At 71.8% G+C, this 206,196-nt stretch carries 181 protein-coding genes, 3 tRNA genes and 3 pseudogenes (1 of these 187 only partly in view); 85 read left to right on the plus strand and 102 right to left on the minus strand.

Translation table 11 applies throughout. The features are described 5' to 3' along the window. The 6 genes from leuS to ACFVYL_RS10690 all read left to right on the plus strand — a co-directional run. Positions 1 to 1,496 carry the 3' portion of a leucine--tRNA ligase gene (leuS, locus tag ACFVYL_RS10665; protein ID WP_389714445.1) on the plus strand. Its footprint begins 1,405 nt before the window's first position, so 1,496 of the gene's 2,901 nt are visible here — the last part of the coding sequence; its start codon lies off the left edge, out of view; it ends in the stop codon at positions 1,494 to 1,496. Positions 1,497 to 1,640: 144 nt separating this feature from the next. Beyond that, entirely contained in the window at positions 1,641 to 2,384 is a 744-nt protein-coding gene (locus ACFVYL_RS10670; RefSeq protein ID WP_389714446.1) for a hypothetical protein, read from the plus strand. A 107-nt stretch (positions 2,385 to 2,491) separates the two neighbouring features. Next, a complete protein-coding gene (locus ACFVYL_RS10675) occupies positions 2,492 to 3,337 on the plus strand; it encodes a DegV family protein (RefSeq protein WP_389714447.1) in 846 nt (281 codons plus the stop codon). Positions 3,338 to 3,485: 148 nt separating this feature from the next. Further along, positions 3,486 to 4,850, plus strand: a complete 1,365-nt coding sequence (locus ACFVYL_RS10680; protein WP_389714448.1) for a helix-hairpin-helix domain-containing protein — start codon at positions 3,486 to 3,488, stop codon at positions 4,848 to 4,850. Continuing rightward, positions 4,847 to 7,732 carry a ComEC/Rec2 family competence protein gene (locus tag ACFVYL_RS10685; protein ID WP_389714449.1) on the plus strand — a complete coding sequence of 962 codons (2,886 nt, stop codon included), beginning with the start codon at positions 4,847 to 4,849 and terminating at the stop codon, positions 7,730 to 7,732. The genes ACFVYL_RS10680 and ACFVYL_RS10685 overlap by 4 nt, the downstream gene beginning before the upstream one ends. Before the next feature lie 372 nt (positions 7,733 to 8,104). Continuing rightward, on the plus strand, positions 8,105 to 8,986 hold the full coding sequence (locus ACFVYL_RS10690; RefSeq protein ID WP_389714695.1) for a YceI family protein: 882 nt from the start codon (positions 8,105 to 8,107) through the stop codon (positions 8,984 to 8,986). Between the two features lie 63 nt (positions 8,987 to 9,049). Here the strand turns inward: ACFVYL_RS10690 and ACFVYL_RS10695 are convergent, their stop codons facing one another. Further along, complete coding sequence (locus tag ACFVYL_RS10695; protein WP_389714450.1) at positions 9,050 to 9,313, minus strand: hypothetical protein; 264 nt, start codon at positions 9,311 to 9,313, stop codon at positions 9,050 to 9,052. 73 nt (positions 9,314 to 9,386) lie between these two features. On the opposite strand from ACFVYL_RS10695, the gene holA reads away from it, so the two are divergent. Beyond that, positions 9,387 to 10,370, plus strand: a complete 984-nt coding sequence (gene holA, locus ACFVYL_RS10700) for a DNA polymerase III subunit delta (RefSeq protein WP_389714452.1) — start codon at positions 9,387 to 9,389, stop codon at positions 10,368 to 10,370. A 483-nt stretch (positions 10,371 to 10,853) separates the two neighbouring features. On the opposite strand, the gene rpsT is transcribed toward holA, so the two are convergent. After that, positions 10,854 to 11,120 carry a 30S ribosomal protein S20 gene (rpsT, locus tag ACFVYL_RS10705; RefSeq protein ID WP_030783448.1) on the minus strand — a complete coding sequence of 89 codons (267 nt, stop codon included), beginning with the start codon at positions 11,118 to 11,120 and terminating at the stop codon, positions 10,854 to 10,856. A gap of 217 nt (positions 11,121 to 11,337) precedes the next feature. On the opposite strand from rpsT, the gene lepA reads away from it, so the two are divergent. Together lepA and ACFVYL_RS10715 are read left to right on the plus strand one after the other, a co-directional pair. Beyond that, on the plus strand, positions 11,338 to 13,212 hold the full coding sequence (gene lepA, locus ACFVYL_RS10710; RefSeq protein ID WP_389714453.1) for a translation elongation factor 4: 1,875 nt from the start codon (positions 11,338 to 11,340) through the stop codon (positions 13,210 to 13,212). 393 nt (positions 13,213 to 13,605) lie between these two features. Then, positions 13,606 to 15,495 (plus strand): AMP-dependent synthetase/ligase, encoded by a 1,890-nt coding sequence (locus ACFVYL_RS10715; RefSeq protein WP_389714455.1) that lies wholly within the window; start codon positions 13,606 to 13,608, stop codon positions 15,493 to 15,495. 83 nt (positions 15,496 to 15,578) lie between these two features. Here the strand turns inward: ACFVYL_RS10715 and ACFVYL_RS10720 are convergent, their stop codons facing one another. Together ACFVYL_RS10720 and ACFVYL_RS10725 are read right to left on the minus strand one after the other, a co-directional pair. After that, positions 15,579 to 16,163, minus strand: a complete 585-nt coding sequence (locus tag ACFVYL_RS10720; protein WP_389714457.1) for a two-component system response regulator — start codon at positions 16,161 to 16,163, stop codon at positions 15,579 to 15,581. 12 nt (positions 16,164 to 16,175) lie between these two features. Further along, positions 16,176 to 20,267 carry a HAMP domain-containing protein gene (locus ACFVYL_RS10725; protein WP_389714696.1) on the minus strand — a complete coding sequence of 1,364 codons (4,092 nt, stop codon included), beginning with the start codon at positions 20,265 to 20,267 and terminating at the stop codon, positions 16,176 to 16,178. Between the two features lie 218 nt (positions 20,268 to 20,485). On the opposite strand from ACFVYL_RS10725, the gene ACFVYL_RS10730 reads away from it, so the two are divergent. Continuing rightward, positions 20,486 to 22,408, plus strand: coding sequence for a SpoIIE family protein phosphatase (locus ACFVYL_RS10730; protein WP_389714459.1), 1,923 nt, complete (start codon positions 20,486 to 20,488; stop codon positions 22,406 to 22,408). Between the two features lie 46 nt (positions 22,409 to 22,454). Further along, complete coding sequence (gene hemW / locus ACFVYL_RS10735) at positions 22,455 to 23,687, plus strand: radical SAM family heme chaperone HemW (RefSeq protein WP_389714461.1); 1,233 nt, start codon at positions 22,455 to 22,457, stop codon at positions 23,685 to 23,687. 72 nt (positions 23,688 to 23,759) lie between these two features. On the opposite strand, the gene ACFVYL_RS10740 is transcribed toward hemW, so the two are convergent. Next, a complete protein-coding gene (locus ACFVYL_RS10740) occupies positions 23,760 to 24,581 on the minus strand; it encodes a DUF3097 domain-containing protein (RefSeq protein WP_389714463.1) in 822 nt (273 codons plus the stop codon). Between the two features lie 35 nt (positions 24,582 to 24,616). Beyond that, positions 24,617 to 25,354 carry an MBL fold metallo-hydrolase gene (locus ACFVYL_RS10745; RefSeq protein WP_389714697.1) on the minus strand — a complete coding sequence of 246 codons (738 nt, stop codon included), beginning with the start codon at positions 25,352 to 25,354 and terminating at the stop codon, positions 24,617 to 24,619. Between the two features lie 220 nt (positions 25,355 to 25,574). Between ACFVYL_RS10745 and hrcA the strand changes: the two genes are divergently transcribed. The 18 genes from hrcA to ACFVYL_RS10835 all read left to right on the plus strand — a co-directional run bounded on the left by hrcA (position 25,575) and on the right by ACFVYL_RS10835 (position 44,349). After that, on the plus strand, positions 25,575 to 26,591 hold the full coding sequence (gene hrcA / locus ACFVYL_RS10750) for a heat-inducible transcriptional repressor HrcA (RefSeq protein WP_389714465.1): 1,017 nt from the start codon (positions 25,575 to 25,577) through the stop codon (positions 26,589 to 26,591). Further along, a complete protein-coding gene (gene dnaJ, locus ACFVYL_RS10755) occupies positions 26,592 to 27,731 on the plus strand; it encodes a molecular chaperone DnaJ (RefSeq protein WP_389714466.1) in 1,140 nt (379 codons plus the stop codon). Positions 27,732 to 28,020: 289 nt separating this feature from the next. Next, positions 28,021 to 29,094: a nitronate monooxygenase gene (locus ACFVYL_RS10760; RefSeq protein ID WP_389714467.1), complete on the plus strand. Its 1,074-nt coding sequence runs from the start codon at positions 28,021 to 28,023 to the stop codon at positions 29,092 to 29,094. Next, positions 29,091 to 29,831 carry a 16S rRNA (uracil(1498)-N(3))-methyltransferase gene (locus ACFVYL_RS10765; protein WP_389714468.1) on the plus strand — a complete coding sequence of 247 codons (741 nt, stop codon included), beginning with the start codon at positions 29,091 to 29,093 and terminating at the stop codon, positions 29,829 to 29,831. The genes ACFVYL_RS10760 and ACFVYL_RS10765 overlap by 4 nt, the downstream gene beginning before the upstream one ends. Positions 29,832 to 29,853: 22 nt before the next feature. After that, positions 29,854 to 30,246, plus strand: coding sequence for a VOC family protein (locus ACFVYL_RS10770; RefSeq protein ID WP_389714470.1), 393 nt, complete (start codon positions 29,854 to 29,856; stop codon positions 30,244 to 30,246). A 97-nt stretch (positions 30,247 to 30,343) separates the two neighbouring features. Beyond that, the gene (locus tag ACFVYL_RS10775; protein WP_389714471.1) at positions 30,344 to 30,937 is read left to right on the plus strand and encodes a hypothetical protein; all 594 of its coding nucleotides are present in this window, start codon (positions 30,344 to 30,346) and stop codon (positions 30,935 to 30,937) included. Positions 30,938 to 30,983: 46 nt separating this feature from the next. Beyond that, positions 30,984 to 34,208, plus strand: coding sequence for a S41 family peptidase (locus ACFVYL_RS10780; RefSeq protein WP_389714472.1), 3,225 nt, complete (start codon positions 30,984 to 30,986; stop codon positions 34,206 to 34,208). A 74-nt stretch (positions 34,209 to 34,282) separates the two neighbouring features. Next, positions 34,283 to 34,636 (plus strand): histidine triad nucleotide-binding protein, encoded by a 354-nt coding sequence (locus ACFVYL_RS10785; protein ID WP_389714474.1) that lies wholly within the window; start codon positions 34,283 to 34,285, stop codon positions 34,634 to 34,636. A gap of 15 nt (positions 34,637 to 34,651) precedes the next feature. Then, positions 34,652 to 35,557: a ribonuclease Z gene (locus ACFVYL_RS10790; RefSeq protein WP_389714475.1), complete on the plus strand. Its 906-nt coding sequence runs from the start codon at positions 34,652 to 34,654 to the stop codon at positions 35,555 to 35,557. A 48-nt stretch (positions 35,558 to 35,605) separates the two neighbouring features. Then, positions 35,606 to 36,607, plus strand: coding sequence for an adenosine deaminase (locus ACFVYL_RS10795; protein ID WP_389714476.1), 1,002 nt, complete (start codon positions 35,606 to 35,608; stop codon positions 36,605 to 36,607). Positions 36,608 to 36,758: 151 nt separating this feature from the next. Further along, positions 36,759 to 37,955, plus strand: coding sequence for a macrolide family glycosyltransferase (locus ACFVYL_RS10800; RefSeq protein WP_389714478.1), 1,197 nt, complete (start codon positions 36,759 to 36,761; stop codon positions 37,953 to 37,955). A 48-nt stretch (positions 37,956 to 38,003) separates the two neighbouring features. Then, positions 38,004 to 39,317 carry a glucarate dehydratase family protein gene (locus ACFVYL_RS10805; RefSeq protein ID WP_389714479.1) on the plus strand — a complete coding sequence of 438 codons (1,314 nt, stop codon included), beginning with the start codon at positions 38,004 to 38,006 and terminating at the stop codon, positions 39,315 to 39,317. Positions 39,318 to 39,340: 23 nt separating this feature from the next. After that, a complete protein-coding gene (locus ACFVYL_RS10810; protein ID WP_389714481.1) occupies positions 39,341 to 40,444 on the plus strand; it encodes a carbohydrate kinase family protein in 1,104 nt (367 codons plus the stop codon). Positions 40,445 to 40,721: 277 nt separating this feature from the next. Further along, positions 40,722 to 40,988, plus strand: coding sequence for a hypothetical protein (locus tag ACFVYL_RS10815; RefSeq protein ID WP_389714483.1), 267 nt, complete (start codon positions 40,722 to 40,724; stop codon positions 40,986 to 40,988). A gap of 172 nt (positions 40,989 to 41,160) precedes the next feature. Then, the gene (locus ACFVYL_RS10820) at positions 41,161 to 42,177 is read left to right on the plus strand and encodes a PhoH family protein (RefSeq protein WP_389714485.1); all 1,017 of its coding nucleotides are present in this window, start codon (positions 41,161 to 41,163) and stop codon (positions 42,175 to 42,177) included. 12 nt (positions 42,178 to 42,189) lie between these two features. Beyond that, on the plus strand, positions 42,190 to 42,684 hold the full coding sequence (ybeY, locus tag ACFVYL_RS10825) for an rRNA maturation RNase YbeY (RefSeq protein WP_389714487.1): 495 nt from the start codon (positions 42,190 to 42,192) through the stop codon (positions 42,682 to 42,684). A gap of 4 nt (positions 42,685 to 42,688) precedes the next feature. Next, on the plus strand, positions 42,689 to 43,996 hold the full coding sequence (locus ACFVYL_RS10830; protein WP_389714489.1) for a hemolysin family protein: 1,308 nt from the start codon (positions 42,689 to 42,691) through the stop codon (positions 43,994 to 43,996). Further along, entirely contained in the window at positions 43,993 to 44,349 is a 357-nt protein-coding gene (locus tag ACFVYL_RS10835; protein ID WP_389714491.1) for an MmcQ/YjbR family DNA-binding protein, read from the plus strand. Before ACFVYL_RS10830 ends, ACFVYL_RS10835 begins: the two co-directional genes overlap by 4 nt. Positions 44,350 to 44,582: 233 nt before the next feature. Here ACFVYL_RS10835 and ACFVYL_RS10840 read toward each other — a convergent pair whose 3' ends face one another. Then, positions 44,583 to 44,714 (minus strand): hypothetical protein, encoded by a 132-nt coding sequence (locus ACFVYL_RS10840; RefSeq protein ID WP_389714492.1) that lies wholly within the window; start codon positions 44,712 to 44,714, stop codon positions 44,583 to 44,585. Positions 44,715 to 45,134: 420 nt separating this feature from the next. Between ACFVYL_RS10840 and ACFVYL_RS10845 the strand changes: the two genes are divergently transcribed. Beyond that, positions 45,135 to 46,034, plus strand: coding sequence for a helix-turn-helix domain-containing protein (locus ACFVYL_RS10845; protein WP_389714493.1), 900 nt, complete (start codon positions 45,135 to 45,137; stop codon positions 46,032 to 46,034). 154 nt (positions 46,035 to 46,188) lie between these two features. Continuing rightward, positions 46,189 to 46,401 carry a DUF397 domain-containing protein gene (locus tag ACFVYL_RS10850; RefSeq protein ID WP_389714494.1) on the plus strand — a complete coding sequence of 71 codons (213 nt, stop codon included), beginning with the start codon at positions 46,189 to 46,191 and terminating at the stop codon, positions 46,399 to 46,401. Between the two features lie 37 nt (positions 46,402 to 46,438). On the opposite strand, the gene ACFVYL_RS10855 is transcribed toward ACFVYL_RS10850, so the two are convergent. After that, the gene (locus tag ACFVYL_RS10855) at positions 46,439 to 47,866 is read right to left on the minus strand and encodes an MFS transporter (protein WP_389714495.1); all 1,428 of its coding nucleotides are present in this window, start codon (positions 47,864 to 47,866) and stop codon (positions 46,439 to 46,441) included. Between the two features lie 196 nt (positions 47,867 to 48,062). Between ACFVYL_RS10855 and ACFVYL_RS10860 the strand changes: the two genes are divergently transcribed. Both ACFVYL_RS10860 and ACFVYL_RS10865 read left to right on the plus strand, forming a co-directional pair. Next, positions 48,063 to 48,890, plus strand: coding sequence for a helix-turn-helix transcriptional regulator (locus ACFVYL_RS10860; protein WP_389714698.1), 828 nt, complete (start codon positions 48,063 to 48,065; stop codon positions 48,888 to 48,890). A 26-nt stretch (positions 48,891 to 48,916) separates the two neighbouring features. Then, positions 48,917 to 49,270, plus strand: a complete 354-nt coding sequence (locus ACFVYL_RS10865) for a cytidine deaminase (RefSeq protein ID WP_389714496.1) — start codon at positions 48,917 to 48,919, stop codon at positions 49,268 to 49,270. Positions 49,271 to 49,653: 383 nt separating this feature from the next. On the opposite strand, the gene ACFVYL_RS10870 is transcribed toward ACFVYL_RS10865, so the two are convergent. After that, positions 49,654 to 49,992, minus strand: coding sequence for a P-II family nitrogen regulator (locus ACFVYL_RS10870; protein ID WP_389714498.1), 339 nt, complete (start codon positions 49,990 to 49,992; stop codon positions 49,654 to 49,656). After that, positions 49,989 to 51,287 carry an ammonium transporter gene (locus ACFVYL_RS10875; protein ID WP_389714499.1) on the minus strand — a complete coding sequence of 433 codons (1,299 nt, stop codon included), beginning with the start codon at positions 51,285 to 51,287 and terminating at the stop codon, positions 49,989 to 49,991. Before ACFVYL_RS10875 ends, ACFVYL_RS10870 begins: the two co-directional genes overlap by 4 nt. Before the next feature lie 167 nt (positions 51,288 to 51,454). Between ACFVYL_RS10875 and era the strand changes: the two genes are divergently transcribed. After that, complete coding sequence (gene era / locus ACFVYL_RS10880; RefSeq protein ID WP_389714500.1) at positions 51,455 to 52,417, plus strand: GTPase Era; 963 nt, start codon at positions 51,455 to 51,457, stop codon at positions 52,415 to 52,417. Positions 52,418 to 52,484: 67 nt separating this feature from the next. On the opposite strand, the gene ACFVYL_RS10885 is transcribed toward era, so the two are convergent. The 4 genes from ACFVYL_RS10885 to ACFVYL_RS10900 all read right to left on the minus strand — a co-directional run bounded on the left by ACFVYL_RS10885 (position 52,485) and on the right by ACFVYL_RS10900 (position 56,584). After that, the gene (locus tag ACFVYL_RS10885; RefSeq protein ID WP_389714501.1) at positions 52,485 to 53,723 is read right to left on the minus strand and encodes an MFS transporter; all 1,239 of its coding nucleotides are present in this window, start codon (positions 53,721 to 53,723) and stop codon (positions 52,485 to 52,487) included. Continuing rightward, positions 53,720 to 55,090, minus strand: coding sequence for a GH1 family beta-glucosidase (locus tag ACFVYL_RS10890; protein ID WP_389714502.1), 1,371 nt, complete (start codon positions 55,088 to 55,090; stop codon positions 53,720 to 53,722). Before ACFVYL_RS10890 ends, ACFVYL_RS10885 begins: the two co-directional genes overlap by 4 nt. A 104-nt stretch (positions 55,091 to 55,194) precedes the next feature. Then, entirely contained in the window at positions 55,195 to 55,461 is a 267-nt protein-coding gene (locus tag ACFVYL_RS10895) for a protealysin inhibitor emfourin (RefSeq protein ID WP_389714504.1), read from the minus strand. 43 nt (positions 55,462 to 55,504) lie between these two features. After that, positions 55,505 to 56,584, minus strand: a complete 1,080-nt coding sequence (locus ACFVYL_RS10900; RefSeq protein WP_389714506.1) for a M4 family metallopeptidase — start codon at positions 56,582 to 56,584, stop codon at positions 55,505 to 55,507. 327 nt (positions 56,585 to 56,911) lie between these two features. Between ACFVYL_RS10900 and leuA the strand changes: the two genes are divergently transcribed. The 4 genes from leuA (at position 56,912) to ACFVYL_RS10920 (ending at position 61,681) form a co-directional block, all read left to right on the plus strand. Then, positions 56,912 to 58,633, plus strand: coding sequence for a 2-isopropylmalate synthase (gene leuA, locus ACFVYL_RS10905; RefSeq protein WP_389714508.1), 1,722 nt, complete (start codon positions 56,912 to 56,914; stop codon positions 58,631 to 58,633). 170 nt (positions 58,634 to 58,803) lie between these two features. Further along, a complete protein-coding gene (locus ACFVYL_RS10910; protein WP_389714700.1) occupies positions 58,804 to 59,535 on the plus strand; it encodes a TerB family tellurite resistance protein in 732 nt (243 codons plus the stop codon). A 150-nt stretch (positions 59,536 to 59,685) separates the two neighbouring features. Further along, the gene (locus tag ACFVYL_RS10915) at positions 59,686 to 60,936 is read left to right on the plus strand and encodes a sensor histidine kinase (protein WP_389714509.1); all 1,251 of its coding nucleotides are present in this window, start codon (positions 59,686 to 59,688) and stop codon (positions 60,934 to 60,936) included. Between the two features lie 67 nt (positions 60,937 to 61,003). Beyond that, positions 61,004 to 61,681 carry a response regulator gene (locus ACFVYL_RS10920; RefSeq protein ID WP_389714511.1) on the plus strand — a complete coding sequence of 226 codons (678 nt, stop codon included), beginning with the start codon at positions 61,004 to 61,006 and terminating at the stop codon, positions 61,679 to 61,681. Between the two features lie 244 nt (positions 61,682 to 61,925). Here ACFVYL_RS10920 and ACFVYL_RS10925 read toward each other — a convergent pair whose 3' ends face one another. From ACFVYL_RS10925 to ACFVYL_RS10950, 6 genes are all read right to left on the minus strand, one after another. Next, positions 61,926 to 62,861, minus strand: a complete 936-nt coding sequence (locus ACFVYL_RS10925; protein WP_389714513.1) for a dihydrodipicolinate synthase family protein — start codon at positions 62,859 to 62,861, stop codon at positions 61,926 to 61,928. Then, positions 62,840 to 63,892: an oligopeptide/dipeptide ABC transporter ATP-binding protein gene (locus tag ACFVYL_RS10930; RefSeq protein ID WP_389714514.1), complete on the minus strand. Its 1,053-nt coding sequence runs from the start codon at positions 63,890 to 63,892 to the stop codon at positions 62,840 to 62,842. Before ACFVYL_RS10930 ends, ACFVYL_RS10925 begins: the two co-directional genes overlap by 22 nt. A gap of 6 nt (positions 63,893 to 63,898) precedes the next feature. Next, positions 63,899 to 65,905, minus strand: a complete 2,007-nt coding sequence (locus tag ACFVYL_RS10935; RefSeq protein WP_389714515.1) for a dipeptide/oligopeptide/nickel ABC transporter permease/ATP-binding protein — start codon at positions 65,903 to 65,905, stop codon at positions 63,899 to 63,901. Beyond that, entirely contained in the window at positions 65,905 to 66,864 is a 960-nt protein-coding gene (locus ACFVYL_RS10940; protein ID WP_389714516.1) for an ABC transporter permease, read from the minus strand. The genes ACFVYL_RS10935 and ACFVYL_RS10940 overlap by 1 nt, the downstream gene beginning before the upstream one ends. A 28-nt stretch (positions 66,865 to 66,892) precedes the next feature. Continuing rightward, on the minus strand, positions 66,893 to 68,536 hold the full coding sequence (locus ACFVYL_RS10945) for an ABC transporter substrate-binding protein (protein ID WP_389714517.1): 1,644 nt from the start codon (positions 68,534 to 68,536) through the stop codon (positions 66,893 to 66,895). 245 nt (positions 68,537 to 68,781) lie between these two features. Continuing rightward, a complete protein-coding gene (locus ACFVYL_RS10950) occupies positions 68,782 to 69,726 on the minus strand; it encodes a LysR family transcriptional regulator (RefSeq protein WP_389714518.1) in 945 nt (314 codons plus the stop codon). Positions 69,727 to 69,828: 102 nt separating this feature from the next. Here ACFVYL_RS10950 and ACFVYL_RS10955 point away from each other — a divergent pair, with 102 nt between their 5' ends. Both ACFVYL_RS10955 and ACFVYL_RS10960 read left to right on the plus strand, forming a co-directional pair. Further along, complete coding sequence (locus ACFVYL_RS10955) at positions 69,829 to 71,160, plus strand: MFS transporter (protein WP_389714519.1); 1,332 nt, start codon at positions 69,829 to 69,831, stop codon at positions 71,158 to 71,160. 137 nt (positions 71,161 to 71,297) lie between these two features. Next, positions 71,298 to 72,581, plus strand: a complete 1,284-nt coding sequence (locus ACFVYL_RS10960) for an aminotransferase class I/II-fold pyridoxal phosphate-dependent enzyme (protein WP_389714521.1) — start codon at positions 71,298 to 71,300, stop codon at positions 72,579 to 72,581. Positions 72,582 to 72,787: 206 nt separating this feature from the next. Here the strand turns inward: ACFVYL_RS10960 and ACFVYL_RS10965 are convergent, their stop codons facing one another. From ACFVYL_RS10965 to ACFVYL_RS10985, 5 genes and pseudogenes are all read right to left on the minus strand, one after another. Then, positions 72,788 to 74,377 carry a PH domain-containing protein gene (locus ACFVYL_RS10965; RefSeq protein WP_389714523.1) on the minus strand — a complete coding sequence of 530 codons (1,590 nt, stop codon included), beginning with the start codon at positions 74,375 to 74,377 and terminating at the stop codon, positions 72,788 to 72,790. Further along, entirely contained in the window at positions 74,374 to 74,907 is a 534-nt protein-coding gene (locus ACFVYL_RS10970; protein ID WP_389714524.1) for a PH domain-containing protein, read from the minus strand. Before ACFVYL_RS10970 ends, ACFVYL_RS10965 begins: the two co-directional genes overlap by 4 nt. An 88-nt stretch (positions 74,908 to 74,995) precedes the next feature. Then, positions 74,996 to 75,673, minus strand: a complete 678-nt coding sequence (locus tag ACFVYL_RS10975) for an AIM24 family protein (RefSeq protein WP_389714525.1) — start codon at positions 75,671 to 75,673, stop codon at positions 74,996 to 74,998. A gap of 46 nt (positions 75,674 to 75,719) precedes the next feature. Next, entirely contained in the window at positions 75,720 to 76,037 is a 318-nt protein-coding gene (locus tag ACFVYL_RS10980) for a DUF397 domain-containing protein (RefSeq protein ID WP_389714526.1), read from the minus strand. Between the two features lie 6 nt (positions 76,038 to 76,043). Beyond that, a pseudogene (locus ACFVYL_RS10985) lies at positions 76,044 to 76,133 on the minus strand (transcriptional regulator); the annotation flags it as partial. 125 nt (positions 76,134 to 76,258) lie between these two features. On the opposite strand from ACFVYL_RS10985, the gene ACFVYL_RS10990 reads away from it, so the two are divergent. Genes ACFVYL_RS10990 through ACFVYL_RS11005 form a run of 4 tightly spaced genes read left to right on the plus strand, consistent with a single transcriptional unit; the run spans position 76,259 to position 78,376 of the window. Further along, positions 76,259 to 76,483 carry a hypothetical protein gene (locus ACFVYL_RS10990; protein WP_389714527.1) on the plus strand — a complete coding sequence of 75 codons (225 nt, stop codon included), beginning with the start codon at positions 76,259 to 76,261 and terminating at the stop codon, positions 76,481 to 76,483. Next, positions 76,480 to 76,701, plus strand: a complete 222-nt coding sequence (locus ACFVYL_RS10995; protein WP_389714529.1) for a hypothetical protein — start codon at positions 76,480 to 76,482, stop codon at positions 76,699 to 76,701. The genes ACFVYL_RS10990 and ACFVYL_RS10995 overlap by 4 nt, the downstream gene beginning before the upstream one ends. A gap of 57 nt (positions 76,702 to 76,758) precedes the next feature. Further along, entirely contained in the window at positions 76,759 to 77,511 is a 753-nt protein-coding gene (gene recO, locus ACFVYL_RS11000) for a DNA repair protein RecO (RefSeq protein WP_389714531.1), read from the plus strand. 43 nt (positions 77,512 to 77,554) lie between these two features. After that, positions 77,555 to 78,376, plus strand: a complete 822-nt coding sequence (locus ACFVYL_RS11005; protein WP_389714533.1) for an isoprenyl transferase — start codon at positions 77,555 to 77,557, stop codon at positions 78,374 to 78,376. Between the two features lie 63 nt (positions 78,377 to 78,439). On the opposite strand, the gene ACFVYL_RS11010 is transcribed toward ACFVYL_RS11005, so the two are convergent. Genes ACFVYL_RS11010 through ACFVYL_RS11025 form a run of 4 tightly spaced genes read right to left on the minus strand, consistent with a single transcriptional unit; the run spans position 78,440 to position 81,596 of the window. After that, complete coding sequence (locus ACFVYL_RS11010) at positions 78,440 to 78,886, minus strand: Fur family transcriptional regulator (RefSeq protein WP_389714535.1); 447 nt, start codon at positions 78,884 to 78,886, stop codon at positions 78,440 to 78,442. 25 nt (positions 78,887 to 78,911) lie between these two features. After that, complete coding sequence (locus tag ACFVYL_RS11015; protein ID WP_389714537.1) at positions 78,912 to 79,802, minus strand: metal ABC transporter permease; 891 nt, start codon at positions 79,800 to 79,802, stop codon at positions 78,912 to 78,914. Positions 79,803 to 79,815: 13 nt separating this feature from the next. Beyond that, entirely contained in the window at positions 79,816 to 80,610 is a 795-nt protein-coding gene (locus tag ACFVYL_RS11020) for a metal ABC transporter ATP-binding protein (RefSeq protein ID WP_389714539.1), read from the minus strand. Between the two features lie 29 nt (positions 80,611 to 80,639). Then, positions 80,640 to 81,596 carry a metal ABC transporter substrate-binding protein gene (locus ACFVYL_RS11025; RefSeq protein ID WP_389714540.1) on the minus strand — a complete coding sequence of 319 codons (957 nt, stop codon included), beginning with the start codon at positions 81,594 to 81,596 and terminating at the stop codon, positions 80,640 to 80,642. Between the two features lie 174 nt (positions 81,597 to 81,770). Between ACFVYL_RS11025 and ACFVYL_RS11030 the strand changes: the two genes are divergently transcribed. Together ACFVYL_RS11030 and ACFVYL_RS11035 are read left to right on the plus strand one after the other, a co-directional pair. After that, a complete protein-coding gene (locus tag ACFVYL_RS11030) occupies positions 81,771 to 83,153 on the plus strand; it encodes a glycine--tRNA ligase (protein WP_389714542.1) in 1,383 nt (460 codons plus the stop codon). A gap of 85 nt (positions 83,154 to 83,238) precedes the next feature. Further along, positions 83,239 to 83,451, plus strand: a complete 213-nt coding sequence (locus ACFVYL_RS11035) for a hypothetical protein (RefSeq protein ID WP_389714702.1) — start codon at positions 83,239 to 83,241, stop codon at positions 83,449 to 83,451. A gap of 3 nt (positions 83,452 to 83,454) precedes the next feature. On the opposite strand, the gene ACFVYL_RS11040 is transcribed toward ACFVYL_RS11035, so the two are convergent. The 5 genes from ACFVYL_RS11040 to ACFVYL_RS11060 all read right to left on the minus strand — a co-directional run bounded on the left by ACFVYL_RS11040 (position 83,455) and on the right by ACFVYL_RS11060 (position 87,839). Further along, on the minus strand, positions 83,455 to 83,919 hold the full coding sequence (locus ACFVYL_RS11040) for a hypothetical protein (RefSeq protein WP_389714543.1): 465 nt from the start codon (positions 83,917 to 83,919) through the stop codon (positions 83,455 to 83,457). Positions 83,920 to 84,117: 198 nt separating this feature from the next. After that, the gene (locus tag ACFVYL_RS11045; protein WP_389714545.1) at positions 84,118 to 84,471 is read right to left on the minus strand and encodes a hypothetical protein; all 354 of its coding nucleotides are present in this window, start codon (positions 84,469 to 84,471) and stop codon (positions 84,118 to 84,120) included. A gap of 57 nt (positions 84,472 to 84,528) precedes the next feature. After that, entirely contained in the window at positions 84,529 to 85,113 is a 585-nt protein-coding gene (locus ACFVYL_RS11050) for a TetR family transcriptional regulator (RefSeq protein WP_389714546.1), read from the minus strand. A 25-nt stretch (positions 85,114 to 85,138) separates the two neighbouring features. After that, the gene (locus ACFVYL_RS11055; RefSeq protein ID WP_389714547.1) at positions 85,139 to 86,155 is read right to left on the minus strand and encodes an aldo/keto reductase; all 1,017 of its coding nucleotides are present in this window, start codon (positions 86,153 to 86,155) and stop codon (positions 85,139 to 85,141) included. 223 nt (positions 86,156 to 86,378) lie between these two features. Continuing rightward, positions 86,379 to 87,839, minus strand: coding sequence for an MFS transporter (locus ACFVYL_RS11060; RefSeq protein ID WP_389714549.1), 1,461 nt, complete (start codon positions 87,837 to 87,839; stop codon positions 86,379 to 86,381). Between the two features lie 95 nt (positions 87,840 to 87,934). Here ACFVYL_RS11060 and ACFVYL_RS11065 point away from each other — a divergent pair, with 95 nt between their 5' ends. The 3 genes from ACFVYL_RS11065 to ACFVYL_RS11075 all read left to right on the plus strand — a co-directional run bounded on the left by ACFVYL_RS11065 (position 87,935) and on the right by ACFVYL_RS11075 (position 90,977). Then, positions 87,935 to 88,927, plus strand: coding sequence for a helix-turn-helix transcriptional regulator (locus tag ACFVYL_RS11065; RefSeq protein ID WP_389714550.1), 993 nt, complete (start codon positions 87,935 to 87,937; stop codon positions 88,925 to 88,927). A 41-nt stretch (positions 88,928 to 88,968) separates the two neighbouring features. Continuing rightward, positions 88,969 to 90,108, plus strand: a complete 1,140-nt coding sequence (gene dusB, locus ACFVYL_RS11070; RefSeq protein ID WP_389714551.1) for a tRNA dihydrouridine synthase DusB — start codon at positions 88,969 to 88,971, stop codon at positions 90,106 to 90,108. Positions 90,109 to 90,260: 152 nt separating this feature from the next. Then, complete coding sequence (locus ACFVYL_RS11075) at positions 90,261 to 90,977, plus strand: 2-phosphosulfolactate phosphatase (protein WP_389714553.1); 717 nt, start codon at positions 90,261 to 90,263, stop codon at positions 90,975 to 90,977. 98 nt (positions 90,978 to 91,075) lie between these two features. Here the strand turns inward: ACFVYL_RS11075 and ACFVYL_RS11080 are convergent, their stop codons facing one another. The 18 genes and pseudogenes from ACFVYL_RS11080 to ACFVYL_RS11165 form a co-directional block, all read right to left on the minus strand. Next, a complete protein-coding gene (locus ACFVYL_RS11080; RefSeq protein WP_389714555.1) occupies positions 91,076 to 92,302 on the minus strand; it encodes a tyrosine-type recombinase/integrase in 1,227 nt (408 codons plus the stop codon). Positions 92,303 to 92,380: 78 nt separating this feature from the next. Then, a complete protein-coding gene (locus ACFVYL_RS11085) occupies positions 92,381 to 92,569 on the minus strand; it encodes a helix-turn-helix domain-containing protein (protein ID WP_389714557.1) in 189 nt (62 codons plus the stop codon). A gap of 367 nt (positions 92,570 to 92,936) precedes the next feature. Next, complete coding sequence (locus tag ACFVYL_RS11090) at positions 92,937 to 94,481, minus strand: YfjI family protein (protein WP_389714558.1); 1,545 nt, start codon at positions 94,479 to 94,481, stop codon at positions 92,937 to 92,939. A gap of 163 nt (positions 94,482 to 94,644) precedes the next feature. Next, positions 94,645 to 95,547: a bifunctional DNA primase/polymerase gene (locus tag ACFVYL_RS11095; RefSeq protein ID WP_389714559.1), complete on the minus strand. Its 903-nt coding sequence runs from the start codon at positions 95,545 to 95,547 to the stop codon at positions 94,645 to 94,647. Positions 95,548 to 95,631: 84 nt separating this feature from the next. After that, a complete protein-coding gene (locus tag ACFVYL_RS11100; RefSeq protein ID WP_389714561.1) occupies positions 95,632 to 96,138 on the minus strand; it encodes a hypothetical protein in 507 nt (168 codons plus the stop codon). A 3-nt stretch (positions 96,139 to 96,141) separates the two neighbouring features. Continuing rightward, positions 96,142 to 96,750 carry a hypothetical protein gene (locus ACFVYL_RS11105; RefSeq protein ID WP_389714562.1) on the minus strand — a complete coding sequence of 203 codons (609 nt, stop codon included), beginning with the start codon at positions 96,748 to 96,750 and terminating at the stop codon, positions 96,142 to 96,144. Positions 96,751 to 96,764: 14 nt separating this feature from the next. Further along, on the minus strand, positions 96,765 to 96,953 hold the full coding sequence (locus tag ACFVYL_RS11110) for a hypothetical protein (protein WP_389714564.1): 189 nt from the start codon (positions 96,951 to 96,953) through the stop codon (positions 96,765 to 96,767). A gap of 4 nt (positions 96,954 to 96,957) precedes the next feature. Next, positions 96,958 to 97,251: a hypothetical protein gene (locus ACFVYL_RS11115; protein WP_389714565.1), complete on the minus strand. Its 294-nt coding sequence runs from the start codon at positions 97,249 to 97,251 to the stop codon at positions 96,958 to 96,960. Between the two features lie 141 nt (positions 97,252 to 97,392). Next, entirely contained in the window at positions 97,393 to 99,585 is a 2,193-nt protein-coding gene (locus ACFVYL_RS11120; RefSeq protein ID WP_389714566.1) for a cell division protein FtsK, read from the minus strand. Between the two features lie 93 nt (positions 99,586 to 99,678). Continuing rightward, positions 99,679 to 99,867, minus strand: a complete 189-nt coding sequence (locus ACFVYL_RS11125) for a hypothetical protein (protein WP_389714719.1) — start codon at positions 99,865 to 99,867, stop codon at positions 99,679 to 99,681. 543 nt (positions 99,868 to 100,410) lie between these two features. Further along, a pseudogene (locus tag ACFVYL_RS11130) lies at positions 100,411 to 100,842 on the minus strand (DNA cytosine methyltransferase); the annotation flags it as partial. After that, on the minus strand, positions 100,839 to 101,741 hold the full coding sequence (locus ACFVYL_RS11135) for a DUF2637 domain-containing protein (protein WP_389714568.1): 903 nt from the start codon (positions 101,739 to 101,741) through the stop codon (positions 100,839 to 100,841). The pseudogene ACFVYL_RS11130 and the gene ACFVYL_RS11135, both read right to left, overlap by 4 nt. Next, a complete protein-coding gene (locus tag ACFVYL_RS11140) occupies positions 101,738 to 102,412 on the minus strand; it encodes a GGDEF domain-containing protein (RefSeq protein WP_389714569.1) in 675 nt (224 codons plus the stop codon). Before ACFVYL_RS11140 ends, ACFVYL_RS11135 begins: the two co-directional genes overlap by 4 nt. Next, positions 102,409 to 102,741, minus strand: a complete 333-nt coding sequence (locus ACFVYL_RS11145; RefSeq protein WP_389714571.1) for a hypothetical protein — start codon at positions 102,739 to 102,741, stop codon at positions 102,409 to 102,411. Before ACFVYL_RS11145 ends, ACFVYL_RS11140 begins: the two co-directional genes overlap by 4 nt. 86 nt (positions 102,742 to 102,827) lie before the next feature. After that, positions 102,828 to 103,262 carry a transcriptional regulator gene (locus ACFVYL_RS11150; RefSeq protein ID WP_389714572.1) on the minus strand — a complete coding sequence of 145 codons (435 nt, stop codon included), beginning with the start codon at positions 103,260 to 103,262 and terminating at the stop codon, positions 102,828 to 102,830. 39 nt (positions 103,263 to 103,301) lie between these two features. Beyond that, a complete protein-coding gene (locus tag ACFVYL_RS11155) occupies positions 103,302 to 104,075 on the minus strand; it encodes a DUF4097 family beta strand repeat-containing protein (RefSeq protein ID WP_389714573.1) in 774 nt (257 codons plus the stop codon). Positions 104,076 to 104,244: 169 nt separating this feature from the next. Then, the gene (locus tag ACFVYL_RS11160) at positions 104,245 to 104,658 is read right to left on the minus strand and encodes an NUDIX domain-containing protein (protein ID WP_389714574.1); all 414 of its coding nucleotides are present in this window, start codon (positions 104,656 to 104,658) and stop codon (positions 104,245 to 104,247) included. A gap of 97 nt (positions 104,659 to 104,755) precedes the next feature. Beyond that, positions 104,756 to 104,923 carry a pRL2-8 gene (locus tag ACFVYL_RS11165; RefSeq protein ID WP_389714575.1) on the minus strand — a complete coding sequence of 56 codons (168 nt, stop codon included), beginning with the start codon at positions 104,921 to 104,923 and terminating at the stop codon, positions 104,756 to 104,758. 602 nt (positions 104,924 to 105,525) lie between these two features. Between ACFVYL_RS11165 and ACFVYL_RS11170 the strand changes: the two genes are divergently transcribed. After that, positions 105,526 to 106,296, plus strand: a complete 771-nt coding sequence (locus ACFVYL_RS11170; protein WP_389714577.1) for an XRE family transcriptional regulator — start codon at positions 105,526 to 105,528, stop codon at positions 106,294 to 106,296. Next, positions 106,293 to 106,766, plus strand: coding sequence for an NUDIX domain-containing protein (locus ACFVYL_RS11175; RefSeq protein ID WP_389714578.1), 474 nt, complete (start codon positions 106,293 to 106,295; stop codon positions 106,764 to 106,766). The genes ACFVYL_RS11170 and ACFVYL_RS11175 overlap by 4 nt, the downstream gene beginning before the upstream one ends. On the opposite strand, the gene ACFVYL_RS11180 is transcribed toward ACFVYL_RS11175, so the two are convergent. The 6 genes and pseudogenes from ACFVYL_RS11180 to ACFVYL_RS11205 form a co-directional block, all read right to left on the minus strand. Continuing rightward, entirely contained in the window at positions 106,754 to 107,323 is a 570-nt protein-coding gene (locus tag ACFVYL_RS11180; protein ID WP_389714580.1) for an HD domain-containing protein, read from the minus strand. The genes ACFVYL_RS11175 and ACFVYL_RS11180 overlap by 13 nt on opposite strands. Positions 107,324 to 107,334: 11 nt before the next feature. Beyond that, on the minus strand, positions 107,335 to 107,781 hold the full coding sequence (locus tag ACFVYL_RS11185; protein ID WP_389714581.1) for a GntR family transcriptional regulator: 447 nt from the start codon (positions 107,779 to 107,781) through the stop codon (positions 107,335 to 107,337). 93 nt (positions 107,782 to 107,874) lie between these two features. After that, positions 107,875 to 109,344 (minus strand): hypothetical protein, encoded by a 1,470-nt coding sequence (locus ACFVYL_RS11190; RefSeq protein ID WP_389714582.1) that lies wholly within the window; start codon positions 109,342 to 109,344, stop codon positions 107,875 to 107,877. Between the two features lie 106 nt (positions 109,345 to 109,450). Then, positions 109,451 to 109,555 (minus strand): annotated as a pseudogene (locus ACFVYL_RS11195) (DUF6233 domain-containing protein); the annotation flags it as partial. A 300-nt stretch (positions 109,556 to 109,855) separates the two neighbouring features. Then, complete coding sequence (ppdK, locus tag ACFVYL_RS11200; RefSeq protein WP_389714583.1) at positions 109,856 to 112,600, minus strand: pyruvate, phosphate dikinase; 2,745 nt, start codon at positions 112,598 to 112,600, stop codon at positions 109,856 to 109,858. Between the two features lie 367 nt (positions 112,601 to 112,967). Then, positions 112,968 to 113,240 (minus strand): hypothetical protein, encoded by a 273-nt coding sequence (locus ACFVYL_RS11205; RefSeq protein ID WP_389714584.1) that lies wholly within the window; start codon positions 113,238 to 113,240, stop codon positions 112,968 to 112,970. A gap of 277 nt (positions 113,241 to 113,517) precedes the next feature. On the opposite strand from ACFVYL_RS11205, the gene ACFVYL_RS11210 reads away from it, so the two are divergent. The 4 genes from ACFVYL_RS11210 to ACFVYL_RS11225 all read left to right on the plus strand — a co-directional run bounded on the left by ACFVYL_RS11210 (position 113,518) and on the right by ACFVYL_RS11225 (position 118,663). After that, the gene (locus tag ACFVYL_RS11210; RefSeq protein WP_389714586.1) at positions 113,518 to 113,895 is read left to right on the plus strand and encodes a hypothetical protein; all 378 of its coding nucleotides are present in this window, start codon (positions 113,518 to 113,520) and stop codon (positions 113,893 to 113,895) included. Then, positions 113,888 to 115,918 carry a glycogen debranching N-terminal domain-containing protein gene (locus tag ACFVYL_RS11215; RefSeq protein WP_389714588.1) on the plus strand — a complete coding sequence of 677 codons (2,031 nt, stop codon included), beginning with the start codon at positions 113,888 to 113,890 and terminating at the stop codon, positions 115,916 to 115,918. The genes ACFVYL_RS11210 and ACFVYL_RS11215 overlap by 8 nt, the downstream gene beginning before the upstream one ends. A gap of 271 nt (positions 115,919 to 116,189) precedes the next feature. Further along, positions 116,190 to 116,435, plus strand: a complete 246-nt coding sequence (locus ACFVYL_RS11220; RefSeq protein WP_389714589.1) for a hypothetical protein — start codon at positions 116,190 to 116,192, stop codon at positions 116,433 to 116,435. 29 nt (positions 116,436 to 116,464) lie between these two features. Then, a complete protein-coding gene (locus ACFVYL_RS11225) occupies positions 116,465 to 118,663 on the plus strand; it encodes a hypothetical protein (protein ID WP_389714591.1) in 2,199 nt (732 codons plus the stop codon). Between the two features lie 17 nt (positions 118,664 to 118,680). On the opposite strand, the gene ACFVYL_RS11230 is transcribed toward ACFVYL_RS11225, so the two are convergent. The 4 genes from ACFVYL_RS11230 to ACFVYL_RS11245 are packed head-to-tail and all read right to left on the minus strand — an operon-like array spanning position 118,681 to position 122,345. Continuing rightward, a complete protein-coding gene (locus tag ACFVYL_RS11230; protein ID WP_389714592.1) occupies positions 118,681 to 119,235 on the minus strand; it encodes a GNAT family N-acetyltransferase in 555 nt (184 codons plus the stop codon). A gap of 43 nt (positions 119,236 to 119,278) precedes the next feature. Next, on the minus strand, positions 119,279 to 120,115 hold the full coding sequence (locus ACFVYL_RS11235; protein ID WP_389714703.1) for a carbohydrate ABC transporter permease: 837 nt from the start codon (positions 120,113 to 120,115) through the stop codon (positions 119,279 to 119,281). 38 nt (positions 120,116 to 120,153) lie between these two features. Further along, on the minus strand, positions 120,154 to 121,083 hold the full coding sequence (locus ACFVYL_RS11240; protein WP_389714593.1) for a carbohydrate ABC transporter permease: 930 nt from the start codon (positions 121,081 to 121,083) through the stop codon (positions 120,154 to 120,156). Further along, complete coding sequence (locus ACFVYL_RS11245; protein WP_389714595.1) at positions 121,080 to 122,345, minus strand: ABC transporter substrate-binding protein; 1,266 nt, start codon at positions 122,343 to 122,345, stop codon at positions 121,080 to 121,082. Before ACFVYL_RS11245 ends, ACFVYL_RS11240 begins: the two co-directional genes overlap by 4 nt. A 285-nt stretch (positions 122,346 to 122,630) precedes the next feature. Here ACFVYL_RS11245 and ACFVYL_RS11250 point away from each other — a divergent pair, with 285 nt between their 5' ends. Together ACFVYL_RS11250 and ACFVYL_RS11255 are read left to right on the plus strand one after the other, a co-directional pair. Next, on the plus strand, positions 122,631 to 123,170 hold the full coding sequence (locus tag ACFVYL_RS11250; protein WP_389714597.1) for a hypothetical protein: 540 nt from the start codon (positions 122,631 to 122,633) through the stop codon (positions 123,168 to 123,170). 117 nt (positions 123,171 to 123,287) lie between these two features. After that, complete coding sequence (locus ACFVYL_RS11255) at positions 123,288 to 123,725, plus strand: group III truncated hemoglobin (protein ID WP_389714598.1); 438 nt, start codon at positions 123,288 to 123,290, stop codon at positions 123,723 to 123,725. 25 nt (positions 123,726 to 123,750) lie between these two features. Here the strand turns inward: ACFVYL_RS11255 and ACFVYL_RS11260 are convergent, their stop codons facing one another. Then, positions 123,751 to 124,617, minus strand: coding sequence for an alpha/beta fold hydrolase (locus ACFVYL_RS11260; RefSeq protein ID WP_389714600.1), 867 nt, complete (start codon positions 124,615 to 124,617; stop codon positions 123,751 to 123,753). Positions 124,618 to 124,716: 99 nt separating this feature from the next. Here ACFVYL_RS11260 and ACFVYL_RS11265 point away from each other — a divergent pair, with 99 nt between their 5' ends. Continuing rightward, on the plus strand, positions 124,717 to 125,169 hold the full coding sequence (locus ACFVYL_RS11265) for a winged helix-turn-helix transcriptional regulator (protein WP_389714602.1): 453 nt from the start codon (positions 124,717 to 124,719) through the stop codon (positions 125,167 to 125,169). A gap of 95 nt (positions 125,170 to 125,264) precedes the next feature. Here ACFVYL_RS11265 and ACFVYL_RS11270 read toward each other — a convergent pair whose 3' ends face one another. The 6 genes from ACFVYL_RS11270 to ACFVYL_RS11295 all read right to left on the minus strand — a co-directional run bounded on the left by ACFVYL_RS11270 (position 125,265) and on the right by ACFVYL_RS11295 (position 132,011). Beyond that, positions 125,265 to 126,191 (minus strand): oxidoreductase, encoded by a 927-nt coding sequence (locus ACFVYL_RS11270; RefSeq protein WP_389714604.1) that lies wholly within the window; start codon positions 126,189 to 126,191, stop codon positions 125,265 to 125,267. Between the two features lie 86 nt (positions 126,192 to 126,277). Then, the gene (locus ACFVYL_RS11275; RefSeq protein WP_389714605.1) at positions 126,278 to 127,054 is read right to left on the minus strand and encodes an SDR family NAD(P)-dependent oxidoreductase; all 777 of its coding nucleotides are present in this window, start codon (positions 127,052 to 127,054) and stop codon (positions 126,278 to 126,280) included. A 107-nt stretch (positions 127,055 to 127,161) separates the two neighbouring features. Beyond that, a complete protein-coding gene (locus tag ACFVYL_RS11280; protein WP_389714607.1) occupies positions 127,162 to 127,746 on the minus strand; it encodes a TetR/AcrR family transcriptional regulator in 585 nt (194 codons plus the stop codon). A gap of 56 nt (positions 127,747 to 127,802) precedes the next feature. After that, on the minus strand, positions 127,803 to 128,153 hold the full coding sequence (gene nirD, locus ACFVYL_RS11285) for a nitrite reductase small subunit NirD (RefSeq protein WP_389714609.1): 351 nt from the start codon (positions 128,151 to 128,153) through the stop codon (positions 127,803 to 127,805). Continuing rightward, positions 128,150 to 130,705: a nitrite reductase large subunit NirB gene (gene nirB, locus ACFVYL_RS11290; RefSeq protein ID WP_389714705.1), complete on the minus strand. Its 2,556-nt coding sequence runs from the start codon at positions 130,703 to 130,705 to the stop codon at positions 128,150 to 128,152. The genes nirD and nirB overlap by 4 nt, the downstream gene beginning before the upstream one ends. A gap of 7 nt (positions 130,706 to 130,712) precedes the next feature. Next, on the minus strand, positions 130,713 to 132,011 hold the full coding sequence (locus ACFVYL_RS11295) for an NAD(P)/FAD-dependent oxidoreductase (RefSeq protein WP_389714610.1): 1,299 nt from the start codon (positions 132,009 to 132,011) through the stop codon (positions 130,713 to 130,715). 665 nt (positions 132,012 to 132,676) lie between these two features. On the opposite strand from ACFVYL_RS11295, the gene ACFVYL_RS11300 reads away from it, so the two are divergent. From ACFVYL_RS11300 to ACFVYL_RS11310, 3 genes are all read left to right on the plus strand, one after another. Continuing rightward, the gene (locus ACFVYL_RS11300) at positions 132,677 to 134,032 is read left to right on the plus strand and encodes a ferric reductase-like transmembrane domain-containing protein (protein WP_389714611.1); all 1,356 of its coding nucleotides are present in this window, start codon (positions 132,677 to 132,679) and stop codon (positions 134,030 to 134,032) included. Between the two features lie 132 nt (positions 134,033 to 134,164). After that, positions 134,165 to 134,356 (plus strand): hypothetical protein, encoded by a 192-nt coding sequence (locus ACFVYL_RS11305; protein WP_389714612.1) that lies wholly within the window; start codon positions 134,165 to 134,167, stop codon positions 134,354 to 134,356. 198 nt (positions 134,357 to 134,554) lie between these two features. Continuing rightward, positions 134,555 to 135,337 (plus strand): sulfite exporter TauE/SafE family protein, encoded by a 783-nt coding sequence (locus ACFVYL_RS11310; protein WP_389714613.1) that lies wholly within the window; start codon positions 134,555 to 134,557, stop codon positions 135,335 to 135,337. Positions 135,338 to 135,368: 31 nt separating this feature from the next. On the opposite strand, the gene ACFVYL_RS11315 is transcribed toward ACFVYL_RS11310, so the two are convergent. The 6 genes from ACFVYL_RS11315 to ACFVYL_RS11340 all read right to left on the minus strand — a co-directional run bounded on the left by ACFVYL_RS11315 (position 135,369) and on the right by ACFVYL_RS11340 (position 140,721). Then, positions 135,369 to 136,088 carry a class F sortase gene (locus tag ACFVYL_RS11315; protein ID WP_389714615.1) on the minus strand — a complete coding sequence of 240 codons (720 nt, stop codon included), beginning with the start codon at positions 136,086 to 136,088 and terminating at the stop codon, positions 135,369 to 135,371. A 118-nt stretch (positions 136,089 to 136,206) separates the two neighbouring features. After that, entirely contained in the window at positions 136,207 to 136,779 is a 573-nt protein-coding gene (locus ACFVYL_RS11320) for a hypothetical protein (protein ID WP_389714617.1), read from the minus strand. A gap of 420 nt (positions 136,780 to 137,199) precedes the next feature. Next, positions 137,200 to 137,997 (minus strand): aminotransferase class IV, encoded by a 798-nt coding sequence (locus ACFVYL_RS11325; protein ID WP_389714618.1) that lies wholly within the window; start codon positions 137,995 to 137,997, stop codon positions 137,200 to 137,202. A gap of 9 nt (positions 137,998 to 138,006) precedes the next feature. Further along, entirely contained in the window at positions 138,007 to 138,528 is a 522-nt protein-coding gene (soxR, locus tag ACFVYL_RS11330; protein ID WP_389714620.1) for a redox-sensitive transcriptional activator SoxR, read from the minus strand. A gap of 148 nt (positions 138,529 to 138,676) precedes the next feature. Continuing rightward, entirely contained in the window at positions 138,677 to 139,930 is a 1,254-nt protein-coding gene (locus tag ACFVYL_RS11335; protein WP_389714621.1) for an ATP-binding protein, read from the minus strand. Positions 139,931 to 139,986: 56 nt separating this feature from the next. Further along, a complete protein-coding gene (locus ACFVYL_RS11340) occupies positions 139,987 to 140,721 on the minus strand; it encodes a hypothetical protein (RefSeq protein ID WP_389714622.1) in 735 nt (244 codons plus the stop codon). 345 nt (positions 140,722 to 141,066) lie between these two features. On the opposite strand from ACFVYL_RS11340, the gene ACFVYL_RS11345 reads away from it, so the two are divergent. Together ACFVYL_RS11345 and ACFVYL_RS11350 are read left to right on the plus strand one after the other, a co-directional pair. After that, the gene (locus ACFVYL_RS11345; RefSeq protein WP_389714623.1) at positions 141,067 to 141,534 is read left to right on the plus strand and encodes a gamma-glutamylcyclotransferase family protein; all 468 of its coding nucleotides are present in this window, start codon (positions 141,067 to 141,069) and stop codon (positions 141,532 to 141,534) included. Between the two features lie 207 nt (positions 141,535 to 141,741). Further along, entirely contained in the window at positions 141,742 to 142,032 is a 291-nt protein-coding gene (locus ACFVYL_RS11350; RefSeq protein ID WP_389714625.1) for a DUF6355 family natural product biosynthesis protein, read from the plus strand. 79 nt (positions 142,033 to 142,111) lie between these two features. Here ACFVYL_RS11350 and ACFVYL_RS11355 read toward each other — a convergent pair whose 3' ends face one another. Beyond that, complete coding sequence (locus ACFVYL_RS11355; protein ID WP_389714707.1) at positions 142,112 to 144,256, minus strand: molybdopterin oxidoreductase family protein; 2,145 nt, start codon at positions 144,254 to 144,256, stop codon at positions 142,112 to 142,114. Positions 144,257 to 144,678: 422 nt separating this feature from the next. Then, positions 144,679 to 145,395, minus strand: a complete 717-nt coding sequence (locus ACFVYL_RS11360) for a vancomycin high temperature exclusion protein (protein ID WP_389714709.1) — start codon at positions 145,393 to 145,395, stop codon at positions 144,679 to 144,681. A gap of 358 nt (positions 145,396 to 145,753) precedes the next feature. On the opposite strand from ACFVYL_RS11360, the gene ACFVYL_RS11365 reads away from it, so the two are divergent. From ACFVYL_RS11365 to ACFVYL_RS11385, 5 genes are all read left to right on the plus strand, one after another. Next, positions 145,754 to 146,722 (plus strand): sirohydrochlorin chelatase, encoded by a 969-nt coding sequence (locus tag ACFVYL_RS11365; RefSeq protein WP_389714626.1) that lies wholly within the window; start codon positions 145,754 to 145,756, stop codon positions 146,720 to 146,722. Between the two features lie 62 nt (positions 146,723 to 146,784). Further along, positions 146,785 to 148,098 carry a deoxyguanosinetriphosphate triphosphohydrolase gene (locus ACFVYL_RS11370; protein WP_389714627.1) on the plus strand — a complete coding sequence of 438 codons (1,314 nt, stop codon included), beginning with the start codon at positions 146,785 to 146,787 and terminating at the stop codon, positions 148,096 to 148,098. 177 nt (positions 148,099 to 148,275) lie between these two features. After that, on the plus strand, positions 148,276 to 149,538 hold the full coding sequence (locus tag ACFVYL_RS11375; protein WP_389714628.1) for an NAD(P)/FAD-dependent oxidoreductase: 1,263 nt from the start codon (positions 148,276 to 148,278) through the stop codon (positions 149,536 to 149,538). 43 nt (positions 149,539 to 149,581) lie between these two features. After that, entirely contained in the window at positions 149,582 to 151,480 is a 1,899-nt protein-coding gene (gene dnaG / locus ACFVYL_RS11380) for a DNA primase (RefSeq protein WP_389714629.1), read from the plus strand. Between the two features lie 164 nt (positions 151,481 to 151,644). Then, positions 151,645 to 152,973: an RNA polymerase sigma factor gene (locus ACFVYL_RS11385; RefSeq protein WP_389714630.1), complete on the plus strand. Its 1,329-nt coding sequence runs from the start codon at positions 151,645 to 151,647 to the stop codon at positions 152,971 to 152,973. Positions 152,974 to 153,069: 96 nt separating this feature from the next. Here the strand turns inward: ACFVYL_RS11385 and ACFVYL_RS11390 are convergent, their stop codons facing one another. From ACFVYL_RS11390 to ACFVYL_RS11405, 4 genes are all read right to left on the minus strand, one after another. Beyond that, the gene (locus ACFVYL_RS11390; RefSeq protein WP_389714632.1) at positions 153,070 to 154,980 is read right to left on the minus strand and encodes an ABC transporter ATP-binding protein; all 1,911 of its coding nucleotides are present in this window, start codon (positions 154,978 to 154,980) and stop codon (positions 153,070 to 153,072) included. An 11-nt stretch (positions 154,981 to 154,991) separates the two neighbouring features. Next, positions 154,992 to 156,725 (minus strand): ABC transporter ATP-binding protein, encoded by a 1,734-nt coding sequence (locus ACFVYL_RS11395; RefSeq protein WP_389714633.1) that lies wholly within the window; start codon positions 156,723 to 156,725, stop codon positions 154,992 to 154,994. 204 nt (positions 156,726 to 156,929) lie between these two features. Further along, positions 156,930 to 158,357: an FGGY-family carbohydrate kinase gene (locus ACFVYL_RS11400; RefSeq protein WP_389714634.1), complete on the minus strand. Its 1,428-nt coding sequence runs from the start codon at positions 158,355 to 158,357 to the stop codon at positions 156,930 to 156,932. A gap of 128 nt (positions 158,358 to 158,485) precedes the next feature. Continuing rightward, the gene (locus ACFVYL_RS11405) at positions 158,486 to 158,800 is read right to left on the minus strand and encodes a YtxH domain-containing protein (RefSeq protein ID WP_389714635.1); all 315 of its coding nucleotides are present in this window, start codon (positions 158,798 to 158,800) and stop codon (positions 158,486 to 158,488) included. A 183-nt stretch (positions 158,801 to 158,983) separates the two neighbouring features. Here ACFVYL_RS11405 and ACFVYL_RS11410 point away from each other — a divergent pair. The 7 genes from ACFVYL_RS11410 (at position 158,984) to ACFVYL_RS11440 (ending at position 163,890) form a co-directional block, all read left to right on the plus strand. Continuing rightward, positions 158,984 to 159,056, plus strand: a tRNA-Asn gene (locus ACFVYL_RS11410). A 5-nt stretch (positions 159,057 to 159,061) separates the two neighbouring features. After that, positions 159,062 to 159,134, plus strand: a tRNA-Asn gene (locus ACFVYL_RS11415). 176 nt (positions 159,135 to 159,310) lie between these two features. Further along, a tRNA-Ile gene (locus ACFVYL_RS11420) sits at positions 159,311 to 159,387 on the plus strand. A gap of 577 nt (positions 159,388 to 159,964) precedes the next feature. Then, positions 159,965 to 160,447: a carboxymuconolactone decarboxylase family protein gene (locus tag ACFVYL_RS11425; RefSeq protein ID WP_389714637.1), complete on the plus strand. Its 483-nt coding sequence runs from the start codon at positions 159,965 to 159,967 to the stop codon at positions 160,445 to 160,447. A 181-nt stretch (positions 160,448 to 160,628) separates the two neighbouring features. After that, a complete protein-coding gene (locus ACFVYL_RS11430) occupies positions 160,629 to 161,027 on the plus strand; it encodes a molybdopterin-binding protein (protein WP_389714639.1) in 399 nt (132 codons plus the stop codon). A gap of 103 nt (positions 161,028 to 161,130) precedes the next feature. Then, positions 161,131 to 161,928, plus strand: a complete 798-nt coding sequence (gene modA, locus ACFVYL_RS11435) for a molybdate ABC transporter substrate-binding protein (RefSeq protein WP_389714640.1) — start codon at positions 161,131 to 161,133, stop codon at positions 161,926 to 161,928. A gap of 24 nt (positions 161,929 to 161,952) precedes the next feature. Then, positions 161,953 to 163,890 (plus strand): ABC transporter permease, encoded by a 1,938-nt coding sequence (locus tag ACFVYL_RS11440; RefSeq protein WP_389714710.1) that lies wholly within the window; start codon positions 161,953 to 161,955, stop codon positions 163,888 to 163,890. An 18-nt stretch (positions 163,891 to 163,908) separates the two neighbouring features. On the opposite strand, the gene ACFVYL_RS11445 is transcribed toward ACFVYL_RS11440, so the two are convergent. The 6 genes from ACFVYL_RS11445 to ACFVYL_RS11470 all read right to left on the minus strand — a co-directional run bounded on the left by ACFVYL_RS11445 (position 163,909) and on the right by ACFVYL_RS11470 (position 174,465). Next, entirely contained in the window at positions 163,909 to 165,507 is a 1,599-nt protein-coding gene (locus ACFVYL_RS11445) for a GAF domain-containing protein (RefSeq protein ID WP_389714711.1), read from the minus strand. 47 nt (positions 165,508 to 165,554) lie between these two features. Continuing rightward, positions 165,555 to 166,592 (minus strand): rod shape-determining protein, encoded by a 1,038-nt coding sequence (locus tag ACFVYL_RS11450; RefSeq protein WP_389714641.1) that lies wholly within the window; start codon positions 166,590 to 166,592, stop codon positions 165,555 to 165,557. A gap of 160 nt (positions 166,593 to 166,752) precedes the next feature. Further along, positions 166,753 to 171,096, minus strand: a complete 4,344-nt coding sequence (locus tag ACFVYL_RS11455) for an SAV_2336 N-terminal domain-related protein (protein WP_389714643.1) — start codon at positions 171,094 to 171,096, stop codon at positions 166,753 to 166,755. Then, positions 171,086 to 172,162 (minus strand): AAA family ATPase, encoded by a 1,077-nt coding sequence (locus tag ACFVYL_RS11460; RefSeq protein WP_389714645.1) that lies wholly within the window; start codon positions 172,160 to 172,162, stop codon positions 171,086 to 171,088. Before ACFVYL_RS11460 ends, ACFVYL_RS11455 begins: the two co-directional genes overlap by 11 nt. Before the next feature lie 69 nt (positions 172,163 to 172,231). Then, positions 172,232 to 174,037, minus strand: a complete 1,806-nt coding sequence (locus ACFVYL_RS11465) for a trypsin-like peptidase domain-containing protein (protein ID WP_389714647.1) — start codon at positions 174,035 to 174,037, stop codon at positions 172,232 to 172,234. Next, on the minus strand, positions 174,034 to 174,465 hold the full coding sequence (locus ACFVYL_RS11470) for a CU044_2847 family protein (protein WP_389714649.1): 432 nt from the start codon (positions 174,463 to 174,465) through the stop codon (positions 174,034 to 174,036). The genes ACFVYL_RS11465 and ACFVYL_RS11470 overlap by 4 nt, the downstream gene beginning before the upstream one ends. 260 nt (positions 174,466 to 174,725) lie before the next feature. On the opposite strand from ACFVYL_RS11470, the gene ACFVYL_RS11475 reads away from it, so the two are divergent. After that, positions 174,726 to 178,454 carry a S8 family serine peptidase gene (locus ACFVYL_RS11475; protein ID WP_389714651.1) on the plus strand — a complete coding sequence of 1,243 codons (3,729 nt, stop codon included), beginning with the start codon at positions 174,726 to 174,728 and terminating at the stop codon, positions 178,452 to 178,454. Positions 178,455 to 178,559: 105 nt separating this feature from the next. Here the strand turns inward: ACFVYL_RS11475 and ACFVYL_RS11480 are convergent, their stop codons facing one another. Further along, positions 178,560 to 180,011, minus strand: a complete 1,452-nt coding sequence (locus ACFVYL_RS11480; RefSeq protein ID WP_389714653.1) for an acyl-CoA synthetase — start codon at positions 180,009 to 180,011, stop codon at positions 178,560 to 178,562. A 256-nt stretch (positions 180,012 to 180,267) separates the two neighbouring features. Between ACFVYL_RS11480 and ACFVYL_RS11485 the strand changes: the two genes are divergently transcribed. Both ACFVYL_RS11485 and ACFVYL_RS11490 read left to right on the plus strand, forming a co-directional pair. Beyond that, positions 180,268 to 182,703, plus strand: coding sequence for a glycosyltransferase (locus ACFVYL_RS11485; RefSeq protein WP_389714654.1), 2,436 nt, complete (start codon positions 180,268 to 180,270; stop codon positions 182,701 to 182,703). Continuing rightward, positions 182,700 to 183,956 carry an acyltransferase family protein gene (locus tag ACFVYL_RS11490; RefSeq protein WP_389714655.1) on the plus strand — a complete coding sequence of 419 codons (1,257 nt, stop codon included), beginning with the start codon at positions 182,700 to 182,702 and terminating at the stop codon, positions 183,954 to 183,956. The genes ACFVYL_RS11485 and ACFVYL_RS11490 overlap by 4 nt, the downstream gene beginning before the upstream one ends. A 429-nt stretch (positions 183,957 to 184,385) precedes the next feature. Here ACFVYL_RS11490 and ACFVYL_RS11495 read toward each other — a convergent pair whose 3' ends face one another. The 3 genes from ACFVYL_RS11495 to ACFVYL_RS11505 form a co-directional block, all read right to left on the minus strand. Next, positions 184,386 to 185,453, minus strand: coding sequence for a YeiH family protein (locus ACFVYL_RS11495; protein ID WP_389714657.1), 1,068 nt, complete (start codon positions 185,451 to 185,453; stop codon positions 184,386 to 184,388). After that, positions 185,453 to 186,022: a cysteine dioxygenase gene (locus ACFVYL_RS11500; RefSeq protein WP_389714659.1), complete on the minus strand. Its 570-nt coding sequence runs from the start codon at positions 186,020 to 186,022 to the stop codon at positions 185,453 to 185,455. The genes ACFVYL_RS11495 and ACFVYL_RS11500 overlap by 1 nt, the downstream gene beginning before the upstream one ends. Before the next feature lie 141 nt (positions 186,023 to 186,163). Next, complete coding sequence (locus tag ACFVYL_RS11505; RefSeq protein ID WP_389714661.1) at positions 186,164 to 187,069, minus strand: LysR family transcriptional regulator; 906 nt, start codon at positions 187,067 to 187,069, stop codon at positions 186,164 to 186,166. Positions 187,070 to 187,225: 156 nt separating this feature from the next. Between ACFVYL_RS11505 and ACFVYL_RS11510 the strand changes: the two genes are divergently transcribed. Further along, a complete protein-coding gene (locus ACFVYL_RS11510) occupies positions 187,226 to 187,531 on the plus strand; it encodes a hypothetical protein (RefSeq protein ID WP_389714662.1) in 306 nt (101 codons plus the stop codon). Between the two features lie 62 nt (positions 187,532 to 187,593). Further along, positions 187,594 to 188,472: a RimK family alpha-L-glutamate ligase gene (locus ACFVYL_RS11515; protein ID WP_389714663.1), complete on the plus strand. Its 879-nt coding sequence runs from the start codon at positions 187,594 to 187,596 to the stop codon at positions 188,470 to 188,472. A 17-nt stretch (positions 188,473 to 188,489) separates the two neighbouring features. On the opposite strand, the gene ACFVYL_RS11520 is transcribed toward ACFVYL_RS11515, so the two are convergent. The 10 genes from ACFVYL_RS11520 to ACFVYL_RS11565 all read right to left on the minus strand — a co-directional run bounded on the left by ACFVYL_RS11520 (position 188,490) and on the right by ACFVYL_RS11565 (position 201,010). After that, positions 188,490 to 189,092 carry a hypothetical protein gene (locus ACFVYL_RS11520; RefSeq protein WP_389714665.1) on the minus strand — a complete coding sequence of 201 codons (603 nt, stop codon included), beginning with the start codon at positions 189,090 to 189,092 and terminating at the stop codon, positions 188,490 to 188,492. Next, positions 189,073 to 189,876 (minus strand): FkbM family methyltransferase, encoded by an 804-nt coding sequence (locus tag ACFVYL_RS11525; protein ID WP_389714667.1) that lies wholly within the window; start codon positions 189,874 to 189,876, stop codon positions 189,073 to 189,075. Before ACFVYL_RS11525 ends, ACFVYL_RS11520 begins: the two co-directional genes overlap by 20 nt. Positions 189,877 to 189,889: 13 nt before the next feature. Further along, complete coding sequence (locus tag ACFVYL_RS11530) at positions 189,890 to 190,117, minus strand: Trm112 family protein (RefSeq protein ID WP_389714668.1); 228 nt, start codon at positions 190,115 to 190,117, stop codon at positions 189,890 to 189,892. Further along, positions 190,114 to 191,022, minus strand: a complete 909-nt coding sequence (locus ACFVYL_RS11535) for a hypothetical protein (protein ID WP_389714713.1) — start codon at positions 191,020 to 191,022, stop codon at positions 190,114 to 190,116. The genes ACFVYL_RS11530 and ACFVYL_RS11535 overlap by 4 nt, the downstream gene beginning before the upstream one ends. A 17-nt stretch (positions 191,023 to 191,039) precedes the next feature. Further along, a complete protein-coding gene (locus ACFVYL_RS11540; RefSeq protein WP_389714715.1) occupies positions 191,040 to 191,774 on the minus strand; it encodes a class I SAM-dependent methyltransferase in 735 nt (244 codons plus the stop codon). Positions 191,775 to 191,779: 5 nt separating this feature from the next. Continuing rightward, positions 191,780 to 193,327 carry a condensation protein gene (locus ACFVYL_RS11545; protein ID WP_389714670.1) on the minus strand — a complete coding sequence of 516 codons (1,548 nt, stop codon included), beginning with the start codon at positions 193,325 to 193,327 and terminating at the stop codon, positions 191,780 to 191,782. Further along, the gene (locus tag ACFVYL_RS11550) at positions 193,324 to 197,724 is read right to left on the minus strand and encodes an alpha-(1->3)-arabinofuranosyltransferase family protein (RefSeq protein WP_389714672.1); all 4,401 of its coding nucleotides are present in this window, start codon (positions 197,722 to 197,724) and stop codon (positions 193,324 to 193,326) included. Before ACFVYL_RS11550 ends, ACFVYL_RS11545 begins: the two co-directional genes overlap by 4 nt. Further along, positions 197,721 to 198,440 carry a class I SAM-dependent methyltransferase gene (locus ACFVYL_RS11555; RefSeq protein ID WP_389714673.1) on the minus strand — a complete coding sequence of 240 codons (720 nt, stop codon included), beginning with the start codon at positions 198,438 to 198,440 and terminating at the stop codon, positions 197,721 to 197,723. Before ACFVYL_RS11555 ends, ACFVYL_RS11550 begins: the two co-directional genes overlap by 4 nt. Next, the gene (locus ACFVYL_RS11560) at positions 198,437 to 199,621 is read right to left on the minus strand and encodes a glycosyltransferase family 4 protein (protein ID WP_389714674.1); all 1,185 of its coding nucleotides are present in this window, start codon (positions 199,619 to 199,621) and stop codon (positions 198,437 to 198,439) included. Before ACFVYL_RS11560 ends, ACFVYL_RS11555 begins: the two co-directional genes overlap by 4 nt. A gap of 354 nt (positions 199,622 to 199,975) precedes the next feature. Beyond that, complete coding sequence (locus ACFVYL_RS11565; protein ID WP_389714675.1) at positions 199,976 to 201,010, minus strand: DUF3068 domain-containing protein; 1,035 nt, start codon at positions 201,008 to 201,010, stop codon at positions 199,976 to 199,978. 228 nt (positions 201,011 to 201,238) lie between these two features. Here ACFVYL_RS11565 and ACFVYL_RS11570 point away from each other — a divergent pair, with 228 nt between their 5' ends. The 3 genes from ACFVYL_RS11570 (at position 201,239) to ACFVYL_RS11580 (ending at position 203,705) form a co-directional block, all read left to right on the plus strand. Continuing rightward, entirely contained in the window at positions 201,239 to 201,391 is a 153-nt protein-coding gene (locus ACFVYL_RS11570; protein WP_361714866.1) for a hypothetical protein, read from the plus strand. Between the two features lie 57 nt (positions 201,392 to 201,448). Further along, positions 201,449 to 202,744, plus strand: a complete 1,296-nt coding sequence (locus ACFVYL_RS11575) for a helix-turn-helix domain-containing protein (protein ID WP_389714716.1) — start codon at positions 201,449 to 201,451, stop codon at positions 202,742 to 202,744. Between the two features lie 271 nt (positions 202,745 to 203,015). Beyond that, positions 203,016 to 203,705, plus strand: a complete 690-nt coding sequence (locus tag ACFVYL_RS11580) for a hypothetical protein (protein WP_389714676.1) — start codon at positions 203,016 to 203,018, stop codon at positions 203,703 to 203,705. A 213-nt stretch (positions 203,706 to 203,918) separates the two neighbouring features. On the opposite strand, the gene ACFVYL_RS11585 is transcribed toward ACFVYL_RS11580, so the two are convergent. Further along, positions 203,919 to 204,368, minus strand: coding sequence for a MarR family winged helix-turn-helix transcriptional regulator (locus ACFVYL_RS11585; RefSeq protein WP_389714677.1), 450 nt, complete (start codon positions 204,366 to 204,368; stop codon positions 203,919 to 203,921). Between the two features lie 141 nt (positions 204,369 to 204,509). Here ACFVYL_RS11585 and ACFVYL_RS11590 point away from each other — a divergent pair, with 141 nt between their 5' ends. Together ACFVYL_RS11590 and ACFVYL_RS11595 are read left to right on the plus strand one after the other, a co-directional pair. Beyond that, complete coding sequence (locus tag ACFVYL_RS11590) at positions 204,510 to 205,541, plus strand: NADP-dependent oxidoreductase (protein WP_389714678.1); 1,032 nt, start codon at positions 204,510 to 204,512, stop codon at positions 205,539 to 205,541. A 104-nt stretch (positions 205,542 to 205,645) separates the two neighbouring features. Next, positions 205,646 to 206,074, plus strand: coding sequence for an organic hydroperoxide resistance protein (locus ACFVYL_RS11595; protein ID WP_362367386.1), 429 nt, complete (start codon positions 205,646 to 205,648; stop codon positions 206,072 to 206,074). Positions 206,075 to 206,196 lie beyond the last annotated feature (122 nt).

A 206,196-nucleotide genomic window follows, 5' to 3' on the forward strand; every position in this document is an offset into this window, starting at 1 on the left:
GGGACGACGCCTTCTCCTCGTACGAGGCGAAGCTGATCAACTCGTCGAACCAGGAGATCTCGCTCGACGGCATGGATGTCGAGGGCGCCAAGGCCCGCATCACCGGCTGGCTGGCCACCCGCGGCATCGGCGAGGGCACCGTCAACTTCCGCCTGCGCGACTGGCTGTTCAGCCGCCAGCGGTACTGGGGCGAGCCCTTCCCGATCGTCTACGACGAGGACGGCATCGCCCACTCGCTGCCCGAGTCGATGCTGCCCCTGGAGCTGCCGGAGGTCGACGACTACTCCCCGCGCACCTTCGAGCCGGACGACGCGGACACCTCTCCGGAGACGCCGCTGTCCCGCAACGAGGACTGGGTCAACGTCACGCTGGACCTGGGCGACGGCCCCAAGCAGTACCGCCGCGAGACCAACACCATGCCCAACTGGGCGGGTTCGTGCTGGTACGAGCTGCGCTACCTGGACCCGCGCAACGACCAGCAGCTGGTCGACCCCGCCGTCGAGCAGTACTGGATGGGCCCGCGCGAGGGTCAGCCGACCGGCGGCGTCGACCTGTACGTGGGCGGCGCCGAGCACGCGGTGCTGCACCTGCTGTACGCGCGCTTCTGGTCGAAGGTCCTGTTCGACCTGGGCCACATCTCGTCGGCCGAGCCGTTCCACAAGCTGTACAACCAGGGCATGATCCAGGCCTACGTCTACCGGGACAGCCGCGGCTTCCCGGTGCCCGCCACCGAGGTCGAGGAGCGCGACGGAAAGTTCTTCTTCGAGGGCGAGCCGGTCAAGCGCGAGCTGGGCAAGATGGGCAAGTCCCTGAAGAATGCCGTCACGCCGGACGAGATCTGCGACGAGTACGGCGCGGACACCCTGCGCCTGTACGAGATGGCGATGGGCCCCCTGGACGTCTCCCGCCCCTGGGACACGCGCGCGGTCGTCGGCCAGTACCGCCTGCTGCAGCGGCTGTGGCGCCTGATCATTGACGAGTCGACCGGTGAGGTCACCGTTGCGGACGTCGCCGAGGCCGACATCGACGAGAGCACCCTGCGCGCCCTGCACAAGGCGATCGACGGCGTCCGCCAGGACCTGGACGGCATGCGGTTCAACACCGCCATCGCCAAGATCACCGAGCTGAACAACCACCTGACGAAGGTGGGCGGCCCGGTGCCGAGGTCCGTCGCGGAGCGCCTGGTGCTGCTGATCGCGCCGCTGGCCCCGCACATCGCCGAGGAGCTGTGGCGCAAGCTGGGCCACACCGACTCGGTCGTCCACCGGGACTTCCCGGTCGCGGACCCGGCGTACGTCGTGGACGAGTCCGTGACCTGCGTCGTGCAGATCAAGGGCAAGGTCAAGGCGCGCCTGGAGGTCTCGCCGTCGATCTCCGACGCCGAGCTGGAGAAGGTGGCGCTGGCCGACGAGAAGGTCGTGGCCGCGCTGGACGGCGCCGGGATCCGCAAGGTGATCGTGCGGGCGCCGAAGCTGGTGAACATCGTTCCCGCGTAGCCGTCGGGCAACTGCACGGCCGGGCAGGTGCATAGGGGACTTCCCCTACGGGCAGGTTGGGGGTTCCGCTGGAACCCCCGGCCTGCCTTCTCCGTTTACGGTGGAAGGAGTCACTGGAACGGACGGGATGCGGAGAGGAGCGTCATGGAAGCCGTGGGCGCAATCGTGGCGCTGCTGGTCGTGCTGTTCTTGGTCCTCGGGGTGTACGCGACGGTGAAGGTCGTCCGCGCCGCCAAGCGAGGCGTGGACCGCACCATCCTGGAGGCCCGCCGGACGGTGGAGGACACCACGCTGCGGGCGAAGAGCTTCGCGCAGGTCGGCACGGCCGCCGAACTGGCCCAGCTGCGGCTCTCGTTGCGCTCGTCCATGCGTGCCACGCAGGACGTCCTGCACGCGGGCGCCGCCGCCGACGCCTCCCTGAAGGAGACGCTGAGTCTCTTCGACCGGCTCAGCACCCACGGGCACGAGCTGGACGACGAGCTCCGGCGCCTGGAGCGCGACCCGGACAAGGCCGCTCTGGCCGCGCGCCTGCCCGACCTTCGGGAGCGCACGACGCAGATCACCAAGGCGGCCGACTCGCTGCGCTGGTCCGCACGCGACCGGGCCCGCCGGTTCGCGGGCGACGACCTGGACTCGCTGAGCACCCAGATCGACATGGAGGCGGGCGCCCTGCGGCACTGGACGACGGAGCCGTCGCCTGCGCAGACCCCGCCCCCCTGGCCCGAGCCGGCCCCGGAAACGGGCCGGGACGCCGAGCAGACCTGGACCGAGCCGTCCGGGGCCGACCGGAAGGCGGCCCAGGAACCGACGCGGCACGCGATCACCCCGCCCGCCGCGAGGGCCGCGTATCCGTGGGAGAAGAAGACCAAGCCCGAGAGCACGACCTGATACGACCGGTGGCACCGAGTCCCTCCCCCGGAACGGGCTGCTCCCCGCCAGGGTCGCAACAGGGGCCGGGCTGCCACCCGACAGCACAGACAGGTAATCTCCAGCTCATGTCCCGCCATGTCGCGATCGTCACGGATTCAACGGCCTACCTGCCGCAGCGGACGATGGAGCGGCACGGCATCACCGCGGTGCCTCTGACCGTGGTCCTGGGGGACCAGGCGCTGGAGGAGGGCACCGAGATCTCGGCCCGCTCGCTCGCGCTGGCGCTGCAGAAGCGGAAGTCGGTGACCACGTCCCGGCCGAGCCCCGAAGTCTTCGCGCAGGTCTACCGCAAGGCCGTGGAGGCGGGCGCCACGGCGATCGTCTCGCTGCACCTCTCCGCCGAGTTCTCCGGTACGTACGACGCCGCGGTCCTCGCCGCGAAGGAGGCGCCGGTGCCGGTACGGGTGGTGGACACCGGCATGGTCGCGATGGCCCTCGGCTTCTGCGCCCTGGAAGCGGCCCAGGCCGTGGAGGCGGGCGACTCCGTGGAGGAGGCGGTGGCGGCCGCGGAGAAGCGGGCAGCCGGCACGTCCGCGTACTTCTACGTCGACACCCTCGACTATCTGCGCAGGGGCGGCCGCATCGGCGCCGCACAGGCGCTGCTGGGCTCCGCACTCGCCGTGAAGCCGCTGCTGAAGCTGGACGACGGCCGCATCGACATGCTGGAGAAGGTGCGGACGGCGTCGAAGGCGATCGCCCGGCTCGAGGAGATCGTGGTCGAGCGGGCCGGCGCCGGCCAGGTCGACATCGCCGTGCACCATCTCGCGGCGCCGGAGCGGGCGGAGGCGCTCGCCGACCGCCTCAGGGAGCGGGTGCCGGGCCTCGGGGAGCTGCATGTCAGCGAGGTCGGCGCGGTGATCGGCGCGCACACGGGGCCGGGGCTGCTGGGGGCTGTGGTCTCACCTCGGTGAGGGTTGGTGCGTGGTGGGCGAGGTGCCGGGCGGCGCGGGGCGACGAGTGTGCCCCGTGTGGGTGACGGAGTTATCCACAACTGCCGGGTAATCCACGGGAATTGACCAAGATCAACAACTTTGGCCGACGGTGCCTAACGTCGTCGGCATGGCACTTCGATCACTTTCCCGGACACCTTCCGCAACGAGCGGGCCCGGCCGCGGCCCCACATCCGACGGCCGCGTGAGCCACCGCGAGGCCCGCGGGCGGGCGCGGCGCAGACGCGCGTCGGCGGGGACGAGGGCGGACGCGGAGGCGGTGCGGCTGCGGGCGGAGAGGCTTTTCGTGGAGCCGGAGCCGGAGCCGGAGCCGGGGACGGGGACGGGGACGGGGCCGGGGCCGGGGCCGGGGGCGCGGGCGCGGGTGGGAGCGGAGTCGCGGTCGCAGGGGCGGTCGGAAGCTCGGCTACCGGCTTCGTCAGGGTCGTTGCCGCGCTCGCCGCGGTGGGGTGTGGCGGCTGCCGATGCGGCGCTGGTGGAGGGGGGCGGCTCGGCTGTCGGCGGTTCCGTCGGGGGCGGGTCTGTGCCGCGCGTGCGTGAGCCGCGCGTGCCTGTGCCCGGGTGGGCGCGGGAAGCCGAGGCGGACGCGGAGGGGAACGCTCCGGACACGCATGCGGGTCTGGACACGCACGCGGATCTGGACGCGCATGCGGATGTGGACGCGGAGGTGCAGCCGGGACCGCCCTCGAGGCGGGAGCGGGTCGGACTCGCCGTGCGGGACCGATTGCCGTGGTGGCTGCAGACGCGGTGCGGTCTCGAACGGCGCGGCGTCACCGCACTCGCCGTGGTCCTCCTCGTCGCCGCGGTCTTCGCCGCTCAGCACTTCTGGACGGGCAGGGCTCAGCCCGTGCGGCCGCCCGACGTGGTGCGTGAGGCGGGCTCCGCCGCCGGACGGGGCGCGGAACCGGCTCCCTCGCCGGGACCTTCGGCGCAGGCGGCGGGTCAGGGCGGGCCGGGCGGTGCGGCGGCCGGTGGCGGGGCCGCGACCAAGATCGTCGTGGACGTCAGCGGAAAGGTCCGTCACCCGGGGGTGCGCCGGCTTCCTGCCGGGTCGCGGGTGGCCGACGCCCTGCGGGCCGCCGGTGGGGTCCGACCGGGCACAGCGACGGAGGGGCTCAATCGCGCGCGGTTCCTCGTGGACGGTGAGCAGGTGGTCGTGGGCGGGCCCGCGACGGCGGCCGGGGCCGGCGGAGGGGGTGCCGGAGCGGGCGCCGGTTCAGCAGGGGCGGCAGGTGGCGCGGGTGGAGGCGCGGGAGGAGGCGCAGGAGGTGTCGCCGCCACCGGTCCGATCGGGCTGAACACGGCGACGGCCGAGCAGCTCGACCAACTGCCGGGTGTCGGGCCCGTGTTGGCCCAGCACATCCTCGACTACCGCGCCGAGCACGGTGGATTCCGCTCGGTCGAGGAGCTCCGCGAGGTCAACGGCATCGGCGAGCGGCGATTCGCCGATCTGCAAGATCTCGTACGGCCATGACGCGCGCGGCGGTTCACCTCGCGTCGGGCCACCGCCTCGGCGCCTCGCACCCCCGGCAGGAGGGCCCCGCCGACCTCCGTCTCGTGCCGCCCGCTCTCGCGGCATGGGCCGCGGCCGCCCTGATGCTGGACGCCCCGGCCCGGTGGGCGGTGATCACGGTGGCGGGGTGTGTGCTGGTGGCCGGAGTCCTACTGGTGACGTGGACGGCCCGCGGGCGAGTGCCGGGCGGCGAGAGGAGGCCGCAGAGCCGTGGGTGGCACGGGCAGGTGCCGGGGCAGCGGCAGTGGGGGCGGCTTTCGGTGGCGGCGGTTCTGCTCTGCGTGGCCGGGGCGGCGGGCTCCGCGGCGCTGCACGGGGCGGATCTGCGCCGGGGGCCGATTCCTGGGCTGGCACGTGAATATGCCCAGGTGGAGGTCGAGTTGGAGGTTACCTCCGACCCTCGGCGCACCCGGCCCCGGGTCGCCGGGGCGCACACGATGCCGCCCGCTGTCGTCCTGGACGCCGAGGCGGTCCGCGTCACGGAGGCGGACGGTGCGTCGACGGTGACGCGCACTCCGGTCCTGGTCGTGGTGAGAGGGGAGACGGCGGGCTCGGCGAAGGGCGCGGCTTCTCGGGGTTCACCGGGGTCGTTGCATCCCCCGGGGCCCCCGCGCTCGTGGGCAGGGGCTTCAGGCGGCGGTCCAGGCGGGGCGGCTGGGGAGGCTGGGGAGCAGGGGGCCGAGTCCGATCAGGGCCCCGGGCCCGATGGCGCCTGGCTCAGGCTGTTGCCGTCGACCCGGCTGAGGGTGCAGGCCCGGCTGGCCCCGCCGTTGCCGGAGGGGGACAGGGTGGCCGCGGTGCTCAGGGTGTCCGGTGAGCGGGTGCCGCGGGTGGTCGGAGTCCCGTCCGGTACGCAGCGGCTGGCCGGGAGGCTGCGCGGCGGCCTGCGTGCGGCCACGGATGGATTGCCGGCCGATGCGCGGGCGCTCATCCCTGGTCTCGTCATCGGGGACACCTCGCGTGTTCCGGCCGAACTGGACCAGGCCTTCCGGGCGACCGACCTCACGCATCTGCTCGCTGTCAGCGGGGCGAACCTCACGCTCGTGCTCGTCCTGCTCATCGGGCCGCAGGGCACTGCCCAACGGGTCGAACGGCGCGGCTTGGCACCCAAGTTGGGCCTTTCGCTCCGTGCGACGGCGCTGCTCGGCGGAGCGCTCACGCTCGGGTTCGTGATCGTCTGTCGGCCCGACCCGAGCGTGCTGCGGGCCGCGGCCTGCGGACTGATCGTGCTCCTCGCCCTCGCCACCGGCCGACGCAGATCCCTCATCCCGGCGCTGGCCACGGCGGTCCTGCTGCTGGTCCTGTACGACCCGTGGCTGGCCCGGAGTTACGGCTTCGCGCTCTCCGTACTCGCGACCGGTGCGCTGCTCACCCTCGCGCCTCGCTGGGGCGCCGCGCTGCGCGGGCGAGGCGTGCCGCCGCGGTTGGCCGACGCGCTGGCGGCAGCGGCCGCGGCGCAGGTGGTGTGTGCGCCCGTCGTCGCCGTCCTGGCGGCCCGGGTGAGCCTGGTCGCGGTGCCGTGCAATCTCGTCGCGGAGTTCGCCGTCGCGCCTGTCACCGTGCTCGGTTTCGCGGCGCTTGCCGTAGCACCGGTCGCGATGCCGGTGGCCCAAGGGTTGGCCTGGGCTGCGAGCTGGCCCGCTGGGTGGATCGCGGGGGTTGCCCGCACAGGGGCGGCGCTTCCCGGGAGCGGGGTCGACTGGCCGGGCGGCTGGGGCGGAGGCTTCCTGCTCGCGCTCGTCACGGCGGCCGTTGTCCTGGTGGGGCGAAGGTTCGTGCGGCACCCGTGGCTGATCGTGGCCTGTGCTGTCCTGCTCTTCCTGGTGGTCGTTCAGCCTCCGCCCGTCACACGGGTGATCGCGGGCTGGCCGCCTCCGGGGTGGCGTCTGGTGATGTGCGATGTCGGGCAGGGCGATGCCATGGTGCTCGCCGCGGGTGAGGGGGCGGGGGTGGTGGTCGACGCGGGGCCTGATCCGGTGGCGGTCGACCGGTGCCTGCGTTCGCTCGGGATCACGCGTGTGCCCCTGATCCTGCTCACCCACTTTCACGCCGATCATGTCGCGGGGCTGCCGGGGGTGTTGCGGGGGCGGGAGGTGGGGGTGATCCAGACGACGGGGTTCCAGGAGCCGCCGGGGCAGGCCGAGTTCGTGCGGGAGCAGGCGGCGGCCGCGCGTGTTCCGGTGACCCGGGCCGAGGCGGGGGAGCGGCGCAGGGCGGGCCCGCTGGACTGGCAGGTGCTCTGGCCGCTGGGACCGTCAGAGCCGTCACCAGGCTCGGGAGGCCCAGCGGGGCTGGCAGGCTTCCCGGGCTCTCCGGGCTCTCCTGGCTCCGCGGGCTCTCCGGGGCCTCCGGGCTCTCCGGGCTCACCAAGCCCAGTAAGCGGCTCACCGGGCGCACCAGGCCCAGCAGGGCGACCGAAGCCGCCTGGACCGTCGGTTGTACCGGTGCCGCGGCCCGACGGGCCGAATGACGCGAGTGTGACGTTGCTCGTGCGGACGGGCGGACTGACCCTGTTGCTTCTCGGGGACCTCGAACCGCCCGCTCAGCGGGCCCTGCTGCGCACCCCGGCAGCCGCTTCGCTCACCTCGGTGGACGTGCTCAAGGTCGCCCACCACGGCTCGGCCCGGCAGGATCCGGAGCTCTTGCGCAGGGCGGCCCCGCGCCTGGCGCTCGTCTCTTGCGGCGCCGACAACTCGTACGGACATCCCTCGCCCGTCACGCTCGCGGCGCTGCGGGCCGGGGGAGCGGAGGTGCTGCGCACGGACACGAAGGGCGCGATCGCGGTGGTGGCATCGGGACGGCGGTCGGCACCACGGCTCGAAGTGGCCACCCGGCCGCCCTAAGACCCCGGCCCTCGCCCCCCGGGGTCGCCGCGCCTCAAGGCCTACTCGCTGGCCGCCGCGCCTCAAGGCCTACTCGCTGGCCGCCGCGCCTCAGGCCTCCCCGCTGCCGCCCTGCCTCCGGAGCACGGGCTACCGCGGGGAACCCCCTCTCCGAGCTGGCCTGACCGGAGACTGACCGGTCACGGACCGGACACTGACCGGCCTGAACAGAAAGGTGGTGGTGAGCAATTCGGGTTACTCGCGACACTTCCAGCGCAACGCCAGCATTCCCGTGATCTGGGTCCGTGTTGCGCCTAAAGCCGCAACGGTGATCGAATGCCTATTCGTTGCAGTTTGCAGATGTTGTCAAGTATCGCGGGGATGTGTCGCAGGGTGTTCGGCCGTTGGCTGGGAAACCGTATGAATCGGGCCGGACGGACGGGGCCCTTGTCGGCGCTCACGGTTCCGTCGAGTGCGGGAGTACTCAGCTGCCGGGTGCTCGACCCGGTCAATGAACCCGTGCGGAACGCCGAGTTCGCGGTCAGTGACGCCATGGGGCGCAAGATCGTGAGCGGGGGCACGGACCCGTACGGCTCGTTCGTCACTGCGGTCCCGGCCGGGGAGTACCGGCTCGCGGTCTCCGCGGAGGGGTTCACCCCGTACCGGGCGAGCGCCACGGTGGGGGAGAACGCGCACGCCTCGATCGGTGACGTCATGCTCCAGGTCGCCCAGCCTCCGGCGTTGCCCGAGCCCGGCGACTGGGAGATCGACCCCCTGCACTCCTCGGTCGGCTTCACGGCCCGCCACATCGGGCTCGCGCGTATCCGCGGCCGGTTCAACACCTTCGCGGGTGCGATACGGATGGGCGAGCGGATGGAGGACTCCGCGATGCACGTCGTCATCGACGCGGCGTCCATCGACACGGCGGTCGCGATGCGCGACGACCATCTGCGCTCCGGTGACTTCCTCGATGTGGCGCGCTTCCCCACGATGGAGTTCTACAGCGAGCGCTTTGTGCACAAGGGCGGCAGCCGCTGGGCGATATCCGGCGGCCTGACGTTGCACGGGGTGACGCGCACGGTCACGCTCGACACGGAGTACCTCGGGGTCGGCAAGGGGCTCCAGGGCGAGACCCGCGTGGCCTGCCGCGCCAGTACCGAGCTGCACCGCGACGACTTCACGATCACGTGGCAGACGATGCTCGCGCGCGGCATCGCGGCCGTCGGACACAGCATCACGATCGACCTCGACATCCAGGTCATTCCCAAGAGCTGACCGCCTCCGGCCGTGGACGACCGTGGGCCGCCCCGCCGCCCCGCCGCCCCGCCGCGGCGTCCGCTACGGAGCTTCCAGCCAGCCCTCGTGTTCGGCCGCGAGGGCGTCGAGCGCGGCCGGGTCGAGGCGGGACTCGGGGTCCTCGACCACGACCAGCCACTGGGCGTCCTCGGCGTCGTCCTCACCGGCCAGCGCGTCCCGGACGAGCTGCGGCTCCTCGGCCACGCCGAAACGGTCGGGAAGCTCTTCCGCCACCACCTCGGCGGCGTCGCGGTCGGGCAGGACAAGGACATGTCGTACGTCGGTCACGAGCCCATTCTCCGACATGGGGCGGGGCCGCACGGCACGGGGCGGGCCGTGCGGGGCGGGCTGTCAGTGCCGCGTGGGATGCTGGTCCGCGATGGCCAGGAAGACAGCAAACGACGATCCGCTCGCTCCCCTCACGCTCGCCGTGGGGCAGGAGGACCTGCTCCTCGACCGCGCCGTGCAGCAGGTGGTCGCGGCCGCCCGGGCGGCCGACGCGGACACGGACGTGCGCGACCTCACCTCCGACCAGTTGCAGCCCGGCACGCTCCTCGAGCTGACCAGCCCGTCGCTCTTCGCCGAACGCAAGGTCGTCGTCGTGCGGAACGCGCAGGATCTGTCGGCGGACACGATCAAGGACGTCAAGGCGTATCTCGGGTCGCCCGCCGAGGAGATCACGCTCGTCCTGCTGCACGCGGGCGGCGCCAAGGGCAAGGGCCTGCTCGACGCCGCGCGCAAGGCGGGGGCCCGCGAGGTCGCCTGCCCGAAGATGACCAAGCCCGCGGACCGGCTTTCGTTCGTGCGGAGCGAGTTCCGCGTCCTGGGCAGGTCGGCGACCCCCGAGGCGTGCCAGGCGCTGGTCGACTCGATCGGCAGCGATCTGCGGGAGCTGGCCTCCGCGGTCTCCCAGCTGACGGCGGACGTCGAGGGCACGATCGACGAAGAGGTCGTCGGGCGGTACTACACGGGGCGGGCGGAGGCCTCCAGCTTCACTGTGGCGGACCGGGCCGTGGAGGGCCGGGCGGCCGAGGCGCTCGAAGCGTTGCGCTGGTCGCTGTCGACCGGTGTCGCCCCCGTCATGATCACCAGCGCCCTCGCGCAGGGTGTCCGGGCGATCGGCAAGCTCTCCTCCGCGCGCGGAGGGCGTCCCGCCGACCTCGCCCGTGAGCTGGGCATGCCGCCCTGGAAGATCGACAGGGTGCGGCAGCAGATGCGTGGCTGGACCCCGGACGGCGTGGCCGCGGCGCTGACCGCGGTCGCGGCGGCTGACGCGGGGGTCAAGGGGGGCGGTGACGATCCCGAGTACGCGCTGGAGAAGGCGGTCGTGGCTGTCGCCCGTGCGGCGAGGTCGCGTCGCTGAGCTTTCGCGGTGTCCACCGGCCGGTGGATCCATGGCGGGTTCAGGTTCCGTGTCCGCCCGTGTGCGGGTGCGTTGTGGCTGGTCGCGCAGTTCCCCGCGCCCCTGGGGGCATGCCGTGTTCGCCCGTCTGCGGGTGCGTCGTGGCTCGTCGCGCAGTTCCCCGCGCCCCTGGGGGCATGCCGTGTTCGCCCGTCTGCGGGTGCGTCGTGGCTCGTCGCGCAGTTCCCCGCGCCCCTGACCGGCACCGAGCCGCCCCGCACCGAGCCGCCCCGCACCGAGCCGCGCCCCGGAACAACACCACGCCAACCACAGCACGGCCCCCGGCCACAGCACGGCCCCGGACACAGCGATGCCCCCGGAGTGGGCCGGGGGCATCATCGCAGCGTGGCGTACTGCGTGGTCTGTCCGCGATTCGAGGTAGAGGGCTCGAATTACCCTCGCGGGAAGGATTGATCAGCGCCCCGGCGAACCGGGGCAAAGGCTTCAGCCCTTGAGGGACGCGGCCTTCGTCGCAAGCGCCGACTTCTTGTTGGCGGCCTGGTTCTTGTGGATGACACCCTTGGAGACAGCCTTGTCGAGCTGGCGCGTGGCCTCACGCGTGAGCTCGGCAGCCTTCTGGGCGTCACCGGCGGCAACGGCCTCGCGGGCCTTGCGGATCGCCGTCTTCAGGGAAGACTTGACCGCCTTGTTGCGCTGACGCGCCTTCTCGTTGGTCTTGATCCGCTTGATCTGGGACTTGATGTTCGCCACGAAAGAGCCTTTTCAGGTTCAGGTACTGCAGAGGTACTGCAGATGAGTGTTATGACACGCGCCTCGACGCTTGAGAGGGCTACGAGACACAGCTGTCCACGGTACCAGCCGCCGTCGGACCGGCCCAAACCGAGCGCAGTGCTCCACCCATGGGACGATGGAACCTACGTATAGATCCGACCCGAGGCGACAGGCGCCTCAAGAGACAGGACCCTGCGTGCCCGCGACCCCTAAAAATGTGCCCGAGCCGAGCCGTACCGATCCGGCGCTGATCCGCAATTTCTGCATCATCGCGCACATCGACCACGGCAAGTCCACGCTCGCCGACCGCATGCTGCAGCTCACCGGCGTGGTGGAGCAGCGGCAGATGCGTGCTCAGTACCTCGACCGCATGGACATCGAGCGCGAGCGCGGCATCACGATCAAGTCCCAGGCGGTGCGTCTGCCCTGGGCCCCGAGCGAGGGCCCGGACCAGAGCAGGACCCACATCCTCAACATGATCGACACCCCGGGCCACGTGGACTTCACCTATGAAGTCTCGCGTTCGCTCGCGGCCTGCGAGGGCACGATCCTCCTGGTCGACGCGGCTCAGGGCATCGAGGCGCAGACTCTCGCCAACCTCTACCTGGCGATGGAGAACGACCTCAAGATCATCCCCGTACTGAACAAGATCGACCTGCCGGCCGCCCAGCCGGAGAAGTTCTCCGAGGAGCTCGCCAACCTCATCGGCTGTGAGCCCGAGGACGTCCTGAAGGTCTCCGCGAAGACCGGCATGGGCGTCGAGGCGCTGCTCGACAAGGTCGTCGCCGAGATCCCGCCGCCGGTGGGCGTCAAGGACGCCCCGGCGCGCGCGATGATCTTCGACTCGGTCTACGACTCCTACCGCGGCGTCGTCACGTACGTACGAGTCGTCGACGGCCAGCTCAACAAGCGCGAGCGGATCCGGATGATGTCCACCGGCGCCACGCACGAGCTCCTTGAGATCGGTGTCTCATCTCCTGAGATGACCCCGGCCGACGGCATCGGCGTCGGTGAGGTGGGCTACATCATCACCGGCGTGAAGGACGTCCGGCAGTCCAAGGTCGGTGACACGATCACCTCCCTGAGCAAGGGCGCGACCGAGGCCCTGGGCGGATACAAGGACCCGAAGCCGATGGTCTTCTCGGGTCTCTATCCGCTGGACGGCTCGGAGTACCCCGACCTGCGCGAGGCCCTCGACAAGCTGCAGCTCAACGACGCCGCGCTGGTCTACGAGCCGGAGACCTCGGCCGCGCTCGGCTTCGGCTTCCGCGTCGGCTTCCTGGGTCTGCTGCACCTCGACGTGATCCGCGAGCGCCTGGAGCGCGAGTTCGGGCTCGACCTGATCGCCACCGCCCCCAACGTGGTCTACCGCGTGATCATGGAGGACGGTACCGAGCACACGGTCACCAACCCGAGTGAATTCCCCGAGGGCAAGATCGACGAGGTGTACGAGCCGGTCGTGCGCGCCACGATCCTCGCGCCCAGCGAGTTCATCGGTTCGATCATGGAGCTGTGCCAGAACCGGCGCGGCGTCATGCTCGGCATGGACTACCTCTCCGAGGACCGCGTGGAGATCCGCTACACGCTGCCCCTCGCGGAGATCGTCTTCGACTTCTTCGACCAGCTGAAGTCCAAGACGCGGGGTTACGCCTCGCTGGACTACGAGCCCACCGGCGAGCAGTCCGCCCAGCTCGTCAAGGTCGACATCCTGCTCCACGGCGACAAGGTCGACGCGTTCTCGGCGGTCACGCACAAGGACCAGGCGTACGCGTACGGCGTGCGGCTCGTCGCCAAGCTGCGCGAGCTCATCCCGCGACAGGCCTTCGAGGTGCCCGTCCAGGCCGCGATCGGCTCCCGGGTCATCGCCCGCGAGACCATCCGCGCCATCCGCAAGGACGTCCTCGCCAAGTGCTACGGCGGTGACATCTCCCGTAAGCGCAAGCTCCTCGAGAAGCAGAAGGAGGGCAAGAAGCGGATGAAGATGGTCGGCTCCGTCGAGGTGCCGCAGGAAGCCTTCATCGCCGTGCTCTCCAGCGACGACAGCGGTGGCGGCGGCAAGGCCAAGAAGTAGCGGCCGTTCCCACCCGTCGGGTGCACCGGGTCGCACCGGTGGCACCCCGCACCGCGCACAGGGCGCCCGTCCGATCCCCGGACGGGCGCCTTTCGCGTCACACTCCGCGGCGTCCGGACGCGGCCGCCACCCTGGTCACGGCACGCGAGAAGGGGCCCGCGGCGCTTTCGGGCGGCGGGCCCGTTCCGTATGGGTGTCTGTAGAAAGTGACAGGCAGCTGCCCCTTACGCGCCGGGCGTCGGAGCTCTACTCTGATCACCACTCGTAGGTTACTCGCAAGTTAAACAAGTAGCCGCAGGGGCATCAGAGCAGAGCAAGACGCAGATCCGAGAAGCAGACGTAAGAAGCAGCCGCCAGCCAGTTCGCCGCACTGTCGTGGGCCCGGAGGATGTCGTGAGCGACACACAGACCTTGATCGAGAACCGTCCGCCCTCCGTGGCGCATCTCTTCGTGGAGCGCGTGGCGGCCACTCCGGACGCCGAGGCCTATCGCTACCCCGTCCCGGCCGCCTCCGGCGAGGGGCCCGACGAGTGGAAGTCGCTCAGCTGGTCGCAGGCCGCCGACCGCGTGCACGCCATCGCGGCGGGCCTGATCGAGCTGGGCCTGGAGTCCGAGGACCGCGTCGCCCTCGCCTCCTCCACGCGCGTCGAGTGGATCCTCGCCGACCTCGGCATCATGTGCGCGGGCGCGGCCACCACGACGGTGTACCCGCAGACCAACGCCGAGGAGTCGGCGTACATCCTGGCCGACTCCGGCAGCCGGGTGCTGATCGCGGAGGACGCCGCGCAGCTCGCCAAGGCGCGGGCGAAGCGGGCCGACCTGCCGGAGCTGCGGCACGTCGTGGTCCTTGACGCCGAGGGCGCGGCGCCCGCCGAGGGAGACCCCGAGGGCTGGGTGCTCACGCTCGCCGACCTGGAGGCCCGCGGCGCCGCGCACCTGGAGAAGAACCCCCAGCTGATCAAGGAGCGGATCGCGGCGATCACCGCCGGTCAGCTCGCCACGATCATCTACACCTCCGGCACCACCGGCAAGCCCAAGGGCGTGCGCCTTCCGCAGGACAACTGGTCGTACATGGCCAAAGCCATCGCGTCGACCGGGCTGCTCGGCCCGGACGACGTGCAGTACCTGTGGCTGCCGCTCGCGCACGTCTTCGGCAAGGTGCTGACCTCCGGGCAGATCGAGCTCGGGCACGTCACCGCGGTGGACGGCCGCGTGGACAAGATCATCGAGAATCTTCCGGTGGTGCAGCCTACGTACATGGCCGCCGTGCCGCGCATCTTCGAGAAGGTCTACAACGGCGTCGCGGCCAAGGCGCGGGCCGGCGGCGGGGCCAAGTACAAGATCTTCCAGTGGGCCGCCGAGGTCTCCCGCGAGTACGCGAAGGTCAGCCAGGACAACTTCCGCAGGACCGGCACCGCATCGGTGCCCTTCGGGCTGCGCGCCAAGCACCGCACGGCCGACGCGCTCGTCTACTCCAAGCTGCGCGAGGCCTTCGGCGGGCGGCTGCGGGCGGCGGTCTCCGGCTCCGCCGCGCTCGCGCCGGAGATCGGGTACTTCTTCGCCGGTGCCGGCATCCACATCCTGGAGGGGTACGGCCTGACCGAGTCCTCCGCGGCCTCCTTCGTGAACCCCGGTGAGGCCTACCGCACCGGCACCGTCGGCAAGCCGCTGCCCGGCACCGAGGTGCGGATCGCCGACGACGGCGAGATCCTGCTGCGCGGCCCCGGCATCATGGAGGGCTACCACGGGCTTCCGGAGAAGACGGCCGAGGTCCTGGAGTCCGACGGCTGGTTCCACACCGGGGACATCGGCGAGCTGTCCGTCGACGGCTATCTGCGGATCACCGACCGCAAGAAGGACCTGATCAAGACGTCGGGCGGCAAGTACATCGCGCCCGCCGAGGTCGAGGGCCAGTTCAAGGCCGTGTGTCCGTACGTCTCCAACATCCTCGTGCACGGCGCCGACCGGAACTTCTGCACCGCGCTCATCGCCCTCGACGAGCCCGCCATCCTGGACTGGGCCAAGGAGAACGGCCAGGAGGGGAAGTCGTACGCCGAGGTGTGCGCCGACCCGGCCACGGTCGCGCTCATCGACGGCCATGTGCGGGAGCTCAACGAGGGCCTGCAGCGCTGGCAGACCATCAAGAAGTTCCGGCTCCTGCCGCGCGACCTGGACGTCGAGCACGGCGAGCTGACGCCCAGCCTGAAACTGAAGCGGCCGGTCGTCGAGCGGGAGTACAAGCACCTCATCGAGGAGATGTACGCGGGATCCCGCGAGGCCTGAGACCGGCCCCGCGCGGGGCCCGAGCCCGTCGGGCCGGGCCCGGAGCGCCGTACATGTGCTGTCCGGCGGACGGGGCGTGCTGTCTAGACGTCCCGTCCGCGGCGCATTTCCTGCACCAGTTCCTCCATGTGTGTCACGTGGCGGCGCAGCTCCAGAACGTCCCCCAGGCTGCTCGCGGCCATATGGGTCTCGATCGCGGAGAGACGCGCGGCCAGCTCGTCGAACTGGCGCTGCTCACGGGCCAGTATCCGCTCCAACTGCCGGTTCTTGCGGTGCAGTTCGAGGAACACGGTGACCTTGGCGCGCAGCACCCACGGGTCGAAGGGCTTGGTGAGGTAGTCGGCGGCGCCCGTCGCGTAGCCGCGGAAGGCGTAGCCCGCGTCGTTGTCGGTGCCCGTCAGGAAGATGATGGGCACGTCCTTCGTCTGGTCGAGCCGTTTGATGTTGGAAGCGGTCTCGAAGCCGTCCATGCCGGGCATGCGGACGTCCAGGAGGATGACGGCGAATCGTTGCCGCAGAATCGCCTTCATCGCCTCCTCCCCCGAACGGGCGCGGACCAACGGCTCGTTCAGTGACCCCAGGACAGCTTCGAGTGCCATCAGGTTGTCCTCCATGTCGTCGACAAGGAGGATGCTTGCGCGGTTGTCGGTCGTGGCCTCAGCGCTCATGGTGACGGTGCCTCACTCGGGTGTCGGCGGAACAGCCTTCTCCTTCGGTGTGCCGGGCTGTTCCGTGGCGACGGCTTGTGGGTCGGGGGAGGTGGCGTCCCCGGCGCCGTCCGCGCCCTCGGGGTCCAGGAGGGAGCAGACGACGCCGAGGAGCTGGTCCACGTCCACGGGTTTCGGTACGTAGTCGGTGGCGCCCTGCGCGATGGCCTTCTCGCGGTCGCCCGGCATGGCCTTGGCGGTGAGGGCGACGATGGGCAGTCCCTGCCAGCGGGGGCTGCGACGGATCGCGGCCATCGTTTCGTAGCCGTCCATCTCCGGCATCATGATGTCCATCAGGACCAGCTCGACGTCCGGATTGCGCTCCAGCGTCTCGATGCCCTCACGGCCGTTCTCCGCGTACAGGACGGGCATGCCGACGCGGCTCAGCACGTGCGTGAGCGCGAAGACATTGCGGATGTCGTCGTCGACGATGAGCACGCGGCGGCCCGGGAGTATGCGGCCCGCGCGCCCTTCCTTCCACTCCTCCAGTTTGGTGGGGGTGGGCCAGCTGTCGTCGGGTTCGAGGGTGGTGTGCGGGCGCAGGGCGGCCTGCTCGGTCGGTTCGGGCAGCTGGGTGTGTGCGGCGGCGTACGCGACGGCGGCCGCGCCGTGGCCGGGGTGCACCACGGGGACGTAGAGCGAGAAGGTCGAACCGTGGCCGGGGCGGCTCTCCGCCGTGATGCGGCCGCCGAGCAGGCCCGCGATCTCGCGGCTGATGGACAGGCCGAGGCCGGTGCCGCCGTACTTGCGGTTGGTGGTGCCGTCCGCCTGCTGGAACGCCTCGAAGATCACCGGGAGTTGTTCGGCCGGGATGCCGATACCGGTGTCGCTGACGGCGAAGCAGAGCAGGTCTTCGTTGTCGTGGAGGAGCCGGTCGCCCGAGGCCGCCCTGACACGGCTGACCCGCAGTTCGACGCTGCCGGCCGAGGTGAACTTGACCGCGTTCGACAGCAGGTTGCGCAGGATCTGCTGCAGACGCTGCTCGTCCGAGAACATCTCGCGCGGCACGTCGTCACCCACCGACACGTCGAAGGCGAGACCCCGGTCGAGGGTGAGTGGCCGGAACGTCGCGTGGACGTAGTCCAGGACCTTGATGAGCGGGAGCTTCTTGGGCCGGACGTCCATCCGGCCCGCCTCGATCTTCGACAGGTCCAGGATGTCGTTGATGAGCTGGAGCAGGTCCGAGCCCGAGCGGTGGATGGTCGTCGCGAACTGCACCTCCTGGTCGGAGAGGTGCTCGTCGGGGTTGTCGGAGAGCAGCCGGGCCAGGATCAGCAGGGAGTTGAGCGGGGTGCGCAGCTCGTGCGACATGTTCGCCAGGAACTCCGACTTGTACTGCGAGCTCGTGGCGAGCAGAGCGGCCTTCTCCTCGAGCTCCGCGTTCGAGCGGCGCAGCTCGGCCTGCTGGCGCTGGAGCTCGTCCGAGCGCTCCTGGAGCTGGATGGCGAGGCGCTGCGACTCGCCGAGCAGGGACTCCGTACGGGAGTTGGCGATGATGGTGTTGATCGCGACGCCGATGGTGTTCACGAACTGGTCGAAGAACGCCAGGTGGACGTCGGAGAAGCGGGAGAACGTCGCCAGCTCGATGACGCCGAGCAGCTTGTCCTCGAAGAGGATCGGGATGATGACGACCGTCGCGGGGGCCGCGTCGCCGAGCCCCGAATGGATCTTGATGTAGTCGGGCGGGACCTCCTCGACGAGGATCCGCTTCTTCTCCAGGGCCGCCTGCCGCACCAGGCCCTGTGCGGGCATCCCGCCGGTGTCGACGACCGAACCCTGCGCGGCGCCGTACCCGGCGATGAAGGCGAGGCCCTTGGCGGTGACCTGGGTGGGCGCCGGGGTCTCCGCCGTGTCCGGGTCGGCGAGGAAGAACGCGCCGTACTGCGCGTTCACCAGCGGGGTCAGCTCGCGCAGGATCAGGTCGGCGACCTCCATCAGGTCGCGGTGGCCCTGCATCAGACCGGCGAGCCGGGCGAGGTTGGACTCCAGCCAGTCCTTCGCGCGGGTGGTCTCGCGGAGGTTGGACACCATCAGGTTGATGTTGTCCTTGAGGTCGGTGACCTCGCCGCGCGTCTCGACCGTGATGGCGCGGGTCATGTCGCCCTGGGCGACGGCGGAGGCGACCTCGGCGATGGCGCGGACCTGCGTGGTGAGGTTCAGCGCGAGCTCGTTCACGTTCGTCGTCAGGCGCTTCCACGTGCCGTAGACGCCCTCGACCCGCGCCTGGCCGCCCAGCTGGCCCTCGGAGCCGACCTCGCGGGCGACCCGGGTCACCTCGGAGGAGAACGAGGACAGCGTGTCCACCATGGTGTTGATGGTGGTCTTCAGCTCCAGGATCTCGCCGCGCGCGTCCACGTCGATCTTCTTGGAGAGGTCGCCCTGGGCCACGGCGGTCGCGACCTGAGCGATGTTGCGGACCTGCCCTGTGAGGTTGTCCGCCATGTAGTTGACGTTGTCGGTGAGGTCCTTCCACACGCCCGATACGCCGAGGACCTGCGCGCGCCCGCCGAGCCGGCCGTCCGTGCCGACCTCCCTGGCCACCCGGGTCACCTCGTCGGCGAAGGCGCGCAGCTGCTCCACCATGGTGTTGACGGTGTCCTTGAGCTCCAGGATCTCCCCGCGCGCGGTGACCGTGATCATCTTGGAGAGGTCGCCGTTGGCGACGGCGGTGGTGACCTGGGCGATGTTGCGGACCTGGGAGGTGAGGTTCGACGCCATGAAGTTGACGTTGTCGGTGAGGTCCTTCCACACGCCGGACACGCCCCGGACCTGCGCCTGGCCGCCGAGGTTGCCTTCCGTGCCGACCTCGCGGGCGACGCGGGTGACCTCGTCGGCGAAGGCGGACAGCTGGTCGACCATCGTGTTGATCGTCGACTTCAGCTCCAGGATCTCGCCCTTGGCCTCGACCGTGATCTTCTTGCCGAGGTCGCCCTGGGCCACGGCCGTCGAGACGAGCGCGATGTTGCGCACCTGGGAGGTGAGGTTGTCCGCCATGAAGTTGACGTTGTCGGTGAGGTCCTTCCACACGCCCGACACGCCCCGCACCTGAGCGCGCCCGCCCAGGTTGCCTTCCGTGCCGACCTCGCGGGCGACGCGGGTGACCTCGTCGGCGAAGGCGGACAGCTGGTCGACCATCGTGTTCACCGTCGACTTCAGCTCCAGGATCTCGCCCCGGGCGTCGACGGTGATCTTCTGGCTCAGGTCGCCGTTGGCGACGGCGGTGGTGACCTGGGCGATGTTGCGGACCTGGGAGGTGAGGTTCGACGCCATGAAGTTGACGTTGTCGGTGAGGTCCTTCCACACGCCCGACACGCCCCGGGCCTGGGCGCGGCCGCCCAGCTGGCCCTCCGTGCCGACCTCGCGCGCCACCCGCGTCACCTCGGCGGCGAACGCGGAGAGCTGTTCCACCATCGTGTTCACGGTGAGCTTCAGTTCGAGGAGCTCACCCGTCGCCTCGACGGTGACCGTGCGGGTCAGGTCGCCCTGCGCCACCGCCGTGGTGACGAGGGCGATGTCGCGCACCTGGGCGGTGAGGCGGGACGCCATCGTGTTGACGGCCTCCGTCACGTCCCGCCAACTGCCGGAGAGTCCTCGTACCTTGGCGCGCCCGCCGAGCCGGCCCTCCGTGCCGACCTCGCGGGCGACGCGCGTGACTTCACCCGTGAAGAGGGACAGCTGATCGACCATCGTGTTGACGGCGCGGCCCAGGCGGCGCAGATCACCCCGCAGCTCGCGGGTGCCGTCGTGCAGGTCGACACGCTGGGTGAGGTCGCCGCCCGCCACCGCGTTGAGCACCCGGGTGGCGTTCGCCGCCGGGGCGACCAGCGCGTCCAGGAGCGTGTTGACCTCCGTCACGCGCGCCGCCCACCGGCCCTGTCCCGGGCTCGCGCCGAACCGCTCGTCCAGCCGGCCGTGCCGTATGATCTCCCGCCGCACGCGGACGAGTTCGCCGTCGAAGTGGAGCGAGCGGTCGAGCATCTCGTTGAGGACCACGTACAGCTCGGCGGTTATGCCCTCACCGACCGGCGTGACCTTGGTGAAGTCCCCGTCCCGCGCGGCGCGCATGGCGGCGAGGAGCGGGCGAAGCTGGCACATGGCCGAATCCGTACCGGGCACGGCGGCCTGCGCGGGGACCGGAATCCGGTCGTCTTGAAGCGCAGGCATAGCACTGTTCTCACTCATAACGGCCCACTTCAGTAACTCGGTGCTTATGGGCGCGGTCAGTCTGTCACTCTGTCGGTGTCGCCTGAGGCGTATTCGCCGAACTGCTCAGGAGCCGCACCGTGGGGTCCTTTCCGCTGCAACGGGAGACCGACTTCCGTTCCTTCGCTCCGGCCCCGGACCGCCCCGGGCCGTCGGTCGTGGTGGGTACATCACTGCCCGGAAATCCACTTGCGCCCGCCGCCGCACGTAACTTCGTCCGGGCGGCGCTCGCCGAGTGGACCGAGCTCGGCGTGCCCGCGGCCACGGGATTCACCGACCGGCTGGCCGACGACTCGGTGCTGCTGGTCAGCGAACTGGTGACGAACGCCGTCGTGCACGCGGGCACGGCCGTCGAGCTGCTCTGCCGCCTGGACGACGCGGAGCCCGGCGAGAGCACCGGGGCCCTCGTCATCGAGGTCTCCGACCACCACCCCTCCCGCGCCGTCCGCAGCGAACAGACCCGCCCTGCCAGTGACACCCCCGAGTACGGCCGCGGCCTGTACCTCGTCGCGACCCTCTCCGAGTCCTGGGGCATCACCTACCGCCCGGGCACCAAGACGGTCTGGGCCCGGCTGCCCGTCGAGGGCGTCCAGGCCGTCCACGAGATCGAGTCGTACGCGAGCGAACAGGCGCTCCAGCGCGGGCTGCGCGCCGCCGAGATCCTCGCTCCACTGCCCACGAGGACACCGCACGACATGGAATGGGTGAACAGGGGCGCGCTCACGTTCCTCGCCGAGGCGTCCGAGATGCTGGCCGGGCAGTTCGACGAGGACATGGTGGCCGCCCTCGCCGGACAGCTGCTCGTGCCGCGGCTCGCGGACTGGTGCGCGGTGTGGCTGGAGGACGGCTCGGAAGGCCCCGTGCGCGGCGACCCGGGCGCCCCCGGCGCGCGCCTCGCCCGCGTCTGGCACAGCAGCGAGCACCGCATGGAGGAACTCCGCCGCGTCCTGGAGAAGGAGCCACCGCGGCTGCCCGAGGCGGCGGACTCGGGCGCCTTCCCCATCCCCTGGCCCGGCGAGGCCCTCGCGGCCGGGGCGGGCTCGTCCGGCGCGGCGCTGGCCTACCGGATGGCCGCGGGCGGCCGCTCGCTCGGCACCCTCGTCATCGGCCGGGCGGGCCTCGTCCGGTTCGCCGACGAAGTCACCGGCCTCGTCGAGGACTTCACCCGCCGCGTCGCCCTGGCGATCAGCACCGCGCGCCGCTATCAGCGCCAGGCCAACATCAGCCAGGTGCTGCAGCGCGGGCTGCTTCCCAGCAAGGTCGCGGAGATCCCCGGCGTCGAGAGCGGCCTGGTGTACGAGCCGCGGGACAAGGGCGGCCCGGGCGGCGACTTCTACGACGTGTTCCACGCCAGTGAGGGCCGCTGGTGCTTCGCGCTCGGCGACGTCCAGGGCAAGGGCCCGGAGGCGGCCGTCGTCATCGGCCTCGCCCGCCCCTGGCTGCGCCTCCTGGCCCGCGAGGGGTACGCGGTCGCGGAGGTCATGGACCGGCTCAACCAACTGCTCCTCGACGACGCGACCGAGGCGGCGGACGCCGCGGCCGCGGTCGTCGCGGTAGCGGGCGGCCAGGGCGTGCCGCCCGACGGTCCCACCTCGCGCTTCCTCTCCCTCCTGTACGGCGAGCTGGTCCCGTACGAAGGGGGAGTGCGCTGCACGATCGCGTGCGCGGGCCACCCGCTGCCGCTCCTCCTGTCGCCCGACGGCGAGGTGCGGGAGGCGGCCACCCCGCAGATGCTGCTCGGGGTCGTCGACGACGAGACGTACACCAGCGAGAGCTTCGATCTGCGGGCCGGCGAGACGCTCCTGTGCGTCACGGACGGCGTGACCGAGCGGCGCTCGGGGCGGAGCCAGTTCGACGACGGGGACGGCCTCGCCGAGGCCCTCGCCGGCTGCGCGGGGCTCGACGCGGGGCTGGTGGCGGAGCGGATCCGGCGGCTCGTGCACGAGTTCTCGGATCGGCCCCCTGACGACGATCTGGCGCTTCTGGTGCTGCGGGCGCGCTGAGGCGGGCCGGGCGAGGGGGCCCGGGCGGTGGGGGACAATCGAAGGTATGCCTTCCGCACTGCCCGATGGTGAGCCCATGCCCGAGGACGGCGCGCTGCCCGCGTCCGCCCTGGCCGGCGCGGCCTCGCGCCCACTCGGCTTCTACCTGCACGTCCCGTACTGCGCCACGCGCTGCGGCTACTGCGACTTCAACACCTACACGGCCACCGAGCTGCGCGGCTCCGGCGGCGTCCTCGCCTCCCGCGACAACTACGCGGACACCCTGACCGACGAGGTGCGCCTCGCGCGAAAGGTCCTCGGCGACGACCCGCGGCCGGTGCGGACCGTGTTCGTCGGGGGCGGTACGCCGACGCTCCTTGCCGCGGGCGACCTCGTACGGATGCTCGCCGCCGTACGGGACGAGTTCGGGCTCGCCGACGACGCGGAGATCACGACCGAGGCGAACCCGGAGTCGGTCGACGCGGCGTACCTGAGCGAGCTGCGCGAGGGCGGGTTCAACCGCGTCTCCTTCGGCATGCAGAGCGCGAAGCAGCACGTCCTGAAGGTCCTTGACCGCACGCATACGCCGGGGCGGCCCGAGCGCTGCGTCGCGGAGGCGCGGGCGGCCGGGTTCGAGCACGTCAACCTCGACCTGATCTACGGCACACCGGGCGAGACGGACGACGACTGGCGGGCCTCGCTCGACGCGGCGATCGGCGCCGGGCCCGACCACGTGAGCGCGTACGCGCTGATCGTCGAGGAGGGGACGCAGCTGGCGCGGCGGATCCGGCGCGGAGAAGTGCCGATGACCGACGACGACGTGCACGCCGACCGGTACCTCATCGCCGACGAGGTCCTCGGGGGCGCGGGCTTCGAGTGGTACGAGGTCTCCAACTGGGCCACCTCAAAGAGCGGCCGGTGCCTGCACAACGAGCTGTACTGGCGGGGCGCCGACTGGTGGGGCGCAGGGCCGGGAGCCCACAGCCATGTGGGGGGCGTGCGGTGGTGGAACGTCAAGCATCCCGGCGCGTATGCCGGGGCGCTGGCGGGGGGCGGGTCGCCCGGCGCCGGGCGCGAGCTGCTCTCCGACGAGGACCGTCGGGTGGAACGCATCCTGCTGGAGCTCAGGCTGCGTGACGGCTGCCCGCTGTCGCTCCTGAAGGAGACCGGCCTCGCCGCGGCGCGCCGGGCGCTGGGGGAGGGCCTTCTCGAGGCCGCCCCGTACGACGAGGGGCGTGCGGTGCTGACGCTGCGGGGGCGGCTGCTGGCCGACGCGGTGGTGCGGGACCTGGTGGACTGAGGCGGGGCGGGGGCGGTTCCCGGCCCGGGCAGCCTCAGAGCCTGTCTTTGAACCCCACCTGCGCCCCGGCCCTCAGGGCAGGGTCACGAAGTCGATCAGTTCCTCCACGCGGCCCAGGAGCGCCGGTTCGAGATCCTTGTAGCTGCGCACCGAGCCCAGGATGCGCTGCCACGCGGCCCCCGTGTTCTCCGGCCAGCCGAGCGCCCGGCACACACCCGTCTTCCAGTCCTGGCCGCGCGGGACCCGGGGCCAGGCGGTGATGCCGACCGAGGCGGGCTTCACCGCCTCCCAGACGTCGATGTAGGGGTGGCCGACCACCAGGGCGTGCGCGCTGGTGACCTCCGCGGCGATGCGGGACTCCTTGGAGCCGGGGACGAGGTGGTCCACGAGGACGCCGAGGCGGGCGTCGGGGCCGGGGGCGAACTCGGCGACGATCGCGGGGAGGTCGTCGATGCCCTCCAGGTACTCGACGACGACGCCCTCGACGCGCAGGTCGTCGCCCCAGACCCGCTCCACGAGTTCGGCGTCGTGCCGGCCCTCCACGTAGATGCGCCCCGCGCGGGCGACCCTGGCCCGCGCCCCCGGGACGGCCACCGAGCCGGACGCGGTGCGGGAGGGGCGTACCGGAGCGCGTGCGGCGCCCGAGGGACGTACGAGAGTGACCGGCCGGCCCTCCAGGAGGAATCCGCTCGGCTCCATCGGGAAGACGCGGCACTTGCCGAAGCGGTCCTCCAGGGTCACTGTCGGGCCCTGCGCCGTCTTCTCGCAGCGGATCACCGCTCCGCAGAAGCCGGTGCTCAGCTCCTCGACCACGAGGCCGGCGTCCGCCGCCACCTCGGGCACGGGCTTCGGCTTCTTCCAGGGGGGCGTGAGATCGGCGGAGTACTGGCGCATTCCGCCGACGATAGGAAGAACGGGCCCGCTCCCGCCTACGACACGCCGAAACGGGCCGCCAGTGTGGCGCGCTGCGCACGGACAAATGCCGCATCGACCACCGCACCGTGCCCCGGCACGTACAGCGCGTCCTCGCCCCCGAGCTCCAGGAGCCGGTCGAGCGCCGCCGGCCACCGCGTCGGCACCGCGTCCGGGCCCGCCTGCGGTGCCCCCGACTCCTCGACGAGGTCGCCGCAGAAGACGACCTCACGGCCGCCGTCGACGCCCGGCACCAGGACCACCAGGTCGTGGGCGGAGTGCCCGGGCCCGATGTTCGCGAGCAGCACCTGGAGGCCGCCGCCCAGGTCGAGCGTCCACTCCCCGCACACCAGGTGGTGCGGGTGGACCAGGAGGTCGGCCGCCTCGGCTGCCGCGTCCGCGTCCAGGCCGTGCCGTACCGCGTCGGCGCGCAGCTCGTCGCGGCCCGCGGTGAGAACCGTCTCGACGCCCACCGCGCCGTACACCTCCACGCCCGCGAAGGCCGCCGCCCCGAGGACGTGGTCGAAGTGCGGGTGGGTGAGGGCGAGGTGGGTGACCCGGCGGGTGCCGCCGAGGATCGCGCGGGCCTGCGTGCGCAGGGCCGCGCCCTCGGCCAGGCTCGACCCGGCCTCGATCATGAGGGCCGCGTCGCTGCCGACGACGAGCCCCGCCGTGCAGTCCCACGTGGGCAGGCGGCGCCGCCCCACGTGCGGCGCGAGCCGTTCCCAGCCCGCCGCTTCCCATGCCGGCGTCACGTCCATACCGTGACGCTATCCCACGGGAGGCGTTCGGCCCGGCTGCCTGTCCTGCCCGGAGCCCGGCAGGACACGGAGGGGTCCGCCCTTGCCGGGGCCGTACCCGACGGCCGTACACTTACCTTTCGAAAGGCTGGCACTCCCGCACGGTGAGTGCCAGACGGGGGCTCGGGGAACGTTCGGGGCCCGTCGTGACGGAAGACAGCTGGAGGTGTGCGCGATGCTGAATGAACGCAGGCTCGAAGTGCTGCGCGCCATCGTCCACGACTATGTCGGGACGGAGGAGCCCGTCGGCTCCAAGGCCCTCACGGAGCGGCACCGTCTGGGGGTCTCACCGGCCACCGTGCGCAACGACATGGCGGCGCTGGAGGAGGAAGGGTTCATCGCCCAGCCGCACACCAGCGCGGGGCGCATCCCGACGGACAAGGGCTATCGGCTGTTCGTCGACAAGCTCGCGGGCGTCAAGCCGATGACGGCGCCCGAGCGCCGGGCCATCCAGAATTTCCTCGACGGCGCCGTGGACCTCGACGACGTGGTGGGGCGCACGGTCCGGCTGCTCGCGCAGCTGACGCGGCAGGTCGCCGTGGTGCAGTACCCGTCGCTCACGCGGTCGACGGTGCGGCACGTGGAGCTGCTCTCGCTGGCTCCCGCGCGGCTGATGCTCGTACTGATCACGGACACCGGCCGGGTCGAGCAGCGCATGATCGACTGTCCGGCGCCGTTCGGCGAGAGCGCGCTCGCGGACCTGCGGGCACGGCTGAACAGCCGGGTCGCGGGCCGTCGCTTCGCGGACGTGCCGCAGCTGGTGCAGGACCTGCCGGAGGCCTTCGAGGCCGAGGACCGCGGCACCGTCTCGACGGTCCTCGCGACCCTCCTCGAAACCCTGGTCGAAGAGACCGAGGAGCGGCTGATGATCGGCGGAACCGCCAATCTCACCCGCTTCGGACATGACTTTCCCCTCACCATCCGGCCCGTTCTCGAAGCCCTTGAGGAGCAGGTCGTGCTCCTCAAGTTGCTTGGGGAGGTGCAGGATTCGGGCATGGCCGTACGGATCGGTCATGAGAACGCCCATGAGGGACTCAGCTCTACTTCCGTGGTCTCGGTCGGCTACGGTTCGGGCAGCGAGGCAGTAGCCAAGCTCGGCGTGGTCGGACCGACCCGCATGGACTATCCGGGAACGATGGGAGCAGTACGCGCAGTGGCACGTTACGTCGGACAGATCCTGGCGGAGTCGTAAGTGGCCACGGACTATTACGCCGTACTCGGCGTGCGCCGCGACGCTTCCCAGGACGAAATCAAGAAGGCCTTCCGCAGGCTTGCGCGAGAGCTTCACCCGGACGTGAATCCGGATCCGAAGACTCAGGAGCGCTTCAAGGAGATCAACGCCGCGTACGAGGTGTTGTCGGACCCGCAGAAGAAGCAGGTCTACGACCTCGGCGGAGACCCGCTGTCCCAGGCGGGCGGCGGCGGAGGCGCGGGTGGCTTCGGCGCCGGCGGCTTCGGCAACTTCTCCGACATCATGGACGCGTTCTTCGGGACGGCGTCGCAGCGCGGGCCGCGCTCGCGCACGCGCCGTGGCCAGGACGCCATGATCCGTCTGGAGATCGACCTCGACGAGGCCGCCTTCGGGACCACCAAGGACATCCAGGTCGACACGGCGGTCGTCTGTACGACCTGCAGCGGTGAAGGTGCCGCGCCGGGGACGTCCGCACAGACCTGTGACATGTGCCGCGGTCGCGGTGAGGTGTCGCAGGTCACGCGGTCCTTCCTCGGGCAGGTCATGACCTCGCGGCCGTGCCCGCAGTGCCAGGGGTTCGGCACGGTCGTGCCCACTCCGTGCCCCGAGTGCGCCGGCGACGGACGCATCCGGTCGCGGCGGACGCTCACCGTGAAGATCCCCGCCGGTGTCGACAACGGCACCCGGATCCAGCTCGCGGGCGAGGGCGAGGTCGGCCCCGGCGGCGGCCCCGCGGGCGACCTGTACGTGGAGATCCACGAGCTGCCGCACGAGGTCTTCCAGCGGCGCGGGGACGACCTGCACTGCACCGTCACCATCCCGATGACGGCGGCCGCGCTCGGCACGAAGGTGCCGCTGAAGACGCTGGACGGCATGGAGGAGATCGACATCCGGCCGGGCACGCAGTCCGGTCAGTCGGTCCCGCTGCACGGCCGTGGCATCACGCACCTGCGCGGCGGCGGTCGCGGAGACCTCATCGTGCACGTCGAGGTCCTCACGCCGACGAAGCTCGATGCCGAGCAGGAGCGGGTGCTGCGGGAGCTGGCGCAGATGCGGGGTGAGGAGCGGCCCACGGGGCAGTTCCAGCCGGGGCAGCAGGGGCTTTTCTCCCGGCTCAAGGATGCGTTCAACGGGCGGTAGCGCCTGGAGCGGTGACTTCGGCCCCCGGCGACGGTTCGTTCCGTCGCCGGGGGCTTTGTCGTCGTCCGCGGGTCGTGGGGGCTGGTCGCGCAGTTCCCCGCGCCCCTAAAAAACCGCCCGCGCGCCCCTGGGGGGCCGCGTGGCGGCCCTTTCAGGGGCGCGGGGAACTGCGCGAGCAACCCCAGGCGGCCCGCAGCCGCCGACGGGGGCAGGGGCCAGACGGGGCGGCGAAAGCCAGGTGCGGGGTACGCGATTCGGTGCGGGTCAAGACGCGTGGCACGATGCGTGCATGAGCTCCGCACTGACCGATCTCTGCCGCCATCCGATCGTGCAGGCCCCCATGGCGGGCGGTGCCTCCGGCCCGCAGCTGGCCGCGGCTGTCGCCGAGGCCGGTGGGCTCGGGTTTCTGGCCGCCGGGTACAAGACCGCCGACGGGATGTACCAGGAGATCAAACAGGTGCGGGGGCTGACCTCGCGGCCCTTCGGCGTCAATCTCTTCATGCCGCAGCCCGACACCGCGGACGCCGCGGCCGTCGAGGTCTACCGCAACCAGCTCGCCGGCGAGGCGTCCTGGTACGAGACGCAGCTCGGCGACCCGGACAGCGGACGTGACGACGGGTACGACGCCAAGCTCGCGATCCTGCTCGACGACCCGGTGCCGCTCGTCTCCTTCACCTTCGGCTGCCCCACGCGCGACGTCCTCGACGCCTTCGCGCGCGTCGACACCATGACCGTCGTCACCGTCACCACGGCCGAGGAGGCCCAGACGGCCCAGTGGGCCGGGGCCGACGCGGTGTGTGTGCAGGGCATCGAGGCGGGCGGACACCAGGGCACCCACCGGGACAACCCCGAGGCCGACGGCGCCGGGATCGGGCTGCTCTCCCTGATCACGCAGGTCCGCGAGACCGCGCAGATCCCGATCGTCGCGGCCGGCGGCCTGATGCGCGGCGCCCAGATCGCCGCGGTGCTCGCGGCGGGCGCGGACGCCGCGCAGCTGGGCACCGCGTTCCTCGTCACCCCCGAGTCGGGCGCGAACCCGCTGCACAAGCAGGCCATGACCAACCCGCTGTTCGTGCGGACCGAGCTGACCCGGGCGTTCTCCGGCCGCCCGGCGCGTGGCCTCGTCAACCGCTTCATGCGCGAGCACGGCCCGTACGCCCCCGCCGCCTACCCGCAGGTCCACCACCTCACCAGCGGTCTGCGCAAGGCCGCGGCGAAGGCCGGTGACGCCCAGGCCATGGCGCTCTGGGCCGGGCAGGGGCACCGGCTCGCCCGGGAGCTGCCCGCCGGGCAGCTCGTGGAGGTGCTCGCCGCCGAGCTGGCCGAGGCGAAGGCGGCGTCGGGGTCGGAGGGCGCGGCATGACCGCCCCCGTCTTCGTCGCCGAGAACTTCGCCGCGGGCGCCGGCGGACGCTACGTACTGGACGGGCCCGAGGGACGGCACGCCGTCTCCGTGAAGCGGCTGCGCGCCGGTGAGGACGTCGTGCTGACCGACGGCGCGGGGCGCTGGGCGCGGTGCGTGGTCCTCGACACCGAGGGCAAGGACCGGCTGGTCCTCACGGTGGACCCCGTGACCGAGGAGCCCGAGGAGTCGCCCCGCATCACCGTCGTGCAGGCCCTGCCCAAGGGCGACCGCGGCGAACTGGCCGTGGAGACCATGACGGAGACCGGCGTCGACGCCGTCGTGCCGTGGACCGCCTCGCGCTGCATCACGCAGTGGAAGGGCGAGCGCGGCCTCAAGGCCCTCGCCAAGTGGCGGGCCACCGCGCGCGAGGCGGGCAAGCAGTCGCGCCGGGTCCGCTTCCCCGAGATCGCCGACGCCGCGTCGACCAAGCAGGTCGCCGCCCTCCTCGCGGACGCCGACTTCGCGGCCGTCCTGCACGAGGAGGGCAGCGAGCCCCTTGCCACGGCGGAGCTCCCGAAGGCCGGGCACATCGTCCTGGTGGTCGGGCCCGAAGGGGGCGTGTCCCCGGACGAGTTGGCGGCCTTCGCCGGGGCGGGCGCGAAGCCGTACCGGCTGGGGCGCAGTGTGTTGCGTACGTCGACGGCCGGGACTGCGGCGACCGCGCTGCTCCTCGGCCGTACGGGCCGCTGGGCCTGACCGAACCCCCTTGGAGACTTTGATGGAACTCGCTCAGGTCCGGCTGCTCGTCACGGACTTCCCCGCCTGCTACCGCTTCTACGGCGAGGTCCTCGGCCTCAAGCCCCAGTCGGGCGCCGAGGAAGGCCCGTACGAGAAGTTCAGCCCCGCCGCGGGCTCCGCGGGCATCGCGCTGCAGGACCGGGCGATGATGGCCGGGCTGCTCGGCGAGGTGGCCGGGTCGGTGGCCGGCCACCGCTCACTGGTGGTGCTGCGGGTCGACGACCTGGACGCGTACTGCGCGGAGATCACCGGCCGGGGCGCCGTGCTCACCCATGGCCCCGCGCCGCTGACGGACCGCATGCGGGTGGCGCATCTCAAGGATCCCGAGGGGAACCTGGTGGAGCTTCAGGAGTGGCTGCTGCTGCGCGCCTGACGAAGCGGGCAGATGGCCGCAAGCGGTCTACCGCACCGGGGCGGGCGGTGGCACTCTGCCGCCTATGGGGGCATGGAGACGGTTACGCGGCCGGGCCGTGGCGACCCGGCGCACGACGTCGTTGTACGCCGTCGCACTCGTCGGCGCCGCCGCGCTCGGCGTCACCGCGTGCGACCCCGTGGACGGGGGGATGAACACCTCCTCGATCGCGCTCACCACCGACGAGATGGGCACCAAGGCGCTGGAGCGGCAGCACGCCGACGTGGCGTGGCTCAGCTGTACCGCCGGCTTCGGCGACAAGGCCGTCCCGCGCGGCAGGTCCGCGTCGTCCGACGCGGTGGCCGAGGTGGACTGCCAGGGCGAGACCGACGGCGGCAAGGACATCACCATCAAGGGCAGGGTGCGTTCCGTCGTCGACGGGAACTGCGTCCGCGGCAACCTCACCGCGCGGGTGGGCGGCAAGCAGTGGTTCCGCGTCGACGTGCTGGGCAACTGCGACGCGGACGACGGCAATGACGGCAATGGGGACGGAAGCGGGGGCGGGGGCGGCAAGCCGTCCAATCCGGCCGTCTCCCACCGGCCACAGCCCTCCCACGAACAGCCCCGCCCCGCACCGACCACCACCGTCACCGTGACCGTCACCGCGCACCCGCCTCCCGGGCCGACCTGCAACTGCCTGCCCGGCAAGTGATCCAAACCGCTGTCGGCCGACTCGGCGGCTGCCTAGGGTGGACGTCGTGACAGAGTCAGCGCACACCGCATATCTCCGGTTCCCGCACATCCACGGCGAGTTGACCACCTTCACGGCCGAGGACGACGTCTGGGTCGCGCCCCTCGACGGGGGACGCGCCTGGCGGGTCAGCGCCGACGACACGCCCGTCAACCACCCACGGATATCGCTGGACGGCACGACCGTCGCCTGGACCTCCACCCGGGACGGAGCCCCCGAGGTGCACGTCGCGCCGCTGGACGGCGGGGCGTCCAAGCGCCTCACGTACTGGGGGAGCGGGAGGACCGCCGTGCGCGGCTGGACCCCGGACGGCCGGGTCCTCGCGGTCAGTACGGTGGGGCAGGCCTCGCTGCGCCGCTCCTGGGCGCGGGCCGTGCCGCTCGACGGCGGACCCGCCGCCACCCTGCCGTACGGCATCGTCGGCGACGTCGCGTACGGGCCCGACGGGCAGGTCCTGCTGCTCTCCGCCCCGATGGGCCGCGAGGCCGCCTGGTGGAAGCGGTACCGGGGCGGCACCGCGGGGAAGCTGTGGATCAGCAGGCCCGACGGGGACGAGGCGGCCCCCTTCGTACGGGTCCACGAGGAGCTCGACGGGAACATCGAGTACCCGCTCTGGGTGGACGGCCGCATCGCCTTCCTCTCCGACCACGACGGGGTGGGCGCCCTCTACTCCTCCCTGCCCGACGGCTCCGACCTGCGCAGGCACACCCCGCTCGACGGGTTCTACGCGCGGCACGCCGCCACCGACGGCAACCGCGTCGTCTACGCGTCGGCCGGTGAACTCTGGCTCCTGGACGACCTGTCGGAGGCCGAACCGCGCCGCCTGGACATCCGCCTCGGCGGCCAGCGCACCGACTTGCAGCCGCACCCCGTCTCCGCGGCCCGCTGGTTCGGCGCCGCCGCGCCCGACCACACCGGACGCGGCAGCGCCGTCTCCGTGCGCGGCTCCGTGCACTGGGTCACGCACCGCGAAGGCCCCGCCCGCGCGCTCGCCGCCGAGCACGGGGTGCGCGCCCGGCTGCCCCGCACCTTCCGCGTGGAGGGCGAGGAACACGTCGTGTGGGTCACGGACGCCGAGGGCGACGAGGCGCTCGAATTCGCGCCGGCCACCGGCACCGCGCCCGGCGCCACGCCCCGCCGCCTCGCCGCGGGACAGCTCGGCCGGGTCCTCGCGCTCGCCATGTCCCCCGACGGCTCCCGCGCCGCCGTCGCCTCGCACGACGGCCGGGTCCTGCTCGTCGAGCGGGAGAGCGGCGAGGTCCGCGAGGTCGACCGCAGCGACGACGGCGACGCCACCGGGCTCGTCTTCTCGCCCGACTCCGCCTGGCTCGCCTGGTCGCACCCCGGGCCCCGGCCGCTGCGCCAGCTCAAGCTCGCCAACACCGCCGACCTGTCGGTGTCCGAGGCGACCCCGCTGCGCTTCCGCGACTACGCGCCCGCGTTCACCCTCGACGGCAAGCACCTCGCCTTCCTCTCCGCGCGCGCCTTCGACCCGGTCTACGACGCGCACGTCTTCGACCTCGCCTTCGTCGGCGGCTCACGGCCGTACCTGATCACGCTCGCGGCGACCACGCCCTCGCCCTTCGGCCCACAGCGGCACGGCAGGCCCTTCGAGGCCCAGGACGGCGCGGGCGCCGAGACGCCCGACAGCGAGGGCGCGCCCGTCACCCGCATCGACTTCGACGGACTCGCCGACCGCATCGTCCCCTTCCCCGTCGAAGCGGCCCGGTACAGCACGCTGCGCGCCGCCAAGGACGGCCTGCTCTGGCTGCGCCACCCGGTGCGCGGCGTGCTCGGCGCCTCCCGGGCCACGCCGCACGACCCCGACCCGAGGACCGAACTGGAGCGGTACGACTTCGTCCACCACCGCGTCGAGGAACTGGCCGCGGACGCCGACCACTTCGCGGTCACCGGCGACGGCAAGCGGGTCCTGCTGTGGACCGACGGCAAGCTGAAGGTCGTCCCCGGCGACCGGCGCGCCTCCGGCGACGAGGACAGCGACTCGAACATCACCGTCGACCTCTCCCGGGTCCGGCACACCGTCGACCCGGCCGCCGAGTGGCGCCAGATGTACGACGAGACGGGCCGCCTCATGCGGGACAACTTCTGGCGGCCCGACATGGGCGGCGTCGACTGGGACGCCGTCCTGGAGCGCTACCGCCCCGTCCTCGACCGCGTCGCCACCCACGACGACCTCGTCGACCTGCTGTGGGAGGTGCACGGCGAGCTCGGCACCTCGCACGCCTACGTCGTCCCCGGCGCCGCGCACACCGCCCACCGGCAGGGGCTGCTCGGCGCGGACCTCTCGCGCGGCGCGGACGGCCTGTGGCGCATCGACCGGATCCTCCCCTCGGAGACCTCCGACCCGGCCGCGCGCTCGCCGCTCGCCGCGCCCGGCGTCGCGGTCCGCCCCGGCGACGCGGTCGTCGAGGTGGGCGGCAGGGCCGTCGACCCGGTCGCGGGGCCGGGGCCGCTGCTCGTGGGCACCGCCGACAAGCCCGTCGAGCTGACGATCTCGCCGGCCGGCGGCGGGGACGCGCGGCACGCCGTGGTGATCCCCGTCGACGACGAGGAGCCGCTGCGCTACCACGCCTGGGTCGCCGACCGGCGGGCGTACGTCCACGAACGCTCGGGCGGCCGCCTCGGCTACCTCCACGTACCCGACATGCAGGCGCCCGGCTGGGCGCAGATCCACCGCGACCTGCGCATCGAGGTGGCCCGCGAGGGGCTGGTCGTCGACGTCAGGGAGAACCGCGGCGGGCACACCTCGCAGCTCGTCGTGGAGAAGCTGGCGCGCCGCGTCGTCGGCTGGGACCTGCCCAGGGGCTCGCGCCCCCTCAGCTACCCCGCGGACGCGCCGCGCGGCCCCGTCGTCGCCGTCGCCAACGAGTTCTCCGGCTCCGACGGCGACATCGTCAACGCCGCGATCAGGGCGCTCGGCATCGGGCCCGTGGTGGGCACGCGCACGTGGGGCGGCGTCGTCGGCATCGACAGCCGCTTCCACCTCGTCGACGGGACGCTGGTGACGCAGCCGAAGTACGCGTTCTGGCTGGAGGGCGAGGAGTGGCGCGTCGAGAACCACGGCGTCGAGCCCGACGTGGAGGTCGTGACCACGCCGGACGACTACGCGGCGGGCCGCGACCCGCAGCTGGACGAGGCGATCCGCCTCGCGCTCGCCGCGCTCGCGGAGCACCCGGCGAAGGCGGCGCCGGACCTGCCGGGCGCACAGTGACCTTGTCCCGGTCCCTCGGCACGGGGCCGATAGCATGCCGGACGTACTGATCGTTGCGTTCTAGGAGGCGGCCCATGGCGGGCGAAGCACAGAGCGACTGCCTGTTCTGCAAGATCGTCGCGGGGGAGGTGCCGGCGACCGTCGTGCGCGAGAGCGAGACGACCGTGGCCTTCCGCGACATCAACCCGCAGGCGCCGACCCACGTCCTGGTGATCCCCAGGGTCCACCACCCGGACGCCGCGTCGCTGGCCGCCGCCGAGCCGCAGATCGCCGCCGACGTGCTGCGCGAGGCGGGCGACGTCGCCGCCCAGGAGGGCGCCGAGAGCTACCGCATCGTCTTCAACACGGGACCCGGCGCGGGCCAGACCGTCTTCCACGCGCACGCGCACGTCCTGGGCGGCCGCGGCCTCCAGTGGCCTCCCGGATAGCGGAGCCGACCCCTCTTGTCCGTACGAGAACTGGTGGTGCTCGGCACCGCCAGCCAGGTCCCCACCCGGCACCGCAACCACAACGGCTACGTCCTGCTCTGGGACGGCCAGGGCATCATGTTCGACCCCGGCGAGGGCACGCAGCGGCAGATGCTGCGCGCCGGGGTCGCCGCCCACGACCTGCACCGCATCTGCGTCACGCACTTCCACGGTGACCACAGCCTGGGCCTGGCCGGGGTGATCCAGCGCATCAACCTCGACCGGGTCCCGCACCCCGTCACCGCCCACTACCCGGCGTCCGGCGAGCACTTCTTCGAGCGCCTGCGGTACGCGACGGCCTACCGCGAGACCGTGCGCCTCGCGCAGGCGCCGGTCGCCGCGGACGGGCCGCTCGCCGTCACCCCCTCGTACACCCTCGACGCGGTGAAGCTCTCCCATCCGGTGGAGTCCTACGGCTACCGCGTCACCGAGCCCGACGGGCGCCGGATGCTGCCCCGGCTGCTCGCCGAACACGGCATCGCGGGCCCCGACGTCGGGCGGCTCCAGAAGGAGGGAAGGCTCGGCGGTGTCACCCTCGACGAGGTCAGCGAGGTGCGGCGCGGGCAGCGCTTCGCCTTCGTGATGGACACCCGGCTCTGCGACGGCGTGCACGCGCTCGCCGAGGGCTGCGACATGCTCGTCATCGAGTCGACCTTCCTCGACGAGGACGAGCAGCTCGCCACCGACCACGGCCACTTGACCGCGGGGCAGGCCGCCCGCGTGGCGGCCGGCGCGGGCGTGCGCCACCTCGTGCTCACCCACTTCAGCCAGCGCTACCCCGACCCGTCCGCCTACGAGCGGCAGGCCCGCGCCGCCGGTTTCGACGGTGAACTCACCATCGCCCGCGACCTGACCCGCGTCCCCCTGCCCAAGCGGACCTGAGAGCCTGTCTTCGCACCCCCCTCCCCCCGAACTGAGCGAGACCGCACCATGCCGATCCCCAAGGCCGAACTCCACCTCCACATCGAAGGCACCCTCGAACCCGAGCTCGCCTTCGCGCTCGCCGAGCGCAACGGCGTCGAACTGCCCTACGCGGACACCGAAGAGCTCCGCAAGGCCTACCTCTTCGACGACCTCCAGAGCTTCCTGAACCTCTACTACAGCCTGATGGCCGTGCTGCGCACCGAGGCCGACTTCGAGGAGCTCGCGGACGCCTACCTCGCCCGCGCCGCCGAACAGGGCGTACGGCACGCGGAGATCTTCTTCGACCCGCAGGCGCACACGGCGCGCGGGATCCCCATCGGCACCGTCGTCGAGGGCCTGTCCCGCGCGCTCGACCGCAGCGAGGAGCGGCACGGCATCTCCACGCGGCTCATCATGTGCTTCCTGCGCGACCAGTCCGCCGACTCCGCCCTCGAGACCCTGACGGCCGCCGAGCCCCACCTCCACCGGATCATCGGCATCGGCCTCGACTCCGCCGAGGTCGGCCACCCGCCGGCCAAGTTCCAGAAGGTGTACGAGGCGGCCGCCGCCCGCGGCCTGCGGCTCGTCGCCCACGCGGGCGAGGAGGGCCCGCCCGCGTACATCACGGAGGCCCTCGACGTCCTGCGCGTCGAGCGCATCGACCACGGGCTGCGCTGCATGGAGGACCCGCAGCTGGTGGAGCGCCTGGTCCGCGACCGCGTGCCGCTCACGCTCTGCCCGCTCTCCAACGTCCGGCTGCGCGCCATCGACGTACTGGAGGAGCACCCGCTGGCGCGGATGCTGGACGCCGGTCTGATGTGCACGGTCAACTCCGACGACCCGGCCTACTTCGGCGGGTACGTCGACGACACCTTCCACGCCGTGCGCGAGGCCCTCGGGCTCGACCAGGAGCGGCTGCGCACGCTCGCGCGGAACTCCTTCGAGGCGTCCTTCCTGGACCGGGACGAGGCGGACGAGGCGCTGCGGGCGCGCTACCTCGCCGAGGTCGAGGCTTATTCGTTCGACTGACGGCCGGCGGCGGGTTACCGTCCTGTCCATGGACACCATCGCGCAGATCTACGGCTGACACGGCCCTTTGGCCCCCGCCCGCCCCTTCCGGGGCCGTGGCGGCGGGCCGTCGTGTCCCCACCCGTAGCTTTCCGTACGCGAAGGAACTCTCATGTCGTCCCGACGTCTCTCCCGTCGCCGCGCCCACATCGCCATGATCGGCGTCCCGATGGTCAGTCATGTGCTGCCCACCCTCGAAGTCATCCGTGAGCTGGCGGCGCGCGGCCACCGCGTGACGTACGCCAACGACCCGGCCACCGCCGGGCTGATCGAACCCACGGGCGCCGAACTCGTCCCGTACGACTCGACGCTCCCGTTCCGCGACAACATCTGGCCCGAGGACCCGATCGAGGCCAGTGCGCTCTTCCTCGACGACGCGATGGCCGTCCTGCCGCGGCTCCACGCGGCGTACGACGACGACCCCGCCGATCTGTACCTGTACGACATCGGCGCGTACGTTGCCCGGGCGCTCGCCGAGGCGCAGGGCCGGCCGCTCGTCCAGCTGTCGCCCACCTTCGTCGCCTGGGGCAGCTACCAGGAGGACGTCGGCGCGGTCCTCGCTCAACTGCCGGGCGCCGACGTGCTTGAGGCCCGGTTCAAGGAGTGGCTCGGCGGGTGCGGGGCCACCACGCTGGACGTCGGGGAGTTCTCCGGCGTGCCGCCGCGGGCCGTCGCCACCGTCCCGCGGGCCATGCAGCCGCATGCCGACACGGTCGACGCCGAACGGATCGACTTCGTCGGGCCCTGCCTCGGGGACCGTGCGCGGCGGGAGAGCTGGACGCGGCCCGAGGGCGCCGAGAAGGTGCTCCTGGTCTCGCTCGGCTCGGCGTACACCGTGCAGCCGGAGTTCTACCGGCAGTGCGTGGCCGCCTTCGGGGACCTGCCCGGCTGGCACGTCGTGCTGCAGATCGGCAAGCACGTGGATCCCGCCGAGCTCGGCTCCGGCCTCCCGGCGAACATCGAAGTCTGCTCCTGGGCGCCGCAGTTGGCGATCCTGGAGCAGGCCGACGCGTTCGTCACCCACGCGGGCATGGGCAGCAGTTCCGAAGGGCTCTTCTGCGGCGTCCCGATGATCGCGGTGCCGCAGGGGGCGGAGCAGCCGATGAACGCGGACCGGCTCGTGGAACTGGGGGTCGCGCGCCGTGTCGACACGGGCTCCGCGACCTCGGAGGTCCTGCGCGACGCGCTCCTCGAACTGGCCTCGGACCCCGATGTCGCGCGCAGGTCGGCCGCGTTGAAGGCCGCGACCCGGGCCGAGGGCGGGGCGCGGCGGGCGGCGGATCTGATCGAGGCGGAGCTGTCCTGCTGAAGCTGAGCCGTTGACGCTGGTGCGTTTGCGTACCTAGTCTCCGTTCTCATGTATGGACAGCGCTCCGGCAGTCTCGTCATCGAAGAGGTCCGTCTCACGCCCGTCCTGGTGGCCGATCCGCCGCTGCTCAACACCCAGGGCGTCCACCAGCCCTACACCCCGCGACTCATCATCGAACTGGTCACAGCCGGTGGAGTGGTGGGGATCGGTGAGACGTACGGAGACAGCACGTACCTGGAGCTCGCGCGGCCCATCGCCGAGCGGCTGGTCGGACACGAAGTGTCCGATCTGAACGGGCTGTTCACACTTGCGGACGACGTGGCCGTCGACGCCGCACGGATCGACGATTCCGTGGACGTCGGCGGCCTGCGCGGCGTGCGGACCGCGGACAAGCTGCGGCTCTCCGTCGTCTCCGGCTTCGAGGTCGCGTGCCTCGACGCGCTCGGCACGTCCCTCGGGCTGCCCGTGCACGCGCTGCTCGGCGGCAAGGTGCGCGACGCCGTGGAGTACAGCGCGTACCTCTTCTACAAGTGGGCGGGGCACCCCGACGGCACCGCGAGCGAGCCGGACGCGGGGTGGGGCGCCGCGCTCGACCCGGCCGGAATCGTCGCCCAGGCCCGGCTCTTCGCCGAGCGGCACGGCTTCTCCTCCTTCAAGCTCAAGGGCGGTGTCTTTCCGCCGGACGAGGAGATCGCCGCGATCCGCGCCCTGGCCGAGGCCTTCCCCGGGCGGCCGCTGCGGCTCGACCCCAACGGCGCCTGGTCCGTGGAGACTTCGCTGAAGGTCGCGGCCGAGCTCGGCGACGTCCTCGCCTACCTGGAGGACCCGGCGCTCGGCACGCCCGCGATGGCGGCGGTCGCCGCGGACACGCGCCTGCCGCTCGCCACCAACATGTGCGTGACCACCTTCGAGGAGATACCGGAGGCCTTCGCGAAGGGGGCCGTGCAGGTGGTGCTCTGCGACCATCACTACTGGGGCGGGCTGCGGCGCACCCGTGAACTGGCCGCGGTCTGCCGGACGTTCGGCGTGAGCGTCTCGATGCACTCCAACACGCACCTGGGCATCAGCCTGGCCGCCATGACACACGTGGCGGCGACCGTGCCCGGGCTCGACCACGCCTGCGACTCGCACTACCCGTGGCAGGCCGAGGACGTGCTGAGGGCACGGCCGCGGTTCGTGGACGGGAAGGTCGCCGTCACCGACGCGCCCGGCCTCGGCGTGGAGCTCGACCGGGTGGCGCTCGCGGCGCTGCACGCGCGCTGGCTCGACGAGGACTTCCGCGCGCTGCGGGACCGGGACGACGCGGCGGCGATGCGGGTGGCCGACCCCGCGTGGGAGACCCCGTCCGTGCCGCGCTGGTAGGGCCCGTCCGTTACGTTGCCTGCATGGTCGTACCCGTAAAGCCCACCATCGACCCGCTGAAGGCGGCCCGCAGAGCCGGTGATCCGGACTGCGACGTCTACCTCACCGGCACGGTCTTCCTCGACATCATCTTCACCGGGCTCGACTCCGCGCCCGTGCGCGGGACCGAGTCCTGGGCGCGCGGCATGGGGTCGAGCCCCGGCGGCGTCGCCAACATGGCGACCGCGCTCGCCCGGCTCGGCCTGCACACCTCGCTCGCCGCGGCCTTCGGGGACGACCACTACGGGGAGTACTGCTGGGACGCCCTCGAACAGGGCGAGGGCATCGACCTCACCCCGTCACGGACCGTCCCCGGCTGGCACTCGCCGGTGACGGTCTCCATGGCGTACGAGGGCGAACGCACCATGGTCAGCCACGGCCACGAACCGCCGCCGGACGCCGCGGTACCGGACGGCGGCGCCCCCTCCTGCCCGCCACGGGCACGCGCCGCCGTCGCCTCGCTGACGCCCGGCACCCGCGCCCCGTGGATCGCGCAGGCCGCCCGCAGCGGCACGCGGATCTTCGCCGACGTCGGGTGGGACGACACCGGCCGGTGGGACCTCGCCGGGCTCGCCGACCTGGCGCACTGCGAGGCGTTCCTGCCGAACGCGGAGGAGGCGATGCGCTACACGCGCACCTCGTGCCCGCGGGCCGCGGCCCGCGCGCTCACCGACCACGTGCCGCTCGCCGTGGTGACGCTGGGCGCGGAGGGCGCGTACGCGGTGGACGGCCGGACCGGCGAGACCGCCGAGGTCCCGGCCATCGCGGTCGAGGCGCTCGACCCCACCGGGGCGGGCGACGTCTTCGTCGCGGGCTTCGTCACGGGCACGCTGGCGCAGTGGCCGCTCGCGGACCGGCTCGCCTTCGCGGGGCTGACGGCGGCGCTCTCCGTCCAGGAGTTCGGCGGCTCCCTGTCGGCGCCCGGCTGGGCGGAGGTGGGGGCCTGGTGGCGCCGGGTCCGGGAGGTCGACGGCCAGGATCCGGTGGCGCTGCGGCGGTACGCGTTCCTGGAGGGCCTGCTGCCGGCCGCGGCCCGGCCGTGGCCGCTGCGCAGGGCGGTGCCGACCATCGGCTTCCGCTCGGCGTAGGAGATCATCAGCAGTTCTGCCGACTGATTTCGTCAGCGCATCCTCGAAACCGCCGACGACATCCGCGTGAGCGCGGTGTGCGACGGTCACGAGGCCGTGGAGCAGGCCGTACGCCACCGGCCCCCGCCTTCACGGCCCCCCGGCGGGCCGAGGCCCAGGCCGCGTTCCGGGCGCTGCTGAGCGCCCCGGAGATGCAGAGGGAGGGCCCGGGGTGCATCGCGCCCCCCCCGGGCCCGTTTACGAAAGGCACGGAAAGGCCCCGAGCATGACGGAACCGATGAATGCGCCTAACGGAGAGCGGACCGGGGAGGCCGGCTGGCTCATTCCGCTGGTCCTGCTCGTGCCGGTCGTCCTCGTCCGCCACCTCACCGGCCTGACCACGCCCTGGCTGATCGGCGCGTGGGCGGTCTGGGCCCTGGCGGCCCTGCTGACCGTGGCCGAATGGGTCACCGTGGCCCGCCGCGGAGCGCGGGACAGGCGCGGCTGGACGACCTGTCTGCTCGTGCACGTCGCCCTGGTGTGGCAGGCGGCCGCGCTGGCCTGAAGGGGCGCCGGACGGGGAACATCCGGCGGGCTGCTGTAGTTGCGGTCGTACCGGGTGCGGCGAAAAGGCCTACGGCACTGACGGTGCCGCGTCGTACTCTTGGCAGTGCAAGGCTGTCGAGCGGCCACCAAGCCCCGCACGAGGAGGATGAGCAGGCCTTCAGAGCCGGCCCATGACTCAGACACCCACGACTCACACCGACGCGCAGGACCAGGCCCGAGCCCACTTCACCGTCCCCGCGAGCCATCCGATGGTGACGGTGCTCGGCTCCGGTGACGCCCTGCTGCGGGTGATCGAGAAGGCCTTCCCGGCGGCCGACATCCATGTCCGGGGCAATGAGATCAGCGCGGTGGGCAACGCCCACGAAGTCGCCCTGATCCAGCGCTTGTTCGACCAGATGATGCTGGTGCTCCGCACCGGACAGCCGATGACGGAGGACGCAGTGGAACGCTCGATCGCCATGCTGAGGGCGGACGAGAACGGCAACGGCGCGGAGGAGACCCCCGCCGAGGTCCTCACACAGAACATCCTCTCGTCCCGCGGCCGGACCATCCGCCCCAAGACCCTGAACCAGAAGCGGTACGTCGACGCGATCGACAAGCACACCATCGTCTTCGGCATCGGTCCCGCCGGTACGGGCAAGACGTACCTCGCCATGGCCAAGGCCGTGCAGGCGCTGCAGTCCAAGCAGGTCAACCGCATCATCCTGACGCGGCCCGCGGTCGAGGCCGGCGAGCGGCTCGGCTTCCTGCCCGGGACGCTCTACGAGAAGATCGACCCGTATCTGCGCCCGCTCTACGACGCCCTGCACGACATGCTGGACCCGGACTCCATCCCGCGCCTCATGGCGGCGGGGACGATCGAGGTCGCCCCGCTGGCGTACATGCGCGGCAGGACGCTGAACGACGCGTTCATCATCCTCGACGAGGCGCAGAACACCAGCGCCGAGCAGATGAAGATGTTCCTCACCCGCCTCGGCTTCGAGTCGAAGATCGTCATCACCGGTGACATCACCCAGGTCGACCTGCCGGGCGGCACGAAGAGCGGTCTGCGCGAGGTGCAGCGGATCCTCGACGGCGTGGAGGACATCCACTTCTCGCGGCTCACGTCGCACGATGTGGTCCGGCACAAGCTGGTCGGCCGTATCGTCGACGCGTACGAGCAGCACGACAGCCGCGACGGGAAGTAGACCAGCACCACCATGTCGATCGACGTCAACAACGAATCAGGAACCGCGGTCGACGAGCAGGCGATCCTCGACATCGCCCGCTACGCCCTCGCGCGGATGCGCATCCACCCGCTCTCCGAACTCTCGGTGATCGTCGTGGACGCCGCCGCCATGGAGCAGCTGCACATCCAGTGGATGGACCTGCCGGGGCCGACGGACGTCATGTCCTTCCCGATGGACGAGCTGCGGCCGCCCATGAAGGACGACGAGCCCCCGCAGGGCCTCCTCGGTGACATCGTGCTCTGCCCCGAGGTCGCCACCCAGCAGGGCAAGGACGCCCCGACGCAGCACTCCATGGACGAGGAGCTCCAGCTCCTCACCGTCCACGGCGTGCTGCACCTGCTCGGGTACGACCACGAGGAGCCCGACGAGAAGGCCGAGATGTTCGGCCTGCAGGCCGCGATCGTCGACGGCTGGCGCGCGGAGCAGGGCCTGACCGGGCCGTCCCCGGCTCCCACGGTCTCGTAGCGCCATGAGCCCTCAGTTGATCGCCGGTGCCGTGGCCCTCGTGGTCGTGGCCTGGCTCGCCGCGTGCGCCGAGGCGGGCATCGCCCGTGTCTCCAGCTTCCGCGCGGAGGAGGCCGCCCGCTCCGGGCGCCGCGGCAGCGCGAAGCTCGCGCAGGTCGCCGCGGACCCGACCCGCTATCTCAATGTGGCGCTGCTCGTGCGGGTGGCGTGCGAGATGGCCGCGGCGGCCCTGGTGACGTACGCGTGCCTGCAGGAGTTCGACGAGACGTGGCAGGCGCTCGCGGTCGCCATCGGCGTGATGGTCCTCGTCAGCTATGTCGCCGTGGGTGTCTCGCCGCGCACGATCGGCCGGCAGCACCCGCTGAACACGGCCACCGCCGCGGCGTACGTCCTGCTGCCGCTGGCCCGCGTCATGGGCCCGATCCCGCCCCTGCTGATCCTCATCGGCAACGCGCTCACGCCCGGCAAAGGCTTCCGGCGCGGCCCGTTCGCCTCCGAGGCCGAGCTGCGCGCGATGGTGGACCTCGCCGAGAAGGAGTCCCTCATCGAGGACGAGGAGCGGCGCATGGTCCACTCCGTCTTCGAGCTCGGGGACACGCTCGTGCGCGAAGTCATGGTGCCCCGCACCGACTTGATCGCCATCGAGCGCTTCAAGACCATCCGCCAGGCGCTCACTCTCGCGCTGCGCTCCGGCTTCTCGCGGATCCCCGTGACGGGGGAGAGCGAGGACGACGTCGTCGGCATGGTGTACCTGAAGGACCTGGCCCGCAAGACGCACATCAACCGCGACAGCGAGTCCGAGCTGGTGTCGACGGCGATGCGCCCGGCGACGTTCGTGCCCGACACCAAGAACGCCGGGGACCTGCTGCGCGAGATGCAGCAGGAGCGCAATCACGTGGCCGTCGTGATCGACGAGTACGGCGGTACGGCGGGCATCGTCACCATCGAGGACATCCTGGAGGAGATCGTCGGCGAGATCACCGACGAGTACGACCGCGAGCTGCCCCCCGTCGAGGAGCTCGCCGACGGCTGCTACCGCGTGACGGCGCGGCTCGACATCGGCGACCTGGGCGAGCTCTTCGGGTTCGACGAGTTCGACGACGAGGACGTCGAGACCGTGGGCGGTCTGCTCGCCAAGCAGCTGGGGCGCGTCCCGATCGCGGGCGCCTCGGCGGTCGTGCCGCTGCCGGACGCGCGGGAGCTGAAGCTCACCGCGGAGTCCGCGGCCGGCCGCCGCAACCGCATCATGACCGTGCTCGTGGAGCCCGTAGTGGCCGACGGCGACGAGGAGAAGGCCAGGGAGCCGGCGTGACGCCCGAACGGCTGCGCGCCTTGTGCCTGTCCTTCAACGGCGCGGTGGAGGACTTCCCGTTCACCCCGGAGACCTCGGTCTTCAAGGTGGGCGGGAAGATGTTCGCGCTCACGGCCCTCGACGGACGTCCCCTCACCGTCAACCTCAAGTGTGAGCCGGACATCGCCGACCGGCTGCGGGCCGCACATCCGGAGATCGTGCCGGGCTGGCACATGAACAAGCGCCACTGGAACACGGTCACGGTCGATGCCGGACTCGCCGACCGGCAGGTCAGGGAGCTCGTCGAGGACTCGTACGACCTGGTGGTCGCGGGGCTGCCGCGGGCGGAGCGGCTGCGTCTCGACCGCCCCTGAGCAGGCGGGGATTCAAAGGCAGGCTCCCAGGGCGTGCGCGGGCCGGGGCGCACCGCGCAGAGTGTCCCAACAGCCCCTCGCCATCGGGGTGGTGGGGCGGCAGAATGGGGAGACAGGCGGATCCTGAACGCTCCCACTCCGGGCTGCCGGCCAAGGGAACTCGGAGTGGAAACGTCGTGCGATGGCGTCCGCCGCAGCTGGTCCCGGCCGTGCGGCCGGGACCGGTTTTTCGTTTACACGTGGGGCAGGACCCACTTGTCGATGATCTCCTGGACCAGTGCCAGAAGGCTCACCCACGGGGCCGACAGAACGACCCGGTCGGTCCACGTGCGAGTGGTGCGGCGCCCGTCAGGCTTCTCGGCCATCGGGCTGTACTCCTTCCTGGTTCCACGCGAGTCGTGGATACCGCGGCGAGCCACGAACGGGTGGCGCCAGGAAGGGGGAACTGACGGTGGACGGCACTCGGTGGTGTTGGTCCGTGCCGTACCGGTTCCGATCTCAACCTCCTTGCGGCGGTGGTCAGTTGAGCAGGCTACCCTCTGCGATATCGTACCCTGGAGGATGCGACATGGGTAGTACTGTCGGGAACGTTGCTCATCGAAGGCTCGCCAAGTGCGATATAGCTATCCGGCATCTGTCGACCCCGGGCCGTCGCTCCGGTTGCGCACCCATGGGGTTCGGGGTCTCCTGACATGGCGTGAACTGTCGCCCCGAAAGGTCTCGATGAGTAAGCTGCTAGTCTGCTACGTTGCACCTCGCACCGTCCGGTCGGAGGTGAAGCCATCATGAGCGCGCCAAGTGCGGCACTTCAGCGGCTGCGGCTGCGCACCGAGCTCCGCAAGGCGCGGACCGCCGCGCGCCTCACCCAGCGGCAGGTCGCCGCGAAGATGGAGTGGAGCCCCTCCAAGCTGATCCGGATCGAGGCGGGCGAGGTCGGCGTCTCGGTCAACGACCTGCGGCCGCTCCTGGACGCGTATGGCATCCGGGACCGCCGCAAGATCGAGGAGCTGCTCGACCTCGCGCGGGGCAGCCGGAAGATGCCGTACACCGAGTACCGCGACCTGTACAGCAAGGAGTTCCTGCAGTTCCTCGCGCTCGAGTCGTCGGCGTCGATCGTCCGGGCGTACAACTCCCTTCAGCTTCCCGGCCCGTTGCAGACCGAGGAGTACGGGCGCGCGATCATGCGGGCGTACGACAAGGGGATCGCCGACGAGGTGATCGAGCGGGCCGTCGAGGTGCGGCTCTCCCGACAGGACATGCTGACATCGGGCGAGCGCGAGGTGTTCTACATCCTCGACGAGGCGGTCCTGCGCCGTCAGATCGGCGGACGCGGCGTCATGCGCGCCCAGTTGGAGCGGCTCGCGGAACTGGCGACGCTGCCGAAGTTCACCCTCCAGATCCTGCCGTTCAGTGTCGGCGGGCACCCCGGGGTCCAGGGGCCCTTCACGCTTTTCGAGTTCGAGGCGGACGAGATGCCGGACTCGCTCTACCTGGAGAACCCGCGCGGTGATTCGTACAGCACCAGCGCGCCCGAGGAGAGCGGGCGTTACCTGGAGAGGTTCTGGGAGCTCGAAGACCTCGCCATCAAGGAGCGCACCGTGGACATCCTCAAGGCTCTGGCGGTCAGGGCCGAGGAGGGGGCCGACGATCTGGAGCGGCTCCTGCCGCCCCTCGAAGCGGCCTGACGCCCCATCAGTCACGCCTGAACCGCGGGACCTTGGCGCGAAACCGGTCGTTCAGATCCGTATGACGCGCCGTTATCCTGGAAGAGGTGCTACGTGCCTCTGCACCAGCCGCGCCGGGCCGGCTGGTCTTCCGCACCCGGGGTGGAGGATCGGCGTGGCTGACACATGGGCATGGCGCAAGAGCAGTCGGAGCGGGGCCGCGGGCAACGAGTGCGTGGAGATCGCCTGGACCGGGAAGACGGTCCTGATCCGCGACTCCGCACGCACCCGGGGCGCGGTCCTCGCGGTGGGCCCGGACACCTGGGTCGCTTTCCTCTCCTCGGTCGACCGCCCCGCGGCGCGCGACATGACGTCGGCCCGCCCCTGAGGGGGCCGGGCCGACGGCACGCCGGGACGCGACGGGCTCACGCGCGCTTGCGCCCGCCGAGCCCCACCGCCACCGCGGCCGCCGTCGCGAGGACCACCGCCGCGTCGATCACGAGGACCGTCCGCGTGCCCGCCAGCAGGTCAGGACCCGTCGTCGCGAGGACACCGAGCACCGGGATGCCGATGGTGAGCCCCACCTGCTGGGTGGAGGTGACCAGGCCCGTCGCCAGGCCCTGTTCCGCGTCGGGCACGCCCGAGGTGACCGTCACGCCGTACGAGACGATCGCGCCCAGGTGGAACATGCTCGCCACCGAGACCGCGGCCGTGGCGAGCCACACCGACAAGCCGCCCTCGCCGATGCCGAGCAGCGCCGCACCCAGCAGGCCCTGCCCGACCAGCGAACCGACCAGCGTGCGCCGTGCGCCGAAGCGGCCGATGACCCGGGGCGCGTACACGCCGGCGACCACCGACAGGACGCCCTGCACGCCGAAGATCAGGCCGGTCTCGAAGGCGGAGAGGCGCAGGACCTCCTGGAAGTAGAGGGTCAGCACGAAGACGACCGTCGACATCATCGAGAACGTGACCAGGCCGCCGAGGTTGCCCCACGCCACCGTGCGGCGGCGCAGCATGGGCAGCGAGACGAGCGGCGAGGCGGCGCGCGACTCGACGTATCCGAAGGCCGCGAGCAGGAGGACGCCCGCCACCAGCGTGCCGATGACGTCCGTGCCGCCGAAGCCGCGCTCGGCCGCCGTGGAGAGGGCGTAGATCAGGGAGAGCAGACCGCCGGTGACCGTCACGGCACCCGGGATGTCCAGGCGCGGGCGGTCCGGGGTGCGCGACTCGGGGAGCAGGCCGGGCGCGAGCGGCAGCACGATCAGCGCGAAGAGGGTCAGCAGGCCCATCGTGGAGCGCCAGCCGAGGGTGTCGGTCAGGACACCGCCGAGCACCATGCCGACGGTGAAGCCGAGCGAGAGGAGGGTGCCGGAGATGCCGAGCGCCCGGTCGCGCTGCGGACCTTCGGGGAACGTGGTCGTCAGGAGCGACATGCCGGTCGGCACGATCGCCGCGGCGCCCACACCCTGCAGCGCCCGCCCGGTCAGGAACGACGCCGGGTCCCACGCGAACGTGGCGAGCAGCGAGGCCAGGCCGAAGAGGGCGAGGCCCGCGAGGAACAGCTTGCGGCGCCCGAAGAGGTCGCCGGTCCTGCCGAAGAGGAGCAGGAAGCCGCCCGACGGCAGGGCGAAGGCGGTCACGGCCCACTGCAGTGCGGAGTGGCTCATGCCGAGATCGGGGCCGAGCACGGGCAGCGCCACGTTCAGTACGGAGAAGTCCAGCGCGACCATGAACTGCGCGGCGCAGAGCACGAACAGGACGAGCTTGTCGCGGGTGGAGAGCTTGGGGTTCCGCGGTCGCGGCGCCGGTGGGGCGGCCTGGACGGACGGGGCAGTGGTGGTGTCGATCGCCATGGTCAAGAGCTTGCGCCGGCCGGAATAGCCGTGGGGAGCGGGAACTTATGCTGGTGGTCGGAACACCAGTTTGGGCTTGGGGGAGCGCCACATGGCAACAGCAGCGCCGGGCACGGCATCAGTCGCGGCATCGCACACGGGGCCGGACACCGGCGCCTCGAAGGCGCGTCGCCTCGGGGAGCTCCGGGAGTTCCTGATGAGCCGTCGCGCGCGGGTCAGCCCCGCGGAGGCCGGGCTCCCCGACGGCGGGGCCCGGCGCCGCACGCCGGGACTGCGCCGCGAGGAGGTCGCCGTGCTCGCCGGGGTCGGGGCCTCCTGGTACCAGTGGTTGGAGCAGGGACGCGACATCTCCGTGTCGCCGCAGGTCCTGGACTCGGTGGCGCGGGTACTGAAGCTGAGCAGCGCGGAGCGGCGCCATCTGTACGTCCTGTCCGGGCTCAACCCGCCCGCGCCCGAGGTCGCGCAGACCGACTGGGGCATGTGCGAGGGGCTGAACCGGCTCATCGACACGTGGATGCCGTATCCGGCGCACATCATGGACGCGTACTGGAACTGCGTCATGTACAACGACGCGGCCGCGGCCGTGCTCGGCATGCGCTCGGAGACCTCCGAGAACTGTCTGCTCACCTTCTTCACCGACGCCATCTACCGTGCCCGCGCGACGAGTTGGGAGCAGAACGCCCCGCAGGTCGTGGCGATGTACCGGGCCGCGTGCTCGGAGCACCCCGAGGACGACGGCTTCGCCGCGGTGATCGCCGAGGCGAAGGCGGTGAGTCCGGAGTTCGTGGAGCTGTGGGAGCGGCGGGACATCCTGCCGGGCGGGCAGCTCGCCAAGGAGATCGAGCACCCCGTGGTGGGCGCGCTGAATCTGGAGTCGACCCAGCTGAAGGTGCCGGCCAGGCCCGACCTCACGATCGTGCTGCACACGCCGCTGCCGGACGCCGAGGTGGACACGGCGGGGAAGCTGGCGTGGCTCGCCTCGCCCGAGGGGCGCCGGGGATCGATCTATCCGGTGGCGATGTAGCGGGGCGTGCTCCGTATGCTCGGTCCATGACTGAGAGCGCCGCGCTGGACCCCGAGGACCGCAAGATCGTCACCCTGGCCCGTTCCGCCCGGGCCCGCAACGGTGTGCCCGAGGGGGCGGCCGTGCGGGACGAGACGGGCCGCACGTACGTGGCGGGAACGGTCGCCCTCGACTCGCTTCAGCTGTCCGCGCTGCGGACGGCGGTGGCGATGGCCGTGGCGTCCGGGGCGGAGTCGTTGGAGGCGGCGGCGGTGGTCTCTGGCGAGACGGCTGTACGGGGCGAGGATCTGGCCGCGGTACGGGATCTCGGCGGGGCCGGGACGCCGGTGTTCCTCGCGGGGGCCGATGGGGAGGTCCGGGAGCGGGTGGCGGCGGGCTGAGGTTTGGCCTGCGGCGGCTTCTTCCCCGATCCCGCCCCTTCCCGAATCCCCGGCTCCGCCGGCCGGGGCTCGGTCCCCGGGGCTCCGCCCCGGACCCCGCTCCTCAATCGCCGGAGGGGCTGAAACAAGCCGGTCCGACGTTTGAGGACGAAGCTCGGTCCCCGGGGCTCCGCCCCAGACCCGGCTCCTCAAACGCCGGAGGGGCTGAAACAAGCCGGTCCGGCTGAAGCAAGCCCGTCCGGCGTTTGAGGACGAGCTCGGCGGAGCCGGTGACGTGCGGGTGGTGGCGGGCTGAAAACAAGCCCGTCCGGCGATTGAGGACGAACGCGGCGGAGCCGGTGATGGGGCGAGCCCCGTGGCGCGCCGCTCACCAGGACCGGAGGTCACACCGCGTCAGGGCCCCGTTCCCCCGTCCGTACCCGGACCACCGTCTCCACCGGGACCGCCCAGACCTTGCCGTCGCCGATCTTGCCCGTGTGCGCGGCGCGCACGATCGCGTCGATGACCGGGTCCGCGTCCCGGTCGTCGACGACCACTTCCACGCGGACCTTGGGGACCAGGTCGACCTGGTACTCCGCGCCCCGGTAGACCTCCGTGTGGCCGCGCTGGCGGCCGTATCCGCTGGCCTCGGTGACCGTCAGACCGTGTACGCCGAGTTCCTGGAGCGCCGACTTCACCTCGTCCAGACGGAACGGCTTGATGACCGCGGTGATCAGCTTCATGCGACGTGGCTCCCCTTCTTGACCGAGGCGGAGCCCACGGGACTCGCCAGGACGCCGTGATCGTAGGCGCTCTCGGCGTGCTGTGTCTGGTCCAGGCCCGTCACCTCGTCCTCGGCGGACGCCCGGAAGCCCATCAGCTTGTCGACGGCCTTCCCGATGCCGTAGGTGACGGAGAACGTGTACGCCGCCACCGCCGCGACGGCCACCGCCTGCCTGCCCAGCTGCGCCGCGCCGCCGCCGTGGAACAGGCCCTGCGCGCCGTCCGTCATCGTGGCCGTCGCGAACAGGCCGATGAGGAGGGTGCCGATCACGCCGCCCACCAGGTGCACGCCGACGACGTCGAGCGAGTCGTCGTAGCCGAGGCGGAACTTCCACCCGACCGCGTACGAGCAGACGACGCCCGCCGCGAGACCGGTCACCGCCGCGCCCGCGATGTCGACCACCCCGCACGACGGGGTGATCGCGACCAGGCCCGCGACCGCGCCGGACGCCGCGCCGAAGGTGGTGGGGTGGCCGTCGCGCCGCTGCTCCACGAGGAGCCAGCCGAGCAGACCCGTGCAGCCGGCGACCAGGGTGTTGAGGAGGGACGCCGCGGCGAGGCCGTTCGCGCCGAGGGCCGAGCCGCCGTTGAAGCCGAGCCAGCCGAACCAGAGCAGGCCCGCGCCCATCAGGACCATGGGGAGGTTGTGCGGGCGCATCGCCTCCTTCCTGAACCCGATGCGCGGGCCGAGCACCAGGCACAGGGCCAGGCCGGAGGCGCCCGACGCGATCTCCACGACCAGGCCGCCCGCGAAGTCGAGGGCGCCGAGCGAGTCCGCGATCCAGCCGCCGGGACCCCACACCCAGTGCGCCACGGGAACGTATACGGCGAGGGTCCAGACCGGCACGAAGACCAGCCAGGCCGCGAACTTGGTGCGGTCCGCGACCGCGCCGCTGATCAGCGCCGCCGTGATCACCGCGAAGGTGAGCTGGAAGGTGGTGATGAGGAGGGTCGGGACCGTGCCGGTGAGGGTGTCCGGGCCGATGCCCGCCATGCCGAGGTGGCCGACGCCGCCGATCAGGCCCGCGAAGGCGTCGTCCCCGAAGGCCAGCGAATAGCCCGCGACCAGCCACACCACGGTCACCAGGGCGATCGCCACGAAGGACATGAGCAGCATGTTCAGGACGCTCTTCGTGCGGACCATGCCGCCGTAGAACAGGGCGAGGCCCGGCGTCATCAGGAGGACGAGCGCGGTGGCCGCGAGCAGCCAGGCGGTGTCGCCCGTGTCGAGGTGGGGGGCGGCGTAGGTCGTCATGGGGGCAGAGCGTCCCGGGCGCGCGTTTCGTAACGGGCACCCGCGGGTTTCGGCCGTGTTTCGTGTCGCCGGACCGGGCGTGGGGGGCTCGCCGCGCGGGCCCGCGCGGCGTACGTCCGGGCTCCCGCGGGCCGGGCGGTGCGGCGGGGCTCCCGGGATCAGGGACAATGGGCGCCATGAGCGTTCGTACCCCGTCATCAGCCGAGCCGTCCGAGGCCGTCCACCGCGCCGGTTTCGCCTGCTTCGTCGGCCGCCCCAACGCGGGCAAGTCCACCCTTACGAACGCTCTGGTCGGCAAGAAGGTCGCGATCACCGCGAACCAGCCGCAGACCACGCGGCACACCGTGCGCGGCATCGTGCACCGGCCGGACGCCCAGATGATCCTGGTCGACACCCCCGGCCTGCACAAGCCGCGCACGCTCCTCGGCGAGCGGCTCAACGACGTCGTGCGGACGACCTGGGCCGAGGTCGACGTGATCGGCTTCTGCCTGCCCGCGAACGAGAAGCTCGGCCCCGGCGACCGCTTCATCGCCAAGGAGCTCGCCTCCATCAAGAAGACGCCGAAGATCGCGATCGTCACCAAGACCGACCTCGTCGACAGCAAGACCCTCGCCGAGCAGCTCATCGCCATCGACCAGCTCGGCGCGGAACTCGGCTTCGAGTGGGCCGAGATCGTGCCCGTGTCGGCCGTCGGCGACCAGCAGGTCGGCCTGCTCGCCGACCTCATCGTGCCGCTGCTGCCCGAGGGCCCCCCGCTCTACCCCGAGGGCGACCTCACCGACGAGCCCGAGCAGGTCATGGTCGCCGAGCTGATCCGCGAGGCGGCGCTGGAGGGCGTGCGCGACGAGCTGCCGCACTCCATCGCCGTGGTCGTCGAGGAGATGCTGCCCCGCGAGGACCGGCCCGCGGACAAGCCGCTGCTCGACATCCACGCGTTCGTCTACATCGAGCGGCCCAGCCAGAAGGGGATCATCATCGGCCCCAAGGGCAAGCGGCTGAAGGACGTCGGCATCAAGTCCCGCAAGCAGATCGAGGCGTTGCTGGGTACGCCGGTCTTCCTGGACCTTCATGTGAAGGTCGCGAAGGACTGGCAGCGGGACCCTCGCCAGCTGCGCAAGCTCGGGTTCTGAGGCGGGGCACGGGGCTCGGTCGGTCACCGGCTTCGCCGAGTTCGTCCTCAAGCGCCGGACGGGCTTTTCATTCCACCCCCCTGATCCGCGTCACGAGGACCGCCCCCGCCAGACCGATCACCGCCGCCGTCAGGTACAGCGTCCGGTAGCCGCCCAGGTACGTCACGATCGGGGCCGCCATCGCCGGGGCCGCCACCTGGGGGAGGGAGTTGGCGATGTTGATGACGCCGAGGTCCTTGCCGCGGTCCATGGCCGTGGGCAGGACGTCCGTCATCAGGGCGAAGTCGACCGACGTGAAGACGCCGAAGCCGATGCCGAGGACCGCCGCCGCGACGATCGCGCCGGGCCACGTCTGCCAGGCGGCGAGCAGTCCGGTCGCCACCGCCATCAGCGCCCCCGAGCAGATGACGAAGGGTTTGCGGCGGCCGGCCCGGTCCGACCAGGCGCCGCCGACCACGACCGTGGCGAGCATCGTCGCGCCGTTCACCGCCGTCAGGATCAGCACGCCCTCCTCCGGGTCGGCGCGGTGCAGGCGGTCGCGGAGGAAGTAGAGCAGGTAGAGCAGGACCACCGAGTTGCTGACGTTGATCAGGAAGCGGGTCAGCCAGGCCCAGCCCAGGTCCGGGTGGCGGCGCGGGCTCAGCCAGAAGCCGGCGAGGAACTCCCGCGGGTTCCACGGCGGCCGCTCGGCGGCCGTCAGGCGCAGGTCGCGATGGCGCACGACGTAGGGGACGACGCCCACCACGGTGAAGAGAGCGCAGGCCGCGTACCCCGCGACCGTGCCGCCCGCCGCCGTCGCGAGGCCCGTCCCGACGACCACACCGAGCAGCTGCGCCGCCCCGAGCCAGCCGCCCACCGAGCCGCGCTGAAGCCGCGGCACCCGGTCCGGCACGGCGGCCGTGACGGCGGCGAAGGCGGCGTTCAGGGTGAGCTGGACCAGGCACCAGCCCGCCGCCATCCACCACACGGAGCCCGCCGCGGAGAGCAGCAGCAGCGAGGCGGCGCCGCCCGCCGTGCCCGCCACGATCCAGGGGCTGCGCCGGCCCCACTTGGACGTGGTGCGGTCGGAGAGGGCACCGAAGAGCGGGTTGGCGGCGAGGGAGACGACGGCGCCCGCGCCCGTCACCCAGGCGAGCACCGTCTCCTTCGAGGTGCCCGCGGGCGCGAGGTCCTCCGCCTGCACGGCGAGCAGGATCTGCAGCGGGCCGTACCAGCCCACCCAGATCGCGCCGTTGGCGACCGACAGGCCGGCCGTCCAGCCGGGGCCGACCCGGTCGGCCGGTTCCCGCAGCGCGGTGGCGGTCACGGGCGCTGCGCCCGCAGGGCCTCGCGCAGCCAGTGGTACGAGGCCTTCGGGGTGCGTTCCTGGGTGGCGTGGTCGACGTGGACGAGGCCGAACCGCTGGCGGTAGCCCTCCGCCCACTCAAAGTTGTCGATCAGGGACCAGACGAAGTAGCCGCGCACGTCGACCCCGGCCTGCAGGGCCCGGTGGAGCGCGCGCAGATGGCCGTCCAGATAGGTGATCCGCTCCTGGTCGTCCAGGCCCTCGTAGGAGCAGCCGTTCTCGGTGATCACGAGGGGTGGCAGGCGGTCGCCGTAGCGGGTGTGGAAGGCGGTGAGCAGTTCGGTGAGGGACTCGGGGACGACGGGCCAGCCGAAGTCGGTGACCGGGTACCCCTCGATCTCCCGTGGCGAGAAGGGGAGTTCGGGCGGGAGCCGGACGCCGGAGAACTCGGCGGCGGTGCCCTCGGGGGGCGGGGCGCCCACCTTCGTCGGCTGGTAGAAGTTGATCCCGTACCAGTCGAGCGGCTCCGCGATGACCGCAAGATCGGCCGCCAGGTCGTCCGAGGGCATCAGTTCGCCGATGCCGTCCGGATAGCGGCCGATGAGGAGCGGGTCGGCGAAGAGGCGGTTGAGGAGCAGGTCGTAGAAGTCCGCGGCGTCCGTGTCCTCCCGGGCGGCGGAGGCGGGCCAGGTCGGGCCGTGCGAGTTGGCGATGCCGATGTCGCGGGCGCCGGCCGCGCGCAGCGCCCGTACGGCGAGGCCGTGGGCGAGGAGCTGGTGGTGGGCGACGGGCAGGGCGTCGAAGAGCAGCCGCTCGCCGGGGGCGTGCTGGCCCAGGGCGTGACCGAGCAGGGTGTGTTCCGCGGGTTCGTTGAGGGTGATCCACTTCGTGACGCGGTCGCCGATGCGGGCGGCCACCGATGCCGCGTACTCGGCGAACCGCTCGGCGGTCCGCCGCTCCAGCCAGCCGCCGGCCTCCTGCAGGGCCAGCGGGGTGTCCCAGTGGAAGAGGGTGGGGACGGGGCGCACGCCCGCGGTGCACAGCTCGTCGACGAGGCGGTCGTAGAAGTCGAGGCCCGCGGGGTTGAGCGGGCCCGTGCCGGTGGGCTGTACGCGCGGCCAGGAGACCGAGAAGCGGTAGGCGTCCACGCCGAGCTCACGGACGAGCGCCACGTCCTCGCGGTAGCGGTGGTAGTGGTCGCAGGCGACGGCGGCCGTCGAGCCGTCCTTCACGTTCCCCGGCACGGCCGTGAACGCGTCCCAGACCGAGGGGCCGCGCTCGTCGGCGGCGCCCTCGATCTGGTGGGCCGATGTGGAGACGCCCCACAGGAAGCCGTGGGGGAACTGGGGGAACGGTGATCTCGCCGGTGTCGGCGCGCTCGCTGCCATGGGCGGGATCCTCCGTACCGTCAAGTACGGAAGTCAATGGGCGTGCGAGAGAAAGGTGAACAAGGCTCAGGTTTACGAGTCCTCCGGGCGGGGCCGCCGTCCCGCTACGCGCCCTCCTTCAGTACCCGCGAGATCAGTTTCCGCTGCGGCTCCGTCAGCCGCGGGTCCGAGCAGTACACGGTCCGCCCGTCCACCGTCAGCTGGTAGTTGAAGCCGTCGGGCACCCCGATGGGCGGGGCGTCCCGTCCCTCGGCCAGGGCCTGTTCGGCCAGGGCCTGCCATTGCGGGGCATCGGCCAGCTGCGAGGTGTCCACCTCGGCATGCCGGTCGATGCCCGCGAATCCTCCGGTCCGCTTCACCTGGATACGCATGGGTCCTGTCTACTGCACCGGATGGGCGGCCGGTAGCGCGGTGTCAGCCGTCGGTGGCCGGCACCTTCACCGTGGACCACGCGTCGATGACGGCCTTCAGCTCGTCGCCGTCGCCGTACTTGGTGCGCGCGGCGGCCACCGTCAGCTTCGCGAAGTCGCTGAAGGAGGCGTCCTGCGCCAGCTCTCCGCCGGTCAGGACGGCGTACCAGATCTCGCCGGCCCGCTCCCACGAGTGCCCGCCCAGCGCGTCGGCGACCAGGTAGAACGCGCGGTTGGGGATGCCGGAGTTGATGTGCACGCCGCCGTTGTCGCGGCCCGTCCTGACGAAGTGGTCCATGTCGGCGGGCTGCGGGTCCTTGCCGAGCACGTCGTCGTCGTAGGCGGTGCCGGGCTCCTTCATGGAGCGCAGCGCCTTGCCGGTGACGCGCGGGGCGAGCAGGCCAGCGCCGATCAGCCAGTCGGCGTCGGTGGAGGTCTGGCCGAGCGTGTACTGCTTGATCATCGAGCCGAAGACGTCCGACAGCGACTCGTTCAGGGCGCCCGGCTGGCCGAAGTAGGTGAGGTTCGCCGTGTACTGCGTGACGCCGTGGGTGAGCTCGTGGCCGATGACGTCCACGGGAATGGTGAAGTCGAGGAAGATCTCGCCGTCACCGTCGCCGAACACCATCTGCTCGCCGTTCCAGAAGGCGTTGTTGTACTCCTCGGAGTAGTGCACGGTCGCGGTCAGCGGCAGGCCGCTGCCGTCGATGGAGTTGCGCTCGTACGCCTTCTGGTAGAGCTCGAAGGTCGCGCCGAGGCCCGCGTACGCGCGGTTGACGGTCGCGTCCTTGCCGGGCTTGTCGCCCTCGCTGCGGACCTTGCGGCCCGGGAGCTCCGTGCGGTGCTTGGCGTCGTGGATCGTGCGGTGCGGCTTGCCCTCCGCGGCCTCCTTGGGCACGGCGACGGACGGGGCGCCGACGACGGTGGTCAGGCGGCGCTGGGTGCGCTCGAACGCGTCGCGCTGCAGGGTGCGGCGGGCGGGCGCGGCGAGCGCGGGGTCCTGGCTCTGGGCGAGGGTGTCCAGGACGTGGGGCGGCACGATGGTGCAGAAGACAGGCTCGAAGCCTGCTGGGTTCGCGGTCATGGCGTGCAATGTGGCACTGGGTCATGCCGCTGTCACTACCCGCAACCGTTATTAGTGAAATAGAGGTATTGATCACGCCATACCCGTTACCTGATGGCGATCCCGCATACTGATACGGGCCCGCGCGTCACGGGCGTCTCGGCTAGGCTGCGGCACATCATGCGATTCGGGCTGCTCCTTCTTAGCTGCCGCGGCGAGGGCCTGTAGACGAGGCCGACCCCCTCCCCGCGGAGTTCGGTGTTGCGCTAAGACCGTCGGCCGTCCCTTCGCCGGAGAGCCAGTTCCGGCGAGGATCCAGCGGACACCCTCCCGAGGAGCCCACGCACCATGCCGAACTTCCAGCGCCCCACTTCCATGCCGGTCCACAAGTACGGCCAGTACGAGCAGGTCGCGATCCCCGACCGCACCTGGCCGGACAACCGGATCACGGTCGCCCCCCGCTGGCTCTCCACCGACCTGCGCGACGGCAACCAGGCGCTGATCGACCCGATGTCCCCGGCCCGCAAGCGCGCGATGTTCGACCTGCTCGTACGCATGGGCTACAAGGAGATCGAGGTCGGCTTCCCCTCATCGGGCCAGACCGACTTCGACTTCGTGCGCTCGATCATCGAGGACGAGGACGCGATCCCCGATGACGTGACGATCTCCGTCCTGACCCAGGCCCGCGAGGAGCTCATCGAGCGCACAGTGGAGTCCCTGAAGGGCGCCCGCCGGGCCACCGTCCACCTGTACAACGCGACCGCCCCCGTCTGGCGCGACGTCGTCTTCCGCGGCTCGCGCGACGCCGTGAAGCAGATCGCCGTCGACGGCACGCGCCTGGTCGTGGAGTACGCCGAGAAGCTGCTCGACGACCGGACCACCTTCGGCTACCAGTACAGCCCGGAGATCTTCACCGACACCGAGCTGGACTTCGCGCTGGAGGTCTGCGAGGGCGTCATGGACGTCTGGCAGCCCGACGCCGAGCGCGAGATCATCCTCAACCTGCCCGCCACGGTGGAGCGTTCGACGCCCTCGACCCACGCGGACCGCTTCGAGTGGATGTCCCGCAACCTGTCCCGGCGCGAGTTCGTCTGCCTCTCCATCCACCCGCACAACGACCGCGGCACCGCCGTCGCCGCCGCCGAGCTGGCCGTCATGGCCGGTGGCGACCGCGTCGAGGGCTGCCTGTTCGGCCAGGGCGAGCGGACCGGCAACGTCGACCTGGTCACCCTGGGCATGAACCTGTTCAGCCAGGGCGTCGACCCGCAGATCGACTTCTCGGACATCGACGAGGTCCGCCGCGTGTACGAGTACTGCACGCAGATGGAGGTCCACCCCCGCCACCCGTACGCGGGCGACCTGGTCTACACCGCCTTCTCCGGCTCCCACCAGGACGCCATCAAGAAGGGCTTCGACGCGCTGGAGTCCCGGGCCGCCGCCGCGGGCAAGACCGTCGACGACGTCGAGTGGGCCGTGCCGTACCTGCCCATCGACCCCAAGGACGTCGGCCGCTCCTACGAGGCCGTCATCCGCGTCAACTCGCAGTCCGGCAAGGGCGGCATCGCCTACGTCCTGCAGAACGACCACAAGCTGGACCTGCCGCGCCGCATGCAGATCGAGTTCTCGAAGATCATCCAGCAGAAGACCGACGCCGAGGGCGGCGAGGTCACGCCCGGCGCGATCTGGAGCGTCTTCCAGGACGAGTACCTGCCCAACCCCGAGAACCCCTGGGGTCGGATTCAGGTCAAGAACGGCCAGACGACGACCGACACCGACGGCGTCGACACCCTCACCGTCGAGGCCACCCTGGACGGTGCGGACACCGTCCTGACCGGTACGGGCAACGGCCCGATCTCCGCGTTCTTCGACGCGCTGCAGGGCATCGGCATCGACGTACGGCTGCTCGACTACCAGGAGCACACGATGAGCGAGGGCGCGTCCGCGCAGGCCGCCTCGTACATCGAGTGCGCGATCGGCGACAAGGTGCTCTGGGGCATCGGCATCGACGCGAACACCACGCGCGCCTCCCTGAAGGCCGCCGTCTCCGCGGTCAACCGCGCGGCGCGCTAGTCCACCGAACGGTTCCGACCGGCCCCGTCCGCCGTTCCGGCGGGCGGGGCCGCGTCGTCTCCCGGCCAGATCGGGCTCGCTCTCCCGTGCGAGGTGCTGACGTCGCATCACCGATGTGGCTAACATCACGCCAACACGGCAATGCAGCCGGGGAGTTACGGAGGTGCGTGGTGCTGCCAGCTCGGGGACGGAACGGCCAAAATACCCGCATCCCCGCCAAGCCGGTCTCGCGCGGGCGAGCGCTGTGCAGACGCGTGATCGGCATGCACACCGCCTGGAACACGGTCGGTGACGGCGAGTTCTTCTGTCCGGCCTGCGGCGGCGACCGCAACTACCAGCGGCTCACCGGACGGCGCCGCTTCGTCCTGCTCGGCCTGCCCGTCGTGCCGCGTGGCTCCCGGGGCCCGGTCATCCAGTGCGCCGCCTGCCAGGACCTGTTCGACCCCGACGTCCTCGACCACCCCACCACCACCCGGCTCTCCGCGATGCTCCGCGACGCCGTGCACACCATCGTCCTCACGGTCCTCACCACCGGCGGCACCGCTTCGCGCACCACTCTGGACACGGCCGTCGCCGCGCTGCACGGCGCGGGGTACGACGACTGCACCGAGGAACAGCTCGTCGCCCTCGTCGAGGCGCTCGCCACGGACGCCGGGCGTGCCACCGAGCCCGACTGCGCCCCCGGCCTCGCCATCGAACTCCACGAGGCACTCGGCCCGCTGGCCCCGCACCTCGCCCCCGCGGGCCGCGAGGCCCTGCTCCTCAAGGGCGCCCGCATCGCCCTCGCCGACGGCCCCTACACGACCGCCGAGCGGGACGTGCTCACCACAGCGGGCTGCGCGCTGACGATCTGCTCGGAGGACGTGACCCGCCTCCTCGCGACGGCGCGGACGCCTTCCTGAGGTGTGCCCTCCTGAGGTACTGGCTTCCTGGGTACTGCGGCAGGAGTAATTTCCGGCCATCGGCCTCCCCGGCCGTAGCCCCCGACTCGCCCCCGGGACCGACGTACCGTCCTCTCCCGGAGGGGCGCCCGCGTGCCGGAAGATGGAGTGGTGGAATTACCTGTCGCGGTCCGGAGCACGGCCTCGGGCGCCGCCGCCCGCCGCAACCTCGTCGAGCGCGTCCTCGGCCCGGCGGCCCCCGACGAACGGCTGCGCACCGACGCCCTGTTCGCCGTGGCGATGGCCACGAGCTCCGTCGTGGTCGTGCAGGTCGTACGGGACAACGGCGACCCGCCCGGCGTGCTCGGCTGGGCGCTGCTGCTCGCCGCGCACGTCGTCATCGTCTGGCGGCGCCGCGCGCCCATGCGCGTCATGACCACCCTGATGGTCATCCTGCTGACCTACCACTCCCTGGACGCCAACCACACCGCCCCCATGGCGGTCTCGATGGCCGCGCTGTTCACCGTGGCCTCCCGGTGCCGGCCCCGGAACACCGTCCTCGTCGGCGCCGGGGTCATGGGCATCATGCTGGGCCTGAAGTTCCACGAGGGGATGGCACAGGGCGCCGAGTCGCTGCGCATCTCCGGCTGGATCGTGGCCTTCCTGCTGATCGGCGTGTACGTACGCATCCACCGGCAGTACGTCACGTCCGTGGTGGAGCGGGCCGAGCGCGCCGAGCGCACCCGCGAGGAGGAGGCGCGCCGCCGCGTCGCCGAGGAGCGGCTGCGGGTCGCCCGCGACCTGCACGACCTGCTCGCGCACAGCATCACCCTGGTGGGCGTCCAGACGTCCGTCGCCGCGCACGTCCTGACCGCCGACCCGGACCGGCTCGACCGCGCGGCCGTCGCCAAGGCGCTGGACGACGTCGCCGAGACCTGCCGCAGCGCCCGCGGTGAACTCCGCGCCACCCTGCAGGTGCTGAGGTCCGGCACGGAGGACGAGGCCAGGGGGCCGCTGCCCGGCCTCGACGGTCTGCCCGACCTCGCCGACGCGGCCCGCAAGGCCGGCGCCCGGGTGGAGCTCACGGTCGCGGAGTGCGAGGCGCCCGCCGCCGTGGGCGCGGCGGCCTACCGCATCGTGCAGGAGGCGCTCACCAACGTCGTGCGGCATGCGGGCCCCGGCATCACCGTGCGGGTGTCGGTCGGCACGGCGGACGCGGCGCTGTGTGTGCGGGTGGTCGACGACGGGACCGGCGGCGCCCCTCAAGAGGCCGACCACGCACCGGGGTTCGGCCTTCTCGGGATGCGGGAGCGGGCCCGTACGGTCGGCGGCACCCTGGATGCGGGGCCGCGGCCCGAGGGGGGTTTCATGGTGTCGGCGGTGCTGCCCCTCGCGCCCCTGTCCCTGGGAGGTCTGTCATGACGGTGCACGCTCCGGAAGGGCTGTTCGCGAGACCGGCCGTGAGGGCCCGTCGTCCGGGAGGGCCGCGATGACCGTCCGGGTGCTGCTCGCCGACGACCAGACGCTGGTCCGTGCGGCGTTCGCCATGCTCGTCGACTCGGCGCCCGACATGGAGGTCGTGGGGCAGGCGGGCACGGGGCGCTCCGCGGTCGAGCTGGCCCGCACCGCGCGCGCGGACCTCGTCGTGATGGACATCCGCATGCCCGACCTCGACGGCATCGAGGCGACGCGGCTGCTCGCGGCGGACGAGGACCTGGCGGGCGTGAAGGTCCTGATGCTGACGACGTACGACACGGACGAGCACGTCCTCGACGCGCTGCGGGCGGGCGCGTCCGGCTTTCTGATCAAGGACACCAGGCCCGCCGAACTCCTCGACGCCATCCGTACGGTGGCCGCCGGTGACGCGCTTCTCTCGCCCGGTCCCACGGCCCGTCTCATCGCCCGGGTGCTGCGGGCACCGGACGCCGGGCTGCCCGTCACGGGCGGCCCGGCGGGGCTTTCGGAGCGGGAGCGGCAGGTCCTGCGGCTCGTCGCGCGGGGTCTGAACAACCAGGAGATCGCCGACACGCTCGGGCTGAGTCCGCTGACCGCGAAGACCCACGTGAGCCGCATCATGGGCAAGCTGAGCGCCCGGGACCGGGCCCAACTCGTCATCATGGCCTACGAGTCGGGGCTCGTCGCTCCGGGTTCGGTGGCGGCGCCCTGAGCGGGCCGGGACGTGAGAGCCTGTCTTTGAACCCCCGTCGTCTGCGCGAAGCGCGGGCGCAGCGGCGGATTGGGGCCTCCCCTGCTCGAGCGGAGCCGAGAGCTTGGGGAAGCGTGCGATCGGTGTGCGGAGCCCCAGGTCATGTGGCGGAGCCACCTGTCCTGGGGCTTCGTGCGCCGAGCGTGCGTGCCGGGCGTCGGGGCGCAGGCGGGGGTTCAAAGACAGGCTCTGAGGGGCGCTCGGGTCAGAGCAGGCCCGCCGCCGCCAGGTGTCCGCCCACCCGCTCCGTCTCCGCGGGGGACAGCGGGATCTGGGGCTCCGCCGTGGCGGGGCAGGCGATCACCCCGCGCAGGTGCAGCGCCGCCTTGAACGCGCCGAGCGCCGAGGAACTCCCGCCCATCCGGGCGGGGTCCCCGGCTGTGACCATCCCGAACAGGCCGCACAGCCGCTCCTGTTCGGACCGCGCCCCCGCCCGGTCCCCCGCCAGGCAGGCGCGGTAGAGACGGGCGTACCCCTCGGGGTCCACGTTTGCCAGGCCCGGCACGATGCCGTCCGCGCCCATCGCGAGTGCCGAGTCGGCTGTCACCTCGGACCCCGAGAGCACGCTGAACCCCGCGAGCCCCGGCGCCGACCGCTTGCCGAGGACGACGCCCCGGAAGGCGCCCTCGTCGCCGCTGGAGTCCTTCAGGCCCGCGAGCACGCCCTCCTCGGCCAGGCGGAGGATCAGCTCCGCGCCCAGCTTGCTGTGCACCGACGCCGGAATGTCGTACGCGAGGACCGGCACCGGGCAGTCCCGCGCGATCAGCCGGAAGTGGCGGTCCACCTCGGCCGGATGGGTCCGCGTGTAGAAGGGCGCGGTGACCACGGCCGCGTCCACGCCCGCACCGGCGAGGGCGTGCACGTGGTCCAGGACGCGGGGCGTGGTCATGTCGATGGCCCCGGCCAGGACGGGCAGTTGACCGGCCACGTGACGGACGACCGTGTCGACGACGACGGCGCGCTGCCGGTCCGTCAGGTAGGCGGTCTCGGAGGTCGAGCCGAGTACGAAGAGGCCGTCGACGCCGCCCGCGACCAGATGGTCGACGAGCCTGACGAGCGAGGGCGTGTCCACCTCGCGGTCCGGCGTCAGCGGGGTGCAGACGGGCGGGACGACACCGGTCAGCGGGGCGGGTACGGGCATGGCTGCTCCCTGGGGGTGGGGGCCGTGGCGGCGGCCTGGGTGACGAGGTCGTGGGTCGACTCTCCCTCGTCCACGGGGTGAAAGCAGCGGAACAGGTGCCCCGCGCCCGCGGGCCGGGCCTCCGGCATGGCGGTGGCGCACACCTCGTCCGCCTTCCAGCAGCGGGTGCGGAACGGGCAGCCGCTCGGCGGCCGGGTCGCCGACGGCACGGGACCGGCCAGCGGGATCGGGTCGATGGGGTCGAGCAGGCCGGGCGTGGCGGAGAACAGGGCGCGGGTGTACGGGTGGCGGGCGCGGTCCAGGATCTCCCGGGCCGGTGCCTCCTCGACGATCCGGCCGAGGTACATCGTGACGACGCGGTCGCTCATCCTGCGTACGGTCTGGATGTCGTGGGAGACGAACACCAGGGCGAGGCCCAGGCGTTCCTTCAGGTCGAGCAGGAGGTTGAGGATCTGGGCGCGCACCGACACGTCGAGGGCGCTCGTCGGCTCGTCGGCGACGATCAGGTCCGGTTCGAGCGCGAGGGCGCGGGCGATGGCGACGCGCTGGCGCTGCCCGCCGGAGAGCTGCCCCGGCAACCCGTCGGCCAGGGCCTTCGGCAGGCCGACCAGTGACATCAACTCCCTTACGCGTGCTTCGCGTTGTGCCGGGGTGCCGCGGCGGTGCACGTCCAGGGGGTCCCGCAGTATCCGGCTGACCGGAAGCCTGCGGTTCAGGGCGGTCGAGGGGTCCTGGAAGATCATTCCGGTGTGGGTGCCGATGGAGGTCCGGCGCTCGGCGGGCTTCATCGCCCACAGGTCGCGGGCGCGGAACGAGACGGTGCCGCCGGTGGGGCGCTGGGCGCCCACGAGGACCTTCGCCAGGGTGGACTTGCCGCAGCCCGACTCGCCGACGATGCCGACGGTTTCGCCGGGGGCGACCTTGAGGGTGGCGTCGGTGAGGGCGTACACGTGGTCCCGGGAGAAGAGGCCTCCCGAGCGGGCCCTGTGTACTACGTGCACCTCGTCCAACTGCACGATGGGCGTGGTCATTTCGGCTCACTCTCCGTCGTGGCTGGGCGCGCAGTTCCCCGCGCCCCTGACGGCGCCCCTGCGGGGCGCGTCCGCCGGGTGGTGGCAGGCGATGGAGTGCTCGGGTGCGCCCGTGAGCTCCGGTGCCGTCGTCCGGCACGTCCCGTCCGCCAGGGGGCAGCGGTCCGCGAAGCGGCAGCCCGCGGGGAAGTCCGCGGGGGACGGCACTACGCCCTTGATCTGGGTGAGGCGCTGGGCCGCCGATTCCAGGGAGAGGACCGAGCCGAGCAGGCCCCGTGTGTAGTGGTGCGCGGGGGATTCCACCAGGTCGGCCGTCACACCCGTCTCGACGATCTGGCCGCCGTACATCACCACCACCCGGTCGGTGACGTCGGCGACGAGCGCCAGGTCGTGCGAGACGAGGATCAGCGCGAAGCCGAGCTCCTCGCGCAGCCCGAGGAGGAGTTGGATGATCTGTGCCTGCACGGTGACGTCGAGCGCGGTGGTCGGCTCGTCGGCGACGATCAGCTTCGGGTCGCGGGAGAGGGCCATCGCGATCAGGACGCGCTGGCGCTGGCCGCCGGAGAGTTCGTGCGGGTAGCTGCGCAGGGTGCGCGCCGGGTCGAGGCCGACCAGTTCGAGGAGTTCGGCCGCCGAGCGGCGGCCACCTCTCCGTACGACCTGCTTCAGCTGGGAGCGGACCGTCATGGCGGGGTTCAGGGAGGACAGGGCGTCCTGGTAGATCATCGCCATGTCGTGGCCGAGCAGGCGGCGCCGGGCGCGCATCGGCAGGCCGACGAGCTCCTGCCCGTCGAAGGTGACGCGGCCGCCGACCTCGGCGCCCTCGGGTTCCAGACCCATCACCGTCAGCGCGGTCAGCGACTTGCCGCAGCCCGACTCGCCTACCAGGCCGAGGACTTCACCGGGCCGCACGTCGAAGCTGATCCCGTCGACGATGTCCACGCCCCCGTGCCGCCGGGGGAAGGAGACGGTGAGGCGGTCGACGGAGAGGACCGGGGCGCCGGCGGGCAGGGGGCGGGCGCGGGTGCGGAGCCGGTGGGCCGCCTCCGTGAGGCCGGGAAGTTCGAGGACCTGGCCGCTGCCGGGCTCGGGGGCCTCCAGGCGGTCCTCCGTACGGGCCGCCCCCGCGGTGTCCCGGCTGGAGGGCGCCGCCCACGCGTCCGACACGCCCTCGGAGAGGATGTTCAGGGCGAGGACCGTGAGCAGCATGAGGAGTCCTGGGAAGACCGTCGCCCACCAGCCGCCGATCAGGACCATGTTCTTGCCGTCGGCGATGACGCTGCCCCAGGACGGGTCGGGCGGCCGCACCCCCGCGCCGATGAAGGAGAGCGACGCCTCGAAGACGATGGCCTCGGCGACCTGCACCGTGCAGAAGACGAGGATGGGCGCGGCGCAGTTCACGGCGACGTGGCGGATCAGGATGTGCGGGGTGCGGGCGCCGATGACGCGTTCGGCGACCACGTAGTCCTCGCCGTACTGGTCGAGCACGTTGGCCCGTACGACGCGGGCGATGGGCGGTGTGAACAGGAAGGCGATGGCGCAGATCAGTACGAGGATGCCGCCGCCGAAGACCGCGACGAGCACGGCGGCCAGGGCGATCCCGGGGAAGGCCATGACGACGTCCAGGCAGCGCATCAGCGTCTCGTCGACGGCCTTGCGGGAGGTCGCGGCGACCGCGCCGATCACGGCGCCGACGACGAGGGCGAGCAGGGTGGCGCCGAGCCCGATCGCCAGCGACCAGCGCGCCCCGTACATCAGCCGGCTGAGGATGTCGCGGCCCAGGCTGTCCTGGCCCATCCAGTGGCCGGCGGAGGGGTGTCCTGTGCCGTCGGTCTGGGGCTGCTGGTCGAGCGGGTCGTGCGGGGTCAGGAGCGGGGCGAGGAGCGCCACCAGGACGACGAGTGCGACGACGCCGACCGCGACCCGGGAGAGCGCGGGGAGCTTGCGCAGGGAGCGCAGCCGGATGCCGGGCACGGAGAGGCGCTCGGTCAGTGTCCTGCGGGGAGCGAGCATCAGATCGATCCCCTCAGGCGCGGGTTGACAAGGAGATGGAGGATGTCGATGACGAGGTTCACGACGACGAAGCCGACGGCGGTCGTGATGACGACCCCCTGCACGACGGCCGGGTCGCCGTTCTTCACGGCGTCGATCATCAGCTTGCCCATGCCGGGCAGCGAGAAGATCGTCTCGATGACCACCGCGCCGCCGAGCAGGTAGCCGACGCGCAGCCCGAGCACGGTGAGCGGATTGATGAGGGCGTTGCGCAGAACGTTGCGGCCCACGACCACCACCGGCGGCAGACCGCAGCCGATCGCGGTGCGCACGTAGTCCTTGTCGAGCTCCTCGACCACGGCCGTGCGGATGATGCGGGTGAGGCCCGCCGCCACCGGCAGGGAGAGCGCGAGGGCGGGCAGCGTCATGGTTCTGAGCCAGCCGGTGAAGGAGTCGGCGGGGTTGATGTAGCCGCCGGTCGGGAACCAGCCGAGGTCCACCGCCAGGTACTGGATCATCAGCAGTGCGAGCCAGAAGCCGGGCGCCGCGACCCCCGTCAGGGAGACGACGCGGATCAACTGGTCCGGCAGCCGGTCGCGGTGGATGGCGGCGGTGACGCCGAGGGTGAGGGAGAGCACCACGGCGATGCCGAGGCCCAGGAAGGTGAGCTGCATGGTGAGCGGCAGGGCGGTGGTGACCTGGTCGACGACGGGGGAGCGGTTGAGGACGCTGATGCCCATGTCGCCATGGAGGAGATCGCCGACGAAGGCGAAGTAGCGTACGGGCAGCGGGTCGAGGAGCCCGTTCTCCTCGCGGAACTGCCGCAGCTGCTCGGGCGTCGGGTTGGCGCCCTGGAAGAACGCGGACGCCGGGTCGACGTCGGAGAAGCGCATCACGAGGAAGACGAAGAGGACGATGCCGAGCAGCAGCGGAACGAGCAGGGCGATGCGGCGGGCCAGGATTCTGAGGACTGCGGTCACGGCACGGGACTCCTGAACTGTCCGGGAGTCAGGCCCACTTGGCCTGCGTCAGATTGATCCCCGGATAGGGCTGGGCCCTGACTCCGGTGATTTTCTTCGGGTCCCAGGCGGTCATGAGTTCGTTGTGGACCACCGGGTAGAGCACGGCTTGTTCCGCGATGACGTCGAGGTACTCCTGGACCATGGCCTTCTTGCGGCCGGCCTCGGGCTCGCGGGTGGCCCGGTCCATGTCCTTGAAGAGCTTCTTCGCGACGGAGTTCTCCGCCCAGCGCGCGTAGCCCATCCACAGGTTCTCGGGGCCGTAGTTGTAATGCATGATCAGGTCGGCGTCGAGCCCGAACTGGTTGGGGTTGGAGGCGGCCGCGACGATCTGGAAGTCCTTCTTCTGGTCCAGTTTGGTGAAGACCGCGGTGGTCTCCTGGGGGTCGAGGGTGACCTCGACGCCGAGCTTCTCCCAGCCGTCCTTGATGGTCGGCAGGCAGTCGACGATCCAGCTCACGTTGACGGCCATGAGGTTGACGCTCAGCTTGCCGACCCCGGCCTCCTTCAGGAGCTTCCGCGCCTTCGCCAGGTCGTATCCGTACACGGTTCTCGCGGGCCGGTAGGAGGGGTTGGCCTCGTTGAGGAAGGAGGTCGACGCCTTGCCGTGGCCGCGCAGGGCGGCCTCGATCATCTTGTCGCGGTCTATGGCGTAGTGCAGGGCCTGCCGGACGCGGACGTCGTCGAACGGCTTGTGCGCGGTGTTGAAGAGCAGGAAGAGGTTGTTCATCCCCGCGCCGCCCTCGACGCTCATCCCGCCCCTCTTGAGCTGCTCGATGTTGGCGTACGGGATGTTGTCGGCGATCTCCGCGTCGGCGCTGCCCCCGGAGATCTTCGCGACGCGCGGCGCGGCGTCCACGATGGTCAGCCAGTTCATCTTCTTGAAGGCCGCCTTGCGCGGGCCGTTGTAGTCGTCGAAGGCCTCGAAGGTCGTGTTCGACTTCGGGTGGTGCGAGACCTGCTTGTACGGTCCCGAGCCCACCGCCTTCCCCTTGGTCGCCTCGTCCCAGGCGCCGGGTTTCCCGAACACGTGCTTCGGCATGATCTTGGCGAGCGAGAGGCGGGCGGCCCCGTCGGGGAAGGGGAACTTCAGGATCAGCTCGACGGAGGTCGCGCCGGTCTTCCTGACCTCCTTGAGCCAGCTCGCGAAGAAGCCCTTGGCGAGGGTCTGGGTCTTCGGGTCGAGGATGCGGTCGAAGACGAAGACCACGTCGTCGGCGGTGACGGGCTTGCCGTCGTGCCAGGTGGCCCCCGGGCGCAGGGTGAACTTCCACGTCGTCGCCTTCGGATCGGCGGGGAGTTCGGTGGCGAGTGCGGCGTACGGCTCCCGGGTGATCGGATCGGTCCCGAGGAGCCCCTCGTAGATGTGCTCGTTGCCGGCCATCGCGAAGGCCGACGCGGTCTGCGTCGGGTCCCAGCTGCCGTCGTTGCCGTAGCCGATGACGGCCGTGAGCGTCGAGTCGCCGCCCTGGCCGCCGCCCCCGGTCTCGTTGGTGGACTCGGGCCCCGAGGAGCAGGCGGAGAGCGTGGACGTGACGACGGTGGCGGCGCCCAGGGCGCCGGTGTACCTGAGGAAGGAGCGGCGGTCCGGCGCGATCAGGCGGGGCGCCGTACGAGAGGTCGGATCGGTCACTGTGGTCCCCTGCCTCCTTAAGAGGTCCCACGTCCTACGTCGTGGGTGGCGTGGCGACGATAGGAGGGGGGAGAGGGCCGGTCAAGGGCTCCGGCACCGGGTTCCGGCACGGGGGCGCGGGGCGGGTTCCCGGGCGGCGGGCCGGGTGAGGTGCGGGGGCGCCAAGTGGCCGACCGGGCAGGCCGGGTTGGGGTGTCCGCCCGGTGTGCCGGGGGCACGGGCGGCGCCACGGGCGCGGGGTGATGCTACGGGTGCGGCGTGTCGTCGTTGAGGGTGGGCCCGAGCTCCCGGGCGAGGGCCACCGCGAGCGCCCGGAAGATCCGCACCTCCGGGTTGTCCTCGTCCGCGCGCACCGCGAGGTAGCTGCTCTCCCACGGGGCGTCGAGGACCGGTACGAAGGTGGCGCCCGGCCACGCGTAGTAGCGGGCGAAGGACTTCAGGCCCGAACCGGCTGCCCGGCCGGTGACCACGCCGGTCAGCACCTCCTGCGGGGTCACCGCGAACTCCGTGCTGCGGCGCCGGGCCTCGTCGCCGAAGTAGAGGTAGTCGGTGAAGGGGCGCGGGGTGTGGCCGGGGACGCGGAAGAACGGCAGCCCGGCGATGTCCGCGACCGTCGCGCCGGTGAGCCGGGCCGCCGCCAGCGGGGAGCGGTCAGGGACGACCACGATGCGCTGCTCCGTGGTGAGGACGTCGGCCACCACCCGCTCGTCCTCGGGGCCGGGGCGTACGAAGGCGACGTCCACGCGGTCCTCGGTCAGCGCCGTCACATGCTCGGTGAAGTCCAGCTGGACGATGTCGAGGCGCACGTCGGGGCGGGCGCGGCGGTAGGCGTTGATCGCGGCCGGGGTGAGCTCCGCCGAACCGTGGCCCATGATCCCGACGCGCAGCGGGCGCTCCGCCGGGCGGGTCGCGGGGTGGACGGCCTCGGCCATGTCGTCCAGGGCGGCGTTGGACGCGGCGAGCAGCATACGCGCGTGGGAGGCGAGGCGTACGCCCGCGGGGGTGGGCACGACGGGGCTCGTGCGCCGGTCGAGGAGCGTGGCGCCGAGGTCCGTCTCCAGGCGGCGGACGTGCTGGGTGACGGCGGGCGGTGAGAGGAAGAGGCGGGCCGCCGCCCGGCCGAAGTGGCCCTCCTCCACGACCGCAAGGAACGACGACAGAAGTCGCAGATCGAGCGGCGCGGAAGACATGCGTATCAGCGTAGACCGGGTGGTCACGGGGGTGCGCGGGGTCTTCACGAATCGTGAACGGGGGCGGCGGGGGCGGGTGCGCGACGCCTACAACTGGGCGGCATGAGCATCACCACGGAATCCTGCCTCGCTCCCGGAGCCGAGGCCGCCCTCGATCCGCCCCGTCGTCGCCCCGGGGTGCGGGCCGCCTGGATCATGATGGCCTCCGGGTGGAGCGCCAACCAGTTCTCCGCGCTGCTCGGCGCCTACCGCTCCGAGCTCGGCCTCTCCGCGTCCGCCGTCACCGGCCTCTTCGCCCTCTACGTGGTCGGGCTCGTCCCCGGCCTCCTGGTGGGCGGCCCGCTGGCCGACCGGGCCGGGCGCAGGCCGGTGGCGCTGACGGCGCTCGCGTTGAACCTGGTGTCCACCGGGGTGCTGATGCTGGGAGCGGGGGCCACCGGGTGGCTGTGGCCCGGGAGGTTTCTGACGGGGGTCAGCGCGGGGGCCCTGCTGGCGGCGGGCAGCGCGTGGATCAAGGAGCTGTCCTCGGCTCCGTACGCCGTCGAGGGTCCCGCGGGCGCGAGCACGGCGTCGCGCCGGGCGGGCCTCTTCGTCTCCGCCGGCTTCGCCTGCGGAGGCCTCGCGGCGGCGCTGATCGCCCGGTGGGCGGCGGCGCCGATGATCACGGCGTACGTGCCGCACGTCCTGTTGGCGGCGGGCGCGGGCCTCGCGGCATGGACGGCCCCGGAAACGGCGCGGGGCGGGGGAGTGGCGCCGGTCGGGGGAGCGACCCCGGTCGGGGGGACGGTTTCGGCCGGGGGAGCGGCCCCGGTCGGTGGAACGGCCCCTGCCCGCGCGACGGTCGACGCCCGGGCCGGGGCAGGGAGTGCGCACGGCGGCACCGGCCGGGCGTTCCGGCGGGGGATCCTGCCCGTCGCCCCGTGGGTCTTCGCCGCTCCCAGCGTCGGCTTCGCGACGCTGCCGGGGCTCGTGCACGGCGGGCTGGTGTACGCGGGCGTGGCCACCGCCGTCGTGCCCGGCACGGGCCTGCTCGTGCAGCCGCTGGCCCGCCGGGTGGCCCGCCACCACCGGCTCGCCACGGCCGTGGTGGGGCTGCTCGTCATCGCCGTCGGCTTCGGCGCGGCCGCGCTCGCCGTGGCGGGGACCGGCCCCGCGCTCGCCCTCGCCGCCGCCGCGGTCCTCGGCGCGGGCTACGGCTTCGTGCTGACGTACGGCCTCACCGAGGTCACCGCCCTGGCCCCGCCGCACCGCCTGGCCCGCCTCACCGCGTACTTCTGGGCGGCGGCGTACGTGGGCATGCTCGCCCCCTTCGCGGTGACGCTCCTGTCCGCCAGGGTGCGCCCGCCGACGCTGTTCGGCGCGGCAGCGACCCTGTCCGTCCTGTCCGGCGCCCTCCTCGTCGCCCTGCACACGCGCCGGGACCCGCGGAGGTAGCACCGCCGGGTACGGGCCGGTACCGGCTCTTGGGCCCCGCGGTCTCGCGGAGCGGGCATTCCGTCCGGCCGGGCGGAGGGATTTGTATCCTCGGCTGGCGCCATCCACCGAGCGCCGCACCTGCGAGAGGCAACACCATGAGCACCGAGCTGAGCCCCGACACCCAGGCCCTGGCCGGGCTGCTTGAGCAGGCCCGGAAGGAGTACGACGAGCTCGCCGGGCGTGGGCTCTCCCTCGACCTGACCCGGGGCAAGCCGGCGCCCGAGCAGCTCGACCTCGCCGAGGACCTGCTGAGCCTGCCCGGCGGACGGCACACGGCCGCCGACGGCACCGACGTCCGCAACTACGGCGGGCTGCGGGGGCTCCCCGAGCTCCGGGAGATCTTCGCCGAGCTCCTCCAGGTGCCCGCCGGGCAGCTGCTCGCGCTCGGCAACTCCAGCCTGGAGCTGATGCACGACTGCCTCGTGCACGCCCTCCTCGGCGAGGTGCCCGGCGCCACGTCGCGCTGGGTGGACCAGGAGCCCATCGCGTTCCTGTGCCCGGTGCCCGGCTACGACCGGCACTTCTCGCTCTGCCGGCGGTTCGGCATCGACATGATCCCCGTGGCGATGACGCCCGACGGCCCGGACATGGCCGAGGTCGAGCGGCTCGTCGCCGAGAACCCGGCGGTCAAGGGCATCTGGTGCGTGCCGAAGTACAGCAACCCCGACGGCGTCGTCTACAGCGACGAGACCGTGGCGCGGCTCGCCGCGATGCCCACCGCCGCGCCCGATTTCCGGATCTTCTGGGACAACGCGTACGCCGTCCACGACCTCACCGACGAGCCCGCCGAGATCGCCGACCTGCTCGCCGCCTGCGCCGCGGCCGGGCACGAGGACCGGGCGTTCGTCTTCGGGTCCACCTCGAAGATCACTTCGGCGGGCGCGGGCGTCGCGTTCTTCGGCTCCTCGCCCGCCAACGTGAAGTGGCTGCTCGAGGCCAACCAGAAGCGGTCGATCGGTCCCGACAAGATCAACCAGCTGCGGCACGTGCTGTTCCTGAAGGACGCCGACGGCGTACGGGCGCACATGACGCGCCACCGCACCCTGCTGCGGCCCAAGTTCGAGACGGTCGCCCGGATCCTGGAGGCGGAGCTCGGCGGCACCGGCCTCGCCACGTGGACCTCGCCGAAGGGCGGCTACTTCGTGACGCTGACGGTCCCGGACGGCTGCGCCAAGGAGGTCGTACGCCGCGCCGCGGAGGCCGGCATCGTGCTGACCCCGGCCGGTGCGACGCACCCCTACGGGGACGACCCGCGCGACGCGGTCATTCGCGTGGCGCCCAGCTATCCGAACCTCGCGGAGCTTGAGCAGGCGATCTTGGGGCTGGCGGTGTGTGTGCGGCTCGTTGGCTATGAGCGGGGCGTGGTGGCGGTGCGCTAGGGGGAGTTTCAGGGGCGTGGGCGTCCGTTTATCTGTGCGGGTCGGCTGTGGCTGGGTGCGCAGTTCCCCGCGCCCCTAGGGGTGGTCGTCCGTTTACCTGTGCCGGTCGGCTCTGGTTGAGCGCGCAGTTCCCCGCGCCCCTGGGGGGTGGGTGTCCGTTTACCTGTGCGGGCTGTTTGTGGTTGGGCGCGCAGTTCCCCGCGCCCCTAGGGGGGTGGGCCTCCGTTTACCTGTGACGGTCGGCTGTGGCTCGGCGCGCGGTTCCCCGCGCCCCCTGGGGGGTCCGGGGTCTCTTCCAGGAAGGGGGTCAGGAGGCCCGGGACCGCTCGTTCCGCGAAGGTCAGGCCCTGCCCCTCGTCCACGTCGTACGCCGCGTACTCCTGCGCGCCCGCCGCCGTCGTCGCGCTCAGCGTCACCAGGCCCGCCCGGCGTTGCAGCACGGACTGCTTGACGGTCCAGCCGATCACCCCGCCGCGCCGCAGGGCCACCGTGGACCGCCGCAGCGTCCCGGACCGCACCACGAGATAGTCGCCGTCGAGCGCGTGCCCCAGGCTGCGGTACGCGTCGCACGCGAGCGCCACCGCGAGCGGCACGAGGACCACCGCGGCCCCCGCCCCCAGGTAGTTCAGGACCGGCACCCCGAGCAGCACCCCGAGCAGGACCAGGACGAGGGCGGGCGTGAGCGCCGCCGACACCGCCCAGCGGATCCGCCGCGCCCGTGCCGCCCGCGGATGCGGCGTGAGCCGCGCGGCGGTGGGCGTCACCGGCTCCCGCAGGACACGCGCCGCCACCTCACCGGCGAGTGCGCGCGGCGCGGCGGGCAGCAGGGTGCCCGGTCCCGCCTGGTCCTCCTCCTCGCGCCGGGAGAGGCCCGTGGCGACCGCGTCCACGCGGGCCGCCCCGGACAGCCGCAGGCCGAGCGGCTCCACCACGTCGACGCCGCGCAGCCTGGCCTCCTCCAGGGAGACGGAACGGGTCGTGAAGAGCCCGCGCCGCACCCGCAGCGTGCCGCCGGGCTCCCGTTCGAGGCGGTAGCTCCACCACATCTCGACCCAGAGCCCGAGCGCCCCCACCGACCCGGCGGCCAGCGCCCCCGCGGTCAGCGCGAGAACCATGCCCGCGACCGACATCCCGCGAAAGGCGTCGCCCACCCGCTCGATGACCTCTTCCTGCACCCCGAACCACTCGCTGACCTGCATCACCGCCCCGCCGACCGCGGCCGCGAGCGCCGAGGTGACGAAGGACAGCGGGGCGTAACGGATCCAGCGGAGGTCGAGGGCGGCGATCGTGCCCTGGGCGGCGCAGGCGTCGCCGGGGGCCGTGCGGCGCAGCAGTTCGCGCCGCAGCCGTTCGCCCTCGGCCCTGCGGACGGGGCGGAGTTCGAGCGTGGCCTCCTGGCCCGCGCTCTGCTCGCCGGTGCCGATGCGGACCTCGACGAGGCCGAGGAGGCGCAGCAGCGGGTGGGCGACGAGGTCGACGGAGCGTATGCGTTCCCTGCTGAGGGAGCGGTGCTTGGCGAAGAGGATGCCGCTGCGCAGCTCGGCGCGTTCGGGCCCGATGCGGTAGCGGCTGTGACGCAGCCGCAGCGCGTCGACACCCACGCCGCTCGCGATCACCAGCAGGCTCAGGCCCACGGCCCAGGCGATCACGGGCCCCATGGCCACCCAGCCCTGGAAGCTGAGGGTGACCGGCAGGCCGACGGCGGTCACCACGCCGCCGGTCATCTGGACGGTGACGAGCAGCGAACGCCGGTCGAGCCGCCGCCAGTCGTGCTCCTCGGCGAGCTCGCCGCTCACGTCGCGTCGCCCGGCGTCGCCTGGGTGACCAGGGCGAGCCGCTCGGCCAGTTCGGCCGCGGTCGCGTGGTCGAGGCCCTTGACCTTCAGGGCGCCCCTGGCGGACGCCGTGGTGACCGTGACGGTGGAGAGTCCGAAGAGGCGCTGGACGGGTCCGCGCGTCGTGTCGACGGTCTGCAGCCGCGACATCGGCGCGATCCGGCCCTCGGTCCAGAAGAAGCCGGTCCGTACGTACACCGCGTCGTCGGTGACCTCCCAGCGGTGCACCTCGTACCACCACAGCGGCAGCAGCACCCCGGCGAGCAGACCGCCCGCCGCGAGCACCGCGGCGGGCGGCAGGAGCCAGAACCTGGCCGGCGCGATGAGCGCGCCGAGCAGCCCGAGGAGCGCGACCGGGGCGGCGGCCGTCAGCAGCAGTCGGGTACGCCACCAGGCGACGGCACGGCGGTCCAGGGGATGGCGCGGTGGCCGCAGCCGCACACCCGTCCCCGCGGCTCTCGCGACTGCGTCGGCTCCTTGGTCAACAAGCATGAGACGAAAGGTACTTGCTTGCCCGAGATGCCTGCTCACCGGCTGTAGCCGGACTCGGCCGAGCGTCGACCGGCACCGGCACTGGCACTCAGTGCTGCTGCGGCTTCTGCGGCGTCGCCTCGCTCGGCCGCACGATGACGTGCCCCTCGCCCTCCAGCTTCAGCTGGACGGCCTCGCCCGAGCCGCCGCGGATCATCGACCCGATGGACTGCGAACGGTGCAGGGACGTGGCCAGGTGGGCGGTCCAGCCGACCACCGCGTCCGTGTCGACGTACACGGGCTGCTGCGGCGAGACGGGGATCACCAGCGGGCTGCCCTCACACATCAGCCCCAGCTGCCCCGCGCCCGTGAAGACGCTGTTGAACAGCCCGCCGCCGGTGACTCCCGCGCCCTTCACGGTCTTGATCTCGTACGAGAGGGTCGCGTCGAAACAGAGGACGTTGCGGCCGTTGACCGTGAGGACGTCGCCGGGCTCGACGTCGACGATGAAGCAGTTCTGCGCCTCGTGCGCGAACCAGGCCTCGCCCTGCCCGCGCACGGCCATCAACGGCAGCCCTTCCCCGGTCATGGCGCGCTTGAGCATCCCGCCCACGCCCTGCCCCTTCCGTTCGAACTGCAGGCTGCCCCGGTAGGCGATCATCGCGCCCTGCCGGGCGAACATCTCGCCGTTCACCGCGTACTTGACGGACTTGGCGTTCTGCAGGGTCATGCCGGGTGCGTGGGCCGGCTGGGCCATGTGGTCGCTGGAGAACAGGTCACTCTTCATGCCCACATCTTGGGCTATGGCTGGTGAGCACGGAAGCGACTTCCGGCTACGGCCTCGCGCGCGGGAAGCGGTTCCGCTGCTCCCGGACCCCGGCGACGAAGGCGTGCCAGGCGGGGGCGCCGAGCAGGAGAGTGGGGCTCTGCGACCCGATCTTGCTGTCCCGCACGGGAACGATTCCGGTGACGACTCCGGTGACTCCGTCGGCGACCTCGATGCAGCTGCCGCCTTCGCCGTTGCTGTAGCTGCTCTTGCGCCAGCGGGCGTTGCTCAGGTCGTACTCGCGCAGCACCACCCAATACTCGGGCCTTGCCGCGTCCTTGAGAATTCCCGCCCGCTCCAGTCGCGCAGCGACAATCTCCTCCACTTACTAGATCCGTTCCGCCACATCCAACTGCGGTTTACGAATTGCCTGTTCGAACTGGCCGATGTGTCCACCGGAGGCAAAGACCCTCGTACCCAGCGCTGGCCATGGCCAACCGCCTGCCGCTGCCCCGCAGTTGTAGAGGACAGAGTCCTGCCGAGTGTAGGTGCAGTGCGTCACCGTATGTGCGGGAAGAGTGAAATCCGGGGACGAAGGGGAGCCACGTGAAGGCGGATGGAAAGCATCACGCAGCGGCATGTATCGAACATGCGGAGGAAACCGTGAAGGAATTGCGCGACGCACTCGGGCAGGCGGGAATTACGTTGCCGTCGTTGGGGATCGATCCGGCGACGCTCGCCAGGGAGACGCCCTGTCCGCGCATCGAATGGGGCGGGTGCTCCGCCGACGTCGCAGTCCGGCTCGCCGCCGCGCTGAGGAGGGCGGGATGAACCTCGACCTGCCCGTCGGGGCGTACGTGGTCGACACCCGTAGCGGCCAGGTCGGCCGGGTCATGGGGCACGAGGGGCCGTACGTCCAGCTGCGCCCCTACGGAGGGGGCCGGGAATGGGACTGCGCCCCGGAGGCCGTCCGCACGGCGACCACCGCGGAGCGGCTGCGCGCGGCGACGGCGTACGCGAACGCCAGGAGCCGGGGAGAGGTGCCCTGACGGCCCTGTGGAGGCACCCGGGCCCGGAGTGTCGTCGGCATACGCGAGAATGGCCCCATGAGTCTGTTCCGCGACGACGGCATCGTGCTGCGCACCCAGAAGCTGGGTGAGGCGGACAGGATCATCACGCTGCTCACGCGCGGTCACGGGCGGGTACGCGCCGTGGCGCGAGGGGTGCGCCGGACCAAGTCCAAGTTCGGGGCGCGGCTCGAACCCTTCTCCCACGTCGACGTGCAGTTCTTCGCGCGGGGGAGCGAGCTGATCGGGCGGGGCCTGCCGCTCTGCACGCAGAGTGAGACGATCGCTCCGTACGGCGGCGGAATCGTCACGGACTACGCGCGCTACACGGCCGGGACGGCCATGCTGGAGACCGCCGAGCGGTTCACCGACCACGAGGGCGAGCCGGCGGTGCAGCAGTATCTGCTGCTTGTCGGCGCGCTGCGGGTCCTCGCCCGCGGGGAGCACGAGCCCCACCTCGTGCTCGACGCGTTCCTGCTGCGCTCCCTCGCCGTGAACGGCTACGCGCCGAGCTTCAACGACTGCGCGAAGTGCGGTATGCCCGGCCCGAACCGGTTCTTCTCGGTCGCGGCGGGCGGCTCGATTTGCGTCGACTGCCGGGTGCCCGGCAGCGTCGTCCCGTCGGCGGAGACGCTCACGCTGCTCGGTGCGCTGCTCACCGGCGACTGGGAGACGGCGGACGCGTGCGAGGCGCGGCACGCCAGGGAGGGGAGCGGGCTGGTTTCCGCCTATCTGCACTGGCATCTGGAGCGCGGACTGCGCTCCTTGAGGTACGTAGAGAAGAGCACGTGAGCTCGTCGCGTGCGGTGAACAGCTAGGTAGGAGAGAGCCCCCCATGGCACGACGCGGAATCCTCGGACGGTCCCGCCGCGAGTACAAGCTGCCCGAGCCCCACCCCTCGGGCGCGCGGCCGCCGAAGATCCCCGGTGAGCTCGTCCCGCAGCACGTGGCGATCGTCATGGACGGCAACGGACGCTGGGCGAAGGACCGCGGTCTGCCGCGCACCGAGGGCCACAAGGTCGGTGCGGAGCGCGTCCTGGACGTGCTGCAGGGGAGCATCGAGATGGGCGTGGGCGCGATCTCGCTGTACGCCTTCTCCACGGAGAACTGGAAGCGTTCTCCGGAGGAGGTGAAGTTCCTGATGAACTTCAACCGCGACTTCATCCGCAAGACCCGCGACCAGCTGGACGACCTCGGGGTGCGGGTGCGCTGGGTGGGCCGGATGCCCAAGCTGTGGAAGTCGGTCGCCAGGGAGCTGGAGATCTCCCAGGAGCAGACCAAGGACAACGACAAGCTCACCCTGAACTTCTGCATGAACTACGGCGGCCGTGCCGAGATCGCGGACGCGGCGCAGGCCCTCGCCGAGGACGTGAAGGCGGGCCGGCTCAACCCGGCGAAGGTCAACGAGAAGACCTTCGCGAAGTACCTGTACTACCCGGACATGCCGGACGTCGACCTCTTCCTGCGCCCGAGCGGCGAGCAGCGCACGTCCAACTACCTGATCTGGCAGAGCGCCTACGCCGAGATGGTCTTCCAGGACGTCCTGTGGCCGGACTTCGACCGGCGCGACCTGTGGCGGGCCTGCCTCGAATACGCCGGGCGCGACCGCCGCTTCGGCGGCGCGATCCCCAACGAGGAGCAGATCGCGAACAGTTAGAGCCGAGCGTGACAGGGCCCGCACCGTCGGACGGACGGTGCGGGCCCTCTCACGTACGTACCGTTACTTGCTCGCGCACTCCTGGCACGTGCCGAAGATCTCCACCGTGTGCGCCACGTTCACGAAGCCGTGCTCGGTGGCGATCGCCTCGGCCCACTTCTCGACCGCGGGGCCCTCCACCTCGACCGCCTTGCCGCAGACGCGGCAGACCAGGTGATGGTGGTGGTCGCCGGTGGAGCAGCGGCGGTAGACCGTCTCGCCCTCGTTGGTGCGCAGGGCGTCGACCTCACCGGCGTCGGCGAGGGACTGGAGGGTGCGGTAGACCGTGGTCAGACCGACCGAGTCGCCCTTGTGCTTGAGCATGTCGTGCAGCTCCTGCGCACTGCGGAACTCGTCCACGTCGTCGAGCGCCGCGGCCACCGCCGCACGCTGGCGGGTCGACCTGCCTCGAACCGGGGCTCCCACGGTTGCCTCCTCGCGTTGCGCTCTGGTCTGGGCCTGCCGGGCCATTGTGCCAGGTCGGGCAGGACGCAGGTCAGGTCTTGGCCATCGGCTGCGCCGGTACCGAGCACTCCGCGGGGTCGCCGGCCGCCTCCGCGGCGGCCACGGCCCGCGCTCTGCGCCTGGCCAGCGGTGTCGCGAGGACCGTGAGGACGATGAAGACACCGATGGTGAGCAGCACGATCGTCGCGCCCGGGGGCACGTCCTGGTAGTACGACGTGACGGTGCCGCCGAGCGTCACCGCGACGCCGATCGCCACCGCGACCACGAAGGTCACCGCGAAGCTCCGGGTGAGCTGCTGCGCGGCCGCGACCGGCACCACCATCAGCGCGGAGACCAGGAGCAGGCCCACGACCCGCATGGCGACGGTGACGGTGACCGCCGCGGTGACGGCGGTGAGCAGGTTCAGGGCCCGCACCGGCAGGCCGGTGACGCGCGCGAACTCCTCGTCCTGGCTGACCGCGAAGAGCTGGCGGCGCAGCCCGACCGTGACGAGAACCACAAAGGCGGCGAGCAGGCAGATCGCCGTGACGTCCTGCTCGGAAACCGTCGAGAGCGAGCCGAAGAGGTACGACTGGAGGTTCGCGTTCGAGCCGCCGGGGGCGAGGTTGATGAACATGACGCCGCCCGCCATGCCGCCGTAGAACAGCATCGCGAGCGCGATGTCGCCGCGCGTCTTGCCGTACCAGCGGATCAGCTCCATGATCACCGCGCCGACGATGGCGACCGCCGTCGCCATCCACACGGGCGACGTCGAGAGCAGGAAGCCGAGGCCGACGCCGGTCATCGCGACGTGGCCGATGCCGTCGCCCATCAGGGCCTGGCGGCGCTGGACGAGGTAGATGCCGACGGCGGGCGCGGTGATGCCGACCAGGACCGCGGCGAGCAGCGCGCGCTGCATGAAGGCGTAGTCGAGGAGTTCCATGGCTCTTGCGTCCTCAGGTGAGCAGGCCGGTACGGACCGGCTCCGCGTCGGCGGTGTGCGGGTGGACGTGGTCGTGGCCGGGCAGGGCGTGCTGGCCGACCGCCTTCGGGGGCGGGCCGTCGTGCATCACGCAGCCGTCGCGGAGCACCACGGCGCGGTCGATCAGCGGCTCCAGCGGGCCGAGTTCGTGCAGGACGAGCAGGACGGAGGCGCCCTGGGCGACCTGGTGGCGCAGGGTGTCGGCGAGGATCTCCTGGCTGGCGAGGTCGACGCCCGCCATCGGCTCGTCCATGATCAGGAGTTCCGGCTCGGAGGCCAGCGCGCGGGCGATGAGGACCCGCTGGTGCTGGCCGCCGGAGAGGGCGTTGACGGAGTCCTTGGCGCGGTCGGCGAGGCCGACGAGGCCGATGGCGCGGGCGACGGCCTCGCGGTCGGCCCTGCGCAGCACGCCGAGGCGGGCGCGGGAGAGCCGCCCGGAGGCGACGACCTCGCTGATCGTGGCGGGCACGCCGCCCGCGGCGGTGGTGCGCTGCGGGACGTACCCGACGCGGGCCCAGTCGCGGAAGCGGCGGCGCGGGGTGCCGAAGATCTCGACGTCGCCGCCGGTGACGGGGACCTGCCCTATGACGGTGCGCACGGCGGTGGACTTGCCCGAGCCGTTGGCGCCGAGGAGGGCGACGACCTCGCCGCGGCGCACGGTGAGGTCGATGCCGCGAAGGACGGGGCGCGAGCCGAGCTCGGCCGTCACCTTGCGCAGGGATATGACGGCGTCGCCGCTGCCTTCACCGGTGTCGGCGTTCTTGCTCATGGCGCGTGCCTCCGTAACCACAGGGGGTGTCACTTGGCGCCCAGGGCCTTCTGCAGGGCCTTGAGGTTGGACTCCATGACCTGGATGTAGTCGGTGCCCTTGGAGTCGTCGGTGATGCCCTCGACCGGGTCGAGCACATCGGTCTTCAGGCCGGCGTCCTTGGCGAGGGTCTGCGCCGTCTTGTCGCTGACGAGCGTCTCGTAGAAGACCGTGGTGACGCCGTCGGCCTTCGCCATCTTCTGGAGTTCCCTGATGCGCTTGTTGCTGGGCTCGGACTCGGGGTCGAGGCCGCTGATGGCCTCCTCGGTGAGGCCGTAGCGCTCGGCGAGGTAGCCGAAGGCGGCGTGGGTGGTGATGAAGACCTTGGAGTCGGTGTCCTTCAGGCCGTTCTTGAAGGACGTGTCCAGGCCACCGAGCTTCTTCACGAGCTTCGCGGTGTTCTTCTTGTACGTCGCCGCGTTGTCCGGGTCGGCCTTCTCCAGGGCCTTGCCGACGCCCTCGGCGACCTCGGCGTACTTCACGGGGTCGAGCCAGATGTGCGGGTCGGCGCCTTCGTGGGAGTGGTCGTGGTCGTGCCCGTCGTGCTCCGCGGCGTGCCCGCCGACCTCGTCGCCGTGCTTCTCCATGCCGGTGAGGGAGGCGGCGTCGACCTTGGTCCTGATGCCGGACTGGTCGATCGCGTCGTCGACGGCGGGCTGCAGGCCCTTGAGGTAGAGGGCGACGTCGGACTCCTCGAGGTCGCCGCGCTGCCTGGCGGAGACGTCGAGGTCGTGCGGCTCCTGGCCGGGCTCGGTGAGGCTGGTGACGGAGACGTGGTCACCGCCGATCTGCTCCGCCAGGTACTGCATGGGGTAGAACGACGCCACGACGTCCAGCTTGCCGTCCTTGTCGGCCGCGGTGGAGGTGGAGCAGGCGGTCAGCGCGGTGAGGCCGAGGGCCGTGGCGGCGGCAAGGGCGGCGGTGGGTATGAGGCGTCGTACGTTCATGACACTCATTTTCAACAAAAGTGGAAACGATTGTCAACAAGGCCTCGGTGAGGGTGCGTGCGGGGAACCGATTTGATTAGGGGGGTAAGGCCGCCGGTAACCTGAAGCATTCGCTCCCGAAGCCGCTGCCCCGGCAGCACTTGCTTCGTCCGCCGTCGTAATGAAGAGAGCACCGTGGCCGCCGACAAGATCGACACCATCGTCAGCCTGAGCAAGCGCCGTGGCTTCGTTTTTCCCTGCAGTGAGATCTACGGCGGACAGCGCGCCGCCTGGGACTACGGACCGCTGGGCGTCGAGCTGAAGGAGAACCTCAAGCGCCAGTGGTGGCGCTACATGGTCACCTCGCGCGAGGACGTCGTCGGCATCGACTCGTCGGTGATCCTGGCCAGCGAAGTCTGGCAGGCCTCCGGCCACGTCGCGACCTTCTCCGACCCGCTCACCGAGTGCCTCTCCTGTCACAAGCGCCACCGCGCCGACCACCTGGAAGAGGCCTACGAGGCCAAGCACAACCGCCCGCCGGCCAACGGCCTCGCGGACGTCAACTGCCCCAACTGCGGCACCAAGGGCCAGTTCACCGAGCCCAAGCAGTTCTCCGGCATGCTCGCCACGCACCTCGGCCCGACCCAGGACAGCGGCTCCGTCGCCTACCTGCGCCCCGAGACCGCGCAGGGCATCTTCACCAACTTCGCCCAGGTCCAGCAGACTTCGCGCCGCAAGCCGCCGTTCGGCATCGCGCAGACGGGCAAGTCCTTCCGCAACGAGATCACGCCCGGCAACTTCATCTTCCGGACCCGCGAGTTCGAGCAGATGGAGATGGAGTTCTTCGTCAAGCCGGGCGAGGACGAGCAGTGGCAGGAATACTGGATGGAGCAGCGCTGGAACTGGTACACCGGCCTGGGCCTGCGCGAGGAGAACATGCGGTGGTACGAGCACCCGAAGGAGAAGCTCTCCCACTACTCCAAGCGCACCGCTGACATCGAGTACCGCTTCCGCTTCGGCGGCAGCGAGTGGGGCGAGCTGGAAGGCGTCGCCAACCGCACGGACTACGACCTGACGGCGCACTCCAAGGCGTCCGGCCAGGACCTGTCGTACTTCGACCAGGAAGCCGGCGAGCGCTACACCCCGTACGTCATCGAGCCCGCGGCCGGTCTCGGCCGCACCATGCTCGCCTTCCTCCTCGACTCCTACTTCGAGGACGAGGCGCCCAACGCCAAGGGCAAGATGGAGAAGCGCACGGTCCTGCGCTTCGACCACCGCATCGCCCCGGTGAAGGTCGCGGTCCTGCCGCTGTCCCGCAACCCGGAGCTGTCGCCGAAGGCGAAGGGCCTGGCCGCCGCCCTGCGGCAGAACTGGAACATCGACTTCGACGACGCGGGTGCCATCGGCCGCCGCTACCGCCGCCAGGACGAGATCGGCACGCCGTACTGCGTGACGGTCGACTTCGACACCCTCGACGACAACGCCGTGACGGTGCGCGAGCGCGACACGATGAAGCAGGAGCGCGTCTCCCTCGACCAGATCGAGGGCTACCTCGCCACGCGCCTCGTGGGCTGCTGACGCTTCTACGTTCTCGGCGTGAACGCCGTAGGAGGCCCCCGGTTCCGGGTTATGGAACCGGGGGCCTCCGTGCACACTGAGGCCCATACCTCCAACGACCACGAGCAGGGTAAGACGATGGGACCACCACGGGCGCGAGCACGTCGTCGAGGTCCAGAAGGCGGGCATGCAGCGGCAGTTGAGCTGCGGGACCTGCGGGTGGCACAGGAAGGCGCAGTTCCTGCCGTGGCTCAAGGCGGAGGAGCACCTGGCCCAGGAGCATCAGGCCACGGTGGATCCGGCGGCCCCCGCGTCGTAGAGGTCAGCGAGGGGCCAGGACCAGGACGGCGGCGTCCTGCGGGCGCGGGGCGAGCAGGAGGGTCATGCCGTAGGGGCGGGCCTGACCGGACCCCTCCGGGGTGAGCGCCACCGTCCGTGGGGCGAAGTCGCCGACCGAGCGGCAGTCCCACCAGGGCGCCAGGTTCCAGGCGAGGACGTCCAGGGCGGGGCCGAGGAGCAGGGCCGGGCTGTCGGGCCAGCCGTCGAGCACGGCCCGCAGCCCGGGGTCGTACGACGCCTCGTCGCCGCCCGGTGCCTCGTCCTTGTCCGGGGCCCCGCCGTGGTCCGGTGGCTCGTCGCCGTCCGGGGCCGGGGCGAAGCCGGCGAGGGCCAGCGCGTGCCGGTGGGCGTCGGCGTCGAGCAGCAGGGTCCGGGCGACGGCGTCGAGGACCTGCCGGGAGGTGTCGACGCGGCCCTGCTCCAGCCACGACGACTCGACCGACCTCACCGAACCCCGCCCGTTCATCCGCGTCTATACGGGCCCCGGCACGCTGGACGCGCTCGCGGCCTCCTACGAACGGCTGCTCGGCACGGAACGCGACATGTGGTTCACGTACCCGGAGAAGCACCTCACGCTCGCGGCGGTCGGCGCCTTCCCTCGTCCGGTCGAGTTCCAGAGCCGGTCGGGGGGGTCAAAGACAGGCTCTCAGTCCTCGCCCTGGGACCACGCGGCCACCGGCAGGGACAGATAGACGCCGAAGTCGTCGCACCCGGTGGCGGTGCGGACGCCGTCGTGCAGCTGGTCCACCCGCTCCTGCCGGTTGCAGGATCGGCTCTCGAACCACTTCGACCGCACCTCGATCACGAAGTCCAGACCGCTGCGGTCCCACGGCCCGAGCTCCCGGAACCGCAACTCCACGTCCCCCGGCCGCAGATCCCCGTCGTACGGCTCCTCGGGGCACTCCACCGCCAGGGACACCAGGTGGGGGAGGGCCGAACCGAGTGCGCGGAGGGTTTCCCCGGGGACGTGGGGCGCGTAGGTGATCTCGACGAGCGGCATCGGATCACCTTACCCAGCGCCCCCAGCGCCCTGACGCGGGCCTCGGGGGCGCGGGCCCTACGGGCGCAGGCCCCGCAGCGTCAGGTCGAGCACCGCCGCGAACGCGTCCTCGATGCCGGGGCGCGACCAGTGTGCGGCATAGGCCGGGTCGTGGAAGCGGGACGTGGCGTCGAAGACCGCGCGGGCCGTGACGGCGGGGGCCTCGGACGTGAAGTCGCCGCTGTCCACGCCCTGTTGGACGATGGCCGTCAGCTGCCCCGTGAGGTCGGCGATGTGGTCGTCCACCACGTCGCTGTTCTCGTCGACAAGCACCGAGTACGTGGCGAACAGTTCGGGGTCGTCCCCCGCCTTGTGCTGCTTGGCCTCGAAGAGGCCCACGAGCCAGTGGCGGAGCTTCTCCTCGGGGGGCTCGGCGCCGGTGACGACCGCCGAGAGCGTCTGCGACGTACGGTCCAGCCAGCGCCGCGTCACTGCCCCGCGCAGCTCCGTCTTCGTACGGAAGTGGCGGTACACCGTGCCGTGGCTCACGCCGAGGGCGCGGGCCACGTCGACCACCGTGGCCTTGGCCGCGCCGTGCCGGCGCAGCACCTCCTCGGTCGCTTCGAGGATGCGCTCGGGGGTCAGGGGAGCCGCGGTTGCCATGGCACAGACCGTACCCGTGGGCGGCTCAGTGCTCGCTGTCGAGGTGTGCCATCTGCGCTTCCGGGTAGCGCGCGCCGGCCGCCGCGTCCGCGGGCACGGCCGCCTCGATCGCCGCGAGGTCCGCGTCGTCGAGCGTCACGTCGAGAGCGCCGAGCGCCTCGTCGAGCCGGTCCCGGCGGCGCGCGCCGACCAGCGGCACGATGGCCGCGTCGCGGCGGTTGCCCTGTGCGAGCACCCAGGCGATGGCGGTCTGCGCGACGCTGACGCCCTTCTGGTCGGCGATCTTCCGCAGGGCGTCGACCAGGTCCAGGTTGCGGTCGAGGTTCTCGCCCTGGAAGCGGGGGCTCATCGAGCGGAAGTCGTTCGCGGCGAGCTGCCGGTCGCGGGTGAAGTGGCCGGAGATCAGGCCGCGCGAGAGCACGCCGTACGCCGTGACGCCGATGCCGAGCTCGGTGGCCGTCGGCAGGATCTCCGCCTCGATGCCGCGCGAGATGAGGGAGTACTCGATCTGCAGATCGGAGATGGGCGCCGTGGCCGCCGCCCGGCGGAGCGTGTCGGCGCCGACCTCGGAGAGGCCGATGTGCCGGACGTGCCCCTTCTCGACCAGCTCCGCGATGGCGCCCACCGTCTCCTCGACCGGGACGTCGGGGTCGAGGCGGGCGATGCGGTAGACGTCGATGTGGTCGACGCCGAGGCGCTGCAGCGAGTACGCGGCGAAGTTCCTGACCGCGGCCGGGCGGCCGTCATACCCCGACCAGCCGCCGTCCGGGTCGCGAAGGGCGCCGAACTTGACGCTGGTCAGCGCCTGTTCGCGGCGGGCGGCGGGGGCGGTGCGCAGGGCCTCGCCGATCAGCAGTTCGTTGTGGCCCATGGCGTAGAAGTCGCCGGTGTCCAGGAGGGTGACGCCCGCTTCGAGGGCCGCGTGGATCGTCGCGATGGACTCGGCGCGGTCCGCCTCTCCGTAGAGCGCGGACATGCCCATGCAGCCGAGGCCGATGGCGGAGGTACGGGGGCCGGTGGTTCCGAGAGTGAGAGTGCGCATGCGTCCACCATGGCATGACAGCTGACAGATATCAATATCTGTCAGCTGTCACTCGTTGGCTGTCACCCGTCAGGTGTCATGCCCGTGTCCCCGCCCGGGCGCGCGGCATCCCGGCGCCGCGGTGTTGGTGACCGGCGCCTTCACGAAGCCGAGGCCCAGACGGACGAGGACATGGCTGGCCAGCTGGGCCCGGGGATGTTCCCGGCCGCTCATGGGGCGGGCTTCAGAGCAGCGTCCGCGGCAGCCGCAGGCTCAGCAGGGCCAGGCAGAGCAGTCCCGCGAGCTGCACGCCGAGCGCGGTCACGAACGCGTCCCGCATGCCGAGGTCCGGCACGAGCGCCAGGAAGAGCGAGCCGACCGTCGCCACCCCCACGGCCAGGCACGACTGCTGCACGGTCGCGGCGAGACCGCTGCCCGCGCCCGCCCGCGCGGCGGGCACGGCCGCGAGCGCGACCCGGTAGTAGAGCGCGAGCTCGACGCCCTGCCCGGCCCCGCACAGCAACAGCCCCGGCGCGAGGGCGAGCGGCGTGAGCCCGGACCACGACGTCCACAGCACCGTCAGGCCGAGCACCGCGAGACCCACCGCGTGCACCAGCGCGGCCCGGGTCATCGCACGGGTGCCCCAGCGGCGCACCAGGCGCGGCACGAGCATCGACGCGGGGATCTGCGTCAGACCCATGGGGACCACCGTCAGGCCGGCCTGCAACGCCCCGTAGCGCAGCCCCTGTTGCAGCACGATCGCGAACCCGAACATGAAGCCGCTGAACCCGATGAAGATCGGCAGGCCGAGGGCCAGGCTCCGGCGCACGGCGGGTTCGCGGAGCAGTGACGGGGGCAGCAGCGGACTGCCGCCGGTGCGCTCGGCGCGGCTCTCCACGGCCCCGAACGCCCAGCCGAGCAGCGGGGTGGCCACCAGCAGGAGCACGGACCACAGCGGCCAGCCCGTCGCGCGCCCCTCGGTGAGGGGCAGCAGGAGCGCGGTCAGCGCCCCGGCGAACAGGACGGTGCCGAGGACGTCGCTCCGCGCGGGCCGCTCGGCACGGCTGTCCGGCACCGTGCGCACGCCGACCACCACGGCCGCGACGGCGATCGGCACGTTGACGAGGAACACCGCGCGCCAGCCGGTGCCGCCCAGGTCCGCGGCGACCAGGGCGCCGCCGAGTGCCTGGCCGAGCAGGCCCGCGACGCCGCTCACGGCGCCGTACAGGGCGACGGTCCGCGCCCGCCGCTCGCCCCGCGTCGTGGCGTGGATGGTGCCGAGGACCTGGGGCAGCATCAGCGCGGACGCGGCGCCCTGCGCCACGCGCGCCCCTACCAGCCACCACGCGCCGGGCGCGAGCCCGCAGGCCAGCGAGGTCAGGCCGAAGGCGGCCACGCCCCAGAGGAAGAGCCTGCGGCGCCCGTACGTGTCGCCGAGCCGGCCGCCGAGGACGAGCAGCACGGCGTACGCCACCGCATAGCCCGCGACGACCATCTCCAGGGTGGCGGGGGAGGCGTGCAGGTCGCGCTCGATGCTGGGCAGCGCGACGTTGACGACGAAGAAGTCGATGCTGGAGAGGGAGGCGCCGAGGAGGACGGTGAGGAGGGCGAGGGGGGTCAGGGCAGCGGGGGCGGCCGCCGTCTTTATGAGGGAGGTGTCGGACTTGGTGTCGGTGTCGGTGTCGGTAGCAGGGGTCACGGACACGACGATGTTCCGGCCCGCAGAGGGGTACCAGAGTCTTCTTATCCTGGTACCAGGCGAACCTGGAAACAGGCTGCGGGATGGCGCAGCCTTGAGGCGTGACCACGACCGCGAGCACGCCCTCGACCAGGCCTGCGACGACGACCACGCCCGCCCCCGCGCCGGTTCCCGCCCCGGCGGACACCGCTCCCGCGGGCTCCGGCGCCGACATCCGCAGACAGGAGCTCGCCGCCTTCCTCCGCAGCCGCCGCGAGCGCGTCACGCCCGAGCAGGTGGGCCTGCCCCGCGGCACCCGCCGCCGTACGCCGGGACTGCGCCGCGAGGAGGTCGCGCAGCTCGCCTGCGTGGGCGTCACCTGGTACACGTGGCTGGAGCAGGCGCGGTCCATCAAGGTGTCGGCGCAGGTCATCGACGCGATCGCCCGGGCCCTCCTGATGGACCCCAGCGAGCGCGCCCACCTCTTCGCGCTCGCCGGGGCCGTCGACCCCCGCCCCGAGGCGGAGTGCACCGCCCTCTCCGCCGAGGTCCGGCGCCTGCTCCGCCGCCTCGGCCCCTACCCGGCCACCGTGCAGAACGGCCGCTACGACGTCCTCGCCTACAACCGCTCCTGGACGCACGTCTTCGGCGACTTCGACGCGATGGCGCCCCGCGACCGCAACTGCCTCTGGCTCCTGGCCACCAGCGAGAGCTGGCGCGAGACGTTCATCGACCGCGACGAGATGCTGCGCGACCTGGTCGCCAAGTTCCGCGGCTCCATGGCCGAGCACGGCGCGGAACCGGCCTGGAGGGAGCTGCGCGACCGGCTGGCCGGGGTCTCCGCGGAGTTCCGCGAGCTGTGGGAGCGGCACGAGGTGGCGACCATGTCGCCGCACGTCAAGCGCTACCAGCACCCCCAGGTCGGCCTGCTCCGCCTGGAGCACCGGATGCTGTGGACGGCCCCGCTGATGCAGGCGTACCGCTTGATCGCGTACGTGCCCGCCGACGACGTGACGGAGGAGCGTCTGGAGCGCCTGGCGGAGCTGTCGGGGAGTGACGCCGGGGGAGTGCGGGACGGCTGCTCGCGGAGTGCGGGACGGCCGCCCGCGGAGTGAGGGACAATGAAGGGTCCTGTCGTACGTTCCGGAGATCATCGATGCCGTCCCAGCCGCAGCCCCTGTCGATCGGCCCGCACACCGTGCAGCCGCCCGTCGTGCTCGCCCCCATGGCGGGGATCACGAACGCGCCGTTCCGGACGCTGTGCCGGGAGTTCAGCGGAGGCAAGGGCCTCTTCGTCAGCGAGATGATCACCACGCGCGCCCTGGTCGAGCGCAACGAGAAGACCATGCAGCTGATCCACTTCGACGAGACCGAGAAGCCCCGGTCCATCCAGCTGTACGGAGTCGACCCCGCGACCGTCGGCAAGGCGGTCCGCATGATCGCCGAGGAGGACCTCGCCGACCACATCGACCTGAACTTCGGCTGCCCCGTCCCCAAGGTCACCCGCAAGGGCGGCGGCTCCGCGCTCCCGTACAAGCGCCCCCTGCTCCGCGCGATCCTGCGCGAGGCGGTCGCGGGCGCCGGTGACCTGCCGGTCACCATGAAGATGCGCAAGGGCATCAACGACGAGCACATCACCTTCCTCGACGCGGGCCGGATCGCCGTCGAGGAGGGCGTCACGGCGATCGCCCTGCACGGCCGCACCGCCGCCCAGCACTACGGCGGCACCGCCGACTGGGACGCCATCGCCCGCCTCAAGGAGCACGTCCCCGAGATCCCCGTGCTCGGCAACGGCGACATCTGGTCGGCCGCCGACGCGGTCCGCATGATGGACGAGACCGGCTGCGACGGCGTCGTCGTGGGCCGCGGCTGCCTCGGCCGCCCCTGGCTCTTCGGCGATCTGGTCGCCGCCTTCGAGGGCACGGGAGCCCCGCAGGCGCCGACCCTGCGCGAGGTCTCGAAGGTCATGCTCCGCCACGCGACCCTCCTCGGCGAGTGGATCGGCGACGAGGCGCGCGGTGTCATCGACTTCCGCAAGCACGTCGCGTGGTACCTGAAGGGCTTCGCGGTCGGCTCGGAGATGCGCAAGCGTCTCGCGATCACCTCCTCGCTCGCCGAACTGGAGGACGGGCTCGGCGAGTTGGACCTCGACCAGGCGTGGCCGGCGGGCGCCGACGGCCCGCGCGGCCGTACGTCGGGCAACAACCGCGTGGTCCTGCCGGACGGCTGGCTCAAGGACCCCTACGACTGCGCGGGCGTGAGCGAGGAAGCGGAACTGGACACGTCGGGCGGCTGAGCGCCGCTGCGCAGGCGGGGGTTCAGAGACAGGCTCTGAGCGCCCGCGCCGCCAGCCACGCCCTGGCCACGATGCCGGAGATCACCTGACGAGGGCCCGTACGAACCGGGGATGGCCCCGCACCGCCCCCGGCCATGCGTGATCATGGCCCGATGGACGCTCGTTTCGTTGGTATCCCGGATGTCCCCGCACTGGCCGAAGCCCCGTCCGTGGCGGTCGTGGTCGACGTCATGCGCGCCTTCACGGTGGCCGCCTGGGCGTTCGCCAGGGGTGCGGAGAAGATCGTGCTCGCCGGGTCGCTGGACGAGGCCCTGGCGCTCAAGGCCCGCCACCCGGACTGGGTGACGCTCAAGGACGGCCCGCCCGCGCCGGGGTTCGACGCGGTCAACTCGCCGGGCCTGCTGCGCTCCGCCGACCTCGGCGGACGGACCGTCGTGCAGAAGACCACGGCAGGTACGGTCGGCGCGCTGGCGGTCAGGGACGCGTCGCTGGTCCTGTGCGCGGGTTTCGTGGTGGCGGAGGCGACGGCCCGGCTCCTGCGGGCCCGCGGGTGCGAGGACGTCACGTTCGTGGTCACCGGCGAGGACGGCCGGGCCGACGAGGACCTGGCGTGCGCCCAGTACATAGCCCGCAGGGCCGCAGGCGCCCCGACGGACGCGGCCGACTTCCTCCACCGCGCCGCCGGTTCGCGCGCCGCCACCGAACTGGCCACGGGGGTACGCCAGGGAGCCCACCCCGACGACGTCGCGCTCTGCCTCGAACTCGACCGCTTCCCCTTCGCCATGGTGGCGACCCCCGAGGACTCGCTCATGATCCTGCGGAGGTGGGGCGCGGGCCCCCCGACGACCGGGGGCGGCCGGGCCCGATGACGCACAAAGGGACAGCACCCCCGCACAGGGTGTACGGGCCGACCTCCTGACCTGGGAAGTCGGCCCAGCCCGCACCCCTGAGGGCACATTCAGGGCACTCAGTTGAGAGCCACCTCCATCATGTCGGCGGTCTCGTCGACGTCTGCCTCCCACAGATGGGTGTAGACGTTGAGCGTGATCGACGGCTTTGCGTGACCGAGGCGCTTCTGAACCTGCTTCGGCGTCGCGCCGTTCTTAATCAGCACCGACGCGTAGAAGTGCCGCAGGTCGTGAAGCGTCGTGTCCTCCGGAACCCGCACCTTGCTGCCGGACTTCTCCAAGTAGGCGTTCGCCCGCTTGACGTTGCGCGCCCAGACCCTGGTCCAGGTACTGCGCCTGATCGCACCCCCTTGCTCGTTGGTGTACAGCAGACGGGCATGACGCCACACGGGCTTACGCGGGTTCGTTCGGTCCTCGATGTACACAACCCGTGGCGGGAATCGCTCCCGGTGCCGCGCGATCTCGTCGACGACTGAACGTCCTTGAGGGACGGACCTGTAGCTCTGCTTGGTCTTCGGCTCTCCGAGGTACGGCACCCCTTTGTCGGGACCAACTAGCTGCTGTTTCACCGTGACGGTCTCCGTCGGCGTCTCATCCTCCAGACCAAACAGCTCCCCCTGTCGCAGTCCTGTGGCGGCGGCCTGCTTGACCAGCGCTCGATAGCGGGGCGACGCCGTGACGATCAGCGCCTTCGCAGCGTCAGGGTGGAGAGGATGGATCTCCGGATAGAAGATCTCAGGAGGCTTCAGCCCCTCCCAGGGGTATTTCGGGATGATGCCTTCCTGGTGAGCCATCTTCAGGATGCTCGTACAGACATTCCAGGGCGTCGCAAAGGTCGAGGGGCCGATGACCGCAGACCGATCTTTGATCCACCTCTGGCCGTCTGCCCGCTGGATGCTGCCGATCTGCCGGTTACCGAACGTCGGGTAGATGTGAAGCCGTAGCGCCCGCTCGACATTCGTCACGGTCCGCTCGCGGTGCACGGCCGTCTCCCGCCAGCGCTCAGCGACAGCCCTGAACTTCTGCTTGCCAAGCTCCCGGTTCACGAACGTGCCACCGTCGAGTTCCGTCTTCACCTTGGCAGCCCGCGAGTCCGCGGCCGTCTTCTTCTCGAAGTTCTCCTTGCACTGCTTGCCGGACAGATCCCGGTAGCGCACCTGCCAGCGCTTCCCGACTCCGTGAGCTGTGCTCGGGTACACGGTTGCCGTCTTGGTGCTGTGCGCCGCGCACGGTTCGCCGTCGGCCGGCGGTCGGGACAGGTGCCAGCGGTCATACACGTCAGCCATCTGTCCCCCTCCCCCCAGGGCAAGCCGAATCCTGCATGGAGCGGCTTGCCCTGAAGTGGGGTTCGTGGCCCTCTCGGGTCATGCTGCGCATCGGCCTCCGATCTCTTCAGCGTCGTATTTGTCGAGCGCTTCGGCGTCGTACAGAACATGTCGACCGCGCCTGATGAAGCACTGCGGACCCGTTCCGGCGTAGCGCCAATACCGGACGGTTGAGGGCGACGTCCGGTAGCGTTCGGCGACTTCCGCAGTCGTCAGGTACTTCCTCATGACGTCCCTCCTGTGGCGAGCGACAGTCGCGCAGTCGCTGCCTGGGATTGGTTTCCTGAGCGAGCGCCGCCGCACAAACCGCAAAATCCGCAGAAACAGTGCGGGTGGCCGATGACCTGCGGTGATGCGTTGCGCGGCTGTCGGCGGGGGCGCCCCGCAGAAATCCGCGATATTCCGCAAAAATCACAGGCACAGCCCGGACAGCACGGGCGGGTGATCCGGTCCCGGATTTTTGCGGAATATTGCGGGATTGTGCGGCAGGGCCTCGTGGAGAGAGGCGCGAGGCCCCACCGCAGCTCAGCGGGCATGCCGAGGGTTATTGCGGATTTTGCGGTTTGTGCGGGTGGGGTCGTGCCGCTGCGGGCCGTCACGTGACCTCCCGCAGGGCCGGGTGGAGTCGGTAGCGGGGCGCGGGCGGTCGTCCACGGCCCCCGGTGCGCTCGGGTTGGTAGCTGCGGAGGTATCCGTGCTCTTCGAGCAGCGCGGTGGCCGGTTCGAGATCGGCGACGTTGGGGAACTCGCTGCGGGAGAGCTTGGTGAACAGGTCCCGTCGGCTGACGTCCTCCCAGCCGCCCGCGCGCAGCGCTTCGAGTACAGCGCGGGCGCGGGCGACGGTGGGGTCGGCGCCCATGACGTCGAAGACGGCGAGCGCGTGGGCGGCGAAGTACTCCCCCAGCGTGATCGCGTTGCGCATGGTGGTCTCGGTGACCGGCGTGGTGTGGCCACGGTCGAGGTGTTCTGCCAGGTGCAGGAGCGCGGCCATGCGGGCGACGGCTCCGGCGAGTTTGCCCGCCCAGTTGGAGATGTGCCCCAACGCTCCGCCACGGGCTTTGAGTTGGGGCTCTACGCGCTTCTGGTAGCCGATGAGGGCTTGATCTGCCTCGGGGCTGAGCTGGATGACCGCCGGGTCGGTCCACTCCGCCAGGGACAGCGTGAGCGCGATGACATTGCGCTCGTAGGTCGCTCGGGTCTCCCCGGGGATCGGGTCGGTGATGATCTCCCGCTCTCCCACGAGGGAGGTGGGCAGCGAGTACAGGAAGCGCGCCAGCAACCCGCGTCCATCGAACCCCTTCACCTTGGCGATGTCGCGCAGCACGTCGGGCTGTACGGCCAGGCCGATGGTGAGCGCGGGGTGATCGATGTACTCGCGACGGGTCTGCCGATTAACCCGCAGCCGGTCCCCGGCATGGCCTTTGAGGAAGACCTCCATGTTCGGGGCCCCGGAGTAGCGTCCCGCGATGATGTCGAAGATGCCGCCCTCGGCCGACATGACCGCCAGCCGCCCGCCCTGCTCGGCAATGAGCGAGGTGACCGTCTCAGAGGTGGAGTCGTCCGCCAGAAGCAGCGGTTCAACCGGCACGGCCACCGATTCGGCGGTCTGCGCGAGCCCGATGGCCTCGGCCACCAGTTCCTCGCGCTTGCCGCCCTCGGCGTTCACGGCCTTGGCTGCGGCCTTGTCGGCTGCTTCCTTGGCCAGGCGCGCGGTCAGGGCCGCTTCGACGATGGCGGGAGCCATGGCCTTCTTGAGCTGCTCTTCCGCCTCGTACAGCGGGTCAGTCAGCAGCGCGAAAACGGCTGACTTGCGGTTAGCCGGGGGCAGCGCGCACACCACGAACAGGTTCGTGGGCTCACGCCAGTTGCCCCGCACATGCACGACCGCACGCCCGCCGGACGCGGTCGCCAGCGTCGACAGGGCCACAGAGCCCGCCAGGTCGACGGGCGTCTGGGTCTCCTCCGCGACCGCTGCCACGAACTCCCGCAGCCAGGCGGGGAAGACGTGCGCGGGGAAGGCGGGAAGCTCACGCCGCCCGGTGAGCGGGATGGGTTCTTCCCACGGGGTTTCGGTGGGCGCCGGTTCGTCGGTGAGGTCCTGCCCGGCCCACAGGTCGGTGTCCACAGGCTGTGCGCTCATGAGGTCCTCCCGTCCTGCGGGTCAGAGCGAAGAGCTGAAAGGACGCCCTTGCGGGCGGCGACCTTCGCTACGCCATCGGCCGTCGGGGGGACGGCCGGTGAGGCGGCGAGGGGTGAACGGGTGGTGAGGGGAGGGCTTTTCAGGGCGGGGATGGGGGTGGCGCTCATGCCGTCCTCCGGGGCTGGCACGTGCGGATGGCCCAGTTCAGAGCGCTGCGCAGAGTGGCGCGGCACTGGGATGCCGGGAGCCCGGTGGACTCACCCGAGAGCTGAAAAGCCTGCTCCACCTCATGGCGGGGGATGTCGCCCCAGGCCACGAAGCGACCCATGGCGCGTGCGGCCTTGAACAGGGTCTCCTCCCGCTTGCCCTCCGGTGCAGCCTCAATGGCCGCGCGTTCACGGTCCAAGGCGACCTGCGCGCATCGGGTTCCGTGCCGGGGCACGTTGAGCACGAGGGGGCCTGCGGGCCGCTGGCGGGGCGTGAGAGCGTCCCGGAGCCAGCCGGGCAACGGGAGGACCGGCGCGGCATCGACGACCGCGTACGAGCCGGGCGGCGTGGCGCTGCCGGGGGCGACCACGTACCCGCCCCACGCACGGGTGTCGACCTTGGGCGCCAGCGTCTCCTTCGTGTTGTGCAGGCGCGCCCCGTCGGGGGCTGTGAAGTACAGGTGCTCTCCACCGCTGGCAGTCCGCACCCGATAGGTGGCGGGCACGGTCTGTCCGGCGCGCTCGCAGAGCGCCGCAAAGGTCGTCACGCCGCTAGGCGTGCCCTTCGGGTCTTTCGCCTTGGGCATGTCGAGATCGACGACGACCAGCCCGGAGGGGCCCGTGGCGATGCCGATGTTGAACGGGCGCATCGTCCATGCGGCGTGGATACGGGCGGGGTCACGGGTGGCGCGCTGCTCGAACTTGCGGTGCCCGTGGGCGCATTCGCCGGTACCGGGGCAGCGAGTCTCGCCGTGCAGCGCGGGCCGCTTATCACCGACGCGCAAGGGGAAGACGTACCAGCCGCGAGAGGTGGCCTGAAGCGCTGCGGAGAGCAGCGCGGGAGTGCGGGCAGGTGTCATGCTGGGGGTCTCCTGTTTCTCTCGAAGGGACGGAGAGCCGAGGCGGTCGCGGTCTTTGGTGAGAGGCGACCGCCTCGGGCACAGCTACTGGCTCTTGGCCCACGCGGCGTACTCGCGCCGCACGTAGTTGCGCGGGTCGATCTCGTCTGCTGCGTCGCGGTCCATCAGGTAGAGCGCGGCGGCGTCGGCAACGTCCGCGGCCCCCGCGTGCAGGGTGGTGGGGTCGTCCTCAAGTGAGATGCGGTCCAGGACTGCGGCCTTGCGCAGGAAGAACTCCCGCTCCAGTTCGGCGAACTCGGTCTCGGCGAGGTGCTGCTCGCCCGTGGCAACGGTGCGTGCGTTGCGTGCCACCCAGCCGATCTCGTCGACGATGCTGGGTGCGTCCGCGTAGGCCTGCTCCGGCGTGGGCCAGTCGTCCCGGTTGATCTCTGTGGCCTCGGTGGGCAGGTGGTCGGCATGCAGGTAGAGGCGGTGCTGTGTGCTGTCGCGGTTGGGGTGGACGGTCACGGTGCCCGTGGTGAAGGTGCGGTCCAGGGCGGCGACGACGTGGTCGGTGTCGGTGGGCTGGCAGATGACGCGGATCTCGAACACGGCTCAGTTCTCCTTGGTGACGTTGGCCGCAGGGAGCGCGGGCAGGCCCGCGTTCTCCAGGGCGATGGGGTCGTAGCCGGGCTGGGCGGCGCGGGTGAGCAGCGCAGTGGCGAGCTGCTCGGCATACGCCGCTCCGGCACGGGCGGACTCGATCTGTGCTCCGGCCCGCAGGGCTTCGACGCGTTCCACGTGGGCGTGCTCCTCGCGACGCCCACTCGTGTGCCACTCGTGGTCGAGGCGCTCGCGCCGGTCGGTGCGCCAGTAGCGGGCCGCGAGCCCGTAGGCGACGGCGGTGGTCAGCACCCACAGCAGGAGCGGCAGAGACAGGCCGTCGGAGTATCCGGCGACCCCGGCGAAGGCCAGGGCGCCGGAGGTGGCGAACGCGGCCCCGGCGATGACCGCGTCTCCGGCGAAGCCGACCGAGGCGAAAGTGCCGGCAGCGCCAGCGGCGAGGGAGAGTGCGGTCATCAGTACGGCGTTGCCGATGCTGTGTTCGGCGCCGTTGGCGTTCCAGATGCGGGCCAGGATCAGCACGGTGGAGGTGGCCAGGGCGGGCGCGGCCTTGGGAGCGATGATGGCCAGCCAGTGCCGGGCGAGGATCTGTTCGTTCATGGCCGTGCCTCCGCTCACAGGTCGGGGATGGCGTTGATGACTGCGGTGGTGAGTTCGTTGACGGGTCCGGCCGCGCTGGTGGAGGCGAGGAAGAACCCGAACATCACCGCGATGAACGCGGAGCCGTAGCCCAGGGACTTGCCGCGCAGGAGGAAGAACAGGATCAGTCCGTAGAGCAGGACAAGGGAGACGCTGATGGTCATCGGGTTATCCCTTCGAGGCAGGGGTGAAGGCGGGCTTGGCGTAGGGGGTGTCGGTGCCTGCGCGGTGGATGCGGGCGCACCGGTTGTAGAGCCAGCGGCCGACGCGTATCCGCTTGCCGGTGGCGTGGCAGCGGCGGCAGTCCTTGCCGCGCTTGAGCCGTCCCTTGCGGTTGGTTTTCATGGCGAAGCCCCAGCCGCGGCACTTGCGGCAGTTGCCGAACGGCGAGGCGACACACACAGAGACGTAACAGAACGTGACGCCGAGTGCGAGGGTGATAGCGAGCAGGGCAGGGGTCATCACGGGCCCTCCAAGGCGGGTTTCAGGGGTTTCCGCAGGTGGGCCGCTATCCGCTAGCGGCCTGATCAGAGCAGGTTTGGGGTGCTAGCGGGGCCGCTAACGTTAGCGGGGTGTGTCGCTAGCGCTAGCGGCCCCGAACACTCAGCTCGCGTCCCGCTTTCCGTCACGCTCCGCAATCGCGGTGGTGATGTGGGAGCGGTCGACGCCACGGCGGTTGACGACCTTGCCCTCCACCCGGCGGCCCACCTGGACGGTGGCGATGCCGTGCGGCTTGAGCGCGGCGTTCAGCGCTTCGGGGCCCCATCCCGCGTAGACCTCGGGCCGCAGCTCCGCCAGGCGGGTCACGATGGTCTCGGACCACAGCTTGGGTTCCTTGGCCGTGACCACGGCGAGGATGTCGGCGAGCAGGTCGTACGCGCTCACCGCCACTTCCGGCTCCTCACCCAGCGCGTGGCCGGAGAGCCTGCCCGCGTCCTCGCGGAGCTTGCGGGCGCGGGCGGCGATGCGGTCCGCGCCGGGGCCGTCCACGTAGACCGAGCCGACGATGCGGGCATCGGAGCCCTCGCCGACGAAGTAGTGGATGCCCTTGTCACCCCAGGCGAACATCGTGGCCCGCACCCCGCGCTTGTAGGCGGAGGTGCCCAGCACCATGTCGTTCTCCAGCTGGCCCATGACCTTCAGGCACCAGCGGGCTGAGGCGTTCGCGGAGATCCCGGTGGGCAGTGCCTTGGCGTCCGGCCGCTGGGTGGCGAGCAGGAGCACGATGCCGGTGGCCGGACCGCGCTTGACCAGGTCGGTGGCGATTTCCTCGAACTCGTCCTTGTGCTTGGGGTGTTCGAACAGCACCTGGCACTCATCCACCCCGATCACGATGGGGTGCAGCCCGAGTGAGGGCTTGTCGGCGAGTTCGCTGGTCACCTTCGACTCCGGGCAGATGTCCCGCGGCAGTGAGCGGATCACCTTGGTGCGGCGCCGCAGCTCCTCGCGCAGCGCGCGGAAGTCGTTGAGTGCGTAGGTGATGGCCTCGTCATCGTCGCCTGCCGCGTGGCGGTGGGAGACGGCGTTGCCCACCGGGTCAAGGTCGCCGGTGCCCTTCATGTCGTAGGTGTGCAGCTCAGCCCGCGAATCGAGCGCCGCAATCAGCAGCAGGAGACGCAGCAGGAAGGTCTTGCCCATGCGCGGGATGGCGCCGATGATCCCCGCGATATACATCAGGGTGACCTCGATCCAGCGTCCTCGCTGGTCGGTGCCGTAGGCGACCGGCTTGAACAGGTTCACCGAACCACTCGACATGAGCGGCCACTTGGGCTTCTTGGCGGTCGACATATCCTGATCACCGACCCACAGCACCAGACGCCCGGTGTGCTCGTCCGGTACGGCCTCGGGCCACACGCAGCCCAGCGGACGGCGCAGACCCGAGGCGAGCCGGTCACGGCGCTCGATCACGTCGGTGACCGTCACGCCGTAGGGCAGGTTGCCTTCCGCGCGCCAGCCCGGCCCGTCACGGGTGATCGGGGCAGTGAACTCGAAGCCGTCCCGCCCCTTGCCCTGTGCCTGGTTGATCGCGGGGATACCCAGCGCACCCAGCGCGCGCAGCACGATATCGCTGGTCAGCTTGGTTGCCTTGGGCAGCTCCACGGCCTTGTGGATGACCGGGTCATCCGCACGGCGGCCCGCGAAGCCGAGCGCCACTGTCACCGCACTGACCGAGATGGCCTGAAGCCAGGTCGGGGCGAGGACGTAGATGGCCAGCGCGGCACCGAGCCCGATGAACATCGACAGCACCGCGACCAGGGTGCGCAGCCGCACGCGGCCATCACGCTGCCGGGAGAGCTTGAGGTATTCGGCCGCGTCCTCACGGCGTACTGCGGCTTGGCGGACCGGTTCGCCCTCGCGGTCGGCGACCCAACGCAGCGTGCCGCCCACGAACTTCGCCGCTCCGGCCGGAGCTTGGAGGGTGAGGCGGGCGACGTAGATCGGTGAGCGCAGCGCGTGATAGCCCGTGGCGTGCGCGTAGTGGCTGGCCACCCACGCGGTGGCGGTCTTCAGTTCCGCCGTCGACCGCAGCCACTCCGGAACGACCGCGCGGCGCCGGGCGCCCCGCAGACGGCCCAGGTAGCCCGGACCGGCCGCTTTCGCGGTCGGCTGGTCGACCATGACCGGACGCTCTGAGTCGCCCGACTCGGTGGGCGGACCAGCCGGAACGGAGTCGGGGGTGGCCGACTCGGCACGGGCAGTGCGGGCCGCGTCGAGGTCGACGATCTCGCCGCCGGACTCGGTGGCCATCTCGGCTTCGAGCCGGTTGAACAGCTGGTTTTCGTCGTCGTGGTTCACTGAACGTTCCTCCCGTACACCGGGGTTGGAAGGGGTCCGGACGGCGCTTTGGTAGGCCGACCGTCCGGACCCCGCTGAGCGAAGTCGTGCGGGTCAAGCAGCAGTACGAGCGGGTGGGACGGCGGGTGCGAGGAAGCGGAGCGCGGCGAGAGCCTGGTGCGGGACCACGCCGTTGCCCAGCGCTTTGAGCTGTGCGGAGCGGGAGAGGCCGGGGACATCGGTGACGTGGCCGGCGGGAAGGCCCATGAGCCATTCGACGAAGGCGGGACTCAGCCTTCCCACAGCGTCAACTGGCCCGGGGGCAGCACGGCCGAGGACTTGCGCCCACGTTTCAACGGCTTCGGCGTACGGTCCCCACTCCACGACGGGGGCGCCTCGTCCAGGCTCTTCAGTTCCCTCGGCACCTGGCCGTTTGCCAACTTCACTGCCTGTTCCAGGCTCGGCGACGAGCTGGAGTTCAGGACCGCCGACCGACCCGTCCGGGCTGCTGCTGCCCGGGGCGTCGGCAGCAGTTCGCCCACCTCCGCCGCCAGGCACTTGCCGTGCGTGCCCGCTCGCTGCGATGGAGTGCGCCTGGTCTGCCGGTTCTCGTTCTCCGACGCGCGAGGGGTTGGCAGGAGCGAGACGACGTGGCGCAGGTTCATCCCGCCCTGCGCCGCGTGCCCCGGTCCGGTGTTCTCCGAGGTCGACGGGGTCGGCAGGAGTGAGCCCACGGCCGTCGGGAGCTGTCCTCTCTGCCCGCCCCCCTTCCAGTCCCTGGCTGCCGGTGTCGGCAGGCCAGGCGAGGACGAACAGTCGGTTGCGCTGGTGAGCCGCGCCCACGTCAGATGCGCGAAGAGTGCACCACCGCGCATCGAACCCGAGGGCGGCAAGGTCAGCGAGGACGGTGTCGAATCCGAGAGAAAGGTGCCCTGCGACGTTTTCAAAGACCGCGTAGCTGGGTCGTAGAACGCCAAGGGCACGGGCGATGTGGGGCCAGATGTGCCGGTCATCGGCAACTCCCTTCCTCTTGCCGGCGGAACTGAACGGCTGGCACGGGTAGCCGCCGATGTAGAGGTCGACCGGCTCGACGGCGCCCCAGTCGACGGCCGTGATGTCCCCGAGGTTGGGCACCTCGGGGTGGCGGTGAGCCAGGATGCGGCTTGCGCCGGGGTCGTTGTCCGCCACCCACGCAAGCTCGCCGCCGAACACGTCCTTGACGGCCATGTCCAGGCCGCCGTAACCGGTGCACACCGAGCCGATCCGTAGCGGCGTCATGCCGTCACCGCCTCAGGCTGTGTGCCGCTGCCCCGCTCGGCCCGCAGCGTGTCCCGCAGCGTGCGGGCGTTCTGCGGCGAGGTGCGCACCGCCCGTCGGATGCCCTCGCCGGTCAGCTTCGCATCCGGCCAGTCGGCCGTGGCCGCCCGTGCTTCGGCGAGCAGTTGTTCCGGGGTGCGCTTGGGGCGGGTCGACTTCGCCACGTCCGGGACACGGCCCGTGGCGCGGCGCGGTCGGGTCGACTCGACCACCGCCGTACGCTGCTCGATCGGCACGACCGGGGCCGGATCGATCGAGGGAAGCGGCTTGGCCGGGAGGGTCGACTTCAGGAAGCCGACCGGCACCGGCCGGGGCAGCACCACCACGTTCGGCGGGTCCGGCTCCGGGGTGGATACGGGCAGGTCAGCCCTAGACCGTTTCATGATGGTCTCGATGGATTTCTCCGCATTCACGTCTGCGGCCGGAATCGGGGCGGGGCGGTGGTGCAGCACCTTGGCGACCAGATCGGAACCGAAGTAGATCGACCCGACCGGCAGCGAGGTGGCCAGCAACACCAGAGCCCAGTTGGCCGGGTCCCAGTCCGCCAGTTGACCCCACTCGATCGTGCGGCCGTGCAGATCGGGCACCAGACCGTGCACGTAGTTCAGGACGAGTGAGGCACCGGTGTAGGTGCCCAGCACGCGCAGCGCGAACGTCCGGTCCCGGTCGGCGAGGACCAGGGTGGCGACCAGGGCGAGCGCCATCAGTCCGTCGACCACGAACGGGTAGAGCGTCGCGGCCGTAGCGTCCGCGCCGACCGCGTTGGCGATGTCGCGCAGTGCGTTCCACGAGACGCGAAAGGCCATGCCGACCACGCCGACCAGCGCGGCCACCAACAGGGTCTTGGCGAAGCTGTTCATGCCGCCGCCTCCGTCCCACCGGTCGTGCCACGGCGACCCGCACGGCGGCCGTTGACCGTCCCGAACTCCGGGGCCGAACCGAACAGCGGGGCGATGCTGAATCCCCCGCCCTCACGCTTGGCCCTGTACATCTGCTCATCAGCCCGACGCAGCAACGCGGACAGGTCAGCGCTACCGGCACGCCAGTACCGGGCCACGCCGATCGACGCGTGTACGTCGATGCGCTGCCCGTCGAACTCCACCGGCTGCTCCAGCCGGTCCAGCAGGTCAGCCAGCTTGACCAGCAGATTGCCGGTCACGGTGCCCGTCGTTCCGTACACGGGCGTGAGGGCGGCGAACTCATCCCCGCCAAGACGCCCCGCGGTTCCGGCGTTGTCGTGGGCCCACTGGTCAAAACGTCGGCCGGTGGCACGGAGCACGGCATCCCCGGCCGTGTGGCCGAAGGTGTCGTTGATCTCCTTGAACCAGTTGAGATCAACGACGTACACGGCCTGCTGCTGTCCACGGGTCAGGCTCTTGCGGGCCCGCTCCTCGAACGGGTCACGCGTCCACAGACCCGTCAGCGGATCACGCCGGGCCGCGTCGATCCGGCGCCGCATCCACAGGCTGTGAACCGACCAGCCCGACGCGAGGGGAAGCGCTGCGGCCAGGGTTGTCAGGGCGTAGCTCATGCCGCTTCCTCCGCCCCGGAAAACGTGCCGGCGGAGCGGGCGGCGACCCGCAGGAGCGGCACGGTGCGGGTGAGCGCGTCGGCATACAGCGCGTCCCAGGCGGCCACCTCGTCGCCGCTTTCTCCGTCCTCCCGCAGCTCCGCGAGCACGTCGCGGGCCACGTCCAGACGGGCCGCACGCTCAGCGCGGGACTCCGGCCTGAGCGGGCCGCGAAACAGCTCCTGGAACGCGTCCGTGTCACTGTCGGCGAGCAGGTCGTCGAAGCCGAACGCCAGCTCCTGGAACTCGATCGTGTTCAGGACCTCGTGGGTGCCGATGTAGCTACGCATGGGGTAACTCCTGGATTCGAAGGAACGGAGATACCGGGGTGGCCTCGGTCTTTGGTGAGAGGCGGCCACCCCGGCAAGAACAGGGGTCAGACAGTGGCGATGATGAGCGCGGCGATGAGCAGCCACAGGTGATGGAAGGACTGGTCAAGCGCGTAGGCACCGGTCCCGATGTGCGGGTTGTCGTCACGGTCGGAACGCGGGGCACCGAGCCGGTAGAACTCGCCCTTGCCGGTCACCTTGGCCAGCCACGCGAGAGTGCTGCGGCGATCCGCCCACCAGTGCGTAACAGCGTCGATGCCCAGCCCCATCACCAGGCCGGGCACGCTCACGGAGAGGTTCAGCAGCCACAGGACCGGCAGCAACAACACGAGCTTGGTGGCGGTCAGGGTGGCGACGTGGCGAGCGCCCGCGAGGCGGCCAACCCAGCCGGGGCGGCCCTTGCACGCGGACTGGCAGGAGGTCTGCACCCAGTGGTCGCCCACGCTGTGGGCGACGTACAGGGCGACGAACACGGCAGCCATCTGGGCTCCTTGGCGAGGCGGGAAAAAGGAGGGGGCGGGTCAGCGGGTGCGTGCATGGCCGGACATGCTGCGGGCGTCCACGTGCAGGTGCCTCGCGCCGCTGACCAGCGCGTCGCCGGAGACGGTGTTGGCCTGCACGGCGCCGGTGGCAGACGGGGTGGCCTGCACGTCGATGTCGCCGGAGGTGGTGTGCAGGTCGGCTGCCTGCCCGGAGTAGAGGTGCACGTCGATGTCACCGGAGACCGTCCGGGCACTGCCACGGCCGGTCAGGTGCCCCACCGACACATCGCCGGACGTGGTCTTGGCGACCAGGTTGTTCACGCCGTCGGCGTCCAGGTCACCGGAGACGGAGCGGAACTCCATCTGCTCGACATAGCCGAACACCGCGGCGTCAGCGGAGGTGGACACCACCGCGAGCGAGGACCCCGCGGGCAGGTAGGCCGTGACCTCCACCGCGCTCACGGTCTGCATGCCGCTCGAACCGCCGGAGACCACACGGCCGTTGATGATGGTCAGGCCGGTCACCGATCCGCGGACCGTGCCGAAGCTCTGCGTGACGCGGTTGCCGCGCACGCTCTGCACCATCACGTTGCCGGGCAGCTCGGGAACCTCCACCGCGAGCGCCTGGCCATCCTGGTGGCTGCGGGTGCGGTGGATCGCGTCGGCGGCGGGCCCGCTGGCGTCGTCGGTGTGCAGCTCGATGCGGGCGGTGGTGAACTCCTTGCTGACTTCTACGCGTGCGTGGCCGACCGGCAGGGACAGGCCCAGCACGATCGGGCCGGGAGTCTGGGAAACGAAGGTGCGCTCGGTCATGGCGGAGCTCCTGTTTCGGGTGAAGGGGCGAGGCGGTCGCGGTCTTGTTTGGTGAGAGGGCGACCGCCCCGGAGAAAGCCCCACGCCGTGAGCACGGCGGGAGCAAGTGCCCCGGCCGGGAGTCGAACCCGGCCTTGCGACCATCGGGGCGGTGGCGCTGTGCGCAGGATCAGCCGCAGACAGCGGCCTGGACGATCCCGGAGTGATCGAAAGCGAGGTTCGCGGGCAGGTCGTCCAGCGGGAACCAGCGAGCTTCCGTGGCGTCGTCCCCAGCGGTGGGGACCACGTCGGATCCGATGGTCACCGCGTAGGCCGCAGACACGTACCGTCCGCGCGGGTCGCGGTCCGGACTGTCAAAGAGGCCGGAAAACTCCAAGTCGCGCAGGCTGACGTTGACTCCGGTCTCCTCGGCAAGCTCGCGTGCTGCGGCCTGGAGGCTGGTCTCTCCTGCGTCGACGTGGCCGCCGGGGAGGGCCCAATGCCCCTCGAAAGGGGCCCAGCCGCGCTTGATCAGGAGGATGCTGCGGTCGTCGTTGATCACGACGATGTCGGCGGTGTAGCGGATCGCCTCGTGGTTCTCCATGTCTGCTCCCTGTGTTGGTTGCTGGCAGGTGCGCCAGAGCGCCCCGGCCGGGAGTCGAACCCGGCCTTGCGACCATCGGGGCGGTTCGAAGAAGCGGTCACCACCAACTGGACTTCTTCTTGGGCGTGACGTTGGGGCAGCCGTTGACCATGTGGTTCACGCACTGCGGGCAGTCCTCGCGGGGACCAAGGGCGCGGTGTATCCGCTTGTTGTGGGCGTGCTCCCAGCACTGCGGGCACTCACCCGGAGGCGTCTGCGTCGCCATGGCGGGCTCCTTCGTGATCGGGAATCGGATCGTTGCGCGCCCCGGGACCGCATCCGATGCGGCGCCCTCGCGGCTGAATGCCGGGGCAGTGCGAAGCGAGGGCGAGCCCTCGCGAAGGTGCTGCGGATTTCAGATCACGCAATGCCGGTCACGCCCCGGAGGGCGGAACCGGGCAGGCCACCCGGCCCGACATGGTCGGTTGGGATGGTGACCCGCACCCATCGACCACCCGTGTTCAGGTGGCTGGGCCGGCACGCTGTTCAGTTCTCAAGGCGGTTCCGCTCCCAGCCCGTCGGAGCGCGACTGAAGTCGCTCCCCAAGGTCTTCCGACTGGTGCGGGTACTGCGGTTCGTTCGGCTCCACCGGTTCAGGTGGGCACTGCCGAGATGAGGAACATGTATTACGTGTTCCTCATCATGCAGAGGAAGGTTCGCGCCGTCAAGCCCTTCGGCTGTTTGGGGTTCTGCGAGTCCCTCGCGTCGATGTACTTACAGATTGGCCTGGCGACAGAAGACGATCGACCTCGCACATGTACGACTTGTGGACGACTTCGCTACGGTGAAGTCGTCCCAAGTCGTCCCAGGCAGGGGAGAGTTCGCCACATGCCTAATGAGAGGCTCCGAGGCGCGATCGTCGAGAGCGGGATGACGCTCGACAAAGTGGCCGCGAGGTTAGGTGTCTCAGCAAAGACGGTTGAGCGTTGGATCGGTGAGCCGAACCGTAAGCCGTACCGTCGCTTCCAGTACGCGACCGCCTCGCTCCTGCAATGTGAGGTGTCCTACCTGTGGCCGGAAGAGCGGACCTCCGCCGAGGTCACCGAGGCTGGGAACGCTGAGCTGATCAAGCTCTACCCGCACCGATCTGTCGTACCGAGCCGCCTGTGGCCACAGCTCTACGCGCAAGTAACGCGGTCCTTCGACGTGGTCGTCTACTCAGGCTTCTGGCTCACCGAAGACCCTGCGTTCCACCGGGTCGTCAAGGAGAAGTCAGCGGCGGGTGTCTCGGTCCGCTTCATGCTTGGGGACCCGGACTGTCCGGCCGTGGCCGTACGTGGCGAGGATGAGGGAATCGGTCCCGCAATGGCAGGCAAGATTCGAAACGCGCTCATCAACTACAGCCCGCTTTTCGGGTTGCCCGGAGTTGAGTTCCGCCTCCACAGCACGACGCTCTACAACTCGCTCTACCGAGCCGATGACGAGATGCTCGCCAACGGCCACCTCTACGGGGTCGGCGCGTACATGGCTCCCGTCCTGCACCTGCAACGCGTGCCCGGCGGGGAACTGTTCGACGCCTACGCTGAGAGCATCGAACGGGTCTGGGAGTCAGCTAGGCCCATCTCTTCGCCTGCCGATTGCGGAGGTCCCCACGCATGAGCCGAGTCGACTACTTTCGCGACCCCAACGCGCCCAAGGCCAACTCTGTGGTCCCTTCCGTCACAGCGGTCGTCCTTGACGATGCCGGGCAGCTCCTGCTCATCCACAAGACGGACAACGACCTGTGGGCGCTCCCCGGTGGCGGCCACGACATCGGTGAACGCGTCGGCGACACCGTCGTACGGGAAGTCCTGGAGGAGACGGGAATCACCGTCGAGATTGACAGCATCGTGGGTCTCTACACCGACCCTCAGCACGTGCTCGCCTACGACGATGGCGAGGTACGGCAACAGTTCTCGATCTGCTTCCGTGCCCACCCGACGGGCGGTTCACTGCGGACAAGCAGCGAATCTAAAGAGGTCCGTTGGGTCGACCCAACGGACCTCGATGATCTCGATATTCACCCGTCCATGCGGCTGCGTATCCAGCATGGACTGGATGGCTCTCGCCAAGAGCCTTACATCGGCTGATCTGCGGCGGGGGCCTGAGTTAGGCGGCCCTCCACTCGTTCCACGGCTCCGTGGATCTCGGGCGCCGCACGTTGAATGAAGCGGCCGACGATGGTGTCTGGGCCATACCTCTGCACGATCTCATCCAGCCGCTTGGTCGACGTGGTGTGCGTGCCGTCCGGAGTGGTCGTCATGTCGCAGAAGAGGAGCGCGTCAACGAGGTCGGGCCGCTCTAGCTCGAACTCGGCCTCCAACTCCTGCCTGAGCCCCCGCTCCTCTGCCTCCAGGAGAGCGCAGGAGTGATGCGCCACGAGCCGGATCACTCGGTCATCCGCCCGTTCCTGGTCCCGGAGAAACCGAGCTCCGTCAAGTGGGTGGAATCCAGTAACAGCGATCTGCGGCGAGTATCCGATGTCGTGCAGTACGGCGGCCGCTTCCAGCAGCTCCGCATCGTCCCCCAGGATCGAGCCCAAGGACCGGGCCCGATCAGCGACCCCCAAGGAGTGCGCCCACCTGCGCGGCAACGGATCGGACAGCAGCGATTCGGAGAGCGAGTACGCCCACTCAGTCAGTCCCATGGCGGCCAAGGCTACGGCCGACCGCTGGAAGCCGGGAGAGCGCAAACGGTGCGCCCCTTCCCGTGGACAGTGGCGAGCAAGCCGGTTCCCTCCATCTGGGCTAGGCCACGGCGCACGGCAGTGCGGGATACACCGAACCGCTCGCAGAGCTTGGCCTCGGACGGATACGTATCCCCGATCACGAGCGAGTCCTCTTCGATCACCGCAGTCATGCGCTCCACGAGGGGGCGCCGGTCACCGCCCCGAGAGACCCGCCACCCCACCCCAGGCGCAGACTCAAGGACGCCCTCGGCTTCCAGGGTCTTGAGGGCCCGGCGAATCGTGTTGCGCGCGACTCCGTGCGCACGGACAAGGTCAGCCTCGGACGGCAGATCATCGACGATCTCGCCCTCTTCGATGCCCTTCCGAAGGGCCTCCGAGATCACCAGGTAGGTTCCGCGCGGGCTGGCCTCCGGCACTTGAGCTCCTCTCGTGTATCTCCGTTGCTCGCCATCAAGAGTCCCACTGTCGACCGGAGGAGAGCCTTGATCGTCCAGAACTCCATGGCGAACTTATTTCTTAGCCGAAAAATGGGTGCTAACTTTCGACGCATTGCTTAGACGATCGATTATTGTCGGATCAATCATAACACTCAAGATCGCCGCAATCGTGAGAATCAGAGAGCTAACAGCCGGGCTAGCGGCAGCACCCTTCCCCCAAAGGGCGAACGGGTCGACCACGACGAAATAGGTTGTAGCAACCATGACGGACAGAGCCAGGACATGACGCACCACTCTCAGGATTCTCCTCCTGAGAAGTTCTTTGCCTGAGGCCTCGGCAGCCAGAAGTATCCAATTACCTTGCGCCGCATGCACGAGTGCGCCCGTGAATGCTTCGTTCATTTCAACTAGTCGATCTCCGCCCACGGCAGCCACCTCCTTCCACTTCCGGGCAGATGCGGCCACCCCCGCCCCCAGCGAAGCGACTGCGCTATCGGCAACTGGATCTCCGACACGCAAACTCCTCTGCCAGCGCCCCTCCGCCAATCGGGCGACCCTCTCTAGGGATTCGATTACTTCCTTCCGCTCGTCACTTGATACGTAGGGGCGGATGCCTTCAGTATCGCGGTCCACACCTTCTTCAGGACCCTCGATAGCAGCCTGCGCGTAGGTCGCCAGTTCCAGCAGCTCCAGCAGAACCTTGGCGGTCGCCACGGCATGTGCGGGCTCTTTAGGACCCACCCTGCGGAGAAGGGAGCTACCAGCAGAGAAGTTGAAGGCAATAAAGACGAAGGTGATAAACCAGTTGAGGGCGAAGTCTGCCGAGAACCCAAAGTAGGTGAACACACTCTCAGGCAGGATCGATAGGCTTTCCTGGTAGGAGATCACATAACTCTTGATGAAATCTCGCCATTCGTCTAAGGCGGTCAGGGTAAAGCCTACAGAGAGAACGAATAGGCGCCAGACCTGTACCCACTTAGGAGCGAAGGATCGAATGACGAAAATCATCCTCCCATGGACCAGAAGGGCGAGAACAAGCAGGAGGCCCGCGAAAAGAATAGAGGGCCCTCCTACCTTTTCAAACTCTTGAAAACGGTTCAGGGAGCCCTCGAATAGCACCATCGGCAGAAGAAGGAACACCGCAAAAGCAATTGGGAATACAAGCACCGGGTGGTCTTCGGAAAAATCGTCCAGAATAGAGGACCAACTTGCACGGGAGTTGTCACTCCAGTGAGCGGCCCGTATAGCCTCGGTGACAATTTCAGATTCTTCTTCACTTAAAGCCTTCAAGCGGCTAACCTTCGCCGATTGAATCCTCGATAACAACGCTAGTTGCTCGGATCTCTGACGGGGAAGGTTCTTTATCCCTCTCCGCTGGGCACTAAGCCACATCCTGATAACCTGCCGAACGGACTCCGGCGCGTCACCTTCTGGATGCGCTTCTTCCCACGCTTCAATAACGTCTTGACGGATCTCGGCACGCAGATCTGAAAACTGTTTTCGGACTCCGGGTATGTCCGACCGCTGAGGATCCTCGCTCATCCGCTCCCCCGGTCACCTAGGCGGCGCTCCACGGCGCTAGATACTTGCCCGCGCCCTGACGAAAAAGCGTAGCGCGGGGCCGTCCTTCACAGGAGCGGAATCGCGCTCACTCCAGCACGCCAAGCTCGGTGCCCGGTCGGCAGTGCGGGCACGCGTCGACCTGGCCCACCGTGAGCGCGCGCCACGCCTGATCACGCGTCGCGGCGCTGCCAGACGTGGCGGCACCAGTTCGACGTGGCTAGCAGCCGGGAGCTTCGGCGTGCCAGCAACCTGCCGGCAGGGCCTAGACGCACCCCAGGGCACAACGAGGGCACAACGGCTTCAGGCGGGTTCAACGCCAACCAACGCCAGTAAACGCCGTTTAGCCTGGTCAGCGGCTTGGCTTGACAGTCTCCGCAGAGAATGCACGAAGGGACAGCACCCCCGCACAGGGTGCTGTCCCTTTTTCGTGGACCGGAGCCGACGCCGCATCGGTACTGAGGGTCGGGGACACGGCGTCGGCCCCGGAGCTCTACCGGTGGTCGCTGCCCGTCGAGTGGGAGGCGGCGCGGCCGGCCTCGAGGCGGGCCACCGGGATGCGGAACGGCGAGCAGGAAACGTAGTCCAGGCCCACCTCGTGGAAGAAGTGCACGGACTCCGGGTCGCCGCCGTGCTCGCCGCAGACGCCGAGCTTCAGGTCGGGGCGGGTCTCGCGGCCGGCCTTGGCCGCGAGGCGCACCAGCCTGCCGACGCCGTCCTTGTCGATGGTCTCGAAGGGCGAGACACCGAAGATGCCCTTCTCCAGGTACGCCGTGAAGAAGCTCGCCTCCACGTCGTCACGGGAGAAGCCCCAGACGGTCTGCGTGAGGTCGTTCGTGCCGAAGGAGAAGAACTCGGCGGCCTCCGCGATCTGGTCCGCGGTGAGCGCGGCGCGCGGCAGCTCGATCATCGTGCCGAGCGCCAGCTTCAGCTCGACGCCGGTCGTCTCGACGACCTCCGCGATGACCTGCTCGGCCTCCTCGCGGACGATCTCCAGCTCCTGGACCGTGCCCACGAGCGGAATCATGATCTCCACGCGCGGGTCGCCCTTGGCGGTCTTCCGCTCGGCCGCGGCCTCCGCGATGGCCCGCACCTGCATGGTGAACAGGCCGGGGATGACCAGGCCGAGGCGTACGCCGCGCAGACCCAGCATCGGGTTCTGCTCGTGCAGGCGGTGCACGGCCTGGAGCAGGCGCAGGTCGTTCTCGTTGGCGTCCTTGCGGGACTCGGCGAGGGCGACCCGCACGGAGAGCTCCGTGATGTCCGGCAGGAACTCGTGCAGCGGCGGGTCCAGGAGGCGCACGGTGACGGGCAGGCCGTCCATCGCCTCGAAGAGCTCCACGAAGTCCCGCTTCTGCAGCGGCAGGAGCTCCTTCAGGGCGTCCTCGCGCTCCTCGTCCGCGTCGGCGAGGATCAGCCGCTCGACCATCTCGCGGCGCTCACCGAGGAACATGTGCTCGGTGCGGCACAGGCCGATGCCCTGCGCGCCGAAGCGGCGGGCACGGAGCGCGTCCTCGGCGTTGTCCGCGTTGGCGCGCACCCGCAGGCGACGGACGCGGTCCGCGTACGCCATGATCCGGTGCACGGCGGCGACCAGCTCGTCGGCGTCGTCGGCGCCCGCGTGCATGCGGCCCTCGAAGTACTCGACGACGGGGGAGGGCACGACCGGCACCTCACCGAGGTAGACCTTGCCCGTCGAGCCGTCGATGGAGACGGTGTCGCCCTCCTCGACGACGGTGTCGCCCACCGTCATCCGGCGGCGCTTGGTGTCGACCTCCAGGTCCTCGGCGCCGCAGACACAGGTCTTGCCCATGCCGCGCGCCACGACGGCGGCGTGCGAGGTCTTGCCGCCGCGCGAGGTCAGGATGCCCTCGGCTGCGATCATGCCGTCGAGGTCGTCGGGGTTGGTCTCGCGGCGGATCAGGATGACCTTCTCGCCCGAGCGCGACCACTTGATCGCGGTGTACGAGTCGAAGACCGCCTTGCCGACCGCGGCGCCCGGCGACGCGGCGATGCCCCGGCCGAGCTGCTCGACCTTCGCGCCCTCGTCGAAACGGGGGAACATCAGCTGCGCGAGCTGGGCGCCGTTGACGCGCTGGAGCGCCTCGGCCTCGTCGATCAGGCCCTGGTCGACGAGCTGCGTCGCGATGCGGAAGGCGGCACCGGCGGTGCGCTTGCCGACACGGGTCTGGAGCATCCACAGCTGGCCGCGCTCGATGGTGAACTCGATGTCGCACAGGTCCTTGTAGTGCGTTTCGAGGGTCTCCATGATCTGCATGAGCTGGTCGTACGACTTCTTGTCGATCTGCTCGAGATCGGCGAGCGGCACGGTGTTGCGGATGCCCGCGACGACGTCCTCGCCCTGCGCGTTCTGCAGGTAGTCGCCGTACACGCCCTGGTGTCCCGAGGCCGGGTCGCGGGTGAACGCGACGCCCGTGCCGGAGTCGGGGCCGAGGTTGCCGAAGACCATCGAGCAGACGTTGACGGCCGTGCCGAGGTCGCCGGGGATGCGCTCCTGGCGGCGGTAGAGCTTGGCGCGGTCGGTGTTCCACGACTCGAAGACCGAACGGATCGCGAGGTCCATCTGCTCGCGCGGGTCCTGCGGGAAGTCCCGCCCGGCCTCCGTCTTGACGATCTTCTTGAACTTGGTGACCAGCTTCTTCAGGTCGGCGGCCTCGAGGTCGGTATCGACCGTGACCTTCTTGGCCTCCTTGGCCTTCTCCAGGGCGTCCTCGAACAGCTCGCCGTCGACGCCGAGGACGGTCTTGCCGAACATCTGGATGAGCCGGCGGTAGGAGTCCCACGCGAAGCGGTCGTCGCCGGACTGCTTGGCGAGGCCCGTCACGGACTTGTCGGAGAGCCCGATGTTGAGGACGGTGTCCATCATGCCGGGCATCGAGAACTTGGCGCCCGAGCGGACCGAGACGAGCAGCGGGTCGTCGGCCTGGCCGAGCTTCTTGCCCATCTTCTTCTCGAGGGCGTCGAGGTGAGCGCTCACCTCGTCCCGCAGCTCGACGGGCTCCTCACCACTGCCGAGGTACGTCTTGCAGGCCTCGGTGGTGATGGTGAAGCCCGGGGGGACGGGCAGCCCGAGGTTGGTCATCTCGGCGAGGTTCGCGCCCTTCCCGCCGAGAAGGTCCTTGAGGTCCCTGTTGCCCTCGGTGAAGTCGTAAACGAACTTCACGCCCTCGGTCGCCTCACTCGTGTGAGCTACATGGGGATCTTTGTTTTCCGACACGGGTCTCGACTCCTCGAGGACTCGGTGGCTGCCCTGACGGCGAGGAACATACCCAGATCGAAGGCGCCTGGGTACGTCCACTTGTGCGTCATGCGGCCGTAACCACCCGTCCGCCGCTAGATCGAAAGTGACTGAGCGGTAGCCGGAGAGACCCCCTTGCATTCATCTCTTGAACGCGTGACACCTTCAGACCCCTTAAAACGCTCAAACGAGCGAGCTAAACTCAAATGTGAGTTCACCTTATGAATGATCGAGCAGTGGCACTGAGTGCCACCCCTTGGAGAAGTGCAGTCGCCCGTGAACCGCTCATCTGAGCGCAAGGCCTATCAGGGGTGGCGAGAATCACGCCGTTTGAACCGGCCGGATGTCAGTATCCGGACCCCCGGGGGCGGGCCGGGACCGCCACCGGCCGACTGCGCCGCTCGCCCTGCATGCCCAGCGCGGCGAGCCGCTCATCCGCTCCGGCCGGTGCGTACAGGTGCTCCACCACGGGCGTTGCCGCCCTGATCAGCGCCGCGCGGCCGCCCGGACGCGCCGTGATCACCTCCGGGTGGGCCGCGGGGCAGGGCAGGGCCCGCTGGTGGCGCGGTGCGCGGACGTCGGTGGGGAAAGGGGTTCCGGCCAGATGTCCGACGATCATCGGAAAGTCCGGGTTCGGCGGTGTTGCGACCGTCGCGAGGGCCTCGCAGGCGTGCCGTCCGCGCTGCCCGTGCCGTCCGTACTGCGCGTGCTGCCCGCGCTCGCGGCGGCTCTCGCGGATCCGTTCACCCGGTGCCTCTCACGCTCCGCTCGCGACCGTCTTTTGTGCGTCAACTGCACGATATTTAGCGGGTTTTGCCCGTTCTCCAGGCGCAACCCTAAGGTGGACGACACATAACCCAGAGGCCGTCGAGCGGCCCGGGAAGAGCGGAGATCGCGTGGACCGCAGCGCCGCCACCACTCGGCCGCCCACCCGCAGCGGCGATCCGGCGCGGCGGACGCTGCGGCAGCGGGCGGGCCGGGTGCTGTGGACCAACCGGGCGCGGGCCTCGACCAGGATGGCGGGCCCCTCCGCGCCGCCCCCCGAGGCGCGGCGGGCCCGTGCCGACGCGCTGACGCGGACGCTCGTGGACCGGCTGTGGGAGTCCTACTCGACGTGGCGGGTGCGTCCGGGTTCGCCGAGTACGTGGTCCCGTTCACGCTGGTCCTACTGCACGACGTACGTGACGCACATGACGTATACGACGCATACGTTGCATACGACACACGTGACGCGCGGGGCGGGCTCTCTGAAAGAGAGGTGTGGGCATGAGTGACCGGCATCGGCTGCTGGTGCGGGGACGGACGTTCGCGGCCGTCGGCACGGGCGGCGACATCAGCGGCGTCGGGGCGGCGCGCGGCGGCGGCGCGGGCCCGGACGGCCTGTTCGTACGGGACGCGCGGCACCTGAGCCGCTGGCAGCTGACGGCCGACGGGGCCGTCCCCGAGGTCCTCACGCCCGTGGACACCTCGGCCGCGGCCACCGGCGCCGCACGCTGCGTCCTGGTGCCGCGCGGCGGCCGCCAGGAGCCGCCCGCGTACACGCTCTTCCGTGAACAGGCCGTGGCGGACGGCGCGTTCGTGGAGTCGCTGCGCGTGGTGAGCAACCGGCCGGTGCCGACCCGGGTGCGGATCGAGCTGACCGTGGACGCCGACTTCACCGACCAGTTCGAGCTGCGCGCCGACCACCGTACGTACGCGAAGCCGGGCGCCGTCAGGTCCCGCCGACCGCTCGACGCCGACAGGACGGACGGGGCAGATGGGGCGGGCGGGACGGATAACAGGGAGAGGGCGGGTGGGAAGGGCGTCGGCGGGGTCGAGTTCACCTACCGGCGCGGCGAGTGGTGTTCGCGTACGACCGTCACGGCCGACCCCGCGCCCGGCGCCGTCGAGGAGACAGGGGCCGGGGCGCGTCGCCTCGTATGGACGCTGGACCTCGACGCGCACGACGCGGTGCGAGTGGCACTGCGTGCCGTGGCGCAACCGCACGGCGAGGCCGCAGCGGGCCGGCCGCACTCCCCGGCCGAGGCGGCGCGCCATCTCGCCGCCATCGAGGACGAGTTCGTGTCCGCCGTGTCGCCTCCTGCCCGGTGGCCGGAGCTCGCGGACGCCTGCACGCGCGGCCTCGCGGACCTCGCCGTCCTCCAGGTGCCCGCCACGGGCCCGGACGGCGAGGAGCTGAGCGTGCCGGGGGCGGGCGTGCCGTGGTTCCTCACGCTGCTCGGCAGGGACGCCCTGCTGACCTCCCTCTTCGCGCTGCCCTATCTGCCGCGCCTGGCCGCCGCGACGCTGCCCGCGCTCGCCGCGTCGCAGGCCACGGAGGCCGTGCGCAGCGTGGTGGCCCAGCCCGGGAAGATCGTCCACGAGGTGCGGCAGGGTGAGCTCGCGCACTTCGGGCAGGTGCCGTTCGGGCGCTACTACGGTTCGGTCGACGCGACCCCGCTCTTCCTGGTGCTGCTCGGCGCGTACACGGAACAGACCGGGGACCCCGCGGCAGCCCGCCGCTTGGAGGCGCACGCGCGGGCCGCCGTCGCCTGGATGCTCGACCACGGCGGGCTCACCTCGCGCGGCTACCTCGTCTACCGCGCGGACAAGGGCGGCCTCGCCAACCAGAACTGGAAGGACTCGCCCGGCGCGATCTGCTCCGCCGACGGCATCGGTGCCACGGGGCCCGTCATGGCGGCCGGGGCGCAGGGGTACGCGTACGACGCCCTGCGGCGCACGGCCCGCCTCGCGCGGACCGTCTGGGACGACAAGGTGTACGCGGACCTGCTCACGCAGACGGCGGCCGACCTGCGGGCCCGCTTCCAGCGCGACTTCTGGATGCCGGACCGGGGTTTCCCCGCGCTCGCCCTGGACGGTGAAGGTCACCAGGTCGACGCGCTCGCCTCGGACGCGGGTCATCTGCTGTGGTCCGGGCTGCTCGACAAGGAGTACGGCGAGACGGTGGGCCGCCGTCTCCTGGAGCCCGACTTCTTCTCGGGCTGGGGCGTACGGACACTCGCGGCGGGGCAGGCCGCGTTCCATCCGCTCTCCTGCCACCGCGGTTCCGTGTGGCCGCACGACAACGCCCTCATCGCCCTCGGCCTGGCGCGCTACGGCCTGCACGACGAGGCCCGCGCGGTGGCCCGCGCCCTGGTCGCCGCCGCCACGGCCGCCAACGGCCGCCTCCCGGAGGTCCTCGCGGGATACGACAGGACGGCGTACCCGTATCCGGTCCCGTACCCGCACGCGTGCGAACTGGAATCCCGCTCGGCGGCGGCGCCGTTGGCGTTGTTGACGGCGGTGGGTGGGGCGTAGACAAGTAGCAGGTGGGGTTTAAGTAGTCAACACCGCATAGGGGTTGTGCTTGATTCGATCATTTGTCTCACCGAAGGCGGCGCCTCTAGTCGGGGTGCCGCCTGCTTGTTTTTACTAACGCGGATCCTTCGAACGGGTCTGCCAATCCTATAAGCGTTGCCATCCCGGCCGTCGCGCTGCCAGCATTCTTCTTGTTAATAACAAGCCTCTGCGGAACGGGTGTTGGCCATCGTGTCGACGGACGGCCGCGCCTTTCCGAAGGGTCTCAGCCATGGATTCATTCCCCCCGTCCGGGCGTGCCGATGACGACGAGCCCGACGAGGAAATTCGGCGCAAAGAGCGGGAGCTGGCCGAGCGGGAAGCGAAGGTGGCGCGCCGCGAGCGGGCGGCGACCGGGCTGTGGATCCTGAGGGCCGCCATCGCGGCGGCTGAGGCTGCGCATGGCAATCCGGCGTACCGGGCGGCGGGCCATGCCGTCCGGTGGGTCATCGACCGCCTGCAGGACGACATCGAGTGATCCGAGGCAACGCATGAGCGAGGCAACGCATGAGTGAGGCGACGAGCGACGGGCCGTTCCCCATTCCCGTATCCCGGGAGCGGCAAGAGACGTGGATCGAGGCCGTGTTGGCCACCGAGGGGGTCAATCTGCCTCGGGGGGCGCTGGAGAACATCGCTCCCTTCGTGGTCGATCCCGAGGAGACGCTGGGTGAACCCGATGAGCAGGGGGTGCGCAGGCTCAAGGGGGGCGCGGTCCGGCGCATCCGTACGGACGCCGGGGACATGGTCGTCGCCGTCGTCCGGATGCACGGAGTCGGTGGCGTGCAGTGGGGGCACAACGAGCGCATCAGCTCGATCTGGCGCTCCGTCGCGGATCCGACGGTCGGCCCGGCGACCGAGGGGACGCTGGCCTCGGTCCGGCCGTGGAGGCGCGTCGACGACGAGGGGAACGAGACGTTCTACGCGGCGCTGGAGAGCTCGGTGGCGAACCGGCACGCGCTGATGATGAATACCGAGGACGCCGCCGACGCCCTGGAGAGGCGCGACCGCGTCCGCCCGTACGACCTGGAGGCCGACCTCGTCCTCAATGGGCAGCAGGATCCTGGAATGTATGTTCCCCAGCAGGTGTGCCTCCAGGAGAATCCCGAGACCGACGCCGACGGCAATCCGCTGTATCCGGATGCCTATTGGGGATGGATGGCAGTTCGAGGGAATAATCGAACACAGAAAAGGCAATCGATTTTCCGTTTGACGTCCGGTGAGGTGCTGGCGGGCGTCCCCCGGGAAAAATTGGAACGGGTCGAGGAAGGCGTCATCTGCGACCCCCGCGTCTGGCTCCCCGAATTCTCCGCCGTTCTCAACAGGGAGTACGCGGAGACGGACGAGGACGAGCTGGACCCGACGAGCAGTTCACGGGCGCGGCGGGCGGCCGCCATCGCCGTGGTGGACGCGCACCTGGTGGTCGGCACCCCGACCCCGCAACGGCTCTACCGCATTGTGCAGATGAACAACCGCCGGGACCACGTGCACCCGCCGCTGGAGTTCGACGCCCTCGACCGGTCGCGCGCCCTGGGGCGGAGCGTGCTCGGCATGTACGTGGCCCAGCGGGTCATGGACGAGAAGACGGCGGAGGTCCTCTCCGGGCTCGCACCGATCCGTGAACTCCCGGAGGCCACACCGGACATGACGGTGTCGGAGCTCCGCGACCTGCGGTCCATGAGGCTGCTCCAGGAGCTCTTCCCGGTGGACCCGCGCCGCCAGCTCCTGCTCCGGCGGGCGCTCAGCGAACACCCCCCGTCCCAGCTCAAGGCGGGAGAGATCAACCAACGGGCCCGTACGTGGTCCGCGTTGACCTCCGAGAGCTACGCCACGCCGTGGAACCCGCGCGTGGGCGAGGTCTTCACCACCAAGGTCCGGGGCGGTGTCGTGCTCTCCGGGCGCAGGCTGCCGGACCTCCTCGCCGCGGCGGACACCGAGGACGCCGCCTTCGACGAGCTGGTGGCCTACCGGGCCGCGCACTGGCTCGCGTCCTTCGGCATCATCGAGGCGGACCGCGGCTCGCTCGACGGCCAGGAGGCGGTCAACGACGCGGGGGAGCGGATCCGCCGCTCCCGCAGGACCGTCTCGAACTGCCTCCAGGCCCTGCGGCACGAGAAGAGCCGGATGATGGCCGTCGGCGTGCTGCGGTCGCTCGCCTCGGCCATGGACGACGGGGACCGCAGGCCGTGGCGGGTCAGCGGGTCCGGCAAGGAGCTGCCGGGCCGGGAGATGACGCCGGTCTGGTTCGACACGGAGTTCCCGAAGGAGACCGGGACGCGGCCGCGCAAGCCCGCGACCCCGATCCTGCCGAGGCCGTCGGCGCCGATGCCGGCCGTGGCCCCGGCCCCGGTGATAGCGCCGGTGCCGGTGGCGGCGCCGGTGGGGCCTCTGCCGTCCGCGACCGTGCCCTTCCCCTCCCTGCCACCGAGCGCCACCCCGCCCGTGCCCGCACCCGCGTCACCCCCCGGCACCGAGGAGTCCGTGGACGCCCTGGTGGCCCGGGTCGAAGAGCGGATCCAAGGGCTGCACGCCGCCTCCGTCGAGGTCGGCGAGCTCCTGGACGGGCTTGCGGAGCGGAGCCGTACGGAGTCCGTGCCGCAGCCCGTCGCCCGTCACCGGGCCGACACGGCCGTACGCCTGCTGACCCAGACCCTGTCCAGGCTGCGCAAGCTGCCCGAGCTCATGGAGGACTTGGCGGAGCCCGTGTGACGCCGCGTGGGGCCGCCTCAGCCGGACGGCGTGAGCGGCGGACGCCACACGCCCAGCCACTGCTCGGCGCCCCACGCCTCGTACCGCCGCACCTCGGTGAAGCCCAGCCTCGCCGCGAGGCGCATCGACCGGTCGTTGGCGCTCTGAGTGCGGAGCACCACCGGCTCGCCGGGCAGCACCTCGGCGAACCACCCGAGCACCACCGCGCACGCCTCAGCGGCGTACCCGCGTCCCCACGCCCCCGGCAGGAACAGGAAGCTGAGCTCGGCCTCGGCCTCGGCATCCGGAGGGACTTCGCTACGATGCTCCGCCTCGCGCCGGCTGAGCTCGACGGTGCCGATCATCGCGCCGTCGAGCTCGACCACGAAGAGACCGGGGCGCCGCCCGGGTACCGAAGGCACCGCGCGTTCGAGCTCATCGCGCGGCCGAGGGCCGCCGACGTACGTGCCCACCTCCGGCGAGGCGAAGAGCTCGATGAACGCCGCACGGTCCCTGGCCTCGGACGCGCGGAGCACGAGCCGTTCGGTCTTGACCGGGGCGGGCGGCCAGGTGAGGGGCCCGAGTTCAGTCATGCGGGCACGCTACCGTCCGCCCGCGGGAGCCGTCGCAGCGGCGTCAGTCGTCGATCCCCGACCGTTCCACCCCCGCCACGATCCACCGCTGGAAGAACAGGAAGACCACAAGCAGCGGCACGATCGACACCGCCGCCGCGATGAACAGCTCGTGCAGGCGGATGACTTGGGACGTGGTGAACGTGGCGAGCGCCACCTGCACCGTCCACGCGTCGCGGTCCTGGCCGATCACCAGGGGCCACAGGAAGGAGTTCCAGGCGCCGATGAAGACGATCGTGCCGACGGCCGCGAAGACGGGGCGGGAGTTGGGGACGACGACGCGCCAGTACGTGCGCCAGTAGCCGAGGCCGTCCACCCGTGCCGCGTCCTCCAACTCCCGCGGGAAGCCCAGGAAGTACTGCCGGAAGATGAAGCACGCGAACGCCGAGAACAGGGTCGGGACGATCAGGCCCCGCAGCGTCGACACCCAGCCCAGCGAGGAGACGAGCACGAAGCTCGGTACGAAGGTGACGGCGGCCGGGACCATCATCGTGCCGAGGATCGCGTAGAAGACCTGGTTCGCGTACCGGTAGGGGATGCGGGCCAGACCGTACCCGGCGAGCGAGGCGAGGACGAGTGTGCCGAGCGTCGTCGCGACCGCGATCAGCGTCGAGTTGAACAGGGCGCGCGCCATCGGCACCGTCGGGTCGTCGAAGAGCTCGGAGAGGTTCGACCAGCGCAGCGTCGAGGGGAAGAACGTCCAGTCGGGCGAGGTGATGTCGTCCTCGGACGCGAGGCCGTTGCGCACGAGGAGGTAGAAGGGGATCAGGAAGAGCAGCGCGAGCGCGATCAGGAGGACGAGGCGCAGCGCGCGGCCCGTCCGGACCAGGGCGTCGTCCATGGGCCGGTGCGGAGGTTTCACGGATCGGGACACTGGTCTCAGTCCTCCTTCCTGCCGAGGCCGAACCAGCGGGCCTGGCCGACCGTCACCCCCGCGATGATCAGCGCGAGGATCACCGCGCCCGCGCTGCCGAAGCCGAGGTTCTGCTCCTGGCCGAGGGCCGTGTAGTAGAGATAGACGAGCGGTGGCCGGGCGTAGGGCGGATAGCCCTGGGAGTCCGAGAGCAGGTTGTAGAACTCGTCGAAGGCCTGGAAGGCGTTGATGACGAGGAGCAGCGTCACGGCGACCGAGGTGGCGCGCAGCTGCGGGAGCGTGATGTGGCGCAGCACCTGCCAGCCGGGCCGCGCCCCGTCCACCGCCGCCGCCTCGTAGAGCGTGGGGGAGATCCGCTGCAGGCCCGCGAGGAACAGGATCATGTAGAAGCCGGCCTGGAGCCAGAGCCGTACGGTGACGATGACGAGCCAGTACCAGGGCGGATCGGTGGTGGAGAGCCAGGCTGTCTGGTCGGCGCCGAACCAGCCGAGGACGGTGTTGGCGAGCCCGAACCGCACCCCGTTGAAGATCGACAGCTTCCAGATCAGCGCCGCCACGACGTAACTGCACGCCGCGGGGAGGAAGAAGACCGACCGGAAGAACGCCTGGGCGCGGCGCATGCGGTTCACCATCAGGGCGAGGGCGAGCGACAGGACGAACGTCGTCGGCACGATGAAGGCGGAGAAGACCGCGAAGGTGACGAGACTGTCGGTGAACGCGTCGTTCCGCAGGATCGACGTGTAGTTGTCGAAGCCGATGAAGTCGGTCGGCGAGACCGTGTTGTGGGCGTCGAAGAAGCTGAGGTACACGCTCCAGGCGAGCGGCACGTAGGTGAAGAGGATCAGGCCGAGCGCGAAGGGGCCGACGAAGACCCAGAACCAGAGGGTGCGGTTCTGGGTGCCCAGGAGCCGGCTTCTGACGGGGGCGCGGCTCACGACTTCTTCTTGGCCCGGTCCAGCTCCGCCCGCACCTTGCGCACGACGGACTTGAGCTCGCTCTCGGGGCTCGCCCCGGACTTGATGATCCGGCTCAGCGCGTCCTGGTAGACGGTGCGGCTCGCCGGCGTCCACAGCAGCGGCTCGGCGTAGCCGTACGCGGTGGAGTAGCGCACGGCGTCCGCCGCCGGGCCCTCCTTCAGCTTGTCGGCCTTCTTCGCGAGGGAGAGTCTGGCGGGGATGTGGGAGCCGTACGACAGCGCGAAGTCCTCCTGGTACTCCGTCCGGTCGATCCACAGCCACTTCAGGAAGTCCTTCGCCTCCTTCTTGTGGCCGCTGCGGGCGCTCACCGCCGCGCCGTACGACCCGACGGGCAGGGCGGGCCTGCCGTGCGCGCCGTCGGCGGGCAGCGCGAGCACGCCGAAGTCGTCGCCCAGCTCCTTCTTCACCGCGGGCAGCGCCCACAGCCCGCACCACTGCATGGCGGTCAGCTCCTGCACGAACGCGGACGGGTCCGACCAGTCGGCGGGCGCGCCGAGCAGCAGCGACTTGTCGGCGTACAGCCGGTGCAGTTTGCCGAGGGTGCGGGCGGCCGCCGGATCGTCGAAGCCGACCTCGCCGTCCTCGGTGACGGAGGAGAGGCCCGCCGCGTACAGGGGCGTGAGGCCGAGGGCGCCCGCTCCGCCGTCGTTGCCGAGGAAGAGGCCCTTCACGTCCTTCGTGGTGAGCGCCTTCGCCGCGTCGACCAGCTCGTCCAGGCTGCGCGGCGGCCGTACGCCCGCCTTCTGGAGCAGGCTCTTGCGGTAGTAGAGCAGGTGCATGTCGACGACCTGCGGGATCGACCAGATCTTCCCGTCGTACGTCTTGGGGGCGAGCACCGCCGGGTTGAAGTCGTCCTTCACGCCGTCGAACAGGTCGGTGAGGTCGACGACCTGACCGCTGCGGATCTGGTCCAGGGACGGGCCGTTGACCTCGAAGACGTCGGGCCCCGAGTCGGTGAGCAGGGCCGCCGCGGTCTGCTCGTCGTAGTTGCCCGGCCGCCACTGGACGCTGACGTCCGCCTTCTTGTAGGCGGCGGCGTACCGCTTCACGGCCTGCTCGGTGCCCGGCTCGCCGTACTGGTGGTACCACTGCGCGAGCCGTGGGCCCTTGCCGCCCGAACCGCCGCCGTCGCGGCCGGTGTTGGACCCGCACGCGGTGAGCAGCCCGAGTGCCGCGCCCGTCGCGCCCGTCCCGAGCAGTGTCCTGCGGCTGATGGTCATGCTGGTCGTCCCCCTGCGTGGTGTCGGACTGCGTGGTGTCGAAACTGCCGGTGGCATGGCGTTGTGTGCCCGGCTCAACGATCAACCATGCAGAGGGATTACGACAGGCGTGTTGCGGACGAGTGTCGCCCTGCGGGGCGAGTGCGACCGGCGTCCGTGCCCGGCGTACGACCGGTGCCCGTGCCCGGCGTCCTGTGTCAGCGTTCCGTCAAGGTCTCCCCACCGTGTGTATATGCCACGTCAACGGCGGTGACGCGGGGGTGGCGCCGTCCTACCGTGCCGCACATGGGACACGACATCACGGAACGGGACGCGGCGACGGCGGGGCAGATCACGTCGGACCGCGGCTGGGGCGCCGGTGTGCGGTCCGCCGTCTTCTGCGCGTGCGCGCTCTTCGGGCTCGTCCTGCTCATCGACCGGGCCGACGGCACGCTCACCCCCGCCCGCACCGGTCTGTGGGCCGGGCTCTCCGCGCTGCTCTATCTGGTGCTGCACCCCGCCCGGGTGACCGCGGGCCCCGGCTGGCTCGCGGTGCGGGGGCTCGGGCGCCGCAGGCACGTCTGCACCTGCCTGCTGACCGCCGTGCGGCGCAGCGAGGGCGTCGCCGCCCGCCTCGTCCTGTGCGACTCGCTCGGCAACCGCGTCGAGCTCGACCCGCAGATCCTCGTGGACAACCCCCTGCTCCTGCACCGCCTCGACACCGGCGCCCGCACCGCGCGGCAAAACGGGCTGCTCAGGACCGGCTGCGCCGAGCTGCGGCGACTGGCCACGCGCGCGGACGACGCGACGGCGCGGGCCGTCTTCGAGGCCTCGGACCTGCGCTGAGCGGGACCTTCGGCCCTGGGAGGGGGCGGGTGCGGGGCGGACCGTGGAGGCATGGACGCCCCGCACATCCCGCCTTCCCCCGACGCCCCAGCTCCCGCCCGTGGCACAGTCGTACGTGTGGACATCGACTCGCGCGCCGACCTCGACGTGCTGCTCCGCCGCTTCTACGCGGCCGCCTTCGCCGACCCGCTGATCGGCCCCTTCTTCACGGAGATCGCGGGCACGGACCTCGGCGTCCACCTGCCGCGCATCACCGACTTCTGGGAGCGGGCGCTCTTGCGCACCGCCGACTACCGCCGCAACGCCTTCGCCCCGCACGCCGCCCTGCACACCGCGCGCCCACTCACCGCCGAGCACTTCGGCCGCTGGGTGCAGCTGTGGCACGCCACCGTCGACGGTCTGCACCGGGGGCCGAACGCGGAGCGCGCCAAGGCGCAGGGGGAGCGGATCGCGGTCGCGATGCTGCGGCGCCTGGAGGGCAGGGACGCCCCGACCGTGGGCGAAGGCCCCGGCTTCGTCCCGCTGGCGGCGCTGCGGCTGCGTGGGGCGGCCTGAGACCTCACGAGGCTCACGAGGCCCCTCAGGACCTGTCTTTGGGCAGATCGGCGGAGAGGAAGGGAGCAAGGAGCGCGAACAGCGCGTCGGGGCGGTCGAGGGGGATGATGTGGCCGCAGTCCTGGAGATGGTGTCCGACCAGGTCATCGGCGATGGGACGGAGCTGGCGTTCGAGCCCGGTGCCGACGGGGTGCGAGCCGACGGCCATGGTGGGCATGGTCAGCCGAGCCGTCGCGACGGCGTCCTGGATCTGCTGCGCGCTGGTGGGCAGGGCCCGGTAATAGGAGAACGCGCAGCGCAGGGCCTCCCTCCCGGTGTACGCGTGGACGAAGGCCGCACGGATGTCGTCGGGTACTCCTCGCCCGAGCGTCCCCGAGTCGAGGAACCAGTCGATGTACGGGGCCTCGTTGCCGGCCAGGACGGTCTCGGCGAGGCCGGGCAGGGCGTGGAAGCCGAACCACCACGGGGCGCCGCCCGCGAAGACGTGCTCTGCTCCGGGCAGGCGGCCGAGGAGTGCCTCCATCACGACAAGGCGCCGCACCAGGCCGGGTCGGCGCAGCGCGAGCAGGACGGCGGGGGCGGTGCCCGCGTCGATGCCGACCACCGCCGCCGAGGGCTCGCCGAGTGCGTCGAGCAGCCCTTCGGCGTCAGCGGCGAGGGTGCCTGCGTCGTACCCCTCGATGGCACGTGCACTGGCACCGAAGCCTCGAAGGTCCGGGGCGATGACCCGGTACTGACCGGCCAGTCGGCCCATGATGCCGCTCCAGAGTCGCCAGGTGTGCGGAAAGCCGTGCAGCAGGAGAACCGCAGGTCCGTCCCCGGCGATGGCGACATTGAGTTCGACGCCGTTCGTCGTGATGCGGCGCAGGTCGGGCGCGGCGGTGACGGGCATGACGGCTCCTCGGCTGGTTACCATTGGTGACCACAGAACGATAGGTAACTGGCCGACTGCTTCCTAGACGGCACTTTCAGGGAAGGTGGTGAGCCACAGGTGACCACCCGAGGGGCCCGGGCCGCCGGTGGCGGGGTACGGGGCGATCTGTTCGATCCGCACTGCCCGACGCGGCAGTTGCTGGACCGCATCGGTACGAAGTGGACGTCCATGGCCGTCAAGGCGCTGGCCGATGCCGCACCGGACGAGGTGCGTTTCGCGGAGCTGAGACGCCGGATGCCCGGCGTCTCGCAGAAGATGCTGTCCGTGACGCTGCGAAGCCTGACCCGTGACGGGCTGGTGTCGCGCCGGGTCGAACCGGCCGTGCCGCCGCAGGTCTTCTACCGGCTCACCGGACTCGGGCTCTCCCTGGAAGCCGCGCTTGCGGGGCTGCGGACCTGGGCGGAGGAGCACATGGCCGAGATCGACCGCGCCAACGAAGCCGCCGACCAGGAGGCCGACGAGGGCAGGACGGCATCTCCCGGTTCCGCCCGAAGCGCGCCAAGAACCTGAAGTCGGCCGTCCGGGGCACCTGTCCGCGGTGGTCCTTAAGTCCTCAAAGGCATCACTAAGTCCTCAAGGCGTCACTAAGTCCTCGAAGGCGTCACTCAGCTCTTGAGCGCGTCGTACCGCACGCCCGTCAGGTCTTCCGACGCCGCCCAGAGCCGTTCGCCGGCCACGTCGTTCCGCGTCCACTTCGCCCGCCAGGACGGCGCGGGCGCCCCGCGGAGCCCGAGGCCGCCGGGTCCGGTGAACCAGTCGGGCCGCACGCCGGGCGCCGTCGCCGCGTACAGCGTGGGCAGCGCGCCGGCCTCGGCGGACTGCGCGATGATCCGGTTGCCGAGCGCCACGACGCGTTCGGCGACCCTGCGGTTCTCCATCCTGGGCCCCGCGGTCTGCAGGTTGGTCGAGGCGTAGCCGGGGTGGGCGGCGGCCGCGACGGTGTCGGCGCCGGTGGCGGCGAGGCGGCGCGCCAGTTCGTGGACGAAGAGGAGGTTGGCGGTCTTGGAACGGCCGTAGGCGATCCAGCGCCGGTAGCTCCGCTCGCCGTTGAGGTCGCCGATGTCGATGTTGCCGAGCACGTGCAGGCCGGACGAGACGGTGACGATCCGCGCCCCGGGGGCCTCCAGGAGGCGGGGGAGCAGCAGTCCCGTGAGCGCGAAGTGTCCGAGGTGGTTGACGCCGAACTGCGTCTCGAAACCGTCCGCGGTGCGGCGGAAGGGCAGCGCCATCACCCCCGCGTTGTTGATCAGCAGGTCCAGGCGCGTGTCCTCGTACGCCGCCGCGAACTTCCGTACGGACGCCAGGTCCCCGAGGTCGAGCCGCCCGAACTCGGCGTGTGCGCCCGGCACTTCGGTGAGCAGTCGGGCCACCGCCGCGCTCCCGCGCTCCTCGCTGCGGCAGGCCAGGATGGTGCGGGCGCCGCGGCGGGCCAGCTCACGCGCGGTGACGTAGCCGATCCCGCTGTTGGCGCCGGTGATCACGGCCGTGCGGCCGCTCTGGTCGGGGATGTCGCTCGTGGTCCACGCGGCCATGGCAAGGCTCCCTCTCCGTTGACTTCTTACTCAACAGTAAGCCGGAGGGGGAGCCCAGGGCAGGGGGCCTGCCCTGGCCGGAGCGCTCAGGCCGCGGCGCCGCCGTCGATCACCAGGTCCGCGCCGACCACCGAGCCGGATTCGTCGGACGCCAGGTACAGCACGGCCGCGGCGATCTCCTCGGTCGTCGACACGCGGCCCAGCGGCGTCGACTCCTTCATGCGGGCGGCCCGTTCGGCCTCGGTCTCGCCGGGGCGGAAGGACATGGTGGTGTCGGAGGAGCCGGGGCTGACGGTGTTGATGCGGACGCCGTCGCGGATGTGCTCGGCGGCGGCCGCGCGGCTCAGCGCGGAGACGGCCGCCTTGGTCGCCCCGTACGCCGCAAGGCCCTGGACGCTGGTGTGCGCGCCCAGCGTGGAGCCGATGTTGACGACGGCGCCCCCGGCGGGCTGTGTGCGCATCTGCCGCACCTCGGCCTGCAGGGCGAGCAGGACGCCGGTGACGTTGATGTCGAGCATCAGGCGCCAGTCCTCCTCGGGCAGTTCGGCGACCGGCGCTCCGGCGCGCAGGACGCCCGCGTTGTTCACGGCCACGTCCAGGGAGCCGAAGCGGTCGACGGTGGCGGCGACGAGGGCGGCCAGGTCGGCGGAGCGGGAGACGTCGGCGGTGACGGCGAGGGCGGTGCCGCCCGCGTCCTCGATCAGGCCCACGGTCTCCTTGAGCGGGCCCTCGGTGCGCCCGGCGACGACGACGTTCGCGCCCTCGGCGGCGAAGGCGAGCGCCATGGCCCTGCCGAGGCCGGAGCCGCCGCCGGTGACGAGGGCGGTGCGGCCGGTGAAGCGGGAGCGCGCTGCTGAAGCCATGACGGTACTCTTTTCTTGAACGATCGGTTCAGTATGAGGTCGCAAAAAGGAGGTCACAAAAAAGGCGGGCCGGAGGCCGGGGTGAGAAGTCGGTGTCCGGCGGGGGCTCAGTCGAGCAGGCTCAGCGCCTGCTCCGTCGCGTCCCGCACGCGCGCCGGGTCCTTCGACGCCTTGCCGATCACGCGCAGCCCCTGCATCAGGGTCAGGAGCACGCGCGCGAGCGCCAGCGGGTCGCGGCCCCGCGCAAGCTCGCCCTGGGCCTGCGCGCGGACGAGCGCGGAGTGCAGCAACGTCTCCATGTACTCCCAGCTGCGCTCGACGCAGCGGGCGGCCGACTGGTCGTGCGGGCCCAGCTCGGCCGCGGTATTGGTGATGAAGCAGCCGTTCAGGCGGCCTTCGGGCGAGGCGGCCTCGGCTCCGAAGCGGCGCACGAGCGCGCGGACGGCGGGCAGTGCGGGGCCGGGCTGCGAGAGCTCGGCGAGCAGGCGCGGGTTCTGGAGCGTGGCGTAGCGCTCCAGCGCCTTCAGGTACAGCTCGTGCTTGTTCCCGAAGGTCGCGTAGATGCTGGCGCGCCCGACGCCGAGCGCCTCGACGAGGTCCGCCATCGACGTCGCCTCGTAGCCGCGCCGCCAGAACAGCTCCAGGGCCGACTGCAGCGCGGCGTCCGGATCGAATTCCTTGGTCCTGGCCACGAGGAGGACGCTACGTCATTCTGGAACGACCGGTCAAGAAGATTCCGGGCGATCGGTCAGGCGATGCGCACGGGGTGCACCGCGACCGACACCTCCTCGTCGTCCAGGCACCGCCCCGTCTCCAGGTCGAACCGCTGCTTCAGGAGCGGCGAGGCGACGAACGGCCGCCCCCGCTCCGTCCCGAGCAGGCCCCGGGAGAGCACCGCGGCGCCCGTGAACGGATCGCGGTTGTCGATCGCGTATGTACGGCCCTCGCGGTCGAGGAAGAGCGCCGCCTGGCGGCCGTCGGGCAGCAGGGCCGCGAGGCCCCGGCCCGGCATCAGCTGCGTACGGTCGCAGATCGCGAACCAGTCGTCGTCCAGGCGCAGTTGGACACGAGAAGCGTGCGTGGCGGTCGAGTCGCTCATCGTGCGGCTCCTTCCAGGGGGCGGGGGCTGATGGACAGCAGGGGGAGGTCGGGCTTGATCTGGTCGCGCTCCGGGACGAAGCCGACCGTGGGGTCGGGCACGCCCGGCGCGTTCACGAAGGAGACGAACCGGGCGAGCCGCTCCGGGTCGTCCAGGGTCTCGGCCCACTCGTCGCGGTAGTGCGTGACGTGGGCGGCCATCAGCGACTCCAGCTCGTCGCAGATGCCCAGCGAGTCGTGGACGACGACGTCGCGCACATGGTCGAGGCCGCCGTCGATCCGGTCCAGCCAGGCGGCGGTGCGCTCAAGGCGGTCGGCGGTACGGATGTAGAACATCAGGAACCGGTCGATGAGGCGCACCAGTCCGGCGTCGTCGAGGTCCTGGGCGAGTAGGTCGGCGTGGCGCGGGGTGGCGCCGCCGTTGCCGCCGACGTACAGGTTCCAGCCGCTCGCCGTGGCGATCACGCCGAAGTCCTTCGACTGGGCCTCGGCACACTCCCGGGCGCAGCCGGAGACCGCCGACTTCAGCTTGTGCGGTGCGCGCAGGCCGCGGTAGCGCAGCTCCAGGTCGATGGCCATGCGTACGGAGTCCTGTACGCCGTAGCGGCACCAGGTCTGCCCGACACAGGACTTCACGGTGCGCAGCGCCTTGCCGTACGCGTGGCCCGACTCGAAGCCCGCGTCCACGAGCCGCGTCCAGATCATCGGCAGCTGTTCGACGCGCGCGCCGAACAGGTCGATGCGCTGTCCACCGGTGATCTTCGTGTAGAGCCCGAAGTCCCGCGCCACCTCACCGATGACGATCAGCTTCTCCGGTGTGATCTCGCCGCCGGGGATGCGCGGCACCACCGAATAGGAGCCGTTCTTCTGGAGGTTGGCGAGGAAGTGGTCGTTGGTGTCCTGCAGCGCCGCCTGCTCGCCGTCCAGGACATAGCCGCCGGCGCCGATGGTCGGCGCAAGGGACGCGATGATCGAGCCGACCGCCGGCTTGCACTCGTCGCAGCCCTCCCCGCCGCGCGCCGCCTCGCGGCCATGCGCGTCGAGCAGTTCACGGAAGGAGGTGATCCGCAGGGCGCGCACGATCTCGTACAGCTCCTGGCGGGTCTGCCCGAAGCAGCCGCACAGCCCGTCGTCGCCGCTCTTCGGCAGCAGCTGCCCGATCACCTTCAAACAACTGCCGCACCCCGTACCGGCCTTGGTGCACTTCTTCACCTCGGGCAGGCTGGAGCAGGCGCAGATCTGGTCCTTGGTGACGTTGTGGCAGTTGCAGATCACCGCGGAGCCGGGCAGTGCCTCCGGGCCGAGCGCCACGGGGGCGCCCGCGCCCGCGGGCAGCACCAGCTGCTCGGCGGGCACCGGCGGTACGGACCCGGTGAGCGGGCGCAGCAGCCCGTAGGCCTCCGCGTCGCCGACGAGGATGCCGCCGAGCAGCTCGCCGCCCGGCGCCATCACCAGCTTCTTGTACGTGCCCGAGCGCGAGTCGGTGTAGACGACGTCGAGGCAGCCCTCGGCCGTACCGTGCGCGTCGCCGAACGACGCCACGTCGACGCCGAGGAGCTTCAGCTTGGTGGAGAGATCGGCGCCGGTGAAGCTCGCCTCACGGGACGCGATGGCGGCGACCGCCGTCTGCGCCATCTCGTAACCCGGCGCGACCAGGCCGTACACCCGGCCGTCCGCCGCCAGCGCGCACTCGCCGATCGCGTACACGTACGGGTCGCTGGTGCGGCACTGTTCGTCGACCGCGATGCCGCCGCGCTCGCCGACGGTCAGGCCGTGCTCGCGGGCGAGCTGGTCACGCGGGCGCACCCCCGCCGAGAACACCACCAGCTCCGTGGCGACCTCGCTGCCGTCGGACAGCTTCATGCCGCGCACGGCGCCGTCCTCGCCGGTCAGGATCTCCTGTGTGCCGGTGCCGGTGTGCACGGTCAGACCCATGCCGGTGATGGTGCGCAGGAGCGCCGCGCCGCCGCCCTCGTCGACCTGCACCGGCATCAGGCGCGGCGCGAACTCCACGACGTGCGTGGCCAGTCCGAGGCCCTTCAGGGCGCCCGCCGCCTCCAGACCGAGCAGCCCGCCGCCGACGACCGCGCCGGTCGTGGCGTGCCGCTTCGCGTACTCCTCGATGGCGAGCAGGTCCTCGATGGTGCGGTAGACGAAACAGCCCGCAGCGTCCTTGCCGGGCACCGGCGGCACGAAGGGGTAGGAGCCGGTGGCGAGCACGAGCGCGTCGTAGGCGAAGACGGCGCCCGAGCGTGCGGTGACCGTCCTGGCCTCGCGGTCGATGCTCTCCGCCGCGTCGCCGACGTACAGCTCGATGCCGTGCTCGACGAGGAACTCACGGTCGGTGAGCGAGAGTTCGTCGGGCGTACGGCCCGAGAAGTACGAGGTGAGCTGCACGCGGTCGTAGGCGGGGCGCGGCTCCTCGCACAGCACCACGATCCGGTGGCTCGCCGTGAGGCCCTGCTCGGCGGCGGCTTCGAGGAAGCGCTGGCCGACCATGCCGTGCCCGACGAGCACGAGGGTCGGGCGGGGGTTCGGGTTCTGTGCGGGCATCGGCATGTCAGCGGCCTCCGATTGGGGTCTCCCCTGCTCGAGCGAGCTCGAGAGCTTGGGGGTGGGTGAGCAGGTGGAGCAGCGGGCTGTCGTCGTCGGGCAGCGGGTCGTCGGCCTCCCAGGCGCGGGCGAGCGCCCCGACCGCCCCGAGCTCGCCGAGCAGGACGCCGCCGACCAGGCGGCCGCCGCGGACGACGACCTTGCGGTAGGTGCCGCGGGTGGCGTCGGTGAGCTGGACGACGTCGTCGTCGGGGTGCGGCTCCGGGTCCCCGAAGGCCGCGAGATCCAGCGGTCCGGGGCCCGGCAGGGTGAGACGGGTGAGGGTGCGGGTGCCGGTGTAGGGGCGTGCGGGGGTCCCGTCGGCGGGGTCCTGGGCGAGGAGCGCGGCGAGTGCGTCGGCCTGCTCGACGGCGGGCGTCGCCAGACCGTAGACCCGGCCGCCGTGCTCAGCGCAGTCGCCGACGGCCCGGATGTGCGGGTCGGAGGTCCGCAGCAGGTCGTCCACGACGATCCCGCGCCGTACGTCGAGTCCGGCGGCCTGCGCGAGACCGGTACGGGGGCGCACGCCGCAGGCGAGGACGGCCAGATCGGTGCCGAGGAGATAGCCGTCGGCGAGCTCGACGCGGCGCACGGCGCCGTCGACGACGCCGACCCCGCGCACCCGGCACTCGGTGTGCACCTCCACGCCGAGATCCGTGAGGTGCCGTCGCACCAGCTTCGACGAGGTCGGGTCGAGCTGGCGCTCCATCAGCCGCTCGGCCTGCTGGGTCAGGACGACCTGGGCGCCGCGCCGGGCGAGGGCGCGGGCCGCGGAGACCCCGAGCAGGCCGCCGCCGATGACGACGACGCGGGCGCCCGGCGTCACGGCCGCGGACAGGGCGAGGCAGTCGTCCATGGTGCGGAAGGCGTGGACGCCGCCCGGGAGTTCACCGTCGGCGTGCGCGAACAGGCCGCGCAGCGGCGGGAGTACGGGGTTCGAGCCCGTGGCGAGGACGAGCGTGCCGTACGGCACGACGGTGCCGTCCGCGCAGTGCACTCGGCGCCCGGCGCGGTCGACGCGGACCGCACGGGTGCGGAGCACCGTCCCCGGCGCGCTGGGCAGCGCGATCACGTCCGGCCCGTACCGGCCCGCGAGGACCTCGGCGAGCAGCACGCGGTTGTACGGGGCGTGCTCCTCCTCGCCGATCAGTACGGTGCCGGCACCGAGACGCTGCGCCACCCGGGCGCCGGCGAGCCCCGCGCCGATCACCACCACACCGTGGGCCGGTGCGGTGCCGACGGGTCGCGGCTGCGCTGATGAGGTCATGCACAGGAGCCTGCGGTGCCGGTGTTACCCGACAGGATCGGACCTGTTTCCCCGGGGGAACGCTGCCCTCAGCGGGGGCGGGGGAGGGGTGTGAGGCCCCGTTGCTTAACGCGCGTTGAGCCGATCCTCAAGGCCGCCTTAAGGATCGCGGGAACGCCGCTGACCAGGAACTTCCGGCGCTTCTCTGCGCCTAGTGTGCGGCCGTGACCACCGAGGCAGCCGACCCCCGACTCGACGCGTACCCCGCCCTGGCCGCTTACCTCCGCCAGACGCGCCCCGCGCCGACATCGCCGACCACCCAGCCGCCGACCGCGCGGGCGGGGGGTGCGCGGACGGTGCCGGTGCCGGTGCCGGTGTCGCCGCATGGTGCTCCGCCGCGGCCCGGGGTTCCGCCGGAGGTGGGTCCGCCGACCGGGCTTGGGGGCAGCGGCCAACCGCTGTCCGCGCCGGGGGCGGGGGAGGCGCGGGTTGCGGCGCCGAGTGCCCCGCCGAGGCCTGTGGTTCCGTCGACTGGGCCTGTGGTTTCACCGACCGGACCTGCGATTTCACCGACCGGGCCTGTGGTTTCGCCGACTGGGCCTGCTGAGAGCGGCCATCCGCTGTTCGCGCCGGGGGCAGGGGAGGTGCCGGTTGCGGCGCCGAGTGCCCCGCCGGAGGGTGGGCCCGTGGCGAGCGTCCCGGCGCCGACCGCGCCACCGCCCCGCCCCGTCCCCCCGGCCCGCCTCTCGCCCCGCGCCCTGCGCACCGGAGTCCTCGGGGGCGGCCTCGCCGTCACCGCGCTGTGGGCCGTGCAGATGGAGCCGTCCGCACGGCTCGACGTGCTGTTCGCCACCGGGGCGCACCTCACGGGGCTGCTCGCCGGGTACGGGATCCTCGTCATGCTCTTCCTGATGGCCCGCGTCCCCGCCGTCGAGCACGGCGTCGGCGCCGACCGGCTCGCGCGGCGGCACGCCCTCGGCGGCCGGTACGTCCTGAGCCTCTGCGCCGCCCACGCCCTCCTCGCCCTCTGCGGCTACGCCGCCCACGCCGGCACCGACCTCCTGCACACCACCCTGGACCTGCTCGGTTACCCCGGCCTCGCCGCCGCCACCGCGGGCACCGCCCTGCTCGCCGCCGTCGGCGCCACCTCCGCCCGCGCGCTGCGCCGCCGCATCCCGCACGAGACCTGGCGCGCCGTGCACCTGCTCACCTACCTCGGCGCCGCCCTCGCCTTCGCGCACCAGCTCGCCGGACCCGACGTCGCGGGCAGCGGCCTCGCCCTGTGGTTCTGGTCGCTGGCGCACGCCACCGTCGCCGTCCTCCTCGGCTGGTACCGCCTCGTCGTCCCCGTACGGCAGGCGCTGCGCCACAGCCTGCGCGTCATCGAGGTGCGCGGCGAGGGCCCCGGCGTCGTCTCCGTCGTCGTGCAGGGCATCGGTGTCGACCGGCTGCGCGCCGAACCCGGACAGTTCTTCCGGTGGCGCTTCCTGCAGCGCAGGCTCTGGCACACCGCGCTGCCCTTCTCCCTCTCCGCGCCGGTCCGCGACGACACGCTGCGCATCACCGTCAAGGCGGCCGGCGACCACACCCGCCGGATGCGGCGCCTCAGGCCCGGCACGCGCGTCCTGGCCACCGGTCCCTTCGGCGCGCTCACCGCGCACCGGCGCACCCGGCGCAAGGTGCTGCTGCTCGCGGGCGGCGTCGGCATCACCCCGATGCGGGCCCTGTTCGAGACGCTGCCCGGCGGGCCCGGCGACGTCACCCTGCTCTACCGCGCGGGCAGCGCCGAACAACTCGTCCTGCGGGAGGAGCTGGAGGCCATCGCGGAGCGCAGACAGGCGGGGCTGCACTATCTGCTCGGCCGTTCCGACGCCGCGTTCGACCCTCTCGCGCCGCAGGCCCTGCGCAACCTGATCCCCGACATCGCCGAGCACGACGTCTACCTGTGCGGCCCGCCCGGCATGTCCGCCGCGGCCACGGCGGCGCTCGTGCGCGCGGGCGTCCCCGAGGAACGCGTCCACGCGGAGTGCTTCACCTTCTGAACCGGCCGTCCCCGAGCCACTCGCCCTGCCGTCCCCGAGCCACTCGCCCTGCCGTCCCCGAGCCACTCGCCCTGCCGTCCCCGAGCCACTCGCCCCGCCCCTTCGAGCCCGAGAAAGCTGGTCACCCGGTCCATGGGACGCCACCGCAAACCCGCCGCCCCCGCCCCGGGCCCCACCCTCCAGGCCCGCCGCAGGCTCGCCGCGGGCCTCGCGGGCGCGAGCGCGCTCGTCGCCACGGCGCTCGCCCTCGCCGTCGACCCTGCGGCGCCACCGGCCCCCGACCGCGCGCCGGTGGGCGTCCCCGCGCCGCGGGCCGCGCCATGATCCGGCCGAAGACGCGCCATGATCCGGCCGAAGACATGACACGGGCTCTCCAGCCGGCGGCCCGACCCGCCGACCCCGTCCCGCCGACCCCGACCCGCTGCCCCCAAGCTAACGGCCACGGGCTCGTCACCTCAGAAGACGCTCAACTCTCCACGATTTCGTGGACGGCGTGATCATCCCGAACCTAAGGTCGCGATCATGCCTGACATATCCCTGACCGCGGTCGTCGTCCTCTGTCTCGCCGCCCTCGCGGCCGGCTGGATCGACGCGGTGGTCGGCGGCGGCGGACTGCTGCTGCTCCCCGCGCTGCTGCTCGGGCTGCCGGGCGGCACCCCGGCCGCGCACGCCCTCGGCACGAACAAGGCCGTCGCGATCGTCGGGACGACGGGCGCCGCCGTCACGTACGTCAGGAAGACCCCCGTCGACGTGCCGACCGCGGTACGGATCGGCCTCGCCGCGCTCGCCGGGTCGATGGGCGGCGCCTTCTTCGCGGCCGGCATGAGCACCGAGGTGCTGAAGCCCGTGATCATGGTGGTGCTGCTCGCCGTCGCCGCCTTCGTGATCCTGCGGCCCGCCTTCGGCACCGCGCCCGCCACGGGCCCCGCCTCCCCGAAGCGGATCCTCGCCGCGATCGGCCTCGCGGGCCTCGGCATCGGCTTCTACGACGGCCTCATCGGTCCGGGCACCGGCACCTTCCTCGTGCTCGCCCTGACCGCCGTGCTCCACCTCGACCTCGTCACCGCCTCCGCCACCGCGAAGATCGTCAACTGCTGCACCAACGCGGGTGCCCTCGCGATGTTCGCCTGGCAGGGCGCGGTCCTGTGGCAGCTGGCCGGGCTCATGGCCGTCTTCAACCTCGCAGGCGGCATGTTCGGCGCGCGCACGGCGCTGAAGAAGGGCAGCGGCTTCGTCCGGGTCGTCCTGCTGACCACGGTCTTCGCGCTCGTGGTGAAGATGGCGTACGAGCAGTGGCTGGCGTGAGGCACGCGCGTCGGCGTCAGCGGGGGAGGGCTCAGCGCACCGAGGTCAGGTGCGCGAAGACCACCACGTTGCCCTGATATCCGGTCTGCTTCGAGTACTTCCCCCCGCAGGTGATGACCCGCAGCTCCGGCCGGGACGCGGCGCCGTACACCTTCTCGTCGGGGAAGTCCGCGGCGTCGTACACCTCGTTCGCGTCCACCGTGAAGACGGCCACGCTGCCGTCCCTGCGCTCGACCTCGATCGTGCGGCCCTTCTGCAGCGCGCCCAGCTCGTAGAAGACGGCGGGGCCCTCCTTGTTGTCGACGTGCCCGGCCACGATGGCGGTGCCGCGCTCGCCGGGCGTGGTGCCCGCCTCGTACCAGCCCGCCAGGTTCTTCCGGTCGAGGGGCGGCACGTCGAGGCTGCCCTGCCGGGTCAGGCCGAGCCCCATCAGGGGCGTGTCGACGCCGATCGCGGGGATCCGCACGCGGTCGGGCGGGGACGGCGGGAGCGGGGCGGCGCCGAGGTCGCGGGGGGCCGCGGGGGCGTGGTGGCGGGTGCCGGGCCCGGCCGACGCGGCCTGGTCGGCGGAGGGCTGCGGCGGCGGGTGCGACGCGGCGCCGTTGCTCAGCAGCCACGCCCCGGTGCACAGCGCCACGGCGGTGACGGTGCCTATGACGGCGTTGCCGGTCCTCCTGCGGGCGCGGGACCCTGCCCGGGTTCCCGTACGGGCTCCCGTACGGGACTGGGGTGCACGGCGTGTACGGCGCATACGGCGTCCCCCTCGGGGTCGGGCGGGCCGGTCCCTCGCCCCCCTCCCGCCCGCGAGGGGACACGGGCAGGGAGAGGGCAAGGGGCGGCGGTACCGGTGGACAGCGGAGGGTGTCCGGCTAGATCCTGTCGCCTCTCGCCCGGCGGTGCAGGAGCCAGGTACCGCCCGCGGCGGCGACGGCCAGGGCCGCCACTCCCGCCGCGGTCTGCACGGGGTCGGGACCGAGTGCGCCGCCGACCCCCGTCTTCACGTGTCCCCTCGGATGTCGCTGCGGCAGCTCGCCGGCGGCCGCCGTGGAGGTGATGGTGACCATGAGGTCGCCCGCGACCTGCTTGTCCTTCACTCCGGAGCCACCGGACCCGGAGCACTTCGCGACGATCTCGTACGTGCCTGGCTGCGCGGAGGGCGGCACCTCGAACCGGCCGGCCGTGGCCTCGCCGCCGTTCTCCGCGTGCGCGCCGGGCGCCAGCGTGAACCGGCCCGCGCCCACCGCGCTCGCGTCGCCCGTCGCGGTCCCGCCGGGGCCGCAGGCGGTGGTGTGCACGGTGACGGTGGTGCCGGGGGTGACGGTGGCCGGCTGGATCTGCAGGTCCCCGGCGGGCGGGCCGGGGGCGGCGGAGGCGGCGGGGAGGGCCAGGGCGCCCACCGCCACGGCGAGGGCGGTACCGGTCAGCAGGCGGGACTTGCGCATGTGCTCGTTCCTCCGAGGGCCTTCGCGCGAGCACGGCCCGCGGCACCCCCAAGTGCCGCTGCGTCGGTCGAACCCCGCTCTACCGAGGTAAGTGGCACTCGGCGCCGCACGCCTCCTGATGAGGCATCAGAAAGGCCGCGTACGGGCCTCTCCTGACGCCGTGAGGAGTGCGTTACAGCAGGTCACCGGCGTATCGGGGGAAAGTGTCCGAAGGGAGCGCGCGGCGCCGGTGAATGGGTGACCCCACCCGCCGGACGAGCCCCTTCCGGGCCCGGCCCCGAGCCCCTTCCGGGCCCGGCCCCGAGCCCCCTCCGGGCTCAGACCCGAGCCCCCTCCGAACCCGGACCCGAGCCCCCTCCGAACCCGGACCCGAGCCCCCTCCGAACCCGGACCCGAACCCGGAGCCGAGCCCCTCCGGGCTCAGACCGTGGCCCACGGAACCGCCTCGTAGGCCCCGGCCACCGTCGCCATCAGCCGCTCGTCGATCCCGTACGCGATGTCGTCGATCCGCCGCACGGGCCGGACCCCCCAGGCGTTGGTGACGAAGGCCGCCGCGTACGAGGGGAGGCCGTCGAGGGTGACCGGGGCGTGCCGGGTCGGCAGCCCGGCGGCGGGCAGGGCCGCCTCGACCAGCTGCATCGTGATGCCGGACAGGTGCGGCGCGTCGGGCCAGACCACCTCACGGCCGTCGAAGAAGGCGACGTTCGTGACGGCGCCCTCGCTGACCGCGCCGTCCGGTCCGGTGAGCAGCGCCTCGTCGAAGCCCGCGCGCCGCGCGAGGTCGGCGTGGCGGGCCTGCGCGAAGCCGCCCAGGTGCTTGATGTGGGCGAAGGGCCGCTGGTACGGCACCGACCGCAGCGACTGGGCGCGCCCCTCCATCGTGGCGGGCAGCTCCATGGGCGGCCGGACGGTGACCATGAGGGACGGCTCCCCCTCGGGGGCGTGGACGTAGACCCGTACGGACGCCTCCGTGATGTCGTCGCGCAGGATGTGCCGGACCAGGTCGCGCACGTGTTCCCCGTCGAGCGCGTGCCCGAAGAGCTCCCGCGTGGCCGCGTCGAGCCGGGCCAGATGGCGGTCGAGGCCGCGCACCTTGCCGCCCCTGACCTGCATCGCGGTGAAGTGCCCCGTCTGGACGAGGGCCGGCCACAGCAGGGCCTCGGCGGTGGCGGGACTGCCGTCGATCTCGATGCGCTCGATCAGTGCGGAGATTGTCATGCGGACACGCTACGAGACGCCTTCCTCCTGCTTCTCCGTGGCGGATCCGCAGCTTCCGGTGGTGCACGGGATCTGCTGCTCCACCAGGCGGCGCGGGCCCGGGCCGCGGGCGCCCAGCGCGTCCCACGTGTTGGACAGCGCGCATTTGGAGAGCGAGAGGCAGCCGCAGCCGATGCAGTCCGTGAGGTTGTCGCGCAGCCGCTGGAGGGTGCGTATGCGGGTGTCGAGGTCCTCGCGCCAGCATGCGGAGATCCTGGCCCAGTCCGCGCGGTTCGGCGTGCGGTCCTCGGGCAGCAGGGAGAGCACCTCACGGATCGCGGCGAGCGGCATGCCGAGCTGCTGCGAGGTGCGGATGAAGGCGACGCGGCGCAGGGTGTCGCGGCGGTAGCGGCGCTGATTGCCCGCGGTGCGACGGGAGGTGACGAGCCCTTCGCTTTCGTAGAACCGCAGGGCGGAGGGGGCGACTCCGCTGCGCTCGGCGAGCTCGCCGATGGTGATTTCCTTGGCTTTCGGGGCGAGGCGGGGGGTCATGCCGCCAGCGTAGTCACCGCAGGCCCTGACCTGAACCAGGATTCAACCCGCACAACTCCCTTACGGGACTGCCCTGTCAGGCATCCGTTCGGCCGCGCGGCCCGGCGTCCGGCCAGGCATCCGTTCGGCCGCGCGCCCCGGCGCCCGGTCAGGCCTTCGGCAGCCGCACCACCGCCACCGCCCCGCCGTCCGCCGCGTTGGCGAGCTCCACCCGGGCGCCGATCACCTGGGCCTGGCCGAGCGCGATGGTCAGGCCGAGGCCGGTGCCCTGACCGCGCTCCCGCGCGCCGGTCCGGAAACGCTGCGGGCCGTCCGCGAGCAGGTGCTCGGGGAACCCGGGCCCGTGGTCGCGGACCGTGACCCGCGCACCGTCGACGCGCACGTCGACCGGCGCGCCGCCGTGCTTGTGGGCGTTGGCGACGAGGTTGGTGAGGATCCGCTCAAGACGCCGCGCGTCGGTCCGTACGTACGTCTCACCCGCGGTGACCACCGGCGCGTACGCGGCGTCCGACTTCCGCGCGATGTCCGCGACGAGCTGCCCCAGCGCAAGCACCGACAGGTCCGGCTTCTCCACCTCCGCGTCGAGGCGGGCCACTTCGAGCAGGTCCTCCGTGAGGGTGCGCAGGGCGCGGACACGGTCGCGTACGAGCTCGGTCGGACGGCTCGGCGGCAGGAGCTCGGCCGCCGTGTGCAGCCCGGTCAACGGGGTGCGCAGCTCGTGCGCGACGTCCGCCGTGAAGCGCTGCTCGGCCTCCAGGCGCTGCTGCAGGGAAGCGGCCATCGTGTCGACGGCGGTGGCCAGTTCGGCGACCTCGTTCCTGCCGTGCCGCCCGACGGACGGGCGCGGGTGGTCGATACGGGCGTCCAGGTCGCCCTGGCTGATGCGGCGCGCGATGGCCGCGGCGGTGCGCAGTTCGCGGCTGAGCCTGCTGGACAGGCCCGCGCCGCCGAGCGCGGCGAGACCGACGACGACGGCACCCGAGATGATCAGCTGCCGGTCGAACTCGGCCATCTCGTCGGCCCGTTCGCGCAGTGACTCGCGGACGGACAGGACGTGACGCGGGCTGTCGCCGACCGGCCGGGCCGCCCAGACACACGGCTCGTCCGCCGCCATGTCGAGGTAGGTGGTGCGCTGCCCGGCCAGCGCGGCCTTCCGCAGCGGTGCGGGCAGCCGGGGGTCGTCGAGGGCGGCGTCCGTGCCGTCGTCCTGGTCGACCTGGCCCGAGAGCTCGTACAGCTGGCGGATCCGGACGAGTTGCGCCACGGCCCCGGACCGGGCGCTCGTGGTGACCTGGTCGAGCCGGGCGTGGTGGATGAGCAGGCCGATGGCCACGGCGACCACGGCGCAGCCCGCGGCGAGCAGCGCGGCGATCTTCCAGCGCAGCCCGAGGCTGTTGAGCACGGCGCGAACGCAGGCCACGGCTCCGCGCCCGGCCCCGGCCCCGGCGCCGCGCGGCATCAAGGACCTCCCCGGGAGGGGGGCGTGGACACGGCGGGTGGGGACGGCTGCCCCGCCGCCTCGGAGGGCTCGGTCGTGACGGTCGGCTTGGGCGGCTTCCGGTAGTTCTTGATGTCGCTGACCGTGGACATCCGCGCGCCGTCCCAGTGGAAGCGCACGGCCTGCTCGCCGCCCTCCGAACACGGCGTGCGCACCAGCAGGTCGGGGCCGATCGTCTCCACGCTCAGGTTCCTGCCGGAGGTGAACAGGATCGGATAGACCTTGCCGTCGCGCTCGGTGTAGACGGCCAGGAGCGACCGGCCGCTCTCCGTGTCGGCGGCCACGAGCATCTCGGGCTTCTTGTCGCCGGTCAGGTCCACGAACATCGGCGGCCGCAGGCCGGCCCGTCCGGGCCGGTCGATCATGCCGCGCCCGGCCAGTGGCTTCGTGCGCGGATCGGCCCGCAGGACCGCGTGGACATCCAACGAGGCCAGCCCTTGGGAACCGACCGTCGGCAGGCCCTTCAGCGGCCGCGGCGGCGGCTGGCGGGTGGACGCCTCGGCGCCGGGTGACCGCGGGGACGAGCCCGACCACGCCGGCCAGACCGCCTCGGGGTGGGGCTGCACCGATACGGAAGGCGCGCTCTCGCCCGGCCCGAGACCGGTCGGACCGGCGCACCCGGGGAGCGCGAGGGCTGCCAGGGCGGCGAAGGGGGCGGCGCCCAGGAGGGCAGGGCGGCGGAGAATCGGGTTCATGGAGTGGCTGACCGTCACGTGAGGGGCGCTGGTGGTGGCCGGCCCAGGGACTGCGCTGGGGATTCGGCAGAGGACCGGCCACCGCTCTCGAAGGTAGGAACCGTCCATCACGGAAATCGGGAGGTTGTGTAACAACTGCGCCTAAAGGCGACGCAAGCGCGGTGTTCGGGACCTTCGGCATGGGCACACGCCCCTGGATGCTCCCGAGCCTCGCTCCGGCGCAGGCACAATCGGCGTATGGACGACGAGCCGGAGATGGACGACGAGCCGGAGAGAGATGGACGGCGAACCGGAGAAGGTGCGGATACTGGCCGTGTCGACCCTGCCGACCGTGCCGACCGCGGAATGGGTGGAACGGGAGACCGCCGGCTGACGACCGGACACGGCGCGGCCCGGCTGCCGTTCTTCGTGTACGGCACGCTGCGCCCGGGAGAGCCCAACCACGCCGCGTACCTGCACGGCCGGACCGCGGCGGAGGAACCGGCCCTGCTGCCGGGCGCGGTCCTCTACGACGGCCCCGGCTATCCGTACGCCGTCGAGGCCTCCGGTGCGGGCCCGGTGCGCGGGGAACTGGTGACGGCCCTGCCCGCCGCCCACGACCGGCTCCTCGTCGCCCTGGACCTCCTGGAGGAGTACGTCCCGGGTGACCCCCGCAACCTGTACGAGCGGGTCGCGCGCGACGTCGTCCGCCCGGACGGGACGGCCGTCCGGGCCTGGGTGTACGTCGCCGCCCCGCGGCTCGCGGCCGGACTGCGGGCCTCGGGAACGGTCATCGGGGGAGGGGACTGGGCGTCGCACCGGCTCGGTAGATGACTCACGTCCCACCGGCCAACTACCGCCCCAGAAGCGTAAATCCGCAGCTCAAACGCCCGCGCACTCGATCTGATGATCCGAACCACTCGTGCGGGCTACTTCGCGCGACTACCGATAGTGAGCAACGCGAAGCTCTCCGTGTGCACCCCTAGGTGTGCGAGGCGGTGCGTAAGCACCCTGTCCCCTATCCCATAGAGGAGTCGCCCTATGCGAGTTCGCCGTTCTCTGCCTGCCCTCGTCGGCGCCCTGGCCATCGGCTTCGGTATGTCCCTCGCGTCCTCGGCCGCCGCCGAGCCGGCGGCCGTCAAGGACCCCTGCGGATACTTCGCGACTGCCAGCGACGCGTACTACAACCACTGCACGAGCGACGGTTCGCACATCGTGATCGAGATCGACGACTGGGGCCCCAACAGCGAGCGGTGCGTGGGCCCCGGCGTGACCTGGATCGGCTCGTCCTCGGATGTGAGCGGCGCCTGGTACACCGGCCGCCTCTGCTGATCTGCGCCCCCTCCGCCCGACCGGCGGGCCCGGCCACCACCCCGGCCCGGGCCCGCCACCCGGCGGCCGCTCCCACCCCCTACGGCCGCTCCACCCTCTCCAGCCGCACCGCACACACCTTGAACTCCGGCATCCGCGACACGGGGTCCAGCGCCGGATGCGTCAGGGTGTTGGCCCGGCCCTCGCCCGGCCAGTGGAAGGGCATGAAGACCGTGTCGGCGCGGATCGCCGACGTGACCCGCGCCGGAGCCACCGCGCGGCCGCGCCGCGAGACGATGGCGACCGGATCGTCCTCCCCGACCCCCAGACGCGCGGCGAGCCGCGGATGCAGCTCCACGAAGGGCCCCGGAGCAGCCGAGTTGAGCTCGTCGACGCGCCGCGTCTGGGCCCCGGACTGGTACTGCGCGAGCACCCGCCCCGTGGTCAGCAGTACGGGATACTCCGCGTCCGGCTCCTCCGCCGCGGCCCGGTGCACCACCGGCACGAACCGTGCCCGTCCGTCCTCGGTGGCGAACCGGTCGAGGAACAACCGAGGCGTACCGGGATGCGGCCCCCCGCCCGTGCTCTTGCCTCCGCCCTCCTCGCGGCTCTCCCCGCCGCCTTCCACGTCGTTCTGCGCATCGACCTCGACGTCGCCCTCGTCCTCGACCTCGGCGCTGGCGTCGGCGGGGCACGGCCAGAACACTCCCTTCCCGTCGTCCTCCCTCAGCCGCTCGTAGCTGATCCCCGAGTAGTCCGCGGGGCCGCCCGCGCTCGCCCGGCGCAACTCCTCGAAGACCTCCTCCGGTTCGGTGGGGAAGCCCTTCCCGTGCCCGAGCCGCGCCGCGAGCCCATGCAGCACGTCGAGGTCGCTGCGCACCCCCACCGGCGCGGACACGGCCTGCCGCCGCAGCAACACCCGCCCCTCCAGGTTCGTCACCGTCCCCGTCTCCTCGGCCCACTGCGTCACCGGCAGCACCACGTCCGCCAGTTGCGCCGTCTCGGACAGCACCACGTCCGCCACCGTGAGGAAGTCCAGCGACCGCAGCCGCTCCTCCACATGCGCGGCCCGCGGCGCCGAGACAACCGGGTTGGAGCCCATCAGGAGCAGCGTCTTGATGTCCCCGCCCAGCGCGTCGAGCAGTTCGTACGCCGACCTGCCGGGGCCCGGCAGGGAGTCGGGGTCCACGCCCCACACGCCCGCGACATGCGCCCGCGCCGCCGGATCGGTCAGCTTGCGGTAACCGGGCAACTGGTCTGCCTTCTGGCCGTGTTCGCGCCCACCCTGACCGTTGCCCTGCCCCGTCAGGCAGCCGTACCCGGACACCGGCCGCCCCGCGCGGCCCGTGGCGAGACACAGATTGATCCACGCCCCGACGGTGTCCGTGCCCTTGGCCTGCTGCTCGGGGCCGCGCGCGGTGAGTACCATCGCGTTCTCGACGTCGCAGAAAAGACGTACGGCATCGCGCAGTTGAGGCACCGCCACGCCGGTGATCCGCTCGACGTGCTCGGGCCAGTGCGACATCGCCGCCGCCCGTGCCTCCTCCCATCCGCTCGTCCGCTCCTCGATGTACGCGTCGTCCGTCCGGCCCTCCGCCACGACCAGGTGCAGCAGGCCCAGCGCCAGGGCGAGATCCGTGCCGGGGCGGGGGGCCAGGTGCAGGTCGGCCTGTTCGGCGGTCCGGGTCCTGCGGGGGTCGACGACGATCAGCGTGCCGCCGTTCGCCCGCAGTTCCGTGAGGTAGCGCAGGGCGGGCGGCATCGTCTCGGCGAGGTTCGACCCGACGAGGATCACGCACCCGGTGCGCGGGATGTCCTCCAGCGGGAACGGCAGTCCCCGGTCAAGGCCGAACGCCCGCTGTCCGGCGGCCGCGGCCGACGACATGCAGAACCGTCCGTTGTAGTCGATCTGCGACGTGCCGAGCGCCACCCTCGCGAACTTGCCCAGCGTGTACGCCTTCTCGTTGGTCAGGCCACCTCCTCCGAACACTCCGCACGCGTCCGCGCCGTGCTCCGTGCGTGTGCGGATCAGTGCGTCGGCTATCCGGTCGAGCGCCTCCTCCCAGGTGGCCGGTGTGAGCCTGCCCGTGGCGTGGGACCGGACGAGTGGCTCGGTGAGCCGCACTCGTGAGGAGAGCACGGCGGGGGCGGTGCGGCCCTTGCCGCACAGGGCTCCCTTGTTGACGGGGAACCCGGCGCGTTCCACGACCTCCACGTCGCCGCCGGGGGCCGTCGTCAGGCCCATTCCGCACTGCAGTGCGCAGTACGGACAGTGGGTGGGCGTCACCTCGGCCTGGGCGGCCGGAGCGGCGTGGGCGGCCTGGGCGGCCCGGGCTGGGGCCGAGGGCGTCGTCGTCGGGGGCGCCGGTGTTGCCGAGGAGTGCATGTCGTTCAGGGTCTGCCGTGCGTGTTACGTGCCTTGGCTTGGTCGCGTTACGCGCGCGGTAAGCGGACCTCAGCGGGGGCCTGGGCGGCCTGTGAGGCGGATCTTGGTTGCTCTGCGGCGTGGGTGGGTGTGACTGGTCGGTGTGGTTGTCGGGTGCGGGTTGTTGGTGGCTGGTTGCGCAGTTCCCCGCGCCCCTGTGGGGGTGCTGTCTCGGCTCGTGCTGCGGGTTGTGGGTGGCTGGGCGCGTGGTTCCCCGCGCCCCTTTGGGGGCGTCCCCCTGGTTAGCGGGGGGTGGTCAAGGCTTGTTTTATGCCTGGCTCTTGGGGGCCCAGGAAGTGGGGGTCGGGTTCGAGTGTGGCGTCGAGTGCTGCCTTGCCTGCCGCGAAGACCTCCCGTGCGCCGCCGTAGTACCAGGTCGTGTCGTGCACCGCGTCCACCCCGACCCCGTACGACGAGACGCCCGCCGCGTCGCACAGCGCGACCGCCCTGCGTATGTGGAAGCCCTGGCTGATCAGCACCGCCCGGTCCACGCCGAAGATCTTCTTGGCGCGGACGCAGGAGTCCCACGTGTCGAACCCGGCGTAGTCGCTCACGATCCGGCGCTCCGGCACGCCGTGCTTCTTCAGGTAGGCGCGCATCGCGTCCGGCTCGTCGTACTCCTCGCGGCTGTTGTCGCCCGTGACGAGCACGACCTCTATTCGCCCCTTGCGGTACAACTCGGCCGCCGCGTCGAGCCGGTGCGCCAGATACGGCGACGGCTCGCCCTTCCACAGACCGGCCCCGAAGACCACGGCGACGCGGGCACGCGGTGCGTCCGCGACCGTGCCCACCTTGCCGTCCGTCGTCACGAACAGCCAGGTCGCGGGCAGTAGCGCGAGCACGCACAGCGCCATCACCGCCTGCACGGTCCGCCGCTGCTCCTTCCGCGTGCGCGGCAGACGGAGCCACGCAGGTCTCCGCAGTCCGTCCGGTCTCCGCAGCCGGTCCGGTCTCCGCAGCCGCAGCCGCAGCCGCAGCCGCAGCCGCAGACGCCGCGTCCACCCCGGCCGTTCCCCAGAACCTTCCCCAGGCTCTTTCCCAGACCCTTCCCCGGGCCCTTCCTCACGTCGTTCCATCCGTGTTCCGCCCCCGTGCCCCGTGCCCGCCGGATCTCCCCGATCCGATCTCTGCCACAACCGTAAGCTCCTCCGGCGGCGACGGCGGCGGCTCCTGCCCCCTAAACAACCCGGAGATCCACCCCCGGCCCCCGCCTCCGGGACCTCCCTGACAGCGCCCCGCCGCCCGCCGTGAGCACGGGGAAAACAGCCGTCACCGCCGCGCAACGCCCCGGCAACATGCCCCCGACATCCTCGGTCCATGACGCCGTCGAACTCTCTTCACCCAGTGTCCGGCAGCACTCACCTCGACAGTACGGCGCAGCTCATGGACCACATCACCAGCCGGCTCGGCACCCAGCTCAGGCTCGTCACGCCCGACGGCCGGCGCCGTCCGGCGGCCCACCCCGAGCCGCGTCCCGACCCCCGCCCCACCCTCGTCCTGGTCACCCACGGCAGCCGTGACCCGCGCGCCCTCTCCACCGTCAAGGCCCTCGCCGAGCGGGTCCGTGAGCAACGGCCCGGGCTCGCCGTCCGCCTGGGCCACATCGAGCTGAACGAACCACTGCTCGCCGACACCCTCAGCGCCCTCGACACCCTCAGTGCCCTCGACACCCCCGCCGCGCACGACCGCGGCCAAGCCGTCCTCGTGCCGCTGCTCCTCAGCCGCGGCCAGCACGTCAAGCGCGACATACCGGCGGCCGCCGCCCGCGTCCCCGGCCTCGGCACCCGCGTCGCCGCCCCCCTCGGCCCGCACCCACTGCTCGCCGAGGCGCTGCACGCCAGGCTCGTCGAGGCGGGCTGGCCCGCGCGGCCCCTGGGCGTCGGCGCGCGCCGACGGCACGCGGTGGTCCTCGCCGCCGCGGGCTCCCGTGACCCGGAGTCGGCCGCCGACACGGAGACCGCCGCCGGACTGCTCGCCGAGCGCCTGGGCGTCCCCGTCGTCCCCGCCTACGCCGCGCCCACCGCGGCCTGCCCCCGTACGGTGCCGCAAGCGCTCGAAGCCCTGGCCGCGGACGGGCGGACGCACACCGCCGTCGCCGGGTACTTCACCGCGCCGGGCCGCTTCGCGACCCAGAGCGCGGCCGCCGCCCCCTGGCTCGCCGCGGCGCCGCTCGGACCGCACGCGGCCCTCGCCCGGCTCGTCCTGCACCGTTACGACCAGGCACGCGCCGACCCGGCGCACGCCGCACCCGCACCCGCCCGGCGGCACCGCCTCACCAGCGTCTGAAGGAGGCCGGATCAGGCGGGGCCAGATCCCTGTTTGTCACTGCTTGCGTCTACTGTCGGTGCATGGAAGGCACAGCACCGAACGCGCGATACGAGGCCTACAGCGCCTACGACGAGACAGCCGTCGAGCGGTGGGCCACCGAGCCTGACAAGAGGCCGGGGCGCACGGCCTTCCAGCGCGACCGCGCGCGCGTCCTGCACTCCGCGGCGCTGCGCCGTCTCGCCGGCAAGACCCAGGTCGTCACGCCCGGCACCAGGAGCCAGGCATGGGACGCCAGCGCCCGCACCCGCTTGACGCATTCTCTGGAGTGCGCCCAGGTGGGCCGTGAGCTGGGCGCCGCCCTCGGCTGCGACCCCGACCTGGTGGAGACGGCCTGCCTCTCCCACGACCTGGGCCACCCGCCCTTCGGGCACAACGGCGAGCAGGCGCTGAACGAAGTGGCGGCGCAATGCGGCGGCTTCGAGGGCAATGCCCAGTCGCTGCGGCTGCTCGCCCGCATCGAGCCGAAGCGCTTCATCCGCTCCGAGGACAGCGGCGAACTGGTCAGCGTCGGGCTGAACCTGACGCGGGCCGCCCTGGACGCCGCCACCAAGTACCCCTGGCCGCTCGGCGGGCACCCCACCGACCCGGCGTCCCCCAAATTCGGTGTCTACGAAGACGACCGGCCGGTCTTCGACTGGGTCCGCAAGGAGGCCCCGGGGCAGCGCACCTGCTTCGAGGCGCAGGTCATGGACTGGTCCGACGACGTCGCGTACTCGGTCCACGACTTCGAGGACGGCCTGCACGCCGGTCACATCGATCCGAAAGTGCTGCACGCCGAGCCCGAGCGACAGGACATCTACGCCGTGGCGATCGGGCGCTACGTCCCTTCGGACACCGACTCCGAAGAGCTCGCCCAAGCGCTGGACCGCCTCCTCGACCAGGAGTGGTGGCCCCACGGATACGAAGGATCGGCCGTCAGCCAGGCCCGGTTGAAGGACGCCACCAGCCAGCTCATCGGCCGCTTCTGCCAGGCCGCGGAGACCGCCACCCGCGCGCGGTACGGCACGGGACCTCTCACGCGGTACGCGGCCGAACTCGTCGTCCCGCGCACGGCACGCCACGAATGCGCGGTGCTCAAGGCCGTCGCCGACCGCTACGTGATGCAGCGCCCCGCCCAGGAGCGGCTCCGCGCGGACCAGCGCATCGTCGTCGCCGAGCTCGCCGAGGCGCTCACCGCGCGTGCCCCCGACGGACTCGACCCGCAGTTCCGCGCCCTGTACGACGCGGCGCAGGACGACCGGGCCGCCCAGCGCGTCGTGGTGGACCAGATCGCGTCGCTCACGGACGCGGCGGCCCGCGCCCTGCACACGCGGATGACGGCGAGACCCCAGTGAAACGACGGTAAATGACCATGAAGTGACCACAGGGCGTGACGGATTGTGGCCAGTTGGGGCCACGCCCCCTTCCCCCATCACGCTGCGTGCGGGACGCTCCCTGTGGCGGCAAGGCCGATCAGCAAGTCTGTGTTCTTCCGGGGGACATCCCCGGTACCCCGGGCAAGGAGGCATCAAGTGGTCGACGCGGATCAGACGTTCGTCATCGTCGGAGGAGGTCTGGCCGGCGCCAAGGCGGCCGAGACACTCCGTTCCGAGGGATTCACCGGCCGGGTGATCCTCATCGGCGACGAGCGTGACCACCCCTACGAGCGCCCGCCGCTGTCCAAGGGCTATCTGCTGGGCAAGGAGGAGCGGGACAGCGTCTTCGTCCACGAACCGGGGTGGTACGCGCAGGCCGACGTCGAACTGCACCTGGGCCAGCCCGTCGTCGCCATCGACCGCGCCGCCAAGGCCGTGCGCCTGGGCGACGGCGCCGCCATCCGCTACGACAAGCTCCTGCTCGTCACCGGCGCGGAGCCCCGCCGCCTCGACGTCCCCGGCACCGGCCTCGCGGGCGTCCACCACCTGCGCCGTCTCGCGCACGCCGACCGGCTGCGCCACGTCCTTGCCTCGCTCGGCAGGGACAACGGTCACCTGGTGATCGCGGGCGCCGGATGGATCGGCCTGGAGATCGCGGCGGCCGCCCGGGAGTACGGCGCGGAGGTCACCGTCGTCGAGCCCGAGCCGACCCCGCTGCACGCCGTCCTCGGCCCCGAGGTCGGCCAGATGTTCGCCGACCTGCACGCCGAGCACGGCGTCCGCTTCCACTTCGGCGCGCGGCTCACCGAGATCACCGGCCAGGACGGCATGGTCCTCGCCGCCCGCACGGACGACGGCGAGGAGCACCCGGCGCACGACGTGCTCGCGGCGATCGGCGCGGCCCCCCGTTCGGCCCTCGCCGAGTCCGCGGGCCTTGAGCTCGCCGACCGCGCGGACGGCGGCGGCATCGCCGTCGACGCGTCCCTGCGCACCTCGGACCCCGACATCTACGCGGCGGGCGACGTGGCCGCCGTCCGCCACGAGCTCTTCGGCACCAGGCTCCGCGTGGAGCACTGGGCCAACGCCCTCAACGGCGGCCCCGCGGCCGCCCGCGCGATGCTCGGCCAGGACGTCCGTTACGACCGCGTGCCCTACTTCTTCTCCGACCAGTACGACGTGGGCCTGGAGTACTCGGGCTGGGCGCCCCCGGGCACGTACGACCAAGTGGTGGTCCGCGGCGACACGGGCAAGCGCGAATTCATCGCCTTCTGGCTGCGCGAGGGGCAGGTCCTCGCGGGCATGAACGTGAATGTGTGGGACGTCACGGAGCCGATCCAGGAGCTGATCCGGCAGGGCACACGCCCCGACCCCGACGCCCTCGCGGACCCGTCGACCCCCTTGGCGTCGCTCCTGACGTGACCGGCCGGGCAGGAGTGTCACAGGCGAGCCGTAGTATTCCTACGTGGCAGGCAGGATCAATGACGAAGACGTGAAGGCGGTTCGGGACGCGGTCCCGATCGACGCCGTGGTCTCCGACTACCTCCAGCTGCGTAACGCGGGGGGCGGAAACCTCAAGGGCCTGTGCCCCTTCCACGACGAGAAGTCCCCGTCCTTCCAGGTCAGCCCGAGCAAGGGTCTCTTCCACTGCTTCGGCTGCCAGGAAGGCGGCGACACGATCGCCTTCGTGATGAAGATCGACCACCTCACCTTCTCGGAGACGGTCGAGCGCCTCGCCGCCCAGGCGGGCATCACGCTGCGCTACGAAGAGGGCGGGTACAACCCCGCGCACCAGCGCGGTGAGCGCATCCGCCTCGTCGAGGCCCACAAGATCGCCGCGCAGTTCTACGTGGACCAGCTGGAGAGCCCCGAGGCCGAGATCGGCCGGAAGTTCCTCGCCGAGCGCGGCTTCGACCAGGCCGCGGCCGCGCACTTCGGCGTGGGCTACAGCCCCGCGGGCTGGGACCATCTCACCCGCTATCTGCGCGGCAAGGGCTTCACCGACAAGGAGCTGACCCTCTCCGGCATCTCCCAGGAGGGCCGCCGCGGCCCCATCGACCGCTTCCGCGGCCGCCTGATGTGGCCGATCCGCGACGTCGGCGGCGACGTGGTCGGCTTCGGCGCCCGCAAGCTCCGCGACGACGACAACGGCCCGAAGTACCTGAACACGCCGGAGACGGCGATCTACAAGAAGTCCCAGGTCCTGTACGGCATCGACCTCGCCAAGAAGGAGATCGCCAAGTCCAGCCGCGCCGTCGTCGTCGAGGGCTACACCGACGTGATGGCCTGCCACCTCGCGGGCATCACCACCGCCATCGCGACCTGCGGCACCGCGTTCGGCGGCGACCACATCAAGATCCTCCGGCGCCTCCTGATGGACAACGGCTCGGCCCGGGTGATCTTCACCTTCGACGGGGACGCGGCCGGCCAGAAGGCCGCCCTGCGCGCCTTCGAGGACGACCAGAAGTTCGCCGCCGAGACGTACATCGCGATCGCCCCCGACGGCATGGACCCCTGCGACCTGCGCCTGGCCAAGGGTGACGGAGCCGTCGCCGACCTGGTCGAACCGCGTACGCCGCTCTTCGAGTTCGCGCTGCGCCAGATCGTCTCGCGCTACGACCTGGAGACCCCCGCGGGCCGCGCCGCCGCCCTGGACGAGGCCGCCCCCGTGGTCGCCCGCATCAAGAACAGCGGCGCGCAGCACGAGGTCGCCGTCCAGCTCGCCGGCATGCTCGGCATCCTCGACACGCAGTTCGTCGTCAAGCGCGTCGCCCAGCTGGCGCGCTGGGCCCGCGACCGCGGCGGCCGGGGCCCCGCCCCCGCCCCCCAGCGCTCCTCGTCGGCGTACGAGGCGGCCCCGCAGGGCTTCAGCGGCCCCGCGCTGAACCTCCGCAGCCCCGCGCACCGCACCGAGCGCGAACTGCTCAAACTCGCCCTGCAGTACCCGCACTTGGTCTCCCCGGCCTTCGACGCGTACGGCCTGGACGAGTTCACCGCCCCGCCCTACGCGGCGGTGCGCCGCGCCATCGAGGAGGCGGGCGGCGCGGAGTACGGCGCGCAGGACCCGCAGGAGTACCTCGTCCGGGTCCGCGAGGCCGCGCCCGACGACGCGGTCCGCTCCATGGTCACCGAGCTCGCCGTCGAAGCCATCCTGCGCAAGACCGTCGACGAGATGTACGCGGGCATCCAGCTCGTACAGGTCCGGCTGCGCGCCGTCGACCGCCGCATCCGCGACGTCCAGGGCACCCTCGCCCGGCTCGGCGCGGGCGGCGACCCGCAGCACCTGGCCGCCGTGCAGAGCGAGTTGTGGGTCCTCCAGCAGTACGGCCAGGCGCTGCGTGAGCGGGGCGCGGACGCGCTCTGAGGGCGGTCCCAGAGCCAGCCCCCGAAGACAGTCCCTGAGGTTCTCCGGGGTTCGACCCGGGCCCAGGGGTTACCCGGCGGGTAACCACGCGGTCACGGACCGGACTCAAAAAGTCACCGCACGCCCCTCGTGGCGGCCGTGTGTCGTACCCCACACTGGTTCCGGTGCCTGAGTCCTCGGAGCGCGGCCGACCCGCAGACAGCGGGTCCGACACCCCCGCGGTTCCACACATCGTGTCCGGGACGGACAGCGGCGAGGCCGTCGTCCCTCTCCCGTTGCCGCACGCCTCAGCTGCGATCACCCTGGAGGTCGCCCCCGTGCAGACCCAGACCCTCACCCAGACCGACACCGCCGCTAGCGCGGAAGCGGAAGCGGACCTCCTGGAGTCGGTCCCGCCGCAGGGCCGGGCCGGCCGGCACCCGGAGGCGCAGGACATACAGGAGGCCCCTGAGGCCCCCGAAGCCCCCGAGGTCCCCGAGCCCTCCGAGGCCCCTGAGGCCCCCGAGCCCCCCGAGCCCCCCGAGGCGCTGGAACCGGAGACCCTCGACCTCCCCGCCCCCCGCAGCCGCGCCGACGCCGGCGGCCCCTCGTCCGACCTGTTCCGCCAGTACCTGCGCGAGATCGGGCGCATCCCGCTGCTCACCGCGGCGGAGGAGGTGGAGCTCGCCCGTGCCGTCGAGGCCGGTCTCTTCGCCGAGGAGAAGCTGAGCAGCACCCCCGACCTGGACTCCCAACTCGCCCTTGACCTCGACAAGTTGGTGGTCCTGGGCCGGATGGCCAAGCGCCGCCTCATCGAGGCCAACCTCCGCCTGGTCGTCTCCGTCGCCAAGCGGTACGTGGGCCGCGGACTCACCATGCTCGACCTGGTCCAGGAGGGGAACCTCGGGCTGATCAGGGCCGTCGAGAAGTTCGACTACGCCCGCGGCTACAAGTTCTCGACGTACGCGACCTGGTGGATCCGCCAGGCCATGTCCCGCGCCCTCGCGGACCAGGCCCGTACGATCCGCGTGCCCGTGCACGTCGTGGAGCTCATCAACCGCGTCGTACGCGTCCAGCGCCGCATGCTCCAGGAGCGCGGGTACGAACCCACGCCCGAAGAGGTCGCCGCCCACCTGGACCTCCCGCCCGAACGCGTCAGCGAGGTGCTGCGCCTGGCGCAGGAGCCCGTCTCGCTGCACGCCCCCGTCGGCGAGGAGGACGACGTCGCGCTCGGCGACCTCATCGAGGACGGCGACGCCACGAGCCCCGTGGAATCAGCGGCGTTCCTGCTGCTCCGCGAGCACCTGGAAGCCGTCCTCTCCACGCTCGGCGAGCGCGAGCGCAAGGTCGTCCAGCTCCGCTACGGCCTCGCGGACGGCAGGCCCCGCACCCTGGAGGAGATCGGCCGGATCTTCGGCGTGACCCGCGAACGCATCCGCCAGATCGAGTCCAAGACCCTCAACAAACTCCGGGACCACGCCTTCGCGGACCAGCTGAGGGGCTACTTGGACTGACGGCTGGGAGAGCCCCGTAAGGGGCGCGGGAAGTTGCGCGCTCAGCCGAATCGAACCGGCACACGCAGAACACCCGGCCCCCAACGGCGCTTGGCGCTAGTCCACTTCAGCCACGGCCTGCGCGAACTGAGCCGCGTACAGCCGCGCATACGCCCCGTCCGCGGCCAACAGCGCGTCATGCGTGCCCTGCTCCACGATCGCACCGTTCTCCATCACCAGAATCGTGTCCGCGTCACGGATCGTGGACAGCCGGTGCGCGATCACGAACGAAGTCCGCCCGTGCGCGAGGCGGGCCATCGCCTTCTGGATGAGGACCTCCGTACGCGTGTCGACGGAGCTCGTCGCCTCATCGAGCACCAGGATCACCGGGTCGGAGAGGAACGCCCGCGCGATCGTGATGAGCTGCTTCTCGCCCGCGCTCACCCCCGTGCCGTCGTCGTCGATCACGGTGTCGTACCCGTCGGGGAGCGTGCGCACGAAGCGGTCCGCGTGGGCGGCGCGCGCCGCCTCCTCGATCTCCTCGCGCGTGACGTCCTTCGACGCGCCGTACGCGATGTTCTCCGCGATGGTGCCGCCGAACAGCCAGGTGTCCTGGAGGACCATGCCGATCCCGGAGCGCAGTTCGTCCCGCGACATCCCGGCGACGTCGACCCCGTCCAGGGTGATGCGCCCGCCGGTGACTTCGTAGAACCGCATCAGCAGGTTGACCAGCGTCGTCTTGCCGGCGCCGGTCGGGCCGACGATGGCGACCGTGTGGCCGGGCTCCACCACGAGGGACAGGTCCTCGATGAGCGGCTTGTCCGCCTCGTAGCGGAAGGAGACGTGCTCCATCCCGACCCGGCCGCGCAGCCGGTCGGGCCGCTCGCCGGGGACCGGGTCGGCCTCCTGCTCGTCGGCGTCGAGGATCTCGAAGACCCGCTCGGCCGACGCCACACCCGACTGCACGAGGTTCGCCATCGAGGCGACCTGCGTCAGCGGCATGGAGAACTGCCGCGAGTACTGGATGAAGGCCTGCACGTCACCGATGGACAGCGAACCGGAGGCCACCCGCAGACCGCCGACCACGGCGACCAGCACGTAGTTCAGGTTCGAGATGAAGAACATCAGCGGCTGCATGACACCGCTGTTGAACTGCGCCTTGAACCCGGCCTCGTAGAGCTGCTCGTTCTGCTCGGCGAACGCCTTGGCCGACTCCTCCTGGCGGCCGAACACCTTCACCAGGGTGTGCCCGGTGTACATCTCCTCGACGTGGGCGTTGAGCGCGCCGGTGGTCTTCCACTGCTGCACGAACTGCGGCTGCGACCGCTTGCCGACCTTCGTCGCCACGAAGAACGACAGCGGTACGGTGATCAGCGCCACAAGCGCGAGCAGCGGCGACACCCAGAACATCATCACGAGCACGCCGATGATCGTCAGCAGCGAGTTGATGAGCTGGCCCATCGTCTGCGTCAGCGTCTGGTTGATGTTGTCGAGGTCGTTGGTGGCGCGGCTCAGCACCTCGCCGCGCTGCCGCTTGTCGAAGTACGACAGCGGGAGCCGCGACAGCTTCGCCTGGACGTCGCCGCGCATCCGGAAGACGGTCTTGTTGATGGCGCGGTTCGAAAGCCGGGTCGCCACGGCCATCAGCAGGCCCGCCACCAGGAACGTGCCGAGCGCGAGCAGCAGGACCTCGCCCACCGCGCCGAAGTCGATGCCCTTGCCGGGGGTGAAGTCGACGCCGGAGAGCATGTCGGCCATGCCGCCCTCGCCCTTGGCCCGCAGGCCGTCGAGCGCCTGCTCCTTCGTCGTCCCCTCGGGCATGTCACGGCCGACGATGCCCGCGAAGAGCAGGTCGGTGGCGCGGCCGAGGATCTTCGGGCCGAGCACGGAGAGCGCGACGCTCATGACGGTGGCCAGGAGCAGCGCGTACATCGTGCCGCGCTCCGGCTTGAACTGCGTAAGGAGCCGCTTTCCCGAGCCCTTGAAGTCCATCGAGCGGGAGTCGGGGCCCATCATCGGTCCACCCATGCCAGGGGGCATTACGCGGCCTCCGCTTCCGTCAGCTGGGAGAGGACGATCTCCCGGTAGGTCTCATTGCTCTCCATCAGCTCGTGATGGCGGCCCGTGCCCACGACGCGGCCCTCGTCGAGGACCACGATGCGGTCGGCGTCCCGGATGGTGGACACCCGCTGGGCGACGATGACGACGGTCGACTCGGCGGTCTCACGGCCCAGCGCGGCCCGCAGCGCCGCGTCGGTTGAGTAGTCGAGCGCGGAGAACGAGTCGTCGAAGAGGTAGATCTCGGGGCGCTGTACGAGCGTGCGCGCGATGGAGAGGCGCTGGCGCTGGCCGCCGGAGACGTTGGTGCCGCCCTGCGCGACGGGTGCGTCCAGGCCTTCCTCCAGGCCCTCGACGAACTCCTTGGCCTGGGCGACCTCCAGCGCGTGCCAGAGCTCCTCGTCGGTGGCGTCGGGGTTGCCGTAGCGCAGGTTGCTCGCCACGGTGCCGGCGAACAGGTACGGCTTCTGCGGTACGAGGCTCACGGTCTTCGCGAGGAGCGCGGGTTCGATGGTGCCGACGTCCACGCCGCCGACCAGGACCTCGCCCTCGGTCGCGTCGATCAGCCGCGGTACGAGGCTGAGCAGCGTCGACTTGCCGCTGCCGGTCGACCCGATCACGGCGGTCGTCTCGCCGGGCCGGGCGACCAGGTGGACGGACTTGAGGACGGGCTCCTCGGCGCCGGGGTAGCGGAAGCCCGCGTCCCGTATCTCCAGGTGGCCGTGGCTGCGCAGCTCGCGCACGGGGGCGGCCGGGGGCACCACGCTGCTGTCGGTGTCCAGGACCTCCTCGATGCGCTCGGCGCAGACCTCCGCGCGCGGCACCATCATGAACATGAAGGTGGCCATCATCACGGACATCACGATCTGCATCAGATAGGCGAGGAACGCGGTGAGCGCGCCGATCTGCATGCCGCCGCTGTCGATGCGGTGCGCGCCGAACCACACCACCGCGATCGAGGAGATGTTCACGACGGTCATGACGATCGGGAACATCAGCGCGAGCAGCCTGCCGGTGCTGAGCGAGACGTCGGTCAGGTCGGCGTTGGCCTTCCGGAAGCGCTCCTTCTCGTACTCGTCCCGGACGAAGGCGCGGATGACACGGTTGCCGGTGATCTGCTCGCGAAGGACCCGGTTCACGGTGTCGAGGCGCACCTGCATCGTGCGGAACAGGGGTCGCAGCCGCCGCACGATCAGGCTCACGCTGATGCCGAGCACGGGCACGACGGCGACCAGCACGCCGGAGAGCGGCACGTCCAGGCCGAGCGCCATCACGATGCCGCCGACGCACATGATGGGCGCGGTCACCATGAGCGTGAACGACATCAGGACCAGCGTCTGCACCTGCTGGACGTCGTTGGTGGTCCGCGTGATCAGGGTCGGGGCGCCGAACTGCCCCACCTCGCGTGCGGAGAAGGACTGCACACGGTCGAAGACGGCGGCCCGGACGTCGCGGCCGACGGCGGCGGCGGTCCGCGCACCGTAGAAGACGGCCCCGATGTTGCAGACCATCTGCACGACGGTGACGGCGATCATGATGGCGCCGAAGCTGAGGATGTAGCCCGTGTCCCCCTCGACGACACCGTTGTCAATGATGTCGGCGTTCAGGCTGGGCAGATAGAGCGCGGCGCAGGTCTGCAGGAACTGCAGCAGCACCAGCAGGGCGATGGGTTTCTGGTACGGACGCAGGTACGTCCGCAGGAGTCTTATGAGCACGCTCGGTCTCTCGAGGAGTCGGGTGTCGGCAGGTTGGGCGAGGTCGCCCCCAATCCTGCGACACCCGACCCATGGGCGTGCAACTGATTAACCCATGACCGGGTCAAATTTCAGCCCGGGTAAAGAAGTGGGACCACTGAAGGATCTTGGGCCCGCGGGCCCGAACCACGGGCCGACCCCGACGGCAAGCCCCTCTTGCCCCTCTCAGGCGAACGCCCCCGGATGAGCCTGCTCCCGCACCGTCACGTACTGCTGCCGCACCGCCTGCCCCACCGCGAGCTCCTCGCCCGGCTCGAAGACCTGCGCCGCGGCCCCCTGCCAGAGCGGCAACTGGCCGGTCAGCGCCCACGCCGCCTGCCGCGCCGCGCCGATCGCCGCGTAGTCCGCGGGCTGCGGCACCACGACCTGCGTACCGAGCAGCATCGGCGCGGCGGCCTGTACGGCGGGCAGCTCCGCGGCGGCGCCCAGCAGGAACACCCGCCGCACCTCCACCCCACGCCCCCGCAGTACGTCGAGCGCGTCCCCGAGCCCGCACAGCATGCCCTCGAACGCGGCCCGCGCCAGATGCTCGGGCTTCATCGACTCGCGCCGCAGCCCGGTCAGCGTCCCCGCCGCGTGCGGCAGGTTCGGCGTCTTCTCACCCTCCAGATAGGGGAGGAGTACGAGCCCGTGCGCGCCCGGCGTCGACTTCATGGCGAGCTCGGAGAGCTTCTGCAGATCCGCGATGCCGAGCATCTCGGCCGTGCCGCGCAGCACCCGCACGGCGTTCTGCGTGTGGACCACCGGCAGGTGCATCCCGGTGGCGTCCGCGAGCGAGGTGACGATGCCGCGGCCGTCGGCCAGCGCCTCGTGGTGCACGGCCATCACGGAGCCCGACGCCCCGAGCGACACGACCGCGTCGCCCTGTTGCACCCCGAGCCCGAACGCCGCCGCCATCGTCTCGCCGGTACCGGCGGATATCAGCAGCCCCTCGGGCGTCGTGCCCGCGGCCTCTGCGGGGCCGATCACCTCGGGCAGCATCGCCTGGTGGCCCAGGGCCAGTTCGACGAGGTCGGGGCGGTACGTGCCGCCCGCCGCGGACCAGTAGCCGGTGCCCGAGGCGCCGCCGCGGTCGGTCGTGCGCCGGGCGGGGCGGCCGAGGAGCTGCCAGACCAGCCAGTCCGGGGCCTGCATGAGGGAGGCGATCCGCCGTGCGGCCTCGGGCTCCGTCTTCGCCAGCCAGCGGAGCTTCGTCACCGGGTGCGAGGCCTGCGGCACGCACCCCACGGCCTGCGCCCAGGCCTCGCGGCCGCCGAGCCGGTCGATGAGGTCGACGGCGGCGACTTGCGCCCGCCGGTCGTTGCCGACCATCGCGGGGCGCACGGTGTTGCCGTGCTGGTCGAGCGGTACGAGCGCGTTCTGCTGGGCGGACACGCCGATGGCCTGCACCCCTTCGAGCAGCCCGCCGCCCGCTGCCTCGCCGAGGGAGAGCAGCCACGCCTGTGGATCGACGTCGGACGGCCTGGAGCCGCCCTCCGCGCTCTCCAGCGGATGCGGGGCGTAGCCCTGCTTGAGTACGGCGCCCGTGTCCGCGTCACAGACCACGATGCGCGTGAAATCGGGCGAACTGTCCAACCCTGCGACTATCCCCATGCCTGGAATTCTGCCGCACCGGGGGAGGGGCTCGTACCTGTGTTCGCTCTCCGTGATCCGGCAGGAGGGTCCTTCTGGGCGCGGGCCGCCCCGGAGTCAGCCCTTGGGGTGGCCCGCGCCCAGACCACTCAGGTGTTGCTGGTGCCCCAGTCGTCCTCGGCGCCGCCCTGCCCCCGCTGCTCGCGCAAGGAGCGGACCCGGTCGGCCACCGATTCAGGCACCTTGTCGCCGACCTTCTCGGACACCGAGTGGAAGGCCTTGCCCGCCACCTCGCGCCCCTGCTGCGTCGCGGACTCGACGGTGTTGCGCACGGCCGGGTTCTGCGAGATCTCACGGGCGGACTTCTTCAACTGCTCATAGCGCTCGCGTCCGGCCCGGGTCCCGAGCACGTACCCGAGGGCCAGTCCCGCCACGAATGTGAGCCGGTACCGCATGGCTGCCACCCTTTCCTTGCGTCGGCTTCGCACGTCTGTCGCTCGCCTGCTGGTCGCCTGTTGATCGGCTGTTGATCGCCTGAGGGATACCGATTGGCGGAGCACCCCCCTGCTTGCGCTAATGTATGTGTCGCAGCGAGCGCCCGCCGCCCGGAGAGTTCCCAGGTAGGTGCGTTCGATGCAACGAGACGATCCCCTGTAGCTCAATTGGCAGAGCAGCCGGCTGTTAACCGGCAGGTTACTGGTTCGAGTCCAGTCGGGGGAGCTCGGTCTCCTGTAGCTCAATTGGCAGAGCAGCCGGCTGTTAACCGGCAGGTTACTGGTTCGAGTCCAGTCGGGAGAGCTGTACGGAAGGACCCCCGAGGAGCACCTCGGGGGTCCTTTTTCGCGCCTGGTGGAACCATGCGGGCAGCCCTGAGGTCCTCATGGTCGTGCGATGCCGACCATCCGAAGCAGGAGATCGTATGAGCGGCTATGCTGCGGCAGACGGCGCGCACAAATGTGCGCGACGCGCCGTTAGGGGCGGTAGCTCAGCCGGTTAGAGCAGCGGACTCATAATCCGTCGGCCGTGGGTTCGAGTCCCACCCGCCCCACCACAGCGTCGTGGCGCAGGAACGATTCCACCTGCGTCAACCGCGCAAACCCCCGGGCGTGCACCTTCTGGGTGGCTGTCCGAGTGATCGCTGGTCGTCCCTTGAAGGGCGACGCGGCGTCGTGGCGGGCGTGAGAACCTGCCAGGCCTTCCGGCGAGGAGCTGCCGCAGGCGAGCCCGTACGGAACGAGGGCGGAGCCTTCGGTCTCGATGGGCCCCTCCGGACCAGTCATGGTTCCTCCTCCACTCGTTGGCCGACGGCTGTCGGCGGAGCACGCAGGCGCCTGCGAACGACGTTGCGCGCCATCGCGAGGGACGGTCCTCCTTGGCTGGCCGACACGGCGCGTGCAGTCGTGCCGAGCTGACGAGGCATGACGAAGGCGAATGACATCGCAGAGTGGGGCGGCCCGGCTGAATCTTGGACCGCCCATCGGCCGGCCCGTACGCACGAGTACGCGTGACGGGCAAGTGTCCGCGACCCGCGACAGGACCCGCCGGGCCGTGAATCCGCCGCCGATGTCACAACGCGGCGCCCTCGATCCGTCCCACGGGTAATGACGTCGACGACGGAGGAGCCCATCATGGCCACCCCGGATGCCCGCTTGAACATGCGCGACAACCCGGTCGCAGGCAAGGTCTGGAAGCACATCATCGCGGCGAACGCGGCACTCGCCGGGATGTCGGTGCCGACCGCGACGCTGGAACTGGTGAAGATCCGCGCGAGTCAGATCAACGGCTGCAGCGGATGCCTCGACATGCACACCAAGGACGCCGCTGCCGCCGGAGAGAGCACGGTCCGCCTCCACCTGATCGCGGCCTGGCGCGAGGCGACGGTCTTCACCGACGCGGAGCGCGCGGCACTGGAACTGACGGAACAGGGCACGCGCCTCGCCGACGCGGGCACCGGTGTCACGGACGAGGCCTGGGCGAACGCGGCGAAGCACTACGACGAGGAGCAGCTCGCGGCCCTGGTCGCCCAGATCGCCGTGATCAACGCCTTCAACCGGGGCAACGTCATGACCCGCCAGCCGGCGGGCGACTACGAGCCGGGGCAGTTCGGCTGACACCGCAGGAGCCGTCGCCGCCGCGTGCGAGGTCGGGACAGCCCGCACGTGGCGGCCGCGGTTCGCTCCGGGCGCCGCGGACGCGGGAGGGTTGGGGGTTCCTCCAGGGTGGGTCGCAGGTGCGATGTAGATCCGTCTGAAGTTTTCGAGATGCGAGGCTTTCGGCCTTATCTTGTCGCACATGCAGTCCTACACAATTGGGCAGGCCGCGCGTCTGCTCGGGGTCAGTCCCGATACCGCTCGCCGTTGGGCGGATGCCGGTCGCGTCGCCACGCACCGGGATGAAGGCGGGCGGCGGCTCATCGACGGGCGGGATCTCGCCGCGTTCTCCGTCGAGGTCGCGCAGAGCGGTGGTGCGGGGGAGGACGACGTCTCGTACACCACCGCACGTAACGCCTTTCCCGGCATCGTCACCGCCGTGAAGCTCGGCGACGTGGCTGCCCAGGTGGAGATTCAGGCGGGTCCGCACCGGCTGGTCTCGCTGCTGACCAGGGAGGCGGTGGAGGAGCTCGGCCTGGAGGTCGGGATGCAGGCCACCGCCCGGGTGAAGTCCACCAACGTGCACATCGACCGGGCCTGAGCGCAGTACCGGTTCGGGTTCGGTTCGTCCCGCGTTCCCTTCTCCCTTCTCCCTTCTCCGCTCTCGCTCTCGCTCTCCGCTCACCCCATGCCAGGAGCTCTGTATGTCCCCGAAGTTCCCCGCCCGCACCGTCCGCCGTACCGCCGCCGCCGTCGTGACCGCCGCGCTGCTCGTGCCGCTCGCCGCCTGTGGGAGCGATGACGACAACGGGAGCGAGAAGGAGGGCGGGGGCAAGGACGTGCAGCTCACCGTTCTTGCCGCCTCGTCGCTCACCGACGTCTTCGCCACCGCCGAGAAGGCGTACGAGAAGGCGCACCCGGGGACGGACATCACCGTCTCCGCCGCCGGGTCGCAGGAGCTTGCCGCGCAGGTCAAGCAGGGGTCGCCCGCCGACGTCCTGGTCACCGCCGATACCAAGACCATGGACGGGCTCAAGGGGGAGACCGGCACGCCCAGCGTCATCGCCAAGAACCGGCTCGTCATCGCCACGCGCGAGGGCAACCCGGACAAGGTGAAGGGGCTCAAAGATCTCGCCGACAGCAAGCTGAAGGTCGTCCTCGCCGACGACACCGTGCCCGTCGGGCGCTACAGCAAGCAGGTGCTCGACGCCCAGAAGGTCTCCGTGAAGCCCGTCTCCAAGGAGGCCAACGTCCGCTCCGTGCTCAGCAAGGTCGAGCTCGGCGAGGCCGACGCCGGCATCGTCTACAAGACGGACGCCGCCACCGCGCCCGGCAAGGTCGACGCCGTCGAGATCCCCGACGCGCAGAACGCCGTCGCCTCCTACCCGGCCGCGACCCTCAAGGGCTCCAAGAACAGCGCGGCCGCGGCCGCGTTCGTGAAGTGGCTCAGCACGCCAGAGGCCCAGAAGATCCTGCGGGACGCGGGCTTCCAGAAGCCGTAGTCCTCATCGATGCCGCGCCCTCGCATGCCGCGCCCCCTGACCCGCAACCGCCCGCCGCTCACGCTGGCCGTTCCCGCCCTGCTCGCCGTCGCGTTCCTGCTGATGCCGCTCGTCGGCATCCTCGCCCGGACCGAGTGGGGCGACCTCGGCACGCATCTGACCACCCCCGGCGTCACCCAGGCCCTGAAGCTGTCGCTGCTCGTGTCCTTCTGGGCGCTCGGGCTCTCGCTGGTGCTCGGGGTGCCGCTGGCCTGGCTGCTTGCCCGGGTGGAGTTCCCGGGGAAGGCGCTCGTACGGTGCCTCGTCCTGCTGCCGATGGTGCTGCCGCCCACCGTCGGCGGCGTCGCGCTCCTGCTCGGATTCGGGCGGCGCGGGCTGCTCGGGCCCTGGCTGGAGAACACCTTCGGGATCGTGCTGCCCTTTCACACCTCGGGCGCGGTGGTCGCGGCGACGTTCGTGGCCATGCCGTTCCTCGTGATCAGTCTTGAGGGCGCGCTCGGCGGGCTGCGGCCCGGCTTCGAGGAGACGGCGGCCTCGCTCGGGGCCTCCCCGGTACGGGTGTTCCTCACCGTCACCCTGCCGATGGTCGCCCCCGGGCTCGTCGCGGGCGCCGCCCTGACCTGGGCGCGGGCCCTGGGTGAGTTCGGCGCGACGATCACCTTCGCGGGGAACCTGCCCGGCACCACACAGACCCTGCCGCTCCAGGTGTACCTGCTGCTCCAGGAGTCCCCGGAGGCCGCGACCTCGCTGTCGCTGCTGCTGCTCGCCATCGCGATGGCCGTCCTCGCCGGGCTGCGCGGGCGGTGGACGACGGGAGCCGCCGTACGCGTACGGGAGCAGCCCGCCGACTCCGGGGAGGGGGACGAAGGAGTGACGGCGTCCCCCCGACCGACCGTCAAGACCGCGGCCTCGCAGGAGCGGGAGCGATGGGCCCTGCACGCCGACGTGAGCGGCCACAACGAACTCACCCTCGACGCCGCACCCGGCACCACCATCGCCGTCGTCGGACCCAACGGCGCGGGCAAGACCACCCTGCTGCGCGCCCTCCTCGGCCTGACCCCGCGCGCCCACGCGCGACTGCGGCTCGGCGATCGCGATGTCACCGGGCTGCCGCCGCACCGCCGCGGGGTGGCCTGGGTCCCCCAGGAAGGCGCCCTCTTCCCGCACCTCAACGCGCTCGGCAACACCGCCTACGGGCTGCGCGCACAGGGCGTCCGGCGCGCCGAGGCCCGCCGGGAGGCACAGGCGTGGCTCGACCGGCTCGGCGTCGGACACCTCGCCCACCGCAAGCCCGCGCAGCTCTCCGGCGGCCAGGCCCAGCGGGTCGCGCTGGCCCGGGCGCTGGCCGCGCGGCCCCGGCTCCTGCTCCTCGACGAACCGCTCGCCGCCCTCGACCAGACCACCCGCGCCCACGTCCGCCACACCCTGCGCAGGCACCTCGACGGGTTCGGCGGGGTGTGCCTCATCGTCACGCACGACCCCGTCGAGGCCGTCTCGCTGGCCGACCGGGTCCTTGTGCTCGACGAAGGGCGTACGTTGCAGGACGCGCCGCCCGCGGACGTCACCCGGCACCCGCGCTCGCCCTGGGTCGCCCGCATGCTCGGCCGCAACGCCTGGCCCGGCACCGCGGACGCCGACGGCTCGCTCGCGCTGGCGGGTGCGGGCCGCCTGGTCGTCGCCGATCCGCTGGAGGCGGGGGCGCGGGCGCTCGCCGTCATCGCCCCGGAGGCGGTGTCCGTGCACCGCGAGCGGCCGGAGGGCAGCCCGCGCAACGTGTGGCCGGGAACGGTACGGGAGATCACCGCCGCCGGCAGCCGGCTGCGCGTCCTGATCGCCTCGCGCGAGGCGCCCGACCTGATCGCCGAGATCACTCCGCAGGCGGCGCTCGACCTCGCTCTCGCGGACGGGAGCGAGGTCTGGACGAGCGTGAAGGCCACGGAGGTGTCGGTGGTGGCGCTCTGACGTTTTTGGGGGCCGTGGTTACAGGGGTGCCTGCCAGGTCACCGTCGTGCCCGCCTCCACGCCGTCGGTGTCCCCGTCGTCGTACACCGTCAGGCGTACCCCCTCCCGCCGGTCGGGCAGCGTCGCCTTCGCGTCGATCGCCACGTCGACCCGGGTGACGCCGGTGCGGCGCGACGCGGCGGCAAGGGCCCGGCGCAGGGCCGCGAGCAGGTGTCCTGCGGTGGGGTCCGTGACCTGGTTGTCGACGGCCCCGGCGAAGTGCACCGACGGCTGGATGCCAAGGACCGCGGACGCGCCCGCCGTCTCGCGCAGCACCTTGCCGCGGAAGGTGGCCGGGGCGTCGGCGGGCGGCTGCTGGAGCGCGAAGATGGCCGTGCGCACCTCCTGGATGGTCGACTCCAGCTCGTCGACGGCGTGGTCGAGAGTCGACTCGACCTGCGTCGCCCGGGCCCTGCTGCGGGTCGCGTCCAGCATCATGCCGGTGGCGAAGAGCCGCTGGACGACGAGGTCGTGCAGGTCGCGGGCGATCCGGTCGCGGTCCTCGAAGACCGCGAGGCGCTGCCTGCTCTGCTGGGCGTCGGCCAGTACGAGGGCCAGCGCGGCCTGCGACGCGAACTGCGTGGCGAGCAGGCGCTCGGCCGAGGTGTAGGCGGGTGCGCCGCGCCTGCGGGGCAGCGCCAGGGTGCCGATGAGGCGGCCGCCGGCCTGCAGCGGCAGCATCATGCTGGGGCCGAAGCGGACGCGTACGTGCGTCGTCATGCGGGGGTCGGTCGCCGAGTCCTCGATGAACACGGGCTCCCCGCCGAGAAGCTGCTCCAGCACCTCGCTGCCGGGTTCGATAGTGGTGCCGATGAGGTCGTTGTGGGTCGGGGGGTACGGCTGGCGGGGTGTCCTCGGTGCCATCGCCGGTGCGGTGGCTACGGGGGGTGCGGTGGTCACGGGGGGTGCGGTGGGGGTGGCGCGCCCTGGCCGGGTGCCCGCCGTCGTGCCCCAGCCGTGGGGCGCGCCGTCCGTGGCCGCCGCGACGATGCTCATGCCCCCCGCCTCCGTGGGCTGCAGGATCACCCCCGCCGCAGCGCCCGCGAGGATCCGTGCCCGGTCAGCCACCGTCATCAGCGCGTCGGCCGCCGCCTCGCCGGTGAGCAGCGCCGTGGTGACCGCCGCCGCGCCCTCGATCCAGCGCTCCCGCTGCCGGGCCGCTTCGAAGAGCCGGGCGTTGCCGATGGCGATGCCCGCCTGGCTCGCCAGGACCCGCAGGAGCTGCCGGTCCTCCTCGGTGAAGGGGCTGCCCCGCGCCTTCCGTGCGAGCAGGATCGTGCCGAACGGCTCGTCGTGGACCTGGACCGGTACGGCGATGACGGTGCCGTCGGCGGCGGGCCGTACGGCCGGTACCCCGTCGGGGAAGCGGCCGGGGCCGCCCGCCACGAAGAGCTCGTCGGGTCCTTCGTGACCGGAGGCGTCGACCCCGAGCGTGCCGAGCTCCGCCCCGGTCAGCCTCGCCGCGCTGTCCACGATGTGCTGGAGCGTGGCACGGAGTTCGAGGTCCGTGCCGACGCTGAGGACGGCTTCGAGGATCGGCTGCATCGAGGGCGGCGCCGTGTCCGCACCTTCGGGCATCTCGGTCACGTACGACGTACTCCGTGGTCGGGGAGGCGGGCGTCCGGTCAGCCGGACAGCGGAGCCAGGGACAGCGGCTGGATCTTGCCCTCCAGCATCGCACCGAGCCCGAGCACGGCGCACACATCAGGCCGTTCCGCGATATGTACGGGCATTCCGGTCGCGTCCCGCAGCATCTGGTCCAGGCCCGGGAGCAGCGCGCTGCCGCCGACCATCATGATGCCGCGGTCCGCGAGGTCGGCCACCAGATCCGGCGGGCAGTCGCGCAGCACCTTGCCGATGCCGTCGAGGACGGCGGTGAGCGGGGTGTGGATGGCGTCGCGGACCGCGGCCGTGTCCACCTGGACGGAGCGGGCCAGGCCCGTCGCGACGTCCCTGCCGTGGATCTCCGTCGACTCCGGGCCCTGCGGCGTGAGGCCGTTGCCGTGCAGGGCGAGCTGGAGGGGGCGTACGGACTGGGAGGGCAGCATCAACTCGTGGTGGTGGCGCAGGTGCTGCACGATCGCGTTGTCGATCGCCTCGCCGCCCACCGGGATCCGCTGAGCGGTCACGATCGCGCCGAGGGAGAGCACCGCGACCTGCGTGGTGGCCGCGCCGCAGACGAGGATCATCGTCGCCTCGGGGCGCTCCACGGGAAGTCCGCAGCCGACCGCCGCCGCGATGAGCGTGTCCACCAGCTCCACGCGGCGCGCGCCGAGCCCGACCATGGTCTCGGTGGCGGCACGCTGGGCCAGGGGGTCCGCGTCGTGCGGGGTGCAGACGGCGGCGCGCAGCCGGGGCTTGCGGCGCAGGGTGCGGCGGAGCTTCTCGCCGATCAGGTTGCGCAGCATCCGCTGGGCCATCTCGATGTCGACGACGGTGCCGCCGGAGACGGGGCGGACCACCCGGATGTAGCCGGGCGTACGTCCCGTCATCTGCTCGGCGAAGTGGCCGACCGCGATGAGCGCGCCCGTACGCGTGTTGACGGCGGCGGCGCTCGGCTCGTCGACGACGAGTCCCGCGCCCTTCACGAACACCCGGGTCCTCGCGGCTCCGAGGTCGACGGCGATGTGGCAGCGGCGCAACTGCTCCAGACTGACGGTCATGGCAGATCCTCCCGAGAGCGCAGACCGTACGGACCGTCGGTCGGCGGTCCTGTCTCGCATCGTGCGACGGGTGCGGGCGGCTCGCGCGCTGGACTGAGCCGGGCGGGGTGCCGCCGCACGGGTGGTGTTCCATCCCGGGGGAGGGCCGGGGGAGGGGCTCTCATCCCTCGCGCAGTGTGACCGTCACGTCCGACAGGAGTCCGCGCGTGAAGCGCGCCCCGGCGTCGGTCAGGCGTCGGCGCGCCCCGCCGTCGGCCGCTAGCCCGATGAAGGGGACGCCCAGGCTCCGCGCCGCGGACGCCTCCGCCGCCGACGAGCCGACCATGACGCAGCGGTCCGGGGACGAGCCCAGCTGGTCGAGGGCCCGGCGCAGGCAGTCGGGGTCGGGCATGAGGAGGGTGAGGTCGGGGGTGCGGCCGTGGACGGCGGACGCGGGGACGGGCAGGCCTCTGGCCGCGAGGTAGGCGGTGACGGCGCGCGGGGAGACGTCCGTCGCGACGGCCAGGCGCGGGCCCCCCGGTCCGGCCAGGGCGCGCAGGGCGTCGGGGAGCAGGCCCGCGGGGCCGGGCGGTTTCGCGGTGGCCGCGGCCCGTAGCTCGATCGCTTCGAGGCGGGCGTGCAGCTCCGGGGGGAGCGTGGGGTGCCGCGCGAAGGCGCGCAGGATGTCCAGGGGGTGGATCCGGTCGTCCGCGAGGGAGGCGGTCCCCCCGGCGGGCAGGAGGGGGTCGCCCGACTCGGCCGCGTCGGGGCTGCGCAGCTCGGCGATCAGGGCGGCGAGGGAGCGGGCCGCGTCGCGTGCGGTGCGGCCCGGGTAGAGGTGGGCGAGGGTGCCGTCGAAGCCGAGGATCAGGGAATCGACGGCCCGGAGGAGGTCGCCGGGTCCCGGGGCGGGATCGCCGGGTGGGCGCGCGGTGATGTCGCAGTACCAGTCGTCGGACTGCGGCACCGGCTCGAAGCGGTGGGCCCCCGCCCGGCCGGACTCGTGGAGCCGGTCGTGCAGGTCGCCGGAGACGATGACGACGGCCCGGCTGCTGGTGCGGTCGAAGAGGTGGCTCAGCCAGGAGGGGAACGAGGCCGCGGACACCGTCGGGTCCGCGTCGTGGGTGACGGTGACCCCGAGCCCGAGGACCGGGAATCCGTCGAGCGCGGCGGGCAGTCCGTCGACCGTCGTGAGGAGCACCTGCAGGACGTGGACCTCGGGGGCGACCGTCACGTCCCAGCCGCGCGGGCGCGGCCGCATCTCGAACCGGTCCGGGCCGATGCCGCCGGCGACGAAGAGGTGCGAGACGGCACGGCCCAGTCTCTGCAGGGTGTCCTCGGGGGACTCGGCCGGGCGCGCCAGATACTCGAAGGAGACGGTGGTGGACGTCGGCGGGGGCTCGCCGGGCGTGCTGGACGTCGCGGCGTCGAGGGCGTCGGCGTGGGCGCCGGGGAACCGCTCGTGCGGGGCGAGCCGGTCGTCCTCGACGAGCGACAACTCGGTGAGCAGCTCGTCGAGTTCGGCGGGGTCCTGTTCGGAACCCTCCAGCTCCTTGGTGAGTTCCCACTGCATGTGGAGGAGGGACTGCCGCAGGGCGCGGATGGTGGCGCGGGCTTCCTCCGCCGCCGGGCCAGGGACGTCCTCCAGGGCGTCGCCGTCCCACAGGCTCAGCGCGGAGGCGACGTGGTGCAGCGCCTCGTCGGTGTCTCCCCCGCGGCGGTGCGCCTCCGCGTCGGCGGCCAGCCCCCGGCAGTGGAACAGGTCGACATCGTCGACGTCGTCCGACGTGAGCGGCAGGACGTATCCGTCCCCTGTCGCCGCCACCGAGTCGGGGCCGAGGGTCTCGCGCAGGCGGGCGGCGGACAGGGCCAGCAGGTGCGAGGCATTGGCGGGGGGAGCGTCTCCCCAGATGCCCTCCGCCAGTTCCGCCGCCGTCACGGCGCGCCCCTCCCGGAGCAGCAGCATGCAGAGCATCGCCCTGCCCCTCGGCTCGCCGATGGGCAGGGGCCGGTCGGCCTGTGTGACGCGGAGCGGCCCGAGCAGGGAGTAGGTGCGTTCGTGCATCGAGGGCGAGGCGAGCTGCCTGAGCCGTCCGACGCCGCGGCGGAGCGCGGTCGCGTCGCGGGAGCGCAGGTCACGCAGAGCCGACATCAGGGTGTCGGCGGCCTGTTCGCTCAGGGTGTACGCGTGCTGGGGCCGCGCGGGCCCGGGGCCGGTGCTCCGGCGGGACTCGGGCTGCCAGGGATCGTCGAACGAGACGCCCTCCGTCGGCTCGTACATCTCGCGGACGAGACGGCCGAGCGCGTGGAGTTCGCCCGCGCGGACCGCTTCACCGAACGGGGTGAGCGTGAAGCCGCACAGCACCGGGCCGCCGGGTGAGACCCGCACGCTGGCGGGGGAGAGGTCGCCGTGGACCATCCCTTCGGCGTGCAGGGCGGTGACCGCGTCGGCCAGCTGCGGCACGAGTTCCATCAGGCGGTCGGCGGGCAGTCCCCACGGGTGGTCGAGGATCAGCTCCGCCAGGCTCGGCCCCTCGATGAACTCCACGGCCAGGTAGGGGACACGGCGGTGGAAGCCGTAGTCGTGCACGGCCGCCACGTTCGGGTGCCGGAAGCGGGAGAGCCGCCGCGCCGCGTGGACGAAGTCGAGGCGCAGCCACCGGGGAGCCCGCAGGAAGCGCTGCACCACGACGGTCCGCTGCTCGTCGCGCAGGTCCTCGGCCCGCCAGACGCTCCCGCTCAGCCCGATCTGCCCCAGGCCGCGGTAACGGCCGTCGATCAGCGGACCGCGGCCCGGCTCCTCGGTTTGCGGGAGGCTGTCGGGTGCTTCGGTCTGCGGAAGACTGTCAGGTGGCTCGGTCTGCGGGGCGCGGCCCGGTGCTCCCAACTGCCGTACGGTGTCCGGCGCGACGGTCGCGAATGGTTCCCCCGCGAATCCCTGAGTCCCGTCCCCGGCCCCGGCGTCCCGCCCCAGGCCCGGCACGCTCGCCATCGCCCGCAGCTCCCCGGGTGTCACCCCCGCCCGGTCGTCGATCAACTCGCCGGTTCGGGCGAGGAGTTCGCGCGTACGTACCCGCGCGGTGCGCGGCAAGGTGCGCAGCAGCACCTCGCGTACGCCGTCACGGTACGCGTAGGAGCCCGGCGCCGCGGCGGGCACCTCGGTCAGCATGCCGCTGAGGATCACCTCCGCCAGGTGCTGCGGGCGCGGCCGTTCCTCCACGGCGGCCTGGACCAGGCGCATGACCGGCAGCCGGGGTTCGCCGACGGCCAGGTGGCCCGCGAGGCGGAAGGCCTCGGGGGAGGCCGTGGAGCGGAAGCGCAGGACGAGTTCTTCGGGGGAGAGCCGCGTGATGTCCTCGGCGGAGGTCGCCTCGGTGGCGGATTCCTCGTCCGGATGGGCCGGGGCGGGGGGCGGGCCGTTTCCCAACCACCCGACCGATGCGGGCAGTTCGACGCCGCTGCCGTCCGCGACCAGGGACGCCCAGTGGGCGAGCCAGGCCGGTGCCGGTTCCAGGACGGGTACCGGCAGGGCGCCGGGCGGCGACGGCTCGGCCGTGTACGGGGTGAAGGTGAGGGCGCCGGAGGGGGCTGCCGGGTGCGGGGCGGTGAGGGAGCCCGGGGTCGTGGGCAGCGCCGTGGTGCGCCAGAGGCGCTCCGGGAGCGGCTGGATCACGGCCAGAGGCATCCGTGCCGCCCACCGGCGCAGGGTGCGGTACCAGCGGGTGCCCGCCGGGCCCTGCCGCCACTGCGGGCCCATGCAGTCGCTGACGAGGAGGGTGACCGTGCGGCCGGTGGCGGGCGCGGCGGCCGCGCGGGGCGGGACCGTGCCGTCGGGGGCCGCGCGGTGGAGCTCGACCGTGCGGAAGATGCCGGACTGGGCGAGCGCCGTGTGGAGTTCGTGGACCAGCGGGTGCCAGACCGGCATGGTCGGACCGGCGTCGCACACCAGGGACAGCCGCAGCCAGCGCTCCTGTGCCGGGCGCAGCACCGGCAGCCAGCCCCAGGGGTGCCCGCCGATGCGGGCGATGCGGTGTGCGGTGGCCTCCTCGTCGATGACGTGGCCGACGGGGGAGGGGACGCGGCGCTTGAGCGGGCGCAGGGCGCGTTGCAGGGCGAGGGGGTGCGTGATCATCGGGGGGACTGGCACGCGCAGAGCGGTGTGACGGGTCTGCGGACGAGGCGGACGAGGCGGACGAGGCGTGCGGGGCGTGTCGGGGGCGGGCGGGGCGCCCGCGTCGTCCGGTGCGCCTGCGTCGGCCCCGGGCGCGGGCAGGTGGAGCGGCACCCGGTCGTCCGATGGGGCGGGAAGCCGGGGTGCGGCAGGGGGCGCCGTCGGCGGGGCGCCGGGTGACGGCGGTACGTCCCCGGGGGCGCTCGCCGTGGCCTTCGGGGCTCCCTTCTGCGCCGCGAGCCACAGCAGTTCGGCGAGTTCCACGGGGGTGGGCGGGGTGCCGTCGGCCGCCTGGGCCAGCACGTCGGACAGGCGGGCCAGCGGGCCCGGGCGCCGGGGAGCGTCAGAGTTCATCGGGCCCCGGATCCGCCGACTGCGTGAGGTAGGGCATCAGCTGCTGGGCGAGCTCGTCGCGGGACGCGGCGTCGATGCCCGCGGCGCCGGTCAGGTAGATGGCGTTGAGGAGTTGGTCCGTGGCGAGCTCGCCACCGGTGCCGCGCTCCAGGAAGCGGGTGATGAGGCCGCGGGCGTAGGCGTCGGGCTCGCCGAGGTGGGCGCGGACGATCTCCTCCAGGTGCTCGTCGCGCGGCTGGCGCAGCCGCAGGGTGACGCAGCGGCGCAGGAAGGCGGGCGGGAACTCGCGTTCGCCGTTGCTGGTCAGGACGACGAAGGGGAAGGCGCGGCAGCGCACCCGGCCGCGTACGACGGTGACCGGATCCTCGGAGCCGTCGGCCAGCAGGTCGGCCCGCGGGGTGTGCTTGGCGATCCGTACCAGCTCGGGGATCTCGTACTGGCCCTCCTCCAGGATGTTCAGGAGGTCGTTGGGGAGGTCGAGGTCGCTCTTGTCGATCTCGTCGATGAGGAGGGCGCGGGGGCGGGCGTAGGGGAGGAGCGCGGTGCCCAGCGGGCCGAGGCGCAGATGGTCCTCGACGCCCGCGCTGTCGGCCGGCCGGCCGTCCGGGTCCGCCCGCGTGCCGCCGTCCGTCCGGTCCCCCGTCCCGCCGCCGGGCCGCCCGGACCGGGCCGCGCGCCCCGCCGCGTACAGCCGGGAGAGCGGGTCGTACTGGTAGAGCCCGTCGTGCAGCGTGCTGCGGCTCGTGATGTTCCAGCGCAGGACGGGGCCGAGGCCCAGCTCCCTGGCCACCGCGTACGTGAGGCTCGACTTGCCGCTGCCGGGCGGGCCCGTCACGAGGAGGGGGCGCCGCAGGTACAGGGCGGCGTTGACCAGTTGTACGCAGCTCTCGGTGGCCCGGTACGTCTGGGCCCGGTGCCTGCGGTCCGGTGAGGTCGCGGAGCCGTCGTCCTCGGGGACGGGGAGGACCGGGCCGCCGTCGAAGGCGCGCCAGGGCGGCGGCGGGGGCAGCTCGGTGATGCCGTCGTGGGGCTCGTTCGTGCCGGTGTAGACGGGCCACAGGGACATGATCCGGGTTTCTCCGTAAGGGCTCGGGCGGCGCGGGTCATCGGGAGGGCGCGGCGTCAGGGGGGCGGGTCACGCGACGGGTGAGTGCAGAGGGGCGAGGGGCGGTCCGGGCAGGCAGCGGGGGTCGTCCCAGAGGAGCTGTACGTCCCTGGCCCAGTGTGCGTCCGGGTCGTCCGCGGCGTCGGCCGCCTCCCGCAACGCCAGGATCACGCGCGGGAGTTCGGCCAGTGACAGGCCCTCGACGTGTGCGGCGGCGCGGTCCAGGAACGCGGATCCGGCGCAGTCGCCGCTACCGGTGCCCCCGCGGGTACCGCTGCCGGCCGTGCTGACGGAGGCGTCCGGTCCGCCCGTTGCCCCACCCGTGCCGCCCGCGTCGTCCCGCACGTGCGCGGCGCAGCCCGAGCGCGGCCACAGCACCACGGGCACCGGCGCGTTCAGCGTCGCGTCGAAGTGCGCGCCGACCCTGGCCTCCCGCGGCGGGAGCGTGAAGCCCGCCAGGTCGGCGTCGTCCTGGCGCAGCCGGAACCTGAGCCGGTTCGGCTTCTCCTGGGTGGCGCACTCGACGCGGTACAGCGGCGCCGCGGGTCTGCCGTCGACGTTCTGCCATTTGCGGGCCAGCTGGTGGCGGAGCCCTCCCGTGCGCCGCGCGCGGTCGGCGACGACCAGCGGGTACGAGCAGCCGAGCGGGGTCGGATCGTCGGCGCCGCGCCCCCACTGGGCCACCGGCATGTTGAGCAGCGTCCGGGGCAGCACGAAGGCCAGCAACTCCTCGGCGTCCGGCGCGAGATGGGAGAAGGCGTCGTCGACGCGTGCCCGGACGTAGGCGGGCACCCGGTCGCGCGCCAGGGTGTGCGAGGCGACGGGGTGGCGGTGGCCGTCGCGGCAGGCGGACACCTCGACGAGGACCTGGTCGCCGCCCGCGCCGCTGTGGTCGATCTCGACGAGGATCGGCGACCAGGCGGGCGGCGGTCCGCCGGGGGACGGGGAGCGGGACGGTGCGGGTGCGGCGGGCGTGGCGGGCGCTTCGAGGAGGTCGGCCAGGCGGTCGGTGAGCCGGGCCGTCGCGGCCGGGTCCTCGACCTCCGAAAGGAGGTACCAGGCCGCCGCCCAGAGCGAGGCGAAGCCCTCCGGCGGCACGGGCGGGCCGAGCGGTCCCACGGCGTCGCGGTACAGCCGTTCCGGGTCGGGCGCGCCACCGCCACCGGCACCGTCGGCGACGACCCTGTCCACCAGCGCACGTAACCGCTCCTTCGCCGCCCGCCGGTGGCCGGGGGTGGGGACGAGGTCGCCGAGCGGCGGCCAGTAGCGGGCCATCACGGAGGCGGGGAGCATCCTGCCGTTGCGGACGCCGGAACCGCCCGCGGCCGCCGACACCATGCCCACGACCCGGCCGGAGTCGGCGAGCGTCACCGCGGCCCCGCTGAACCCCGGTGCCAGCGGCTGCCCGTGGGCGCTCCACGCCTCCAGCTGGACCCATTCGCCGGCGATCAACTGGGCGGCCGTGGCGCGGTACTCGGCGAGCGTGCCCTCGTCGTACCCCTCGGGGAACCCGTAGGCGAGAAGCCGGGGCCGGGGGTGGTCGTAGGCGTCCCCGGGCAGGGCGAACTCGGCAGGGGCGACCCGTACGGGGCGTTCCAGTTCGAGGACGGCGAGGTCACCGGCGTCGTCGTGGCGGCCGCTCCAGCCGCCGTGGGCGCACACCGTGGCCGCAACCGTGCCGAGCGCCTTGTGGTGCGGGAAGGAGACGGCGATCTCGCGGGCGCCGCCGTCGCGGACGACGTGCGCGCAGGTGAGCAGGTGCCGCTCGGAGACCAGGAACCCCGCGCCCGTCTCGCGGCCGCAGTCGATCCGGGCGTGCCAGGACGCACTGCTCATGAGGTGGCGGCGGGCTCCGGCGACGGCGCACGGGTCGTCGCCGCGGACGTGGCGGCGGGCTCCGGGGACGGCCCGGCCGGGGCGGCGACCGCCTGCTCCCCGATCCCGGACCCGGCCCGCGGGGACGCGTCGGGCGACCAGGAGAGGCGGACCACGAGGTGGCCCTCGGCCTGCCCCTTCACGATCACGGCTCCGGTCTCCGCCGACATCCGCACCCCGAACTCGATCTCGACCGAGTCGGGCCGCAGGCTGCCGTCGCGGAACACGCGCAGCGCGGACGCGGCGGCCGCCCGTGCGCCGTCGAGCGAGGCCTCGAACGTACGGGCCGCCAGGGCGGGTCCTTCGCCGCGCGAGACGAGGCGGGAGCCGGACCCCTCGTCCACATCCGCGACGACGACCCGCGCGCCGTCGTCGGTCGTGAACTCCACCAAGCCATCCATGTGACGCCCCCGTTGAACTGTGTCGATGTCCCGCGTCTGCCAACGGCATTGTTGCGGACCGCCCTCGGCCCTGTCATCCGTGTCCGAGCTCCGGCGGCCCCGGGACGCGGCGGCGCGCCCCTGGCGGGAAGGTGCCCTGGCGGATTTCCGCCACGTACGGCCAACTCCCGTGCACCACTGGGGACTCGACACTCTTTGCAGCACTCGGGCACCACCCCCGCCCGGGTCCGACGTAGAGAGGCAGCCCCATGACCAGAGCTCCCGCGCGGCGAAGAGCGCCGCTCGTGGCCGCCGCCGGTCTCGCGTTCGCCCTGCTTCCCGCCGGGCAGTACGCCACCGCCGACGCGAGCCCGGACGGATCGGCGGCGCCGGCGGCCCCGGCCACCCGCACCGCGCGTGCCGCCCGGACCGTCACCCTGATCACCGGGGACGAGGTCACCGTCCACCGGCTCCCCGGAGGCAAGCAGTCCGTCACCGTCGAGCGGCCCGCCGGGGCGAGCGGCGCGGTGCGCAGCCGGATCTCGGACGGGCACGTCACCGTCGTACCGGACGAGGCGCGGCCGTATCTGCGCGCGGGCACCCTCGACGAGCGGCTGTTCGACGTGACGGAGCTGATACGGCAGGGCCTCGGCACTCCCGCAGCGGGCGGGACAGGGGGGAAGGCCAAGGGAGCGGGCGTGGCGCTGCCGCTCATCGTCACCTACGACAAGGGCGCGGGCCGCGCGGCGCGCGAGCTGCCGCGCGGCGCGCGGAAGGTGCGCCCGCTGCCCAGCGTGGGCGGCGCTGCCGTGCGCGCCGAGAAGCCGGGCGCGCTCTGGCGGTTGGTGCGGGACAAGGCGTCCGGCATCGACACGGTGTGGCTCGACGGGCGCGTCGAGGCCGACATGGCGCAGAGCAACGCGCAGATCGGCACCCCAAAGGCGTGGGAGGCCGGGCTCACGGGGAAGGGCGTGAAGGTCGCGGTCCTCGACACGGGCGTCGACACCGGGCACCCCGACCTCAAGGACCGCGTCAGCGAGACCAAGAGCTTCATCCCCGGCGAGGAGGTCGCCGACCGCAACGGCCACGGCACCCACGTCACATCGACCGTGGGCGGCAGCGGCGCCGCGTCCGAGGGGAACAAGGAGAGGGGTGTGGCGCCCGGCGCCACGCTCGCCGTCGGCAAGGTGCTCAGCAACGAGGGCTTCGGCAGCGAGTCGGAGATCATCGCGGGCATGGAGTGGGCCGCCAAGGACGTCGACGCCAAGGTCGTGTCGATGAGCCTCGGCTCGCAGGAGGCCAGCGACGGCACCGACCCGATGGCCGCCGCCGTGAACTCCCTGACCAGGGAGACCGGCGCCCTCTTCGTCATAGCGGCGGGCAACACCGGCGCGCCCTCCTCCATCGGTTCGCCCGGCGCCGCCGACTCCGCGCTGACCGTCGGCGCCGTCGACTCCGCCGACGAGGCCGCGTACTTCACCAGCCGGGGGCCGCGCGCCGGCGACCACGCACTCAAGCCCGACCTGTCGGCACCCGGCGTCGGCATCCTCGCCGCCCGCTCCCAACTGGCCGACGGCGCAGGCCTCTACACCGAGATGAGCGGTACGTCGATGGCGACCCCGCACGTCGCGGGCGTCGCCGCACTGCTCGCCGAGAAGCACCCCGACTGGACGCCCGCGCGGCTCAAGGACGCGCTGATGTCCACGTCCGAGCAGCTCGACTCGCCCGTCTACGAGTTGGGCGCGGGGCGGGTCAGTGTGCCCGGCGCGACCGGGGCGCAGGTCACCGCGAGCGGCAGCGTCGACTTCGGCTTCTACGGCTGGCCCTACGACGCCAACAAGCCGGTCACCAAGACCCTCACCTACACCAACTCATCGGATAAAGCAGTTGAGTTGAGCCTGTCGGCGCAGGGCGCCGCCGACGGTGTGGCAGTCCTCGCCGACTCCACCCTCACCGTCCCCGCCCACGGCGCCGCGTCGACCACCGTCACCGGTGACGGCGCGAAGGCGCCCGTGGGGAACACCGGCGGCCAAGTCGTCGCGAGCGTCGGCGGCAAGGAGGTCGCGCACACCGCGTTCGGCCTGGTCAAGGAGGAGGAGCGGTACACGCTCACCGTCCACGCCAAGGACCGCGACGGCGCCGCGACCGCGGCCGACCTGGTGGTGCAGCACCTGGTGAAGGACACCGACCCCGTCCAGGCGGCCGTCGGTGCGTCCGGCACGCTGAAGCTGCGCCTGAAGCCGGGCACGTACGCCCTCACGTCCTTCCTCGACGTGCGCGGCGCCAAGGGCAAGGACTCCCTCGGTCTCGGCTTCCTCGCCGCCCCGCAGATCAAGCTCGACCGCGACCGGGAAGTCACGCTGGACGGGCGTGAGTTGCGGGAGATCAGGGCCGAGGTCGACCGGCGCACCGAGACCCGCCAGCTGCTCATGGAGTACGACAGGAAGGCAGGCGGCGCCGACCTGATGGGCGCCGTCCAGGTGCCCGTGAAGTACGACAGCATCTTCGCCGCACCCACCGAGAGGGTCACCGAGGGCAGCTTCGAGTACCGCACCGTCTGGCGCCTGGGCAAGCCCCTTGTGGACGTGAGGGGCGTGCGAGAGGCGGTGGCCCAGCCCGGCGGGACGCTCGCGCAGGGGCGCCACAAGTGGGCCCTGGTGGACGCGGGTGACGGTACCCCGGCCGCGTACGAGGGCAAGGACGTGCGCGGCAAGGCGGTCGTCGTACGGCACACGGCGGGCGTCACTCCGGCGGAGCTCGGGCAGACCGCGCAGGACGCGGGCGCGGAGGCGCTGTTCGTCACCGACGACCGGCCGGGCCGCCTCAACGCCTGGTTCGGCACCGACGACAACGGCGACCGGCCGCTGCAGATCGCCACGGTCGACGCGGCGGACGGCGCCCGGCTCGTCGCGGCGGCGAAGGCGGGCAGGAAGGCCGAGAGCACCGGCACGCTCAACACCCCGTACGTGTACGACCTCTCCGAGGGGCACAAGGGTGCCGTTCCCAGGGACCTGACCTACGAGCCGACGAAGCGTGAACTTGCCGTCCTGGACAGCGCGTTCCATGCGGTGAAGCCCGCTGCGGGCGGGGAGTTCCGGTACTCGGTCACCGACACCTTTCCCGTCGGCCTCGGCTTCCAGGAGAAGATCGACTACCCGGCCGAGCGCACGGAGTACGTGTCCACGGGGGCGGGTCAGAAGTGGCACGAGTCCGTGTCCACCGGGCCCGGCGCCCTGGAGGAGCGGAGCGGACTCGTCACGTACGAGGGCGGCAAGCACGCCGGACTCGACTGGTTCAAGCCCGTGCTGCATCCCTGGCTCGGCACCGGGCTCGGCTGGGGTCAGACCCGTACCGGCAACGACCTGGAGTTCAACGTGCCCGGCTGGGGCGACTCGGGACCCGACCACACCGGCTTCGGCGACGTGTGGAACGAGGACTCGATGACGCAGGTCAGCGAGGTGTTCGTGGACGGGGTGAGCGCCGACCGGCGCAAGAGTTCGGGCGTGTACGTGTGGGATGCGGATCCGGCCGAGCACACGTACAAGATCGTGACCGATACGACGCTGTCACCGCAGCGGTGGGTGCTCGCGACGAAGGGACACGCGGAGTGGACCTTCCGGTCGAAGGAGACGGCCGCGGACAGGAAGACCTTCCTGCCGCTCCTCAACCTCGGCTTCGATGTGGATACGTCGCTGGCGGGGGAGGTCGGAGGTGGACGGTCCGTGTCCGTCGGGATCTTCGCCGAGTACGTCGAGGGGGCGCCGGATGCCGGTGTCATCGGGGGCGGCGAGCTCTCTGTGTCGTACGACGAGGGCGAGTCCTGGAAGGCGGTTCCGCTGGAGCGGGATTCGCTGGAGCGGGGCGGCGAGAAGGCGGTCTGGGACGGCAGGTTGAAGGTCCCCGGGGGCGCCGAGTCCGTGTCGTTGCGGGCGTCGGCCAGGGATGACCGGGGCGGGGTCGTGACGCAGGAGGTCATTCGGGCGGTGGGGGTGCGGTAGGGGGCCGGGGGCCGGGGGCCTCGCGGGTCCCCTGCGAGATGTCCTCGATCGCCGGACGGGCTGATATGTCAGCCCGTCCGGCGGGTCTGCCTCAAAAACAGGCTCTCAAGGTTGCGGCAGCGCCCTCTTCATGATCTTTCCCATGTCGTTGCGCGGCAGCGCCGCCAGATACCGCACCACCCTCGGCCGCTTGTGCGGCGCCAGGCGCGCCGCCACATGGTCCGCCAACTCCGCCTCCGACGGCGGGACTTCCGCGTCCTCCGGGACGATCCACGCCACGATCCGCTCGCCCAGGTCCGGATCCGGCTCCCCGGTGACCGCGGCCTCCCGCACCCCCGCGTGCTCCAGGAGCGCGTTCTCGATCTCGCCCGCGCCGATCTTGTAACCGCCGCTCTTGATGAGGTCGGTGGCCTTGCGGCCGACGATGCGGACGTAGCCGTCGGGGTCGCGTACCGCCATGTCGCCGGTGCGGAACCAGCCGCCCGCCGCGAACGCCTGGGCCGTCGCGTCGGGGCGGTTCAGGTACTCGGTGAAGAGGTTGGGGCCGCGCACCTGGATCTCGCCGACCGCCTCGGGGTCCTCCGCCGGCAGCCCCTCGCCCGCCTCGCCGACCAGGCGCAGCTCGACGCCGGGGAGGGGTACGCCGACCGTGCCCGCGCGCGGTTCGCCGTCCGCGCGGACGCTCGTGTTCATGAGCGTCTCCGTCATGCCGTACCGCTCGATGACGTGGCGGCCCGTGGCGCCCGTGATCCGCTCGTGGTCGTGCACCGGCAGCGCAGCCGAACCGGACACCAGGAGCCGCGCGCCGGCCAGCGCCTTCGCCAACTCCGCATCGCCGGGCAGTGCTTCGGCGATGCGGTGGTGCATCGTGGGCACGCCGAACAGCATCGTCGCGCCCGAGCCGAGTTCGCGCGTCACGCCCTCCGTGCTGAAGCGGCCGAGGTGCCGTACGGAGCCGCCGCGCCGCAGCGGGCCGAGGACGCCGAGGATCAGGCCGTGCACGTGGAAGAGCGGCAGGCCGTGCACGAGGACGTCGTCGCCGGTCCACTGCCAGGCGTCCGCGAGCGCGTCGAGGGTCGAGGTGATCGCGCGGCGCGGCAGGACGACACCCTTGGGCGGGCCCGTGGTGCCGGAGGTGTAGACGATCAGGGCGGGGGTCTCGGGGTCCGGCTCCGCGGGGAGGTCTGCCGGGTGGTCCTGGCCGTCCTGGCGCACCTCGACGTCGTGGCGCGCCGGACCCGCGAGCGCGGGTGGCAGCTGGGCCCCCGGCTCGGCGAGGACCAGCGACGGTGCGCTGTCGGCGAGGATGTGCGTCAGTTCGGAGTCGCCCGACTTCGGGTTGAGCGGCACCGCCGGTACTCCGGCGAGCAGTGCGGCGACCACGGCGACGGCGGTCTCCAGCGACGGGGTGGCCCAGACGGCGACCCGTCCCGCGCCGTCCAGCCGGGCTGCCAACGCGCCTGCGTTCGCCGCTAGTCCGGCATACGAGAGGGAGCGGTCGCCGAAGCGCAGTGCCTCGCCGCGCGGGGCGGTCAGGGCCGGGAAGAGGGGATCCACGTGTCGTAACTCCTCGAATTCTGCTCGTCGTCCGTGTGCTGTCCGTGTGACTGTTCTGTCTGTTCGGTCTGCGCGCCCGGTGCAGAGCCTGTGCAGTCTCTGCACCGGCGCGTAATGAGAGCGTTACGCCGCTGAAGGTGCGGTGTCACAGTGATCGCTGAGGCTGATGTGACCCATTGGCCCACCTTCCCTCACCTACGAACACCTCGGAAATCCGGTCCTCCCCCCACAATCCGAACAGGATGGGACCACCTTCATGTCTGATGTCCTGAGGCGTCCCGACGCCTCCCCACCGGTGCTCATACCGCACCAGTCCACCACCTCCGACTCCGCGCCGCCGGGCCACCCCCACGTGCTCGCGGTCGGCGCCCCGGGACCCGGCCGGGAACAGCTCACCCGCACCCTGCGCCTCACCGGCCACGAGGTCACGCACGCCGTCCCCGGCGACGTCCGCCGTCAGGTCCGGCTGGCGCCGCCCGACGCGATCGTCGCCCTCGACGGCGGGCCCGACGGCCGCAGTCAGGGCCGCGACGTGATCAGGGAGGTGCGCGCCGACCCGGCGGGCCAGGCGCTGCCGCTGGTCATGGTCACCGCGGAGCGCGCCCCCGCGACGGTCGCCGAACTGCTGCGGTACGGCGCCGACGACTGCGTGTCGGAGGCGTTCGACCCGGACGAGCTGTCCGCCCGCATCGCGGCCAAGCTGCACCGGGTCCCCGTCCCCGTCGAGCAGTTGCTGCTCGACCCGCGCACCGGCCTGTACTCGGCGCCGCACTTCATGGCCGAGCTCGACCGGGAACTGCAGCGGCCCGCGGCCGCCCGGCGCGGCGGCATCCTCGCCGTGGTCCGGGTCGCCGAGACGGAGGCCCTGGAGACCCGGCTCGGCCCGCGCGTGCGGCGCGAGGTCGCGGAGCGGCTCGCCCAGGTCGGCGAGCGTCTCGGCAACGTCTGCGACCGGCTCGGCTGGGACGACGAAGGGCGCCTCCTCGTCCTGATGCCGGGCGTCGACGAGGAGACGGCCACCGCGAGCCTGCGGGAGTTCGCCGTCTCCGTGGCCGGCACCCCGTTCGTCGTCGCGGACGAGAACGTCCGGCTCACCCCGGCCGTCGGCTGGGCCCCGCTGTCCGCCTGCACCGGCAAGGGCGCGAGCGCACAGGCCGCCGAACAGGCCAGGGACGCCGCGGAGGAGGCCCTGCGCCACCGCGATCTGCGGCCCGTCCGCTACGAACCGTGGATGCGGGCCACCGCCGCGCACAGCCACCGCCGCGCCCGGCCCGGCCCGCGCGCCCTGCTCGCCGCGGTGACGCCGCTGCTCTCGCCGGTCCTGATGGCGGCGCTCGGCGTGGGCGTGCCGTTCCTGCTCTACCAACAGGCGTACGCGGCGGGCTGGGACGCCGCGGCCGTCGCGTACTGGGTGGTGGTCGCGGGCCTGGTGACCTCCGCCCTGCTCATCGTCCTGGAGTGCCTCTTCTCGCTCGACGCGAAGCCGCGTCCGGCCGCGCCAGGACGGCCCTACCCGGTGGCGAGCGCGGTCATCGCGGCGTACCTGCCGAACGAGGCGGCGACGATCGTCGACACCGTCGAGTCGTTCCTGCGCCTGGACTATCCCAACGAGGTCGAGATCGTCCTCGCGTACAACACCCCGCACCCGCTGCCCGTCGAGGAGACGCTGCGGGAGATCGCGCGGCGCGATCCGCGTCTGGTGCTGCTCCCGGTGCCGGGCAGCACGTCCAAGGCGCAGAACCTCAACGCGGCGGTGACGCGGGTGCGCGGCGAGTTCGTCGGCATCTTCGACGCGGACCACCATCCGGCGCCGGACGCGTTCCGGCACGCCTGGGACTGGCTGTCCCACGGCTACGACGTGGTGCAGGGCCACTGCGTCATACGCAACGGCGAGAGCTCCTGGGTCGCCGAGCTGGTGGCCGTCGAGTTCGAGGCGATCTACGCGGTCAGCCACCCCGGCCGCACCCGGCTCTACGGCTTCGGCGTCTTCGGCGGCTCCAACGGCTTCTGGCGCACCGACCTGCTCGCCCGTACGCGGATGCACGGCTCGATGCTGACCGAGGACATCGACTCCACCATGCGGGCCCTGAGTGAAGGCGCGCGCATCGCCATGGACCGCACGCTCGTCTCGCGCGAGCTCGCCCCGACGCTCCTGAAGCCGCTGTGGAACCAGCGCTCGCGCTGGGCGCAGGGCTGGCTCCAGGTCTCGCTCAGGCACCTGTGGCGGGGCCTGCGTTCGCCGGTCTTCACGCGGCGCCAGAAAGCGGGCCTTTTCGTGCTGCTCGGCTGGCGCGAGGTCCAGCCGTGGCTGACGCTGCAGATCCTGCCCATCCTGCTGCACGCGGCCTTTCGCGCGGGCGGCGCCGACCGCCTCGACTGGGCGGTGCCCGTCTGCGTCGTCGCGGCGGCCGTCACGATGTCGGCGGGTCTGGTGCAGGCCGCGTTCGCCTGGCGGCTCGCGGTGCCCGAACTGCGCCGCCGCAAGGCCTGGTTCTGGCGCTATCTGTTCGTGACGACGTTCTTCTACACCCACTTCAAGAACACGGTGGCGCGGGCCGCCCACCTGAAGGAGGCGCTCGGCGACCGGCAGTGGCGGGTGACGCCGCGCGCCGCGACCGCCGAACCGCCCACCGTCGCTGCCGCTGCCGCCGTCGCGGTCGCCGAGCCGCCCGGGGCCGGAGGGGGTTCATGACCTCGCTCATCGCTCCCGAGACCACGGCGCCGCCCCGGGCCCCGGAGCACCGGGAGCCGCCGACCCGCGGCCGCGCGCTGGAACTCCAGGGCTTCCGCGGCCTTGCCGCGCTCAGCACGGTGGTCTTCCACGTCTGGCAGCAGTACTACACGTACGACGCGGCGGGCGCGCATCCGCCGGTCGACAGCCCGTACGTCGGGGCGCTGCTCTCCCTCGAAGTGATCGACCTCTTCTTCGTGATGTCGGCGTACCTCCTCACGCTGTCGTACGCGCGGGCGGCCATCGACGGCGAGGAGGGCTCGGTCAGGCCCGGCAGGGTCTTCCTCTTCCGGCGCGCGATCCGCATCCTGCCGCTGTACTTCCTCGCGGTTCTGCTCGTCTGGTCGACGCGCAATCCGACGCTGCCGGGGGACTGGCGGGACCTGGTCGAACACCTCACGTTCACCCATGTCCTCGACCGTGAGCGGATCTTCTACACGCTCGGCCCGACCTGGTCGCTCTCCCTGGAGGTCGCCTTCTACCTGGTGCTCGTGGCCCTCGGGCCGCTCGCGGTGCGGGCCTGCCGCGGGCTGCGCACCCGGCGGGCCCGGGTGGCGCTGTGCGCGTCGGGCTGCGCGGTCCTCTTCGCCCTGCCGCTCGGCTGGATCTCCTGGGCGCATTACGTCCTGGACGTGCCGCACACCGACTGGCCGGTGTACTTCGGTCCGCAGGCCCGCTTCGGCGGCTTCGCGGCGGGCATGGCCCTCGCGGTCCTGCTCACGGCGCTCGGCGACGACCGGGGCAGGCTGCGGGCCCGCTGGTCGACCGCCCTGTCGGTCGTTTCCCTGGCGGGCCTGCTGACCCTGTCGTACCTCTGCGCCCCGGAGAATGCCGCGCAGACCTTCTACCACCCGATCGCCGCCGTGCTGTGGTCCGCGCTGCTGTACGCGACGCTGCACGTCCGGCACCGGGAGCGGCAACGGGTGCGCTGGCACGGCCTGTTGAGGGCCCGCTGGGTCACGGCGGTGGGGCTGGTCAGCTACAGCCTCTACATCTGGCACGAGCCGGTGATGCTCCAGCTCGGCAAGTCCGGCCTGCTGCCGTCGGCGCAGGCGGGCTTCCCGGTCGCGGTGCTCGTCGTGGTCCTGGTGGCCCTGGCGGTCGGCGCGGCGAGCTACTGGTGCGTGGAGTACCCGGCGAGCCTGCTCGGCAGGGCGAAGGACGGCACGGGCGGGGCCCGGGAGTTCTACCCGGAGACCACCACGACCCGCTGAGAGCCTGTCCTTGAACCGGACAGCACGCACACGGCGACGCCGCCTCCCGTGGGACGGGGGAGGCGGCGTCGCTGCGGATCGCGGGTGACGTCAGAGACAGGCTCTCAGACCAGCCAGCCCAGGAAGTGGGCGAGACCGGCGACGACGTCAGTGATGAGGTTCATGGTGGTGCTCTCCTTGTGGGACTCTCAGGAACGCCGTGACCCGGGAACACGGGTCCGGCCACCCGGCCCCGCATGGGACATGGACCGGGGCGAAGTCACGGTCTGCAGCCCGTCGCTTGCGCACCGTAAGCATCGTCAATCACACGCCTTGCGCGCAATCCCTGGCGTGACGATCACCTGTTCCAGGGAACAACTGCCCAGTCGTTCGCATCCGTTGTTCGCATCCCGGCCCTCGGGGCGCGGGCGGGGGTTTAAAGACAGGCCCTCAGGTCAGCAGTACGCCCACGTACGAGATCCCCGCGATCACGATCCACGAGGCGAGCCCGAGCGCCGCGACCCGGCCGCCGGTGCGGGTCAGGGACGGCAGGTCGACCGCGCTGCCCAGGCCGAACAGGGCGGCGGCGAGCAGGAGTTCCTGAACCGTCTGCGCGACGTCGATCGCCGCGGCGGACAGCAGGCCCGTGGTGCGCAGGGCGACCATGGCGAGGAAGCCGGCGACGAACAGCGGCACGAGGGGCGGCCGCTTGGTGCCCGCGGCCACCTCGGTGCCGCGCCCCTGCCGCCGCCGCGCCCGCACCGAGAGCGCCACCGCCGCGACGAGCGGCGCGAGCAGCGCGACCCGCATCAGCTTGACCAGGACCGCGTCGCCGAGTGCGCCGGCGCCCGCGGTCTGCGCGGTCGCCACGACCTGGCCGACGTCGTGCACGCTCGCCCCCACCCAGCGGCCGAACTCCGCGTCGCTGAGCCCCAACGGGTGCTGGAGCAAGGGGAGTACGGCGATGGCGAGGGTGCCGCACAGGGTCACGAGCGCCACCGACGTGGCGGTGTCCCGCTCGTCGCTCTCGGACACCTCGCTGACCGCGCCGATCGCGGACGCGCCGCAGATCGAGTAGCCGGTGGCGATCAGCAGCGGCTGGTCGCCGCGCAGCCCCATGCGGCGGCCCAGCCACCACGTACCGGAGAAGGTGACCGCGACCACGCAGAGGACCATCGCGACCGAGGCCCAGCCGAGCCCGAGAACGTCGTCCAGGCTCAGCTTCAGACCGAGCAGCACGACGCCGACGCGCATCAGCCGCTTCCCGGCGAACGTGAGACCCGCCTTGCCGGGGCCGCGGACGAACGCGTGGGCGGCGCCGGGCAGATGGGCCGCCGCGATGCCGAGGACCACGGCGGCGGTGAGCATCGGCACACCGGGCACGAGCCGGTGCACGCCCCAGGCGACGCCGACGCCGAGCACGGCAAGGGTCAGGCCGGGCACCTTGCCCGGCGGGCGTACGGCGGGCGGCCCGGCCGGTGCCGTGCGGGAGGTCGGGCGCTGCCCGAGCAGCGCCATTACCGGTCGGCCGGGAGCTCGTACACCCGGCGGACGCTGCTGCCGAGCCGGGCGATGTCCGCGCCGTAGATGTGGAGGGATATCGCGCGCGTCCCGCAGGCGTTCCACACCCGGTGGATGTCGCCGGGCGGTGCGAAGCCGCAGACGGAGCCCTGTGGATTGACGACGTCCTCGGTGGCGACGAGCCGGGCGGCGCCGCCCGGCCCGGCGGCGGGCACCAGACGGTAGCGGCGCTCCTGCTCCTCGCCCTCGTGCACGCCGGTCACGCACCACGACACGTGGTCGTGGACGGAGGTCCGCTGCCCCGGCAGCCAGACGAGCGCCACGATCGAGAAGCTGCCGTCCTGCTCGGCGTGCAGGACGTGCTGGCGGTAGTGGTCGGGGTCGCCCTCGCACTGCTCCTCGGTGAGCAGATTGGCGCCGCCGAGGTGCGGGGCGAGCCGCTCGCCGACCAGATACGCGGTCAGGTCGGGAGGCAGGCCGCGCCCCACGGCCTCGCGCACGTCGGCGACGAGGGTGTCGAGGCGCTCTGTGGTCCGGGCGGCCCGGTACGCGGTCGGAGTGCTCATACCGGCAGCGTCGCGCCGCCCGATCCATCACGTCCAACGACAGTTCTTTCGCCACCCTTCAACTTCTGCTTATGGGTCGTGGGGAGGCGAGGGGCGCGGAGGAAGGGAAGTGGGGGAGGCGGGCGGGGAGGCGGCGGCCCTTCAGCAGCCGACGCGGTTCGCGGCCACGGTCCTCAGCTCGTCCAGGACAAGCGCGGTGGCCGGTATCCGCAGATGGTCCTTGAGGACGTACGCCGACACCTGGCGCCGCGAGGCCGGGTCGAGCGCGCGGCCCGTCACCTTGCCGTGGCAGAGGAAGTTCAGGACGAGCCCCGGCATCATCGCGATGCCCAGGCCCTCGGCGACCAGGCTCTGCACCACCAGGTTGTCGTCGGTGGTGAAGGCGATCTCGGGTGCGAATCCCAGCTCGGCGCACTCGTGCAGGAAGTTGGCGCGACAGCGCGGGCAGCCCGCGATCCACCGCTCCTGCGCCAGCTCGGCGAGCTTGACCGAACGCTGCCGTGCCATCCGGTGCCCGGCGGGCAGCAGCACGGTCAGCTGGTCCTCCATCAGCGGGATCTCGACCAGCTCAGCGGGCACCTCGTCGTGCAGACCGGGGTAGGTGAAGGCGAGCGTGATGTCGCACTCGCCGCGCACCACGCGCCGCAGCGATTCGGGCGGCTCGTCCTCCAGGAGCTCCACGCGCACGCCCGGATGTCCCGTGGCGAGCCGGGCCAGGGCCTCCGGGATGAGGGTCGCGTTCGCGCTGGGGAACGCGCAGACCCGCACCTGTCCCGAGCGCAGCCGCGTGATCGCGGTCATCTGCTGCTGGGCGGCGGAGATGTCGTCCAGGATGATCCCCGCGTGCCGGGACAGCGCCTCGCCGGCCTCCGTGAGGCGCATGCGGCGGCCGACGCGGGTGAACAGCGGGGTGCCGACGGACCGTTCGAGGGCCTTCATCTGCTGGGTGATCGCCGGCTGCGTATAGCCGAGGGAGCGGGCGGCCGCCGAGTACGAACCGGAGCGGACCACCTCGTGGAACGTCTTGATGTGCCGTGAATCGAACACCGCTGAATCATAAGCAGATGTTGGAGTCGGCGAACAAGGCCGGACCCGGGCTTTTGCCTCGCGGGCAAGGGTGATTACGTGTCGCGTCCGACCCGCTACCTTGGGTGACTCCAGCGGGGCGCGTCGTGAGCGGTCCGCACGGCGGAGGGCACGCACATGACGCGACGACGCACGACGAAGGTGGCCACGGCGCTCGGGGCGCTCGTGACGGCCGCGGTGATGGCACTCTCCGTGCCGGGCTCCGCGTACGCCGCGCAGGGGGTCCTGATCGTCAACGGCCGCGACCACCGGGACCCCAGCGGCTGCTTCCCCGTGCCCCGCTTCCCGAGCTCGGTGACCAACCACACGGACGCCATCGCCGAGGTCCACACCGGCCCTGACTGCACCGGCCAGGTCGAGGAGCTCGTGTACCCGGGCGTCACCTACCTCACGGAGACGGCGCGCAGCGTCTTTATTCTCTGAGCCGCACCGGCCACGGTTGTTAGCCTGCGCGTTCGAGCGGTGTACGCGAAGGAGAACTCCCCATGGCAAGCCCCCGTATCGCGCTGGTCACCCGTCGGCCGCGGCCGGAGCACGACACCGACCTGCCGGTCCTCGCCCGGGCCGTCGGCGCCGCGGGGGGCGACGTCCGTGTCGTCGGGTGGGACGACCCGGACGTCGACTGGTCCGGCTTCGACCTCGCGGTGATCAGGTCCACGTGGGACTACAGCTGGCGCACCGGCGAGTACGTGGCGTGGGCGGAGCGGTGCGCCTCGCTCACGCGGCTCGCCAACCCCGCGGACGTCGTCCGGTGGAACACCGACAAGCGGTATCTGGGGGAGCTGGCCGAGGGCGGTGTGCCCGTCGTGCCGACGTACTACCGTGCGCCCGGCCAGAGCGCGGAACTACCGGCAATCGAGGGGGAGTTCGTCGTCAAGCCCACCTCGGGCGCCGGCGCGCGCTACGCCGGACGGTACCGCGCGGACGAGCGGGAAGCGGCGCGGGCGCACATCGCCCATCTGCACGAGGAGGGCTTCACCGCCATGGTGCAGCCCTACATGACCCGGATCGACGCCACCGGCGAGCGCGCCCTGGTCTTCTTCGGCGGCCAGTTCCTGCACGCCATACAGAAGGGCGCGGTCCTCGCGCCCGGCACGGCGTACGACGACGACAAAATGCCCCACCCCGACCTGCGCCCCTGGGAGCCCACCGCGGCCGAACTCGACGTCGCCGAGCGGGCGCTCGCGGCCGTGCCGGGCTCGCCCGAGCTGCTCTACGCGCGCGTGGACCTGGTGGACGGCGCCGACGGCGGCCCCCGCGTCATGGAGCTCGAACTCGTCGAGCCCAACCTCTTCCTCGGCCTCCACCCCGGCTCGCCGTCCCGCGTCGCCGAGCTGATCGTGAAGACCGCGTACGCGTCCTAGGACCCGTCAGAAGGGCCCTAGCCCCGGGCCCCCACCCGCTGCAGCAGCCCCCACGTGAACTCCGCCGCGTAGGGCCGCCGTTCGCCCCGTGCGTCCGGGGCCTCGAACAGGAGCCCCCACCGGGTGGGTGCGGTGCCCTCCATGGGGCGTGCCGGAGCGAAGGCGCGGGCCGCCTCGTCGACCGTGCAGGACCACGGCGCGAGGTCCTCGGCCGTACGGAGCGGCGGAGCCGGAGCGCCGGGAGCGCGCACCAGCCACTCGTGCCACACCGCACCGTTCGGCGCGAGCAGGACCTCGAAGCGCAGCTCCGGCCAGAGCGGGACCGGCCAGAGCAGCGCCTCGCACTCCAGGTCGCCGATGCTGCGGCGGGCCCTCTCCTCAGGGGCGCCGAGCACCGAGCGGTAGCGGGACGCGGCGCCCCGGGAGCGCGGTGAGCGCGCCATCGCCTGCCAGCGGCGGTTGGCCTCGCGCATCTCGGCGATGGAGGCGCCCAGCTCGCGGCGGGCGTCATCCACCAGGTCGGCGTTGTGGTCGGCCATCCTGCGCAACAGGACGAGCTGGAAGTCCAGCGCGCCGAACGGGGCGGAGGCACGGGAAGAGCTAGCGGGCATGCACCCCATCGTCGCGCACCGCACGCTCGCCGGGGCGGCGGCCGTCGGGAAGGAACAGCACCGAGTTCACGTACCGCGGGCGTCTCGGCGTGAGCACCCGGCGCAGCAGACCCTGCGAGACGACGTACGACGTGCCCGACTGGTGGGCCTCCAGGTCGAAGGAGGCCAGCGGCAGCCAGGTGTCGCGCGGCAGGACCCAGCCCCGGTAGTGGTGGTGGCCGGTCAGGAGCTCCACGATCGGGGCGATCGGCTGGATGCGGGACTCCAGCTCGATGAAGAGCGCCGGACGGTCGCGGGCGATGAGCTCCCGCGCGCCCCGCAGCACCCGCAGCTCGTTGCCGTCCACGTCGATCTTGATGAAGTGGACGTCCCGCAGGCCGAGGCCGTCCAGGGTCAGGCACGGCACGTCGACCGCGCTCTCGTGGATGTCGCGCCGGACCAGCGACGACACGCCCCGCTCGCCCCGGTCCCCGGGCGGCAGCCAGAGCCGGGCCGTGCCCGGGCGGTCCGTCGCCGCGGCCTGGACCACCCGGACGTTGCGGGGCGTGCTGGCCGCGAGCAGCCGCGCCAGGTGCGGCACCGGCTCGACGGTCACCACGCGCCGCGCGCGCGAGGCGAGCCGGCGCGACCACGGGCCGTACCAGCCGCCGACGTCCACGGCGGTGCCGCAGTCCGGCGGACAGAGGTCGGCGAGGCGGGCCAGCTCGGGCTCGAAGCGGGGATAGACCAGCCGGGCCACGGCGGCGATCAGGCGGTCGGGGACGTAGGGCGCCACGCGGGCGGCGATGGTCATGCGCACCCCCTCGTCACGGGGACATCCGCTTGACGAGCTGCTCGTGCTCGTCCTCCGGAACCTGCTCGCCGGAGGAGGGCAGCAGCTGCGGGATGCCGTCCACGACCGGATAGCGGCGGCGCAGCCGCGGGTTGTACAGCGACTCCTCCGGTACGAGGGGTGCCTCCGGGGACAGCAGGTGCAGCGGGCCCTTGTCCAGCGGGCACGCGAGGATCTTCAGCAGCGGGTCGTCGGGGTTCATCCGCTGGTCAACTCCTTGGGGGCGGTGGCGGGTCGGGGAGCGGTGTCGTCGTGTTTCGGCATGGCGAGGAGCACGGAGACGGCGAGGACCGTGCCGGTGATCCGCAGGGCCAGGCGCACCGGCTCGTGCGGCAGCGCCTCGCCGAACGCGAGCGTCCCGAGCACGGCCGTGAACAGCGACGTCACCGTCGTGCAGACCGGCACGATCAGCGACGCCCGGCAGCGCTGCAGGGCCGCCTGCGACATGATCAGGCCGAACGCGCCCGTGAAGAGCAGCAGATAGGGGTAGGGCGAGCGCAGCAGGCCGCCGAGCGCGCCGCCGATGTCCTGCGTCGTCAGGTAGCTGGAGACACCCTTGATGGCCAGCGAGCTCACCCCGTACAGCAGGCCCACCGCGACGCCGTACTCGACGCCCGCCGTCGGCATCCGGTGCCGGTGCTTGGAGCGGCGCTCCGCGGAGCCGTACAGCCAGACGCCCGCCGCGAGCGACGGCAGGCAGACCGTGAGGATCAGCGGTACGGGCGCGCTGCGGCTGACCGTGTCGCTGTCCTCGCTGAGCGAGAGGACCACCATCAGCAGCGCGATCAGGATCCCGCCGACCGCGTACCGCTCCCTGCCCGAGGTCCGCTCGCCGAGCAGCACCGAGGACAGCAGCAGGAGCAGGACCAGGCCCGAGACGAAGATGCCCTGCGCGGCGGCGATCGGCAGGGTGCGGTACACGGCGAGCTGGGCGCCGAAGCCCGCCGCGAGGGAGAGCGAGCCGCCGATCCACAGCGGGCTGCCGAGCACCTGCCTCAGGAGCTTCGCGGGGTTGCGGACGCTGACCGCCTGCATGGCCGTCAGCGCCTTCTTCTCCAGCACGAATCCGGTGCTGTAGAGCAGGTTCGCGAACAGCGCCGCCGCCACGCCCCACCACACGGGCCTCAGACCTTTCGGGCGTGCAACAGGAGGATCGAGGCGGCGCCGGGCACGGCGCAGGCCAGCCGGTCCAGGGCGCGCAGCGGACGCGGTACGCCGTGGAAGGGCGCGCCGGACAGCCGCACCACCTCGAAGCCGGCGGCCGTGACGAACTCCCGCAGGGCGCGGGCCGTGTACAGCCGCAGGTGTCCCACGACCTCCTTGCCGGGGCGGCCGTGGATGGCGCGCAGGCTCACCTCGGAGAAGACGGGCTGGACGCCGGCGAGGAGCAGCCCGCGGTTGTACCAGGCCGCGAGGTTGGGGGTGGAGAGCATGAGGTGACCGCCCGGCGCGAGGACCCTCCTGAGTTCGTCGAGGGCGCTGTCCGGGTCGACGAGGTGCTCGATGACCTCGCTGAACAGCACGGCGTCGGCCGCGCCGGACGCGAACGGCAGCCCGCCGTCGCCGAGTTCGCCCCGCACGGCGTACGGGAGACGGGCGTGCGCGCGCCGCAGGGCGTCCTGCGACCAGTCCACGCCGATGACGCGGTGGCCCGCGAGGAGCGGTGCCGCGGTCGCCGCGGCCGTGCCGTCGCCGCAGCCGATGTCGAGGACCGTGGCGGTGCGGGACGTGGCGGGGCCGAGGGCGGCGGCGAGGATGCGGGCCTGGCGGAGGCTGCGGGCGTCGCCCGAGGCGACGGGTACGGACGGGTCCTCGTAGAAGTCCCGGAGGTCCGTGGGGTGCTTGGGCTCGGTGGTCACGGTGGTCACGTGGGCTCCCCGTGGGGCCTGTGGGGTTCGGTGTGTTCCGTCGCATGGAGGTAGCGCTCGAAGAGGTCGCGCAGGTGCGCGCCGTCGCCGTGGCTGAGCAGCGTCTTCGACCAGCGCAGGGCCAGGTGCAGACGGCCCGCCGTCGACGCGGTGGTCACCGTGAGGCCGCGGGGCAGGCGGGCCGGTGCCGAGAACCACACGGCGTGCGCGCGGCCCGCGTCGCCGAAGTCGAGGGCGTACGGGACGCGGCCGATGTTGCTCAGGAGCGTCGTCGACGTCCAGGGCGCGGCCGCTCTGCGCAGGCCGCGGGTGACGGCGGCCCTGACGGCGACGGGGAGCACGGGCGCGGTCAGGAGGGCGGCGCCGTGGCCCAGTTGGGGGCGGGGGAGGGCCTTGAGGGCTCGGGTTCGGTCGGAGGTGCGTCGTAGGAGGTCGTGGGTTGCCTCGGGGGACCAGGCGTGCATGTTCAACTCGGATGTGTCGAACGGCACTTCGACCAGGCGGGTGCCGTTGCCGATCGGCATGGTGGCGTCGCGCGGGCGGTCGTCGACGGGCATCGTGATGCGGAACGGGCGGGGGCGCGCGCCGTGTTCGTGGTTCCAGTGCGCGATCATCAGCGCGGTCGCGACCATGAGCTGGTCGTTCACCGTGAAGGGAGAGCCCTTGGGGCGGCGCGGGACCGGCAGCTCCGCCACGAGCATGCCGTTGCCCGGGGACGGTTCGGGGGCGCCTCGGGCGACCCGTGCCGGGGGTGCCCAGCCGGAGGGTGCGTCGGGCGGGGGTTCGGGGGGCGAGCCGGGCGTGGAGGTGCGGGTCGGGGGTGCTGCCGGGGAGTTGTCCCGGCCGCCGTAGAGCTCTGCGGCGGTGGCCAGGACGCGGAGGCAGGCGGGGCCGTCCAGGGCTGTGTGGTTGATGGTGAGGAGGAGTACGGAGGCGGTCTTGGGGAGGGCGGGTTGTTCCCGGGGTGGGTGCTCCGTGGTTTTCGGGGCGGGGCCGCACCGGTATGTCCGTCCTCGCCATCCTTGCGACTCCGCCCCGGTTATGGTCGACGGAGCTTGCGCCTCTGTGCTCCGGGCGGACATACCGGTGCGGCCCCTCACGTCGGGTGCGCGGCCCTCCGCCTCCGTGGGAGGGGGGTGCGCCGCCACCACCTCCAGGCGGATGGGTGGGGAGAGGGCCAGCGGGGGTGCCTCGGCCAGGGCTCTTTCGCGGGCTCGTTTCAGGGCGTCCGGCTCGGGGGGCGGGAAGGTCACCACCTCCGTGTCGGGGGTGTCGGTCAGCTCCCACTCGTAGCGGCGGCGGTACCAGGGGCCCCGCGCCTCGCGCATCAGGATGCGGGGGTGGCGGCGCAGGGCCTCGGTGAAGGCCGCCCTGAGGCGGTCCGGGTCCGGGGTGCCGGGCAGGTGCACCTCGATGTGCACGGTCTCCGGCTCCTCCTCCTGGAGGCAGTGCCGGGAGACCTCGTCGACGACGGGGAACGGCACGCGGGCCGGCGGCCGTGCGGGGCCGCCCGGCCGCCGCGCGGGGTGTTCCAGTGCGGTCATCGGTGGGTGCCTTCTCCTGTCGTGGACGGTCGCCTGCGCCGCGGGAAGCGCATGGTTCTGCCGCCCGGCGGTGCGGGCTCCGGCTGGGCCTTCGCGGGGCCTCGGGCCGATACGGTCGGGCCCGCGTCGTGGTGGGGCGCTTCGGGTGGAGTGTCCGGGGCGCGTTTGCGGTTGCGGTTGCGGCGGGGCAGGGGCAGGGGCTGCGTCGCGGGGTCGGGGGCGGGTGCGTGGGGTGGGGGGGTGGCCGGGGCGTATTTCAACGTATCGGCGGTGCGTGGTGGTGTCTCGCGTACCGATACCAGCGCCGCGAACAGTGCTATGAGAGCGAGGAGTTGGGCCGGGCGGCCGAATGGGCCCTCGTCGGCGGCGATGGACTCGCTCGCCCCGGTCGCCGCCGCGATGCCCGCGCCGGTCATCGCCAGGAACGCTAGCGGCACCAGGAGCGCGTGGCGCCACCGGGCGAGGAGCGCTAGGGCGGGGACAAGGAGGGCGAAGAGGCCCCCGATGAGCGCGGCCACCAGTGTGAGCGCCACCGTGCCCAGGATCAGGCCGGGGGCGGGCGGTGCGGGGGAGGGGGGCTCGTGGTTCCGCTCGCGGCGCCACAGCACCGTCCCTGCGATCAGCGCCAGGACGCCGATACCGGCCAGGATCAGGCCGATCTCGTAGATCTGCGACGGCTCGTAGCTCAGCTTGACCGTGCCGCCCTCGCCCTGCGGCACGAGCCAGCCCTGCTGCCAGCCGTCGAGCCGTACCGAGGTCAGTTCCCTGCCGTTGAGCGTGGCCTTCCAGCCGTCGTTCACGTTCTCGTACGTCGTGAGGTACGAGGCCGCGCCCGAGCCGACCGAGAGCTCGCGGCGGTCGCCGAGCCAGTCCTTGACCTTCAGTTCGCGGGAGGTGGTGTCGGGTGCGGTCGGTGTGCCGAGGGTCAGCGACGCGTCCATGACGGCCAGCGGGCCCGCGTCGCCCGTCTCCACGCTGTGCGCCCCGGCGTCGAGCCGGACCTCGGGGTCGTCCTCGCCGCGGCGGCAGAGCGTGATGTCGACCGGGCGGCGCTCGGTGAGGTCCCGGACCCTGCCCTTGGCGCTCGTCTGGTACAGCTCGCCGTCGATCGACATCGTCGGGCCCTGGCCGCAGGGCAGCGAGAAGCGCTCGTCGGCCGCGGGCTGCGGGGTGCGGTACTTGTCGAGCGCGGGGATGTACACCTCGGTGAGGCCCACCGGCAGTTGGAGGTCGCTGTCCGCGACCGGGTTGTGCACCGTCAGCGGGGCGGTCTCCGTGATGGTGATGTCCATCCGGTCAGTGGTGATCGGAGTGAAGCGGGCCTGGCCGTTCTCGTCGACGCCCGCGGTCGCCGCGCCGTCCGGCGAGCTGATCTCGATCTTCACGGGGCGGGTGGACAGACCGCCCGCCGCGGGCAGCACGATCTCTCCCACCGGCTGTTCGTCCGGCCACTTGAGATGGATCACCGGGCGGTTGGTGGACCCCGCGATCCATCCGGTCGTCAGGTCGCCGTCCGTGAGATTGCGCGGCGACAGGCCGGTGCCGAGCTTCGCCGTGGAGTCGGCGGTGGCGATGATCTGCTGCTCCTGCTCCGGGGCCACCTTGTAGAGCAGTTCGTCCAGTTCGGCGCCCGGCACGGCCACCGCGCTCCCCTTGAACGTGTACGCGCCGTCGCCCGTCGTCGTGAAGCGGCGGTGCAGGCCCGCCTCGGAGTTCACCGGCGAGAGGGCGCCCGGGTCGCTTGAGCGGTGCATCGAGTAGGTCTTCGCGCGGGCGTCCGTGGACTTCTCGGCGTCCGTGGGGAGCTGGAGGAGCTTGGTGACGCGCACGTCGGGGATGCTGATCTCCGCGAAGCCCGCGCCCGTCAGGCCGGGGCGCGCCTCCTGGGTGTCCAGGATCGTGATCCTGATCCACTTGGTGGCGCCTTCGCGGGCCTTGATCCGCTGGGCCATGCCGTTCGGCTGGAGGTTGCTGGTGACGCTGCCCCGCTCCGTCTCCACGCGCACCCGGGTGGGCGCGGACCGCACGCCGTCCTGCGGCAGCGGCGTGACGCGGAAGGAGGCCGGAACCTGGACTTTGGAGTGGAACTCCGCCTTGATCCACTCGCCGTCCGCGGAATCGGCGTTGCCCTCGGCCCAGGCCGTGGCCGGGTTCCCGTCGAAGGCGTTCACCGGGTCGTACTGCGGCAGGTGGAAGAGCCAGTTGCCGTAGCTGGACGCCGAGACCGACTTGGCGCCGCGCAGCTCCGCCGTCGTCTGGTGCTCGATCCCCTTGGTCGGCAGGATCTGGTGCGGCTTCTTGCCCGCGTCCTGCTGCGCGTCGACCGCGTTCCGCTCGTCGCGCGTGTACGTGTACGAGGTGTTGGTGTTGACCAGGCCGAAGCGGGTGTCGGCGCGGCGCAGGCCGTCGCCGACCGCCTGCAGGGCGGGAGCCCCGACGCCCGGGTGGTTGTCGCCGGTCAGGACGGTCGGTCGGTCCCGCATCGCCGGGTCGGCGGAGAGCGGGAGCAGCGACTCAGGGCCGCCGCTGACGACCGCCGTGTTGGAGACCGGCTTCAGGCCCGCCTGGCCGGGGCGCTCGGCCCCCTTGCCTGGAGCGTAGATCTCCACCGCCCGCTGGCGCGGGTAGAGCCCCTCGATCTGGAGCGGGGTGTCGTTGTGGATCGTCCCGTCGGTCGTGGTCGGGCCGAGGCCCGTCACCCGGCTGAAGCCCGACTCCTCCAGGGTGCGCTTGACCGTGGCGGACGGGACGTGGCCGACCTGGTCCGGGTCGAGGTCGTTGCGTACGACCACGTAGTAGAGGCCCGCCCGTGTCAAGTAGTCGCGCAGGCCCGGCACTTGGCCCCCGGTCATCAGCGCCTGCTCGACCGCGTCCATCGCGCGGCGGTTGCCCGGGGTGCCGAACGGCACGTAGTCGCGCTGCGCCCAGCGCGAGTCGGCGAGCACGTCCAGGGGCTGGTCGATGGGCGAGCCCCAGGTGTAGATGCCGTGCGCGGTCGCCGGGACGACGAGGGCGCGGGAGTCCGGGGAGTACTTCTCCAGCCAGTCGGACGTCGCCTGCCAGTACGTCGGCAGCTTCTTGAACGAACCGGGCTGCAGGATCGAGCCGTTGAGGTACGGCCACGCCAGGCCGGGCAGCACGAGGACCGCGGCGATCAGCGGCGCGTACCGCCTGCCGCGCAGCGGCCGCGCGCCGCGCGTCTGGGCGGCCACGCCGACCAGGTGCATCAGGCCGAAGGCGAGCGCGAGGGCCAGGCCCGTCTGGAACTTGTAGATGTTGCGGAAGGGGACGAGGCCGCCGTTCAGCCAGGACTGGACGGTCCCGTGGAACGGCGCCCCGAACGCCCCGCCGTATCCGGCGAGCGTCACCAGGGCCACGGAGAGGACCGTCAGGACCAGCCAGCGCCGCTCCGGCAGATCGCGGCGCGCCAGACCCGCGAGGCCGAGGGCGGCGGCGAGGGCCGAGCAGACGACGGCCACGACGGCCGTCGCCACCGTCCAGCCCGCGGGCAGCCAGGCCTCGCCGAAGTGCAGGTACGCGACCCAGTTGCCGGCGCCGCGCAGCGTCTCCGTCGCCGACATGGTGCCGGTCGTGGTGGCCGAATTCTCCACGTAGGGAAGGAAGTTCTCGCCGTGGATGCCGAGCATGAGCAGCGGTACGACCCACCAGGCGGTGGCGAGGATGACACCCGGGACCCACCAAGTGATCAGCTTCCGCTTGCGCGGGCCGTTCGACCTGGAGAGCAGATACAGGCCCACGGGCAGCAGCGAGGCGAGCGTCGCCGCCGCGTTCACGCCGCCCATGAACGGGATGATCAGCGCCGAGCGGCACGCGGCGAGGCGCGCGCTGATCCGCTCGTCGGTCAGCGGCAGCAGCACCCACGGCAGCACCGCGCCGGGCAGCGCGGCCGCCGACGTCGACCCGATCACGATGGTGAACGTCGGCCACAGCGCGTACACCACCGCGCCGAGGAGCCGGCTGTGGCGGCTGCCGATGCCGAGGCGCTCGGCGAGCCGCACGGCCCCCCAGAAGGCCGCCGCCACGATCAGCGAGAGCCACAGCCGCTCGGCAAGCCACACCGGCAGGTGCACGAGCTTCGCCAGGCCGTAGAACGGCAGCATCGGGAAGGCGTAGCCGACGTACTGGTCCTGGATTCCGCCGAAGCCGCCCCGGTCGTGCCACAACTGGCCCAGGTCGGAGAGGAACTGCCAGGGGTCGACGGAGACACCGAGCTTGGTGTCGAACGTCATCCGCCCCGGCCGCACCGCCAGGAACGCCACGAACACCACGGCCCAGAACCCCAGCAACCAGCGCCGCGAGCGCGGCCCCCGCGAGGGTTCAGGGGCATCGGTCGTGGGTCTTGCGGCCGCCGGGGGTGGGGCCTGGACCGTGGTCATGGACACCGCCTGAGGATGAGGAGGAGGTTCCAGGTCGCGACCTCGCGCACACCCGGCACTTTGGTGATCGCCCCGGCCAGGAACGGCCAGTAGCGGGAGCGCGCCGACACGACCTCCACGTCGGTGCGCTCCCGCACCTGGCGCAGGGTCGTTCCGACGTGGTGCGCGAAGAGGTTCTCGCCGAGCGCGTGCTTCGCGGCCCTCCCGGTGCGCCGTTCGTAGCGGGCGCGGGCCCGCCCGGCGCCCAGGTAGTGCCAGGGCGCCCACTCGTGGCCGCCCCACGGGGAGTACCAGTTGGTGAACGAGACGTAGATCAGCCCGCCGGGCGCGGTCACCCGGACCATCTCGCTGAGGAACGTCTGCGGGTCGTCGACGTGCTCCAGGACGTTCGAGGAGAACGTGACGTCGGCGACGCCGTCAGCCAGCGGCAGCAGATACCCGTCGGCCACCACCGCCCCCTCGGGCGGCTTGGCCCCCAGCTCGGCCGGATTCGGCTCGAAGAGGAAGCACTGCGCGCCGCGCCGCCGGAACTCCTCGGTGAAGTAGCCGCCCCCGCCGCCGATGTCGACGACGACCCGGCCGCGGACCGGGCCGTACGCCTCGACCTGGTCGGCGGCGTCGCGGGCGAGGAGCGTGTAGCACCGTTCGGGCTCTTGCTGCTCGCGCAGGAAGGCCCGGAGCAGGGTGGCGGAACGGCGCAGCGACGGGTCCTTCACGCAGACCCCTGGGGTGCCGGGGGGCCAGGGGCCGCCAGATGCGCGGTGGCCGCCTCGGCCGCCACGGCCTGGAACTGCCGCACCGTGTTGCCCCAGCGGAACTGGGTGGCCCGCTCACCGGCGGCCTTGCCGAGGGATCTGCGGCGCTCGGCGCTGAGGGCCAGCGTGCACCAGGCGGCGGCGAAGGAACTCTCGCCCCGCGCGAGCAGGCCCGTCACGCCGTCCACGACGGAGTCGCGCACGCCGGGGACGTCGAAGCCGATCGAGGGCGTGGAGCGCGTGGCCGCCTCGGTGATGACGAGCCCCCAGCCCTCCACGGCCGACGGATGGAGCAGCATCCAGGCCTCACAGAGCAGCCGGTGCTTCTCCGCCTCGGCCACGTGGCCCTTGAACTCGACGCCCGGGCCCGCCAGTTGCTCCAGTCTCCGGCGCTCGGGGCCGTCGCCGACGATCACGAGCCGGCCGCCCGTGACGGGCCTGACGCGCTCCCACAGCCGCAGCAGCAGATCGATCCGCTTGTACTCGACGAGCCTGCCCATCGCCAGGAAGAGCGGCTCGTCGGAGCGGGCGTGCAGCGGGCCCGGCTCCTCGACGCCGTTGTGCACGATCCGGATGCGTTCGCGCTCGACGCCGATGCCCCGCAGCGCGGTGGCCGTCGACGGCGAGACGGCCACGAGGAGGTTGCCGCGCTGCGCCCCCGAGAGGGCCCAGTGTTCGAGCCGTCGGCCGATCCGGGCGGCCGGGGCGAGCGCGCCCTGGAAGCGCATGCCCCACAGGTCGGTGTGGACGTGGTTGACCAGGCAGAGGGTGGGCCCGCGGTGCCACAGCGGCGCCAGGTACGGCATGCCGTTGCAGACCTCGACGAGCAGGTCGCAGTCGCCGATCTGCCGGGCGAACGCGGCGCGTGCCCGCAGGTAGTGGCCCTTGTCGCTGCCCGCGGAGACCACGCGGTAGTCGCGGTAGGCGGCGGGTCCGCCGCACAGCAGGGTGACTTGGTGGCCCTGTTTGCTCAACCCGTCGGCGAGCCGGTCGACGAGGAGTTCGGATCCGCCCGCGGCTGGGTTGCCGAGGTCGCGGTGGGCGAGGAAGACGATCCGGCGCGGGTGTGGGGGAGTCGCCGGGAGACGCTCCGCGCGGCGTGGCGCGGCCGCGCGCAGCGAGGACGGTACGTGCTGGGGCATGCGTGCTCCAACTCGTCTCAGGGTGCGGAACTGTGGGGGGTCCGGTCGGGAGGAACGGTCCTGCTGGGTTCTGCTGGGTTCTGTTGGATCCTGCTGGGTGGAGCGGGGTGGAGCGGGGTGGAGCGAGGTGGTGCGGGCCGGGTCGCGGAGCCGTGGGGGGACTCCCGCGGTCGTGCTGGGTTCGGCCTGTGCGGGGTGGTGGGGCAGGTGGCGCGGGGCCGTGCGGGCGGTGCGGGTCGGTGCTCGGACGGCGCGGGAACTGTGCGCGGGTGGGGTGGACAGTGTTCGCCGCCCCGTACCGCGCGGCTACTCACCGAAGTGACAATTTCCGGGCTTTCGGGAGCTGACTGCGCATCACATCGTGGTCGACTGCAGGGCGGTCGGCGGCGTCCCGGGATTCGGACTCCCCGGCTCCGCCGCTTTACCCGGCCTTCCCGGACCGTTTGCCCCGTCGCCACGGCGCCCTCGCGCGAGGAGTACGGATCCGGCCACCACGAGCACCCCGCCCAGCGCCGCCGCCGCGACCGGAAGCGTCTCGCCGACCAGCTTCAGGCGGCCGCTGTCGTCGTCGGCGAGCTTCACCTGCTCCTTCTGCGTGGCCGGCGTGAACGCGATCCGCTCGCTGTCGAGCAGCACCGTCGAGTCCTTGTCGGAGCCGGGCGCGCGCAGCGTCTTGCGGGGGCCGATGGCGGCGTAGATGATCCGGCCGGTGCGCTGGTCGGCGACGAGCTCGATGCCGTGGTTGGCGTAGTACTCGTCCGCGATCACCTGGCTCTTCTTCGGCTGACCGACCATCCGCCCCGGCACCTGGCGCGTGCCGGTCTTCGTGGCCTTCACGGTGGCTGTGAAGCGGTAGCCCTCGTACCCCTGGATCTTCTTCGTGCCCCGGTAGGTCAGCGGCACCGTCGCGCCCAGCGTGTTGTCCCACCAGCGGTAGGACCGCTTCTCCACGTCGAAGGGGAACTTGAGGTACGCCTCGCCCTCGAAGTACGGCTCTTCGCCGCAGCAGTGCACCGGCGCGTTCGTCCTCCGGTCGGTGACCCAGCGCTCCTGCGTCCACTGGAGCGAGTCGTGCGGGTCGGCCGCGGGCAGCGACTTGTCCGGGTCCACGGACGTGGACACGTCCCAGACGGCCCGCCCGCTGTCCTCGCTGTCCTCGACGTCGCCGCGCACCTGCCGGGTGATGGTGAGGTTCTTGTCGTGGACAGTCTTGATCTTCTCGGTGTCGAAGTAACTCCCCTTGCCCTTGAAGACGGTGATGGTGTCGATGTCGACGGGCGTGCGTTTCGCGCGCGGCTCGACGTACCAGGCGAGCATCGGTGCGAGGACCAGAAGGAATGCGCCAAGCCCGAGAAGGATCAGCGACAAAGGAGAGGCGGTGCGGCGCATGAGGTCACTCCTGGGCTGAGGGCGGGAGAGTGTTACCGAGCCGTATGGGCCGGGAACCGTAAGCGCACCCTTGACGAAGTGTCAATGCATTGCAGAGACTGGGCACTTGCCGGGCGGGGCCGGTAAAGGCGGGGCGACCAGGGCATCGCGGCCGGAGCCGCTCGACCTGGCCGAGGGACTGCGTGACCAGGGTGGGGACGACCTCCGACAGAGAGGCTGACCCTCGCAATGCACCGACTGCTCGCCGCTTCACTCACCGTCGCCGCCGGCGCGCTCCTCGCCGTGGGCGCCGCGCTCGGCATCGTCGCGCTCCTCGACGCCACACCGGATCAGCCCAACACCCCCCTGGTGCATTACGAGACGCCTGCGCGGGGACAGTGAGCGACCGTGGCCGCGATTGACACCCAGCCCGCCGAGACCGCCGCCGCCCCCGACCCCATGACCGCCGACGAGGACCCGGACCGCCCCGCGGCCCGCTCCGCCTGGCGCGACGTACCGCCCCGGCAGGTACGGCAGTTCGCCGCGCTGGCCCTGGAGGAGGCCCCCGCGCTCGCCGAGGACATCCTGCGCGAGATCCGCGCCGAGTACCCGGGCCTTCCTGTCGTCCTCGACGACTCGGGCGAGCCGATGGCCCTGGTCGGCATCCGCCGCGCCCTGGAGGGCTTCGTACAGCAGCTCGCGTCCCAGGAGGGGCGGCCGCGCTATCCCCTGGAGGTCTTCCAGGAGTTCGGCCGCGGCGAGGGCCTGCACGGCCGCACCCTCGACTCGCTCCAGGCGATCTACCGCCTCGGGGTGCGCCTCGCCTGGCGGCGCCTCGCCGAGATCGGCCAGCAGATCGAGATCCCGCCCCCGGCCATGTACGAACTCGCCGAGTCGGGCTTCGAGTACCTGGACGGCCTCGTCGACCAGTCCGTACGCGGATACGCGGAGGCGGCGGCGCGCGAGGCGGGCGAACGGCTGCGCCTGCAACGGAAGTTGATGGAACTGCTGCTGGCGGAGCGGCGCTCCGAGACCGCCTCCGGAGCGTTCCACGGCGCCGGTTCCGGACCCTCCTCGGCCGCCGGGCACGCGGCCTTCGGCCACGGCCTCGGCGAACGCGCCGCCCGCGTCGGCTGGCAGCTGCCCGAACGCGTCGCCGTCGGCGTACTGCTGCGCCCCGCGCGCGAGGCCGTCGCACCCGCCGTCGGGCAGGGCGTCCTCCTCGACATGGAGGCCGAACAGCCCCGCATGGTGGTGCCCGACCCCGACGCGGCGGGCCGGCCCGAACTCCTGCGCCGCGCCATGGCCGGCTGGTCGGGCGCCATCGGCCCGCCCGTGCCCCTGGTCGACGCGGCGAAATCGCTGCGCTGGGCGGAAGCCGCCGTACGCCTCATGGAGCGCGGCCTGCTGCCCTCCGGTGAGGTCCTGCACTGCACGGAGCACACCGAGGCGCTGGTGCTCCTGCAGCCCGAGGAACTCATCGAGGACCTGGCGCGCCGCTGCCTGGCCCCGCTGGACCACTGCGGTCCCGCCCACGGGCGCCGCCTCGCCGAGACCCTGCTCGCCTGGCTGGAAACCCGCGGCGGCGCCCCCGAGGTGGCGGCCCGCCTGGGCGTCCACCCCCAGACCGTGCGCTACCGCCTACGCCAGATCAGGGAACTCTGGGGTGACGAGATTGACGACCCGGACCGCCGGTTCGAACTGGAACTGGTGCTGCGGGCCCGCCGGTTGCGGGGCCTCCTGGGCAGGCTCTGAGAGCCTGTCTTTGAACCCCCGCCTGCGCCCCGACACGCGGCACGCACGCTCGGCGCACGGAGCCCCAGGACAGGTGGCTCCGCCACATGACCTGGGGCTCCGCACACCGATCGCACGCACCGCGCGCCGCTGCGCCCGCGCTTCGCGCGGACGACGGGGGTTCAAAGACAGGCTCTGACACCCGGACGTGACCGGACCTTTCGATTCCGCACACAACTTTCACAGCGTCGGCTTCCGCTGTCGCCGATCCGGCACCTAGCCTCCATGCCTCATGGACTACTGCCACCCGTGCCGCAGGCACCTCAACGGCGCCCTCGCCTGCCCCGGGTGCGGAACCCCGGCCGAAGCATGCCGGGAGTATGCGCGGTCGGTCGCCGCAGCCTCGCCGGACGAAGCGGACGCCGACGGCGGCGCGTACGAGGAGTCGTCCCCGCGCGGCCGCGGCCGCCGCAAGGAGCGCAGCCGCAGGGCGCACCGGCGCAGGCGCCGCAAGGTCCTCTTCGTCACGGCCGGCCTGGCGCTCGCGGCGGGCGGCCTGAGCCTCGCGGAGCTCGGCACGGAGGGCGCCTCCGAGAATCCCGCCGCGTCCTCGTCCGTTCCCGACGCCGACGCGACCGCGCAGGCGTCCCCCGCGGGCTCCGCGAGCCCGGACCCGGGCGCGGGCGGCGGCACCGAGGTGGAGGACGCGTCGGCCACGTCGGCAGCGCCGTCGGCGGAGACGTCCCGCCGCGCGGAGGAGAAGCGGCACCGGGACGAGGGCGAGGGCGACGAGGCGCGGGGCACCGACGAAGGCGCCGACAGCCCCGACTCCCCGGCATCGAACGCCCCACCACCCCCGCGCAACACCCCCGCCCCACCCCGCCCGACACCCCCAGCCACCACGACCCACCCCAAACCAACGACTCCCCCCGACCCAACCCCCACAAAAACCTGCGACCGCTTCCTGTGGTGGTGCACGTAAGCCCACGCAGATAGACACCGAGCCCCCCGGCCGCCCCCAGGGGCGCGAGGAACTGCGCGACCAACCACAACGACCCGCACCCGAAATCACCACCCCCGCGCAACCCTCACCTATAGGCGCCGAGCACTCCGGACACCCCAGGGGCGCGGGGAACTGCGCGACCAACCACAACGAACCCGCACCCGAATCCCCCGCCCCCCGGGGGGGCAAACCTCACACTTCGCCGAGCATCCTCCGCAGGAGCCCACGCAAAGCGACCCGCTCATCCCGAGACAGCTCGGCCAGCGGCTCCCGCGCGAAGTGGAGTGACTCCCGCAGACCGCGGGCGACCTCGACGCCTTCCTCCGTCACCGCCGCCAGCTTCACCCGGCGATCCCCCGCGTCCGCCCGTCGCTCGACGAGCCCCCGCGCCTCAAGCCGGTCCACGATCCCCGTGATGTTCGACGGCTCGCACTTCAGCTTCTGCGCGATGCGGCGCATGGGCATAGGTTCGAGGGAGAGCAGTCCCAGTACCCGTGCCTGCGCCCCGGTCAGCGCGTGTCCGGCGGCCGCCTCCTCGTACTCCTCGTGGTAGCGGGCCACGACCGAGCCGATGAGCTCGACGACTTCGAGCGTCAGCGGGTCGGTGCGGGGAGTGCGGGCACGGGAGCTACTGGTGGCCATGCTCATCAGGCTACCCGTTTACTTGACATCATGAAATATTCAGGAGCATGGTTGTTTCACAACCTGAAGCATTACCCATGACCGAAGCATGACCTGAAGCACTTCTCGCAGTGACCCCGCATGCAGTAGGAGGACGCCCCCATGACCGTCACCCCCGAGCAGCTCCCCTCCGTCGGCCGCGAATGGCACCTCGTGCGGCGCCCGTCCGGCTGGCCGGTCCCGGAGGACTTCGCGCTGCGCGAGGCCCCCGTGGAGGCCCCGGCCGAGGGCCGCGTCCTGGTCCGCAACCTGTACTTCTCCGTGGACCCGTACATGCGGGGCCGGATGAACGACGTGAAGTCGTACGTCCCGCCGTTCCAGCTGGACCGCCCCATGGAGGGCGGCGCGGTCGGCGAGGTCATCGCGTCGAACGCCGACGGCTTCGCGGTCGGCGACCACGTCCTGCACTTCGCGGGCTGGCGCGAGTACGCCTCCGTGCCCGCCCAGCACGCCACCAAGGTCGACGCGCAGGCCGCGCCGCTCTCCGCGTACCTCGGCGTGCTCGGCATGACGGGTCTGACCGCGTACGCCGGGCTGCTCGAAGTCGCCTCCTTCAAGGAGGGCGACGCCGTCTTCGTCTCCGGCGCGGCCGGTGCCGTCGGCGGCCAGGTCGGGCAGATCGCCAAGCTGAAGGGCGCCTCGCGCGTCATCGGCTCGGCGGGCTCGGAGGAGAAGGTCAAGCTGCTCGTCGAGGAGTACGGCTTCGACGCGGCCTTCAACTACAAGGACGACAAGCCGGTCGCCGAGCAGCTCAAGGAGGCCGCCCCCGACGGCATCGACGTCTACTTCGACAACGTCGGCGGCGAGCACCTGGAGGCCGCCATCAGCCGTCTGAACGTGCACGGCCGCGCCACCATCTGCGGCATGATCGCGGGCTACAACGACAAGGAGCCGACCCCGGCCCCGCGCAACCTCGCCCTGGTCATCGGCAAGCGCCTGCGCCTGCAGGGCATGCTCGTGCAGGACCACAGCGACCTCCAGCCCGAGTTCGTCCGCGAGGTCGGCGGCTGGATCCGCTCCGGCGAGCTCAAGTACCGCGAGACGGTCGTCGAGGGCGTGGAGAACGGCGTGGACGCCTTCCTCGGCATGCTCCGCGGCGAGAACACCGGAAAGATGATCGTCTCCCTCGGCTGAGACGCGAGACGCCCGCCAGCATTCTTCCGGTATCCGATAACCTAATTCCACAAACCGTGGTTGTGGGCGCGCACCACGTCACATCTCAGGAGGAACAGACACTTATGTCCATCCAGAAGATCGACGTCAAGTACACCGCCGTCGCCACTGCGGAGAACGGCCGCGACGGCCGTGTGGCCAGCGACGACGGCAAGCTCGACGTCGTAGTGAACCCGCCGAAGGAGATGGGCGGCAGCGGCGCGGGCACCAACCCCGAGCAGCTCTTCGCGGCCGGTTACAGCGCCTGCTTCCAGGGCGCCCTCGGTGTGGTCGCCCGCAAGGAGAACGCCGACATCTCCGGCTCGACCGTGACCGCCAAGGTCGGCATCGGCCAGAACGAGGCCGGTGGCTTCGGCCTGGAGGTCGCGATCACCGCCTCCATCCCGAACGTGGACGCGGCCACCGCGCAGTCCCTGGTCGAGAAGGCCCACCAGGTGTGCCCGTACTCGAACGCCACGCGCGGCAACATCAAGGTCGAGCTCGCGGTCGCCTGACCCCGCTCGCCGTACGACGGAGGTGCGCCCCCCCCCCCGGGGGCGGGGCACCCGCGGCCCCCCCCCCGCCCCCGCCAAGCCACCGGGCGGCGGGCCCCCACCCGTACCGCCCCCCCCCACCA

The sequence above is a fragment of the Streptomyces sp. NPDC058308 genome, from assembly GCF_042880275.1.
Classification (GTDB): Bacteria; Actinomycetota; Actinomycetes; order Streptomycetales; family Streptomycetaceae; genus Streptomyces.

Excerpts from the sequence above, each read along its gene's own strand:
- ACFVYL_RS10670 (WP_389714446.1), top strand. The coding sequence starts at position 1,641 with ATGGAAGCCGTGGGCGCAATCGTGGCGCTGCTGGTCGTGCTGTTCTTG.
- ACFVYL_RS10675 (WP_389714447.1), top strand. The coding sequence starts at position 2,492 with ATGTCCCGCCATGTCGCGATCGTCACGGATTCAACGGCCTACCTGCCG.
- ACFVYL_RS10680 (WP_389714448.1), top strand. The coding sequence starts at position 3,486 with ATGGCACTTCGATCACTTTCCCGGACACCTTCCGCAACGAGCGGGCCC.
- ACFVYL_RS10685 (WP_389714449.1), top strand. The coding sequence starts at position 4,847 with ATGACGCGCGCGGCGGTTCACCTCGCGTCGGGCCACCGCCTCGGCGCC.
- ACFVYL_RS10695 (WP_389714450.1), bottom strand. The coding sequence starts at position 9,313 with ATGTCGGAGAATGGGCTCGTGACCGACGTACGACATGTCCTTGTCCTG.
- holA (WP_389714452.1), top strand. The coding sequence starts at position 9,387 with ATGGCCAGGAAGACAGCAAACGACGATCCGCTCGCTCCCCTCACGCTC.
- ACFVYL_RS10720 (WP_389714457.1), bottom strand. The coding sequence starts at position 16,163 with ATGAGCGCTGAGGCCACGACCGACAACCGCGCAAGCATCCTCCTTGTC.
- ACFVYL_RS10725 (WP_389714696.1), bottom strand. The coding sequence starts at position 20,267 with ATGCGCGCCGCGCGGGACGGGGACTTCACCAAGGTCACGCCGGTCGGT.
- hemW (WP_389714461.1), top strand. The coding sequence starts at position 22,455 with ATGCCTTCCGCACTGCCCGATGGTGAGCCCATGCCCGAGGACGGCGCG.
- ACFVYL_RS10740 (WP_389714463.1), bottom strand. The coding sequence starts at position 24,581 with ATGCGCCAGTACTCCGCCGATCTCACGCCCCCCTGGAAGAAGCCGAAG.
- hrcA (WP_389714465.1), top strand. The coding sequence starts at position 25,575 with ATGCTGAATGAACGCAGGCTCGAAGTGCTGCGCGCCATCGTCCACGAC.
- ACFVYL_RS10760 (WP_389714467.1), top strand. The coding sequence starts at position 28,021 with ATGAGCTCCGCACTGACCGATCTCTGCCGCCATCCGATCGTGCAGGCC.
- ACFVYL_RS10765 (WP_389714468.1), top strand. The coding sequence starts at position 29,091 with ATGACCGCCCCCGTCTTCGTCGCCGAGAACTTCGCCGCGGGCGCCGGC.
- ACFVYL_RS10770 (WP_389714470.1), top strand. The coding sequence starts at position 29,854 with ATGGAACTCGCTCAGGTCCGGCTGCTCGTCACGGACTTCCCCGCCTGC.
- ACFVYL_RS10785 (WP_389714474.1), top strand. The coding sequence starts at position 34,283 with ATGGCGGGCGAAGCACAGAGCGACTGCCTGTTCTGCAAGATCGTCGCG.
- ACFVYL_RS10795 (WP_389714476.1), top strand. The coding sequence starts at position 35,606 with ATGCCGATCCCCAAGGCCGAACTCCACCTCCACATCGAAGGCACCCTC.
- ACFVYL_RS10800 (WP_389714478.1), top strand. The coding sequence starts at position 36,759 with ATGTCGTCCCGACGTCTCTCCCGTCGCCGCGCCCACATCGCCATGATC.
- ACFVYL_RS10805 (WP_389714479.1), top strand. The coding sequence starts at position 38,004 with ATGTATGGACAGCGCTCCGGCAGTCTCGTCATCGAAGAGGTCCGTCTC.
- ACFVYL_RS10810 (WP_389714481.1), top strand. The coding sequence starts at position 39,341 with ATGGTCGTACCCGTAAAGCCCACCATCGACCCGCTGAAGGCGGCCCGC.
- ACFVYL_RS10815 (WP_389714483.1), top strand. The coding sequence starts at position 40,722 with ATGAATGCGCCTAACGGAGAGCGGACCGGGGAGGCCGGCTGGCTCATT.
- ACFVYL_RS10820 (WP_389714485.1), top strand. The coding sequence starts at position 41,161 with ATGACTCAGACACCCACGACTCACACCGACGCGCAGGACCAGGCCCGA.
- ybeY (WP_389714487.1), top strand. The coding sequence starts at position 42,190 with ATGTCGATCGACGTCAACAACGAATCAGGAACCGCGGTCGACGAGCAG.
- ACFVYL_RS10830 (WP_389714489.1), top strand. The coding sequence starts at position 42,689 with ATGAGCCCTCAGTTGATCGCCGGTGCCGTGGCCCTCGTGGTCGTGGCC.
- ACFVYL_RS10840 (WP_389714492.1), bottom strand. The coding sequence starts at position 44,714 with ATGGCCGAGAAGCCTGACGGGCGCCGCACCACTCGCACGTGGACCGAC.
- ACFVYL_RS10845 (WP_389714493.1), top strand. The coding sequence starts at position 45,135 with ATGAGCGCGCCAAGTGCGGCACTTCAGCGGCTGCGGCTGCGCACCGAG.
- ACFVYL_RS10855 (WP_389714495.1), bottom strand. The coding sequence starts at position 47,866 with ATGGCGATCGACACCACCACTGCCCCGTCCGTCCAGGCCGCCCCACCG.
- ACFVYL_RS10860 (WP_389714698.1), top strand. The coding sequence starts at position 48,063 with ATGAGCCGTCGCGCGCGGGTCAGCCCCGCGGAGGCCGGGCTCCCCGAC.
- ACFVYL_RS10865 (WP_389714496.1), top strand. The coding sequence starts at position 48,917 with ATGACTGAGAGCGCCGCGCTGGACCCCGAGGACCGCAAGATCGTCACC.
- ACFVYL_RS10870 (WP_389714498.1), bottom strand. The coding sequence starts at position 49,992 with ATGAAGCTGATCACCGCGGTCATCAAGCCGTTCCGTCTGGACGAGGTG.
- ACFVYL_RS10875 (WP_389714499.1), bottom strand. The coding sequence starts at position 51,287 with ATGACGACCTACGCCGCCCCCCACCTCGACACGGGCGACACCGCCTGG.
- era (WP_389714500.1), top strand. The coding sequence starts at position 51,455 with ATGGGCGCCATGAGCGTTCGTACCCCGTCATCAGCCGAGCCGTCCGAG.
- ACFVYL_RS10890 (WP_389714502.1), bottom strand. The coding sequence starts at position 55,090 with ATGGCAGCGAGCGCGCCGACACCGGCGAGATCACCGTTCCCCCAGTTC.
- ACFVYL_RS10895 (WP_389714504.1), bottom strand. The coding sequence starts at position 55,461 with ATGCGTATCCAGGTGAAGCGGACCGGAGGATTCGCGGGCATCGACCGG.
- ACFVYL_RS10900 (WP_389714506.1), bottom strand. The coding sequence starts at position 56,584 with ATGACCGCGAACCCAGCAGGCTTCGAGCCTGTCTTCTGCACCATCGTG.
- leuA (WP_389714508.1), top strand. The coding sequence starts at position 56,912 with ATGCCGAACTTCCAGCGCCCCACTTCCATGCCGGTCCACAAGTACGGC.
- ACFVYL_RS10920 (WP_389714511.1), top strand. The coding sequence starts at position 61,004 with ATGACCGTCCGGGTGCTGCTCGCCGACGACCAGACGCTGGTCCGTGCG.
- ACFVYL_RS10925 (WP_389714513.1), bottom strand. The coding sequence starts at position 62,861 with ATGCCCGTACCCGCCCCGCTGACCGGTGTCGTCCCGCCCGTCTGCACC.
- ACFVYL_RS10930 (WP_389714514.1), bottom strand. The coding sequence starts at position 63,892 with ATGACCACGCCCATCGTGCAGTTGGACGAGGTGCACGTAGTACACAGG.
- ACFVYL_RS10935 (WP_389714515.1), bottom strand. The coding sequence starts at position 65,905 with ATGCTCGCTCCCCGCAGGACACTGACCGAGCGCCTCTCCGTGCCCGGC.
- ACFVYL_RS10950 (WP_389714518.1), bottom strand. The coding sequence starts at position 69,726 with ATGTCTTCCGCGCCGCTCGATCTGCGACTTCTGTCGTCGTTCCTTGCG.
- ACFVYL_RS10955 (WP_389714519.1), top strand. The coding sequence starts at position 69,829 with ATGAGCATCACCACGGAATCCTGCCTCGCTCCCGGAGCCGAGGCCGCC.
- ACFVYL_RS10960 (WP_389714521.1), top strand. The coding sequence starts at position 71,298 with ATGAGCACCGAGCTGAGCCCCGACACCCAGGCCCTGGCCGGGCTGCTT.
- ACFVYL_RS10970 (WP_389714524.1), bottom strand. The coding sequence starts at position 74,907 with ATGCTTGTTGACCAAGGAGCCGACGCAGTCGCGAGAGCCGCGGGGACG.
- ACFVYL_RS10975 (WP_389714525.1), bottom strand. The coding sequence starts at position 75,673 with ATGAAGAGTGACCTGTTCTCCAGCGACCACATGGCCCAGCCGGCCCAC.
- ACFVYL_RS10995 (WP_389714529.1), top strand. The coding sequence starts at position 76,480 with ATGAACCTCGACCTGCCCGTCGGGGCGTACGTGGTCGACACCCGTAGC.
- recO (WP_389714531.1), top strand. The coding sequence starts at position 76,759 with ATGAGTCTGTTCCGCGACGACGGCATCGTGCTGCGCACCCAGAAGCTG.
- ACFVYL_RS11005 (WP_389714533.1), top strand. The coding sequence starts at position 77,555 with ATGGCACGACGCGGAATCCTCGGACGGTCCCGCCGCGAGTACAAGCTG.
- ACFVYL_RS11010 (WP_389714535.1), bottom strand. The coding sequence starts at position 78,886 with ATGGCCCGGCAGGCCCAGACCAGAGCGCAACGCGAGGAGGCAACCGTG.
- ACFVYL_RS11015 (WP_389714537.1), bottom strand. The coding sequence starts at position 79,802 with ATGGAACTCCTCGACTACGCCTTCATGCAGCGCGCGCTGCTCGCCGCG.
- ACFVYL_RS11020 (WP_389714539.1), bottom strand. The coding sequence starts at position 80,610 with ATGAGCAAGAACGCCGACACCGGTGAAGGCAGCGGCGACGCCGTCATA.
- ACFVYL_RS11025 (WP_389714540.1), bottom strand. The coding sequence starts at position 81,596 with ATGAACGTACGACGCCTCATACCCACCGCCGCCCTTGCCGCCGCCACG.
- ACFVYL_RS11045 (WP_389714545.1), bottom strand. The coding sequence starts at position 84,471 with ATGCCGCTCGTCGAGATCACCTACGCGCCCCACGTCCCCGGGGAAACC.
- ACFVYL_RS11050 (WP_389714546.1), bottom strand. The coding sequence starts at position 85,113 with ATGGCAACCGCGGCTCCCCTGACCCCCGAGCGCATCCTCGAAGCGACC.
- ACFVYL_RS11055 (WP_389714547.1), bottom strand. The coding sequence starts at position 86,155 with ATGCGCACTCTCACTCTCGGAACCACCGGCCCCCGTACCTCCGCCATC.
- dusB (WP_389714551.1), top strand. The coding sequence starts at position 88,969 with ATGCCGTCCCAGCCGCAGCCCCTGTCGATCGGCCCGCACACCGTGCAG.
- ACFVYL_RS11075 (WP_389714553.1), top strand. The coding sequence starts at position 90,261 with ATGGACGCTCGTTTCGTTGGTATCCCGGATGTCCCCGCACTGGCCGAA.
- ACFVYL_RS11080 (WP_389714555.1), bottom strand. The coding sequence starts at position 92,302 with ATGGCTGACGTGTATGACCGCTGGCACCTGTCCCGACCGCCGGCCGAC.
- ACFVYL_RS11085 (WP_389714557.1), bottom strand. The coding sequence starts at position 92,569 with ATGAGGAAGTACCTGACGACTGCGGAAGTCGCCGAACGCTACCGGACG.
- ACFVYL_RS11090 (WP_389714558.1), bottom strand. The coding sequence starts at position 94,481 with ATGAGCGCACAGCCTGTGGACACCGACCTGTGGGCCGGGCAGGACCTC.
- ACFVYL_RS11095 (WP_389714559.1), bottom strand. The coding sequence starts at position 95,547 with ATGACACCTGCCCGCACTCCCGCGCTGCTCTCCGCAGCGCTTCAGGCC.
- ACFVYL_RS11105 (WP_389714562.1), bottom strand. The coding sequence starts at position 96,750 with ATGAACGAACAGATCCTCGCCCGGCACTGGCTGGCCATCATCGCTCCC.
- ACFVYL_RS11110 (WP_389714564.1), bottom strand. The coding sequence starts at position 96,953 with ATGACCATCAGCGTCTCCCTTGTCCTGCTCTACGGACTGATCCTGTTC.
- ACFVYL_RS11115 (WP_389714565.1), bottom strand. The coding sequence starts at position 97,251 with ATGACCCCTGCCCTGCTCGCTATCACCCTCGCACTCGGCGTCACGTTC.
- ACFVYL_RS11135 (WP_389714568.1), bottom strand. The coding sequence starts at position 101,741 with ATGAACAGCTTCGCCAAGACCCTGTTGGTGGCCGCGCTGGTCGGCGTG.
- ACFVYL_RS11140 (WP_389714569.1), bottom strand. The coding sequence starts at position 102,412 with ATGAGCTACGCCCTGACAACCCTGGCCGCAGCGCTTCCCCTCGCGTCG.
- ACFVYL_RS11145 (WP_389714571.1), bottom strand. The coding sequence starts at position 102,741 with ATGCGTAGCTACATCGGCACCCACGAGGTCCTGAACACGATCGAGTTC.
- ACFVYL_RS11150 (WP_389714572.1), bottom strand. The coding sequence starts at position 103,262 with ATGGCTGCCGTGTTCGTCGCCCTGTACGTCGCCCACAGCGTGGGCGAC.
- ACFVYL_RS11155 (WP_389714573.1), bottom strand. The coding sequence starts at position 104,075 with ATGACCGAGCGCACCTTCGTTTCCCAGACTCCCGGCCCGATCGTGCTG.
- ACFVYL_RS11160 (WP_389714574.1), bottom strand. The coding sequence starts at position 104,658 with ATGGAGAACCACGAGGCGATCCGCTACACCGCCGACATCGTCGTGATC.
- ACFVYL_RS11165 (WP_389714575.1), bottom strand. The coding sequence starts at position 104,923 with ATGGCGACGCAGACGCCTCCGGGTGAGTGCCCGCAGTGCTGGGAGCAC.
- ACFVYL_RS11170 (WP_389714577.1), top strand. The coding sequence starts at position 105,526 with ATGCCTAATGAGAGGCTCCGAGGCGCGATCGTCGAGAGCGGGATGACG.
- ACFVYL_RS11175 (WP_389714578.1), top strand. The coding sequence starts at position 106,293 with ATGAGCCGAGTCGACTACTTTCGCGACCCCAACGCGCCCAAGGCCAAC.
- ACFVYL_RS11180 (WP_389714580.1), bottom strand. The coding sequence starts at position 107,323 with ATGGGACTGACTGAGTGGGCGTACTCGCTCTCCGAATCGCTGCTGTCC.
- ACFVYL_RS11190 (WP_389714582.1), bottom strand. The coding sequence starts at position 109,344 with ATGAGCGAGGATCCTCAGCGGTCGGACATACCCGGAGTCCGAAAACAG.
- ACFVYL_RS11205 (WP_389714584.1), bottom strand. The coding sequence starts at position 113,240 with ATGATCGTCGGACATCTGGCCGGAACCCCTTTCCCCACCGACGTCCGC.
- ACFVYL_RS11215 (WP_389714588.1), top strand. The coding sequence starts at position 113,888 with ATGAGTGACCGGCATCGGCTGCTGGTGCGGGGACGGACGTTCGCGGCC.
- ACFVYL_RS11220 (WP_389714589.1), top strand. The coding sequence starts at position 116,190 with ATGGATTCATTCCCCCCGTCCGGGCGTGCCGATGACGACGAGCCCGAC.
- ACFVYL_RS11225 (WP_389714591.1), top strand. The coding sequence starts at position 116,465 with ATGAGTGAGGCGACGAGCGACGGGCCGTTCCCCATTCCCGTATCCCGG.
- ACFVYL_RS11230 (WP_389714592.1), bottom strand. The coding sequence starts at position 119,235 with ATGACTGAACTCGGGCCCCTCACCTGGCCGCCCGCCCCGGTCAAGACC.
- ACFVYL_RS11235 (WP_389714703.1), bottom strand. The coding sequence starts at position 120,115 with ATGGACGACGCCCTGGTCCGGACGGGCCGCGCGCTGCGCCTCGTCCTC.
- ACFVYL_RS11245 (WP_389714595.1), bottom strand. The coding sequence starts at position 122,345 with ATGACCATCAGCCGCAGGACACTGCTCGGGACGGGCGCGACGGGCGCG.
- ACFVYL_RS11250 (WP_389714597.1), top strand. The coding sequence starts at position 122,631 with ATGGGACACGACATCACGGAACGGGACGCGGCGACGGCGGGGCAGATC.
- ACFVYL_RS11260 (WP_389714600.1), bottom strand. The coding sequence starts at position 124,617 with ATGCCCGTCACCGCCGCGCCCGACCTGCGCCGCATCACGACGAACGGC.
- ACFVYL_RS11270 (WP_389714604.1), bottom strand. The coding sequence starts at position 126,191 with ATGGCCGCGTGGACCACGAGCGACATCCCCGACCAGAGCGGCCGCACG.
- ACFVYL_RS11275 (WP_389714605.1), bottom strand. The coding sequence starts at position 127,054 with ATGGCTTCAGCAGCGCGCTCCCGCTTCACCGGCCGCACCGCCCTCGTC.
- nirD (WP_389714609.1), bottom strand. The coding sequence starts at position 128,153 with ATGAGCGACTCGACCGCCACGCACGCTTCTCGTGTCCAACTGCGCCTG.
- nirB (WP_389714705.1), bottom strand. The coding sequence starts at position 130,705 with ATGCCCGCACAGAACCCGAACCCCCGCCCGACCCTCGTGCTCGTCGGG.
- ACFVYL_RS11295 (WP_389714610.1), bottom strand. The coding sequence starts at position 132,011 with ATGACCTCATCAGCGCAGCCGCGACCCGTCGGCACCGCACCGGCCCAC.
- ACFVYL_RS11305 (WP_389714612.1), top strand. The coding sequence starts at position 134,165 with ATGGGACGCCACCGCAAACCCGCCGCCCCCGCCCCGGGCCCCACCCTC.
- ACFVYL_RS11310 (WP_389714613.1), top strand. The coding sequence starts at position 134,555 with ATGCCTGACATATCCCTGACCGCGGTCGTCGTCCTCTGTCTCGCCGCC.
- ACFVYL_RS11315 (WP_389714615.1), bottom strand. The coding sequence starts at position 136,088 with ATGCGCCGTACACGCCGTGCACCCCAGTCCCGTACGGGAGCCCGTACG.
- ACFVYL_RS11320 (WP_389714617.1), bottom strand. The coding sequence starts at position 136,779 with ATGCGCAAGTCCCGCCTGCTGACCGGTACCGCCCTCGCCGTGGCGGTG.
- ACFVYL_RS11325 (WP_389714618.1), bottom strand. The coding sequence starts at position 137,997 with ATGACAATCTCCGCACTGATCGAGCGCATCGAGATCGACGGCAGTCCC.
- soxR (WP_389714620.1), bottom strand. The coding sequence starts at position 138,528 with ATGACCCCCCGCCTCGCCCCGAAAGCCAAGGAAATCACCATCGGCGAG.
- ACFVYL_RS11340 (WP_389714622.1), bottom strand. The coding sequence starts at position 140,721 with ATGAACCCGATTCTCCGCCGCCCTGCCCTCCTGGGCGCCGCCCCCTTC.
- ACFVYL_RS11345 (WP_389714623.1), top strand. The coding sequence starts at position 141,067 with ATGGGTGGAACGGGAGACCGCCGGCTGACGACCGGACACGGCGCGGCC.
- ACFVYL_RS11350 (WP_389714625.1), top strand. The coding sequence starts at position 141,742 with ATGCGAGTTCGCCGTTCTCTGCCTGCCCTCGTCGGCGCCCTGGCCATC.
- ACFVYL_RS11355 (WP_389714707.1), bottom strand. The coding sequence starts at position 144,256 with ATGGGCCTGACGACGGCCCCCGGCGGCGACGTGGAGGTCGTGGAACGC.
- ACFVYL_RS11365 (WP_389714626.1), top strand. The coding sequence starts at position 145,754 with ATGACGCCGTCGAACTCTCTTCACCCAGTGTCCGGCAGCACTCACCTC.
- ACFVYL_RS11370 (WP_389714627.1), top strand. The coding sequence starts at position 146,785 with ATGGAAGGCACAGCACCGAACGCGCGATACGAGGCCTACAGCGCCTAC.
- ACFVYL_RS11390 (WP_389714632.1), bottom strand. The coding sequence starts at position 154,980 with ATGGGTGGACCGATGATGGGCCCCGACTCCCGCTCGATGGACTTCAAG.
- ACFVYL_RS11400 (WP_389714634.1), bottom strand. The coding sequence starts at position 158,357 with ATGGGGATAGTCGCAGGGTTGGACAGTTCGCCCGATTTCACGCGCATC.
- ACFVYL_RS11425 (WP_389714637.1), top strand. The coding sequence starts at position 159,965 with ATGGCCACCCCGGATGCCCGCTTGAACATGCGCGACAACCCGGTCGCA.
- ACFVYL_RS11430 (WP_389714639.1), top strand. The coding sequence starts at position 160,629 with ATGCAGTCCTACACAATTGGGCAGGCCGCGCGTCTGCTCGGGGTCAGT.
- modA (WP_389714640.1), top strand. The coding sequence starts at position 161,131 with ATGTCCCCGAAGTTCCCCGCCCGCACCGTCCGCCGTACCGCCGCCGCC.
- ACFVYL_RS11440 (WP_389714710.1), top strand. The coding sequence starts at position 161,953 with ATGCCGCGCCCCCTGACCCGCAACCGCCCGCCGCTCACGCTGGCCGTT.
- ACFVYL_RS11445 (WP_389714711.1), bottom strand. The coding sequence starts at position 165,507 with ATGCCCGAAGGTGCGGACACGGCGCCGCCCTCGATGCAGCCGATCCTC.
- ACFVYL_RS11450 (WP_389714641.1), bottom strand. The coding sequence starts at position 166,592 with ATGACCGTCAGTCTGGAGCAGTTGCGCCGCTGCCACATCGCCGTCGAC.
- ACFVYL_RS11455 (WP_389714643.1), bottom strand. The coding sequence starts at position 171,096 with ATGAACTCTGACGCTCCCCGGCGCCCGGGCCCGCTGGCCCGCCTGTCC.
- ACFVYL_RS11460 (WP_389714645.1), bottom strand. The coding sequence starts at position 172,162 with ATGTCCCTGTGGCCCGTCTACACCGGCACGAACGAGCCCCACGACGGC.
- ACFVYL_RS11465 (WP_389714647.1), bottom strand. The coding sequence starts at position 174,037 with ATGAGCAGTGCGTCCTGGCACGCCCGGATCGACTGCGGCCGCGAGACG.
- ACFVYL_RS11475 (WP_389714651.1), top strand. The coding sequence starts at position 174,726 with ATGACCAGAGCTCCCGCGCGGCGAAGAGCGCCGCTCGTGGCCGCCGCC.
- ACFVYL_RS11485 (WP_389714654.1), top strand. The coding sequence starts at position 180,268 with ATGTCTGATGTCCTGAGGCGTCCCGACGCCTCCCCACCGGTGCTCATA.
- ACFVYL_RS11490 (WP_389714655.1), top strand. The coding sequence starts at position 182,700 with ATGACCTCGCTCATCGCTCCCGAGACCACGGCGCCGCCCCGGGCCCCG.
- ACFVYL_RS11495 (WP_389714657.1), bottom strand. The coding sequence starts at position 185,453 with ATGGCGCTGCTCGGGCAGCGCCCGACCTCCCGCACGGCACCGGCCGGG.
- ACFVYL_RS11500 (WP_389714659.1), bottom strand. The coding sequence starts at position 186,022 with ATGAGCACTCCGACCGCGTACCGGGCCGCCCGGACCACAGAGCGCCTC.
- ACFVYL_RS11510 (WP_389714662.1), top strand. The coding sequence starts at position 187,226 with ATGACGCGACGACGCACGACGAAGGTGGCCACGGCGCTCGGGGCGCTC.
- ACFVYL_RS11515 (WP_389714663.1), top strand. The coding sequence starts at position 187,594 with ATGGCAAGCCCCCGTATCGCGCTGGTCACCCGTCGGCCGCGGCCGGAG.
- ACFVYL_RS11520 (WP_389714665.1), bottom strand. The coding sequence starts at position 189,092 with ATGGGGTGCATGCCCGCTAGCTCTTCCCGTGCCTCCGCCCCGTTCGGC.
- ACFVYL_RS11525 (WP_389714667.1), bottom strand. The coding sequence starts at position 189,876 with ATGACCATCGCCGCCCGCGTGGCGCCCTACGTCCCCGACCGCCTGATC.
- ACFVYL_RS11530 (WP_389714668.1), bottom strand. The coding sequence starts at position 190,117 with ATGAACCCCGACGACCCGCTGCTGAAGATCCTCGCGTGCCCGCTGGAC.
- ACFVYL_RS11545 (WP_389714670.1), bottom strand. The coding sequence starts at position 193,327 with ATGACCGCACTGGAACACCCCGCGCGGCGGCCGGGCGGCCCCGCACGG.
- ACFVYL_RS11550 (WP_389714672.1), bottom strand. The coding sequence starts at position 197,724 with ATGACCACGGTCCAGGCCCCACCCCCGGCGGCCGCAAGACCCACGACC.
- ACFVYL_RS11560 (WP_389714674.1), bottom strand. The coding sequence starts at position 199,621 with ATGCCCCAGCACGTACCGTCCTCGCTGCGCGCGGCCGCGCCACGCCGC.
- ACFVYL_RS11565 (WP_389714675.1), bottom strand. The coding sequence starts at position 201,010 with ATGCGCCGCACCGCCTCTCCTTTGTCGCTGATCCTTCTCGGGCTTGGC.
- ACFVYL_RS11570 (WP_361714866.1), top strand. The coding sequence starts at position 201,239 with ATGCACCGACTGCTCGCCGCTTCACTCACCGTCGCCGCCGGCGCGCTC.
- ACFVYL_RS11575 (WP_389714716.1), top strand. The coding sequence starts at position 201,449 with ATGACCGCCGACGAGGACCCGGACCGCCCCGCGGCCCGCTCCGCCTGG.
- ACFVYL_RS11580 (WP_389714676.1), top strand. The coding sequence starts at position 203,016 with ATGGACTACTGCCACCCGTGCCGCAGGCACCTCAACGGCGCCCTCGCC.
- ACFVYL_RS11585 (WP_389714677.1), bottom strand. The coding sequence starts at position 204,368 with ATGGCCACCAGTAGCTCCCGTGCCCGCACTCCCCGCACCGACCCGCTG.
- ACFVYL_RS11590 (WP_389714678.1), top strand. The coding sequence starts at position 204,510 with ATGACCGTCACCCCCGAGCAGCTCCCCTCCGTCGGCCGCGAATGGCAC.
- ACFVYL_RS11595 (WP_362367386.1), top strand. The coding sequence starts at position 205,646 with ATGTCCATCCAGAAGATCGACGTCAAGTACACCGCCGTCGCCACTGCG.